The sequence below is a fragment of the Kosakonia pseudosacchari genome (assembly GCF_900184035.1).
GTDB lineage: Bacteria > Pseudomonadota > Gammaproteobacteria > Enterobacterales > Enterobacteriaceae > Kosakonia > Kosakonia pseudosacchari.
The window spans coordinates 1-170208 of record NZ_FXWP01000017.1; the positions used below are offsets into that span (position 1 = coordinate 1).

157 protein-coding genes and 2 pseudogenes are annotated in these 170208 nt (G+C 54.6%); 53 read left to right on the forward strand and 106 right to left on the reverse strand.

Annotation, left to right across the window (positions count from 1 at the left end; genetic code table 11):
• The 9 genes from BN2591_RS14680 to fkpA all read right to left on the reverse strand — a co-directional run.
• Positions 1-214: GTP-binding protein (locus BN2591_RS14680; RefSeq protein WP_227256966.1), on the reverse strand; the 214-nt coding region annotated here is incomplete at its 3' end.
• A 70-nt stretch (positions 215-284) separates the two neighbouring features.
• Complete coding sequence (gene fusA, locus BN2591_RS14685; protein ID WP_020455498.1) at positions 285-2399, reverse strand: elongation factor G; 2115 nt, start codon at positions 2397-2399, stop codon at positions 285-287.
• Positions 2400-2498: 99 nt separating this feature from the next.
• Positions 2499-2969 carry a 30S ribosomal protein S7 gene (rpsG, locus tag BN2591_RS14690; RefSeq protein WP_007369802.1) on the reverse strand — a complete coding sequence of 157 codons (471 nt, stop codon included), beginning with the start codon at positions 2967-2969 and terminating at the stop codon, positions 2499-2501.
• Positions 2970-3066: 97 nt separating this feature from the next.
• Positions 3067-3441 carry a 30S ribosomal protein S12 gene (gene rpsL, locus BN2591_RS14695; RefSeq protein WP_003023654.1) on the reverse strand — a complete coding sequence of 125 codons (375 nt, stop codon included), beginning with the start codon at positions 3439-3441 and terminating at the stop codon, positions 3067-3069.
• 124 nt (positions 3442-3565) lie between these two features.
• Positions 3566-3853, reverse strand: a complete 288-nt coding sequence (tusB, locus tag BN2591_RS14700; RefSeq protein WP_086872640.1) for a sulfurtransferase complex subunit TusB — start codon at positions 3851-3853, stop codon at positions 3566-3568.
• A 7-nt stretch (positions 3854-3860) separates the two neighbouring features.
• Positions 3861-4220, reverse strand: coding sequence for a sulfurtransferase complex subunit TusC (gene tusC / locus BN2591_RS14705; protein WP_086872641.1), 360 nt, complete (start codon positions 4218-4220; stop codon positions 3861-3863).
• Positions 4220-4606, reverse strand: a complete 387-nt coding sequence (gene tusD, locus BN2591_RS14710; protein ID WP_020455501.1) for a sulfurtransferase complex subunit TusD — start codon at positions 4604-4606, stop codon at positions 4220-4222. Before tusD ends, tusC begins: the two co-directional genes overlap by 1 nt.
• Positions 4606-5328: a helix-turn-helix transcriptional regulator gene (locus BN2591_RS14715; protein WP_017459895.1), complete on the reverse strand. Its 723-nt coding sequence runs from the start codon at positions 5326-5328 to the stop codon at positions 4606-4608. Before BN2591_RS14715 ends, tusD begins: the two co-directional genes overlap by 1 nt.
• Positions 5329-5486: 158 nt before the next feature.
• Complete coding sequence (gene fkpA / locus BN2591_RS14720; RefSeq protein WP_017459894.1) at positions 5487-6338, reverse strand: FKBP-type peptidyl-prolyl cis-trans isomerase; 852 nt, start codon at positions 6336-6338, stop codon at positions 5487-5489.
• A gap of 237 nt (positions 6339-6575) precedes the next feature.
• On the opposite strand from fkpA, the gene BN2591_RS14725 reads away from it, so the two are divergent.
• Complete coding sequence (locus BN2591_RS14725) at positions 6576-6794, forward strand: protein SlyX (RefSeq protein WP_086872642.1); 219 nt, start codon at positions 6576-6578, stop codon at positions 6792-6794.
• Positions 6795-6952: 158 nt separating this feature from the next.
• Here the strand turns inward: BN2591_RS14725 and slyD are convergent, their stop codons facing one another.
• The 4 genes from slyD to kefG all read right to left on the reverse strand — a co-directional run bounded on the left by slyD (position 6953) and on the right by kefG (position 10202).
• Positions 6953-7540, reverse strand: a complete 588-nt coding sequence (gene slyD / locus BN2591_RS14730; RefSeq protein ID WP_017459892.1) for a peptidylprolyl isomerase — start codon at positions 7538-7540, stop codon at positions 6953-6955.
• A 94-nt stretch (positions 7541-7634) separates the two neighbouring features.
• Positions 7635-7835 carry a YheV family putative zinc ribbon protein gene (locus BN2591_RS14735; RefSeq protein WP_017459891.1) on the reverse strand — a complete coding sequence of 67 codons (201 nt, stop codon included), beginning with the start codon at positions 7833-7835 and terminating at the stop codon, positions 7635-7637.
• 10 nt (positions 7836-7845) lie between these two features.
• Positions 7846-9651 carry a glutathione-regulated potassium-efflux system protein KefB gene (gene kefB, locus BN2591_RS14740; RefSeq protein WP_017459890.1) on the reverse strand — a complete coding sequence of 602 codons (1806 nt, stop codon included), beginning with the start codon at positions 9649-9651 and terminating at the stop codon, positions 7846-7848.
• A complete protein-coding gene (gene kefG, locus BN2591_RS14745) occupies positions 9651-10202 on the reverse strand; it encodes a glutathione-regulated potassium-efflux system ancillary protein KefG (protein WP_208616145.1) in 552 nt (183 codons plus the stop codon). The genes kefB and kefG overlap by 1 nt, the downstream gene beginning before the upstream one ends.
• Positions 10203-10371: 169 nt before the next feature.
• Here kefG and BN2591_RS14750 point away from each other — a divergent pair, with 169 nt between their 5' ends.
• Together BN2591_RS14750 and BN2591_RS14755 are read left to right on the forward strand one after the other, a co-directional pair.
• Complete coding sequence (locus BN2591_RS14750) at positions 10372-12276, forward strand: ABC transporter ATP-binding protein (RefSeq protein WP_086872645.1); 1905 nt, start codon at positions 10372-10374, stop codon at positions 12274-12276.
• A 27-nt stretch (positions 12277-12303) separates the two neighbouring features.
• The gene (locus BN2591_RS14755) at positions 12304-13248 is read left to right on the forward strand and encodes a LysR family transcriptional regulator (RefSeq protein WP_086872647.1); all 945 of its coding nucleotides are present in this window, start codon (positions 12304-12306) and stop codon (positions 13246-13248) included.
• Here the strand turns inward: BN2591_RS14755 and mdcH are convergent.
• From mdcH to prs, 10 genes are all read right to left on the reverse strand, one after another.
• A complete protein-coding gene (gene mdcH / locus BN2591_RS14760) occupies positions 13232-14134 on the reverse strand; it encodes a malonate decarboxylase subunit epsilon (RefSeq protein ID WP_086872649.1) in 903 nt (300 codons plus the stop codon). The genes BN2591_RS14755 and mdcH overlap by 17 nt on opposite strands.
• Positions 14131-14751, reverse strand: coding sequence for a malonate decarboxylase holo-ACP synthase (locus BN2591_RS14765; RefSeq protein WP_086872650.1), 621 nt, complete (start codon positions 14749-14751; stop codon positions 14131-14133). Before BN2591_RS14765 ends, mdcH begins: the two co-directional genes overlap by 4 nt.
• Before the next feature lie 2 nt (positions 14752-14753).
• A complete protein-coding gene (locus BN2591_RS14770) occupies positions 14754-15713 on the reverse strand; it encodes an AEC family transporter (protein WP_017459884.1) in 960 nt (319 codons plus the stop codon).
• A gap of 121 nt (positions 15714-15834) precedes the next feature.
• Positions 15835-16635: a biotin-independent malonate decarboxylase subunit gamma gene (gene mdcE / locus BN2591_RS14775; protein ID WP_086872651.1), complete on the reverse strand. Its 801-nt coding sequence runs from the start codon at positions 16633-16635 to the stop codon at positions 15835-15837.
• The gene (locus BN2591_RS14780; protein ID WP_086872653.1) at positions 16632-17468 is read right to left on the reverse strand and encodes a biotin-independent malonate decarboxylase subunit beta; all 837 of its coding nucleotides are present in this window, start codon (positions 17466-17468) and stop codon (positions 16632-16634) included. The genes mdcE and BN2591_RS14780 overlap by 4 nt, the downstream gene beginning before the upstream one ends.
• A complete protein-coding gene (gene mdcC, locus BN2591_RS14785) occupies positions 17461-17760 on the reverse strand; it encodes a malonate decarboxylase acyl carrier protein (protein ID WP_020455512.1) in 300 nt (99 codons plus the stop codon). Before mdcC ends, BN2591_RS14780 begins: the two co-directional genes overlap by 8 nt.
• 9 nt (positions 17761-17769) lie before the next feature.
• A complete protein-coding gene (locus BN2591_RS14790) occupies positions 17770-18627 on the reverse strand; it encodes a triphosphoribosyl-dephospho-CoA synthase (RefSeq protein WP_086872654.1) in 858 nt (285 codons plus the stop codon).
• Positions 18627-20282, reverse strand: coding sequence for a malonate decarboxylase subunit alpha (gene mdcA / locus BN2591_RS14795; protein ID WP_086872656.1), 1656 nt, complete (start codon positions 20280-20282; stop codon positions 18627-18629). The genes BN2591_RS14790 and mdcA overlap by 1 nt, the downstream gene beginning before the upstream one ends.
• A gap of 208 nt (positions 20283-20490) precedes the next feature.
• On the reverse strand, positions 20491-21981 hold the full coding sequence (locus BN2591_RS14805) for a nicotinate phosphoribosyltransferase (RefSeq protein ID WP_086872658.1): 1491 nt from the start codon (positions 21979-21981) through the stop codon (positions 20491-20493).
• Positions 21982-21994: 13 nt separating this feature from the next.
• A complete protein-coding gene (prs, locus tag BN2591_RS14810) occupies positions 21995-22855 on the reverse strand; it encodes a ribose-phosphate diphosphokinase (protein WP_086872659.1) in 861 nt (286 codons plus the stop codon).
• A gap of 195 nt (positions 22856-23050) precedes the next feature.
• On the opposite strand from prs, the gene BN2591_RS14815 reads away from it, so the two are divergent.
• The 4 genes from BN2591_RS14815 to BN2591_RS14830 all read left to right on the forward strand — a co-directional run bounded on the left by BN2591_RS14815 (position 23051) and on the right by BN2591_RS14830 (position 26020).
• Positions 23051-23770, forward strand: a complete 720-nt coding sequence (locus tag BN2591_RS14815) for an NUDIX hydrolase (protein WP_086872660.1) — start codon at positions 23051-23053, stop codon at positions 23768-23770.
• Between the two features lie 91 nt (positions 23771-23861).
• Positions 23862-24881 carry a hydrolase gene (locus BN2591_RS14820; RefSeq protein WP_086872661.1) on the forward strand — a complete coding sequence of 340 codons (1020 nt, stop codon included), beginning with the start codon at positions 23862-23864 and terminating at the stop codon, positions 24879-24881.
• Positions 24878-25096, forward strand: a complete 219-nt coding sequence (locus tag BN2591_RS14825; protein WP_017459872.1) for a YheU family protein — start codon at positions 24878-24880, stop codon at positions 25094-25096. Before BN2591_RS14820 ends, BN2591_RS14825 begins: the two co-directional genes overlap by 4 nt.
• Before the next feature lie 54 nt (positions 25097-25150).
• On the forward strand, positions 25151-26020 hold the full coding sequence (locus BN2591_RS14830) for a phosphoribulokinase (protein WP_017459871.1): 870 nt from the start codon (positions 25151-25153) through the stop codon (positions 26018-26020).
• Between the two features lie 42 nt (positions 26021-26062).
• Here the strand turns inward: BN2591_RS14830 and BN2591_RS14835 are convergent, their stop codons facing one another.
• Complete coding sequence (locus tag BN2591_RS14835; RefSeq protein WP_086872663.1) at positions 26063-26467, reverse strand: OsmC family protein; 405 nt, start codon at positions 26465-26467, stop codon at positions 26063-26065.
• Between the two features lie 304 nt (positions 26468-26771).
• On the opposite strand from BN2591_RS14835, the gene crp reads away from it, so the two are divergent.
• Positions 26772-27404, forward strand: coding sequence for a cAMP-activated global transcriptional regulator CRP (crp, locus tag BN2591_RS14840; protein WP_000242758.1), 633 nt, complete (start codon positions 26772-26774; stop codon positions 27402-27404).
• A gap of 46 nt (positions 27405-27450) precedes the next feature.
• Positions 27451-29529, forward strand: coding sequence for a YccS/YhfK family putative transporter (locus BN2591_RS14845; RefSeq protein WP_086872665.1), 2079 nt, complete (start codon positions 27451-27453; stop codon positions 29527-29529).
• On the opposite strand, the gene argD is transcribed toward BN2591_RS14845, so the two are convergent.
• From argD to BN2591_RS14875, 6 genes are all read right to left on the reverse strand, one after another.
• Positions 29519-30739: a bifunctional acetylornithine/succinyldiaminopimelate transaminase gene (gene argD / locus BN2591_RS14850; protein ID WP_086872667.1), complete on the reverse strand. Its 1221-nt coding sequence runs from the start codon at positions 30737-30739 to the stop codon at positions 29519-29521. The genes BN2591_RS14845 and argD overlap by 11 nt on opposite strands.
• An 87-nt stretch (positions 30740-30826) precedes the next feature.
• Complete coding sequence (gene pabA / locus BN2591_RS14855; RefSeq protein WP_086872669.1) at positions 30827-31390, reverse strand: aminodeoxychorismate synthase component 2; 564 nt, start codon at positions 31388-31390, stop codon at positions 30827-30829.
• 31 nt (positions 31391-31421) lie between these two features.
• Positions 31422-32024 carry a putative adenosine monophosphate-protein transferase Fic gene (locus BN2591_RS14860; protein ID WP_086872671.1) on the reverse strand — a complete coding sequence of 201 codons (603 nt, stop codon included), beginning with the start codon at positions 32022-32024 and terminating at the stop codon, positions 31422-31424.
• Positions 32014-32184, reverse strand: a complete 171-nt coding sequence (locus BN2591_RS14865) for a YhfG family protein (protein ID WP_017459865.1) — start codon at positions 32182-32184, stop codon at positions 32014-32016. Before BN2591_RS14865 ends, BN2591_RS14860 begins: the two co-directional genes overlap by 11 nt.
• Before the next feature lie 105 nt (positions 32185-32289).
• Positions 32290-32862 carry a peptidylprolyl isomerase A gene (ppiA, locus tag BN2591_RS14870; RefSeq protein WP_086872673.1) on the reverse strand — a complete coding sequence of 191 codons (573 nt, stop codon included), beginning with the start codon at positions 32860-32862 and terminating at the stop codon, positions 32290-32292.
• Positions 32863-33006: 144 nt separating this feature from the next.
• On the reverse strand, positions 33007-34308 hold the full coding sequence (locus tag BN2591_RS14875; RefSeq protein WP_086872675.1) for a cytosine deaminase: 1302 nt from the start codon (positions 34306-34308) through the stop codon (positions 33007-33009).
• Between the two features lie 240 nt (positions 34309-34548).
• Here BN2591_RS14875 and nirB point away from each other — a divergent pair, with 240 nt between their 5' ends.
• The 4 genes from nirB (at position 34549) to cysG (ending at position 39705) form a co-directional block, all read left to right on the forward strand.
• Entirely contained in the window at positions 34549-37092 is a 2544-nt protein-coding gene (gene nirB, locus BN2591_RS14885) for a nitrite reductase large subunit NirB (protein ID WP_086872679.1), read from the forward strand.
• Complete coding sequence (nirD, locus tag BN2591_RS14890; RefSeq protein ID WP_017459861.1) at positions 37089-37415, forward strand: nitrite reductase small subunit NirD; 327 nt, start codon at positions 37089-37091, stop codon at positions 37413-37415. Before nirB ends, nirD begins: the two co-directional genes overlap by 4 nt.
• A gap of 98 nt (positions 37416-37513) precedes the next feature.
• Positions 37514-38323, forward strand: coding sequence for a nitrite transporter NirC (nirC, locus tag BN2591_RS14895; protein WP_086872681.1), 810 nt, complete (start codon positions 37514-37516; stop codon positions 38321-38323).
• Between the two features lie 17 nt (positions 38324-38340).
• Positions 38341-39705 (forward strand): siroheme synthase CysG, encoded by a 1365-nt coding sequence (gene cysG, locus BN2591_RS14900; protein ID WP_086872683.1) that lies wholly within the window; start codon positions 38341-38343, stop codon positions 39703-39705.
• A 109-nt stretch (positions 39706-39814) separates the two neighbouring features.
• Here cysG and trpS read toward each other — a convergent pair whose 3' ends face one another.
• The 12 genes from trpS to BN2591_RS14965 form a co-directional block, all read right to left on the reverse strand.
• Positions 39815-40819, reverse strand: a complete 1005-nt coding sequence (gene trpS, locus BN2591_RS14905; protein WP_086872684.1) for a tryptophan--tRNA ligase — start codon at positions 40817-40819, stop codon at positions 39815-39817.
• Positions 40812-41570 carry a phosphoglycolate phosphatase gene (gene gph / locus BN2591_RS14910; protein WP_086872686.1) on the reverse strand — a complete coding sequence of 253 codons (759 nt, stop codon included), beginning with the start codon at positions 41568-41570 and terminating at the stop codon, positions 40812-40814. The genes trpS and gph overlap by 8 nt, the downstream gene beginning before the upstream one ends.
• Complete coding sequence (gene rpe, locus BN2591_RS14915) at positions 41563-42240, reverse strand: ribulose-phosphate 3-epimerase (protein ID WP_086872688.1); 678 nt, start codon at positions 42238-42240, stop codon at positions 41563-41565. The genes gph and rpe overlap by 8 nt, the downstream gene beginning before the upstream one ends.
• 51 nt (positions 42241-42291) lie before the next feature.
• Positions 42292-43113: an adenine-specific DNA-methyltransferase gene (gene dam, locus BN2591_RS14920; RefSeq protein WP_086872690.1), complete on the reverse strand. Its 822-nt coding sequence runs from the start codon at positions 43111-43113 to the stop codon at positions 42292-42294.
• A 67-nt stretch (positions 43114-43180) separates the two neighbouring features.
• Positions 43181-44482, reverse strand: coding sequence for a cell division protein DamX (gene damX, locus BN2591_RS14925; protein ID WP_086872692.1), 1302 nt, complete (start codon positions 44480-44482; stop codon positions 43181-43183).
• Positions 44483-44570: 88 nt separating this feature from the next.
• Positions 44571-45659 (reverse strand): 3-dehydroquinate synthase, encoded by a 1089-nt coding sequence (gene aroB / locus BN2591_RS14930; protein ID WP_086872694.1) that lies wholly within the window; start codon positions 45657-45659, stop codon positions 44571-44573.
• 55 nt (positions 45660-45714) lie between these two features.
• Entirely contained in the window at positions 45715-46236 is a 522-nt protein-coding gene (aroK, locus tag BN2591_RS14935; RefSeq protein WP_017459852.1) for a shikimate kinase AroK, read from the reverse strand.
• 287 nt (positions 46237-46523) lie between these two features.
• Complete coding sequence (gene hofQ / locus BN2591_RS14945) at positions 46524-47759, reverse strand: DNA uptake porin HofQ (protein WP_086872698.1); 1236 nt, start codon at positions 47757-47759, stop codon at positions 46524-46526.
• Positions 47725-48072, reverse strand: a complete 348-nt coding sequence (locus BN2591_RS14950; protein ID WP_086872700.1) for a HofP DNA utilization family protein — start codon at positions 48070-48072, stop codon at positions 47725-47727. The genes hofQ and BN2591_RS14950 overlap by 35 nt, the downstream gene beginning before the upstream one ends.
• Positions 48062-48520, reverse strand: a complete 459-nt coding sequence (locus BN2591_RS14955; protein WP_244173014.1) for a HofO family protein — start codon at positions 48518-48520, stop codon at positions 48062-48064. The genes BN2591_RS14950 and BN2591_RS14955 overlap by 11 nt, the downstream gene beginning before the upstream one ends.
• On the reverse strand, positions 48507-49043 hold the full coding sequence (locus BN2591_RS14960; protein ID WP_086872702.1) for a PilN domain-containing protein: 537 nt from the start codon (positions 49041-49043) through the stop codon (positions 48507-48509). The genes BN2591_RS14955 and BN2591_RS14960 overlap by 14 nt, the downstream gene beginning before the upstream one ends.
• The gene (locus BN2591_RS14965) at positions 49043-49828 is read right to left on the reverse strand and encodes a type IV pilus biogenesis protein PilM (RefSeq protein WP_086872704.1); all 786 of its coding nucleotides are present in this window, start codon (positions 49826-49828) and stop codon (positions 49043-49045) included. Before BN2591_RS14965 ends, BN2591_RS14960 begins: the two co-directional genes overlap by 1 nt.
• 118 nt (positions 49829-49946) lie before the next feature.
• On the opposite strand from BN2591_RS14965, the gene mrcA reads away from it, so the two are divergent.
• On the forward strand, positions 49947-52499 hold the full coding sequence (mrcA, locus tag BN2591_RS14970) for a peptidoglycan glycosyltransferase/peptidoglycan DD-transpeptidase MrcA (protein ID WP_162494955.1): 2553 nt from the start codon (positions 49947-49949) through the stop codon (positions 52497-52499).
• 78 nt (positions 52500-52577) lie between these two features.
• Here mrcA and nudE read toward each other — a convergent pair whose 3' ends face one another.
• Entirely contained in the window at positions 52578-53138 is a 561-nt protein-coding gene (nudE, locus tag BN2591_RS14975; protein ID WP_017459845.1) for an ADP compounds hydrolase NudE, read from the reverse strand.
• A 316-nt stretch (positions 53139-53454) separates the two neighbouring features.
• Between nudE and BN2591_RS14980 the strand changes: the two genes are divergently transcribed.
• The 5 genes from BN2591_RS14980 to pckA all read left to right on the forward strand — a co-directional run bounded on the left by BN2591_RS14980 (position 53455) and on the right by pckA (position 59591).
• Complete coding sequence (locus tag BN2591_RS14980; RefSeq protein ID WP_086872708.1) at positions 53455-55593, forward strand: intracellular growth attenuator family protein; 2139 nt, start codon at positions 53455-53457, stop codon at positions 55591-55593.
• A 60-nt stretch (positions 55594-55653) separates the two neighbouring features.
• Positions 55654-56331 carry a GMP/IMP nucleotidase gene (yrfG, locus tag BN2591_RS14985; protein ID WP_086872853.1) on the forward strand — a complete coding sequence of 226 codons (678 nt, stop codon included), beginning with the start codon at positions 55654-55656 and terminating at the stop codon, positions 56329-56331.
• Positions 56331-56732 carry a ribosome-associated heat shock protein Hsp15 gene (hslR, locus tag BN2591_RS14990; RefSeq protein WP_086872709.1) on the forward strand — a complete coding sequence of 134 codons (402 nt, stop codon included), beginning with the start codon at positions 56331-56333 and terminating at the stop codon, positions 56730-56732. Before yrfG ends, hslR begins: the two co-directional genes overlap by 1 nt.
• A 24-nt stretch (positions 56733-56756) precedes the next feature.
• Positions 56757-57635, forward strand: a complete 879-nt coding sequence (gene hslO, locus BN2591_RS14995) for an Hsp33 family molecular chaperone HslO (RefSeq protein WP_086872711.1) — start codon at positions 56757-56759, stop codon at positions 57633-57635.
• A gap of 336 nt (positions 57636-57971) precedes the next feature.
• Entirely contained in the window at positions 57972-59591 is a 1620-nt protein-coding gene (gene pckA, locus BN2591_RS15000) for a phosphoenolpyruvate carboxykinase (ATP) (protein WP_086872713.1), read from the forward strand.
• Between the two features lie 44 nt (positions 59592-59635).
• Here the strand turns inward: pckA and envZ are convergent, their stop codons facing one another.
• Together envZ and ompR are read right to left on the reverse strand one after the other, a co-directional pair.
• Positions 59636-60988: a two-component system sensor histidine kinase EnvZ gene (gene envZ, locus BN2591_RS15005; RefSeq protein ID WP_017459527.1), complete on the reverse strand. Its 1353-nt coding sequence runs from the start codon at positions 60986-60988 to the stop codon at positions 59636-59638.
• Positions 60985-61704, reverse strand: a complete 720-nt coding sequence (ompR, locus tag BN2591_RS15010; RefSeq protein ID WP_001157751.1) for an osmolarity response regulator transcription factor OmpR — start codon at positions 61702-61704, stop codon at positions 60985-60987. Before ompR ends, envZ begins: the two co-directional genes overlap by 4 nt.
• 227 nt (positions 61705-61931) lie before the next feature.
• On the opposite strand from ompR, the gene greB reads away from it, so the two are divergent.
• The 5 genes from greB (at position 61932) to feoC (ending at position 68165) form a co-directional block, all read left to right on the forward strand.
• The gene (greB, locus tag BN2591_RS15015) at positions 61932-62405 is read left to right on the forward strand and encodes a transcription elongation factor GreB (protein WP_017459528.1); all 474 of its coding nucleotides are present in this window, start codon (positions 61932-61934) and stop codon (positions 62403-62405) included.
• Positions 62406-62500: 95 nt separating this feature from the next.
• Positions 62501-64840: a Tex family protein gene (locus BN2591_RS15020; RefSeq protein ID WP_086872715.1), complete on the forward strand. Its 2340-nt coding sequence runs from the start codon at positions 62501-62503 to the stop codon at positions 64838-64840.
• 494 nt (positions 64841-65334) lie between these two features.
• Positions 65335-65562, forward strand: a complete 228-nt coding sequence (gene feoA, locus BN2591_RS15025) for a ferrous iron transporter A (protein WP_017459530.1) — start codon at positions 65335-65337, stop codon at positions 65560-65562.
• A 33-nt stretch (positions 65563-65595) separates the two neighbouring features.
• Positions 65596-67914 (forward strand): Fe(2+) transporter permease subunit FeoB, encoded by a 2319-nt coding sequence (gene feoB / locus BN2591_RS15030; protein WP_086872717.1) that lies wholly within the window; start codon positions 65596-65598, stop codon positions 67912-67914.
• Positions 67915-67925: 11 nt separating this feature from the next.
• A complete protein-coding gene (feoC, locus tag BN2591_RS15035; protein ID WP_086872719.1) occupies positions 67926-68165 on the forward strand; it encodes a [Fe-S]-dependent transcriptional repressor FeoC in 240 nt (79 codons plus the stop codon).
• Here feoC and bioH read toward each other — a convergent pair.
• Positions 68162-68935, reverse strand: a complete 774-nt coding sequence (gene bioH, locus BN2591_RS15040) for a pimeloyl-ACP methyl ester esterase BioH (protein ID WP_086872721.1) — start codon at positions 68933-68935, stop codon at positions 68162-68164. The genes feoC and bioH overlap by 4 nt on opposite strands.
• 38 nt (positions 68936-68973) lie before the next feature.
• On the opposite strand from bioH, the gene gntX reads away from it, so the two are divergent.
• The 3 genes from gntX (at position 68974) to gntT (ending at position 71968) form a co-directional block, all read left to right on the forward strand.
• Positions 68974-69657 carry a DNA utilization protein GntX gene (gene gntX / locus BN2591_RS15045; RefSeq protein WP_086872723.1) on the forward strand — a complete coding sequence of 228 codons (684 nt, stop codon included), beginning with the start codon at positions 68974-68976 and terminating at the stop codon, positions 69655-69657.
• A 58-nt stretch (positions 69658-69715) separates the two neighbouring features.
• Positions 69716-70291 carry a Fe-S biogenesis protein NfuA gene (gene nfuA / locus BN2591_RS15050; RefSeq protein ID WP_086872725.1) on the forward strand — a complete coding sequence of 192 codons (576 nt, stop codon included), beginning with the start codon at positions 69716-69718 and terminating at the stop codon, positions 70289-70291.
• A gap of 360 nt (positions 70292-70651) precedes the next feature.
• Positions 70652-71968, forward strand: a complete 1317-nt coding sequence (gene gntT / locus BN2591_RS15055; protein WP_017459537.1) for a gluconate transporter — start codon at positions 70652-70654, stop codon at positions 71966-71968.
• Between the two features lie 43 nt (positions 71969-72011).
• On the opposite strand, the gene malQ is transcribed toward gntT, so the two are convergent.
• Positions 72012-74102 (reverse strand): 4-alpha-glucanotransferase, encoded by a 2091-nt coding sequence (malQ, locus tag BN2591_RS15060; protein WP_086872727.1) that lies wholly within the window; start codon positions 74100-74102, stop codon positions 72012-72014.
• A gap of 9 nt (positions 74103-74111) precedes the next feature.
• The gene (gene malP, locus BN2591_RS15065) at positions 74112-76505 is read right to left on the reverse strand and encodes a maltodextrin phosphorylase (RefSeq protein ID WP_086872729.1); all 2394 of its coding nucleotides are present in this window, start codon (positions 76503-76505) and stop codon (positions 74112-74114) included.
• A gap of 606 nt (positions 76506-77111) precedes the next feature.
• Here malP and malT point away from each other — a divergent pair.
• A complete protein-coding gene (gene malT / locus BN2591_RS15075; protein ID WP_086872733.1) occupies positions 77112-79817 on the forward strand; it encodes an HTH-type transcriptional regulator MalT in 2706 nt (901 codons plus the stop codon).
• Between the two features lie 18 nt (positions 79818-79835).
• On the opposite strand, the gene BN2591_RS15080 is transcribed toward malT, so the two are convergent.
• From BN2591_RS15080 to glpE, 3 genes are read right to left on the reverse strand one after another with little or no spacing between them, the layout of a single operon-like run.
• Positions 79836-80594 carry a DeoR/GlpR family transcriptional regulator gene (locus BN2591_RS15080; RefSeq protein ID WP_017459542.1) on the reverse strand — a complete coding sequence of 253 codons (759 nt, stop codon included), beginning with the start codon at positions 80592-80594 and terminating at the stop codon, positions 79836-79838.
• 17 nt (positions 80595-80611) lie between these two features.
• Positions 80612-81442 (reverse strand): rhomboid family intramembrane serine protease GlpG, encoded by an 831-nt coding sequence (gene glpG / locus BN2591_RS15085; RefSeq protein WP_086872735.1) that lies wholly within the window; start codon positions 81440-81442, stop codon positions 80612-80614.
• A gap of 58 nt (positions 81443-81500) precedes the next feature.
• Positions 81501-81830 (reverse strand): thiosulfate sulfurtransferase GlpE, encoded by a 330-nt coding sequence (gene glpE / locus BN2591_RS15090; RefSeq protein ID WP_017459544.1) that lies wholly within the window; start codon positions 81828-81830, stop codon positions 81501-81503.
• A 189-nt stretch (positions 81831-82019) separates the two neighbouring features.
• On the opposite strand from glpE, the gene glpD reads away from it, so the two are divergent.
• The gene (gene glpD / locus BN2591_RS15095; RefSeq protein WP_086872737.1) at positions 82020-83525 is read left to right on the forward strand and encodes a glycerol-3-phosphate dehydrogenase; all 1506 of its coding nucleotides are present in this window, start codon (positions 82020-82022) and stop codon (positions 83523-83525) included.
• 78 nt (positions 83526-83603) lie between these two features.
• On the opposite strand, the gene glgP is transcribed toward glpD, so the two are convergent.
• The 6 genes from glgP to asd all read right to left on the reverse strand — a co-directional run bounded on the left by glgP (position 83604) and on the right by asd (position 94418).
• Complete coding sequence (glgP, locus tag BN2591_RS15100) at positions 83604-86051, reverse strand: glycogen phosphorylase (RefSeq protein ID WP_086872739.1); 2448 nt, start codon at positions 86049-86051, stop codon at positions 83604-83606.
• Between the two features lie 19 nt (positions 86052-86070).
• On the reverse strand, positions 86071-87504 hold the full coding sequence (glgA, locus tag BN2591_RS15105) for a glycogen synthase GlgA (protein ID WP_017459547.1): 1434 nt from the start codon (positions 87502-87504) through the stop codon (positions 86071-86073).
• An 82-nt stretch (positions 87505-87586) separates the two neighbouring features.
• Positions 87587-88879, reverse strand: coding sequence for a glucose-1-phosphate adenylyltransferase (glgC, locus tag BN2591_RS15110; protein WP_086872741.1), 1293 nt, complete (start codon positions 88877-88879; stop codon positions 87587-87589).
• Between the two features lie 14 nt (positions 88880-88893).
• On the reverse strand, positions 88894-90870 hold the full coding sequence (gene glgX / locus BN2591_RS15115; protein ID WP_086872743.1) for a glycogen debranching protein GlgX: 1977 nt from the start codon (positions 90868-90870) through the stop codon (positions 88894-88896).
• Positions 90867-93053: a 1,4-alpha-glucan branching enzyme gene (gene glgB / locus BN2591_RS15120; RefSeq protein WP_086872746.1), complete on the reverse strand. Its 2187-nt coding sequence runs from the start codon at positions 93051-93053 to the stop codon at positions 90867-90869. The genes glgX and glgB overlap by 4 nt, the downstream gene beginning before the upstream one ends.
• Before the next feature lie 258 nt (positions 93054-93311).
• Positions 93312-94418 carry an aspartate-semialdehyde dehydrogenase gene (gene asd, locus BN2591_RS15125; RefSeq protein WP_086872748.1) on the reverse strand — a complete coding sequence of 369 codons (1107 nt, stop codon included), beginning with the start codon at positions 94416-94418 and terminating at the stop codon, positions 93312-93314.
• Positions 94419-94590: 172 nt separating this feature from the next.
• Here asd and BN2591_RS15130 point away from each other — a divergent pair, with 172 nt between their 5' ends.
• On the forward strand, positions 94591-95184 hold the full coding sequence (locus BN2591_RS15130; RefSeq protein WP_017459552.1) for a YhgN family NAAT transporter: 594 nt from the start codon (positions 94591-94593) through the stop codon (positions 95182-95184).
• Between the two features lie 36 nt (positions 95185-95220).
• On the opposite strand, the gene gntU is transcribed toward BN2591_RS15130, so the two are convergent.
• From gntU to BN2591_RS15155, 5 genes are all read right to left on the reverse strand, one after another.
• A complete protein-coding gene (gene gntU, locus BN2591_RS15135) occupies positions 95221-96561 on the reverse strand; it encodes a gluconate transporter (protein WP_086872750.1) in 1341 nt (446 codons plus the stop codon).
• Positions 96558-97091, reverse strand: a complete 534-nt coding sequence (gene gntK, locus BN2591_RS15140) for a gluconokinase (protein ID WP_086872752.1) — start codon at positions 97089-97091, stop codon at positions 96558-96560. The genes gntU and gntK overlap by 4 nt, the downstream gene beginning before the upstream one ends.
• A 136-nt stretch (positions 97092-97227) precedes the next feature.
• On the reverse strand, positions 97228-98223 hold the full coding sequence (gene gntR / locus BN2591_RS15145) for a gluconate operon transcriptional repressor GntR (protein ID WP_017459555.1): 996 nt from the start codon (positions 98221-98223) through the stop codon (positions 97228-97230).
• A gap of 104 nt (positions 98224-98327) precedes the next feature.
• Positions 98328-99023 carry a pirin family protein gene (locus BN2591_RS15150; RefSeq protein WP_020455576.1) on the reverse strand — a complete coding sequence of 232 codons (696 nt, stop codon included), beginning with the start codon at positions 99021-99023 and terminating at the stop codon, positions 98328-98330.
• A 123-nt stretch (positions 99024-99146) separates the two neighbouring features.
• Positions 99147-100184 (reverse strand): oxidoreductase, encoded by a 1038-nt coding sequence (locus tag BN2591_RS15155; protein WP_086872754.1) that lies wholly within the window; start codon positions 100182-100184, stop codon positions 99147-99149.
• A gap of 321 nt (positions 100185-100505) precedes the next feature.
• On the opposite strand from BN2591_RS15155, the gene yhhY reads away from it, so the two are divergent.
• On the forward strand, positions 100506-100997 hold the full coding sequence (gene yhhY / locus BN2591_RS15160) for an N-acetyltransferase (RefSeq protein WP_086872757.1): 492 nt from the start codon (positions 100506-100508) through the stop codon (positions 100995-100997).
• 33 nt (positions 100998-101030) lie between these two features.
• On the opposite strand, the gene ggt is transcribed toward yhhY, so the two are convergent.
• Positions 101031-102788, reverse strand: coding sequence for a gamma-glutamyltransferase (gene ggt, locus BN2591_RS15165; protein ID WP_425268956.1), 1758 nt, complete (start codon positions 102786-102788; stop codon positions 101031-101033).
• A 123-nt stretch (positions 102789-102911) separates the two neighbouring features.
• On the opposite strand from ggt, the gene BN2591_RS15170 reads away from it, so the two are divergent.
• Positions 102912-103325: a DUF2756 family protein gene (locus tag BN2591_RS15170; RefSeq protein WP_086872761.1), complete on the forward strand. Its 414-nt coding sequence runs from the start codon at positions 102912-102914 to the stop codon at positions 103323-103325.
• Here BN2591_RS15170 and ugpQ read toward each other — a convergent pair.
• The 12 genes and pseudogenes from ugpQ to livK all read right to left on the reverse strand — a co-directional run bounded on the left by ugpQ (position 103322) and on the right by livK (position 114124).
• The gene (gene ugpQ / locus BN2591_RS15175) at positions 103322-104062 is read right to left on the reverse strand and encodes a glycerophosphodiester phosphodiesterase (RefSeq protein ID WP_086872763.1); all 741 of its coding nucleotides are present in this window, start codon (positions 104060-104062) and stop codon (positions 103322-103324) included. The genes BN2591_RS15170 and ugpQ overlap by 4 nt on opposite strands.
• Positions 104059-105132, reverse strand: coding sequence for a sn-glycerol-3-phosphate import ATP-binding protein UgpC (locus BN2591_RS15180; RefSeq protein WP_086872855.1), 1074 nt, complete (start codon positions 105130-105132; stop codon positions 104059-104061). The genes ugpQ and BN2591_RS15180 overlap by 4 nt, the downstream gene beginning before the upstream one ends.
• 269 nt (positions 105133-105401) lie before the next feature.
• On the reverse strand, positions 105402-106247 hold the full coding sequence (ugpE, locus tag BN2591_RS15185) for a sn-glycerol-3-phosphate ABC transporter permease UgpE (protein WP_020455583.1): 846 nt from the start codon (positions 106245-106247) through the stop codon (positions 105402-105404).
• Complete coding sequence (gene ugpA, locus BN2591_RS15190) at positions 106244-107131, reverse strand: sn-glycerol-3-phosphate ABC transporter permease UgpA (protein WP_086872765.1); 888 nt, start codon at positions 107129-107131, stop codon at positions 106244-106246. The genes ugpE and ugpA overlap by 4 nt, the downstream gene beginning before the upstream one ends.
• 100 nt (positions 107132-107231) lie before the next feature.
• Complete coding sequence (ugpB, locus tag BN2591_RS15195) at positions 107232-108548, reverse strand: sn-glycerol-3-phosphate ABC transporter substrate-binding protein UgpB (protein WP_086872768.1); 1317 nt, start codon at positions 108546-108548, stop codon at positions 107232-107234.
• A 309-nt stretch (positions 108549-108857) separates the two neighbouring features.
• Positions 108858-108956 (reverse strand): Hok/Gef family protein, encoded by a 99-nt coding sequence (locus BN2591_RS24750; RefSeq protein WP_231943034.1) that lies wholly within the window; start codon positions 108954-108956, stop codon positions 108858-108860.
• Positions 108925-108993 (reverse strand): annotated as a pseudogene (locus BN2591_RS24755) (DUF5431 family protein); the annotation flags it as partial. The pseudogene BN2591_RS24755 and the gene BN2591_RS24750, both read right to left, overlap by 32 nt.
• A 287-nt stretch (positions 108994-109280) precedes the next feature.
• The gene (livF, locus tag BN2591_RS15205) at positions 109281-109994 is read right to left on the reverse strand and encodes a high-affinity branched-chain amino acid ABC transporter ATP-binding protein LivF (protein ID WP_017459567.1); all 714 of its coding nucleotides are present in this window, start codon (positions 109992-109994) and stop codon (positions 109281-109283) included.
• Between the two features lies 1 nt (position 109995).
• Entirely contained in the window at positions 109996-110763 is a 768-nt protein-coding gene (gene livG / locus BN2591_RS15210; protein ID WP_017459568.1) for a high-affinity branched-chain amino acid ABC transporter ATP-binding protein LivG, read from the reverse strand.
• The gene (locus BN2591_RS15215; protein ID WP_086872770.1) at positions 110760-112037 is read right to left on the reverse strand and encodes a high-affinity branched-chain amino acid ABC transporter permease LivM; all 1278 of its coding nucleotides are present in this window, start codon (positions 112035-112037) and stop codon (positions 110760-110762) included. The genes livG and BN2591_RS15215 overlap by 4 nt, the downstream gene beginning before the upstream one ends.
• Positions 112034-112960 (reverse strand): high-affinity branched-chain amino acid ABC transporter permease LivH, encoded by a 927-nt coding sequence (livH, locus tag BN2591_RS15220; protein WP_086872772.1) that lies wholly within the window; start codon positions 112958-112960, stop codon positions 112034-112036. Before livH ends, BN2591_RS15215 begins: the two co-directional genes overlap by 4 nt.
• 54 nt (positions 112961-113014) lie before the next feature.
• Positions 113015-114124: a high-affinity branched-chain amino acid ABC transporter substrate-binding protein LivK gene (gene livK / locus BN2591_RS15225; RefSeq protein WP_086872774.1), complete on the reverse strand. Its 1110-nt coding sequence runs from the start codon at positions 114122-114124 to the stop codon at positions 113015-113017.
• Between the two features lie 487 nt (positions 114125-114611).
• On the opposite strand from livK, the gene panM reads away from it, so the two are divergent.
• On the forward strand, positions 114612-114995 hold the full coding sequence (gene panM / locus BN2591_RS15230) for an aspartate 1-decarboxylase autocleavage activator PanM (protein ID WP_025263814.1): 384 nt from the start codon (positions 114612-114614) through the stop codon (positions 114993-114995).
• Positions 114996-115219: 224 nt separating this feature from the next.
• Here panM and BN2591_RS15235 read toward each other — a convergent pair whose 3' ends face one another.
• The 6 genes from BN2591_RS15235 to ftsY all read right to left on the reverse strand — a co-directional run bounded on the left by BN2591_RS15235 (position 115220) and on the right by ftsY (position 122284).
• Positions 115220-116323 carry a branched-chain amino acid ABC transporter substrate-binding protein gene (locus BN2591_RS15235; RefSeq protein WP_143468257.1) on the reverse strand — a complete coding sequence of 368 codons (1104 nt, stop codon included), beginning with the start codon at positions 116321-116323 and terminating at the stop codon, positions 115220-115222.
• 241 nt (positions 116324-116564) lie between these two features.
• Positions 116565-117830 carry a 4-aminobutyrate--2-oxoglutarate transaminase gene (locus BN2591_RS15240; RefSeq protein ID WP_086872778.1) on the reverse strand — a complete coding sequence of 422 codons (1266 nt, stop codon included), beginning with the start codon at positions 117828-117830 and terminating at the stop codon, positions 116565-116567.
• Between the two features lie 236 nt (positions 117831-118066).
• Positions 118067-118924, reverse strand: a complete 858-nt coding sequence (gene rpoH / locus BN2591_RS15245; RefSeq protein WP_017459575.1) for an RNA polymerase sigma factor RpoH — start codon at positions 118922-118924, stop codon at positions 118067-118069.
• A 267-nt stretch (positions 118925-119191) separates the two neighbouring features.
• Positions 119192-120250, reverse strand: coding sequence for a permease-like cell division protein FtsX (ftsX, locus tag BN2591_RS15250; protein ID WP_086872780.1), 1059 nt, complete (start codon positions 120248-120250; stop codon positions 119192-119194).
• Positions 120243-120911, reverse strand: a complete 669-nt coding sequence (gene ftsE, locus BN2591_RS15255; protein ID WP_017459577.1) for a cell division ATP-binding protein FtsE — start codon at positions 120909-120911, stop codon at positions 120243-120245. Before ftsE ends, ftsX begins: the two co-directional genes overlap by 8 nt.
• Positions 120912-120913: 2 nt before the next feature.
• Positions 120914-122284 carry a signal recognition particle-docking protein FtsY gene (gene ftsY, locus BN2591_RS15260; RefSeq protein WP_086872782.1) on the reverse strand — a complete coding sequence of 457 codons (1371 nt, stop codon included), beginning with the start codon at positions 122282-122284 and terminating at the stop codon, positions 120914-120916.
• Between the two features lie 189 nt (positions 122285-122473).
• Here ftsY and rsmD point away from each other — a divergent pair, with 189 nt between their 5' ends.
• Together rsmD and BN2591_RS15270 are read left to right on the forward strand one after the other, a co-directional pair.
• A complete protein-coding gene (gene rsmD / locus BN2591_RS15265) occupies positions 122474-123076 on the forward strand; it encodes a 16S rRNA (guanine(966)-N(2))-methyltransferase (RefSeq protein ID WP_086872856.1) in 603 nt (200 codons plus the stop codon).
• Positions 123066-123335: a DUF1145 family protein gene (locus BN2591_RS15270; RefSeq protein ID WP_086872858.1), complete on the forward strand. Its 270-nt coding sequence runs from the start codon at positions 123066-123068 to the stop codon at positions 123333-123335. Before rsmD ends, BN2591_RS15270 begins: the two co-directional genes overlap by 11 nt.
• A 24-nt stretch (positions 123336-123359) precedes the next feature.
• On the opposite strand, the gene BN2591_RS15275 is transcribed toward BN2591_RS15270, so the two are convergent.
• The gene (locus BN2591_RS15275) at positions 123360-123725 is read right to left on the reverse strand and encodes a DUF2500 domain-containing protein (RefSeq protein WP_086872784.1); all 366 of its coding nucleotides are present in this window, start codon (positions 123723-123725) and stop codon (positions 123360-123362) included.
• 129 nt (positions 123726-123854) lie between these two features.
• Here BN2591_RS15275 and BN2591_RS15280 point away from each other — a divergent pair, with 129 nt between their 5' ends.
• Both BN2591_RS15280 and zntA read left to right on the forward strand, forming a co-directional pair.
• The gene (locus tag BN2591_RS15280; protein ID WP_086872786.1) at positions 123855-124481 is read left to right on the forward strand and encodes a lysoplasmalogenase; all 627 of its coding nucleotides are present in this window, start codon (positions 123855-123857) and stop codon (positions 124479-124481) included.
• Between the two features lie 75 nt (positions 124482-124556).
• Positions 124557-126773: a Zn(II)/Cd(II)/Pb(II) translocating P-type ATPase ZntA gene (gene zntA / locus BN2591_RS15285; protein WP_086872788.1), complete on the forward strand. Its 2217-nt coding sequence runs from the start codon at positions 124557-124559 to the stop codon at positions 126771-126773.
• Here zntA and tusA read toward each other — a convergent pair.
• Positions 126770-127015, reverse strand: a complete 246-nt coding sequence (gene tusA, locus BN2591_RS15290; RefSeq protein ID WP_086872859.1) for a sulfurtransferase TusA — start codon at positions 127013-127015, stop codon at positions 126770-126772. The genes zntA and tusA overlap by 4 nt on opposite strands.
• A gap of 187 nt (positions 127016-127202) precedes the next feature.
• On the opposite strand from tusA, the gene BN2591_RS15295 reads away from it, so the two are divergent.
• Both BN2591_RS15295 and BN2591_RS15300 read left to right on the forward strand, forming a co-directional pair.
• Positions 127203-127868, forward strand: coding sequence for a 7-cyano-7-deazaguanine/7-aminomethyl-7-deazaguanine transporter (locus BN2591_RS15295; protein WP_086872790.1), 666 nt, complete (start codon positions 127203-127205; stop codon positions 127866-127868).
• 72 nt (positions 127869-127940) lie between these two features.
• Positions 127941-128498 (forward strand): DcrB family lipoprotein, encoded by a 558-nt coding sequence (locus BN2591_RS15300; protein WP_086872792.1) that lies wholly within the window; start codon positions 127941-127943, stop codon positions 128496-128498.
• A 59-nt stretch (positions 128499-128557) separates the two neighbouring features.
• Here BN2591_RS15300 and BN2591_RS15305 read toward each other — a convergent pair whose 3' ends face one another.
• The 3 genes from BN2591_RS15305 to BN2591_RS15315 form a co-directional block, all read right to left on the reverse strand.
• Complete coding sequence (locus BN2591_RS15305; protein WP_086872794.1) at positions 128558-128875, reverse strand: helix-turn-helix domain-containing protein; 318 nt, start codon at positions 128873-128875, stop codon at positions 128558-128560.
• On the reverse strand, positions 128868-129266 hold the full coding sequence (locus tag BN2591_RS15310; RefSeq protein WP_143468258.1) for a type II toxin-antitoxin system RelE/ParE family toxin: 399 nt from the start codon (positions 129264-129266) through the stop codon (positions 128868-128870). The genes BN2591_RS15305 and BN2591_RS15310 overlap by 8 nt, the downstream gene beginning before the upstream one ends.
• 80 nt (positions 129267-129346) lie before the next feature.
• Positions 129347-130546: an MFS transporter gene (locus BN2591_RS15315; protein ID WP_086872797.1), complete on the reverse strand. Its 1200-nt coding sequence runs from the start codon at positions 130544-130546 to the stop codon at positions 129347-129349.
• Positions 130547-130691: 145 nt separating this feature from the next.
• Between BN2591_RS15315 and BN2591_RS15320 the strand changes: the two genes are divergently transcribed.
• Positions 130692-131741 (forward strand): AI-2E family transporter, encoded by a 1050-nt coding sequence (locus BN2591_RS15320; protein WP_086872799.1) that lies wholly within the window; start codon positions 130692-130694, stop codon positions 131739-131741.
• Positions 131742-131744: 3 nt separating this feature from the next.
• Here the strand turns inward: BN2591_RS15320 and arnF are convergent, their stop codons facing one another.
• From arnF to BN2591_RS15360, 8 genes are all read right to left on the reverse strand, one after another.
• Entirely contained in the window at positions 131745-132131 is a 387-nt protein-coding gene (gene arnF, locus BN2591_RS15325; RefSeq protein WP_086872800.1) for a 4-amino-4-deoxy-L-arabinose-phosphoundecaprenol flippase subunit ArnF, read from the reverse strand.
• Positions 132128-132466, reverse strand: coding sequence for a 4-amino-4-deoxy-L-arabinose-phosphoundecaprenol flippase subunit ArnE (arnE, locus tag BN2591_RS15330; protein WP_017459590.1), 339 nt, complete (start codon positions 132464-132466; stop codon positions 132128-132130). Before arnE ends, arnF begins: the two co-directional genes overlap by 4 nt.
• A 13-nt stretch (positions 132467-132479) precedes the next feature.
• Complete coding sequence (gene arnT, locus BN2591_RS15335; RefSeq protein ID WP_086872802.1) at positions 132480-134138, reverse strand: lipid IV(A) 4-amino-4-deoxy-L-arabinosyltransferase; 1659 nt, start codon at positions 134136-134138, stop codon at positions 132480-132482.
• Complete coding sequence (gene arnD / locus BN2591_RS15340; RefSeq protein WP_086872803.1) at positions 134135-135037, reverse strand: 4-deoxy-4-formamido-L-arabinose-phosphoundecaprenol deformylase; 903 nt, start codon at positions 135035-135037, stop codon at positions 134135-134137. The genes arnT and arnD overlap by 4 nt, the downstream gene beginning before the upstream one ends.
• A 2-nt stretch (positions 135038-135039) precedes the next feature.
• On the reverse strand, positions 135040-137019 hold the full coding sequence (gene arnA / locus BN2591_RS15345) for a bifunctional UDP-4-amino-4-deoxy-L-arabinose formyltransferase/UDP-glucuronic acid oxidase ArnA (RefSeq protein ID WP_086872804.1): 1980 nt from the start codon (positions 137017-137019) through the stop codon (positions 135040-135042).
• Entirely contained in the window at positions 137016-137999 is a 984-nt protein-coding gene (gene arnC / locus BN2591_RS15350; RefSeq protein ID WP_086872805.1) for an undecaprenyl-phosphate 4-deoxy-4-formamido-L-arabinose transferase, read from the reverse strand. Before arnC ends, arnA begins: the two co-directional genes overlap by 4 nt.
• A gap of 1 nt (position 138000) precedes the next feature.
• Positions 138001-139137: a UDP-4-amino-4-deoxy-L-arabinose aminotransferase gene (gene arnB / locus BN2591_RS15355; RefSeq protein ID WP_086872807.1), complete on the reverse strand. Its 1137-nt coding sequence runs from the start codon at positions 139135-139137 to the stop codon at positions 138001-138003.
• 428 nt (positions 139138-139565) lie between these two features.
• The gene (locus BN2591_RS15360; protein ID WP_086872809.1) at positions 139566-140072 is read right to left on the reverse strand and encodes a phenolic acid decarboxylase; all 507 of its coding nucleotides are present in this window, start codon (positions 140070-140072) and stop codon (positions 139566-139568) included.
• A 99-nt stretch (positions 140073-140171) separates the two neighbouring features.
• On the opposite strand from BN2591_RS15360, the gene BN2591_RS15365 reads away from it, so the two are divergent.
• From BN2591_RS15365 to BN2591_RS15400, 8 genes are all read left to right on the forward strand, one after another.
• Positions 140172-141029, forward strand: coding sequence for a LysR family transcriptional regulator (locus BN2591_RS15365; protein WP_086872810.1), 858 nt, complete (start codon positions 140172-140174; stop codon positions 141027-141029).
• A gap of 256 nt (positions 141030-141285) precedes the next feature.
• Entirely contained in the window at positions 141286-142857 is a 1572-nt protein-coding gene (gene nikA / locus BN2591_RS15370) for a nickel ABC transporter substrate-binding protein (RefSeq protein WP_086872812.1), read from the forward strand.
• Complete coding sequence (gene nikB / locus BN2591_RS15375) at positions 142854-143795, forward strand: nickel ABC transporter permease subunit NikB (protein ID WP_086872814.1); 942 nt, start codon at positions 142854-142856, stop codon at positions 143793-143795. Before nikA ends, nikB begins: the two co-directional genes overlap by 4 nt.
• Entirely contained in the window at positions 143795-144628 is an 834-nt protein-coding gene (nikC, locus tag BN2591_RS15380) for a nickel ABC transporter permease subunit NikC (RefSeq protein ID WP_086872815.1), read from the forward strand. The genes nikB and nikC overlap by 1 nt, the downstream gene beginning before the upstream one ends.
• Positions 144628-145392: a nickel import ATP-binding protein NikD gene (nikD, locus tag BN2591_RS15385; RefSeq protein WP_086872817.1), complete on the forward strand. Its 765-nt coding sequence runs from the start codon at positions 144628-144630 to the stop codon at positions 145390-145392. Before nikC ends, nikD begins: the two co-directional genes overlap by 1 nt.
• Complete coding sequence (gene nikE, locus BN2591_RS15390; RefSeq protein ID WP_086872819.1) at positions 145389-146174, forward strand: nickel import ATP-binding protein NikE; 786 nt, start codon at positions 145389-145391, stop codon at positions 146172-146174. Before nikD ends, nikE begins: the two co-directional genes overlap by 4 nt.
• Positions 146162-146563, forward strand: a complete 402-nt coding sequence (nikR, locus tag BN2591_RS15395; RefSeq protein WP_086872821.1) for a nickel-responsive transcriptional regulator NikR — start codon at positions 146162-146164, stop codon at positions 146561-146563. The genes nikE and nikR overlap by 13 nt, the downstream gene beginning before the upstream one ends.
• A gap of 132 nt (positions 146564-146695) precedes the next feature.
• Positions 146696-147490, forward strand: coding sequence for an SDR family NAD(P)-dependent oxidoreductase (locus BN2591_RS15400; protein WP_086872823.1), 795 nt, complete (start codon positions 146696-146698; stop codon positions 147488-147490).
• Between the two features lie 17 nt (positions 147491-147507).
• On the opposite strand, the gene BN2591_RS15405 is transcribed toward BN2591_RS15400, so the two are convergent.
• Complete coding sequence (locus BN2591_RS15405) at positions 147508-148485, reverse strand: AEC family transporter (protein WP_086872825.1); 978 nt, start codon at positions 148483-148485, stop codon at positions 147508-147510.
• Positions 148486-148839: 354 nt separating this feature from the next.
• Entirely contained in the window at positions 148840-149313 is a 474-nt protein-coding gene (locus BN2591_RS15410; protein WP_228007795.1) for a hypothetical protein, read from the reverse strand.
• 609 nt (positions 149314-149922) lie between these two features.
• Between BN2591_RS15410 and BN2591_RS15415 the strand changes: the two genes are divergently transcribed.
• A complete protein-coding gene (locus tag BN2591_RS15415) occupies positions 149923-150510 on the forward strand; it encodes a DUF4291 domain-containing protein (protein WP_086872830.1) in 588 nt (195 codons plus the stop codon).
• A 667-nt stretch (positions 150511-151177) separates the two neighbouring features.
• Here BN2591_RS15415 and BN2591_RS15420 read toward each other — a convergent pair.
• The 7 genes and pseudogenes from BN2591_RS15420 to BN2591_RS15450 form a co-directional block, all read right to left on the reverse strand.
• Positions 151178-151804 (reverse strand): hypothetical protein, encoded by a 627-nt coding sequence (locus tag BN2591_RS15420; protein WP_086872831.1) that lies wholly within the window; start codon positions 151802-151804, stop codon positions 151178-151180.
• 9 nt (positions 151805-151813) lie between these two features.
• Positions 151814-153102, reverse strand: a pseudogene (locus tag BN2591_RS15425) (RHS repeat-associated core domain-containing protein); the annotation flags it as partial.
• A gap of 373 nt (positions 153103-153475) precedes the next feature.
• Complete coding sequence (locus BN2591_RS24760) at positions 153476-153682, reverse strand: SMI1/KNR4 family protein (protein ID WP_244173015.1); 207 nt, start codon at positions 153680-153682, stop codon at positions 153476-153478.
• Positions 153683-153926: 244 nt separating this feature from the next.
• Positions 153927-154553, reverse strand: coding sequence for an imm11 family protein (locus BN2591_RS15435; RefSeq protein ID WP_086872835.1), 627 nt, complete (start codon positions 154551-154553; stop codon positions 153927-153929).
• A complete protein-coding gene (locus tag BN2591_RS15440; RefSeq protein WP_086872837.1) occupies positions 154550-159082 on the reverse strand; it encodes an RHS repeat-associated core domain-containing protein in 4533 nt (1510 codons plus the stop codon). The genes BN2591_RS15435 and BN2591_RS15440 overlap by 4 nt, the downstream gene beginning before the upstream one ends.
• Positions 159083-159084: 2 nt before the next feature.
• Entirely contained in the window at positions 159085-159504 is a 420-nt protein-coding gene (locus tag BN2591_RS15445) for a DcrB-related protein (protein ID WP_017458296.1), read from the reverse strand.
• A complete protein-coding gene (locus BN2591_RS15450) occupies positions 159504-161429 on the reverse strand; it encodes a type VI secretion system Vgr family protein (RefSeq protein WP_086872839.1) in 1926 nt (641 codons plus the stop codon). Before BN2591_RS15450 ends, BN2591_RS15445 begins: the two co-directional genes overlap by 1 nt.
• 531 nt (positions 161430-161960) lie before the next feature.
• On the opposite strand from BN2591_RS15450, the gene BN2591_RS15455 reads away from it, so the two are divergent.
• Entirely contained in the window at positions 161961-162665 is a 705-nt protein-coding gene (locus BN2591_RS15455; RefSeq protein ID WP_086872841.1) for a GNAT family N-acetyltransferase, read from the forward strand.
• A gap of 129 nt (positions 162666-162794) precedes the next feature.
• On the opposite strand, the gene BN2591_RS15460 is transcribed toward BN2591_RS15455, so the two are convergent.
• Positions 162795-164216 carry a hypothetical protein gene (locus BN2591_RS15460; RefSeq protein ID WP_086872843.1) on the reverse strand — a complete coding sequence of 474 codons (1422 nt, stop codon included), beginning with the start codon at positions 164214-164216 and terminating at the stop codon, positions 162795-162797.
• Positions 164217-164890: 674 nt separating this feature from the next.
• Between BN2591_RS15460 and BN2591_RS15465 the strand changes: the two genes are divergently transcribed.
• Entirely contained in the window at positions 164891-165727 is an 837-nt protein-coding gene (locus BN2591_RS15465; protein ID WP_086872845.1) for a DUF1796 family putative cysteine peptidase, read from the forward strand.
• A 71-nt stretch (positions 165728-165798) separates the two neighbouring features.
• On the opposite strand, the gene BN2591_RS15470 is transcribed toward BN2591_RS15465, so the two are convergent.
• Entirely contained in the window at positions 165799-167001 is a 1203-nt protein-coding gene (locus tag BN2591_RS15470) for a BaiN/RdsA family NAD(P)/FAD-dependent oxidoreductase (RefSeq protein WP_086872847.1), read from the reverse strand.
• A 229-nt stretch (positions 167002-167230) separates the two neighbouring features.
• Here BN2591_RS15470 and pitA point away from each other — a divergent pair, with 229 nt between their 5' ends.
• Complete coding sequence (gene pitA / locus BN2591_RS15475; RefSeq protein WP_020455636.1) at positions 167231-168727, forward strand: inorganic phosphate transporter PitA; 1497 nt, start codon at positions 167231-167233, stop codon at positions 168725-168727.
• A gap of 60 nt (positions 168728-168787) precedes the next feature.
• Here pitA and uspB read toward each other — a convergent pair whose 3' ends face one another.
• Positions 168788-169126: a universal stress protein UspB gene (uspB, locus tag BN2591_RS15480; RefSeq protein WP_017458289.1), complete on the reverse strand. Its 339-nt coding sequence runs from the start codon at positions 169124-169126 to the stop codon at positions 168788-168790.
• A 453-nt stretch (positions 169127-169579) separates the two neighbouring features.
• Here uspB and uspA point away from each other — a divergent pair, with 453 nt between their 5' ends.
• Positions 169580-170017, forward strand: coding sequence for a universal stress protein UspA (uspA, locus tag BN2591_RS15485; RefSeq protein WP_007369617.1), 438 nt, complete (start codon positions 169580-169582; stop codon positions 170015-170017).
• Positions 170018-170208: the final 191 nt, after the last annotated feature.

Genomic DNA, 170208 nt, shown 5'->3' on the forward strand with positions numbered 1-170208 from the left:
TGTCATATTCAACGTGAGATGTGTTGATGGTGATACCACGAGCTTTTTCTTCCGGCGCGTTATCGATCTGGTCGAATGCGCGAGCAGAACCACCGTAGGTTTTTGCCAGAACGGTAGTGATTGCAGCGGTCAGAGTAGTTTTACCATGGTCAACGTGGCCGATAGTACCGACGTTAACGTGCGGTTTTGTACGTTCAAATTTTTCTTTAGACACGGCTTTATTCCTTACTATAGTGCTCTCCCTCTTTGGAGAGAGCACGGGACTTTGGTTTTAACCCTGCGGCTTATTTACCACGGGCTTCAATTACGGCCTGAGCAACGTTGTTCGGCGCATCATCATACTTCAGGAATTCCATAGTATAAGATGCACGACCTTTGGTCAGAGAACGCAGCTGAGTTGCATATCCGAACATTTCAGACAGCGGAACTTCAGCGTGGATCTTAACGCCAGTAACTTCAGATTCCTGACCGCGCAGCATACCGCGACGACGGCTAAGGTCACCGATTACGTCACCGGTGTTCTCTTCCGGAGTCTCTACTTCAACCTTCATGATCGGCTCAAGCAGAACTGGTTTCGCTTTCTTAAAGCCATCTTTAAAGGCAATAGACGCAGCCAGTTTAAACGCCAGTTCAGAGGAGTCAACGTCGTGGTAAGAACCGAAGTGCAGACGCACACCGAGATCAACTACCGGGTAACCCGCCAGCGGACCAGATTTCAGCTGTTCCTGGATACCTTTATCAACGGCCGGGATGTATTCGCCAGGAATTACACCACCTTTGATGTCGTTGATGAACTCGTAACCTTTCGGGTTAGAGCCCGGCTCCAGCGGGTACATGTCGATAACAACATGACCGTACTGACCGCGACCACCAGACTGCTTAGCGTGTTTACCTTCGATATCGGTAACTTTCGCACGAATCGCTTCGCGGTAAGCAACCTGAGGTTTACCAACGTTCGCTTCAACGTTGAATTCACGTTTCATACGGTCAACGATGATGTCAAGGTGCAGCTCACCCATACCGGCGATAATAGTCTGGTTAGATTCTTCATCAGTCCATACGCGGAATGACGGGTCTTCTTTCGCCAGACGGCCCAGAGCCAGACCCATTTTTTCCTGGTCAGCTTTGGTTTTCGGTTCTACCGCGATGGAGATTACCGGTTCCGGGAATTCCATACGTTCCAGAATGATCGGGTGATCCGGGTCACACAGGGTGTCACCTGTAGTCACGTCTTTCAGACCGATAGCAGCAGCGATGTCGCCAGCGCGAACTTCTTTGATCTCTTCACGTTTGTTAGCGTGCATCTGAACGATACGACCGAAACGCTCACGTGCAGCTTTCACGGAGTTCAGGATGGTATCGCCAGAGTTAACCACACCGGAGTACACACGGAAGAAGGTCAGGTTACCAACAAACGGGTCGGTAGCGATTTTGAACGCCAGCGCAGAGAACGGCTCTTCATCACTTGCGTGACGCTCAGCCGGAGTATCTTTACCATCGTCCAGGATACCGTTGATCGCAGGTACGTCAGTCGGGGACGGCAGGTAGTCAACTACCGCATCCAGCATCGCCTGAACACCTTTGTTCTTAAACGCAGAACCACAAGTTACCAGGATGATTTCGTTGTTCAGAACACGCTGACGCAGAGCTTTTTTGATCTCTTCTTCAGTCAGTTCTTCACCACCCAGGTATTTCTCCATCAGCTCTTCAGAAGCTTCAGCAGCGGATTCGATCAGGTTCTGGTGCCATTCGTCAGCCAGGTCCTGCATCTCAGCCGGGATATCTTCGTATTCGAAGGTAACGCCCTGGTCTGCATCGTTCCAGTTGATGGCTTTCATTTTCACCAGGTCAACAACACCGGTGAAACCTTCTTCAGCACCAATTGCCAGCTGCAGCGGAACCGGGTTCGCGCCCAGACGGGTTTTGATCTGACCAACAACTTTCAGGAAGTTAGCGCCCATACGGTCCATTTTGTTAACGAACGCGATGCGCGGAACTTTATATTTGTTTGCCTGACGCCATACGGTTTCAGACTGCGGCTGAACACCACCAACGGCGCAGTAAACCATTACCGCACCGTCAAGAACACGCATGGAACGTTCTACTTCGATGGTGAAGTCAACGTGCCCCGGGGTGTCGATGATGTTTACGCGATGCGGTTCATACTGCTTCGCCATACCAGACCAGAATGCAGTAGTCGCTGCGGAGGTAATGGTGATACCACGCTCCTGCTCCTGCTCCATCCAGTCCATGGTTGCGGCGCCGTCATGAACTTCACCGATTTTGTGGTTTACACCGGTGTAGAACAGAATACGTTCGGTAGTCGTGGTTTTACCGGCGTCGATGTGCGCACTGATACCAATGTTACGGTAGCGTGCGATGGGTGTTGTACGAGCCATTTGATTCCTCGTTTGTCTCTTTAGGCGTTCAGATTTAAGTTGCCAAACGGCGGGCTACTTACTTGAAGCGCCCGCCATGTGACTAAAACTCCGAAGGGATTACCAACGGTAGTGAGCGAACGCCTTGTTGGCTTCGGCCATACGGTGAACGTCTTCACGTTTCTTAACTGCAGTACCTTTGTTGTCTGCAGCATCGGAAAGTTCGTTCGCCAGGCGCAGAGCCATGGATTTATCACCGCGTTTACGAGCAGCTTCAACGATCCAACGCATTGCCAGAGCATTGCGACGAACCGGACGAACTTCAACCGGAACCTGATAAGTAGAACCACCAACGCGGCGAGACTTAACTTCTACAGTCGGGCGCACGTTTTCGAGAGCTACTTCGAAAGCTTCCAGTTCATTTTTACCAGAACGCTGAGCCAGGGTCTCAAGCGCGCTGTATACGATTGCTTCTGCAGTAGATTTTTTACCATCTACCATCAGGATATTGACAAATTTAGCCAGCAGTTCTGATCCGAACTTCGGATCCGGCAGAATTTTACGCTGACCAATAACACGACGACGTGGCATGGAAATACTCCGTTGTTAATTCAGGATTGTCCAAAACTCTAAGAGTTTAGTTTGACATTAAAGTTAAAACAGTTTGGCCTTACTTAACGGAGAACCATTAAGCCTTAGGACGTTTCACGCCGTATTTGGAGCGAGATTGCTTACGGTCTTTAACACCGGAGCAGTCGAGCGCGCCACGTACAGTGTGGTAACGAACACCCGGGAGGTCTTTTACACGACCGCCACGGATCAGGATCACGGAGTGCTCCTGCAGGTTGTGACCTTCACCACCGATGTAGGAAGTCACTTCAAAACCGTTGGTCAAACGAACACGACATACTTTACGCAGTGCGGAGTTCGGTTTTTTCGGGGTGGTAGTATATACGCGAGTACATACGCCACGTTTTTGCGGGCATGCTTCCAGCGCAGGCACGTTGCTTTTTGCAACTTTGCGAGCGCGTGGTTTGCGTACCAGCTGGTTAACTGTTGCCATTAAATAGCTCCTGGTTTTAGCTTTTGCTTCGTAAACACGTAATAAAACGACCTCATATAATATGAGGACGCAGAATTTTATGGCTGTGCTTAAAAGGTGTCAAGAAATATACAGCGATCACACATTACCAATGCATCTGAACAGCGTTTTTCACCGTCAGGCTAACGAAATCAGTATAGCCAACCCTGACGACGCTGCTTGAAATTTGACCACCCAAACCACGGGCATCGATGTCGTCATTCAGCGCGTGCACTGTTATGGGGGCGTTTAGCAATAACTCAACATAACGCCCGTTTTGCAGGGCCGCCGTTACGCCATCTGAAAGCAGCAGCAGATCGTCGCCGGGGCGCAGCAAACGGAGCATCGACGCCATATCACACTGCCAGGGAGAGCGGGACAAGGTATGCAGCATAAATGCCTCAAAAGGTCAGAACGACGGTGTAATTATCCAGCTTTTCGCGTAGCGCGTCCGGCTCCAGGCGCTGAGCCGGCAACACGAATGTTGTCTCCTCGCCTAACCCACGCTCACGCAGCGAAGCCGCACACAGCCAACACTGATCGATGTCATAAAGCGGCAGAACTTTAAACGTCGCGATGTAATCGCGCGCTAATACCGCATCCGGCTGCTGATTGGCCAGCAACTGGAATACACCATCACCAACAAAAAACACGCCGATATCGTCGGTAAACGCAGAAGTCGCCAGCAACGCATCCAGCCCTTCGCGACCCGAAGAGGAGCCATGCGGCGCAGAAGTAAATACAAAGGCGATACGTTTCATCAGAATTGCACCACCCGATCGCAAGAGAGCGCGGCTTCCGCCAGCGCGCCAAGACCGGTCAGTGAAAATCCGGCTTGCAGATTTGCACCAGGCAGCGCCAGCCGCTGTGCTTCGGCATCATCAACAACACCGCGGCGCAGCGCGGCAGCAACGCAGATATGCAACTCGACCTGGTGTTCCTCATGCAGGCGTTGCCAGGCGCGAACCAGGTCAAATTCATCACTGGCGGGTGCCGTGAGCGCGTTCGCATTGCTCACCCCTTCGCGATAAAAAAAGACGCTTGCCAACGTATGTCCGGCATCCAGTAGCGCCTGCGCAAACTGGTACGCGCTGCTGGCCTGTTGCGTACCGTACGCCGGGCCGGTGACCATCAGGGCAAAACGCATTAACGATCCTGTACGGAAAAATCGCCGCTTTTGAACTGGCGGATATAGAGATACACGGTGTGTTTTGAAATATTGAGGCGATCGGCGACCTGGTTGATAGCGTCTTTGATATCGAAAATGCCTTTCTCGTAGAGGTTCAGTACGATCTGGCGATTCTTGGCGTTGTTAGAAACGTTACGATCGGCGTTAACCTCTTCAATGGTGAACTCCAGCGTTTGCATGACCAGATCTTCCACCGAGGAAGCAAAGTTCACCGAAGAGCCAACATCTGGCGTTTCCGGCGGCACAAAGGTGCTCATGATTTGCGAGAACGGCACATCAAGATTCATGTTGATGCACAGCAGACCAATCACGCGGTGATCGCGGTTACGAATAGCGATAGTGACGGACTTCATCAGCACACCGCTTTTCGCGCGCGTGAAGTAGCACTTCGATACGCTACTGTCGGCACCGGTCATATCGTGCAACATGCGCAGAGCGAGATCGGTGATGGGCGAGCCAATTTTACGCCCTGTGTGTTCGCCATTGGCAATACGGATTGCGGAACATTTCAAATCTTGCAGGGAGTGCAAAACGATTTCACAGTGGCTGCCAATGAGCATCGCTAACCCGTCCACCACCGCTTCATAGGATTTGAGGATATCGAAGTCGGTCTGATCGAAAGGACGTTGATCCAGCAAATCAAGCTCACTGGTTTCGTTGGTTAATAGCGACCTGGACATGAAAAAAAACACTCCTTTTCAGGAGCCTGTCGTTATGTTTTCAGGGCAGGCTCAGTATTTATATGGGGATATAAATTAATACATCGTAGGTTAAGCTTTCCAGAATTATATCCCTGCTGCAAAAAAAAACGCCGCCCGAAGGCGGCGCTATTGCAATTTTATTTCTTACTGGTGTCTGCAGCTTTCGCATCAGCGGCTTTATCACCCGCAGCCGGAGCTGCTTCTGGCGCTGCGGCATCTGCTTTCGGTGCGGCTTTGATATCCAGCAACTCGACATCGAAAACCAGCGTGGAGTTAGCCGGAATGCCCGGAACGCCAGTTTTCCCGTAAGCCAGCGCCGGTGGGATAACCAGTTTGATCTTGCCGCCTTTCTTGATGTTTTTCAGGCCTTCGGTCCAGCCAGGGATAACACCGTCAAGACGGAAAGAGAGCGGCTCACCACGGGTATAAGAGTTATCGAACTCTTTACCGTCGATCAGCGTACCTTTGTAGTTCACAACAACCGTGTCGCTGTCTTTCGGTGCATCGCCAGTACCTTCTTTCTCTACTTTGTACAGCAGACCGGTATCGGACGTTTTCACACCTTTCTCTTTAGCGAAGGTGTCACGGAAGGCTTTGCCTTTCGCTTCGTTATCAGCAGCGTCTTTTTCCATGCGATCCTGCGCGGCAGTTTTCACACGTGTTTCAAACGCTTGCAGAGTTTGCTCAATCTCCTGGTCGCTCAGTTTGCTCTTATCGGCAAACGCGTCCTGAACACCGGCGATCAGCTGAGCTTTATCCAGTTTGATGCCCAGTTTTTCCTGCTCTTTCAGCGAGTTTTCCATGTAGCGGCCCAGCGAAGCGCCCAGTGCATAGGCGGATTTCTGGTCGTCATTTTTAAATGCCGCTTTGCTGTCAGCTGCTGCAGCCGGTTCTTTCTTTGCAGCAGCATCGGCAGCGAAAGAGATCGGTGCGTGAAGGGCGACGGCCATCGTGGTCGCCAGCAGCGTGACTTTAAACAGTGATTTCATCCATTTCTCCAGGGGCCGGGGCATCTCGCCCCAGGGTTAAACAAAAAGTAAGAGACGTACTATAAAGCGTTGCGGTGGAAATCAACATAAGGACACCACCTGAATTCACCTGTTTTCTGACTATTTTTGTTTAAATAAGTTTCTGCTTTTCTTTGCCAGAGCTGTACCTGGCGGCAAAGTTCAGTAAAATTCGGCCGTTTAACGAAAATCGGGCCGGACGCAATCCAGAGGTGATGTATGCAAGAGTTAACAACAGAAGCGCGACTGGCAGAACTGGAAAGCCGGTTGGCTTTTCAGGAGATGACCATCGAGGAATTAAACCAGACGGTTGTCGCCCATGAACTGGAAATGGCGAAGCTGCGTGAACATCTGCGGTTAATGGCTGAAAAACTCAAAGCCAGCCAGCCTTCGCACATGGCATCCCCTTCAGAAGAGACGCCGCCGCCCCATTATTGAGGCGTAAAAAAAGCGGGTTTCCCCGCTTATCAATGACGCTATGAATATCGAGTTGCAGGCAGGCGGCAAACTTGAAAATCCCCGGGAGCACAGAAAACTATGCGACTGGGGTTTGAAAAGCGAAGCCAACGCCCCTGCAACGCGAAAGACGACGCGTATTAGTGGCAGCCGCAACCGCCATTACCGCCGCAACCACCTTTCCCGTGGTCATGGCCATGATCGTGACCGTGGCCGCCGCAGCAACCGTCATGATCGTGGTCGTGGTCATGATCGTGACCGTGCGGACCGTGAACGTGGCCATGAGCCAGTTCTTCTTCGGTTGCTTCGCGAATAGCGACAACTTCAACGTTGAACTTCAGGTTCTGGCCAGCCAGCATGTGGTTGCCGTCAACAACAACGTGGTCGTCTTCCACTTCGGTGATTTCTACCGGTACCGGGCCCTGGTCGGTTTCCGCCAGGAAACGCATACCAACCTGCAGCTCGTCAACGCCCATAAAGACGTCTTTCGGTACGCGCTGTACCAGGTTTTCGTCGTACTGACCGTAAGCGTCGTTCGCGCCAACAGCCACATCGAATTTGTCGCCGACTTCGTGACCGTCCAGCGCGTTCTCCAGACCAGAGATCAGGGAACCGTGACCGTGCAGGTAGTCCAGCGGCGCACTCACCGGAGACTCATCAACCAATACACCGTCTTCTGTACGTACCTGATAGGCCAGGCTGACCACCAGGTCTTTTGCTACTTTCATGATATCTCCTGAGCGTGGGAAAATTACTGGCGCAGATTGTAGCGGAATTCTGCACCCGTGTACCCTTTAGCTTAAAAAAAGCTGCCCGATCTCGCTAGTCCGGATGAAAAATCCCAATCACTTGCTCATCTTTGCGAACATGCTCGCGGGCTTCTTTATCCGCTTCACGCATCTGGTGCCCACACTTAACGCACTCAACAATATCGACATTATTCTCACGCCACATTGCCATTGAGTCCTTCGCCTGGCAGGCCGGGCAAACCGCCCCGGCGATAAAACGTTTTCGTACAGCCATTCGATTCCCCTTATTCAAACTCGTCCCAACCATCCAGCTGGCGACGCTCTTGCTGCATTTCACGCTGGAAAATCTCCTCCAGCTCGCGCCGCGCTTCGCGGACACGGGAAATTTGCATCGTATCGGTATGCACCGGCATCAGTTCGCGCAGCATACGCATATCTAAACGTTTAAAGTGCAGTTGCGCACGCTGAGCCTGATGCGGATGCATACCCAGCGAAATAAGCGTCTTGCGCCCTAACTCCAGCGCACTGGAGAACGTCTCGCGGGAAAATTGCGTCACACCGGCCTGCAGCAGTTCATGCGCTTCCACACGCCCGCGAGCACGCGCCAGGATTGCCAGGTTCGGAAAATGCTGCTGGCAAATCTCCACCAGCTTCATCGTATCCAGCGGGTCATTACAGGTGATGACGATCGATTGCGCCGCTTCCGCGCCCGCCGAACGTAGCAACTCCACCTGGGTTGCATCCCCGTAATAGACCTTATAACCATATTTCCGCATCAGATTGACGGCGCTGATATCGCGCTCCAGCACGGTAATGCGCATCTTATTTGCCATTAACAGGCGGCCAATCACCTGACCAAAACGCCCAAATCCCACCACAATAACCTGGGGTTTGTCGTCTTCCACCCATGGGGTTTCATCTTCATCTTCCGGGGTGTTAAAGCGTCGCGAGAGCAGTTTATCCACGCCGCGCATCAGCAGCGGCGTGGTCATCATCGACAACGTGACGGTCACCAGCAGCAGCGCCATTTGATCGTTCTGGAACAAGCGCTGAGAAGACGCCGAAGAAAACAAGACAAACGCGAATTCACCGCCCTGGCTTAACACACCGGCGAACTGCATCCGCTCCGAACTGCGCAAACCGTATATTCGCGCCAGCACGTACAGCACCAGTGATTTCACCGCCACCAGCACCGCCACGCTCAGCACCACCCATAACAGATGGGTATAGAGCACCCCGAGGTTCAGCGCCATGCCAACGGAAATAAAAAACAGCCCCAGCAGCAGCCCCTTAAAAGGCTCGATAGCGATTTCCAGCTCGTGGCGATATTCGCTCTCCGCTAACAGCACGCCGGCGATAAAGGTTCCCAGCGCCATCGATAACCCTAGCGCATCCATAAACAGCGCCGAACCAAGCACCAACAGTAACGTCGCGGCGGTAAACACTTCACGCACGCCGGAACCGGCAATAAAGCGGAACACCGGCCGCAACAAGTAACGCCCGCCGATCAACATGCCCGCGAATGCCAGCACTTTCATGCCAACCTTCATCCAGTCGAGATGCTCGTCGCCATTGCCTGCCAGCAGCGGCACCAGTGCCAGCGCCGGGATCACTGCTAAATCCTGAAACAGCAGCACCGAAAATCCCAGTTGGCCGGATTCGCTGCGGTTCATGCCTTTATCGCGCATCAGTTGCAGCGCCATCGCGGTGGAGGACATCGCCAGACCGATACCGCCAATCACCGCCGCCTGCCAGGAGAATTGCGTCAACATCAGCAGCCCGGCGAGGATCGCCGCACTGAGCAGCACCTGCGCCGCGCCCACGCCAAAAATTGAGCGCCGAAGCTCCCAAAGTTTTCGCGGGTTCAGCTCCAGCCCGATGATAAACATCAGGAACACCACGCCCAGCTCGGAGAAATGGAGGATTTCATCAACATCGCTGATAAACCCCAGCCCCCACGGGCCAATCGCGATACCCGCCAGCAAATAGCCGAGCACCGCGCCAATCCCTAAACGCGCGGCGAGCGGAACGGCGACAACCGCCGCAAAAAGAAACAACACACCGGCCAGTAAGAGCGCGGAACCTTCCATTAACGGCCTCCTGGAGGCAACGGTGACGCCAGCCAGTCACCATAAGCTTTCGCGTGACTCGCCAACTCCTGCGGCTGTTGCCGGCGCGCCCAGTAGACAATAATCGGGCTTAACCAGTGCATACGGCACATGGCGGCAGTCAGCTCAAACGGGCGCAAAATATCATTCATGGAGTAGCGGTTAAGCCCATCGTGGCGATACGCGGCCTCCGGTTCCCCGGTCGTGACCACGCTGCGCCAATACTTTCCCGCGAGTTGGTTCCCGCCAATGCCGCTGGCAAAACCGCGGCTTAACACTCGGTCAAGCCACTCTTTGAGCAGCGCCGGGCAACTGTAGGTATAGAGCGGATGTTGAAACACAATGACGTCATGCTCACGCAGCAACGCCTGTTCATAAGGAATATCGATAAAAAAGTCAGGGTAACGGGCATAAAGATCGTGCACCGTGACATTTTGCAGCTGCGTTGCCGGCTTAAGCAAAACCCGGTTAGCCACCGAGTCCTGTGATTCCGGATGGGCATACAGCAGCAACACTTTCGCTGTCTGCGACATCATTTCCCTCCCGGGCGTCAAACTCTGGCGAGCGGCCTGTGGGCGCTGCCAGAATGATTTTGTCTATCATCTTCATTTTGGGCTACCATTGCGGCCCTGGTGCGTCTTTTGGCCGCACGCTTACATTATCATAATGACAAATTAACATAGTCTGAACATACGGCGCCTTATGATTGTTTTCTCCTCGTTACAAATTCGTCGCGGCGTGCGTGTCCTGCTGGATAACGCCACAGCCACCATTAACCCGGGCCAGAAAGTAGGCCTGGTAGGTAAAAACGGCTGCGGCAAATCAACGCTGCTGTCGCTGTTGAAAAACGAGATTAGCGCCGACGGCGGCAGCTTCACCTATCCCGGCACCTGGCAACTGGCCTGGGTGAACCAGGAAACGCCGGCGCTGAATGAAGCGGCCATAGACTATGTGATCGATGGCGATCGCGAATACCGCAAGCTTGAAGCCGAGCTGAACGCCGCCAACGAACGTAACGATGGGCACGCGATTGCCACCGTGCACGGAAAGCTCGACGCAATTGACGCGTGGACCATTCGCTCGCGCGCCTCCAGCCTGCTGCACGGTCTGGGCTTTAGCAACGAACAGCTAGAGCGCCCGGTCAGCGACTTCTCCGGTGGCTGGCGTATGCGTTTAAACCTCGCGCAGGCGCTGATTTGCCGCTCCGACTTACTGCTGCTTGATGAACCGACCAACCACCTCGATCTCGACGCGGTGATCTGGCTGGAAAAATGGCTGAAAAGCTACCAGGGAACGCTGATCCTGATTTCCCACGACCGCGATTTCCTCGATCCGGTGGTGGACAAAATTTTGCATATTGAGCAGCAAAGCCTGTTCGAATACACCGGCAACTACAGCTCGTTTGAGCGCCAGCGCGCCACGCGCCTTGCCCAGCAGCAGGCCACCTACGAAAGCCAGCAGCAGCGTGTGGCTCATCTGCAAAGCTTTATCGACCGTTTTAAAGCGAAAGCCAGTAAAGCGAAACAGGCGCAAAGCCGTATCAAAATGCTCGAGCGCATGGAATTGATTGCCCCGGCGCATGTTGATAACCCGTTCCACTTCAGCTTCCGCCCGCCGGAAAGCCTGCCCAATCCGCTGTTAAAGATGGAAAAAGTGAGCGCAGGTTACGGCGATCGCACCATTCTTAACGCCATCAAGCTGAATCTGGTGCCGGGTTCGCGAATTGGCCTGCTGGGACGTAATGGCGCGGGGAAATCCACGCTGATTAAATTGCTGGCGGGTGAACTGGCGGCGCAGAGCGGGGAAATCGGGCTGGCGAAAGGTATCAAGCTCGGTTACTTCGCCCAGCATCAACTGGAATTTTTACGCGCTGACGAATCGCCGTTGCAGCACCTGGCGCGCCTGGCACCGCAGGAGCTGGAGCAGAAACTGCGCGATTATCTCGGCGGCTTTGGTTTCCAGGGCGATAAAGTCACAGAAATAACTGAACGCTTCTCCGGCGGCGAAAAAGCGCGTCTGGTGCTGGCGTTGATCGTCTGGCAGCGCCCGAACCTGCTGCTGCTCGATGAACCGACCAACCACCTCGATCTGGATATGCGCCAGGCGCTGACCGAAGCGCTGATTGAGTTTGAAGGCGCGTTAGTGGTCGTCTCGCACGATCGCCACCTGATTCGCTCCACCACCGACGATCTCTACCTGGTGCACGACGGCAAAGTAGAGCCGTTCGAAGGCGATCTGGAAGATTACCAGCAGTGGCTGAGCGACGTGCAAAAACAGGAAAGCCAGCCTGCGGAGTCGGTAAAAGAGAGCGCCAACAGCGCCCAGGCGCGCAAAGATCAGAAGCGCCGGGAAGCGGAGCTGCGCACACAAACTCAGCCGCTGCGCAAAGAGATTGCCCGGCTGGAAAAAGAGATGGAAAAACTCAACGCGCAGCTTGCGCAGGCCGAAGAAAAACTCGGTGACAGCGGGCTTTACGATCAAAGCCGTAAAGCAGAGCTAACCACCTGTTTGCAACAGCAGGCGGCGGCAAAATCGGGCCTTGAAGAGTGCGAAATGGCCTGGCTGGACGCGCACGAGCAACTGGAAGCCATGTTGCAGGGGGAGTAACCGGCAACAACGGCGGCGAGAGAGCTTATGAATCTGGATATCACCAACGACATTACGTTTCGCAAGCTGGCTATCTTTATGGCCTTTATGGAAAAGGGCAATATTGCGCGCGCCGCCGAAGCGCTCAATCTCAGCGGTGTCAGCGTACACCGTGCGCTGCATACGCTGGAAGAGAATGTCCGTTGCCCGCTGTTTGCCCATAAAGGCCGTAATCTCATCCCGCTGCCTGCCGCGTGGACATTGCTGGAGTATTGCCAGGAAGTGACGCAGTTGATGGAGCGCGGGCTGGATGAAGCGCGTAAAACTGCCGGCGTCGGCCAGGGACGGTTGCGTGTCGGCACGCTCTACTCCCTGACGCTGGAAACCGTCCCACGCCTGATAATGGGAATGAAATTACGGCGTCCGGATCTGGAGATGGATCTGACGATGGGTTCAAACGAAACGCTGTTGCAGATGCTTGAGGAAAGCAGACTCGACGCGATTTTGATCTCTATTTCAGAAAGCGAAATCGACCGCAACAACCTCGAAGTCCTGCCGCTGTTTCATGACGACATCTTCCTTGCCGCACCGGCGAGCGCGACGTTAAAAACCGATACGCTCGCCGATCTGCGGGATTACCGCACGCAAAAATTTGTCTCGCTGGCTGAAGGCTTCGCCACTTACGCCGGGTTTCAGGAGGCGTTTCACATTGCCGGGTTTGAGCCGGAAATTGTCACCCGCGTCAATGACATCTTCTCCATGTTAAGCCTGGTGCAGGCGGGCGTCGGATTTACGCTGATGCCGGGAAGAATGAAAAAAGTCTACGAAGGATCCGTGCAGATGTTGCGCCTCGCCGAGCCATATCAAATGCAGCAGTTGATCGCCATTGTCTTTTCCCGCAACCGCGAGCGCGATCCCAACTTGCTGGCGCTGGCGGCGGAAGGCCGCATGTACGCCCGCAGCCTGCAAGAAAACATTACGCCTGCATCCTGAGGCGATTCGCCAGATGCACCGCCACATCCACACCGTTGCGTTCCAGCGAAATGCTTTCGCCGTTCCATGCGGCCTGCCTGGTCAGGCAGGTCAGCACACCGCCCGGCGGCATTTCAATCGCCAGCCGCGCATCACGTTCATTAGCGGCAACCACCGCCTCTTGCCAGCGCACGGTACGCGCCATATTCCACGCCAGATCGTCGGCGATTTTCTCCGGCTGCCATAACACGCGCCCGGTGCTGCCGCTTAAATAAGCGCACTGCGGGCGGCGGAGCGTGACATTCGCAAACGCCTGCGCCAGTTTTGCGGCGGGTTTCTCCAGTAACGCGCAGTGGGAAGGTACGCTGACCGCCAGACGCTGCGCTTTGTTCGCCCCTTTTGCTAATGCCCGTTGCGCCACTTGCGCCATCGCTTCATCGCTACCGGCGATAACAATCTGCGTTTCGGCATTGAGATTAGCGATATACGCCCCGCTACCTTCGATTAACGTTTCGACCGTGGGCAACGTCAGCCCCATAATCGCCGTCAGCCCGTAACCGTGCGGATACGCCTGTTCCATCAAATCACCCCGCAACGCCACCAGCCGCAGCGCATCCTGAAAATCGAGCGCACCAGCAATCACCGCCGCCGGATACGCGCCAATCGACAGGCCGCTGGTGATATCAACATGCACGCCACGCCGCTGTAATTCACGCGCCCAGGCGACACCGGCAATCAACAGCGCCAGTTGTACCGCGCGGGTATGCTTTAGCGATTCGGCGGTATCGAGGGTCTCAATTTCTGTACCCAACACCTCGCGGGCTTCGTCCATTTCACTGCCGGGAAGCGCTTGTAACATTCCCGGGCGTTGTGTCCCCTGCCCCGGAAAAGTAAAGATGATCTTCATGAATCCTCCCTTTGCCAGGGGTCGCTCACCAGACGCGGCCCGTGGTTGGTTTTCAGCATCACTCGCCAGTCGCGTAGCCACTCGGCTAAGGCAAAGCCGCCGTTTGGAGTTTCTACCTGGGTATCCGCCCGGCAAAGCCCGCCGCTAAGCTGCTGTTGCCAGCGGGCCAGATCGCGGGTAGAAAGCGGTTCCGGCGCGCGGATCAGCACGTCGAGATCGCTGGTCGCATGGATAACCGGAATACCGGTCGCCAGCGCATAACCGGTGCTACCGGTAACGCCCCATGTCCACGGCCAGGAAAACTGCGCCAGTTGCAGCGCCAGTTGTACCGGCGGCTGGGAGATAAACGGCGAACGCAGCAGTTCCTGCGGTGCGACCAGCTGTTCGGGTGAGACCACACGGATAACCTGTTCAGGCTTTACCCACCCCGCAGCACGTTGGTCGCGGCGCAGGCCGCGCACGCCAACGGGGATGCGACCGTCTTGTGCAACATCACGCCGCACTACCACCGGCAAACCAGCGTGCCAGTACTCTGCGACCCAGGGTTCGGTTACCCCTTCCAGCGCATCTTGTGCGCGAAGCCAGAGCAGATCGTGCGGGCGTAATGTTGTGGTCATAATTACATTCCTGAAGTCAGCGAGATAAACAGCGGCAACGACAGGATACAGAGCACAGAGCTCAACAGCAGTACAGCTTCTGCATCCGGCGATTGCACGCCAAAGCGGTTACCAAATACCACCCCGAAGAAACCGGCAGCCAGCGCAATCATCAGAATCGCGGTGATCGCCACCGAGCCGTGCAGACCCAGCACCAGCACAATCCCCCATGCGATCGCCGGTTGGATCAGCAGTTTGGTGATGGTGGCAGAAATCACCATGGTATTGATGGCAAGTTTACGCGCAGAGAGGATAACCCCGGTCAGGAACAGCGCCGCAGCCGTAGCGGAAAGGCCCAGCGGTTTAATCGAAGCCAGCACCAGTTCCGGCATTTTTATGCCAATAGCGGACAGCACCACACCCAGCAGCGGCCCCCAGACAATCGGTTTTTTCACCGAACGCCACATCAGCACCGGCAGCATCGCCAGCGTAGAACCGGTATTACCGCCCGCAGCGCGTGCTTTTTCACGCTCAAGGATCAGTAAGCAGAACGGGGTCATCAGCACTGAACCACACGCAATGGAAACCGCTACTGACAACGAGGTCGACGGGCCTTCACCCAGCACGCTGCCCAGAATCGGCAGGCCAAGCGCGGCGTAGTTCGGCAGGGCGACAGTCAGCGTCAGCACGGCGGCATCCTGCGGCGATTTTTTGAATACGGACGTCGCCAGAAAATAGATGGCGGCGTAGGTAATCCACATGGAGAGCACCAGCACCACAATCAGCGGAGACTGGGCGATGATCCCGCTCCACGGCGTCTGAACCGTGGCGCTAAACAGCGCAGCCGGCAGGGCAAAATCCATTACAAAGATATTCAGCAGGGAAACGTTTTTGTTATCGACCATTTTGGCCTTTCCCGCCCAGAAACCCAGCAACATGATGACGAAGATCGGTGCGAGGGCATGAACAATTACGTAAGTCATAAATCACCTGTAAGCCTTTAAAAGGAAAAGAAATAGCACTAGCGCGATGGTTATTATTTTCAGTAGCGCATGAGCGCGGCGCGCGCGCCCATGCGTTGCTATCTGGCAGGTTTCTTTTTACTTACCAGCTCGCTTTCATGCGTTCGCGCACGAGAGCGGAGCTGCGGCGGTTGTCAGCACCGAGACGGTTTTTCAACGTGGTGTCCTGACGCGCGTCGTTGATGGCCTGGTGCAACGTGCGCTGCACCTGCGCCAGATCGGCCTCTGAGGGGGCGTCCGGATTGCTGATAGAGAGCAAGTCGGAAAGCAGCCCCAGCGTCGCGTAGTTGCTGATGTCATAAGCCATCGGTGGAATGGTGGCCGCCAGTTTTTCCAGCGCTTCCACGGTACGCAAGGTAATACGCGCCGCCGATTCTTTACCCATCGCGTGGATCAGCACACCGGCATCGTTAAAGGCGATCAGGCGGTTCGCCTGGTAGCCGTGGGCCAGAAACGCCCCGGACATCGCTTTACCGACGATCAAACCAATCACCGGATGGCCCGCCAGACGCGCATTGGCGTAGGCCGCCGCCGCACCGGCTAGCGCCTGGTGAATACCAAAGGCTTCTTCACGACGACCATAGGCCTGGCTTGGTACATCAATCACCGCAATGATGGGGCGCTTCACGCTGTTGTTGGCATCAGCGGCAACGGTTTCGCTCACCACTTTCGCCAGCGTCCAGCCTTCCAGCAGGCCAACTTCACCTTTCGCTGCACGCGGATAATGGTTGTTGGCATCCGGCACCACGGCGATAAAACGCACCGCTTCACCGTTAACCTTGCCATCGGCTGCCTGTACAGACGGACACAGCCCGCTCAGACGTTGCGCATTCGGCGCCAGTTTTTCCAGCCATAACGCGCCGCGGCTTACTGTCGTACTCATGCTTTCCCCTCCCCGGCAAACAACGCGCTGATCTGTTCGGCATCCGCTTGTTTGCGGGTGTCGAAGCGGGTCAGACGTTGCAGATAATCGTCGTAGTTATCGGTGCGATGTTGAGCAGGTACGCCTTTGGCAATCGCCTCGTTCATCGCCTGTTTCACCGCATGGATGCCGTCGCCGACCAGCGCATCCACCAGCCCGCTGCGATACCGCACTTCGCCGCCGGTCATGCTCCAGATAAACGGACGGTCGCGGGAGTCGTACTCTTCGATCCCGGCTTCCTGTTCGATAACCTGCGGGCCGTTCAGACCAAGACGGGCTTCGCGCGTCACAATCAGGTAGCTACAGAGCGCAGCAGCGATAGACATCCCGCCGAAACAGCCAACCGTACCGGCAACGATGCCGATAACCGGCGTGTAGCGGCGCAGGTCAACAATCGCCGCGTGAATATCAGCAATCGCCGCCAGCCCAAGGTTCGCTTCCTGCAAACGCACGCCGCCGGTTTCAAGGCACAGCACCGCCTGAGTCGGGATGCCGTTACGGTTATCTTCTGCCGCCAGCTCAAGTGCCGCCGCCATTTTCGCGCCGGAGACTTCGCCCATGCTGCCGCCCTGGAACGCGCCTTCAATCGCGACAACCACAGCAGGTTGGCCGTTGATGGTGCCTTTGGCGACCACCATGCCGTCATCGGCCTGCGGCACAATGCCCTGCGGGCCTAACCACGGTGAAATGATGCCTTCAAACGGGTCGAGTAATTCGCGATAGCTGCCGTCATCGAGCAGCGCCTGCGCGCGTTGGCGCGCTTTGAGTTCGATAAAACTGCGATCGTCACGCATAGCTCACCTCTTCGAATACCTGTTCGATACGGATGCGCGCCACACCGGGCGTCGCGCCGAAATCGTGGATCACAAGCTGGCCCGCAGGCAGCGTGCTTACCAGACCGAGACGGTTGAACAGCGCTTCCCAGCGTCCACGGCTGTTATCCACGGAGGTGGTAATTTCAATTGTCAGTGTTTGCCCCTGGTCGGCGGTGAATAACACCTCCATATCCCCGGAGCCCACAACGCCCGCCAGCGCTTTACCGCGTAATGCGCGGCCAGCAGGCACGGTTATCGTAATGTGTTCCATAACTTCCTCTTAATTCGCTAAATAAGGCGTGGTCATGCGATCGAGAAACAGTGTCGCCGCGAGTAAATCTGCCGCGCCGCCCGGCGATGCGTTAAGCGCCAGCATCCGCGCGTCCAGTTCGGCTAACGCTTGCTGGCCCGCAATTGACGCAACACCACCGGCGTGCAGCACCGCACTCGCGCCCTGGCGCATCGCCTCCAGACCTTCCAGACCCGCGCGGGAAAGCACGCAGGTATCGCTGAGCGAGGTCATGATGGCCATCAACGCATCAAGCTGCGCCTGTGCTTCGCTGCTGCCGCGCTGGCGGCTGTGCTGCAATTGCGGCAGCGCCAGCTTGATAATGTGCGGAAAGCCTTGCTGCGCCTCTTCGCGCGCGCCTGGCACCCGGTAACGGTGGGTGGCGCGCAGCCCTTTACTGAACAGCTTCGGTGCAGCGTCATCCGGCAGTTGCGCCAGCTTTGCGGCCGTGGCGACAATGGCCTGTGCCGTTGCGTTACCGCCCGACATGGCCACCGAGCTTACCAACAACCCTAATGCCCAGATCGCACCGCGATGGGTATTCACGCCACCGGTGGCCGCCATCATCTGCTGCTCACCTTCCCGACCTAATCGCCCGATGGTTTGTCTGAGCGCCACATCCGCTGGCCGCAGCCAGCTTTGTTGCGCCAGCGCCTGAAACGTGGGGGTCAGGCTATGCGCGGAACGCTCCATCAGTTCGAGCGTTAAATCGTGATGCGCGCCATTCCCCCGGCTGTCCACCAGACCGGGCTTCGGGCTTAATCGTGCTTCGTCAATCAGACACAGTGTGGCGGTTCGCGCCAACCATTCGGCACCGCCTTCAGCGTCAATCCGTGGCAGAAGTTTCATTACCAGCTCCGGAATTTCGCAGGTGGGTTGTAAAGACCGCCGGACCACTCAACCAGATCCGCGACGCTGCTGGCCGCCAGCAACGAACGGGTCGCGTCAGTGCGGCGAATGCCCATATCTTCCGGATAGACCACTTTGCCGCTCTGGCGAAGCTGGGCGACACGTTTGGCGTCAACGCCCAGACCGATATCGGTGATGCCTGCCACCGCCGCGACCATCGCCCGGCGCTCTTCAAGGCTTTCAGCGCGATAGAGGTAAGCAATCCCCTCTTCGGTCAGCACGTGCGTCACGTCATCGCCATAAATCATCACCGGCGCCAGCGGCATACCGGCGCTTTTCGCCACCTCCACCGCATCGAGTTTTTCCACGAATGTCGGTTTCGCTCCGGCCTGGAAGGTTTCCACCATCTGCACCACCAGTTTTTTACCGCGCTGCATCGGATCAGGTTCAGTGATCATGTTCAGCCAGGCCGGTGTGGCGTGGCGGCGACCGTGTGGGTCGTGACCCATATTTGGCGCGCCACCAAAGCCGGAGAGACGACCGCGCGTTACAGTCGAGGAGTTCGCCAGGCCATCGACTTGTAACGTCGAGCCGATAAACATATCGACCGCATACTGACCCGCTAACTGGCAGAACGCGCGGTTGGAACGCATGGAACCGTCGGCACCGGTAAAGAACACGTCAGGGCGGGCGCGGATGTACTCTTCCATCCCCAGTTCGCCGCCGAAGCAGTGCACACTTTCCACCCAGCCGCTTTCAATCGCCGGGATCAGCGTCGGGTGCGGGTTCAGCGTCCAGTGTTTACAAATTTTGCCTTTCAGCCCGAGCTGCTCACCATAAGTCGGCAGCAGCAGTTCAATCGCCGCGGTGTTAAAGCCGATACCGTGGTTGAGCGACTGCACCTGATGCTCGGCGTAGATGCCTTTGATCGCCATCATCGCCATCAGGATGTGTTCCTGCTTGATGAGGCGCGGGTCGCGGGTAAACAGCGGCTCGATAAAGAACGGTTTGTCAGCGACTACCACGTAATCGATCCAGGAGCCGGGAATATCAACGCGCGGCAGGTCACATTCATCATCCACCAGTTCATTGACCTGGGCGATAACGATGCCGTCGCGGAAGGCGGCGGCTTCCACCAGCGCCGGGGTATCTTCGGTACTTGGGCCGGTGTAGAGGTTGCCTTTGCGGTCCGCTTTATAACCGGCAATCAGCGCCACATTCGGGCAGAGATCCACATACAGGCGGGAGTAAAGTTCGATGTAAGTGTGGATCGCGCCGATCTCCAGCAGACCATCTTCCAGCAGTTGCGAAATGCGTAGACTCTGCGTGCCTGAGAAAGAGAAATCCAGCTTGCGGGCAATGCCCTTTTCAAAAATATCCAGATGTTCGCTGCGCCCGACGCTCGGCATAATCATATGCAGATCATGGACTTTCTGCGGGTTGACTTCGGCAAGTGTTCGCGAGAGGAAATCCGCCTGTTTTTGGTTGTTCCCTTCCAGCACCACGCGGTCGCCCGGCGCAATCAGTTTTTCCAGCATGGCGACAAGGTCGCCGGTCGGCAGTACCTTGCCCTGCACGGGAATGGACGCCAGGCGGCGCTGTTTCTCGCTGCGCCGCGTGTTCCATACCTGTGCTGGCGTTTGCCCAGATAACATTATTAACCTCCTGATTCAGCTCATCATTTTGACTTGCTTAACACTGAGCTTAGTGTGCGACGTGGTGAGAAAGGCATCAATTAAGGAGGCGGCCAAATCATTAGCCTGAGAGTAATAATCAAATGAAAGTATTTGTGATGTGCGTCAATTTCCACATCGACAGAAAGGCTTATAGCGCTGGCGGTACGGGCGTACCGCCAATTGAGGATTAGTGCTGGTTCGCCAGGCGCTGGCGGATCTGTTCAAAATGCTCGGTCTGATAAAGTTTGCCGTCGAGGAAGCGGGTTTTCAGCTCCCCGCCTTTTTCCTGCTCCCAGCTCTGTTCGTCGTGCAGTTGCAGTTCGCCCTGCGCATCGCGCTCCACACGTAATAACCCACGCGCCGAACGTTTCAGGCCGTTATCGGTTTTTGGCTCTTTGAAGATCATCCGTCCTTCACCGTTGACCGCGCCCCAGGTGGCTTTCATCGCAAAACCGAAGGTGTCCCGGGTGTTGTACTGATAGGTAAACGAGCCGACACCAAACACCACGTTAGAGCTGGCAAAACCTTTGGCTTCCAGACGGCGCAGGATCTCATTGGCACGCGCCAGGGTAATGGAGTCGCCGTAAATCAGGCCGACATGCGGATCCAGCACTTTGTAGCCCTTCTCATTGACCGTGCCGCCAAAGATTTCCCACAGTACTTCGACCGAACCTTTCTCCTCCGGGCTGCGCTCCGCACTCGTATCATCATCCGCGCCTGTACCGCACAGAATGTCCACCGGATCACCGCTGTCCGGGCGGAACACCACGCGCCCGTCACGCCCCAGGATTATCTGTTTCAGTTCACGGGTATATTCCGTCAGTACGCGCCAGTAATCCCAGGTATCGGAGACGATAGAGACAAATCCCTGCGGATAGATATCGGCGATCAGGCGGCGGAACGTTTCAATTTCATGGTCGTGTTCGCCCATGCACATTACGCTGTGCTCGGTCGCCGGAATGCTGGCACCAATGAAGTACGCTTCGCCGCCGGTGTAGTGGTCGCGGGCATACAGCAGAGAGGGAATGCTGTCGGTGCCTTTAAAGCTCAGTAAGTGCCCCGCGCCAGCCTGCGCTGTATCGTGCAGCCCAGCCATGCCACGAAACGAGAAGTCGTGGCACTGGAAATCGAGATGCGACAAATCCGTGCAGGTTTTGGCTGCCCATTGTTCGCAGATTTTGCGGTAGTGGTGCGCGATGGTCGCATTGGTGGAGGCCTTCCACAGCTCGGCAGAGAGCACTGTTTCCAGGTAGTTCACCAGCCAGAAAAACTCCTCACGGGTGTTGGTAATGGTCAGAACGGGCACTTTCATCGGCACTTTACTGCCTTCATCCAGCGACTTGATGTGCAGCGGCAGGTAGCCCAAACGGTGCAGCGCACGAATGTGATCGACCGCCACGGCATCCCTGCCGAGATAGTTATCCATTACCTGCTTGTATTCGTTAACCACTTCCTCTTCCGGGCGGGCAAAAAAGCCGTCGTTGAACAGATCGACCATAAACCACTTCAGGAAACCCTGCAGACCAAAGAACACCAGCTTGCCGTCGGCAACCGGCGACTGGAAAAAGCGGTCGCTGCGCGGTGTGAAATTGGAGTAAACCTGCGTCGTCCCCTGCGGGTACTGCACGCGGTGCGAAACTTTGTAACCGTCGATAGCCAGAATTGGATTGATATTCATGATGTTGTCTCCCTCAGGCGCGGAAAATAGCGTCAATGTCGATCAGTTCAACTCGCGGATCAGTAAGCGCAGGCGAGGTGAAGGATGTGGTGGTGTAAATCGCGTCGATACCGTTATTCAGCAGGTTCTCAACCCCTTTGGAAAAGACGCCGTGCGTGACATACAGGCTGACGCTGCGGGCACCGGCATCGCGCAGCACCTGGGCTGAACCAATAAATGTGCCACCTGCATCGCAAAGGTCATCGACGATCAGCAGGTCTTTGCCCGCGACGTCTCCGGCCACCAGCGCAAAACTCGTCAGGTTTCCGGTTGCGACATCACGCTCTTTTGTGAGGATGGCGTACTCCTGCGCGCCACTGGCTTTTGCCACGTTATGAATTTTCTTCAGCGCACCGGCATCCGGCGCAACCAGCATCAGCTCGCGATTGCCAATGGCGCGACGCAGGGTTTCGCTCTGCATCAAGCAGCTTTCCTGCGCGATGACCACGCAGTTATTGATGGCTGCGGCAGCGGCGTCGCTGTGCGGGTCGAGCACAAAAACTTTGTTGAAATTGAGTGTATTGAGAAGGTTTGCGAAAACTTTCAGCGCGAAGCTGTCGCCGGGCACCATATGCCTGTCCTGACGCGCCCACGGTAACCATGCCAGTTCCAGGTGACTCACCGTGATATCGGCGGCATGACGAACGGCGTCCACCAGTTGTGCCAGCAGCATAAAGTCGTTCATATCGCGCATCGCGGCAACACGCACCCGCATCTGCCGGGCGAAGGAAGGAAGTTTGCCGGTCACTTTGAGCCAGACGGCGCCGTCCGGAAAGACGCCATGGCTCAGTGCAACTTGCTCGTTATCAATAAATAATTCGATTCTGCTCGCCATCTTTCACCTCGCCTCAACAATTAGTGTCCCTTGGACATAATTAATATTGTCTATAAGACACTTATCAGGCAAGCATTTTTTTAATCATTCCGGAAATAAATGATTAACTATATGAAAATTAAGTAGATAAAAGTTAACTTGCCGCACCAGGGCAGGCTGATAAACTTGTGACGTGTAAAAAGGAGCAAGCAAGCGATGAACAGTGAAGCAGAGTATCTGAAATCTTATGATGCCAGCCGTTTCCCCTCACCGCTGGTGACGGTGGACAGCGTGCTGTTTACGGTGCATCAGCAGGTGCTTTGCGTGTTATTGGTTCAGCGAGCCAGCCAGCCGCAACAAGGGCGCTGGGGATTGCCCGGCGGGTTTATCGATATGGCGCAGGATGAATCCACGCGCGCCACGGCGCTGCGCAAACTGACGGAAAAAACCGGCGTTTCCCCATCATGGCTGGAACAATTGGACACCTTTTCCGGCCCGCAGCGCGATCCGCGCGGCTGGAGCCTGACTATCGCCTGGTTTGCGCTGATTTCATGGGTCTCCTGCGCGCCGCATATTACAAGCGTTAGCGATGCGAAATGGGTGCCGGTCAGCGAGCTGGATACCATGGAACTGGCTTTTGATCACCGGGCGATAATTCAGGCGGCACTGCATCGGCTGCGGCAGAAAACCATGTACTCGCTCCTGCCGGTTTACTGTTTGCCCGATACGTTTACCCAGGCACAATTGCAGGAAGCGACGGAGATAATCCTGGGTCAGCCTATTCAGCGTAAAAGTTTGATTCGCCGCTTTGAAGCCTCTGGCATGTTTGAAGAGACCGGCGAAAGCGTGGCGACCGGCGCGCGTAAAGCGCGTTTATGGCGGCGCAAACCGGGCGTCGACATCCATCTGTTTTCGCGGAATTTGTTAACAGATTAATGCCCGATCGAGCTAATTCCCGTAAAATGAACAAACGGAATGCCCTTACGCGGTTATAGTTGTCCCAATATCTACTCTATTTTTCTGTGTTATGGCTGAAATCACACCTTCACAACTTTCGCAAATTGCAGATGATACGCATGACTTTCGCCCGATGCGCGGCGTGCGTAACCCGCATTTGCAGACCATGCTGCCGCGGCTCATTCGTCGCCGTTTGCAGTTTGAACCCTGGTGGCAGCGCCTTGAGCTGCCGGATGGAGACTTTGTCGATTTGGCCTGGAGCGAAGAGCCGAATCAGGCGAAACATAAACCGCGGCTGGTGGTGTTTCATGGTCTGGAGGGCAGCCTGCACAGCCCTTACGCGCACGGTCTGGTGCATGCGGCGAAGCAGCGCGGCTGGCTTGGCGTGGTGATGCATTTTCGCGGCTGTAGCGGCATTCCTAACCGTCTGAACCGTATTTATCACTCCGGCGAAACCGAAGATGGCACCTGGTTTTTGCACTGGCTGCGTAAAGAGTTTGGTCCAGCACCAACCGCAGCGGTGGGTTACTCGCTCGGCGGAAATATGCTCGGCTGTTTATTGGCAAAAGCCGATGAGAGTTTGCCCGTCGACGCGGCGGTGATTGTTTCCGCGCCGCTGGTGCTGGAAGCCTGTAGTTATCATATGGATAAGGGATTTTCCCGCGTTTATCAGCGCTACTTGTTGAATTTGCTGAAAGCGAACGCCGCGCGCAAATTACGCGCTTATCCAGGTTCGCTGCCAACCACGTTGCCTGCGCTGCGTAAGCTGCGCCGTATTCGCGAATTCGACGATCTGATCACCGCGAAAATCCACGGTTTCGCCGACGCGCTGGATTACTATCGCCGCTGCAGCGCAATGCCGGTGTTGCCGGATATTCGTAAACCAACGCTGATTATCCACGCGAAAGACGATCCGTTTATGGACAACAATGTGATCCCGGATGTCGGGCAGTTGCCCGCCAATATTCAGTATCAGTTGACGGAACACGGCGGACACGTCGGGTTTGTCGGCGGTACGCTGCGCCGCCCGGAGATGTGGCTGGAAAAACGCATTCCTGACTGGTTATCCGCTTATCTGGAAAGACGATGATTATTCCCTGGCAAGAGATTGATGCACAGACGCTGGACAATCTGATTGAGAGCTTTGTCTTGCGCGAAGGCACTGATTATGGTGAACATGAACGTTCACTTGAGCAAAAGGTCGCCGACGTTAAACGGCAACTGCAACGCGGCGAAGCCGTACTGGTGTGGTCGGAACTGCACGAGACGGTCAACATCATGCCGCGCGGGCAGTTCCACGACTGAACAATTACATGGCGGCTGGCTATACTGAAATAATCGTTAATTCAGGGAGTTGCTATGTCCGCCAAACATCCGGTTATCGCCGTTACAGGCTCCAGCGGCGCGGGAACCACCACCACCAGCCTCGCCTTTCGTAAGATCTTCGCCCAGCTCAATATGCACGCGGCAGAAGTGGAAGGTGACAGCTTCCATCGCTATACCCGCCCGGAAATGGATATGGCTATCCGTAAGGCGCGCGATCTTGGCCGACACATCAGCTATTTTGGCCCGGAAGCCAATGATTTTGGTCTGCTGGAACAGACGTTTAGCGAATATGGCCAAACCGGCAAAGGCCAGGCGCGCAAATACCTGCATACCTACGATGAAGCTGTGCCCTGGAACCAGGTGCCGGGCACGTTTACGCCGTGGCAACCGTTGCCGGAACCGACCGATGTGCTGTTTTATGAAGGGTTGCACGGCGGCGTGGTGACGCCGCAAAACGATGTCGCGCGTCATGTGGATTTGCTGGTGGGCGTGGTGCCAATTGTTAACCTGGAGTGGATTCAAAAACTTGTCCGCGATACCAGCGAGCGCGGGCATTCGCGTGAAGCGGTAATGGATTCTGTCGTGCGTTCGATGGAGGATTACATCAATTTTATTACGCCGCAGTTTTCCCGTACGCACATTAACTTCCAGCGTGTACCTACGGTGGATACGTCTAATCCGTTCGCCGCGAAAGGCATTCCCTCACTGGACGAAAGTTTCGTGGTGATCCACTTCCGTAACCTGGAAGGGATTGATTACCCGTGGTTGCTGGCGATGCTGCAAGGCTCGTTTATTTCGCATATGGATACGCTGGTGGTGCCTGGCGGAAAAATGGGGCTGGCGATGGAGTTGATTATGACGCCGCTGGTGCAACGGCTGATGGAAGGCAAAAAGATCAAATAATGCAGAAAGCCCGGTAAGCAACACGCTGCCGGGCTTTTCGCATCAGGCTTCGATAACTTCGTAAGAGTGGGTGATGTTCACCGCTTTTTCGAGCATCAACGCCACCGAGCAATACTTCTCTGCGGATAAATCCACCGCACGGGAAACCGCCGCGTCCTTCAGCGCTTTACCGGTGACGATAAAGTGCAAATTGATGTGGGTAAACAGGCGCGGCGCTTCTTCGCGACGCTCTGAAGTCAGCTTCACTTCGCAGTCGGTCACGTCATGACGCCCTTTTTGCAAAATAGAAACCACATCGATGGCGCTACATCCGCCCGCCGCCATCAACACCATTTCCATCGGGCTTGGTGCTTTGTCGCCGGAGTTACCGTCCATCAGGATTTGGTGGCCCGAGGCGGACTCACCGAGGAACGTTAACCCTTCAACCCATTTCACACGTGCCTGCATTTTCTTCACTCCGGAGTAGCAATTTTCTTTACAGATTACGCGTACATAACAAAACTCGCAACGGAAGGCGACCTGCGTCATGCTGAAGCGAGACACCAGGAGACAGGCGGTAAAAGCTATGCTAAAACACTCTGGATGCTACAGAGATAAATGGATGTTACGCATGTATGCATGACATCATACTTTAGAGACCGCAGATGACGCTGACGGTCCACTTCCCTGGATGCGGGAAGCTTAGATTGCAACCCCAGACGTAGGGGCTCATCCTGTGTCTGAGACAGCTTATAACAGAGGATAATCGCGCATGGTGCTTGGCAAACCACAAACAGACCCGACGCTTGAATGGTTCTTGTCTCATTGCCACATTCATAAGTACCCGTCGAAGAGCACGCTGATTCACCAGGGTGAAAAAGCGGAAACGCTGTATTACATCGTTAAAGGCTCAGTGGCAGTGCTGATCAAGGATGAAGAGGGTAAAGAGATGATCCTCTCCTACCTGAACCAGGGAGATTTTATCGGTGAACTGGGCCTGTTCGAAGAGGGTCAGGAGCGCAGTGCATGGGTACGCGCTAAAACGGCTTGTGAAGTGGCTGAAATCTCGTACAAAAAATTCCGTCAGTTAATCCAGGTTAACCCGGATATCCTGATGCGTCTTTCCTCGCAAATGGCGCGTCGCCTGCAGGTCACTTCAGAAAAAGTGGGTAACCTCGCCTTCCTGGACGTAACCGGCCGTATCGCGCAAACGCTGTTAAACCTGGCGAAACAGCCAGACGCAATGACCCATCCGGACGGCATGCAAATTAAAATTACTCGCCAGGAAATTGGTCAGATCGTCGGTTGTTCCCGTGAAACAGTGGGCCGCATTCTCAAAATGCTCGAAGATCAGAACCTGATCTCCGCCCATGGTAAAACCATCGTCGTATACGGAACGCGTTAATCTGTAAAACGGCGCAGCTTACGCGCTGCGTCGTTTTTCTTCCCTCATGTGGCGCAGGCTGATTTATCACCCCGAAATCAACTACGCACTGCGACAAACGCTGGTGTTATGTTTGCCTGTGGCGATTGGCCTTCTCGTTGGTCACCTGCAACAAGGTCTGCTGTTTTCCCTCGTTCCCGCCTGCTGCAACATTGCCGGGCTTGATACGCCGCATAAACGTTTTTTCAAACGCCTGATCATTGGCGGAACCTTGTTTGCAGGCAGCAGCCTGATGGTGCAATTATTGCTGGCGAAAGATCTCCCGCTGCCGCTGATCCTCACCGGGCTGACGCTGGTTTTAGGCGTGACCGCCGAAATCAGTGCGCTGCATGGCCGCCTGCTTCCCGCTTCACTGATTGCCGCTATTTTTACCCTCAGCCTTGCCGGCAACATGCCGGTATGGGAACCGCTGCTTATCTATGCGCTGGGCACATTGTGGTATGGGCTGTTCAACTGGTTCTGGTTCTGGATGTGGCGCGAGCAACCGCTGCGCGAATCCCTCAGCCTGCTCTACCGGCAACTGGCAGATTACTGCGAAGCGAAATACAGCCTGCTGACGCAGCACGCCGACCCGGAAAAAGCCCTGCCGCCGTTGCTTGCCCGTCAGCAAAAAGCGGTGGATATGATAAGCCAGTGCTACCAGCAACTGCATATGCTGGCAGCCAATAAACACAACGATTACAAACGGCTACTGCGGGTTTTCCAGGTGGGGCTGGATCTGCAAGAGCACATTTCGGTGAGTTTACACCAACCGGAAGAGGTGCAGAAACTGGTGGAACAAACCCACGCCGAACAGGTGATCCGCTGGAACGCGCAAACTGTCGCCGCTCGCTTACGTGTGCTGGCAGACGACATTCTCTATCACCGCTATCCCACGCGCTTCAACATGGATAAGCAGATAGGCGCGCTGGAAAAAATTGCCCGCCAGCATCCGGATAACCCGGTCGGTCAGTTCTGCGCCTGGCATTTTAGCCGTATCGCGCGCGTCTTGCGCACTCAACGCCCGCTCTATGCCCGCGATCTGATGGCGGAAAAGCAGCGCCGCTTGCCCCTTTTCCCGGCGCTGAAAAGCTATTTATCACTGAAATCTGCGGCGCTGCGTAATGCCGCACGGATAAGCGTCATGCTCAGCATCGCCAGCCTGATGGGCAGCGCCCTGCATTTACCGAAACCCTACTGGATCATGATGACGGTGATGTTTGTTACGCAAAACGGTTATGGCGCAACGCGCGTTCGCATTGTCCACCGGGCGGCGGGCACCATTGCGGGGCTGGTGATTGCCGGAGCTACATTGCACTTTCATGTTCCCCTCGGTTTTACGCTGGCCGCAATGCTGATGATTACGCTGGTCAGTTATCTCATTATTCGGAAAAACTACGGCTGGGCGATGGTGGGTTTTACCATTACCGCCGTCTACACCTTGCAGTTGCTGACGCTAAATGGTGAGCAGTTTATTGTCGCCCGGCTTATTGATACGTTGATTGGTTGCCTGATCGCTTTCGGCGGCATGGTCTGGCTGTGGCCGCAGTGGCAAAGTGGCTTACTGCGACAGAATGCGCACGATGCGCTGGAAACAGATCAGGAAGCGATTCGCCTGATCCTGAGCGATAATCCACAGCCAACGCCGCTTGCCTGGCAGCGTATGCGCGTAAACCAGGCACATAACGCCCTGTTCAACTCGCTAAACCAGGCGATGCAGGAACCGGGATTCAATACGCGTTATCTGGAAGATATGAAACTGTGGGTAACGCACAGTCAGTTTATCGTTGAGCATATCAATGCAATGACGACACTGGCGCGCGAACATACGATGTTGACGCCGGAACTGGCGCAACGTTATTTGCAATCCTGCGAAATAGCCTTGCAGCGCTGCCAGCAGCGGCTGGAGTATGACGGGCCGGGAGAATCCGGCGATGTGAATATTCTCGAAGCCCCGGAAACATTAACGCACGGGCCGATGAGCACGCTGGAGCAGCATTTACAACGGGTTATCGGGCATCTGAACACCATGCACACCATTTCGTCGGTAGCATGGCGTCAGCGCCCGCATCACGGCATTTGGCTGAACCGCCGCCTCAACCGTTGACCACTTTCGCCACCGCATCCGCGAAGCGCTTCATCCCTTCTTCAATATCCTGCGCGTCAATAATCAGCGAAGGCACAAAACGCATGACGTCCGGGCCGGCGTTCAGCACCATGACGCCCTCATCGGCAGCAGCGTAGAGGAAATCGCGCGCGCGGCCTTTATAGTGCGGTTTAAGCTCGGCGCCAATCAGCAGACCCATGCCGCGAATATCGCTAAACAGGTCGAATTTCTCGCCGATTTGCTGCAAATGCTTAACGAACAGCTGACGTTTTTCATTCACGCCGCTGAGCACTTCCGGCGTGTTGATAATGTCGAATGCGGTTCCAGCGACGGCGCAGGCCAGCGGGTTGCCGCCGTAGGTGGAGCCGTGTGAACCGGCATGGAAAACACTCGCTATGTCATGCGTGGTCAGCATAGCGCTGATAGGGAAACCGCCGCCAAGCGCTTTGGCGCTGGTCAGAATATCCGGCGTCACGCCATAGTGCATATAAGCAAACAACTCTCCGCTGCGCCCCATGCCGCACTGCACTTCGTCGAACACCAGCAGGGCGTTGTGCTGATCGCACAGCTCGCGCAAACCTTTCAGGAAATCCGGCGTGGCGGCAGTGACGCCGCCTTCGCCCTGAATAGGCTCTACCACTACCGCGCAAGTGTGATCGTCCATCACCGCTTTCACCGCGTGCAGATCGTTAAACGGCACATGAATGATGTCCGCCGGTTTCGGGCCAAAGCCATCGGAATACTTCGGCTGACCGCCCACGCTTACGGTAAACAGCGAACGCCCATGGAAGGCATTATGGAAGGCGATGATTTTTGTTTTGTAGGGGCTGTGGCGTGTAGATGCATAAAAACGCGCCAGCTTGAATGCCGTTTCGTTGGCTTCAGTACCGGAGTTCATAAACACCACACGCTCGGCAAACGTGGCGTCAATCAGTTTACGCGCCAGGCGCAGAGCAGGCTCGTTGGTAAAAACATTGCTGGTGTGCCACAGCGTTTCGCCCTGCGTTTTCAGCGTCTCCACCAGCGCCGGATGGCAGTGCCCTAGCGCAGTAACCGCAATTCCACCTGCAAAATCAACGTACTCTTTACCCTGCTGATCCCACACCCGGCTGCCTTTACCCTTTACCGGGATAAACTCGGCCGGTGCGTAAATTGGCAGAATAACGTCATCGAAGTTTGCACGCGTTACCGCGTCTTGCTGAGTTGCCATGGCTTGCCCATCCCGTTTTATGTCGCATTGATTATGAAAATATAATCACGAAATATGCATAAAAAATCAGTTAATGGCAACCACAAATCAGCGTTCGAGGAAGTTTTTCAGTAACTGATGTCCTTGCTCGCTCAGGATACTTTCCGGGTGAAATTGCACCCCTTCCAGATCCCACTGACGGTGGCGAATGCCCATGATCTCGCCCGTTTCACTCCAGGCGGTAACCTCAAAACACGCCGGTAACGTAGGCGGATCGATAATCAGGGAATGGTAACGGGTGACGGTTAACGGATTATTAAGCCCGCAAAATACGCCAGTGCCGTTATGGGTGATGGGCGATGTCTTACCGTGCATCACTTTTGCCGCACGAACGATAGTCGCGCCAAAAACCTGCGCAATCGCCTGATGACCAAGACAAACGCCAAGAATGGGCAATGTCCCCGCGTAATGCCGGATAACCGCCAGCGAAACGCCGGACTCATCCGGCGTGCAGGGACCGGGCGAAATAACGATTTTTTCCGGTGCCAGCGCGGCAATATCCGCAAGCCCTATCTCATCGTTACGCCGTACCTCTACGCTTGCCCCCAGCTCACAAAAATATTGATACAGGTTCCAGGTAAAGGAGTCGTAATTGTCGATAAGCAGGATCATAGCGGCCTCTGGTGTCGGAAACCGCGCTAGTTTACTCGCTTTCGACCGCTTCGCTCACCACTTTGCTGAAGATGGCGCAAAGCGGCGCTAAGTCACCCATTGCGCCCGCCTGGTTTGCGTTGCGCCACTCGTCAGGATCGATGCCGCGCCAGTCGAGCGAAAAACCCGCGTGCAGCGCCAACTGCTCGAAGAAGATGCGCTGAGCGATGCCATTGCCAAGGCGGAACGGATGCAGCACGTTGATTTCACAATAGTAGTGCGCCAGCCGCTCAATAAACGCTGTTTTTTCCAGCCCGCACAGCCACTCTTCATCTTCCAGTTGCTGCATCAGGGCATTGCCCTCTTTCTCGATATACTCGAAGTGGCAAAACCGGGTGTCGCCTTCGTAAATATCCACTTCACGGATCTGCCCGGCCCAGTCGAACACGTCCTGATAAAGATGGTGGTGAATGGCGCATAAATGAGGAAGACCGCGCACCATCGGGCCAAGATCGAGTGTGGCGGCGCGTAAGGCGGTGAACTGATAAGCCGCCTGCTCCAGCTTCTGCGCCTGGCGAAGCCCCAGTTCATTGCGCATCACATTCAGGCCAGGATAGAGATACGGATCGCGCCCGTCGCCGAATTTATCGCTCATAGTGCCTCCGCAGTTCTTCAAGGCGCGCATCGGCTTCCGCGCTACTTAGCGTCACCAGTTCGCTGTCGACATTTTCCAGCCGTCGGCTGGCCTGAAAATTGGCATTGCGCTGCTGTTCCCAGAGACGGGATTTTTGCCGGTCGGTGAGTTTTTTGGCCATAGCGCCTCCCTGTTTCACGTGTCGGTGCCCAAATTATAAGCAGAAATCACAGGTTACGCAGGGAAGCTCAAGAAGCACGGGGTGAACACCCCGTGCGGGGGAAACTTACGGCAGCACTTTCGCGGAGAGGATAACGACTGGTTTTGACGGGACATTCTGGTAAGGCCCCACATCGTGCGTCGGTACCTGGGAGATTTTGTCGGCGATATCCATGCCTTTCACCACTTTACCAAACACCGCATAACCAAAGTCGCGCTGGCCATGATCGAGAAAGGCGTTGTCAGCAACGTTAATAAAGAACTGGCTGGTTGCGCTGTCTTTATCGGCGGTGCGCGCCATCGCAATGGTGCCACGCGTGTTACGCAAGCCATTGTCAGCTTCGTTTTTGATCGGCGGGTTAGGCTGCTTTTGCTGCATCTGCTCGTTGAAACCACCGCCCTGCACCATAAATCCCGGGATCACACGATGAAACGTGGTGTTGTTATAGAAACCGTTATTTACGTAATCAAGGAAGTTTTTCACCGACACAGGGGCTTTCTGGTTGTTCAGCTCCAGTTCAATGTTACCGGCGGAAGTGGTGAGCAGAACATGGGGATCGCCTTTTGCCGCGAAGGCAGCAGAAGAGAAAGCAGAAAGGGCAAACACAGCCGCAACAGCCGCCAGAGTCGATTTAACCATAAGGTTTCCTTAACGAAGAGCAGTAAAGAAAGCGAGTGGCTTGATTCTAAAGAGCAGTCAGCCAGCAGGCCAGCCTTTTACTTAATTTTACGTATTTAGTAACAGATGTAACGCCAGACCGCTCACAACCCGCCATTTCCAGGGCTACATACCTGAACGATAGCGGCTAAAAAGCACCGCTTCGCCGCCGTTATCCATCTGAATCCAGCTTTGTGCGGGTTGCGTGCTGGCGATGATTCGCCCTTGTCGAATCGACCAGCGTACCGGCGACTGGCAGCGCACCGCATCAAAACCACTCTCAACGGGCAAAATAACCATGTTCGCCGGGTTACCCGTTGCAATACCGTACTGCGTTAAACCAAACGTTCTGGCGCTGTTATGGGTGATAAGACGCAGCCCATCATTAATTTGCTGGTAGCCCATCAACTGGCAAACATGCAGCCCCATATGCAGCACCTGCAACATATTCCCCGTGCCGAGCGGATACCAGGGATCAAACACATCGTCATGGCCAAAGCAGACATTGATCCCCGCCGCCAGCAACTCTTTCACCCGCGTGATCCCCCGGCGCTTGGGATAATCGTCAAAGCGCCCCTGCAAGTGAATGTTTACCAGCGGGTTAGCGACAAAGTTGATGCCGGAAAGCTTTAACAGGCGGAACAACCGCGAGGTGTACGCGCCATTGTAAGAGTGCATCGCCGTGGTATGGCTGGCGGTGACGCGCGGGCCGATGCCCATCTTCAGCGCCAGCGCGGCAACGGTTTCGATAAAGCGCGACTGCTCATCGTCAATTTCATCACAGTGAATATCCAACGGACGGTCATATTTTTGCGCCAGTGCAAAAGCAATATGCAGCGATTCAACACCATATTCGCGGGTAAATTCAAAGTGCGGGATCGCGCCAACCACATCTGCGCCAAGCTGGAGCGCCTCTTCCAGTAATGCAGCACCGTTGGGATAGGAGAGAATGCCTTCCTGCGGGAAAGCGACGATTTGCAGATCAACCCACGGTGCGGCCTCTTTTTTTACTTCCAGCATGGCTTTCAGCGCCGTCAGGCTGGGGTCGGAAACATCAACATGAGTTCGCACATGCTGCACGCCGTTCGCCATTTGCCATTTCAATGTTTGCCAGGCGCGCGCTTTGACATCTTCATGGCTCAGCAGCGCCTTGCGTTCTGCCCAGCGCTCAATGCCTTCAAACAGCGTGCCGGATTGGTTCCAGTTCGGCTCTCCGGCCGTTTGCGTGGTATCGAGGTGAATATGCGGTTCGACAAACGGCGGTAGCGCCAGCCCACCGTGCGCGTTCAATACTTCCAGGCTGTCGCTGTGTGTTTCATTCATCGGGGTAATTTCACCGAAACGACCATTCTCAATCGCGATTTGCCATAACCCTTCGCGATCGGGTAAATGCACATTCTGAACTAACCAAACCGGTGCTGCCGACATAGTGTGACTCCCTCTGTTTCCTTCAGATAATTTGTATCAGACGCGCGTGCAAAAACCCTCTTTTTTTGTACACAAATTCTGCAAACCATAAAAGCCAGTGTTATCCGCGACTTATAAAAACCAATAAAAATCAAATATCTACCCATTAAGTGGTATGTGAAGATGTATTTGATGCACATCAATAAGCCGGGTAGCTGAATCGTTAAGGTGGGTGGTAGTAGAAAAGAAATCGAGGCAAAAATGAGCAAAGTCAAACTCGCTATTATCGGTAACGGCATGGTCGGCCACCGCTTTATTGAGGATCTCCTCGATAAAGCCGACGCCAACCAGTTCGATATTACCGTCTTCTGTGAGGAGCCGCGTAAAGCCTACGACCGCGTCCACCTCTCTTCCTATTTTTCCCATCATACGGCTGAAGAGCTGTCGCTGGTTCGCGAAGGCTTTTACGAGAAACACGGCGTAAAAGTGCTGGTCGGCGAGCGCGCTATCACCATCAACCGTCAGGAAAAAGTGATCCACTCCAGCGCCGGACGCACGGTTTATTACGACAAATTGATTATGTCTACCGGTTCCTATCCATGGATCCCACCGATCAAAGGTTCCGAAACACAAGACTGCTTCGTTTATCGCACTATTGAAGATTTGAACGCCATTGAATCCTGCGCACGTCGTAGCCGCCGCGGGGCGGTAGTCGGTGGTGGCTTGCTCGGGCTGGAAGCGGCCGGCGCGCTGAAAAACTTAGGCGTGGAAACACACGTCATTGAATTTGCGCCAATGCTGATGGCAGAACAGCTCGACCAGATGGGCGGCGAGCAACTGAAGCGCAAAATCGAAAGCATGGGCGTGCGCGTGCACACCAGCAAAAACACCAAAGAGATTGTGCAGGAAGGCACTGAAGCGCGTAAAACCATGCGTTTCGCCGACGGTAGCGAGCTGGAAGTCGACTTTATCGTCTTCTCCACCGGTATTCGCCCGCGTGACAAACTGGCGACCCAGTGCGGCCTGGACGTAGCGCAGCGCGGCGGCATTATGATCAACGATAGCTGCCAGACCTCCGATCCTGATATCTATGCCATCGGCGAGTGCGCCAGCTGGAATAATCGCGTGTATGGTCTGGTCGCGCCGGGTTACAAAATGGCGCAGGTGGCGGTGGATCATATCCTCGGCACCGCCAACGCCTTTGAAGGTGCAGACCTCAGCGCCAAACTGAAACTGCTCGGCGTCGATGTTGGTGGGATCGGCGACGCCCATGGCCGCACGCCAGGCGCGCGTAGCTATGTCTATCTCGACGAAAGCAAAGAAGTCTACAAACGCCTGATTGTCAGCCCGGATAACAAAACCCTGCTCGGCGCTGTGCTGGTGGGCGATACCAGCGATTTCGGCAACCTGCTGCAACTGGTGCTGAACGCCATCGAGCTGCCGGAGAATCCGGACGCGCTGATCCTGCCGGCCCATGCGGCCGGCGGTAAACCCTCTATCGGCGTGGATAAGCTGCCGGACAGCGCGCAGATCTGCTCCTGCTTCGACGTCACCAAAGGTGACCTGATTGCCGCGATTAACAAAGGCTGTCACACCGTTGCCGCGCTGAAAGCCGAGACCAAAGCCGGCACTGGCTGCGGCGGTTGTATCCCGCTGGTGACGCAGGTGCTGAACGCTGAACTGGCGAAACAGGGCATCGAAGTGACCAACAATCTGTGTGAACATTTTGCTTACTCTCGCCAGGAGCTGTATCACCTGATCCGCGTCGAAGGCATCAAATCTTTCGACGAACTGCTGGCAAAATATGGCAAAGGTTATGGTTGCGAAGTGTGTAAACCGACCGTCGGTTCCCTGCTGGCGTCCTGCTGGAATGAGTACATCCTGAAACCGCAGCACACGCCGTTGCAGGATACCAACGACAACTTCCTCGCCAATATTCAGAAAGATGGCACCTATTCCGTGATCCCGCGCTCCGCAGGCGGCGAAATCACCCCGGAAGGGCTGATGGAAGTGGGCCGTATCGCCCGTGAATTCAATCTCTACACCAAAATCACCGGTTCTCAGCGTATCGGCCTGTTCGGCGCGCAAAAAGACGATCTGCCGGAAATCTGGCGTCAGTTGATTAACGCGGGCTTTGAAACTGGCCATGCCTACGCCAAAGCGCTGCGTATGGCGAAAACCTGTGTCGGTTCGACCTGGTGCCGTTACGGTGTCGGCGACAGCGTGGGCTTCGGCGTTGAGCTGGAAAACCGCTACAAAGGCATCCGTACTCCGCACAAAATGAAGTTCGGCGTCTCTGGCTGTACCCGCGAATGCGCCGAAGCGCAGGGTAAAGACGTGGGGATTATCGCCACGGAAAAAGGCTGGAACCTGTATGTGTGCGGTAACGGCGGCATGAAACCGCGCCATGCGGATCTGCTGGCGGCGGATCTCGATCGCGAAACCCTGCTGCACTATCTCGATCGCTTTATGATGTTCTACATCCGTACCGCCGACAAGCTGACGCGTACCGCCTCCTGGCTCGACAGCATGGAAGGCGGCATCGACTACCTGAAGAGCGTGATTATCGACGACAAACTGGGCTTTGACGCGCAGCTTGAAGAAGAGATGACCCGCCTGCGTGAAGCGGTGGTCTGCGAGTGGACAGAGACGGTGAACACGCCTTCCGCGCAGCTTCGCTTCAAACACTTTATCAACAGCGACCGCCGCGATCCGAACGTGCAGGTAGTGCCAGAGCGTGCGCAACATCGCCCGGCAACGCCGTATGAACGTATCCCGGTGGTGTTAGTGGAGGAAAACGCATGAGCCAGTGGAACACCGTCTGCAACATCGATGACATCATCCCTGCGACCGGCGTATGCGCGTTGGTGAAAGGTCAGCAAGTCGCGATTTTTCGCCCGCGCCATGATGACCAGGTGTATGCCATCAGCAACATCGACCCGTTTTTTGAGTCCAGCGTGCTGTCTCGCGGTCTTATCGCTGAACATCAGGGCGAGTTGTGGGTTGCCAGCCCGCTGAAAAAACAGCGCTTCCGCCTGCGCGACGGCGTATGCATGGAAGATGAAAGCCGCTCTGTCGCGCATTTCGATGCGCGCGTGAAAGACGGCGAAGTACAAATTAAAGCGTAATACCCCTGCGGGGGCGCAATGTCCCCGCTGTTTCACTTTTTCGTTTTCATTTTTTTTCCTTTTAAACATTTTCTTTTTAACTTTGGATAATCAACATTATGTTTACCGACACGATTAATAAGTGCGCGGCTAACGCTGCGCGTATCGCTCGCCTCTCTGCACAAAATCCGCTGGGTTTCTGGATAAGTTCCGCCATGGCGGGCGCTTATGTTGGCCTCGGCATTATCCTGATTTTCACGCTCGGCAACCTGCTTGATCCGGCGTTGCGCCCGCTGGTGATGGGCGCAACCTTTGGCATTGCCTTAACGCTGGTGATTATCGCCGGTTCTGAGCTTTTTACCGGCCACACCATGTTTCTGACGCTGGGCGTCAAAGCGGGCACTATTCGCCACGGGCAAATGTGGTCTATTTTGCCGCAAACCTGGCTCGGTAATTTGCTCGGCTCAGTGTTTGTCGCGCTGCTTTACAACTGGGGCGGCGGCAGTTTATTACCCGTAGATACGAGCCTGGTGCACGCGGTCGCGCTGGCCAAAACCAGTGCGCCAGCAACGGTGCTGTTTTTTAAGGGCACGCTGTGTAACTGGCTGGTGTGCCTGGCTATCTGGATGGCAATCCGTACCGAAGGCGCAGCGAAATTCCTCGCTATCTGGTGGTGCCTGCTGGCGTTTATCGCCTCGGGTTACGAACACTCCATCGCCAATATGACGCTCTTTGCGCTCTCCTGGTTCGGCCATCACAGCGAGGCGTATACCCTCTCCGGGATTGGGCATAACCTGTTGTGGGTAACGCTTGGCAATACCTTCTCTGGCGCGGTATTTATGGGGTTAGGTTACTGGTATGCTACGCCAAAATCTGAGCGTCCTTCTGCGGTCACCCGCGTGGCAAGCCAGGCTACAGCGAATAACTAAAATGATGAGGTAATGTCGTGGACCATTTGCCAATTTTTTGCCAGCTACGCGATCGCCAGTGCCTGCTTGTCGGTGGTGGCGATGTCGCAGAACGTAAAGCCCGGCTGTTAATGGATGCGGGTGCACGGCTTACCGTCAACGCGCTCACCTTTGTTCCTCAGTTCACCGTGTGGGCTGAAGAAGGCATGTTGACGCTGGTTGAAGGCGAATTTAGCGAAACGCTGTTAGACGCGTGCTGGCTGGCGATTGCCGCAACGGACGACGAAGCAGTAAATCAGCGTGTCAGCGATGCGGCAGAGCAGCGCCGAATCTTCTGCAACGTTGTGGACGCGCCCAAACAGGCAAGTTTTATCATGCCGTCAATCATTGACCGCTCACCGTTGATGGTAGCGGTCTCTTCCGGTGGCACATCGCCGGTGCTGGCGCGTTTGCTGCGTGAAAAACTGGAATCACTGCTGCCGCAGCATCTTGGTCATATCGCTCATTTCGCGGGCACGTTACGCAGCCGGGTCAAAAAGCAGTTCGCCAGTATGAGTGAGCGCCGTCGTTTCTGGGAAAAATTGTTCGTCAATGACCGACTGGCGCAATCGCTGGCGAACGAGGATACAGCTGCCGTGGAGAAAATGACCGAACAGCTGCTGGCTGAACCGCTGGATAACCGTGGTGAAGTGGTGCTGGTTGGCGCGGGGCCTGGCGACGCCGGGCTGCTGACCTTAAAAGGTTTGCAGCAGATCCAGCAAGCCGATGTGGTGGTTTACGACCGGCTGGTTTCCGATGAGATTATGAATCTGGTGCGCCGCGACGCTGACCGGGTATTTGTTGGCAAACGCGCGGGCTATCACTGCGTGCCGCAGGAGGAGATCAACCAGATCCTGCTGCGCGAAGCGCAAAGCGGTAAACGCGTTGTCCGGCTCAAGGGCGGCGATCCGTTTATTTTCGGGCGCGGCGGTGAAGAGCTGGAAACGCTCTGCCACGCAGGCATTCCTTTTTCGGTGGTGCCGGGAATTACGGCGGCATCAGGCTGTTCAGCTTACTCCGGCATTCCGCTAACCCATCGCGATTATGCGCAAAGCGTGCGGCTGGTGACTGGCCACCTGAAAACCGGTGGCGAGCTGGACTGGGCCAATCTGGCTGCGGAAAAGCAAACGCTGGTGTTCTATATGGGACTGAATCAGGCGGCAACGATTCAGGCACAACTCATAGCGCATGGAATGCAGGCGGATATGTCGGTGGCGCTGGTGGAAAACGGCACCTCGGTGCAGCAGAAAGTCGTCAGTGGCGCGTTGTCGCAGTTGGGCGAACTGGCACAGCAGGTGCAAAGCCCGGCGCTGATCATTGTTGGTCGCGTGGTGGGGCTGCGCGATAAGCTCAAATGGTTCTAAAAACAGAAAAAGGGCAGGTAAAACCTGCCCTTTTTATTGTCTAAAAACCCCCAGGCTGGCTGAGGGTTTAAGACGACGTTCAGCGATAAAGCGCTTTTAAGGTCTGCGATTACGGTTTAGCGACGAAACCAATCGCTTCGTAGACTTTCTTCAGGGTTTCCGACGCACGCGCGCTGGCTTTTTCCGCGCCGTCTTTCATCACCTGTTGCAGGAAGGCTTCATCATTGCGATAGCGATGATAACGCTCTTGCAGCTCGGTCAGCATGCCGGAGACGGCATCCGCCACTTCGCCTTTCAGATGGCCGTACATTTTGCCTTCAAAGTGCTGTTCCAGCTCCGCAATACTCTGCCCGGTTACCGCAGAGAGAATATCCAGCAGGTTAGAGACGCCCGCTTTGTTGGCGATGTCGTAACGCACTACTGGCGGCTCGTCGGAGTCGGTAACGGCGCGTTTGATTTTTTTCACCACCGATTTCGGATCTTCCAGCAGGCCGATAACGTTGTTGCGGTTATCGTCCGATTTGGACATCTTCTTGGTCGGCTCCAGCAGCGACATCACGCGCGCGCCGGATTTCGGAATGAACGGCTCAGGCACTTTGAAGATATCGCCATAAATCGCGTTGAAACGCTGGGCGATATCGCGGCTCAGCTCCAGATGCTGTTTCTGGTCTTCACCCACCGGCACCTGGTTGGTTTGGTACAGCAGAATGTCTGCCGCCATCAGCACCGGGTAATCAAACAGACCGGCGTTGATGTTTTCCGCATAGCGTGCGGATTTGTCTTTGAACTGGGTCATGCGGCTCAGTTCACCGAAATAGGTGTAGCAGTTCAGCGCCCAGCCAAGCTGCGCATGCTCTGGCACATGGGACTGAACGAAGATAGTGCTTTTTTGCGGATCGATGCCGCACGCCAGGTAAAGTGCCAGCGTGTCCAGCGTCGCCTTGCGCAGCGCTTGCGGATCCTGGCGCACGGTAATCGCGTGCTGGTCAACGATGCAGTAGATACAGTGATAGTCGTCCTGCATGTTCACCCACTGACGCAGCGCACCCATATAGTTGCCAATGGTTAATTCACCTGAGGGCTGTGCGCCACTAAAGACGATGGGCTTAGTCATTTTTCATTTCCTGATTTTCACTGTGCGAAAGCCCGAGTGCGGGCAGTAAATCTTTGAAGTGATCGAACACGTAATCCGGCTCGCTGGCGGTAATCGCTTCGCCGTAGTTATACCCGTAGGTCAGACCAACAGAAGCGCTACCTGCCGCCTTAGCGGCCAGGATGTCATTACGCGAATCACCCACGAAGAGCAATTCATGAGGTTGAATATTGAGCTTTTTGCACACCAGAAGCAACGGTTCCGGGTGCGGCTTTTTGTTCACCACATCATCGCCGCCGACCACAAACGTGAAGTATTGCGCAATGCCCAGCGCCTCCAGCAGCGGTGCCACGAACGGTGTCGGCTTATTGGTCACCAGCGCCAGTGGCAAGCCTTTGGCATGCAGAGCCGTCAGCGTCTGTTCCACGTCCGGGAACAGAAAACTGCCTTCTTCCACGGTCTCTTCGTAATAACGGTTGAACAGCTTACGCAGCATGCGTATCTGCTCTTCCTGCGGAATGTCGTTATCAACGTCAGGTTTGCCCTGCGCCGCGCGCTGGCTGGTGCGCTCCTGGCGAGCCCAGTTAAACGCCCGCTCCATCAACACATCCGCGCCGTTACCAATCCATGTCACTACGCGCGCTTCGCCCGCTTGCGGCAGCTCAAGGGCATACAGCGCGCTGTCCACCGCAGCGGTCAGACCCGGCGCGCTATCCACCAGCGTACCGTCGAGATCAAAAGCAATACCCTGAATCGACTGCATTTTATTCATGACTTACCTTTGCCAGTTCATTACGCATTTCATCAATAACCTGTTTGTAATCCGGTTTATCGAAAATCGCCGAACCCGCGACAAACATATCCGCGCCCGCTGCAGCGATATCGCCGATGTTGCTCACCTTAACGCCGCCGTCGACTTCGAGACGGATATCAAAGCCTGAGGCATCAATGCGACGACGCACTTCACGCAGCTTATCCAGCGTGTGTGGAATAAAAGACTGGCCGCCAAAACCGGGGTTTACCGACATCAGCAGGATCACGTCCAGTTTGTCCATCACATAATCCAGGTAGCTGAGCGGTGTTGCCGGGTTAAACACCAGCCCCGCTTTACAGCCATGTTCTTTGATGAGCTGCAGGGAGCGATCAACGTGTTCGGACGCTTCGGGATGAAAGGTGATAATGCTGGCGCCAGCGGCGGCGAAATCCGGGATCAGCCGATCAACCGGTTTCACCATCAGATGAACATCTATAGGCGCGGTGATGCCATAATTGCGCAGCGCTTTGAGCACCATCGGGCCAATGGTCAAATTCGGCACGTAATGGTTATCCATTACGTCGAAATGCACCACATCACCGCCCGCAGCCAGTACGGCGGCGGTATCTTCGCCCAGGCGAGCAAAATCAGCCGACAAAATCGAGGGGGCAATCAAATACTGTTTCATCCGCATCTCCTTGAGAAAGTAGGGTTCGGCAGGCAGCGCGGTGAATGCGAATTATCGCGGAGCCGGGCGATAGAGCGCCAGCAGCTCATCCACCTTTTTACGTGTACCACCGTTACTGCTGATACTGCGCCGCACTTTTACCACGTGCAATTTTGCCTGACTGTACCACTCACGCGTTAACAGCGTATCGTGGTTGGAAATCAATACCGGGATCCGGTTTTGCACCAGACTTTCGGCAATCGCCGCCAAATGCGCCTGCTGCTCAAGACTGAAACTGTTGGTGTGATACGCCGTAAAATTGGCCGTCGCCGACAGCGGGGCGTAAGGCGGATCGCAGTAGACCACGGAGTTCTCGTCAGCGCGCGCCATGCTATCTGCGTAAGATTCGCAGTAAAAAAAGGCATTCTGCGCTTTTTCGGCGAAGTGGTACAACTCCGCTTCCGGGAAATAGGGTTTCTTATAACGGCCGAACGGCACGTTGAATTCACCGCGCAAATTATAGCGGCACAGGCCGTTGTAGCCATGGCGATTGAGGTATAAAAACAGCAGCGCGCGCCGGAAAGGCTCCTGGCACTGGTTAAACTCTTCGCGCAGCTGGTAATAAACCGCAGACTGATTCGTCTCAGGCGCGAACAACGCCCGTGCCTGGCGCACATACTCGTCAGGCTGGTCTTTAACGATGTTATAGAGGCTAATCAAGTCGCTGTTGATATCAGCGAGGATATAGCGGGAGAACGACGTGTTGAGAAACACCGAACCCGCGCCGACGAACGGCTCGATAAGGCATTCACCCTGCGGCAGATGCCTTCCGATATCGTCCAGCAGGGGGTATTTCCCCCCTGCCCATTTCAAAAAAGCGCGATTCTTTTTCATGCTGACTGATTACTTACACTCTCTCCGGCTGTGGAGAAAGCTCCGACAGCATCCTGCGCTTTATACATTACTTCAGATCGGCCTGAACCTGATGTATCGGTTTGGCCCAGGGATTTTTCGCCTGTACGTCTGCCGGCAACGCCGCGACAGCGCGTTTCGCATCGTCTTTAGATGCGTACACACCGCTCACCAGCACGTACCACGGCTGGCCGTTACGTGTTGTCTGGTACACTACGAAGTTTTTCAGATTCTCTTTCTTCGCCCACGCATTGAGGTTGTTGGAGTTCGAGGAACTGCTCAACTGCAATGTGTAGTGGTTACCCGGCGCAGATTTTAACGCTCCAACATTCCCGGTGGTGGCCCCGGCGCTTGCCGCAGGCGCGGCGCTGGCGGCTGGTGCAGTCACGGCTTTGGGCTGCGTTTGCGCAGGTGACGAGGTTACCGCAGGTGCTTTTACCGGTGCGGTAGCGGCGGTTTCAGTGCGTTTCGGCGGCTGAGCGACAGCTTTGGATTCGGCTTTTGGTTCCGCTTTCGCGACTGGCTCTTTAGCAACCGCCTTCGGCTCGATAACCATCTGTTTGCGTTCGGTACGCGGCGCAGCGGTATGGTTTTCAGTTGCAGCAGATTGTGTCTGACGCGCAGCAGCGCCGTTACCGTTACGTACCGGCGCAACCGTTGCAGGTTCGGTTGGCAGCGTCGAATTTATCGCGTTATCTATCTGCGACTGATTTTGCGGCTGAGTCAGTGCGTTATTCAGATCACCCTGCACTTCAACACGCTGCTGGCCAGCAGGCGCGGCAGGCGCTTCAGCTTGTGATGGCGTAGAAGAAATGGGCGGCAGCGAGACATCCTGTGACGCAGGCGCACTGCCTGACGTTGGTTGCTGAGCAGGTGCTGGCTGTGCGCCATTTGCCTGATCGGCGGCACCGGTATTAGTCGCGGTGTTATTGCCTGCGGAGAGATCGATGCTTTTCTCCGCCGGTGCGTTTTGTTCATTGCTCGTTGTCGGTGCGGGGGATTTCAGCGCAGAGCCGATGCCGATGATTAACAGAAGCAGAACCAGAATGCCGACACCCATCATCACATACTGGCGGGAAGCGGGTTTCGCGGCAGCTGCTTTCTTACGCTTACGCGGACGACGCTCTTCGCGCTCCTCGTCAAACGCTTCTTCATCTTCTTCATAGCTCTCTTCTTCACGCTCATCACGCGCCCGGCGGCTGCGCGAAGGGCGGCGTTCGTCCGCATCGACATCAACATCATCAAAGTTGATATGCGGTTCATCGACACGCTCGGAAGATTGGCGAGAACGACCAGTACGACGATCGCTGGGATCGGGTTTCAGCTCGTCTTCTGGTTTGAATTCATCCATTTAACACCCCACACAAAGGCGTATGCCACATCATGCATCTCGCCCGAAGTTAAACGCCACGCGATGCGTGACCAGACCTTTCTAATAGTTACGCCTGCTGGCAATCAGCAATAGCGCCAAGTACTACGTCGTGCGACACTCCGCCGCGAACTTCACTCTTCCCTATTGCCAACGGGAGCACTAAACGCATCTCTCCCGCCAACACTTTTTTATCGCGCATCATATGCGGTAGATAAGCCTGCGCGGACATCTCCTGCGGGCCTTGTACCGGTAAACCTGCGCGTTTCAGCAGCGCCTTTATACGCTGCGTGTCTGCTTTGCTGAACTGGCCAAGACGTTCCGATGCATGCGCCGCCATTACCATGCCTGCCGCGACAGCTTCACCGTGCAACCAGTTCCCGTAGCCCATTTCCGCTTCAATAGCGTGACCGAAGGTATGCCCCAGATTCAGTAAAGCACGTAAGCCTGTTTCCCGCTCATCAGCGGCAACAACTTCTGCTTTCAGCTCACAACAACGGCGAATACAGTACGCCATCGCCGGGCCATCAAGGCGCAGCAACGCATCCATGTTCTGTTCCAGCCAGTTAAAGAACTCGCCGTCGAGAATAATGCCGTATTTGATCACTTCCGCGAGGCCGGAGGACAATTCGCGGGCAGGAAGCGTAGCCAGACAATCAAGATCGACAACTACCGACGCAGGCTGATAAAACGCGCCGATCATATTTTTGCCGAGGGGGTGGTTCACCGCTGTTTTGCCGCCAACAGAGGAGTCAACCTGAGAAAGGAGCGTGGTCGGCACTTGAATAAAGCGCACGCCGCGCTGATAGCTGGCTGCCGCGAAGCCGGTCAAATCACCCACCACTCCGCCACCCAGCGCGACCAGTGTGGTATCGCGCCCATGAGTTTTTTGCAACAGTGCGGTGAAAACCGTGTCCATCACCGCAAGGCTTTTGTACTGCTCGCCATCCGGCAGAATCACGCTATCCACTTTCACGCCAGCCTGCTCAAGAACATGGCGGACTCTATCAAGATAGAGCGGAGCCAGTGTTTCATTGGTGACCAGCATAACCTGATCACCAGACTTCAGAGGCGAGAAGGAAGCTGGATCGTTAAACAAACCAGCCGCGATGGTGATAGGGTAACTACGTTCCCCGAGAGTGACTGTGATCCTCTCCATGACGCGACATCCACCTTAGTTGCTTAAACCCGCAGGCGTGTGAATTAAGCCAGAATTAGTTGCTTTCCAGCATATGAATAATCTGGTTTGCCACCACTTTAGCACTCTGATCGTCAGTGCGAATGGTCACGTCGGCAATCTCTTCATACAACGGATTACGTTCGTCGGCCAACGCTTCCAGCACTTCGCGCGGCGGCGTATCCACCTGCAAAAGCGGGCGTTTTTTGTCGCGTTGAGTACGAGCTAATTGCTTTTCGATAGTGGTTTCCAGATAAACCACTACGCCACGGGCGGAGAGACGATTACGGGTCTCGCGAGACTTCACAGAGCCACCGCCGGTCGCCAGTACGATGCCCTGTTTTTCCGTCAGCTCATTGATGATTTTTTCTTCGCGATCGCGGAAGCCTTCTTCACCTTCAACATCGAAGACCCAGCCCACATCAGCTCCGGTTCGTTTCTCAATCTCTTGATCAGAATCGTAAAATTCCATATTGAGTTGTTGAGCTAACTGACGCCCAATAGTGCTTTTGCCGGCACCCATAGGCCCAACCAGAAAGATATTGCGTTTCTCTGCCATTTTTTCGGTACTACTAAGACTATTCGTTGATGATAAACCCGCTTCGCGAAGACTCGGCGTAGCAGGACATGAACTGAAACCTCATATGCGATAGTGCGAGAGTCAGATCGAAAATTATCTCAGTACTCCGGCTTGTTTGGCAACTGAATAAACGCGCAATCCTTCATGCTGCTCATTGTTCGACGGAGACCACTGACGCTCAAATCGGTACTCCTTGTAAGCTAAATCATGTCTCACGTCAAACACATGAACCAAGTTCCATTGAAAAAGGGGGAGTTACGGCAGATTTAATGTACCGCCGCCAACCTGGGCGTAATAAACACCACCAGCTCGCGCCGCTCATTATCTTTAGCGTCCTGGCGAAATAACCTGCCGATGCCAGGAATCGAACCTAAACCCGGGACCTGCGCCCTGTCGGCGGAGTTCTTTTGTGAAAAGATCCCGCCAAGCGCCAGCGTATCGCCACTTTTTACCTCTACCTGTGTTTCAATCTCCTGCTTGTCAATCGCCATCGCCTCACCCCCAGCCTGCTGCAGCACCTGACCCGGCATATTTTGGCTAATGCGCAGCTTTAGTCGTACACGGTTATCAGGCAGTACCGTCGGTGTGACTTCCATCCCCAGCACCGCTTCTTTAAATTCCACCGCCGTGCTGCCGCTATCGCCGCTGGCGACCTGATAAGGTATTTCGCTCCCCTGTTTGATACTCGCTGGCTGGCGGTGAGAAGCCAACAAGCGCGGGCTGGCGATAATTTCAAGTTGCTGTTTTTGCTCAAGGGCTGACAACTCCAGTTCCAGCAGTTGGGCGTTGATACTGCCGATATTAAAGCTGACGCGCGTACTGGCATCCGGAACCGAGAGATCGGCAGAAACGCCGCTAAGTTGTCCACGCGCTGCGGGTTTATCCTGCGCCAGTCCCCATTTCACACCCAGCTCGCGCAGGCTTTTTTCATTGATGGTGACGATATAAGCCGCCAGCTCTACCTGCTCGACCGGTAAATCCATCTGCGCGACCCATTTTTCCAGCGCTGCGAGCACTTCTTTATTATCACGCACCAGTAACCGGTTAAGCCGCGCATCAACCGTAATGGCCCCTTGCGGGCTGAGCAGTTTTTCCCCGGCTTTTGCCAGCTCCACCGCATCGGCATAACGCAACACAAAACTGCGTGTTTGCAAGGGTACGTTCTGCTTACGCTGGCGCTGCGCGGCCTCCTGCTCCGCCTGCTTTTGCTGCCGCCATGCCGTGGTATGGACCTGCCAGATGTTGCCCTGCTGGTGTAACGTTAATCCGGCACTGGCGGCAACGGTTTGTAGCGCCTGCTGCCAGGGGACATCTTTGAGGTTCAGCGACACCGTGCCGCTGACCTCAGGTGAAATCACCATGTTCTGCTTCTCCAGCGCAACCAGCGCCTGCAATACCTGGGTGACAGGCACGTCGTCGACGGTCATTGTGACGACACGTGATGTCTGCGCGCCGGCAAGCGGCAGGCTAAAGAGCATCGCGCTCGCTATCCATTTTCGCATGTTGAGTTCCTTCTCGTTGCCAGCGCCATTGCGCTGGAGTGCACTCTTTGCCAATCTCAATCAGCATTTCATCGTGGTAGATAGCGATAACACGCCATCCGGTAGGCAGCGTTTCGCCAGCAATAAGGCGATACCAGCGCCCGGAGCCATCGCGCACGATCCCTATCGGCTGCTCCCCCGCCACCGCGCCGTGAAAATGCCAGTTGCCGAGCTGTGCGATTTGGCATGTATCTGGCGGCGGCTGGAAAGGATCGCGCATGCCGCACAGAAGCAGACTGAGCAACGCGGCCAGTAACAGACGTCTAGTTCGCATTATCCTGCTCCACGCGCAGCGTAAAATTCAGCGCACCTTCACCTGACATTAATGAAAACGCAGGAACCTGCATGCCGCGCGCCGTTAGCAGTGAAAACGTCTCAGCTACGTCTTTCCAGCCGGTCTCAAGCACCAGCTCTCCACCACCCTGAGCAGGCTGCCAGCGGACAAGCTGGCGCCCCTGTGACTGAAAATCCAGCGGGCTAAATGTCAGACGCTCCGGCAAAGCCACTGAATCCGACGGTGGCACCAGCGCGTGTAACTTTTGCCACTGTGCTCGCAGCTGCATACGTTGTTGCTGTTGTTGAGTAACCAGACGTATCTGCGTCTCTTTGATCGGGCATATCGCCAGCCACCATAAAAGTACCAGTGCGCAAAGTGCACTGAGTAGCCAACAAAACACCCGCATTCGTAATGACAAAGCAAACCACACATCAGGGTTGAGCATCATTACCCTCCCGGTTCAGTTGGTAGTGGAATTGCCAGCGCCCCTGCGCATCACGCTCTACTGTGCCTGCGGGTTGCAGCTGAAACCCTGGCGTTTTCTGTAACCTTTGCTCGAGCTCGCTTAAAGCGTTAAAGGAGCTGGCCAGGCCAGCGATTTCAAGTTGGTTTTGCTGCCAGCGCAGAGCAGTAAGCCAGGCGTTGGGCGGCAGATTTTCCGCCAGGCCGAGCAATATCTGTCGCCACGCTTGAGTGCGCTGAAGCCGTGATAGCTGCGCCTGTGCCTGCAGCCAGCGCTGGCGTCGAAGCTGCAACGGCTGCTCGGCGGCATGCAACCCTGCGAGCAAGGCGACATCAGATTGCTGCCACAGCGTAGCCTGACGCAGGTCAACCGCAGCACATGCCCGCCATAATGCGCCACCCAGCACGATCACCAACGCTGTCGCGATAAAAACCGCGCCCCACAGACGTATACAGCGCAACCGCTTTTGATGCCGCCAGGGGAGAAAATTCACGACGGGCTGCATCAGTATCCCCTGGCAACAGCCAGTCCCAGCGCTATCGCGTAGCGTTCTCCGGCATCGGGTAAAGGCGGCTGGCGTGAGGGGACGGCGCTCCAGCAGTCAAATCCGCCGGGCATCTCGCCACACTGTGTGATTTCGTCTGTGGGTAGCCCAAGCACGGCGGCAAGCTGAGCAACATTTTCAGCCTCTTCACGCGCGCGTCGCCCCCAGCTCTCTCTCGTGGCCCACAGCCACTGGCGCTCATCACACCAGGTAAGGCAGCGGGCCGGTGGGGTCAGCCAGGGTAACAGTGGCTGTAGTGCACTGGCATCCGGCGTAATAGAAGAAAGATGAAGGGATAATGTCTGTGCTATTTCCAGCAATGCCCCCACATCTTTATTTTGCGCAGCAGTAACGCCGTAGGCTTTGCCGGGCTCATCTTCGGTGAAGTCGAAACAGAGATCGTTTTCCGCCATCTCCAGTTCACGCGCCATTGCCTGCGAAACCCAGCTTGTTAAAGCAGGTTCGCGCAGCGTGATTGCCGGTCGCGGCAGCTTTTTTTGCAGGGTTTGCCCGGCGGGAAATGCCATGCGTACGCAATGGCGTTGCGGTAGCGATTGCCGCCAGGGACGCAATACATTGAGCAGTTCGTCCGGCGCTTTAATCCGCCCCTGCACCACGATGCCAGGGGAGAGTGGAAGGTGCCACCAACGGCGCAACGCCTGGCCGCGACGCCCGGCGGCAAGGGCGACAATAAAGATTCCATCTTGTTGAATATGCAAACCAATTTGCCAGTGCCTGAATGCCATAAATCCCGATCTCCTTATCGTCTCGCTGGATACGCTATATCAATGCATCAGGCTTGCCTTTATACTACCGCGCGGTTGTTTATAAACTGCCCAAATGACTCTAAATGGGAAATCTCCAGTGAAGTTCGTAAAGTATTTATTCATCCTTGCAGTATGTTGCATTCTGCTGGGAGCAGGCTCGATTTACGGTCTGTACAAATATATTGAGCCACAGCTACCTGACGTCGCCACGCTGAAAGACGTGCGGCTACAAATTCCAATGCAGGTCTATAGCGCTGATGGCGAATTGATCGCGCAATATGGCGAAAAGCGCCGTATTCCGCTGACGCTGAATCAAATCCCGCCTGAAATGGTTAAAGCGTTTATCGCCACGGAAGATAGCCGTTTTTATGAACATCACGGTGTCGACCCGGTGGGGATTTTCCGCGCTGCCAGCGTGGCGATGTTTTCCGGACGTGCGTCGCAGGGCGCAAGTACGATTACCCAACAGCTGGCACGTAACTTTTTCTTAAGCCCGGAACGCACGCTGATGCGCAAGCTCAAAGAGGTGTTCCTGGCGATCCGCATTGAACAGTTGTTGAGCAAAGATGAGATCCTTGAGCTTTATCTCAATAAGATCTACCTCGGTTACCGCGCGTACGGCGTGGGCGCTGCGGCGCAGGTTTACTTTGGGAAATCGGTCGATCAGTTAACGCTGAGTGAAATGGCAGTGATTGCAGGTCTGCCAAAAGCACCGTCTACGTTTAACCCGCTCTATTCACTTGATCGCGCTACCGCGCGCCGTAATGTTGTGCTGGCACGTATGGAGAGCGAAGGCTACATCACCGAGCAGCAGTATGACCAGGCGCGCAGCGAAGCTATCGATGCCAATTACCATGCGCCGGAAATCGCTTTTTCCGCACCTTACCTTTCCGAAATGGTGCGCCAGGATTTGGTCAATCGCTATGGCGATAAAGCCTACGAAGATGGCTACCGCGTTTACACCACCATTACCCGCAAAGTGCAGCAGGCCGCGCAGGCCGCCGTGCGTAATAACGTGATGGATTACGACATGCGCCACGGTTATCGCGGCCCGTCGAATGTGTTGTGGAAAGTGGGTGAAGCGGCGTGGGACAGTAAAAAAATCACCGATTCGCTGAAAACGCTGCCGACTTACGGCCCGCTTTCGCCAGCAGTCGTGACCAGCGCCAATCCACAAGAAGCGACGGCGATAATGGCTGATGGCACATCGGTCTCTTTGCGCATGGAAGGTATGCGCTGGGCGCGTCCGTATCGTTCCGATACGCAACAAGGCGCGACGCCGCGCAAAGTCACCGACGTGGTGCAGACCGGGCAGCAGATTTGGGTTCGCCAGGTAGATGACGCGTGGTGGCTGGCGCAGGTGCCGGATGTTAACTCCGCGCTGGTTTCCATCAACCCGCGCAACGGTGCCGTATTGGCGCTGGTTGGCGGCTTCGATTTTAACCAAAGCAAGTTTAACCGCGCGACACAGGCGCTGCGCCAGGTAGGTTCTAACATCAAGCCGTTCCTTTACACCGCGGCAATGGATAAAGGCCTGACGCTGGCGAGCATTTTGAATGATGCGCCAATTTCCCGCTGGGATGCAGGCGCAGGCTCCGACTGGCGACCGAAAAACTCGCCGGATGAGTATGCCGGGCCGATTCGTTTACGTCAGGGTTTGGGGCAGTCGAAAAACGTGGTGATGGTGCGTGCAATGCGCGCAATGGGCGTGGATTATGCGGCAGAATATCTGCAGCGTTTCGGCTTCCCGGCGCAAAACATTGTTCATACCGAATCGCTGGCGCTGGGCTCTGCTTCCTTTACGCCAATGCAGGTCGCCCGTGGTTATTCGGTGATGGCGAACGGTGGTTTCCTGATCGATCCGTATTTCATTACCAAAATCGAAAACGATCAGGGCAATGTGCTGTTTGAAGTCCGTCCGAAAGTCGCCTGTGCCGATTGTGATATTCCGGTGATTTACGGCGATACGCCGAAATCGAACGTGCTGGAAAACAAAGACATGGAAAACGTCGCTACCTCACAAGAGCAGCAAAACGCGGCGGTACCGCAGCCACAGCTTGAGCAAGCCAACCAGGCGCTGGTGCAAAGAAGCGGTGCCGAAGAGTACGCGCCACATGTTATTAGCACTCCGCTGTCGTTTTTGATCAAAAGCGCGCTCAACAGTAACATTTTTGGCGAGCCCGGCTGGCAGGGTACAGGCTGGCGCGCAGGTCGTGACCTCAAACGCAATGATATTGGCGGTAAAACCGGGACCACGAACAGTTCGAAAGATGCCTGGTTCTCAGGCTATGGTCCAGGTGTGGTGACCTCTGTCTGGATCGGCTTTGACGATCATCGCAGGGATTTGGGGCGTACTACCGCCTCCGGCGCGATTAAAGATCAGATTTCCGGCTACGAAGGCGGCGCGAAAAGCGCACAACCTGCCTGGGATGCGTATATGAAAGTCGTGCTGGATGGGGTTCCTGAAGAGCCATTAACGCCGCCGCCAGGCATAGTAACGGTGAATATCGACCGCAGCACCGGCCAACTGGCGAACGGGGGTAGCAGCCGCCAGGAGTACTTTATTGAAGGGACGCAGCCAACGCAGCAAGCCGTCCATGAAGTGGGCACCACGTTAATGGATAACGGTGAGTCTCACGAGCTGTTTTAACTCTGCGCCGGGCTTGTCCCGGCTGACAGTTAGCAAAAAGGGCGCGAATGCGCCCTTTTCATTTATTGTTCTGTGCGTTCAGAGCCGACCCTGACCTTTCAGCCATTCGCGAACCAAAAACAGGGCGCTGACATTGCGGGCTTCGTTGAAATCAGGATCTTCCAGCAGGTCCATCAAGTGCTTCAGCGGCCAGCGTACCTGCGGTAATGGTTCTGGTTCATCACCCGGCAGCGATTCAGGATAGAGATCTTCTGCCACGACGATGTTCATTTTGCTGGAGAAGTAAGATGGCGCCATACTGAGTTTTTTCAGAAAAGTAAGCTCTTTTGCGCCAAATCCGACTTCTTCTTTTAGTTCACGGTTCGCCGCTTCGTATATACTCTCACCTGGATCGATAAGCCCCTTGGAAAATCCCAGCTCGTAGGATTCAGTACCAACCGCATATTCACGGATCAGGATCAGATGATCGTCCACAATCGGCACAATCATCACGGCTTCGTGCGTAGAGGGACGCATACGTTCATAAACACGGCGCACGCCGTTACTGAATTCCAGATCCACACTTTCTACGTTAAAAAGTCGTGAAGACGCGACCGTTTCTACGTTAAGAATGGTGGGTTTTTGCAATGATTCGCTCATTATTATCGGTCTTTGCAGAGAAACTTTCGTTATTGTGCGACACTACGCACTGTTTGGGCAATGTACTTTGCCGCTAATTTACATTCTTGCAACCTCTTCGAAATCAATTCCCAATTTGACCCAAAAGTCAATAGCTTGAAATAAAACTAAGAATTTGCTGATATTCCCGTTAGGGTGGTTTTGCTATTCTCTTTGACATTGGTATGCGCTTAAAAATACTCAAGTTAATTGCTTGCTTAAAAGGCCAACCACATTAGATTGTTACGGGAAGGGTGCAACTGACTACACCTGTTAGAAAAAGTAAGATGGGGAAAGCATGAGCACCATTTTGATTTTTTTCGCTGCTATGCTGGCCTGCGCATTCCTCGCCGGATGGATTTTCAGGTTCAGGTCGCAACGTCGGTATCGACTGCCTTATTTACAGGCATTCACCGGCGCGACGACCCGTAAATTGACACCTGAAGAGCGTGAAACAGCGGAACGCTATCTGGAAACGCTCTCCCGTACGCAAAACAATCTCGCCCCGACGGGTGCGACAGCCGCTCCTGTTTCCATCAGTCTTAACGCACATAGCAACACGGTGTTGTATGTCACGCACTCGATCACCCGCTATGGCATCACTACTGACGCCCCGAATAAATGGCGCTACTACCTTGATTCCGTCGAAGTTCACTTGCCCCCTTCCTGGGAGCAATACATAACTGATGAGAACAATGTTGAACTTATCCGCACCGACTCAATGCCGCTGGTCATCTCGCTTAATGGGCACACGCTTAGCGAATATATGCATGAAGAGCGCGGAGGCGAACTTGAGCGCGTATCGCCGAGCCAATCCGCGATCCGTGGCGAAGAGAGCGAGCAAATTGAGCTGCTGAATATTCGCCGCGAAACGCCGGAAGAGTACGCATTAAGCCGCCCGGATGGCATGCGCGAGGCGCTGTTGATTTCAGTCTCGTTTCTGCTGTTTTTCTTCTGTCTGGCCTCGCCTGATGTCTTTATCCCGTGGCTGGCGGGCGGCGGCGTGATGTTGCTTGCCGCCGGGCTCTGGGGGTTATATGCGCCACCGGCTAAAAACACACTGCGGGAGATCCATTGTCTGCGTGGCACGCCAAAGCGCTGGGGGCTGTTCGGTGAGAATAATCAAGAGCAAATGAATAATATCTCGTTAGGTATTATCGACCTGATTTATCCGCGTCACTGGCAGCCCTTTGTCACCCAGGATTTGGGCCAGCAAACCGATATTGATATCTACCTTGATCGCCACGTTGTGCGCCAGGGACGTTTTCTCTCCCTGCACGATGAAGTGAAAAATTTCCCGCTGCAACACTGGGTGCGCAGCGCGGTCATTTCCACCGGTTCGCTGGTGGTGCTGGCGATGTTGTTGATTTGGGTGCCGCTGGATATGCCGATCAAATTTACGGTGTCGTGGATTAAAGGCGCGCAGACCGTTGAAGCCAGCAGCGTGAATCAGCTTGAAGCCGCCGGGTTGCGGATTGGTGACACATTGCGCATCAGCGGCACCGGCATGTGTAATATTCACATGCAAAATAACTGGACCTCGCGCCAGACGTCGCCCTTTACGCCGTTTGACTGCTCGCAAATTATCTGGAACAACGCCCCACCCCTGCCGTTGCCAGAATCCGACATTGTGAACAAAGCCACCGCGCTTGCTCAGGCGGTCAGCCGCCAGCTTCATCCCACTACCGAAGAAGATTCCCGCGTGAGCCCGGTTCTGCGCTCAGCCATTCAGAAGTCCGGCATGGTACTGCTGGATGACTTCGCCGATATCGTACTGAAAACCCAGGATTTGTGCGCCGCCGAAGATGAGTGTCTGCGGTTGAAAAATGCACTGGTCAACCTCGGAAACAGTAAAGATTGGGAGACGCTGACCAAACGCGCCAGCGACGGGAAACTCACCGGCGTGAACGTCTTGCTGCGCCCGGTAAGCGCCGAGTCGCTGGATAATTTGGTCACCACATCCACCGCGCCATTCATTATGCGGGAAACCACCCGTGCCGCGCAGGCGCTGAACAGCCCGGCACCGGGCGGTTTTGTGATTAGCAGTGAAGAAGGTAGCGAGCTGGTTGATCAACCCTGGCCGCCGATTGCGCTGTATGACTACCCGGCGCAGGAACAATGGAATGAATTTCAGCGGCTGGCACAAATGCTGATGCAGACGCCGTTTCGCGCGGAAGGGATCATTACCAATATTTATACCGATGCAAACGGCACCAAACACATCAGCCTGCATCGCATGCCGGATGCCAGTGGTCTGTGGCGTTATGCGGGAACCACACTTTTGCTGGTCGCGATGGTGATTTGCAGCCTCTACAACGGTGCGCTGGCGCTGCGTCGTTACCAGCGCAATCGCACACGTATCGAAGAGATTCAGCAGTATTACGCAAGCTGTCTGAACCCCCAGTTTCTGCCCACCCAGGATAGCCTCAGCAGCTAACGATCTGTCGTGCGAGCTGTGTTAACCTGTCGCGCACGTTTTCTCTGGCTGGAGTTTTTAATGCACCTTGATATCGCATGGCAGGACGTCGATACCGTTTTGCTGGATATGGACGGCACGCTTCTCGATCTCGCGTTTGATAACTTCTTCTGGCAAAAACTGGTGCCGGAAACCTTTGGCGTCAAACAAGGCTTAACGCCAGAAGAAGCGCAGAACGTTCTCCGCCAGGAGTATCACGCTGTGCAGCATACGCTAAACTGGTACTGTCTGGATTACTGGAGCGAACGCCTGGGCCTGGATATTTGCGCCATGACCACCCAGCAGGGGCCGCGCGCGGTGCTGCGTGAAGATACGGTGCCATTTCTGGATGCGTTACAAAAAAGCGGTAAACGCCGCATTTTGCTGACCAATGCGCACCCGCATAATCTGGCGGTCAAACTTGAGCACACGGGGCTTGCGTCGCACCTTGATTTATTACTTTCCACCCATACATTTGGTTATCCGAAAGAGGATCAGCGCCTGTGGCAGGCTGTCGCGCATGAAACCGGGCTTAATCCTGAACGGACGTTGTTTATTGATGACAGCGAACCGATTCTAGATGCGGCGGCGAAATTTGGCATCCGTTATTGCCTGGGCGTCACCAACCCGGATTCAGGGCTGGCGGAAAAGCATTATCTGCGCCATCCAGGCACTAATGACTACCGCGGCCTGATCCCTTCACTTCTCAAGGAGATGTGATGAAACAGCAGCCTGCACAAGAGGTTCGTCTGGATAAGTGGCTGTGGGCCGCGCGTTTTTATAAAACCCGCGCCCTGGCCCGCGAAATGGTTGACGGCGGCAAAGTGCATTACAACGGGCAGCGCAGCAAGCCGAGTAAAATCGTCGAACTGAACGCTACGATCACGCTGCGTCAGGGAAATGATGAGCGAACCGTCATCATTAAAGGCATTACGGAGCAGCGCCGACCGGCAAATGAAGCTGTCGGGCTGTATGAAGAGACGGCAGAAAGCATCGAGAAACGCGAAAAAATGGCGCTAGCCCGCAAACTTAACGCGCTCACCATGCCCCACCCCGATCGCCGCCCGGATAAGAAAGAACGTCGCGATCTAATAAAATTTAAATTGGGTGATAGCGAATAACGCTCACCCGCAAGAGAGATAATCATGGCCATTCAAGACCAATTACACCGCTATCTTTTTGAAAACTACGCTGTTCGCGGCGAGCTGGTGACCGTTTCCCATACCTGGAAACAGATCCTCGAAAACCATAACTATCCGCTGCCGGTAAAAACGGTGCTCGGCGAGTTGCTGGTCGCTACCAGTCTGCTGACCGCAACGCTGAAATTTGCCGGTGATATCACCGTGCAGTTGCAGGGTGATGGCCCGATGAGCCTTGCGGTGATCAACGGCAATAATCGCCAGCAAATGCGCGGTGTGGCGCGTGTTCAGGGCGATGTGCCGGAAAATGCGGATCTGAAAACGCTGGTGGGTAACGGTTATTTGGTTATCACGATTACGCCGGAAGAGGGCGAGCGTTATCAGGGCGTTGTAGGTCTTGAAGGCGATACGCTGGCGGCCTGCCTGGAAGATTACTTCCTGCGTTCAGAACAGCTGCCGACACGCTTGTTTATCCGCACCGGCGAGGTTGACGGTCAGCCCGCAGCGGGCGGTATGCTGCTGCAGGTATTACCGGCGCAGGAAACGCAGGCCGACGATTTTGAGCATCTGGCCGTGCTGACAGAAACCATCAAAGCGGAAGAGTTGCTGACGCTGGCGGCGGAAGATGTGCTGTGGCGCTTGTATCACGAAGAGGAAGTCACGCTGTACGATCCGCAAGATGTGGAATTCAAATGCACTTGTTCCCGTGAGCGTTGCGCGGGTGCGCTGAAGACGCTGCCGGATGAAGAAGTGGACAGCATCCTCGCGGAAGAGGGCGAAATCGATATGCACTGCGATTATTGCGGTAGCCACTATCTGTTCAACGCGATGGATATTGCCGAGATCCGCAACAACGCTTCTCCTGCCGATCCGCAGGTGCATTAATCCCTTCCCCTACGCCGCCTGCGGGCGGCGCTTTTGCATGACTCGTCACGTTTCCGCTAAAATCCTCAATGAAAGTGTTACGTAACTTACTTTCATGAAAGCGATTACAGTCACAAAGCCGCGGTTAAAAATGTCGTCTTACGCCATTTTTGGAACATTTACCCCATAAATGAGGCTATTTTTGCCATAATCCGTCTCGTTACGTGACCACAATCACAGTGTTTTCCGTCAGTCTGGGTTTGTCGAGTTAGGTAAATCTATGAGCCTCGTCCCGGTAAGCGGGTAAAAAACAACCCTACAATTTCAGGCAGTACATATTGGCTAAGGAGCAGTGACATGCGCGTTAAGAGCTTAACCCCGCAGGATCTCAAGGCTTATGGTATCAACGATGTTCAGGATGTCGTCTACAACCCCGATTACGATACGCTGTATCAGGAGGAGCTCCGTCCAGACCTGGAAGGATATGAGCGTGGAGTGCTGACGAATTCTGGTGCTGTCGCCGTCGACACCGGTATTTTTACCGGCCGTTCGCCGAAAGATAAGTATATTGTGCGGGATGACACCACCCGCGATACCGTGTGGTGGTCCGATAAGGGCAAAGGCAAGAACGACAACAAGCCGATCTCGCCTGAGATCTGGCAACATCTAAAAGGCCTGGTCACCAGGCAGCTTTCCGGCAAGCGACTGTTTATTATTGACGCGTTTTGCGGCGCAAACCCGGACACGCGTCTCTCGGTGCGTTTTATCACCGAAGTAGCCTGGCAGGCGCACTTCGTGAAGAACATGTTCATTCGCCCGACCGAAGAAGAACTGGCAAGCTTTACGCCAGACTTTATCGTGATGAATGGCGCGAAGTGCACCAACCCGCAATGGCAAGAGCAAGGTCTCAACTCGGAAAACTTTGTCGCTTTTAATCTCACCGAACGCATCCAGCTGATTGGCGGAACCTGGTACGGCGGCGAGATGAAAAAAGGCATGTTCTCCATCATGAACTACCTGCTGCCGTTGCAGGGCATCGCCTCAATGCACTGTTCAGCAAATGTCGGTGAAAAAGGCGATGTTGCGGTGTTTTTCGGCCTGTCCGGCACCGGTAAAACCACCCTCTCTACCGACCCGAAACGCCGCTTGATTGGCGACGATGAACACGGCTGGGATGATGACGGCGTCTTCAACTTCGAAGGCGGTTGCTACGCCAAAACCATTCGGCTTTCGGAAGAGGCAGAACCGGATATCTTTCACGCCATCCGTCGCGATGCGCTGCTGGAAAACGTCAGCGTCCGCGCCGACGGCAGCATTGACTATGATGATGCGTCGAAAACAGAAAATACCCGTGTGTCGTACCCGATTTACCATATTCAGAACATTGTTAAACCGGTTTCCAAAGCAGGACATGCGACAAAAGTGATCTTCCTGACGGCGGATGCTTTCGGCGTACTGCCGCCGGTTTCACGCCTGACCGCCAGCCAGACGCAGTACCATTTCCTTTCCGGTTTTACCGCTAAACTTGCCGGAACCGAACGCGGCGTCACCGAGCCGACACCGACCTTCTCTGCCTGTTTTGGTGCCGCGTTTTTATCGCTGCATCCAACGCAATACGCGGAAGTGCTGGTGAAAAGAATGCAGGCCGCCGGAGCGCAAGCGTATCTGGTCAATACCGGCTGGAACGGCACCGGTAAACGTATCTCGATCAAGGACACGCGGGCGATTATCGACGCGATCCTTGATGGCTCGCTGGACGATGCGGAAACCTTTACCCTGCCAATGTTCAACCTGGCAATTCCAACCTCGCTGCCCGGCGTGGATACGCGCATTCTCGACCCACGCAACACCTACGCTTCTGTGGAGCAGTGGCAGGAGAAAGCCGCGCAACTGGCAACGTTGTTTATTGAAAACTTCGAGAAGTACACCGATACCGCCGCCGGTGCCGCGTTAGTCAGTGCCGGGCCAAAAGTGTAATTTGGCTACGCAAGAGAAACAAAACCCGCCAGATGGCGGGTTTTTTATGCTTCTTTATTCTGCCCGCTCAGCCGGGCAATCGGGATCGGCAGCCAGGCGCGAATACAGAGCCCGCCCCGCTCGCTGGTGCCCAGTTCAAGAATGCCGTTATGGTTATCCACAATACGCTGCACGATCGCAAGCCCGAGGCCCGTACCGCTGGTGCTGCGCGCGCTGTCACCGCGAACAAACGGCTGGAACAGATGTTCGCGCTGCTCCGGTTTGATGCCCGGGCCGTCATCTTCGACCTGGAACCAGGCACGATTGTGCTCGGTGCCGCTGCTGACTTTGATCCAGCCATTGCCATAGCGCGCCGCGTTAACCACCATATTGGCAACCGCACGTTTAATAGAAAGCGGGTGCATACGCACGAAAATCTCGCTCTCTTTCAAGCCGGTATCAATTTCACGCTCGTAGCCACTTTCCGCCGCGATGACTTCGCCAAGCACCGCGTTCAGTTCAGCCACTTCCATCGGCATTTCCTGCCCGGTACGCAGATAATCAATAAACTGCTCGATAATCGCGTTGCACTCTTCAATATCTTTGTTAATTGATTCAGCGAGATAGCCATCCTCTTCCGCCATCATCTCCGTCGCTAAGCGAATACGCGTGAGCGGCGTACGCAGATCATGACTGACACCCGCCATCAATAACGTACGATCGTCGGCAAGCTGCTTAACCCCGGCTGCCATCTGGTTAAAGGCGCGGGTGACCGAGCGCACTTCCGATGCGCCATATTCACGCAGCGGCGGCGGAATATGCCCTTTCCCCACCTTCAGCGCGGCGTGTTCCAGGTCAACAAGGGGGCGGTTCTGAATACGGATAAACAGCCAGGCACCGCCTATCGCCAGCAGCATAATCGCCAGCGTGTAACGGAACAGCGGGGAGAAATCGCCCTGATGGATTTCGGTCAGCGGTACGCGCACCCAGATATTGGGCGACAGCCAGGTTTTCAGCCACACCACCGGCGAGCTTTTATTCACCTCGACGCGCACTTCGGTCGGGCCGCCAAGCTGCTGCGCCATTTGCTGACTTAAGAATTCATAATGCTGCGCCCAACGCAGACCGGCGTCTTCCGCGGCCTCGTTGGAGTAAAGCGAAATGCCCAGCTCGCGGTAAATCTCGCGGCGAAACGCCGGAGGCACCACCAGCTGCGTGCCGTCCTCCAGTTGCAGCTTATCGGTCATCAACATACGCACTTCGTACGCGAGAACCTTATTAAACTGCTGGAGGCTGGGCAGAATGGCGAAGTTCAGCACCACCAGGTAGGTCGTCACCAGGCTGGCGAACAGCAAGGTGACGATGAGTAACAAAGTGCGGGCAAATGAACTTCGCGGCGAGAAACGCACTCGCATCATGCTTTAGAGCCGTCCGGCACAAACACGTAGCCCAGACCCCAAACTGTCTGAATATAACGAGGATGTGCCGGATCTTCTTCCACCATGCGGCGCAAGCGTGAGATCTGCACGTCAATAGAACGCTCCATCGCCGAATATTCACGGCCGCGCGCCAGGTTCATCAACTTATCGCGCGATAACGGCTCACGCGGATGGCTGACCAGTGCTTTCAGCACTGCGAACTCACCGCTGGTCAACGGCATCGGTTCATCTTCGCGGAACATTTCGCGCGTACCCAGGTTCAGCTTGAACTTACCAAACGCAATCACCGCTTCTTCCTGAGACGGCGCGCCCGGCAGTTCATTCGCCTGGCGGCGCAGCACAGCGCGAATACGCGCCAGCAGCTCACGCGGGTTAAACGGTTTTGGAATATAATCGTCGGCACCAATTTCCAGACCCACAATGCGGTCCACTTCTTCGCCTTTCGCCGTCACCATAATAATCGGCATCGGGTTGCTCTGGCTGCGCAAACGGCGGCAGATAGAAAGGCCATCTTCGCCTGGCAGCATCAGATCCAGCACCATCAGATGGAAAGATTCACGGGTTAACAGACGATCCATCTGCTCAGCGTTAGCCACGCTGCGAACCTGGAAGCCCTGCTCGGTAAGGTAACGCTCAAGCAATGCGCGCAGGCGCATGTCGTCATCCACGACCAGAATCTTATAATTCTCTTGCATTGTTTATACTCCCAAAGGTTCCGACAATAATGTTTCCGTATTCTAGAAAAGTGCGCGTTCACGACCAGCGAAATCTGGTATACATTCTAGTCGAAATTGTTACAAAGCATATTTAACAGCAGCTTATATGCATATGTCATCACAGAAAGCATGATTAATCTGCACCTTACACGGTCCCGTTTGTAAAGTGTGTGCAGGCAAGAACGTCACGGAAATAAGGCTCAAGAATGAAAACGCCCCTGATTACCCGCGAAGGTTATGAAAAACTGAAGCAGGAACTCGATTTTCTCTGGCGTCAGGAGCGCCCGGAAGTCACCAAAAAAGTCACCTGGGCGGCCAGCCTCGGCGACCGTAGCGAAAACGCCGATTATCAGTACAACAAAAAACGCCTGCGCGAGATAGACCGCCGCGTGCGCTATCTCACCAAATGCCTGGAAAATCTCAAAATCGTTGATTACTCGCCTCAGCAGGAAGGCAAAGTCTTTTTTGGCGCATGGGTGGAAATCGAAAACGACGACGGCGATACACTGCGTTTTCGCATCGTTGGTTATGATGAAATTTTTGGCCGCAAAGATTACATCTCTATCGATTCGCCAATGGCGCGCGCCCTGCTCAAGAAAGAGGAAGGCGACGTGGCGGTAGTGCAAACGCCCGGTGGTGAAGCGACCTGGTACGTTAATCAAATTGAATACGTGAAATAACCCCCAGAACCGTCTGAGAAGCCCTGTGCGGCTGGCATTTTGCGATGCCAGTCCGTATAACTATCCCCTGATTTTTGTTCAGAAGATGAAATGACATGATGAATGATTCGCTCTGCCGCATTATTGCGGGTGAACTTCAGGCACGAACCGAACAGGTGGAATCCGCCGTTCGCCTGCTTGATGAAGGGAATACCGTGCCGTTTATCGCACGCTATCGTAAAGAGGTCACCGGCGGTCTGGACGACACGCAATTGCGTCAGCTCGAAACCCGCCTTGGTTATCTGCGCGAGCTGGAAGAGCGCCGCCAGGCGATTCTGAAATCGATTGGCGAACAGGGCAAACTCAGCGATGAGCTGGCAAAAGCCATTAACGGTACGCTGAGCAAAACCGAGCTTGAAGATCTCTACCTGCCATATAAGCCAAAACGCCGAACGCGCGGGCAAATCGCCATCGAAGCCGGGCTGGAACCGCTGGCTGATTCCCTCTGGAATGATCCGTCGCAAGATCCCGAAACGCTGGCCGCAACGTTTGTCGATGCCGATAAAGGCGTCGCCGACAGCAAAGCGGCACTGGATGGCGCGCGCTATATCCTGATGGAACGCTTCGCGGAAGATGCCGCGTTGCTGGCAAAAGTGCGTGACTATTTGTGGAAAAATGCCCATCTCGTCTCCACCGTGGTTAGCGGGAAAGAGGACGAAGGTGCCAAATTCCGCGACTATTTTGATCATCACGAACCAATTTCGACAGTCCCTTCGCACCGCGCGCTGGCGATGTTTCGCGGGCGTAACGAAGGCGTGCTGCAACTGGCGCTGAACGCCGATCCGCAGTTTGATGAGCCGCCCAAAGAGAGCCACTGCGAGCAAATTATTATCGACCACCTCGGCCTGCGCCTGAACAACGCGCCAGCAGACAGCTGGCGCAAAGGCGTGGTGAGCTGGACGTGGCGGATCAAGGTATTGATGCACCTGGAAACAGAGTTGATGGGGACCGTGCGCGAACGCGCGGAAGACGAAGCCATCAATGTTTTCGCCCGTAACCTGCACGATCTGCTGATGGCAGCACCCGCCGGGCTGCGCGCGACGATGGGCCTCGATCCGGGCTTGCGTACCGGTGTGAAAGTCGCGGTGGTGGATGCCACCGGCAAACTGGTCGCCACCGACACCATCTATCCGCATACCGGGCAAGCGGCAAAAGCGGCAATGGTCGTCGCGGCATTGTGCGAAAAACACCATGTTGAGCTGGTGGCGATTGGTAACGGCACCGCATCGCGCGAAACGGAACGTTTCTACCTTGATGTGCAGAAACAGTTCCCGAACGTGACCGCGCAGAAAGTGATTGTCAGCGAAGCGGGCGCATCGGTTTATTCCGCTTCCGAGCTGGCGGCGCTCGAATTCCCGGATCTGGATGTTTCATTGCGCGGGGCGGTCTCCATCGCCCGTCGTTTACAGGATCCGCTGGCGGAGCTGGTGAAAATCGATCCGAAATCTATCGGTGTCGGCCAGTACCAGCACGATGTTAGCCAGACGCAACTGGCGCGCAAACTGGATGCAGTCGTCGAGGATTGCGTAAACGCCGTCGGCGTTGATCTGAATACTGCCTCGGTGCCGCTGCTGACCCGCGTTGCCGGTTTAACCCGTATGATGGCGCAGAACATTGTCGCCTGGCGCGATGAAAACGGTCAGTTCCAGAACCGCCAGCAGTTGCTGAAAGTGAGCCGTCTGGGGCCGAAAGCCTTTGAACAGTGCGCGGGTTTCCTGCGTATTAACCACGGCGACAACCCGCTGGACGCCTCCACCGTTCACCCGGAAACCTACCCGGTGGTGGAACGTATTCTGGCGGCAACCGAGCAGTCACTGCGCGATCTGATGGGCAATAGCGCGGAGTTGCGCAAACTGAAAGCCAGCGATTTTACCGATGCACAGTTCGGTGTACCGACAGTGACCGACATCATTAAAGAGCTGGAGAAACCGGGGCGCGACCCGCGTCCGGAGTTTAAAACCGCGACCTTTGCCGAAGGCGTGGAAACGATGAATGACCTGCTGCCGGGCATGGTACTCGAAGGCGCGGTCACCAACGTAACTAACTTTGGCGCTTTCGTTGATATCGGCGTGCATCAGGATGGTCTGGTGCACATTTCATCGCTGGCGGATAAGTTCGTTGAAGATCCGCATACCGTGGTAAAAGCGGGCGATATCGTGAAGGTCAAGGTGCTGGAAGTGGATTTACAGCGCAAACGAATCGCGTTGACCATGCGTCTGGACGAGCAGCCAGGCGACACCAGCGCTCGTCGTGGCAACGGCAACAGCAGCAACCGCGATAACGGCAATCGTAATGCTGCGCGCCCGGCGAAAGCGCCACGCGGTCGCGACAGTCAGCCGGGCGGCAACAGTGCGATGATGGATGCACTCGCTGCGGCAATGGGTAAAAAACGTTAATATTTCCCCCTCCCTTCATCGGGAGGGATTTTTTTCTGCAAACATTGTCGAAAAAGCCCCAATTAAAACTGCCGATTGATAAAAGAAGTGCATTTAACTTGTTATTTCGCCTGGTATTTACTCTTCAAAATTATTAACTAATCACGCCCAATATTTAATTGCGCTATTGGTATCTGCGTTATTTTTCTTACGCGGCGTATATTACAAATATGAAACAAGCATTAACTTTGTAAAATAAAAATTATCTTTTTAACTCGGCGGTAATATTTTCTGGTTTTACCCAGGCAATACACAACCCAACAAATTTTTGAGCTACGTCAAAAGAGACTCAAATTATCAATTCTGCTCCCGGCAAACGCATTTTTATGATTGATGATAAAAACTATTCTCATTATCATTGGTTCAGTAGATTATTTCTCCACTCCTTCGATGACGAACAGTGCGCCAGACGGCGCGTGATAACTCTTGGCTCGCAGCGTAAATAAGTAGGCTCTATGCAATTCTCTCCAGACAGTGCGTGGAAAATTACCGGTTTCTCCCAAGAAATAAGCCCGGCCTGGCGGCAGAAACTCCTGTCATTAGGGATGTTGCCCGGTTCCTCTTTTAATGTGGTTCGCGTCGCCCCTTTGGGTGACCCGATTCATATAGAAACCCGCCGCGTTAATTTAGTGTTACGGAAAAAAGATCTCGCGTTCCTCGAACTGGAAGCGGTTTCTCGTTAATCAGCCAGTCGTTATAAAGAGTGCTACGTAAAAATGAAAAAATTGACCATTGGCTTAATTGGTAATCCTAATTCTGGCAAGACAACGTTATTTAATCAGCTCACCGGCGCGCGTCAGCGGGTGGGAAACTGGTCCGGCGTAACCGTTGAGCGCAAAGAGGGGCAGTTCAACACGACCGACCACCAGGTCACGCTGGTCGATCTTCCCGGAACGTACTCGCTCACCACCATTTCCGCGCAAACCTCGCTGGATGAGCAGATCGCCTGCCATTACATTTTAAGCGGTGACGCCGATCTGGTGATCAACGTTGTTGATGCATCCAATCTTGAGCGCAACCTCTACCTGACGCTGCAATTGCTGGAGCTGGGCGTGCCGTGCATTATCGCCCTCAACATGCTGGATATCGCCGAAAAGCAGAAAGTCCGCATTGATATCGACGGCCTTGCCGCACGTCTGGGCTGCCCGGTGATCCCGCTGGTTTCCACGCGCGGTCGCGGGATTGAAGCGCTGAAATTGGCTGTTGACCGTCATCAACACAACGACAATGTTGAACTGGTGCATTACGCTCACCCCCTTTCCCGCGAAGCAGACGTGCTGGCGCAGCAAATGGCCAATGATGTGCCGTTGCAGCAACGTCGCTGGATGGGTCTGCAAATGCTCGAAGGTGATATTTACAGCCGCGCCAACTCTGGCGTGGATGATAAGCAACTCGCCGCCGCGCTTTCGCGCCTGACGGCTGAAATGGACGACCCGGCACTGCATATCGCTGATGCTCGCTACCAGTCGATTGCGGCGATTTGCGATACCGTCAGCAACACGCTCACTGCCGAGCCAAGCCAGTTCACCGCCGCACTTGACCGCATCATCATCAACCGCTTTTTGGGTTTGCCGATCTTTTTGTTCGTCATGTATTTGATGTTTCTGTTTGCCATTAACATCGGCGGCGCATTCCAGCCCATTTTCGACGCGGGCTCGGTCGCCATCTTTATTCACGGTATTCAGTGGCTGGGTTATACGCTGCACTTCCCCGAATGGCTGACCGTGTTCCTGGCGCAAGGGCTTGGCGGCGGTGTCAACACTGTGCTGCCGCTAGTGCCGCAGCTCGGCATGATGTACCTGTTTATGTCCTTTCTTGAAGATTCCGGTTATATGGCTCGCGCCGCGTTTGTGATGGATCGCTTGATGCAATCGCTGGGTCTGCCGGGCAAATCTTTCGTACCGCTGATTGTCGGTTTCGGCTGCAATGTACCGTCGGTGATGGGCGCGCGTACGTTAGACGCGCCGCGTGAACGTTTGATCACCATTATGATGGCGCCATTTATGTCCTGCGGCGCGCGTCTGGCCATCTTCGCGGTTTTCGCTGCCGCCTTTTTCGGCCAGCAAGGGGCGCTCACCGTCTTCTCGCTGTATGTGATTGGTATCGTGATGGCGATCCTGACCGGCCTGGTGCTGAAACATACGCTGCTGCGCGGCGAAGCCTCGCCATTTGTGATGGAACTGCCGGTGTACCATGTTCCGCATCTGAAAAGCCTGTTGCTGCAAACCTGGCAGCGTCTGAAAGGCTTTGTCATCCGCGCAGGGAAAGTGATTATCATCGTCAGCATTTTCCTCAGCGCGATGAACAGCTTCTCGCTGAACGGCCGTACCGTACACAAAATTGATGAATCCGCGCTGGCCTCTGTCAGCCGCGTATTTACCCCGCTGCTGGAGCCAATTGGCGTGCATGGCGATCACTGGCAAGCCACCGTGGGTCTTGTCACGGGCGCAATGGCGAAAGAGGTGGTCGTCGGTACGCTGAACTCGCTTTACACGGCGGAAAATATTGAGCAGGAAGCCTTTAACCCGGCGGAGTTCAGCCTGACAGGTGAACTGATTGCCGCTCTGGAAGAGACGGCGAAAAGCGTGAAAGAGACGTTCAGTCTGAGCGTACTGGCTAACCCAATCGAAGCCAGCAAAGGCGACGGTGAAATGGCGACCGGCACCATGGGCGTGATGAGCGAAAAATTTGGCAGTGCGGCAGCCGCTTACAGCTACCTGATTTTTGTGCTGCTTTACGTACCGTGCATCACCGCGATGGGTGCCATCGCCCGCGAATCCAGCCGTGGCTGGATGGGTTTCTCGGTGCTGTGGGGGCTGAATATCGCTTACTCGCTCGCCACGCTCTTTTACCAGACAGCGACGTTTAGCGATCATCCGGTCTACAGCCTGACCTGCATTCTGGCGGTTCTGCTGTTTAACGTGGTGGTCATTAGCGCCCTTCGCCGCGCCAGAAGCCGGGTGGATGTCAACCTGCTGGCCACGCGTAAAACCGTTGCCAGCTGCTGCGACAGCCCGGCGGGCGATTGTCACTAAGGAGCAGCAACATGGCGTCGTTAATTGAAGTGCGTGATCTATTGGCATTGCAAGGACGGATGGAGGCTCAGCAGTTGAGCACCGCGCTGCATACGCCGCGTGCGATGATCGACGCCATGCTCGGTCGCATGGAAGCCATGGGTAAAGCGGTGCGTATTCAGGAAGAGGCTACCGGTTGCTTAACCGGTAGCTGCAAGCAGTGCCCGGAAGGGAAAAGCGCCTGCTCTCGTGAATGGTGGGCGCTGCGTTAAACAAGCCTGGCTTTCAGCGCCAACAACGCCTCGCAGAACTCCGCAGGATGGGAAACAAACGGCGCATGTGCCGCTTTCGGGAAAATCAACGACTCGCTCTGCGGCCACATATCATCCAGTAATGGCACAATTTTACGCGGCACCAGCCCGTCAAGACGGCCATAAATACGTAAAAACGGTAGCGTCAGCCCGCCAAGTGCGTCGCGTAAATCCACCGTTTTTAAAATCTCCAGCCCGCCGTTCAGCACTTCCGTTGGCGGCATCGGAAGCGACAACACCGCGTTTTTAAGCTCACGCGCATCCTGCCTTGCGGTTTCGGTGCCGAGCGTCTGCAGTGCCAGGAAACGTTCAACGGTACGCTGAAAATCTTCACTCAATTGCTGCTGAAAACCAGCCAGCACTTCAGGCTTGATTCCCGCCCAATCACCCTGCGCGCTAAAACAGGGCGATGAGGCAACCGTAACCAACGCACTCACGCGTTCAGGTGATTGCAACGCTATCTGGCTCGCCACCAGCCCGCCCAGGCTCCAGCCCAGCCATATCGCCTGTTGTGGCGCGTGAGATAATACGATATCCGCCATCTGTGACAGCGCCAGTGCGCCAAACCCTTCGCTTCTGCCATAGCCAGGCAGATCCACTACATGCAGCGTAAAGTGCGAACTCAGTTCCGGCGTAATGCAATCCCAGACCTGAGCATTCAGCCCCCATCCGTGCAGCAGCACAAGATGACAATTTCCTTCGCCTTTGGTTTGCCACCAGATGTTTTTCATCAGCTATCGTTCTCTTCTTTCACACAAGGAGGTGGCACATGCTAACAGTGCCAGGCTTATGCTGGCTATGTCGAATGCCATTGATGCTGAGCCAGTGGGGGATCTGTTCTGGCTGCACGCGCGCCATGAAAGTGCGCGAAAAAGTTTGCCCTTTGTGCGGTTTACCCGCCGCTCGCGACGACATTGCCTGCGGACGCTGTCTGCAAAAACCGCCGCCCTGGCAGCGGCTGATTGCCGTCAGTCGTTACGCGCCACCGCTTAGCCCGCTGGTGCAGCAGTTTAAATTTTTGCCTCGCCCGGAAATTGCCCGCGCACTGGCCCGTCTGCTGCTGTTAGCGGTATTAAACGCACGCCGCTGCGGAAACTGGCAGACACCGGATATGCTCTTAAGCGTACCGCTGCATGCGCGCCGCCAGTGGCGCAGAGGGTTCAATCAAAGCGATCTCCTGTGCCGGGCGCTGGCGCACTGGTTACAAACTCCATATCAGCCTGCCGCGCTGCGCCGGGTGCGGGCGACACCGGTACAGCACCAACTCAATGCCCGTTTGCGCAAGCAGAACCTGAAAAATGCCTTTCGTCTTGAATTGCCTGTTACCGGTCTCCATATCGTCGTGGTGGATGATGTCGTCACGACCGGCAGCACCGTTGCGGAAATCACCCGGCTGCTTTTACGCCGCGGCGCAGCAACTGTTCAGGTCTGGTGCCTGTGTCGAACCTTGTAGACCCTCGATGATGGGCGTATTATAACCAAGTAAAATAGTCAACTATTAGGCCATTGCTATGATCCGTATTTCCGACGCTGCCCAAGCGCACTTTGTCAAACTGCTGGCAAATCAGGAAGAAGGGACACAAATCCGCGTATTTGTGATTAACCCAGGCACGCCCAACGCTGAGTGTGGCGTCTCTTATTGCCCGCCAGACGCGGTTGAAGCCACCGACACCGCGCTGAAATTTGAACAACTTGTTGCCTATGTCGATGAGCTGAGCGCGCCGTATCTGGAAGATGCGGAAATCGATTTTGTTACCGATCAGTTAGGTTCGCAGCTGACGCTGAAAGCGCCGAACGCCAAAATGCGTAAAGTGTCCGACGACGCACCGCTGATGGAGCGCGTGGAGTATCTGCTGCAGTCCCAAATCAACCCGCAGCTGGCTGGCCACGGCGGCCGTGTCTCGCTGATGGAGATCACCGAAGAAGGCTACGCCATTCTGCAGTTTGGCGGCGGCTGTAACGGTTGCTCGATGGTCGACGTGACGCTGAAAGAGGGTATCGAAAAGCAACTGCTGACCGAGTTCCCGGAGCTGAAAGGTGTTCGCGATCTGACCGAACACCAGCGCGGTGAGCACTCTTACTACTAAGCCTGCTTTCTGCTGTAGATTGCCCGGCGGCGTTCTGCTTGCCGGGTCTACAGAGTTAAACTTTGTGTTACCCGTATCTCTCCCCTCACATTTCCCTTTTCACAGGTGGTTAGTTTCCCGGCGTTAATATGACGCACGTCTCAGATCTTACATTTAGATCGCCAGAGTGATTCTCTTTTGATGGATGTTACCCGTATCATTCCTGCCAGCACCGACAACTTAAAAAACATCCGACTACAATTTTTAGCAATGGATGTCAGCCGCAACGGTGCCGCAGCTCGCTCCTTCCTCTTTCGGGAATTTTCAGCGGCTGCCAGAAACACTGACGTTACCCATAACAATTTAAAGGCCAGGTAAATCATGCCATTAGTCATAGTCGCTATCGGTGTTGCTCTCTTACTCCTGTTAATGATCCGCTTCAAACTGAACGGATTTATCGCCCTGATCCTTGTGGCGCTCGCCGTGGGGATGATGCAGGGCATGCCGCTCGATGCCGTTATTAAATCGATTAAAAATGGTGTCGGCGGTACGCTCGGCAGCCTTGCGCTGATCATGGGCTTTGGCGCCATGCTCGGCAAACTGCTGGCAGACTGCGGCGGCGCACAGCGCATCGCCACCACACTTATCGAAAAATTTGGTCGCCAGTACATTCAGTGGGCGGTGGTGCTGACCGGTTTTACCGTCGGTTTCGCGCTGTTCTATGAAGTCGGCTTCGTACTGTTGCTGCCGCTGGTGTTCACCATCGCGGCATCCGCACGTATTCCGTTACTGTACGTTGGTGTGCCGATGGCAGCAGCGCTGTCCGTGACGCACGGCTTCCTGCCACCGCACCCCGGCCCAACGGCGATTGCGACCATTTTCCATGCCGATATGGGCAAAACGCTGCTCTACGGTACGCTGCTCGGTATCCCAACCGTTATCCTTGCTGGCCCGGTCTATGCCCGCTTCCTGAAAAGCATTGATAAACCGATCCCGGATGGCCTCTACAACGCGAAAACCTTCAGCGAAGAAGAGATGCCTGGCTTCGGCGTCAGCGTCTGGACATCGCTGGTGCCGGTGATCCTGATGGCGCTGCGCGCGGTAGCAGAAATGCTGCTGCCGAAAGGCCACGCGCTGCTGCCTTACGCCGAGTTCTTCGGCGACCCGGTCATGGCAACCATGATTGCGGTGCTGATTGCGGTATTCACCTTCGGTCTGAACCGTGGCCGTTCAATGGACGACATCAACGAAACGCTGACCAGCTCTATCAAAATCATTGCCATGATGCTGCTGATCATCGGCGGTGGCGGTGCGTTCAAACAGGTTCTGGTTGATAGCGGTGTCGATAAATACATTGCTTCAATGATGCATTCCACCAATCTCTCTCCGCTGTTTATGGCGTGGTCAATTGCCGCAGTGCTGCGCATCGCGCTGGGTTCCGCCACCGTTGCGGCAATCACGGCGGGCGGTATTGCGGCGCCGTTGATTGCCACCACCGGCGTGAGCCCGGAATTGATGGTGATTGCGGTCGGTTCCGGTAGCGTGATTTTCTCTCACGTTAACGATCCGGGTTTCTGGCTGTTCAAAGAGTATTTCAACCTGACCATCGGCGAGACCATGCGCTCCTGGTCGGCGCTGGAAACGATCATTTCGGTTTGCGGTCTGGTTGGCTGCCTGTTGTTGGGCATGGTGGTTTAATTCAGTCACTGCATGTAAAAAGGCCCGGATAACCGGGCCTTTTTTATTTCCGCTTTGCCGCCGCTTTGCGACGCCGGTCGAGATCTTTTAATAACTTATTGACCTTTTCATCGGCAAACATCGCCTCCAGCGACACCGCCAGCTTCCGCCGCCAGTTTTTATACTGGTAACTGGTGCCCGGAATATTCACCGGCCCGGCCATATCCAGCCAGTCTTCCGGTTGCAACCCCAATAGCGCGCTGTTGCTGTCGGCGATATAGCGCTGCATTCCACGGTTGAGCACCGACGTCATTGGCGTGCGCGATGCTTTATGTCCCGCGCGCTGCGGCAAACAACCGTACTGATGAAGCGCATCAAGCAGCCCCTGTTTCGCCAGTTCGCGATCCTGATACAACCCGCGCAACACCACTTCATCCGGATAGAGCCCCAGCGTTTTGCCGAGCGTCAAATCACCGCTTTCCCAATAGCCGCGCAGCGTAGGAAGATCATGCGTTGTCGCCACCGCCATTGACTGTTGTGGATACGCCTGCGGCGCGCGGAACGTTTTTTCATGATCGTTTTCGAAGTAGAGCACTTTGTAAGAGTAGACGCCGCTGCTGCGCAGTTTACCGACGATCTCCACCGGCACGGTTCCCAGATCTTCACCAATCACCATGCACTGATGACGCTGGCTTTCCAGCGCGAGAATGGCGAGCAGGTCATCGACCGGGTACTGCACATACGCGCCGTGATCGGCCGTTTCACCATATGGGATCCACCACAGACGCAACATCGACATCACATGATCAATACGCAGCGCACCGCAGTGTTTCATATTGGCGCGTAGCAGATCGATAAATGGCGCATAAGCGCGGGCGTGGATCACATGCGGATCCATCGGCGGCAACCCCCAGTTTTGCCCCAGCGGGCCGAGAATATCCGGCGGCGCGCCAACGGAAGCTTTGAGGCAATACAACTCGCGATCGCACCAGGTTTCTGCGCCCCCTTCCGCCACCCCCACGGCCAGGTCGCGGTACAGACCAATCGGCATCGCATAACCCTGGCTGGTTTGCCAGCACTCGGCGAACTGGGTGTAAGCCAGCCATTGCAGCCAGAGGTAGAAATTGACCTCATCCTCATGCTCTTTGCAGAAGGCTTTCACCTGCGGGCTGCGCGTGTTCTGGTATCCTTCCGGCCACACCGGCCAGCCCCAGCGCAGCATATCTTCCTTCACCTGGTTGGCGTGAATGGCATCGAACGCCGCCTGCCAGTAAAGGCTGTCGCCTTCCTGCTGCACAAAACGCTGGAACGCCACAGCCTGTTCATCGCTCTGCGCACGCTGGCGAAAGCGCTGCCACGCCATGCGCAATGCCTCCAGTTTCAGCGCCGTGACGGTGGCGTAATCCACCCATTGTGCATCGCGCGCGGCCCGCAGTGTTTCGCGCGTCGTGGGCAGATGCCACCAGGCCTGTGCCTCTTCGCTATCGCGGAAATCGGCCACCGCATTCACATCGATATAGATAACATTCAACCAGCGGCGTGATGACGGGCTGTACGGGCTGGCACTCTCCGGGTTCGCCGGATAGAGCGCGTGAATCGGGTTCAGGCCGATAAACGCACCGCCGCGGCTGGCCACCTCGCCAAGCATCTTTTTCAGATCGCCGAAATCGCCAATCCCCCAGTTACTCTCAGAACGCAGAGTGTAAAGCTGCACACATGCGCCCCACAGTTTCTTACCGTCGAGCAGCGCCTGCGGTTCATAACAACGCGCCGGCGCGATGATGACCCGGCACTGCCAGCGTTGATTTTTCTGCGTCACAGTCAGCGTGTGGTAACCCAGCGCCAGCCCGGTTGGCAGCGCTAAAGTAGCCCCGCCGCGCACATCGCCCTGGTACTGTTTGCCCGTTTCCGTGGTGAGTTGCCACTGGAAATCGCCTTTACCAACAACCGGCAGCACTTTTTTCTTGCCATGGATAAACACCTTCACCACAGGCACCGGCGGCGCACTGACCGCCGCCACAGGCGCGGGATGCATCGCATCCAGCAAACGCCGCTTGGTTTGCACGGTAATAGATTGCGGTTTACCGTGCGCATTGATGTAGTTTGGGCTGATCCCCGCCGCCAGCGCGGCCTGTTCCAGACGTTTACTCTCCATCACCCTTCCTTAGCGTTTCGCCTGCCAGATACGGGTTTGATAATCGCGGATCGAACGGTCAGAGCTGAACATCCCGCAGCGCGCGGTGTTCAGGATCGCCGCTCGCGTCCAGGCTTCCTGGTCACGGTAGAGCACATCGACACGTTTCTGCGCCGCCACATAATCGGCGAAATCCGCCAGCACCAGGTACGGGTCACCGCCCTGTTTGCCAATGCTATGCAGCATCTGGTCGAAGGCGTGTTTATCGCCATCGCTGTATTTACCGCTTTCCAGTTCTTTCAGCACCGCATCCAGTTGCTTATCTTTTTTGCGCCACTTCAGCGGGTCGTAACCTTTTGCTTTCAGCGCTTTCACCTGCTCGACGGTGTTACCGAAGATAAAGATATTCTCCTCGCCCACCTGTTCGGCAATCTCGACGTTGGCACCGTCCAGCGTACCGACGGTTAACGCGCCGTTAAGCGCCAGCTTCATATTGCCGGTGCCGGAGGCCTCTTTGCCCGCCGTGGAGATCTGCTCGGAAACATCCGCCGCCGGAATCAATTTTTCCGCCGCTGAAACACAGTAATCCGGCAGGAAAACGACCTTCAGTTTGTCGCCAATGCTGGCGTCGCTGTTAATCACTTCCGCCACTTTATTGATGGCATAGATAATATTTTTCGCCAGGTAGTAACCCGGCGCGGCTTTCGCACCAAACAGGAACACGCGCGGCACGCGGTCGGCTTGCGGGTTTTCGCGGATCTCTTTATACAGCGCCAGAATGTGCAACAAGCCAAGATGCTGACGTTTGTACTCATGCAAGCGCTTGATCTGAATATCAAACAGCGCATGCGGGTTAATGTCGATGCCGGTACGCGCTTTCACAAACGCCGCCAGTTGCTGTTTGTTGTGCTGTTTTATCTCACGGTACTGTTTACGGAACGCCGCGTCGTCGGCGTATTTCTCCAGGTTAATCAACTGGTCGAGATCGTTGGCCCACTCTTTTTTCAACGTCTTATCAAGCAACGCAGCCAGTTGTGGGTTGCACTGTTTGATCCAGCGACGCGGGGTGATGCCGTTGGTGACGTTATGGAATTTGCCCGGCCATAACTGGTGGTATTCCGGGAACAGATCTTTTACCACCAGATCCGAGTGCAGCGCCGCAACGCCGTTCACCGCGAACCCACCAACCACGCACAGGTTCGCCATGCGTACCTGTTTGTGATGCACCACCGCCAGCTTCGCCCACACGGCTTTGTCGCCAGGCCAGGTTTTCTCAACCAGCACTTTAAACTTGTCGTTGATCTGCTTGATGATTTGCATATGGCGCGGCAGCAGCGCTTTCACCAGCGTTTCATCCCAGCACTCCAGCGCTTCTGGCATCAGCGTGTGGTTGGTATAGGCGAACGTGCGGCTGGTGATCGCCCATGCGTCATCCCAGCTCAGTTGATGCTCGTCAAGCAGCACACGCAGTAACTCAGGAATGGCAATCGTCGGGTGCGTGTCGTTCAGTTGAATAACTTCGTAGTCCGGCAGTTGCGCCAGCTTGCGCCCGGCCAGATGATGGCGGCGCAGAATATCAGCCACCGAACAGGCACACTGGAAATATTGCTGCATCAGACGCAGCTTTTTGCCCGCCTGGTGGTTGTCATTCGGGTAGAGCACTTTGGTGAGTTTTTCCGCATCAATGCCGGTTTGTTCGGCACGCAGGAAATCGCCATCGTTAAATTTGGTGAGGTTAAACGGGTGCGCGTGCGTCGCCTGCCACAGGCGCAGCGGCTGGGTAATGCCGTTGCGATAGCCGATGACCGGCAGATCCCAGGCTTCGCCGATCAGCGTAAAAGCAGGCTGCCAGTGCCCCTCTTTGCTGACTTTACCGCCAATCCCCACCTGCACATCCAGCTGTTCGTTGTGGCTAAACCATGGGTAGCTGCGGCGGTGCCAGTCATCCGGCGCTTCATGCTGTTGCCCGTCAACAAAAGACTGGCGGAACAAGCCGTATTGATAATTCAGACCGTAACCGGTGGCTGACTGACCAACGGTCGCCATCGAATCCAGGAAACAGGCCGCCAGACGCCCTAAACCGCCGTTGCCGAGCGCCGGATCGATCTCCTCTTCCAGCAGATCGGTCAAATTGATGTCATGGTGCTTCAACACCTCGCCAACGCCCTCATACCAGCCCAGATTCAACAAGTTGTTGCCGGTCAGGCGACCAATCAAAAACTCCATTGAGATATAGTTGACGTGGCGCTGCTTTTTCACCACTTTCGGTGCGGGCTGCGCCGCCAGCAGTTCTGCCAGCGCACCGCTGACTGCTTGCCACCACTGGCGGGTTGTCATGTCACTCGCGGCCTGCACTCCAAAACGCTGCCACTGGCGCGTAAGAGCCGTTTCAAATTCCGCTTTATTAAACGTTGGCTTTGACATAAAGAATCCGGGTCCTGTAATGAAGTAAATCGACGTTTGCGCTAGTGTGCCTGGCTCGGTAACTGAGTTCCTCATCCTGCCAGGGATTAGCCGGGGAGGAGTAGCGGGGATGAGCGAAAAGTGTGATCGCCGCCACTTAAAAGTAGCGTCTTTTTTGAACATTTTTCAATCAATAAAACGGCAACCGGTGGTGAAAGAATCCTCGCGCGGCCGGGAAAAATGAAATGACGTTTCGGAGAGAATAAATATGGCTGGTTGGTGAAAATTTGGCGAAATAATATTTCGCTGCGCGGACGTGTTCGTTTTTTGCTATTTGTGCGTTTATGTCAGCCAATGTCTTAATATTTCTTATAAAGACCTTATAGTTGCCAGTTGTATTTAACAACCTGGCCTGCATCGCCCGCCAGTCCTGCCTCCCTCTCTTTTGCCATTATTGTGCTTTCTTTATTCACGACATAAATAGAAATGTGACATGGTGCAAATTCACAATCGCCAGATTCGGACATAACTTGCAATATTTCTTCATCTGGCCGACCTTATTACTATTAATTACGAAGCGCAAAAAAAATCGTCCCCTCCGTTTTTTCGCACAGTGAAGTGATAACTATGTTGATTCCGTCCAAATTAAGTCGCCCGGTTCGTCTCGACCACACGGTGGTGCGCGAACGGCTGCTGGCTAAACTTTCCGGCGCCAACAATTATCGGCTTGCGCTGGTCACCAGCCCTGCGGGTTACGGCAAAACCACGCTCATTTCCCAGTGGGCGGCAGGCAAGAATGATGTGGGCTGGTTTTCGCTGGATGAAGGCGATAACCAGCAGGAGCGTTTTGCCAGCTATTTTATCGCCGCCATTCAACAGGCGACGGGCGGGCATTGCGTCAGCAGCGAAGTGATGGCGCAAAAACGTCAGTACGCCAGCCTGCCGTCACTCTTCTCACAACTGTTTATTGAGCTGACCGAATGGCAGCGTCCGTTGTATCTGGTGATTGATGATTACCACCTCGTCACCAACCCGGTGATCCACGATGCGATGCGCTTTTTCTTACGCCATCAACCAGAAAACCTGACGCTGATTGTGCTGTCGCGCAACTTGCCGCAGTTAGGCATCGCGAATCTTCGCGTGCGCGAGCAGTTGCTGGAGATTGGCAGCCACCAGCTTGCCTTTACCCACCAGGAAGCCAAACAGTTCTTTGACTGCCGCCTGAGCTCACCGATTGAGGCGGCAGAGAGTAGCCGCCTGTGCGACGACGTAGCCGGTTGGGCAACGGCGCTCCAGCTTATCGCGCTTTCCGCCCGGCAAAACCACAGCGCACCGCACCAGTCTGCGCGTCGTCTGGCGGGCATTAACGCCAGCCATCTTTCGGATTATCTGGTTGATGAAGTGCTGGATAATGTCGATGTCGATACGCGTCATTTCCTGCTGAAAAGCGCGCTGCTGCGTTCAATGAACGATGCGCTGATTGTGCGCGTAACCGGCGAAGAGAACGGGCAGATGCGGCTGGAAGAGATAGAGCGCCAGGGCCTGTTCCTGCAACGGATGGATGATTCCGGCGAATGGTTTAGCTACCACCCGCTATTTGGCAGCTTCCTGCGCCAGCGCTGCCAGTGGGAGCTGGCAACAGAGTTACCGGATATTCACCGCGCGGCAGCGGAAAGCTGGATGGCGCAAGGCTTCCCGAGCGAAGCCATTCATCATGCGCTGGCGGCGGGCGATGGCATTATGCTGCGCGATATTCTGCTGCATCACGCATGGGGGCTGTTCAACCACAGCGAGCTGAGCGTACTGGAAGAGTCGCTAAAAGCCCTGCCGTGGGAAAGCCTGCTGGAAAACCCACGGCTGGTACTGTTACAGGCCTGGCTGATGCAAAGCCAGCACCGCTACAGCGAAGTGAACACCCTGCTGGCGCGCGCCGAACAGGAGATGACCACGCAAATGGACGCCTCGCTGCACGGCGATTTCAACGCTTTGCGCGCCCAGGTGGCTATCAACGATGGCGACCCGGTGGAAGCCGAACGGCTGGCGATGGTGGCGCTCGAAGAGTTGCCGCTGGCCAATTACTACAGCCGCATCGTGGCCACCTCGGTACACGGCGAAGTGTTGCACTGCAAAGGTGAGCTGACCAATTCGCTGTCGGTGATGCAGCAAACCGAGCAGATGGCGCGTCGTCACGACGTCTGGCACTACGCGCTGTGGAGCCTTATCCAGCAAAGCGAAATTTTGTTTGCCCAGGGCTTCCTGCAAGCGGCCTGGGAGATGCAAGAGAAGGCCTTCATGCTGATCCGTGAGCAGCATCTTGAACAGTTGCCGATGCATGAATTTTTACTGCGCATCCGCGCGCAACTCTTGTGGGCATGGGCGCGGCTGGACGAATCCGAAGCGGCGGCGCGTCAGGGTATGGAGGTGCTTTCCGCCCTGCAACCGCAGCAGCAGTTGCAGTGCCTGGCGTTACTGGTGCAAAACTCGCTGGCGCGTGGCGATCTCGATAATGCCCGCAGCCACCTGCACCGGTTAGAAAACCTGCTCGGCAATGGTCAGTATCATAGCGACTGGGTATCGAACGCCGACAAGGTACGGGTGATCTACTGGCAAATGACTGGCGATAAAAAAGCGGCGGCGCAGTGGCTGCGCCAGACGCCTAAACCTGAATTTGCCAATAACCATTTTCTGCAAAGCCAGTGGCGCAATATTGCCCGCGCGCAGATCCTGCTCGGCGATTACGACCCGGCAGAAATGGTGCTTGAGGAATTAAATGAAAACGCACGCAGCCTGCGTCTGATGAGCGATATCAACCGCAACCTGTTGCTGTTGAACCAGCTTTACTGGCAGGCCGGACGTAAAAATGACGCACAGCGAGTGTTGCTCGAAGCATTACAACTGGCTAACCGCACCGGATTTATCAGCCACTTCGTGATTGAAGGTGAAGCGATGGCGCAGCAATTGCGTCAGTTAATTCAGCTCAACACGCTGCCGGAGCTGGATCAGCACCGCGCCCAGCGGATTTTGCGCGACATTAATCAGCATCACCGCCACAAGTTCGCGCATTTTGATGAGAATTTTGTCGAACGGCTGCTCACTCACCCGGAAGTGCCGGAACTGATCCGCACCAGCCCGCTGACCCAGCGCGAGTGGCAGGTGCTGGGGCTGATTTATTCTGGCTACAGCAATGAACAAATTGCCGGCGAGCTGGCTGTCGCAGCGACAACCATTAAAACCCATATCCGCAACCTCTATCAGAAGCTCGGCGTTGCCCATCGCCAGGATGCGGTTCAGCATGCACAACAGTTGCTGAAGATTATGGGCTACGGGGTGTAAAAACCGCCGCAAGGCGGTTTAGCACAACTCCAGTTGCACGTTGTTGCTGGTAATCACCTGCACTACGCTGGCGGGTGGCATGGTATCGGTGTAAACCGCGTCAACCATGCTAATGCTCCCCATATTGACCATCGCGTTACGACCAAACTTCGAATGATCCACCACCAGCATCACATGGCGCGAGTTTTCAATAATCGCGCGTTTGGTGCGCACTTCATGGTAGTCAAACTCAAGCAATGAACCATCGGCATCGATGCCGCTAATGCCGAGGATGCCGAAATCGAGGCGGAATTGAGAGATAAAATCGAGCGTCGCTTCACCCACAATGCCGCCGTCGCGGCTACGGAGTTCGCCACCTGCCAGAATCACCCGGAAGTCGTCTTTCTTCATTAATGTATTGGCGACGTTCAGGTTGTTGGTGACGATGCGTAAATCGCTGTGGTTGAGCAGCGCATGAGCGACCGCTTCCGGCGTGGTGCCGATATCAATAAACAGCGTAGCGCCATTGGGAATTTGCTCCGCCACTTTGCGGGCGATACGCTCTTTTTCCGCCGTTTGCGTCGCTTTGCGATCGTGCCAGGAGGTGTTTTCCGAGCTTGATGGCAGCGCCGCGCCGCCGTGATGACGCAAAATTTTATTCTGATCCGCCAGATCGTTCAGATCGCGGCGAATCGTTTGTGGACTAACGGAAAATTGCTCGACTAACTCTTCGGTACTGACGTATCCCTGCTGTTTAACCAGTTCAATAATTGCGTCATGACGCTGTGTTTGTTTCATGAATTGTCCCTGGATAATTATGTTCGTTTTCGCACATTTTTCGTGTCGACCAGCGCCATTGCCAGCCCAATCACCATCCCCGCCGTGTGCGCGCCGTTAGCAATGGCGAAACCGGTCAAACCGAACCACTCCGCCACCATCAGCACAACAGTGAAGATAAACAATCCGTTAGGTAACGCAATCTGCGATTCCGGGTCACGTATACCGCGCAGCCAGACATAGCCAATCAGCGCGTAAACCACGCCGGATAAGCCGCCAAACCACGGGCCAGTAAGCTGGTGCTGCACAAAACCGCTCAATAAGGCGCTAATGAGGGTAATGACCACCAGTTTTCCGGTGCCCAGACGTTTTTCAACCACGCCGCCAAGATACCACCACCAGAAAAGGTTGAAGATGATATGCACCAGCGAAAAGTGCATTACCGTATGGGTGAAGTAGCGCCAGACTTCAAACTGCACGCTGGCGTCCCACGGCCAGGCAAGCCACATCATTATCGTTTGATCGCCGATAATGCTCATCATCACAAACACCACGACGCACAGCGCCGACATCAGCAGCGTTAATGGCCCGCCGCGCTCGCGCAGCGCCGCCCGCAGCGGAAAGCGGCGATAGTGCAAGCCGCTATCGATTTGGCCAGATTGCCAGCTCGCCGCCTGGTAACGCGGGTCGCCGGGGTTTTCCATAAAACGCGCCAGTTCGCTACGCACGCGCTCCGCCTGGCTTTCATCTGCCAGCCAGACATCGCTTTGCTGATGGTGTTGAAGGGTGAGGATCACACCCTGGGTCTGCATATAATCAACAAACGCCTGGGCGACGCGAGGGTTGGAAAAAGAGGTAATCATCAACATGGCAGGCGTCGTTTAGTCCCTACAAAAAAAGACAGTATACCCAAGACAAGCGCAATGCCTACAGCGCGCCGTGCATCACTTCAGACGGAAAGTGACGATGCCAGGCGTCGAAACCGCCGTCCACGCTGTAGACCTGATCGTAGCCCTGCTGCAATAAATATTGCGCAGCGCCTTTACTGCTGTTGCCGTGATAGCACATCACCATCACCGGCGTTTCGAAGTCGTTATCACGCATAAACGCGCCCAGCGTGTCGTTGGTGAGATGAAACGCGCCTGGCGTGTGCCCCATCGCAAAGCTCTGCGGATCGCGAATATCCACCAGTACAGCCTGCTGCTGGTGCAATTTTTGGTGGGCTTCTTCTACGTTAATACACTCAAAGTGATCCATGACGTTCTCTTAATTGACACAGTAAATGGCTATCCTGCCGTCAAGTGTACGTCGTGACGGCGGGTTAACGCCATTATGTTATGCATATCACTCTAAATTGTTTTTTTGATGTTACCAAAAGCGCGTTCCTTTGCTATTATGAGCGATATCGAACATTTTTGAGCTTTAACGAAAGTGCATGAGGACAGCATGGAAACCAAAGATCTGATTGTGATAGGCGGGGGCATTAATGGTGCCGGTATCGCGGTTGACGCCGCAGGGCGTGGTTTATCCGTGCTGATGCTGGAAGCACAGGATCTCGCCTGCGCGACATCCAGCAACAGCTCCAAATTGATTCACGGCGGCCTGCGCTACCTTGAACACTACGAATTTCGCCTGGTGAGCGAAGCGCTGGCCGAGCGCGAAGTGCTGCTGAAAATGGCGCCGCACATCGCCTTCCCGATGCGTTTTCGCCTGCCGCACCGCCCGCACCTGCGCCCGGCGTGGATGATCCGCATTGGTCTGTTTATGTACGATCACCTGGGTAAACGCACCAGTTTACCCGCCTCCAAAGGGTTGCGTTTTGGCTCAGAGTCGGTGCTGAAACCGGAAATCGTGCGCGGTTTCGAATATTCCGACTGCTGGGTGGACGATGCGCGTCTGGTATTGGCCAATGCGCAGATGGTGGAACAAAAAGGCGGTAAAGTGATGACCCGCACCCGCGCAACCAGCGCACGTCGTGAAAATGGCATGTGGATTGTTGAAGCGGAAGATATCGATACCGGCGAGAAATTTAGCTGGCAGGCGCGCGGCCTGGTAAACGCCACCGGTCCGTGGGTGAAAGAATTCTTCGATGACGGTATGCATCTGCCTTCCCCGTACGGCATCCGCCTGATCAAAGGCAGCCATATTGTGGTGCCGCGCGCGCACGCGCAAAAACAGGCGTATATCCTGCAAAACGAAGATAAGCGTATTGTGTTTGTCATTCCGTGGATGGATGAGTTTTCGATTATCGGCACCACGGACGTGGAATATAAAGGCGATCCGAAGCATGTGGAGATCGACGAAAACGAGATCAACTACCTGCTGAAAGTCTATAACGGCCACTTTAAGAAACAGCTGACCCGCGAGGATATTGTCTGGACCTACTCAGGCGTGCGCCCGCTATGCGATGACGAATCCGATTCGCCACAGGCGATTACGCGTGACTATACGCTGGATATCCACGACGAAAACGGCAAAGCGCCGCTGCTGTCAGTGTTTGGCGGCAAGCTGACCACTTACCGCAAGCTGGCCGAACACGCGCTGGAAAAACTGACACCGTATTACAAAGGCATTGGCCCGGCATGGACGAAAAGTTGCGTACTGCCAGGTGGAGACATTGCAGGCGATCGTGATGATTACGCCGCCAAATTGCGCCGCCGTTATCCGTTTATCAGTGAATCGCTGGCGCGCCATTATGCCCGCACTTACGGCAGCAACAGCGAGCTGATACTGGCGAATGCCACCAGCCTTGAAGAGTTAGGCGAGCATTTCGGTCACGAATTGTACGAAGCCGAGCTGCGTTACCTGGTCGAACACGAATGGGTCAGACGCCTGGACGACGCTATCTGGCGTCGCACCAAACTCGGCATGTGGCTGAATGCAGAAGAACAGTCGCGCGTGGCGCAATGGTTAACGCGTCATCATAAAGCGGAACTGTCGCTGGCGTCGTAACAGGATCAGCGTCTCCCTGCGCAAGGCTGGCATCGCAAAATAAAGGAAAAACCTCTCCCAACCGGGAGAGGTTTTTTATTACAAGCGAACCGGTTTGATATGCCAGATATTCTCGGCATATTCCTGAATGGTGCGATCCGATGAGAAGTACCCCATATTGGCGATATTGCGCATCGCTTTGGTGGTCCACTCTTCCGGATGGAGATAGAGCTCATCCACTTTTTCCTGGCAGTCGATATAGCTGCGGAAATCTGCCAGTACCTGGTAATGGTCGCCAAAGTTAATCAACGAATCGACGAGATCGCGATAGCGCCCTGGTTCCTGCGGACTGAACAGGCCAGTGGCGATTTGTGTCAGCACCTGATGCAACTCTTCATCTTTCTCATAGTATTCACGCGGCTTATAGCCCTTGCGTCGCAGCGCTTCGACTTCATCCGCCGTGTTACCGAAGATAAAGATATTCTCTTCGCCGACGTGCTCCTGCATCTCAACATTCGCGCCGTCCAGCGTACCAATCGTCAGTGCGCCGTTGAGGGCAAACTTCATATTACTGGTGCCGGAAGCTTCCGTGCCCGCCAGTGAAATTTGCTCGGAAAGATCCGCCGCCGGAATAATGAGTTGCGCCAGGCTGACGCTGTAATTGGGAATAAAGACGACTTTCAGTTTGTCGCCAATCTGCGGATCGTTGTTGATCACCTGCGCGACGTCATTGATCAAGTGAATGATATGTTTCGCCATGTAGTACGCAGACGCGGCCTTACCGGCGAAGATATTGACGCGCGGCACCCATTGCGCCGTGGGATCGGCCTTGATGCGGTTATAGCGAACAATAACGTGCAACACGTTCATCAACTGGCGCTTATATTCATGAATGCGTTTGATCTGCACATCGAAAAGCGCTTTCGGGTTCACCACCACATTCAGTTGCTGAGCAATAAACGTCGCCAGCCGCTTTTTGTTTTCCAGCTTCGCCTGGCGCACCGCCTGGTTCACCGTCGGATAATCAATATGCTGCTCCAGCTCGCTCAACTGACTGAGATCGGTACGCCATGTGCGGCCAATATTTTCATCCAGCACGTGCGAAAGCGACGGGTTCGCCAGCGCCAGCCAGCGCCGCGGCGTCACGCCGTTAGTGACGTTGAGAAAACGCATCGGGAAGATTTCTGCGAAATCGGCAAACAGCGACTGAACCATTAAATTGGAGTGCAGCTCGGAAACGCCATTCACTTTATGGCTGACCACCACCGCCAGCCAGGCCATACGTACCCGACGTCCGCTGGATTCGTCAATAATCGACGTGCGGCTCAATAAGTCGATGTTATTCGGATGCTGTTCCTGCAAGGTCTTGAGGAAATAATCATTAATTTCAAAGATGATTTGCAGATGGCGCGGCAAAATTTTACCCAGCATATCCACCGGCCAGGTCTCCAGCGCCTCACTCATCAGTGTGTGGTTGGTGTAAGAGAAGACCTGACACGTCACCTCAAAGGCGTCATCCCAGTCGAATTTATGCTCGTCGATAAGCAGACGCATCAGCTCAGGAATCGACAGCACCGGGTGGGTGTCATTGAGGTGAATGGCGATTTTATCTGCCAGATTGCTGAAAGTCTGGTGCAGTTGATAGTGACGGCTGAGGATATCCTGCACCGTCGCGGAGACCAGGAAGTACTCCTGACGCAGGCGTAACTCGCGCCCGGAGTAGGTGGAATCATCCGGATAGAGCACACGGGAGACGTTTTCCGAATGGTTTTTATCTTCCACGGCGGCAAAGTAGTCGCCCTGGTTGAATTTGCCGAGGTTGATTTCGCTACTCGCCTGCGCATTCCACAAACGCAGCGTGTTAGTCGCATCGGTATCGTAGCCGGGGATAATCTGATCGTAGGCCACGGCGAGGATCTCTTCGGTTTCAACCCAACGGCTTTTTTTGCCTTCCTGCTGAATGCGCCCGCCAAACCGCACCTTATAGCGTGTGTTGTGACGTTTAAACTCCCACGGGTTGCCGTACTCCAGCCAGTAATCCGGCGACTCTTTCTGCCGCCCGTCGACGATGTTCTGTTTGAACATCCCGTAGTCGTAACGAATGCCGTAGCCGCGACCGGGCAATCCCAGCGTCGCCAGCGAATCCAGGAAGCAGGCCGCCAGCCGACCCAGCCCGCCGTTACCAAGGCCGGGGTCGTTCTCTTCATCAATCAGTTCTTCCAGGTCGAACCCCATTTCATCCAGCGCATTTTTCACATCGTCATAGATACCGAGTGACAGCAAGGCGTTAGAAAGGGTGCGGCCAATCAAAAACTCCATCGACAAGTAGTAAACCTGGCGCACTTCCTGAGAGAGCTGCGCACGGGTGGAACGCAGCCAGCGCTCCACCAGCCGATCGCGCACGGCAAACAGCGTGGCGTTCAGCCATTCGTGGCGATTGGCGACAGCCGGATCTTTACCGATGGTGAACATCAGTTTGTAGGCAATCGAATGTTTTAACGCCTCAATACTTAACGTAGGTGAAGCATAAGTAAAAGGTGCATTCATATAAGTGATTCCTGGAAAACTATTTCAACCGAAAGTAAAGATCGCGGTATGACTGCGCGGCGACCTGCCAGCTAAAATCCATCGCCATCGCCTGACGCTGTACAAAACGCCAAAGCGATGGACGGGACCACAACACGAAAGCACGCCTGATGGCCCTGAGCAGCGACCAGGCATTACTGTCTTCAAAGACAAAACCACTGGCGACGCCATCCGCCAGGTTTTCCAGCGAACTGTCGGAAACCGTATCAGCCAGCCCGCCGGTGCGGCGCACTAATGGCAGCGTGCCGTACTTCAGGCCATACAACTGTGTCAGGCCGCAGGGTTCAAAGCGGCTTGGCACCAGAATGACATCCGCCCCGCCCATAATGCGGTGCGAGAACGCTTCGTGGTAACCAATCTGCACCCCCACCTGCCCGGAGTGTTCAGCGGCGGCGGCGAGGAACCCTTCCTGCAACACCGGATCGCCCGCGCCGAGCAGCGCCAGTTGACCGCCTTGTTCCAGAAGCCCAGGTAAGGCTTCCAGCACCAGATCCAGCCCTTTCTGGCTGGTCAGACGGCTCACTACCGCAAACAATGGGACTTTGTCGTTCACTTTCAGCCCCATCGCCACTTGCAGTTGACGTTTGTTTTCCGCTTTTTCTTCCAGCGTATCGCGCGTGTAGCGCGCACCGAGCAGCAAATCGGTGGCTGGATCCCAAATTTTTTCATCGACGCCGTTCAGAATGCCGCTCAGGCGACCTTCTTGCTGACGCTGGCGCAACAGCCCTTCCATGCCATAGGCGAACTGCGGTTCGGTGATCTCGCGCGCGTACGTCGGGCTGACAGCGGTAATATGATCCGCGTAATACAGCCCCGCCTTGAGAAACGAAATCTGTCCGTTGAACTCCAGCCCGTGCATATTAAAGAACGACAATGGCAGTTCGATGTCATTCATATGCTGTGCATAAAACATGCCCTGATAGGCAAGGTTATGCACCGTAAATACCGACTTGGCCGGATGCCCCTTCGCCGCGAGGTAAGCCGGAGCCAACCCTGCATGCCAGTCGTGCGCGTGCACCACATCCGGGCGCCAGAATGGATCAAGCCCGCTGGCCATTTCGCTGCCGACCCAACCGAGTAACGCAAAACGCAGCACGTTGTCGGTATAGGCGAACAAATTCGTATCGTGATAGGGGCTCCCGGGCCGATCATACAGATGCGGCGCATCGATCATGTAAATCCCCACCCCGTTGAAGTGACCGAATAACAGCGAAATGTGGCCGGCAAACGTCTCACGCCGGGACACCACTTTCGCATCGCTCACACCACGACGAATATCAGGGAAAGCAGGCAACAGAACGCGAGTATCAACACCACCGGCAATTTGTGCCGCAGGCAACGCGCCAATAACGTCTGCCAGACCCCCGGTCTTCAGCAACGGAAACATCTCAGAACATACATGTAAAACCTGCATTATCGCTCCTGTTCAAAACCCGTTGGCCTTGACGCCAGAAAGGGGGAAACAGCGCGCGGACCCCTTCCGCGCAAGGTTATAATCAGATGCTTTCAGCTTTTAATTTGCGCAACATTTCACGTGTGACCAACACAATGCCTTCTTCAGAACGGTAAAAGCGACGCGCATCTTCTTCTGCATTTTCACCAATCACCGTTCCTTCCGGTATCACGCAGCCTCTGTCGATAATGCAGCGATGGAGGCGACAGGAGCGCCCCACCCACACTTCCGGCAGCAAGACCGAAGAGTCGATATTGCAGAATGAGTTGACGCGCACGCGGTAGAACAATACCGACTGCACAACAACCGATCCTGAAATAACGCACCCGCCGGAAACCAGCGAGTTCAACGTCATGCCGTGGCTGCCCGACCTGTCCTGGACGAATTTCGCCGGGGGTAAAGATTGATTATAGGTACGGATAGGCCAATTTTGATCGTACATGTCCAGTTCCGGCATCACCGAGGCTAAATCCAGGTTCGTTTTCCAGTAGGCTTCGAGCGTACCGACATCCCGCCAGTATGGGCTGGCATCAGGATCGGACTGCACGCAGGACAACGGGAAAGGGTGCGCATACGCCATGCCAGACTTCACTATCTGCGGAATGATGTCCTTGCCGAAATCATGGCTGGAATTTTCATTCTCATCGTCCTGCTCCAGCAGGTCGTACAGATACTCCGCATCAAAAATATAGATCCCCATGCTGGCCAGCGCCTTGCTGTCGTCACCTGGCATACAGGGCGGCGACGCGGGTTTCTCCACGAAGTCGATTATTTTGTCGTTCTCATCAACGGCCATCACGCCAAAAGCGGTGGCCTCATGGACGGGCACCGGCAGGCAAGCAACGGTACAACGCGCCTCTTTTTCCACATGGTCAATCAGCATGCGCGAGTAGTCCTGCTTGTAGATATGATCGCCCGCCAGAATGACGATGTACTCTGCGCGATAACGACGAATGATGTCGAGATTCTGCGTGACCGCATCCGCCGTGCCGCGATACCAGTTTTCGCCATGCACGCGCTGTTGAGCCGGGAGCAGATCGACAGACTCATTCATCTCGTTGTTAAAAAACGACCAGCCGCGCTGAATATGTTGAATCAGCGTATGCGACTGGTACTGCGTGATAACGCCAATCCGGCGAATGCCGGAGTTAATGCAGTTGGACAGCGCGAAATCGATGATGCGGAACTTGCCGCCGAAATGCACCGCGGGTTTGGCGCGTTTTTTGGTTAAATCTTTCAGACGCGTCCCCCGGCCGCCCGCCAGGATCAGGGCAACAGATTTTAGCGGCAACTGGCGCGCCAGCATTGTTGGGTCGTTCTTATCTAATCTCACCATGACTAACTCCTTTTTTATGACCGCTGAAATACGCACACTCCATGCGCGGGCCCGTGCCAGACAGAGACGATGACCGGATTGTCCTCTCCGGCAAAAGGCGGAATGGCGCACCATTCACCTGCGGGTAAAGCAATTTCTGCAACTTCTGCGGTGGCATTGAGGGTGATTAACACGCTGTCTGATAACAGGATCTGTAAGCGGCGCACCCCGTTTTGCCACGCCTGTGGCGTCAGTGGTTGCCCTTCGTCATTTAACCAGGCAACGTTGCCGTCACCCTCTTCCCACCACGCGTCACGCGTGAGGGCAGGAATACGCTGGCGCAACTGGATAAGCGCGGCGGTAAACGTCACCAACCCGCTATCCACCTGGCTCCAGTCAAGCCAGGTTAAGGCGTTATCCTGGCAATACGCGTTGTTATTGCCGTGCTGGCTATGCCCCATTTCGTCGCCAGCCAGCAACATCGGCGTGCCTTGCGAAAGCAGTAACGTGGTTAACAACGCGTGCATACTTGCACGCCGTCTTTCAACCACATCAAGGCTGCCGCCTAACCCTTCTGTGCCATGATTAAAGCTGTGATTACTGTTGGTGCCGTCGCGGTTGTCTTCACCATTGGCTTCGTTATGTTTATGGTCAAAAGAGACACAATCCCGCAGCGTAAAACCGTCGTGGGCGGTGATCAGATTGACAGAGGCCGATGGCAGGCGACCATCACGTTTGAACACATCGCTGGAGGCGGCAAAGCGCCCGGCGAACTCCCCCAATGAGAGGGATTGTTCAAGCCAGAAACGACGCGTCGCATCACGGAAATGGTCGTTCCACTCGGCAAAAGGCGGCGGGTAGTTACCCACCTGATAACCGCCAGGGCCGATATCCCACGGCTCGGCAATCAGCTTCAGAGCGCGCAACTGCGGATCGTTTTTAATGGCGTTAAACAGCGGTGCCTGCTGGCTGAATTCCGGCGTGCGCCCCATCACCGAGGCCAGATCAAAGCGAAAACCATCCACGTGAAAGGTTTCCACCCAATAACGCAGGCAGGCGTGCGCGTAATCCACCACCTCGGCGTTGTTCAAATTGAGCGTGTTACCGCAGCCGGTCCAGTTGTGGTAATCGCCATCCTCGCGAACCCAGTAATAACTTCGGTTGTCGATACCGCGCAGAGAGAAGGTCGGTCCGTCGAGATCGCTTTCCGCACTATGGTTGAGGACGATATCGAGGATCACTTCGATCCCCGCCCGATGCAGCGCTTTTACCGCATCGCGAAACTCAGTAATCGCCTGCGCCGGGTTACTGGCGTAGCGGGGTTCCAGCGCAAACAGCGCCAGCGGGTTATAGCCCCAGTAATTAGACAGCCCCAGCCGCTGCAGGCGCGGCTCGCTGGCGAAATGCGCCACAGGCAATAATTCCAGCGCGGTGATCCCCAGCTGTTTAAACCAGTTGATCATCACCGGGTGGCCCAGCGCCTTGTAGGTGCCGCGTATTTCCGGCGGGATCGCCGGATGCAGCCACGTCAATCCTTTGACATGCGCTTCGTAAATGACCGTGTTGCCCCACGAGATGCGCGGCGGCACGTCATCTTCCCAGTCGTAGGCTTCATGCACCACCACGCTGCGTAAACCGAGCGCGGCGTTATCGTGGGGATCCGGCGCGTCATAACCGCCGTGAAACAGCGGGTTGTCGCGCGTTTCTCCTTCAACACGTTGCGCACAAGGATCGAGCAGTAATTTGGCCGGGTTAAAACGATGACCGCGAGCGGGTTCCCACGGGCCGTGCACACGGTAGCCGTAATGCAGGCCAGGCTTCGCACCCGCCAGAAAACCGTGCCAGATATCGCCGGTGCGGCCAGGCAAGTCGACGCGCTGTTCATTACCTTCATCATCGAACAGGCAAAGCTCCACGCGTTCAGCATGGGCGGAAAACAGCGTAAAGTTCACGCCGTCGCTCTGCACATGTGCGCCGTGAGGCGTCGCTTTTCCGGCCGTCAGCTTGCTCATTCGCCCTCCCGCACCAGCCAGATAGTCGCCAGCGGCGGTATGGTCAACAGCAAGGAGTGCTCGCGCCCGCGATTGGCGATCGCGTCGCTGTGTACCACACCGCCATTGCCGGTGTTACTGCCGTGATAATGCATGGAGTCGCTGTTCAGCTCTTCGCGCCAGCGCCCCGGCTGGTTAATACCGATGCGGTAATCCGGGCGCGGTACGGGGGTAAAGTTACTGATGACGATAATTTCATTGCCCTGCTTATCACGGCGGACAAAGGCAAACACCGAGGCTTCATGATCATCCACCACCAGCCATTCAAACCCGTAAGGGTCAAAGTCCAGTTCGTGCAGCGCTTTGTGATGGCGGTAAACCTGGTTCAAATCGCGCACCAGGCGCTGAACGCCGTGATGCCAGTTATCACCACCCTCCAGCAAGTGCCAGTCGAGGCTGCTATCGTGGTTCCATTCGCGGCCCTGCGCGAACTCGTTGCCCATAAACAGCAGTTTTTTACCGGGGAACGCCCACATCCAGGCATAGTAGGCACGCAGGTTGGCGAACTTTTGCCACGCATCGCCGGGCATGCGGTCAAGAATCGATTTTTTACCGTGCACCACTTCGTCATGGGAAAGCGGCAGAATAAAGTTTTCGGTGTAGTTATAGAGAATCCCGAAGGTCATCTTGTCGTGGTGGTACTTGCGGTACACCGGATCAAGCTTCATGTAATCCAGCGTGTCGTGCATCCAGCCGAGGTTCCATTTGTACCAGAAGCCCAGCCCGCCTAGCGACGGTGGGCGCGAGACGCCAGCGAAATCGGTAGACTCTTCTGCCATGCTAACGGCACCGGGCGCCTGCTCGCCGAGAATGCGGTTGGTATTGCGTAAAAACTCAATGGCTTCCAGGTTTTCACGACCGCCGAATTCATTGGGGATCCATTCCCCCTCTTTGCGGCTGTAGTCGCGGTAGATCATGGACGCCACCGCATCCACGCGCAGGGCGTCAATGCCGAAGCGTTCAATCCAGTACAGCGCGTTGCCGACCAGATAGTTGCTCACTTCCCGGCGACCATAGTTGTAAATTAGCGTGTTCCAGTCCTGGTGATAACCTTCACGCGGATCGCTGTGCTCGTAGAGTTTGGTGCCGTCGAAATCCGCCAGGCCAAAATCATCCGACGGGAAATGGCCCGGCACCCAATCGAGGATCACCCCTAAACCAGCGGCATGCGCGGTATGAATAAAGTGCAGGAAATCGTCGCGGGTACCGAAACGGCGGGTTGGCGCGTACAAACCGGTAGGTTGATATCCCCAACTGCCATCGAACGGATGCTCATTCACCGGCATCAACTCAATATGGGTGAAGCCCATCCATTTCGCGTAAGGCACGAGCTGGTCCGCCAGCTCGCGGTAGCTGAGCCAAAAGTTGTTGTCTGTATGGCGACGCCAGGAGCCCAGATGAACTTCATAGATACTGATTGGCGCATCAAATTCATTGGCGCGTTTGCGCTCTTCACTCTGCGTTTTCTTGCCCGGCAGGCCGCAAATCAGCGACGCGCTATCGGGCCGCATCTGCGCCTCAAACGCGTAAGGATCGGCTTTGATCCGCAGCTTACCGTGCGCATCAATCATCTCGAATTTATAGAGCTGCCCATTGAGCGCGCCGGGAATGAAAAGCTCCCAGATACCGCTTTCCCGACGCAGGCGCATCGGGTGACGGCGCCCATCCCAGTAATTAAACTGCCCCACCACCGAGACACGTTGCGCGTTTGGCGCCCAGACAGAAAATCGTGTACCGACCACGCCATCCACCGTATCGGCGTGCGCGCCCAGCGTTTCATAAGGGCGCATATGCGTTCCTTCACTTAGCAGCCACGCATCCATCTCCTGGATAAGCGGGCCAAAACGGTAGGGATCATCAATCAGGTTTTGTTGGCCGTGCCAGACGACCGCAAGTTGATAATAAAAAGGGTTTTTACGGCGTTGCATCACGCCGCTGAAGAAGCCCCTGGAATCCAGGCACTCCAGTTTTCCCACTTTGCGCCCGGTTTTCGGCTCGATAACCCACACTTCGGTGGCATCAGGCAGCAGCGCGCGTACTTCCAGACCGGTTTCGGTCTGGTGCATCCCCAGCACTGAAAAAGGATCAGCAAAATGACCCGCAATAAGCGCGTTAATGACGTCTTTATCAACACGAACGGACATGGTTCTCATCCTGTTGTTGTGGCATCGCACCTTCCACCGTAGTAAGTCCGGTTGCGACACTTTTTTGACCTGAACGGCGCAGCACCAAATGTGCATCCTCTCTGCCCCGTCCCATCTTCAGGCAAGATGTTCCGACACCTTGTCTAAAGCATAGCCAACACTTTTCAACACTTGAGAAAATAAACACATCTGTGCTTCTTTCTGGCAAAAAAGCACAAAAAAAGGGCGCCGTAGCGCCCCTTGTGGTGGTGAACTCTGTTACGCCAGTTGGCGCAACATACGACGCAGCGGTTCGGCCGCGCCCCATAACAGCTGATCACCAACGGTAAAGGCAGAGAGGAACTCCGGCCCCATGTTCAGTTTACGCAGACGACCAACCGGCGTGGTCAACGTGCCTGTCACCGCCGCCGGAGTCAGTTCGCGCATGCTGATCTCACGATCGTTTGGCACCACTTTCGCCCACGGGTTATGCGCCGCCAGCAGCTCTTCGACGGTCGGAATCGACACATCTTTTTTCAGCTTGATGGTGAACGCCTGGCTGTGGCAGCGCAGCGCGCCGATGCGCACGCAAAGGCCATCGACCGGAATGATATTCGCGGTGTTGAGAATTTTGTTGGTTTCCGCCTGGCCTTTCCACTCTTCGCGGCTCTGGCCATTATCCAGTTGTTTGTCGATCCACGGGATCAGGCTACCCGCCAGCGGTACACCAAAGTTATCGACCGGCAGCTCGCCGCTGCGGGTCAGCGCGGTCACTTTGCGTTCGATATCCAGGATCGCCGACGCCGGATCGGCAAGCTCGGCGGCAACATGGCTGTGCAACTGGCCCATTTGCGTCAGCAATTCACGCATATGCCGCGCGCCGCCGCCGGATGCGGCCTGATAAGTGGCAACCGACACCCACTCCACCAGATCGTTGGCGAACAGCCCACCGAGCGACATCAGCATCAGGCTGACGGTGCAGTTACCGCCGACAAAGGTTTTCACGCCGTTGTTCAGGCCTTCGTTGATTACCGCCTGGTTAACCGGGTCGAGGATAATGATGGCGTCATCTTTCATGCGTAAAGAGGAAGCCGCGTCGATCCAGTAACCCTGCCAGCCGCTTTCACGAAGCTTTGGATAGATTTCGTTGGTATAATCGCCGCCCTGGCAGGTGACAATGATGTCGAGTGCCTTCAGCGCTTCCAGATTGAACGCGTCCTGAAGCGTGCCTGCTGTACTTCCGCCAAACGCGGGTGCAGCCTGCCCAAACTGGGAAGTGGAAAAGAAGACAGGGCGAATGGCGTCGAAATCGCGCTCTTCAATCATGCGCTGCATGAGAACGGAGCCGACCATTCCGCGCCAACCGATAAAACCAACATTTTTCATAGCGAAGTTCCTGCGAAGATGTGTGCTGTGTATACGAACCAGTATCCCACTGGGAATAGCCACATTACAAAATGCAGCCAAAGTCGCAAGTGAAATTAATCAATGATCGCGAACGCATAAGAAATGCAGCTAATTACTGCCATTTTGCCGCCTGCGTCAGGGATAAGAGTGAATGACTGATATCATCTCCGCCACCGTGTTGTTGATCCTGATTATGGATCCTTTGGGCAACCTGCCCATCTTTATGTCGGTACTGAAACATACCGAGCCGAAACGCCGACGGGCGATCATGATCCGCGAGCTGCTCATTGCGCTGCTGGTGATGTTTATCTTCCTCTTCGCCGGGGAGAAAATCCTCGCCCTGCTGAATTTACGCGCAGAGACGGTTTCCATCTCTGGCGGCATCATTCTGTTCCTGATTGCCATTAAGATGATTTTCCCTAGCGAATCCGGCAGCAGCTCTGGCCTGCCCGCTGGCGAAGAGCCGTTTATCGTCCCGCTGGCAATCCCGCTGGTGGCAGGCCCAACGCTGCTGGCAACGTTAATGCTGCTTTCCCATCAATATCCGAATCAAATGAGCCACCTGGTGATTGCGCTGCTGATTGCCTGGGGCGGCACGGTGGCGATTTTGTTGCAATCGTCGCTGTTTTTGCGCCTGCTCGGCGAGAAAGGGGTTAACGCACTGGAAAGGCTGATGGGGCTGATTCTGGTGATGCTCGCCACCCAGATGTTCCTGGATGGGATTCGGGTGTGGATGAAGGGGTAAAACCAACCCTCTCCCGACGGAAGAGGGTTGGCAAACTTAGCTCAACAGTGAAAACGCAATCATCCCGATAATCGCACCGGTGGTGCCAAGGATGGTTTCCATCATCGTCCAGGTTTTCAGCGTTTGCGCTTCGGTTGCGCCGGTAAAGCGGCCATACAACCAGAAACCGGCGTCGTTCACGTGGCTTACTACAATCGAACCGCCCGCGATGCAGATAGAGAGTGCTGCCATCTGCGCGCCGTTGAAATGCAACTGTTCAATAACCGGCATTACCAGGCCAACAGCCGTCAGGCAGGCAACCGTGGCAGAACCCTGAATAATGCGTACCGCAGCGGCTAGCACAAAACAGGTGATCGCGATAGGCAAGCCCATGCCGGTCAGCGCTTCGCCCAGTGCCGGGCCAACGCCGGAATCCACCAGCACTTGCTTGAACACGCCGCCCGCACCAATCACCAGCAGAATAATGCCCGCCGGTTGCAACGCCTGACCGCAAATTTCCATCACGCGATCTTTCGGCATCCCTTGACGCATCGCCAGGCCATAAATCGCCACCAGGCACGCAACAAGGATCGCGGTGAACGGGTGACCGATAAACTCCAGCCAGTCGTACAAATTGCTGCCTTCGGCTACAAAACGCGCGGCGATGGTTTTCATCCCCACCAGCACCAGCGGGAGCAAAATCAGCGACAGGCTGAAACCAAACGAGGGCATTTTGCCTTCGCCCAGGTGCGGCTCGCTAATATCATCAGGAATGTGCAGCTCCACATGGCGGCTGATAAAGTTGCCCCATAGCGGACCGGCAATCAACATGCCCGGAATTGCCGCGCACAGGCCAATCAGGATCATCCAGCCGAAATCGGCATGCATCTGCGATGCCAGCAGCATCGGCGCAGGCCCCGGCAGCAGAAACGCAGCGGCTGCCGCAACGCCAGCGAACAGTGGAATCACCAGTTTCACCAGGTTGGTGCCGGTATGGCGCGCCATGGAAAACGCCACGCTAATCAGCAGCACAATCGCAACTTCAAAGAACAGCGGCAGCGCACAAATCAACCCCGCCAGACCAATCGCGTAATGGGCGCGGTTGTGGCCGAAAGAGTGGAGCATTTTGACAGCGATTTGGTCCACCGCGCCGGTCTCGTGAAGGATTTTGCCGAACATCGCGCCGAGCGCGACCACAATCGCCAGAAAGCCGAGCGTACCGCCCATCCCTTTTTCCATGGTCTGCGCGATCTTAATCAACGGCATCCCGGAAAAAAGCCCTGCACCAATGGAAACCACCATCAAAGCAACGAAAGCGTGCATACGCGCTTTCATCACTAAAAACAGCAGCAGCAAAACCGAGCCTACTGCTGTTAAAACAAGCGTTAATGTACTCACTTAGCACTGCCTTTATTAATGACTTCAATGGTGCTGGCAACAACACCATCCAGCGGCTGGTCAATATCCACAACCAGAACATCCGGCTCATCCATGCCCGGTTCTTGCAGCGCTTCAAACTGCGTTACCAACATTTGCGTTTTGAAGAAGTGCCCTTTACGCGCTTTCAGACGGCCTTCAATCACGTCGAAATCGCCTTTCAAATAGATGAAAGAGAGGTTCGGGTTACCGTCGCGCAGCTGGTCGCGATAGTGTTTTTTCAGTGCCGAGCAAACAATCAGCGACACTTTGTTGGTGCGCTGCATGGCGAAAGCGGCGTCGTTCAGCGCCTGCAGCCATGGTTTGCGGTCATCGTCGTTCAGCGGTTCACCGGACGCCATTTTGGTGATGTTGCTGCGCGGATGGAGGAAATCGCCGTCGAGAAATGCGGCATGTAACTGATGCGCCACTTCGCTGGCGACAGCGGATTTTCCGCTGCCTGAAACGCCCATCAGAACATAAACGTGGTGATCAAGGTTAGTCGTGCTCAAGGGTAGCCCCCACTGGTGCAAGAGTGAATTGTTACGGGTAACTGTTATCGGTAACATTGTCCTGCTGGGGTAACGGAGAAGCAATATCCATTCGTGCCAGAGATAAATAAGTGTGAGCTACTTCAAACTTGTCAGACTAAATAGATCCGCCCGGTGACAAAGTGAAACCTAAATCTAACATTTTCGGCGTAACTGACTCACCACGAATGCGCGCCAGTAAGCGTTCAGCGCCAATACGCCCCATGCGTTCACGCGGCGTAAGCACGCTTGCCAGACGCGGCTCCATTACCTGGCCAATGTCGTGACCGTGGAACCCGGCGATTGCCATATCCTGCGGAATTTTCAGCCCCAGACGCTGGCACTCAAACGCCGCGCCAACGGCAAGGTCATCGTTAGTACAAAAAATTCCGTCAAGCTGAGGGTACTCACGGCGCGCCTGGCGCATCAGTTCGATACCGGCGGTGTAAGAGGAAGATTGCTCCACCATCACGCTGTACGGCGTTAAACCCGCATCCAGCATCGCCTGCTCGTAACCCTTCTGTTTGATGATAGTACGTTCGTCCAGGCGCGCGCCGAGATAAGCGACACGACGGTGGCCGCGCGCAATGATGGCAGTCGTTATCTGCCGCGCCGCTTCGAAGTTATCAAAACCAACGGCGATATCGAGGCAAGGCGAGCGGCTGTCCATTAACTCCACCACCGGAATACCAGCAACTTCAATCATTTTCAGCGTGCGCGGGGTATGGGTACGTTCGGTAAGGATCAGGCCGTCAATGTTCCATGAGAGCATCGATTCCAGGCGCTCTTCTTCCATTTCGGCTTTGTAGCCATAGTGCGCCAGCATGGTTTGATACCCGTGCGCGTCGGTAACGCTTTCAATGCCGCGTAAAACTTCAGCAAAAACCTGGTTGGTCAGGGAAGGGAGAAGCACACCAATCGCCCGGCTGGTAGCGTTAGAGAGAATATCGGGAGCCCGATTTGGAATGTAACCCAGTTCATCAAGTGCAGCCGCGATTTTGCCACGTAACGCGACGGAAACTTGTTCCGGGTTACGTAAAAATCGGCTAACGGTCATTTTGGTCACGCCAACGCGATCGGCCACATCCTGAAGTACGGGTCTTTTCTTTTTCATCGTCCTGACATTTTATTCTGAGTGAGAGATTTCCTCAGTTTATCACGGACAACGCGCAACCTTCCGGCCAAAACCAGGAGGTTGCGTCATTTATTTAACCAACATCATACCGGCGGCAGATCGAACAGCAGGATTTCACTGTCGCTATCGGCATGCACCGAGATAGCCTGCTCATCCCAAATTGCCAGACCATCGCTGGTGGTGGCTTTTGTCCCGTTGATAGTGACTTCGCCTTTCACCACCTGGATCCACACGCGGCGTTCAGCGGCAATCTGGTGTACAGACTGCTCATCTTTCAGCAAAGCCCAGCGGTAAAGCTCCATATCCTGATGCACTTTCAGCGAACCATCACGCGCATCCGGCGACAGTACCAGCTGTTTGCCCTGCACCGCATCAAAGCGACGCTGTTCATAGCGCGGCGTGATCCCATTAGTTTCTGGAATGATCCAGATTTGATACAGGCGCAGACGGTCGGTTTTGCTCGGGTTGTATTCCGAGTGACGCACCCCAGTACCGGCGCTCATAATCTGGAACTCGCCCGCAGGAACTTGCTCTTTGTTGCCCATACTGTCCTGGTGTTCAACGGCACCTTCCAGTACATACGTCAGAATTTCCATGTCTTTGTGCGGGTGAGTTCCAAAGCCCTGGCCGGCATCGATAACGTCATCGTTAATCACACGCAGTGCCGAGAAGCCCATAAAATTTGGGTCGTAATAGTTGGCAAACGAGAAGGTGTGCCAGGAATCCAGCCAACCATGATTTGCATGGCCACGGTCATTTGCTTTGCGTAAGAAGATCATCTTTTTTACCCCCGTATGTTTTCGATGGAGTAAGTGTGGACGCAATTGACCAACGATCATAGAGGGTGAAAATTGACTCCTCTGTTCAAAAAAAGTGAACAAGTTATGAGGAGCCTTTTTCGGTTATTTCGCGAGGGTTATCGTGGCAGGAGAAGCCTGTTCAAAGGCGCGTTCCAGCAGCTCAAGGTTGGTGAGAACTTCAGATTCCTTGACGTAATTTGGCGCACCGGTTGTTAGCGTGTCGTACAACGCATCATAGACGCGTCCGTAGTCGCCAGTTTCCGGGGCTATCTCTTCCCGCACCGTTTCACCCGCCGCATTCACATATTCCAGAACGCCCTTGCTGTCGTCAGCGGCAAAACCGGGTTCGCCCGGCATGATATTGGCTTTCAGGCTGGTTTCCTGCTGGTCGATACCGTATTTAATAAACGACCCTTTGGTGCCGTGGACGATAAATTTCGGGTAATCAATCTTCACCAGATGGCTGGTTTTGACGATGGCTTTTAAATCGCCGTAAAACAGCTGGGCTTCGAAAGTATCATCCGGGTTGGCTTTGTTGCGCAGGCTACGGATGTCATACGCGGCGTGATCCGGGCGGCCAAACAGCGAAATGATTTGATCCATCGTATGTACGCCGAGGCCGTAAAATGAGCCGTCCTGCGGCAAACCAGGCTTGGTTTCCGCAACCGGACGGAAGTAGTCAAAATGGCTTTCGATTTCCACGATGTTGCCGAGTTTGCCGCTTTCAATCGCCTTTTTGGTAGTGAGGAAGCAGGAGTCAAAACGGCGATTCTGATACGGCGTTACCGTCAGGCCCTTACTTTTCGCCAGCTCAAACAGCGTGACCGCTTCCGCCATTGTTGGGGTGAACGGTTTTTCCACCAGCACATTTTTACCCGCTTCCAGCGCACGCTTCGCGTAGTCGAAATGGCTGTCGGCGTGGGTACAAACGATCACCAGTTTGACCTGAGGATCATTAAAGATGTCATCAATATCGCTGGTGAAGTGAATATGTTGATACTGCGGATGCTGCTCTTCCGGCTTCGGGTGGCGGCGAAAAATGTGCGCCACATGCCAGCTATCTTTGCGGTGCAGAACATAAGGGAGGTGATAACGGGTGGTGCTTTTACCAAAGCCGATAAATGCGCAATGTAGAGTCATAATCTCGTCCTTATCAAGGTGACTCTCACAACCATAGCGCATCTGCAAAGGTGCTGTCCCTGCCCCTTTTCTCAAAAGTCTTTTGAAAACTGGCGGTAAATTGCGGGCAAAAAAAAGCCAGCACGCGGCTGGCTAAGAAATACTGGAAGCAATGTGAGCAATGTCGTGCTTTCAGGATTACCGCAACGGTTTCCCTGAATGCATGGCAATAATAATCATTATCATTCGCACCTGTCTACTTTTTTTTGCAAAAAATGGCAGTTGACGCTTCGCCAGAAAGCCAGGAAGGTGGTCATCTACCCAACAACAAGGAAAAGCAGGATGAGTGAGATAGTGATACGCCATGCCGAAGCGCGCGATGCAGAATCGTTACGTCAGTTTTATGCGCAACCCGAGGTGTATCATAACCTGCTACAGCTACCTCATCCCCCTGCCGAACTGTGGGAAGATCGCCTGAAACCGCAACCCGGTCGCCGCCAGTTGGTCGCGTGCATTGACGATCAAATCGTGGGCAATCTGACGCTGATGGTGGAACAAAATCCGCGCCGCAGCCATGTCGCTTTTTTTGGCATGGCGGTGTCATCGGCGTTCCATAACCGTGGCGTCGCCAGTGCGTTGATGCGCGAGATGATCAACCTGTGCGATAACTGGCTGCGTATTGAACGTATTGAACTGACGGTGTTTGTCGATAACGCCCCGGCGCTGGCGGTGTATCGCAAGTTTGGTTTCGAGATTGAAGGCACCGGTAAGCGCTATGCGCTGCGTAACGGCGAATTTGTTGATTCGTACTATATGGCGCGTATGAAAGGCTAAGAAACGCCTCTCCCCTTTGGGGAGAGGCGTTGTTCAGTATCCGGCGGTTAAATCATCCACCGAACGCGGATCCGACGCGCCATACAGCGTGCCGTCTGGTGCCACCATTATGCTCTGCGTACTGCCCATCGCTTCTTTCACCGCTACTTTTTGCCCTTTCTGTTCAAGCAGTTTTAGCGTGTCCGGGCTAAAGCCTTTCTCGACGCGCAGTTCATCCGGCAACCATTGATGATGAAAACGCGGCGCGTTGGTAGCTTCGGCGACATTCATCCCAAAATCGATGCTATTTACCACCATTTGCAACACTGTTGTGATAATACGGCTACCGCCGGGGCTGCCGGTGACCAGCCAGGTTTTGCCATCTTTCAGCACAATGGTTGGCGACATTGAAGAGAGCGGACGTTTGCCCGGCCCAATCGCATTCGCATCGCCGCCCACCAGCCCGTAGACATTCGGCACGCCCGGCTTGGCAGAGAAATCATCCATTTCGTTATTCAGCAGAATGCCGGTATTGCCAGCGACAATCCCGGTACCAAACACCGTATTCAGCGTATAGGTGACGGCGACTGCGTTACCGTCTTTATCCACTACCGAGAAGTGGGTGGTTTGGTTACTTTCGTACGGTTCCAGCTTACCGGGGCGGATCTGGCTGGAGGGGCGCGCTTTGTTGACATCAATCTGCGCGGCAATTGATTTGGCGTACTCTTTGTTGGTTAACGCCTGCCACGGCACTTTGACAAAGTCCGGGTCGCCCAGATATTCCGAACGATCGGCATAGGCATATTTCTCCGCCTCAGCCATCACCTGCATCGCATCCGCGCTGCCGAAACCATATTTCGCCAGATCGAAGTTTTCCAGGATATTGAGGATTTCCACGATATGAATCCCACCTGAAGAGGGCGGTGGCATGGAGTAAATCTCGTAACCGCGATAGCTGCCGCTTATCGGCGTGCGCTCCACGGCTTTGTAATTGGCTAAATCCTCTTTGGTGATAAGCCCGCCGTTTTTGCTCATCTGCAGAGCAATTTGCTCAGCAATAGCGCCTTTGTAGAAGGCATCGGGCCCTTTTTCCGCAATCATCTCCAGGCTTTTGGCGAGATTGCTTTGCACCAGTTTGTCGCCTTTTTTCAGCGGCTCGCCATCTTTCCAGAAAATGGCTTTGCTGGTGTCGTGGTTGGGCAACACTTCGCTGCCATAGGTTTTTAAATCACCGGCCAGCGCATCGTTCACCACAAAGCCCTGCTTCGCCAGCTTGATGGCTGGCTGCACCACTTTGTTCAGCGGCAGCGTACCGTATTTTTCCAGCGCCAGAGAGAAACCAGCAACAGTGCCGGGCGTGCCGGATGCCAAATGTGACGTCAGGGATTTTTTACTGTCCGGGTTGCCCTGTTCGTCCAGAAACATGTCGCGTGTCGCACCAGCGGGGGCCATTTCACGAAAATCAATCGCCGTGACGTTCCCTTCTTTGTTACGAATCAGCATGAAGCCGCCACCACCAAGGTTACCGGCCTGCGGGTGCGTGACTGCCAGCGCATAACCAACCGCCACTGCCGCATCCACCGCATTACCGCCCTGCTTGAGAATATCAACACCGACACGCGTGGCGGTTTCATCCACCGAAGCAACCATACCCTGTTTCGCCACCACCGGATGGAAGACATCGGCTTCAACCCCGTAAGATACCGGAGGCGGCGCGGTTGCCTGCCCTTCTGGCGGCGCCGCCGCAACGCCAAAACATCCTCCCGCCGTCAGCGCGGCAATCGCCAGCCAACGCGCAAACTTCTGTTTCATCATCGTCGTTCTCCCAGGTAAGGGCTACAGTCCCCGCTTAAGCCTGGTTCACAACTCTTAAAAATGCATTGTCACGAATGAAAGCGAGTAAACTGACAGAAAACCTCAATGGAGGACAGGACGATGAAACGAGTACTGATTCTGGCGGCCCTGCTGCCCTTTAGTGCCTTCGCACAGCCATTAAACATCACCAACGATCCCCACCAGCCTGGATACGTGATCCCAAGCCAGCAGCGGATGCAGACGCAGATGCTTAACCAGCAGCAACAGCATCAAGGGATGCTGAAACAGCAGATGCAGACGCAAACCCAGCTGCAACAGCAACAGTTGCAGACGCAGATGAATAACAACACCCAACGGGTAAGGCAGGCGCAGCCGGGGGAGCTCAATCCCGGCCGCCAGCAAGTGCTACCCAACAACGGCGCCGGGATGCTCAGCGGGGGAACAACTAGCAGCGGCGTGACGCAGCAACATATGCTGCCACAGACGCAAAACGGCGACATGCTGCAAAGCACATCGCCGTCGACAACACCTTAGTACTGGAAGTGCGGCCCGATAGCATCGATTTTATCGGTGCAGATGCAGTCAACACCCCAGCGTAGCAGTTCTGCCGCCCGCGCCGGCTGGTTGACCGTATAGACCAGGATGCGCAAGCCCGCATCGCGCAGCATGCGCACGCGAGCTTCATCCAGCAGTTTGTGGTTCAGATGGATCGATACGCAGCCCAGCCGTTCGGTGAGCGTCTGCCAGTCATCGCGCCACTCATCGAGCAGCAGGCCGCGCGGCAGTTCCGGCGCGGCTTGTTGCGCCGCTTCCAGTGCATCAATTTCAAACGATGAAAGCAGCGGCGGTGTCATCCCGGCCCACAGCTCGCGCGCAGCCAGCGCTACCACTTTCCCGGTCAGCGGCCCGGTGCCGGTGGTCGGTTTAATCTCGATATTCGCCATCATGCCGTGCTGGCGGCAGCGCTCCGCCACTTCAGAAAGCAGCGGCAGCGGTTCGCCTTTGAATTCACCGCTGAACCAGCCACCCGCATCCACTTTAAGCAGATCGTTCCACGCCAGTTCACCCGCGACGCCCCAGCCGTTGCTGGTACGCTCGAGATTGTCGTCATGCAGCAGGAAAATCTGCCCATCTTTCGACAGTTTGGCATCGAACTCAATCATCTTGTGCCCGTAACGCGCACCAACATCAATGGCGGCCAGTGTGTTTTCCGGCGCCAGTTTACCGCCGCCGCGATGGGCGACAATGTGGGGATATGGCCAGTTGCTCATACTCGTTGTCCTGTTTCACCATCAAATAAGTGCAGGTGATTTTCCGGCAGATGGAGCCACAGGGTGCTGCCTGCCGTCGGGCGATCCTGATGCGATAAACGCACCACCAGTTTCTGCTCGCCCCAGCGACCATGCGCTAAGTTATCCGCACCGAGGATCTCCAGCGTGTCCATCACCAGCGGTACACCGCCTGCGGCCTGTGAGCTTAGCGCAATATGTTCCGGGCGGATACCCAGCGTCATCTTGCGGCCTGCATACCCGCGATAGTACCCGTTGATCGGCAACTCCATGCCGCTCTCCAGCTCAAAGTGCGTACCGGCGCTGCTGATACGACCATCAAGCAGGTTCATCGCCGGGCTGCCGATAAAGCTCGCCACAAAGCGACTGGCAGGCTTTTCATACACCTCAACCGGCGTACCGATTTGCTCTGCCACGCCTTTATTCATCACCAGCACGCGTTGCGCCAGCGTCATCGCTTCCACCTGATCGTGGGTAACATACAGCGACGTAGTGTTCAGGCGACGATGCAGCTGTTGCAGTTCAAGGCGCATTTGTACGCGCAGCTTGGCATCGAGGTTGGAAAGGGGTTCGTCAAACAGAAACACGGCTGGATCGCGGACAATCGCACGGCCCATCGCCACACGCTGGCGCTGACCGCCGGAAAGTTCGCGCGGGCGACGCTTCAACAGGCCATCCAGTTCGAGAATTCGCGCCGCTTCCGCCACGCGCCCGGCAATATGCTCTTTGCCCATGCCGCGAATTTTCAACCCCCACGCCATGTTCTCTTCCACGCTCATGTGCGGGTAGAGCGCATAGTTCTGGAACACCATCGCGATCCCGCGATCTTTGGGCTCCATTTCGGTGACGCGCTGGGTATCAATCCAGATATCCCCGCTGGTTACGCGCTCCAGGCCTGCGACCATACGCAGCAGCGTTGATTTACCACAGCCCGAGGGACCAACCATCACAATAAACTCGCCATCGGCGACATCCAGCGTCAGCGGCTGGATCACCTGGCTTTTGCCGCTGTCCCAACTCTTGGTGACCGCTTGTAATTTTAATCCTGCCATATAAGGTTGCATCTCTTGATTGTTCGTGAACGTCGCTGGCGGCCATTTTTGCCCAAGGCAAGGCGCGAGCGGCGAAGTTTGGTGGGCCCAAATAAAACGCGAGTAACGAAGCTTTGGGCAAAAATGGCCCCAGCCCTTCGGGACGCGTGCCGAAACCGCGTACTCTGCGTTGTCGGATTTGGACATAGGCCCACTATGTCCATCATCCTCCGCCTTGATTATGCGGTTTCAGCTCAGCGTCGACGTCACGCACAATCAAGGGATACAACCTACTTCTCACTGTCGACCAGGCCACGCACAAAGGCGCGCTGCATGGCTAAAACGATAACGACCGGTGGGATCAACGTCAGCAACATAGCTGCCATGACCTGGTTCCATTGCGTGGTGCTTTCACCGCTGGCAATCATGCTTTTTACCCCCGCCACGGCGGTGCCAAGATTGACGTCGCTGATAATCAACAGCGGCCACAAATACTGGTTCCAGCCGTAGATAAAGGTGATGACGAACAGCGCCGCGAGGTTGGTTTTTGATAGCGGCAACACGATGTCGCGGAAAAAACGCATTGGCGATGCGCCATCAATGCGCGCAGCTTCCATCAACTCGTCCGGCAGGGTCATAAAGAACTGTCGGAACAAAAACGTTGCTGTTGCAGAGGCCATCAGCGGTAGCGTCAAACCGGTATAACTGTCGAGCATTTTCAGGTTCGCTATCACTTCCACCGTTGGGAAAATACGCACTTCAACCGGCAGCATCAGCGTGCAGAAAATCATCCAGAAGAAGAGGTTACGCAGCGGAAAGCGGAACCAGACAATGGCGAAGGCCGAGAGCATCGACACGGCGATTTTGCCGACGGTGATGACAAACGCCATGATGAAGCTGTTGGTCAGCATCAACCAGAACGGTGCGCTATTCGCGCCAATACCGTTGACCCAGATGTTGCGCAGGTTTTCCCACAAATGGGTGCCGGGGATCAGCGTCATTGGCGTGTCGTAAACGGCGTTGATATCCAGCGTCGCCGTGACAAAAGCGACATACAGTGGAAACAGCACCACCGCAATCCCGAGAATAAGCATGATATGGCTGAATAACGTCAGCCCGGGGCGATTCTCAATCATTGGTAGCGCACCTTACTTTCAACATAGCGGAACTGAACCACCGTCAGCACTATCACCAACACCATCAGCACCACCGACTGCGCCGCAGACGCGGAGAGATCCAGCCCGGCGAAACCTTCACGGTAAATTTTATAAATCAGTGTGGTCGTCGCCTGAACCGGCCCGCCTGCTGTCGCGGCGTCGATCACCGGGAAGGTGTCGAAGAAAGCGTATACCAGGTTAACCACCAGCAGGAAGAAACTCACCGGCGCAATCAGCGGCAGCGACAATTTGAAAAAGCGGCGGATCGGCCCGGCACCGTCAATGGCGGCGGCTTCGACCAGCGAGCGCGGAATCGACTGCAAGGCGGCAAAGAAAAACAGGAAGTTGTAGCTGATCTGCTTCCATACCGAAGCAAAAACCACGAGGAACATTGCCTGGCCGCTGTTCTGCGCGTGGTTCCAGTCATAGCCAAACTGCGCCAGGAAATGGGTAAGCAAGCCACGACCGGGGTTAAAGAGAAAAATCCACAGCACAGCGGCAACCGCTGGCGCAACGGCGTAGGGCAACAGCATCAGCGTTTGATAAATACGGCTGCCACGCACCACGTTATCCACCAGCGCGGCGAAAAACAGAGAAACCAGCAGGCCGCTAAACGTTACCCACGCGCTAAAACGCATGGTGGTCCAGAAGGAGTCCAGGTAATAGCTGTCGTGAAACAACGCGACAAAATTATCCAGCCCGACAAACTGGCTGGAGAGGCCGAACGGATCGACATTTTGTACCGAATACCACAGCGCTTCAGCCGCAGGCCAGATAAAGAAAATAAGGGTGATCGCCAGCTGCGGCGCAACCAATAAGTAAGGGAGCCAGCGCGAACGAAACACCGGACGGGATGAGGACATAAGCAACTCTTTTCAGATAGGCCGGATAGCAACGGCCTACCGTCAAGTAGGCCGTATTTTGTCTGCCGGATCAGCACTGCTCCACCGGCAAAGCGCGACATCAAGACTTGGTTGACTGCTCGAAGCGGCGCAGCAGCTGGTTACCACGCTCAACGGCGGAATCCAGCGCCTGTTGCGGGGTTTTCTTGCCGGTCCATACGCTTTCCAGCTCTTCATCCACCACGGTACGAATCTGCGGCATGTTGCCCAGACGCAGACCTTTGGTGAACGCCAACGGCGGCTTGTTCAGCATCTGGCGCGTAGCGATATCTGCGCCCGGGTTCTTGTCATAAAAACCCTCTTTACGCGTCAGATCGTACGCTGCGGTCGTGATCGGCAGGTAGCCGGTTTTCTGGTGCCATTCCGCTGCGTTTTCCGGTTTCGCCAGGAAGTCGAGGAACTGGGCAACGCCTTTGTAAGTGGCATTGTCTTTACCCTGCATCACCCACAGGCTCGCACCGCCGATAATGGCGTTCTGCGGCGCACCTTTCACGGTGGCATCATACGGCATCATCCCCACGCCATAATTGAATTTGGCGTAATGGCGAATATCTGCCAGCGAGCCAGAAGAGGCGGTGGTAATGGCGCAATCGCCGTTATAGAACTTCTCAGTGGACTCATCTTTACGGCCGAAGTAGCTGAAGTCGCCTTTTTTGTTCAGCTCTTCCAGCATGGCGATGTGTTTCACCTGCTCCGGCTTGTTGAACTCCAGCACCGCGTCAGTACCGTCAAAGCCGTTATTTTTGGTAGCGACCGGCAGGCCATGCCAGGCGCTGAAGTTTTCAATCTGGATCCAGCCCTGCCAGCCGCTGGCGTAACCACATTTCATCCCGGCCGCTTTCAGCTTAGCGGTGTACTCGGCCAGGTCCTGCCAGGTTTTCGGCGGCTGATCCGGGTTCAGGCCCGCTTTTTTAAAGGCGTCTTTGTTGTAATACAGCACGGGTGTAGAGCTGTTAAACGGCTGAGAGAGCAAATGACCCGTTTTAGAATCGGTGTAGTAACCCGCAACGGTCGGTACAAACTGGCTTTCATCAAAGTTGATACCCGCGTCTTTAAACACCTGGTAGACCGGTTTGATCGCTTTAGACGCCATCATGGTGGCCGTACCCACTTCATAAACCTGTAGAATTGCCGGCGCGTTACCGGTACGGAAGGCCGCAATACCCGCGCTCAGGCTCTGCTCGTAGTTGCCTTTATAGATCGGTACGATTTTGTAATCCGGGTGGGTGTCATTGAAACGTTGCGCCAGGGAGTCAACTTCTTTACCTAACTCCCCTTCCATTGAATGCCAGAACGGAATGGTGGTTACCGCCATGGCGTTGCCTGCAAAGACTAACCCCATCGCCAGACCCAAAGCTGTATGTCGTAACGTTGTCATTGTGCTCTCTCTTGTTATGCGGGATGCGCGATTTCACGCGTTTTTATGCTCGCGAGGTAACATGACATGCTCGAATTACAGAAAAATAACCATTTAATTACAAATAGATGACAGCCAGGCGTCAAAAAAATGTCGTCTGGATGATGGTACGGTGAAGGAAAAATGGCGGTTAATGGGTGGTGCCGTCGCGCTTTAGAAAGGAAAAAGGGCTTCCCTGTTAAACAGAGAAGCCCTTTATAAAGGCGCCAAGAGGTATGCACATTACCGTTTCCCTTGAAAAGGCAGGGATTTCTCCCTGCCTCCAGGTTGCTACTTACCGGATTCGTAAGCCATGAAAGCCGCGACCTCGCGGAACCCATCTTTGTAACGAATTTCGCACAGCGATTTCCGTGTCAGATAAGTGAATATCAGCAGTGTGAAACACACGATAAACACACACCAGATAAGGGTTCCTTGCGGTAGCTTCATAACCTGCGGCTCCTTGCCTTTCGGCGGGTAAGAGGCTACTCTACATGTGACTAGCATATAGACAGGCCTCGTTGGTTAATTGAAAAATGACCTTCGGGGCTTTCTTCTTTCTGCCGCACAACTTTTTACCGTCATGAGGCAAAAAGCCTCAAGCGCCACCCGCATCATATCCCATCAAGCCGTCCGGTCGCATCGCAGGAAAACGTTTTTAAGACAAAAAACCGGTCCTTGCGAGACCGGTTTAAATACTATTACATCAACGAGTTACCCGCCCAGATAAGCGCTGCGCACCGCTTCGTTCGCCAGTAACGCGTCGCCGGTATCTTCCAGCACGACATGACCGTTTTCCAGCACATACCCACGATCGGCGAGCTTCAGCGCCTGGTTGGCGTTCTGCTCCACCAGGAAGATGGTCATCCCTTCTTTTCGCAGTTGCTCAATGGTGTCGAAAATTTGCTGAATAATGATCGGTGCAAGACCCAGCGAGGGTTCATCGAGCAGTAACAAACGCGGCTGGCTCATCAGCGCACGACCAATCGCCAGCATCTGCTGTTCGCCGCCGGACATGGTGCCAGCACGCTGGATGCGGCGCTCATGCAGGCGTGGAAACAGTTCATACACCCTTTGAATGCGCGTCTGATACTGCTCACGATCGGCGAAAAAACCACCCATCGCCAGGTTCTCTTCCACGGTCATTCGCGAAAAGACGCGGCGACCTTCCGGCACAATTGCCACGGCTTCACGCATGATCTTCGCGGTCTGCCAGTCGGTAATGTCTTTGCCATCAAACACAATACGCCCGCTGCTGGCGCGCGGGTCGCCGCACAACGTGCCGAGCAGCGTGGTTTTCCCCGCGCCGTTGGCACCAATTAGCGTCACGATCTCGCCCTGGTTAATATGCAGGCTGACATCATGCAGCGCCTGGATTTTGCCGTAGTGAGCGCTAACTTTGTCAAAAGATAACATCGCGTTTTCCATCTTATGCCTCACCAAGGTATGCGCGGATCACGTCCGGGTTGTTACGAATCTCTTCCGGCGTCCCGTTCGCCAGCGGCGTGCCCTGGTTCACCACATAAATCCGGTCGGAAATGCCCATCACCAGCTTCATATCATGCTCAATCAGCAGGATGGTGGTGTTGTGATGATTACGCAGCTCGACAATCAGCTCATCCAGCTCTTTGGTCTCTTTCGGGTTCAGACCGGCGGCCGGCTCATCAAGCATCAGGATTTCCGGCTGCGTCACCATGCAGCGCACAATCTCCAGACGGCGCTGATCGCCATAAGCGAGGTTGCTGGCCTGCCGGTTAGCGTGCGCTAACAAACCAATACGATCCAGCCAGGTTGCGGCGCGGTCCAGCGCTTCACTCTGCGCGCGGCGAAACGCCGGCGTTTTGAGCAAACCGGAGAACACCCCGGTTTTGAGCTGCTGATGTTGCCCTACCAGCAGGTTTTCAATCACCGTCATTTCGCGAAACAGACGCACATGCTGGAACGTCCGCACCACGCCCATGCGGGCGATTTGCTGTCCTGGCAGCCCTTCCAGGTGCTGGTCACGCAGCATAATGGTGCCGCCCGTCGGTTTATAGAAACCGGTCAGGCAGTTAAACACGGTGGTTTTACCCGCGCCGTTCGGGCCGATCAGCGAAACGATCTCCTGCGGACGCAGTTCCAACGACACGTTGTTGACAGCCAGCAGACCGCCAAAGCGCATCATCAGGCCGTTTACGGATAACAGTGGCTGACTCATGCCTGCTCTCCTTTCGCTTGCCCGTTTTTCAATTTCAACTGCGGACGGGTCATCGGCAGCAAGCCTTGCGGACGCCAGATCATCATCAGTACCATCAAACCACCCAGCATCAACATGCTGTATTCATTAAAGTCACGCATCAACTCGCGGGAAACCACCAGCAGGATAGCCGCGAGGATCACCGCAAACTGCGACCCCATACCGCCCAGCACCACAATCGCCAGCACAAACGCTGATTCGGCGAAAGTGAACGATTCCGGGCTGACAAAGCCCTGGCGCGCAGCAAACAGCGTACCGGCAAAACCGGCGAACGCGGCGCTGATGGTAAACGCCGTCAGCTTAATGCGTGTCGGGTTCAGGCCGAGCGAGCGGCAGGCGATTTCATCTTCACGCAGCGCTTCCCACGCGCGTCCCAGCGGCATACGCAGCAGGCGGTTAATCACAAACAGCGTCAGCACCACCAGCAGCAGCGCCACCAGATAGAGGAACACCACGCGGTCACTGGGATCGTATTCAACATGGAAGAAATTGCTGAACGTATCCCAGCCACCTTCACGAGCGGTACGGCTGAACTCCAGACCGAACAGGGTCGGTTTGGGGATCTGGCTGATGCCGTTCGGGCCACCGGTTATTTCGGTGTTGTTCAACAGCAAGATACGGACGATTTCGCCGAAGCCCAGCGTCACAATCGCCAGGTAATCACCGCGCAGACGCAGCACCGGGAAGCCCAACAGGAAACCGGCGGCAGCGGAAACCAGCCCCGCCAGCGGCAGGCACGTCCAGAAACCCAGGCCGTAATAGTGGTTGAGCAGCGCAAAGGTGTACGCGCCGATGGCGTAGAAACCGCCGTAACCCAGCACCAGCAAACCGGAAAGCCCGACCACCACGTTCAGCCCGAGGCCGAGGATGATATAGATCATCGTCATGGTGGCGATATCCACCGTGCCGCGTGAAACGACAAACGGCCACGCCACTGCAATCACCAGCAGCGCCAACAGGAACAACTTCTGTTTAAGCGTAGAGCCATCAATCGCCGGCAGCACGAATTTCGGCCCGGAAACGCCCTTCAGGCTTTTCTGGAATACAGGTCGCAGCACCTGGAAGAAAAACACCACCGCCGTGCCGATAAAGATCCACTGCCAGCGAATATCCGCCGCGGTATCGACCACCAGCCTGGTGCCGTTCAGCTCCAGTTGAACGCCCATAAAGACGCTCGCCAGCACGAAAAACATCGCCGCGGAGAGCAGCGCCAGCGCAAAATGCATCGGTTTCATACTTTTTCAACCTCCGGGCGGCCGAGGATACCGGTCGGCATCACCAGCAACACCACTATCAACAGCGCGAACGACACCACATCTTTGTATTCGGTGCTCAGATACGCCGAAGAGAGGGATTCGGCGACACCCAGAATCAGGCCGCCAATCATCGCGCCCGGAATGCTACCGATACCGCCCAGCACTGCGGCAGTAAACGCTTTCATCCCGGCCATAAAACCGATATACGGGTTGATAACGCCATAGAACTGACCAAGCAGTACGCCCGCTACCGCCGCCATCGCCGCGCCGATCACAAAGGTCAGCGCGATAACACGGTCAGTGTTGATACCCAACAGGCTGGCCATTTTCAGGTCTTCCGCACAGGCGCGACAAGCACGCCCCATACGGGAATAGCGGATAAACAGCGTCAGCGCCAGCATGGCAACGAAGGTCACAATCCAGATAACCAGCTGCATCGTCGTGATGCTTGCCGAAAAGTGTTCACTGCTGCCGACAACCCACTGGCCGTTAAACAGGCTTGGTAGCGCCACATCGCGGGAGCCTTCTGTCAGGCTGACGTAGTTTTGCAGGAAGATAGACATGCCGATGGCGGAAATCAGCGCAATCAAGCGTTTGGAGTTACGCACCGGGCGATACGCCACTCGCTCAATACTCCAGCCGTAAGCGCTGGCAATGATAATGGCACCGACGAAACCGGCTGCGACCAGCAGCCAGCTGGAGTCGATACCTATCATCATCAGCGCGGCGATGATCATAAAGGAGACATAACTGCCGATCATGTAGACCTCGCCGTGGGCGAAGTTGATCATGCCGATAATGCCATAAACCATGGTGTAACCAATGGCGATCAATGCATAGGTGCTTCCCAGCGTGACGCCGTTAAACATCTGCTGCAAGAAATAAAGAAACTGCTCGGACATAACGTAACCTTCTAAAATCTCTCCGAACATTGCGCCCAGAGAGAGGGATGACAGTTATTTCGCCACGGACGACGAACCATCGGCGTGCCATTGGAATACACCGAATTCAAATCCTTTCAGATCGCCTTTTTCATCCCAGTTCAGCGGCCCAATCACGGTTTTAGCCCCGTTGGCTTTTAAATCTTTAATCAGCGCCAGCGGCTCACTGCTGCCGGTGCGCTCCAGCGCAGTGGCCAGCGATTGCACGGCGGCGTAGGTGATCCACACATACGGCCCGCTCGGATCTTTCTTCTGGGCTTTCAGCGCATCGACAATGCTCTGGTTCGCCGGATCCTGGTCATAACGCTTCGGCATCGTCACCAGCATGCCTTCTGCCGCAGACCCCGCGATATTCGACAGCGAGGCATTGCCCACGCCTTCCGGCCCCATAAACTGGGTTTTCAGACCGCTGGCGCGCGCCTGGCGCAGGATTTGCCCCATCTCCGGGTAATAACCACCGTAGTAGACAAAGTCGATATTTTCTTTTTGCAGACGCGCCACCAGCGCAGAAAAATCCTTCTCGCCAGCGGTAATACCGTCAAAGAACACCACATTCGCGCCGCCTGCTTTCAGCCCTTCCTGCACGGAGCGTGCAAGGCCTTCGCCGTACTGCTGCTTATCGTGAATGATGGCAATACGCTGCGGTTTCACGGTGTTCAGGATGTACTTCGCGGCGGTTGGTCCCTGCGAGGAGTCCAGCCCGGCGGTTCGCATAATGTGTTGATAGCCGCGCTGAGTCAGCTCCGGGTTGGTCGCGCCGGGCGTGATCATCAGGATACCTTCGTCTTCGTAGATGTCCGATGCGGGCTGCGTTGATGATGAGCAAAGATGGCCAATTACATATTTCACACCGTCGTTGACGATTTTGTTCGCCACGGCAACGGCTTGTTTTGGGTCGCAGGCGTCGTCATATTCCACGGCGACCAGGTTGTCGCCCATGATCCCGCCCTTAGCGTTGATATCGTGGATAGCCTGGCGCGCGCCGTTGAACTCCATATCGCCCCACTGGGCAACCGGACCGGACATCGCACCGACAACCGCTACCTTAATATCCTTCGCTATGGCCGCGTGAGACATCGCAAGTGCTACCATCCCCGCGATTAATGTCTTCGCGTTCCTTTTCATTGTTGTAAATCCCCATTCGTGATGTCGTGTTTACACTTCCTGCTTCAGGCAGCCGGAACGTTGGCTTACTGTTGCCTGAATTATTCGTGTAATAATTTTGTTTTATTATGGTTAAAAAGCATTCTGTACTTTTAATGCACAACGCTATTTTTACCAGTGCCTTTAATGGTTTAGCGCAGTTTTTTAGCAAAAACCAGACTAAATCCTCTATTTTTCAGGCGATTAAGCAGAGATAATATTCTGTATTTCTTCCGAGATAAACAAAAAAAGCCCCGACATCAGCATAAAATAACGGCATATAAAGCGGAATAAAACGCTACCAATTAGGTTAAAATCCTGCCTGTTTTTCGATCTCCAATGTTTAACACTACGCCAACCGCTGCGGCAAAATTATTCACCTGTCGGATGAAAAATAAAAAACGATCGAACCCTGCCATGCGAAATTGATTACACTCACACTATGTTTTGCGTTTTGGACAAGCTGTACATGAAATTGACTATCGTCCGACTGGTGACCTTCACCGAACAGGATCATATTGATTTAGCGAAAGTCTGGCCGGAATACTCCTCTGCATCTCTTGATGTGGATGACACTCACCGTATCTACGCCGCGCGTTTTAATGACCGTCTGTTGGCTGCCGTTCGCGTGACGCTACTTGGCGTCGAAGGGGCGCTGGATTCCCTGCGCGTGCGCGATATCACCCGCCGTCGCGGCGTGGGACAATATCTGGTGGAAGAAGTGATGCGCGATAACCCGTCGATCACCAGCTGGTGGATAGCCGATATCGGCGTCGAAGACCGGGGCGTAATGGCGGCTTTCACCCAACGACTGGGATTTACCGCGCAGGAAAACGGCTGGGAAAAACGATAAAGCCCGCGCTGCGGATTTGCCAGCTGGCGTTACGCTTATCAGGCTTACGTCGGTCCTGGTAAAACAGCAGAAAGGCCGGATTACCCCTGGTAATCCGGCCTTTTTAATTAATGCTGACCTGGACTTTCGCATCGCAGGAAGGCGGAAATTCGCTCATCCCCGGAAACTGACTGAAGTAAGTGACAGGGGACTGCGGCGCGAAAGACGACGATCAGCTTAGAAAATCACTTCGCGTCAGTCGCTGTACCGTTCGCATGCCAGGTAAACACACCGAACTCAAAGCCTTTCAGATCGCCCTTCTCATCCCAGGAGAGCGGCCCCATTACGGTATCCACTGAGTGGCCTTTCAGATAAGTGGCGATAGCCGCCGGATCGGCGGACTGACCCAGTCCTGCAGCCAGCGATTGCAGCGCAGCGTAAGTGGTCCATACAAACGCGCCGCTTGGATCCTGTTTCTTCGCTTTGATCGCATCTACAATCGGTTTGTTCGCCGGAACCTGGTCATAGTTTTTCGGTTTGGTAACCAGCATACCTTCTGCGGATTCACCGGCAATGTTAGACAGGGAAACGTTCGCCACGCCTTCCGGCCCCATAAACTGGGTTTTCAGGCCAGCGGCGCGAGACTGACGCAGGATCTGCCCCATTTCCGGGTGGTAGCCGCCGTAGTAAACGAAGTCGATGTTCTCTTTCTTCAGGCGTGCAACCAGCGTAGAGAAGTCTTTCTCACCGGCAGTGATACCGTCAAAGAACACCACGTTCGCGCCGCCTTTTTTCAGCCCGTCCCGCACTGCACGCGCCAGACCTTCACCGTACTGCTGTTTGTCATGGATAACAGCGATGCGCTGCGGCTTCACTTTCTCCAGAATGTATTTCGCCGCAGTCGGTCCCTGGTCGGAATCCAGACCGGTGGTGCGCAGCGTCAGTTTGTAACCACGTGCGGTCAGCTCAGGCGCCGTCGCCGCAGGCGTGATCATCAGAATACCTTCGTCTTCGTAAATATCAGACGCCGGCTGGGTAGAAGAGGAGCAGAGGTGACCGATAACGTATTTAATGCCGTCATTGACCACTTTGTTGGCGACCGCCACCGCTTGTTTCGGGTCACAGGCATCGTCATATTTTACTGCAACCAGTTTGTCGCCTTTAATCCCGCCTTTGGCATTAATATCGGCGATAGCTTGTTCCGCACCGGTAAACTCCTGGTCACCGTACTGCGCAACCGGACCGGACATCGCCCCGACAACGGCAACTTTGATATCTTTGGCGAATGCCACGTTGCTCATTGCTAACGCAATACATCCTGCCAGTAACGCTTTGCCCTTCATTTTCATCCTGAGTTTCCCCATTGTTATGGTTATTGCATTTGTTGTGATGTTGTTGTGTGGCACATTATTTCGCTTATTGTCATAAGCAAAGAATATGATAGTAGTTTTTAACCGTTCTGCCCGTGCCTGAGCAGCATACTCTGCTAAAACATACCCCATTTTTCGGAATATGGAATAACAATTTTGAAGGTTGTACGACAGACTGATGACAGAAAGTGATAAAGCCGCCCATCAGGCGGCTGAATAATTAATGCGTCAGCGACTGAGAGAGAATATCCAGCGCCTTGCGAAACTGAACTTCCGGAATGGTTAACGGGTAGAGGAAGCGAATCACGTTGCCGTAAACCCCGCAGCTCAGCAGCAACAGCCCGTCCGCCAGCGCTTTTTCCTGCACCTGTTTAGTAAATTCAGCCGATGGCGCGCCGGTTTGCGGATCGCTAAATTCCACCGCGACCATTGAACCCTGCGCACGGATATCAGCGATATAGGGGCATTGCGCTTTTGCGCGGTTCAGCACTTCCACCAGATGCTGGCCCAGATGGTTCGCCCGTTCGCACAGGTTTTCTTCTTCAATCACGTCCAGCACCGCATGCGCCGCCGCGATAGCGAGCGGATTGCCTGCGTAAGTGCCGCCCAAACCACCCGGCGCAGGCGCATCCATCACCTCCGCCCGCCCTGCCACCGCCGAAAGCGGTAAACCACCGGCCAGGCTTTTCGCCATGGTGATTAAATCCGGTTTCACATCGTAATATTCGCTGGCAAAGAGCTTGCCGGTGCGGGCAAAACCGCTCTGCACTTCGTCAACAATCAGCAGAATACCGTGGCTATCGCACACCTTACGCAGCGCCTGCATAAAATCGTTCGGTGCGACATTAAAACCGCCCTCGCCCTGCACGGGCTCCAGCAGGATAGCAGCGACTTGATCCGGTGCGATATCCGCTTTAAAAATACGCTCCAGGCTTTTCAGCGCCTCTTCAGTGCTTACACCGTGCAGCGCGTTAGGATACTGAGCGTGGTAAATCGAACCGGGGAAGGGACCGAAACCAATTTTATACGGCGCGACTTTGCCGGTGAGCGCCATGGTCATAAAGGTGCGACCGTGGAAACCGCCGCCAAAGGTGATAATTCCGGGGCGTTTGGTATAGGCGCGGGCAATTTTAACGGCGTTTTCCACCGCTTCTGCGCCAGTCGAGAAAAACGCCGTTTTCGCCGGGCCAGCAACCGGTACGCGTTCGTTAATACGCTCCGCCAGCGAGACATAGCTTTCGTAAGGAACAATCTGGTAAGCGGTATGGGTAAATGCCTGCAACTGTTTTTCTACCGCTGCCATTACTTTTGGATGCCGATGTCCGGTGTTAAGCACCGCGATCCCGGCGGCAAAGTCGATCACTTCGTTCCCTTCTACATCCCACAGCGTCGCGTTTTCCGCTTTTTCTGCGTAAAAACCGCACATCACACCAATGCCGCGCGGCGTCGCCTGTAGACGGCGCTGATTCAATTCGTTGTTCTTCACCTTGATTGCCCCCTGTCTGTGTATGCCCGCTTACCAAGTATATAGCGCCTTTGATAAAGCGATGTTTTACTCAGTCTCGCGCAAGCGCAGGGACACCGACAGGACAGCTTTCCTGCCACGTTGTGACAGAAGCTGAATGAACGCGTGATGATGTGAGAGTGGTGGTGGTGGGATAATTCAGATAATAAAAAGCCGGGTGAGGCTTGCGCCAACCCGGCTTATTCACTGCAATACACTTACGCTTCGATAGCGGCGCGCAGTTTTTTCATTGCGTTCTTTTCAAGCTGACGCACACGCTCGGCGGACACGCCGTAGCGATCGGCCAGTTCCTGCAAAGTGGTCTTGTTATCTTCGTCCAGCCAACGGGCGCGGATGATCTGCTGGCTGCGTTCGTCGAGCCCCTGCATCGCATCGGTCAGCTTGTTGGCCGCCTGTTCTTCCCAGTTGTCATCTTCGATGCCGTCGGCAAAGTTGGATGATTTATCCTGCAGATAGAGCACCGGTGCCATTGGCTGGCTGTCGTGCGCATCGTCATCGGAGGACATATCAAACGTCATGTCCTGCGCCGCCATACGCGACTCCATTTCACGCACGTCTTTGCTGGTCACGCCCAGTTCACGAGCAACCATTTCCACTTCGTCCTGGTTAAACCAGCCAAGACGCTGTTTGGCTTTGCGCAGGTTAAAGAACAGCTTACGCTGAGCTTTGGTGGTCGCGACTTTGACAATACGCCAGTTGCGCAGCACATACTCGTGGATCTCAGCTTTGATCCAGTGCACGGCGAAAGAGACCAGGCGCACACCCACTTCCGGGTTAAAGCGACGAACAGCTTTCATCAGGCCAATGTTACCTTCCTGGATGAGATCCGCCTGCGGCAGACCATAGCCCGAATAGTTACGAGCAATATGAACAACAAAGCGCAGGTGAGACAGAATCAGCTTTTTCGCTGCTTCCAGATCGCCCTGGTAATGCAGCTTTTCAGCCAGTGCCCGCTCTTCATCAGCCGTCAACATCGGCCATGCGTTCGCAGCCCGGACGTAAGATTCCAGGTTACCAACAGGGGCTAAAGCTAAAGTTTGCATTTCTTTGGTCATTCAAATCCTCTCAATTCACTTATCAGCTGGCGGCGGTCTGTCCCCATCAGGCAACAAACATGCCAGCGCTTTTGAGCAACGAGAATAGCATTCACATTTTTATCAGACAGTGATTTTATCCACAAGTTCCTTGCAGGTCTGTGAATAAATTACGCACAAAATGTGACATCAGGATGATAAACCGGAGCAAGGAACCTCAGAAGGGGTATTACGCTTCCCTGCTACGGGAATACTTCACGTGCAGGGAAGGAGTATACCAGAGATTCTTTAGTCCGGAGTAAAGTGACGTAAATGTTGAACGGTAGCAAGCCAGGCGGCAATCCAGCCAATCATCGAACACACCAGCAACAGCAGCAAGCATTCGTCAAACGACAGCCCGCTAAGCTCAAACTGCGTGCCGAACACCTTCGCCACTTCCGTCACCGCCGAGGACAAGCGCATCACCAGGATTTCCGACAGGATCAGCGATAAAAACGCGCCGGAGAAACCGAGCAACGCGCCGCCATACAGGAACGGACGCAGGATAAAACCGTCCGTCGCACCAATCAGTTTCTGCACGTTGATGGTATCGCGGCGGGCGAAAATACTCAGCCGCACGCTATTGCCGATAACCAGGAACACAGCCGCAACCATCAGCACACCAATCATGGCCGCCACGCGCCCGACCAGACCAGTCAGGGACGCCAGCCGCGCAAACCAGCTGTCATCCATGCGCACTTCATCAATTCCCTGGATGCGGGAAATGCGGTCACGCAACGTATTCAGCGAATCCGTGCTCTGGAAATCCAGTTTCGGCACCACTACCGCCACGGCGGGCAGCGGGTTCTCTTCGAGCATATCCAGCGCGCCGCCAAACCCGGACCAGTTGCGGAACTCGCCCAGGGCATCTTCACGCGACAGGTAATTGACCTTTTCCACGCCCTGTTCGGACTGGAGTTGCCCCACCACCTGCTGCGCCGCGTTGTCATCCAGCGCTTTATCGAAATAGACAGTGATCTGCGGCGACGGATAGTACTGCGACGCGGCCTGATTAACGTTTTTGTAGACCATGTAACAAACGCTCGGCAGCGTCAGGGAGATGGCAATGACCATCACCGTCAGGAATGTCGCCAGCGGTTTGCTTTTCAGATCCTGCAACGCACCGTGCCAGGCGTAGCGTACCTGCTCGTTAAAGACGTTACTCTTACGCGAAGGCGCCTTCACTGGCGCTTTGCCGCGACGCGGCGCATTGCGGTTGCTCTCGCCGGAGGAGGCAGACGATTTACGAAAACGGTCTAATTTGCTGCCAAACTGCCGAATGTGGTTTAGTGCATCGCGCTTATTCACCCGCCAGGCCTCCATGCAAATGACCGTCGCTCAGGCTCAGCATGCGGTACGAACGACGGGAAATCAGCCCGATATCGTGCGTTGCCATCAGCACCGTAACCCCGACGCGGTTAAATTCTTCAAACAGACGTAAAATCCCTTCAGACAGCGCTTCATCCAGGTTACCGGTTGGTTCATCCGCCAGCAGGACTGCCGGTTTGTTCACCACCGCGCGGGCAATCCCCACACGCTGTTGTTCACCGCCGGAGAGCTGAATCGGGAAGCTTTTCGCTTTGTCGAGCAGCCCGACTTTATCCAGCGCCGCCGAGACGCGACGGCGAATATCGTCGCCGCTGGCACCCGCGATAATCAGCGGGATCGCCACGTTATCGAACACCGTTCTGTCCATCAGCAGGTGGTGATCCTGGAAAATCATCCCAATTTGACGACGCAAAAACGGCACTTCCCGGTTTTTCAAACGGGTAATATCGTGGCCGCCAAAGAGGATTTTCCCGGCGCTTGGCCGCTCAATCCCACAAATCAGCTTCAGCAGGGTACTTTTCCCTGCCCCGGAATGCCCGGTCAGAAAGGCCATCTCGCCCTGCTGCAGGTGAAATGTCACCCCCTGCAGCGCTTGTCTCCCACCGAGATAGGCTTTGCTGACGTGTTCAAAGCGAATCATTGTTAATCCTCTCGGGCAAAAAGTGCCTCTATAAAATCGCCCGCATTAAACGGACGTAAATCCTCAATACGTTCGCCGACGCCGATGTAGCGGATAGGAATACCAAATTGATCCGCCACCGAGAAAATAACGCCACCTTTGGCGGTACCATCAAGCTTGGTCAGCGTAATACCGGTTAAACCCACAGCCTCGTGGAACAGTTTGGCCTGGCTGATGGCATTTTGCCCGGTGCTGGCATCAATCGTCAGCATCACTTCATGCGGCGCGTCTTCGTCCAGCTTCTTCATGACGCGGACAATTTTCTTCAACTCTTCCATCAGGTGCGCTTTGTTCTGCAAGCGGCCTGCGGTATCGGCAATCAGCACATCCACATGGCGCGCTTTAGCCGCCTGGATAGCATCGAAAATCACCGAAGCGGAATCCGCGCCGGTATGCTGGGCAATCACCGGGATATCGTTGCGCTGGCCCCACACCTGAAGCTGCTCAACTGCGGCGGCACGGAAGGTATCCCCCGCCGCCAGCATCACGGATTTACCCTGCTGCTCAAACTGGCGCGCCAGCTTACCGATGGTGGTGGTTTTACCCACGCCGTTAACGCCAACCATCAAAATTACAAACGGAGTTTTTCCTTCGATGTTAAGCGGTTCATCCACTTTGGCGAGGATCTCGCTCATCTCATCTTTCAGCAAACCATACAGTGCTTCCGCGTCGCGCAATTGCTTGCGGCTCGCGCCTTCCGTCAGATTGGTGATGATTTTGCGCGTGGTTTCCACGCCCACATCGGCAATCAGCAACTGCTCTTCCAGCTCTTCGAACAGATCATCGTCGATCTTTTTGCCGCGGAACAGACTGATAAATCCTGAACCGAGGTTTTCTTTTGTTTTAAGCAGACTGCGTTTCAGGCGCGCAAAGAACCCTTCTTTGGTCGGTTTTTCCTGCTCCTGGACGGATTCTTCAACCGGCACGACAACCAGCGCTTCTTCCGCCGCTTCGGCGGCCAGCGCCTGCGCGTCCAGCTCCTCGTCGCTTAGCGGAACATCGTCTTCTTCCAGCGGCTCAGCTTCCGCCTGCCACTCTTCAGCGCCGATCTCCTGCTCAGCCACCTCTTCCGGCAGCGGCAGTTCTTCATGTTCGATAACCGCCGGGCTTTCTTCTATTACCGCTTCCGCTGGCGCGTCTTCGTGCGCCAGTTGCTCGCTGATGTCGACAACCTCTTCAGCGAATTTTTCGCTGTCGGCAGCAGGCCCAGCAACCGGGGTTTCTTCAACCGGCTGCTCAGCTACAGGTTGCTGTTCGGTTTGCGCCTCTTCAGCCTTCTCTTTCTGCCCAAGGCCAAGCCAGGAAAAAAAGCCACGTTTCTTCTCATTTGCCATTGGCGACCACACTCCTCGCTATTGTTTCATGGCGCAGCCCGTCTGCACGGCCGGGACTGAAAACATTTGTTAATTAGTCGGATAGTCTACCACTTTCCTCAACTTGCATCACGGCTTGAGGATTAGGGTTTAACGTCATTCGACAGACCGCTAGAATAGCAGGTCGAAATGATGAGCAAAGCGATAACCATGAAGAAACCTACCCGTGCCGCCACCGGTCAGATCCGCATTATTGGCGGCCAGTGGCGGGGCCGTAAATTACCGGTTCCGGATAGCCCCGGCCTGCGCCCGACCACCGATCGCGTGCGTGAAACTTTATTCAACTGGCTGGCGCCGTCAATGGTAGACGCTCACTGTCTCGATTGCTTCGCCGGCAGCGGTGCGCTGGGGCTGGAAGCGCTCTCCCGCTACGCCGCCAGCGCCACCTTGCTGGAAATGGAGCGCAGTGTCGCCCAGCAATTACAGCAAAACCTGGCCACGTTAAAAGCCGCCAACGCGAAAGTGGTCAACACCAACACGCTGACGTTTTTAGCCAGCCCCGGCACGCCACACAATATTGCTTTTATCGATCCACCGTTTCGTAAAGGGATGCTGGAAGAGACCATACGCCTGCTGGAAAACAACGGCTGGCTCGCCGATGACGCGCTGGTTTATATCGAAAGCGAAGTCGAAAATGGGTTACCGCCCGTACCCGCTCGCTGGCAACTGCATCGGGAAAAAGTCGCCGGGCAGGTCGCGTACCGTTTGTACCACCGCGAAGCACAAGGAGAGAAGCATGCCGCTGTTGATTAACCTCGGGCGTCTGTTGATGCTCTGCATCTGGGCATTTCTGATTCTGAACCTGATTAAACCCTTTCCGCGCCCGCTGAATATTTTCGTCAACGTCGCGCTTGTCTTCACCGTCTTTATGCATGCGCTACAAGCCACCATGCTGAAAACGGCGCTACCGAAAGACGGCCCGCAAATGAGCAAAGCGGAGCAGATCCGTATTTTCCTCTTCGGCGTGTTTGAGCTGCTTATCTGGCAGAAGAAATTAAAAGAGAAAAAATAGTCCCATCGCCCGGTGGCGTCGTGCTCACCGGGCTGCTTCCGGCGTAAAGTCCACAAAGCGCGAGCCCTGATAACGCAGCACACCCCGGTCGCCCACTGTCAGCGCGTGATATTGCTGCTCATCCAGACGAAAACTCATCTCCAGCCCGCCGGTTTGCGGTTTAAAACTCACTTCATAACGCATGGCGGTTCCCGCTGGCGCAACCTGTTGCTGGCGAGAACGGCGCGGGTTAAGCGGTTTTTCCCGTTTGTTGCTCACCACCACACTTTTTTGCTGTTGCGCCGCGCTATCGTTTTCGGCTTTTTCGCGCCGCTGCTGCACAAAGCGGAAAGAGGCAAAAACCACAATCAATCCAATGACGATAATGAAAAAAAGCGGTGGTTTACTCATAGCGAATACCTGTCGGAAAAAGCGGAATTGAGCTTATCGCGGCGGAAATAGCGTTGTCATCCTCCTTTTCCCGCCACTACACTGAGTAAGAGAAATTTACGCAACAATAACAGATACAGGGACTTAATTATGCTGTGGTCATTTATTGCTGTCTGCCTTTCCGCCTGGTTATATGTCGACGCCTCGTATCGTGGCCCGGTCTGGCAGCGCTGGGTTTTTAAACCCGTTACGCTCTTGCTCCTGCTGTTACTGGCCTGGCAAGCCCCGATGTTCGATGCCATCAGCTACCTAGTGCTGGCGGGCCTGTGTGCCTCGCTGGTCGGGGATGCGCTCACGCTGTTACCCCGGCAAAAGCTACTCTACGCCATCGGTGCGTTTTTCCTCGCGCATTTGCTCTATACCATCTATTTCGCCAGCCAGATGACGCTCTCATTCTTCTGGCCGCTACCGGTGGTGCTGCTGATTATCGGCGCGCTGTTGATAGCGGTGATCTGGTCACGCCTCGAAGAGCTGCGTATGGCGGTGTGTACCTTTATCGCCATGACGCTGGTGATGGTATGGCTGGCAGGCGAGCTGTGGTTTTTCCGTCCGACCAGCCCGGCGCTGTCGGCTTTCGTTGGCGCGTCATTGCTGCTGCTCGGCAACGTGGTCTGGTTAGGCAGCCACTACCGCAAACGCTTTAGCGCCGATAACGCCATCGCCTCCGCCTGCTATTTTGCCGGACACTTTTTAATTGTCCGTTCGCTGTATATTTAAAAGGCTTGACTCTGGAGTCGACTCCAGAGTGCATACTCCGGTTAATGAGAAAATTATCATTCACCGGAGGATGCCATGCCAACCCCCACCTCATCGCCTGAGTTGAAAAAAACGCCGCAATTCGCGGCGGTTAAGCTGCGGCCGATAGAAGAAAAGACGCCATCCTGCTGCACCGACGGTCATTGCGAAGAACGCGAAACGCCAGAAATGACCGCCGAAGGCGAACGCTATAGCTGGCAGGTTGACGGTATGGATTGCGCCGCCTGCGCCCGCAAAGTGGAAAACGCCGTGCGCCAGGTCGAAGGCGTCGGCCAGGTTCAGGTCGCCTTTGCCACCGAAAAACTTATCGTCATTGCGCAAAATGATGTGCGAGATCGCGTCGAACGTGCCGTGCAACAGGCCGGGTATCAACTGCGCAGCGAAAACGCACCTGCGCCAGAAACGTCACGGCTGCGCGAAAACCTGCCGCTTATCCTGTTGATCGCAATGATGGCGCTCAGTTGGGGGCTGGAACAGGTCAGCCATCCATTCGGCCAGACGGCGTTTATCGCCACCACGCTGGTCGGGCTGTGGCCGATTGCGCGCCAGGCGCTGCGCTTAATGAAAAGCGGCAGTTGGTTCGCCATTGAAACGTTAATGAGCGTGGCGGCTATCGGCGCACTCTTTATTGGCGCGACGGCGGAAGCGGCGATGGTGCTGCTGCTGTTTTTAATTGGCGAGCGCCTTGAAGGCTGGGCCGCCAGCCGTGCGCGGCGCGGTGTCAGCGCGTTGATGGCGTTAAAACCGGATACCGCCACCCGCCTGCGCAACGGTGAGCGCCAGCGTGTCGCGGCACGCGATCTGCAACCGGGCGATGTGATTGAAGTCCCGGCGGGCGGGCGTTTACCTGCGGATGGTCGCCTGGTCTCGCCGTTTGCCAGCTTTGACGAAAGCGCCTTAACGGGCGAATCCGTGCCGGTTGAGCGCGCAGAAGGTGAAAGCGTCCCGGCAGGTGCCACCAGCGTTGACCGTCTGGTGCAGCTTGAAGTGATTTCTAAACCGGGTGAAAGCGCGATTGACCGCATTCTGAAACTGATTGAAGAAGCAGAAGAACGCCGCGCGCCGATCGAGCGTTTTATCGACCGTTTCAGCCGCATTTACACCCCGGCTATCATGGCCGTGGCGTTGCTGGTCGCCATTGTTCCACCGCTTTTATTTGCGCAAGCCTGGCTTGCGTGGATCTACAAAGGGCTGGCTTTGCTGCTGATTGGTTGTCCGTGCGCGCTAGTGATCTCCACGCCGGCGGCGATCACTTCTGGCCTTGCGGCAGCGGCACGTCGCGGCGCGCTGATTAAAGGTGGCGCGGCATTAGAGCAACTCGGCGGCATTCGCCAGGTGGCGTTTGATAAAACCGGCACGCTGACCGTCGGCAAACCGCAGGTCGCCGCGATCACACCATTAGCCGGTACAGAAGAAGCGGAATTGCTGGCGCTCAGTGCCGCTATCGAGCAGGGTTCCACCCACCCACTGGCGCTGGCCATTGTGCAGGAAGCGCAGCGACGTGCGCTGGTGATTCCGGAGGCGCAAGGGCAGCGCGCACTGGCAGGTAAAGGCATCGAAGCGAATATCGCTGGTCAACAGGTGCTTATCAGCGCGCCGGATAAACTGCCGCAAGGCGCGCTGCACGACACCGTGCGGGCGCAGATTGCGCAGCAGGAAAGCCGTGGGCAAACCGTGGTGGTAGTGCAGCGTAGCGGCGAGGTTATCGGTACGATCGGCTTGCAGGACACGCTGCGCGACGATGCCAAAGAAGCCGTTGCCGCTCTGCATGCGCTTGGCGTACAGGGCGTGATCCTTACCGGCGACAACCCACGCGCCGCAGCGGCGATTGCCGGTGAGCTGGGGCTGGATTTTCGCGCCGGCTTGCTGCCGGAAGATAAAGTCGATGCAGTACGCACACTCAACCAGCAAGCCCCACTGGCGATGGTCGGCGACGGCATTAACGACGCGCCCGCAATGAAAGCCGCAACCCTCGGTATCGCGATGGGGAGCGGGACAGATGTGGCGCTGGAAACCGCCGACGCCGCGCTCACGCATAACCGGCTGATGGGTCTGGAGCAGATGATTCGCCTGGCGAGCGCCACGCACAGCAATATTCGCCAGAACATCGCCATAGCGCTCGGCTTGAAAGCGATTTTTCTGGTGACAACGCTGCTGGGAATGACCGGACTATGGCTGGCGGTGCTGGCCGATACGGGCGCAACGGTGCTGGTAACCGCCAACGCGCTGCGCCTGTTGCGTACTAAAGATTAATGGTTTTTACGCACGACATAACGGTACGGCAGAGACTCGGTTTGCCCGGCGACCAGCTCATGTTCCATAAAACGGCAAAAGCCGGGAATATCGCGGGTGGTTGCCGGATCGTCGGCGATAATCAGCAATGTTTCGCCAATCTGCATATTGCGCACGGTTTTGCGCACCATCATCACCGGCTCCGGGCAGCGTAAGCCCTGAGCATCCAGCGTGTGGTCGGCGGTGGAAAACGGATCGATCATCTTCATCTCGCAAGGGAAAAAACCGCATTAGTTTACGCCGCCTTTTTTGTGACGCAAGCGAGGTTAACGATTGCGCTAAAATTAACCATTGCATCCCACTCCGATTGCAGTATCATGCGGCGGCTCTGCTCGTCAGAGCAGTAAAAGTACTGGGTTCCCTCACCCCATTTACCAAAAAGGTCACAATATGACGCACTTTTCAAACGCACAGCGCATGAAAGCGCTGTTCTGGCTTTCGCTTTTTCACCTGTTGGTGATCATCTCCAGTAACTATCTGGTGCAGCTGCCAGTTTCTATCTTTGGTTTCCATACCACCTGGGGCGCATTTAGCTTCCCGTTTATCTTCCTGGCGACGGATTTAACCGTGCGCATTTTCGGCGCGCCATTAGCACGGCGAATTATCTTCGCGGTGATGGTGCCCGCGCTGCTGGCTTCTTACGTTATCTCCTCGCTGTTCTACATGGGCAGCTGGCAGGGTTTCGGCGCGCTGGCGCACTTCAATTTGTTTGTCGCCCGTATCGCCACCGCCAGCTTTATGGCTTACGCGCTGGGGCAAATCCTCGACGTGCACGTTTTTAATCGTCTGCGCCAGAACCGCCGCTGGTGGCTTGCGCCTGCCGCCTCCACCGTATTTGGTAACGCCAGCGATACCCTCGCCTTTTTCTTTATCGCTTTCTGGCGCAGCCCGGATGCGTTTATGGCGCAACACTGGACGGAAATCGCGCTGGTGGATTACAGCTTCAAAGTGCTTATCAGCATCGCGTTCTTCCTGCCGATGTACGGTGTGTTGTTGAATATGTTGCTGAAAAGACTGGCAGACAAATCTGAAATTAGCGCGTTACCGGCGAGTTAAAGGTACGGCTTATCAGATGTGATAAGATGCGCCGATGAGCCGTTATGGCTGTTTATTGAAAGGAAGAAGTCAATGCGCAATCTGGTGAAATATGTCGGTATCGGCCTGCTGGTTGTTGGGCTGGCTGCCTGTGATAACAGCGACAGCAAAAAACCTGTTCAGGGTGCTGCCGCCGAAAGCAACACCAACGGTCAACCGGTAACCCTGCTCGACGGCAAACTCAGCTTCTCGCTGCCTGCGGATATGACCGATCAGAGTGGCAAACTGGGCACCCAGTCCAATAATATGCACGTCTATTCCGATGCCACCGGTCAGAAAGCGGTGATTGTGATTGTCGGCGACAACACGACAGAAGAGTTAAGCGCGCTGACAAAACGTCTGGAAGAGCAACAGCGTAGCCGCGACCCGCAGTTGCAGGTGGTCACAAATAAATCCATCGAACTGAAAGGGCAGAAACTGCAACAGCTCGACAGCATTATCTCCGCCAAAGGCCAGACAGCATGGTCTTCCGTGGTGCTGGGTAAAGTTGACGACAAACTGCTGACCATCCAGGTCACGCTGCCTGCGGACAACCAGCAGCAGGCGCAAACCACGGCGGAAAACATTATCAACACTATCGTAGTGAAATAAGCCGCTCAAAACATGAAAAGGGAACCTGAAGGTTCCCTTTTTTGTTCACGGTCGCCATGTTAGCCAAGAAACACAGCCGGCCCTTTATCTTCAATCGTATTGAGGATACGTAAAGCGGCATTATTAGGTTTGCTTTCGTTACGTTCCCACTTCGACACACTTTCAACTGACATCCCGACAGTGCGAGCCAGCGCCGCTTGTGACATTTTCCAGCGAGCACGGACCTGTTTAATTTGCACACCGGTCATTGGACGAACCTGTGGAATATTACGCGCATCGATAGCTTCATCAATCGCCGCAACCGTTTCATCCTGCACCACACCCAGCGCATTATAGCGTTTTGCCATACTCTGAATACGTTTCAGATGGTCACTCATAACAGTTCACCTCGATTAAATCTTTACTGCTTAATAGCCGTTTCAGTGTATCAGCAGGCATTGCGATAAAATCTTTCGCAATGGCGCAGTAAGCATCTATTTCATCATCTTCAAGCTCTTTACCTCTCTTTTTAGAGAGTTCGCTTTTTACATACATGTCGAAGAAAAAGAGATTTTCTCCTGCATGAAAAAAGACTATAGCGCGAGCACCATCCCGCGCACTGACTGCGGGTAATGCGATACGTTTTTTGTAGGTATATTTACCTAATTTGTCGCCTGGTAAACCGGCAACAATCGCCAGAGCGGCTTTGCATAATATTTTATCGTTAACACGCACTCGTCTGCGTTCCTGATCAAATTCCCTTGTCAGGTAAATGCCCATAGAATCCATTCCCTTGCCCTTAACCCGTAAGCATGACTATAGTCTTCTTTACGGGTTAAGGGCAAGATTTGAACAATCAAAATCAGCAGCTACTCCTTCACCGCCACCAGCTTGTGCTTCAGCCGCCAGGCCAGCAGTAAGGCAATCGCCACCAGGCCTGCGGCGGCAAAATAGATAGCCGAAACCCCTGCCCACGCCATCAGCAGCCCGGCCAGCGGCCCGGTTATCCCCAGCGATAAATCCATAAACACCGTATACGTCGCCAGCGCAGAACCCTGGTTATGCTGCGGCACCGCTTTGACCGCTACGACGCCCAGCGCCGGGAAAACCAGTGAGAAACCGGCCCCGGCGAGGAACACGCCGAGCTTCGCCATCCACGGTTCCACCGCGAGGCCAACCAGCACCAGCCCAACGGTTTCCACCAGAAAACAGAGCATCGCCACGTTTAAACCGCCAAAGCGATTAATCCCATTCGGGAATAGCAGCCGCGCGCCAACAAAGGCACAGCTAAAAAGGGTGAGCGCAAATGCCGCATCTTCCCAGCCTTTCGCATCGTAATAGAGGGTAATAAACGTGGCGATGACGCCAAAACCGGCGGACCCCAGCGCCAGCGCCATCCCGTACAGCCAGACGCGCCCCAAAACGGCGCGAAACGGCAGCGGTTTACCTTTGCTGGCTTTCACCGCCGCACGCGGCAGCGCCAGTACTATTGCCAGTAGCGCCACGCCCATAATGGTCAGCGAAAGTCCATGCAGCCCGCCGTACTGATAACAGACCACACCGAGCGGCGCGCCGATGGCCATCGCGCCATAGGTGGCAATACCGTTCCACGAAATCACCCGCCCGATATGTATCGACCCGACCACACCCACGCCCCAGAGCGTCGCGCCGGTTCCGGCAAAACTCTGGCCGATGCCTAAAATAATGCGCCCCAGGCAAAGCAGTATCAGGCCTAACACGCCGACACTGCCGCCAACGCCCGCCAGCAAATAGCTCAACCCGCTGAGAAACGCGCCGCACAATCCGAAGATCACCACTTTTTTCGGCCCCAGCAGGTCGGCATAGCGCCCGGCATGCGGTCGGCTCAGCAGCGTTGCGAAGTATTGCAGGCTTATCACCAGACCGGCCCAAAACGCGCTATAGCCCATCACATCATGGACATAGCCGGGAAGCACCGCCAGCGGCAGGCCAATGGTGAGATAACTGGCGAAGTTAAACATAACGACGGACAAAATCCGCAGATTGAGGCGCAATCCGCTTAGCGCCGGTTCGGCGGCGTGTTCAGGCATGGAGTTTTACTCAGGTTTTCACAACAGTGTTTCACTATTACCACGTGATGAAACAGAAAGCAGCATTCACTTTAAGAATATCTCTGGCGAGCGAAGGTGCGGCGGAGCACTACACTTAACGGGCCGATGACAAAAGGAATTAACCATGACACATCCTCAACCCGATCGGGCGGGTTTACATATTCTGTTAAAGCTGGCTTCGCTGGTGATCATTTTGGCCGGCATTCATGCTGCGGCCGACATTATTGTGCAGCTTCTTCTGGCGCTGTTTTTCGCGATTGTTCTCAATCCGCTGGTTACCTGGTTTCTCCGGCGCGGCATTTCGCGCCCGGTGGCGATCAGTATTGTGGTGCTGGTGATGCTGGTTTTTCTCACCGCGCTTTTCGGCGTGCTTGCCGCGTCGGTCAACGACTTCATGACGTTGCTGCCCAAGTACAACCGTGAATTCACCAGGAAATTTATGCAGTTGCAGGATGCGATGCCGTTTCTTCGCTTGCATATGTCACCAGAACGGATGCTGCAACGGATGGACTCGGAGCGACTAATGGGCTTTGCCACCACCATGGCGACCCAGCTCTCGAATGCGATGGCCAGTATTGTCCTGCTGGTGATGACCGTGGTGTTTATGCTGTTTGAAGTGCGCCATGTACCTTATAAGCTGCGCTTTGCGCTGCACAACCCGCAAATTCATATCGCCGGGCTGCACCGCGCGCTGAAAGGCGTTTCTCACTATCTGGCGCTGAAAACATTACTCAGTGTATGGACCGGGCTAATTGTCTGGGTCGGTCTGGTGGCGCTAGGTGTGCAGTTCGCGCTGATGTGGGGCGTGCTGGCATTCCTGCTCAATTACGTGCCCAATATCGGCTCGGTGATCTCTGCTATCCCGCCGATGATCCAGGCGCTGCTGTTTAACGGCACGTACGAATGTTTGCTGGTGGGGGGGCTGTTCCTTGTGGTGCACATGTTACTTGGCAACATCCTGGAACCCCGCATGATGGGCCACCGCCTGGGGATGTCGACGCTGGTGGTGTTTTTATCGTTGTTGATTTGGGGATGGCTGCTTGGCCCGGTGGGAATGCTGCTGTCAGTGCCGCTAACCAGCGTGTGTAAAATCTGGATGGAAACCACCACCGGCGGCAGCAAACTGGCAATTTTACTGGGGCCAGGCAGACCGAAAAGTCGTCTGCCTGGGTAGTCGCTACGCTTTGGAGCGACCGGGCAAAAAAATAACCAGCACGCCCGCCACAATGACCAGCACACCCAAAGCGCCGCGCAGGGAAAACGGCTCGTGCCATCCGGGAAGCCAGATGGCCGCCGCCCACACCAGAATGTAGCTCAGGCTCAGCAAGGCATAAGCCTTACTCAACGGCAAACGGTGCAGAGCAAAGTACCAGCAACCCATTGATGCCAGATACCCAACCAGGCCAAACATCAGCGCCAGCGTGCCTTTTTGCGGTTGCAGCAACGCCGAGACAAAAGACCAGGAAAATGTCACCGGCGGCAGCGACACCATCGCATAGCGCAACATCAGTTGTGCACCGCTTACCAGCAACACACTAAGTAATGCCCAGTGCAGCCCCTTCATAGTGAGCTCCCCAGCAGCACAATGCCGATGATAATCAGCGCCACGCCGAACGCATGGCGAACGCTCACTGGCTCACGCCAGAGAAAACGCGCCGCCAGCGTCACCCAGACAAAATTAAGGCTCAACATCGGATACGCCACGCCAACAGGAATGCGCTGCAAAACCAGCAGCCACAGCGCCATGCCCGCACCGAGCGCCATCAGCGCAAGCCCCAGCCACAGGCCGAGATGCTTATTACGCCTGGCAATCGGCACCGGACGCGTCGCCTGCTTCTGGCACAGTTGACCTGCGCAACTGAGCAGGCTTGCCAGCGCGAGCCAGAGCCAACTGGTCATTGCGGCTTACTCATCATTGTGGAAAGTACTGGATAAAGACCATACGCCCCTGCACATAAACGTTGTCCGGTTTTGGTATTGGCATGCGGGTAAAATCATCTTTTTTCGACTGGTGCAGCACCAGGGAAATAGCTCCTTCCTGACGATGTTGTGACAACCAGTTGGTGAAATCATCTTCACGCACAAACCGTCCTTCGCCATCAGGGTACGACATACCGTAAGTTAACTCGCCGCGCGTGCCAAAAAGCATGATATCTGAGCGTTTCAGCTCCCAGGCCAGACCTGCGGCAACCCCGACGTTATCGGCCAGCACGTAGCGGCTCGGCGTCAGCGGCTCGTTAACAAAGTTGATCAAAAACTGTGGCTGCTTGGAATCCATTACCTTGTCCGGGATAACGATCCCCAGCAGCAACGCAATCGCCAGCGGGCACAGCGCCGCGTATGACCACCGTTCAGCACTGGCACGCAGGGTAAACACGCCAACCAGTGCCCATGCCAGGAAAGCAAACGCCGCCAGCGCCGCTTTGTAGACCTCAATTTGCGTCCACACCGGGTGTTTCAAAAAGCCCAGCGGCGACACCACCAGCGCGGCAATCACGCCAACCAGGCCAAAACCGATATTGATCCACGCATTGACACGCAACGCGCGCCCGTTGGTTTGCGCCATCTGCATAGCATAACGCGCCATTAATATCGCCAGCGGCGCGAAACAGGGCAGGATGTAAGTAGGCAGCTTCCCTTTGGCGATACTGAAAAACAGCAGCGGCATAACTACCCAGCCCAGCAGGTAAAACGCTTCCCGGAGGCCCTCTTTACGCGCCAGCCAACCCGTTTTCAGCGCGCCGGGTAGCAGCGCCAGCCACGGCAACGAACCTAAAATCAGGAACGGTATGTAATACCAGAACGGCGCTTTATGTTGTGCGTCATCCTGCGCAAAACGTTGAATATGTTCGACCCAGAAGAAGTAACGCCAGAAATCAGGTTCGCGCGACGCAATCGCCAGCCCCCACGGCAGCACCATCAGTACGCAGCAGATCACGGCCAGCCAGCCCCAGAGCAGCACCTCTTTCCAGCGCTTTTGCACAATGATCCACGGCAACACGCCTATCACCGGCACCGCCAGCGCGAGAAAACCTTTGGTCATCACGCCCATACCACACGCCACGCCAAGCAGGACATAGCCGCCGAACTTACCGCGCAACGTGTTCGCCTGCGCCGCCAGCCAGAAGCTGAGCATCGCCAGTGTCATCCACAGCGTGATCATCGGGTCGAGCACAGCATAAGTACCAATGCCGTACACCAGAAAAGCGGTCAGGAAGATCACCGCCGACAGCACGGCAGTGCGTTTGTCGCGCCACATTTTCCACGCCAGCGCACCCACGAGCAGCGCCGACACGGTAATCGAGAAGACCGAGCCCAGGCGCACGGAGACGTTATTATGACCAAACAGCCACTGCGCAATGCTATTGATCCAGTAACCCGCAATGGGTTTTTCAAAATAACGCAGGCCAAGGAAATGCGGCACAACCCAGTCGCCGCTGGTGAGCATTTCACGGCTGATCTCCGCATAACGGGTCTCATCCGGCTGCCAGAGCAGGCGATATTCCAGGGGAACAACATAGTAGAGGGCGAACAGCGCAACCAGCGCCAGACCATAGTGAATGGATTTCATAATCCAGGACTCAACAGTTGTTGGCAACCCAGCCAGCCTTCCCGGCCAGCCACTTCTCCGCGTACCACTTTACCTGGCGGTAGCGTCTCCAGCGATTCCGGTAACAACTGGCTTAACGGGCAAAAAGCGATGCCTTCGCGCGCTGCCATGCTCAGCAGTTCATCAAAACCTTCCGCGCCGATAATGCCTTCCACCTCGGCGTGAATGGTATAAACCGGCGTGCCGCTATCCTGCTTCATCGCGTCAAGAATGAAACGGTTGTAGTGCTCCGCCGTCACCGAAATGCCAACGGCTTCATCCCAGGTGGGTAGCGTTACCGGGATCTGCGGAGCCGCATAGGTATTCTCTGCGATAAGCGGGCGAAACGGCTGCGTGCCACGGCAGTCGCTGTTATAGCGGAAATTAAAATGCGATTTGGCTTTCACCACTCGTTGATCGGCACGCCACCCCGCCACGGCGGAACAGCTCACAGACCGGCCAATTATCAGCTCCAGCGCCAGTAATCCGCGCTCAATTTCCGCTTCGAGATGCGCCTGATTCCACACCCCGCTCCAGCGCTGCCAGCGGTGGTGATCCCAGGCATGCAGCCCCACTTCGTGCGCCTGCGCGGTTTTACGGATGACCTCCGCGTTGCCCTCGCCGATAAGCCTGCCGGGCCACGCGGTGCCCGCCAGTAAAATATCCCAGCCGTAGAGCGATGCCGCGCGCGAGCGCAGCATCTTCCACAGAAATTTCGGCTTAAGCAGGCGCCAGATGTGGCGCCCCATGTTGTCCGGCCCGACGCTGAAGAAAAAGCTCGCCTGAATGTTGTGCTTTTTCAGTAGCTCCAGCAGGCGCGGAACGCCGTCACGCGTGCCGCGAAAGGTATCGACATCAATACGTAAGCCGACGTATTTCATGCTTATTTCTCATCCGTCAGTTCAACGGTACGCAGGAAGAAATCCAGCGTTTCGTCAATGGTCTGGCGCATATCCACGGTCGGTTCCCAGTGCAAGCAGCGTTTGGCGTTACGGATACTCGGTTTGCGGTGTTCCACATCCTGGTAGCCTTTACCATAGTAGCTGCTGCTCTCCACTTCGCGGAAACCTGCGAACGGCGGGAAACGGTCGCGCAGCGGGTGTTTTTCAAAGCTGGCCAGCAGCATCTCCGCCAGCTCTTTAATGCTCGCTTCGTTATCCGGGTTACCAATGTTGATGATCTGCCCGTCGCAGCGCCCGTCTTTGTTTTCGATAATGCGGAACAGCGCTTCGATACCATCACTGATATCCGTAAAGCAACGTTTCTGCTTACCACCTTCGATCAGCTTGATCGGCGAACCTTCTACCAGATTGAGGATCAACTGGGTGATGGCGCGCGAGCTACCGATACGCGCGGCGTTCAGGTTATCCAGCCGCGGTCCCATCCAGTTAAACGGACGGAACAGGGTGAATTTCAGGCCGTGTTTGTCGCCATACGCCCAGATCACACGGTCGAGCAACTGTTTCGATACCGAGTAAATCCAGCGCTGTTTATTGATAGGCCCAACCACCAGATTCGAGTTGTCTTCGTCGAAATTGTTGTCGGTGCACATGCCGTACACTTCCGATGTCGACGGGAAAATGATGCGTTTGTTGTACTTCACGCAGTCACGGATGATTTTCAGGTTCTCTTCGAAATCCAGCTCGAACACGCGCAGCGGGTTACGGGTGTATTCGATAGGCGTAGCAATCGCCACCAGCGGCAGCACCACGTCACATTTCTTAATGTGGTACTCGATCCACTCGGAGTGAATGCTGATATCGCCTTCAACAAAGTGGAAACGCGGATTGTCGAGGAAACGGCTGATCGCATCCGAGCCAATATCAAGGCCGAAGATCTCGTAGTTATCGTCACGCAGCAGGCGTTCGGTCAAATGGTTGCCGATAAAACCGTTCACGCCGAGGATCAACACGCGGGTACGGCGTTTTACCGCCACTACCGGTTTGCTGGTCAGCAGCGCACCGGCAACCAGGCCGAGCGACTGCGCGAGTTGCGCGCCCTGCATGTAGACGCCGTTGTCCATCTGACCGGTGAGGATCTCCAGCGCGCCATCGCCACAGGCCACCAGCAGCGGCGAAACAGAGAGCACCGTGCCTGCGCGAGCGGGGGCGACATCACTACGCACGCGGGATTTCCAGACGATAAATTTGTGTGTGCCAGCAAAGCTGTAGGCGCCTGGCCACGGGTCAGAAACCGCGCGCACCAGGTTTTGCAGGGTCTGCGCCGGTTTTTCCCAGTCCAGACGGCCATCTTCCGGCGTACGGCGGCCGTAGTAGCTGGCTTTGCTGTCGTCCTGCGCCGTTTCGCTGAAGGTGTGGTTTTTAATTGTCGGCAGCACGCTAGCCAGCATGCCTTTTGCCGCTTCCGCCAGTTTACGGTGCAGCGACAGCGCTTCATCGTTCTCAGCAATGGCGACGCGCTGTTGCGCGATAATCGCGCCCGCATCCGCGCGGGAAACCATGCGGTGCAGCGTGACGCCGGTTTCGCTTTCGCCGTTCACCAGCACCCAGTTCAGCGGCGCGCGCCCGCGGTAGGCTGGCAGCAGCGAACCGTGCAGGTTAAACGCGCCGATCCGCGCGGTATTGAGAATGTTGTCGCACAGCAAATTGCGGTAATAGAAAGAGAAAATGACATCCGGCTTCAGTTCGCGAATACGGTCAATCCACAGCGGATGGTTAACATCCTCCGGGGCATAAACCGGGATGCCGCGCTCAGCGGCGATACGCGCCACCGAACCAAAGAAGTGGTTTTCATTGGCACTGTCGGGATGGGTAAAAATCGCCGCAATCTCGAAACCTGCATCCAGTAACGCTTGTGTACCGACACATCCCATATCGTGGTAAGCAAAGACAACGGCTTTCATTGATTTTTTTCCTCTTGCGAAACGTCATTTTCCTGACGAACAACACGTTGAATAAAGTAGCGGGGACGTGCGCGAACATCGTTGTAGATGCGCCCGATATACTCCCCAAGTAGCCCCATGCCGATAAACTGCGCGCCGATAAAGGTGAAGAGAATGGCGAAGAGCATAAACACCCCTTCTCCCGCCCACTGCGGGCCAAACGCCAGACGCAGCACCACCAGCAGCACGGCGAGCGAAAAGCCCAGCACGGCGATCACGCTGCCAAACACGCTCAGCAAGCGCAGCGGCGTGGTGGTCAGGCAGGTCACCAGGTCGTACATCAGGTTAATCAGGCGCATAAAACTGTATTTGGAATCGCCAAACTCGCGCTCCGCGTGCTGCACGGGGATCTCTACCGCGCGGCGGGCAAAGGTGTTGGCGAGGATTGGGATAAAGGTGCTGCGTTCGTGGCAGTGCAGCATGGCATCGACAATATGGCGGCGATAGGCGCGCAACATGCAGCCGTAATCGCCCATCGCTTTACCCGTGGTGCGCTGGATCAGGCGGTTGATGGTGCGTGAAGCCAGTTTACGAAACAGGCTGTCCTGGCGGTTTTGCCGCACCGTGCCCACCACGTCGTAACCCTCATTGGCTTTCGCCACCAGACGCGGGATCTCCTCCGGCGGGTTTTGCAAATCGGCATCCAGCGTGATGATCAAATCACCGGTGACATGGCTGAATCCGGCCATGATCGCCGAGTGCTGACCGTAGTTACGGTTCAGCAGCACCGCGACAACATGGCTGCCGGGTTGTTCTGCCGCTTCACTTAACATCAGCGCGGAGTTATCGCTACTGCCGTCATCCACCAGCAAAATTTCGTAATCAATGCCCAGCACATCGCAACTTTCCGTGGTGCGGCGAATCAACTCCGGCAAGCTCTCTTGCTCGTTGTAGACCGGGATCACCACAGATACTTTTTCTACAGGCGGTAAATTAAACATATCAGCGCCCTGCAATGTTGCGGAGCGCGTGAATGACGCGGGTTGTGTCGTCATGGGTCATATCCGGGAAAAGCGGCAGCGAACAGATACGCGCACTGTTCCACTCCGTATTGGGTAAAGAGAGGGGGAAGCGTTCGCGGTAGTACTTCTGCGTATGTGCCGCGCGAAAATGCAGGCCAGTACCAATGCCCTGCGCTTTCAGGGTTTCCATCAATGCGTCGCGGGAGATACCGCAGCGTTGCTCATCAACGCGAATAATAAACAGGTGCCAGGCGTGCTGGTGCGGCCATGACGGCAAGGCCAGCGGCTGAAACGGCGTATCCGCCAGTTCCTGCAAATAACGTTGCGCGATCTCCTGGCGGCGAGCATTCGCGGCGGGCAGTTTGCCCAGTTGCACCAGCGCAATCGCCGCGTTGATATCAGCGAGGTTGTATTTAAACCCTGGGGAGATCACTTCGGCCTGCGGGGCGCGGCCGTGGGTTTGCCGATCGTAAGCATCGACGCCCAGCCCGTGGAATTTCAGGCTGCGAATGCGGTTCGCCAGTTGTTCGTCGTCCGTCACCACCAGCCCACCTTCCGCGCAGGTCATATTTTTAATGGCGTGGAAGGAGAAAATAGCGGTGCCGCGTGAACCGACATGCTGGCCTTTGTAGTAGGTTCCGGCGGCGTGAGCAGCATCCTCAACCACCGGGATGCCGTGCTTCTCGCCAATCGCGCGGATGGCATCAATATCCACCGGCGCACCGGCGTAATGCACCGGGATAATCGCTTTGGTACGCGGCGTGATAGCCGCTTCAATGGCCTCTGGCGTGACCATCAACGTCTCTTTATCGACATCGATCATCACGGGCGTTGCGCCGAGCAGCACAATCATATTGAGGGTGGAAACCCAGGTCAGCGACGGGGTAATCACGTCATCCCCGGCGCCAATACCAAGCGCCATCAACGTGACGTGCATGCCGCCTGTCGCCGAGCTCACGGCGATGGCGTGGCGGTTGCCCGTCAGTGTACAAAAAGCCTCTTCAAGCGCCTGATTTTTTGGGCCTGTGGTGATCCAGCCAGATGCCAGCACTTGCTGTATGGCGGCGAACTCTTCATCCCCCATTGACGGGCGTGAGAACGGTAAAAAATCACTCATCTTTTTTCCTTGGCGTCACTGACGCATTAACGGACCGCCACAAAGACACGCTGCGGCTAGTGAGTAAAATGGCGGATGAAAGTTAAACCAAAATATAATGAATGCGCGTTTTCTGCATTTATTATGCGTTACAGTTAGTTGGGGAATACTACCAATTGAATATTAGGACAAGATTAAGGAAAGGAATTAAATAGAAGCTAAGAGGTATTAAAATAACCTATTAAAAACAATACATTAAAAATAAAAGCAGCAAAATCCTAACGTGATAAATGTCAAAAAACTGAAATAATTAACGCCTTTGCAAGGTATACAAAAGCGTTAGCGTAGTTATTTAAACGGCACATCAACGAATGCGAGAAAATTAATTTATTTATGCAATTAATTATTTCATTCGTTACATGATCAATATATTAAACAGCGTGAATTTTTTATGACAAATTCTGCGGGAAATTGGCCGGTAATTCACTGGCGGCGCAGTTAATCACGCTATCATTATTTTCGCCGCAATCACGCACAAACGTAATAGTCGCAAACTCATCAATCACTTCGGTGGGGTAAGCCGGGCCCGCCGCGCGATACGATTCCATCAACGGAATGTGATCATTCTGGAAGCAGACGGTTTTTTCCGGGTTATTGATAACCCAACGCGGGAAGAAAATAGTGCCGTGGAACAGGCGATCGCCCAGGTTAACAATCAGGCTGACATCGGTGCCGGTCGGTTCGGTCCAGGAAATTTTATAGATACTTTCGCCAACGCGAACAATGTAGGCCTGCTGATCTTTCACCCAACGGTTCGCCACGATACCGCTGTGGATCCGGTAATCAAGCGTCGTGGCGTTTTTCACATAAATCTCGTAATTCCAGCCATTATCGTAGGTATAAACCAGATGTTTGCCGACGAAACCGCTCAAATCATGTTTATCAAAGGTGCTCATTTTTTTCTCTCCTCTGGTGTATGAAAAGATCGTACGCCTGCAAAAAACGAATGAATAACGCTATATTTGCATCAAATTCATTCACTTTTTAGATGGGTTATGCATAAAACGACGCTGGAACAATGGGCGCTACTGCAAAAAGTAGTCGAGTTGGGAAGCTTTGCGAAGGCGGCGGAAGAGACGCATCGCAGCCAGTCATCGGTCAGTTATAACCTGGCGCTGTTGCAGGAGCGGCTCGGCGTTGCGCTGCTGGTACAGGAAGGGCGGCGCGCGGTGTTGACGCCTGCCGGTGAGTTGCTGCTTAACCAGGTCAAACCGCTGCTGAAAGCCTTTGAATGGGTGGAAACCCGCGCGGCCACGCTGCGCAACGGTATGCGTACGCGGCTGGATTTGGTGGTTGACAGCATTTTCCCCCGCGCGCGGCTGTTTGCCATTTTACGCCAGTTTCAGCAGCGTTACCCGCAAACGCAGGTGCGGCTGACCGAAGTGCTCGAGACCGCCTCCAGCGAGTTGCCGGTGCATGCGCAAGCCGATGTGATGATACTGACCCGCCGCCAGGATATGACCGGGCGCGGCGAATGGCTGATGAACATCGATTTTGTCGCCGCGGCGCACCGCGATCACCCACTGTGCGCATCCTCGCAGGTGAGCGAAGAGATGCTCGCCGCCTGGCCATTGATTCGCATTGCCGAAAGCGACAATCGCCACAGCCCGGTGGCGCAGGAATCGTGGACCTTCTCCACCATCGATGCCGCCGTGGAAGCCGTGCTGTACCAGGTGGGTTACGGCTGGTTACCGGAGGAGCGCATTCAGCCACTACTCGACAGCGGCGTGCTCAAAACGCTGCCACTCAGCCACGGCACGCGCCGCGCCACACCGCTGCACCTGATTGTGAAAAAAGACCTCACGCCGCTGGATGAGCAGGTTGAAATGCTGCTGCAACTGTTTAAGGGGTAGCGCGCTATCCTTTATTTTTGCAGGCGCTTATAAACGTCACGTAATACGACTCGCGCAATGCTTACGCCAGACAAAGCGATAATCCTGACGAATAGGTTCCGGGTGCTCTGCTCACCCGCCAGCCATACCCATCACGCAAAATGCGATAAATCCCTGTTATAAACAGGGCCTTTGATCCAGAACATACTATTCGTATGATGAATTACTAAAATCGTCATACTTTTCTCGCCACCGACTTTTCGTCAGGAAACCGAACGTGTCTTTCTATCGTCAAGCTGGCGCTCTGCTTCTGCTCTGCGCATCCTTTGCCGTTTTCGCGGCACAAAACACACTCACCACCGCCTGGCCGGTGAATGTTGGCCCGCTCAACCCGCATCTTTACACGCCAAATCAGATGTTCGCGCAAAGCATGGTCTATGAACCGCTGGTGAAATACCAGGCCGACGGCAGCGTGAAACCCTGGCTGGCGACAAGCTGGACGCACTCGGAGGATGGCAAAACCTGGGTCTTTACCCTGCGCGATGGGGTGACGTTCTCCAACGGCGAGCCGTTTAACGCCACCGCCGCTGCGGAAAACTTCCGCGCCGTGCTGGATAACCGCCAGCGCCACGCCTGGCTTGAGCTTGCTAACCAAATCACCGACGCCAAAGCCCTTAGCCCCAGCCAGTTACAAATCACCCTGAAAAGCGCCTACTACCCTTTCCTGCAAGAGCTCTCCCTGCCCCGCCCGTTCCGCTTTATCGCCCCGTCGCAGTTTAAAAACAACGAAACGCTGAACGGCATTAATGCGCCCATTGGCACCGGACCGTGGGTGTTGCAGGAATCGAAGCTGAACCAGTACGACGTGCTGGTACGTAATGAGCACTACTGGGGCGCGAAACCGGCACTTAGCAAAATTATCGTTAAAGTGATCCCGGACCCGACCAGCCGCGCAGTGGCGTTTGAAACCGGCGATATCGACCTGCTTTACGGCAACGAAGGGTTGCTGCCGCTGGATACGTTTGCCCGTTTCAGCCAGAACCCTGCCTGGCGCACCCAGCTTTCTGCGCCAATGGAGACGGTGATGCTGGCGCTGAACTCCGCTCATGCGCCCACCAATGAGTTAGCCGTGCGCGAAGCGCTGAACTATGCGGTGGATAAAAAAACGCTGGTCGATGGCGCGCTGTATGGCACGCAGCAGGTTGCCGATACGCTGTTCGCCCCTTCCGTGCCGTATGCCAATATCGGCCTGAAACCGCGCCAGTACGATCCGGCGCAGGCGCGTGCGTTGCTGGATAAAGCGGGCTGGCAGCTTCCCGCCGGGAAAAGCATTCGCGAAAAAGCCGGGCAGCCGCTGCATATTGAACTGGCTTATATCGGCACCGATGCGCTGAGCAAATCAATGGCCGAAATCATTCAGGCCAACTTGCGCCAGATCGGCGTAGATGTCGCACTGATTGGCGAGGAAGAGAGCAGTATTTATGCCCGGCAGCGCGATGGCCGTTTCGGCATGATTTTCAACCGCACCTGGGGGGCACCGTACGATCCGCATGCGTTTATGAGTTCCATGCGTGTGCCGTCGCACGCCGATTACCAGGCGCAGTCAGGACTGCCGGACAAAGCGATTATCGACAAAGAGATTGGCGAGGTGCTGACCAGCAGCGATGATAGCACGCGCCAGGCACTTTACCGGGATATTCTCACCCGTTTGCACAACGACGCGGTTTATCTGCCCATCAGTTACATCTCAATGATGGTGGTGGCAAAACCGCAACTCGGCACCATTCCGTTTGCGCCCATCGCCTCGGAGATCCCGTTTGATCAGATAACCCCGGACGCCGCGCCATGAGCCGCTTTTTACTGCACCGTCTGCTCTTATTGATCCCGATGATCGTAGCTGCCTCGGTGGTGATTTTTCTGCTGCTGCGCCTCGGTGCCGGCGATCCGGCGATGGATTATCTGCGCCTGTCTAACCTGCCGCCAACGCCGGAAATGGTAGCCGCAACCCGCATTCAACTGGGGCTGGATCAGCCGCTCGCCAGCCAATATCTCCACTGGCTGTGGCGCGCGCTGCATCTTGATTTCGGCATCTCTTATGCCACGCAGCGCCCGGTGCTTGAGGATGTGCTGCATTTTCTGCCCGCGACATTGCAACTCGCCGGCGCGGCGCTGGCGCTGATCCTGCTCACCTCCGTACCGCTTGGCATCTGGGCGGCGCGCCACCGGGATGGTTTGCCGGATTTTCTGGTACGCGCGGTGGCGTTTCTTGGTGTGTCGATGCCGAACTTCTGGCTGGCCTTCCTGCTGGTGATGTTTTTTTCCGTGCATTTGCAGTGGCTACCCGCGATGGGCTACGGCGGCTGGCAACACCTGATCCTGCCTGCGGTGTCGATTGCTTTTATGTCGCTGGCTATCAACGCCCGCCTGCTGCGCGCCAGCATGCTGGAAGCCGCCGGGCAGCGCCACGTGACGTGGGCGCGGCTGCGCGGGTTAAGCGACAAGCAGACCGAGCGGCGGCATATTCTGCGTAACGCGTCACTGCCGGTGATCACCGCGCTGGGCATGCATATTGGCGAGCTGATTGGCGGCACGATGATCATCGAAAGTATCTTCGCCTGGCCCGGTATTGGCCGCTATGCCGTGTCGGCAATCTTCAACCGCGACTACCCGGTGATCCAGTGCTTTACGCTTGTGATGGTGATGGTTTTTGTGCTGTGCAATCTGGCCGTCGATCTCCTGAGCGCCGCGCTCGATCCCCGTATTCGCCATCATGAAGGAGCGCACTGATGCACGTTATGAAAACGGCCCGCTGGCCGGTGCGTTTCGCGCTGTTGATCCTGCTGTTGCTGCTGGTGATTGCCCTGACCTGCCAGTGGTGGACGCCGTACGATCCGCAAGCCATCGATTTACCCGCGCGCCTGTTGCCGCCGGGCAGCCAGCACTGGCTCGGCACCGATCACCTGGGCCGCGATATTTTCTCTCGCTTAATGGCGGCCACGCGGGTGTCGCTGGGGTCGGTGATGATGTGTCTGCTGCTGGTGCTGGCGCTTGGTTTAAGCGCAGGCGGCTGCGCCGGGCTGCTCGGCGGGCGCGTTGATCAGGCCATCATGCGCGTGGCGGATATTTTTATGACCTTTCCCACCTCGATCCTGTCGTTTTTTATGGTTGGCGTACTCGGGACAGGGCTGACCAATGTCATTATCGCAATCGCCCTTTCCCACTGGGCGTGGTATGCGCGTATGGTACGCAGCCTTGTTATCTCGCTGCGCAGCCGTGAATACGTGCTGGCGGCGCGTTTAAGTGGCGCAAGCTATCTGCACGTGTTTCGCGATCATCTGGCGGGTGCGGTAGTACCTTCGCTACTGGTGCTGGCGACGCTGGATATCGGCCATATGATGCTGCACGTCGCCGGGATGTCATTCCTCGGGCTTGGCGTCACCGCGCCAACCCCCGAGTGGGGCGTGATGATCAATGACGCCCGGCAATATATCTGGACGCAGCCGCTGCAAATGGTCTGGCCTGGGCTGGCGCTGTTTATTAGCGTGATGGCGTTTAACCTGCTGGGCGACGCGCTGCGCGACCATCTCGATCCCCACCTGGAAACGGAGCACGCCCACTGATGCCTGCACAACTGAGCCTGCAAAATATCAGCCTGCACGCGGAGCGACCGCTGGTGCAGGAGGTGTCGTTAACCCTGCAACGCGGGCGCGTACTGGCGCTGGTGGGCGGTAGCGGCAGCGGCAAATCATTAACCTGCGCGGCGGCGCTCGGCGTGCTGCCTGCGGGCGTGCGGCAAACGGCCGGTCAGTTACTGGCGGATAATCAGCCCGTCACACCGCAAGCGCTGCGCGGTACGACGGTGGCCACCATTATGCAGAACCCGCGCAGCGCCTTTAACCCGCTGCGCACTATGGCTGGTCATGCACGGGAAACGTGCCTGGCGCTCGGTAAACCCGCCGATCACGCCACACTCCTCGCGGCATTGCAGGATGTCGGGCTGGAGGATGCCGAACGTGTCCTCACCCTTTACCCGTTCGAGATGAGCGGTGGCATGTTGCAACGCATGATGATCGCCATGGCGCTGCTGAGCGATGCGCCATTTATCGTCGCCGATGAACCGACGACCGATCTCGATGTGGTGGCGCAGGCGCGGATCCTTGATTTGCTGGCGCAGATTATGCGCAAGCGTCAGCCCGGCATGCTGCTGGTGACGCACGATATGGGCGTGGTGGCGCGGCTGGCGGATGATGTCGCGGTCATGGATAACGGGCGGATTATTGAACAAGGCACGGTGGAAACCCTGTTTAGTGCCCCACAACAGGACGTTACCCGTGAATTAGTCGCGGCCCACCTGGCGCTGTATGGACTGGAGCTGGCGCAATGAACCTTCTTGATGTGAGCGGTGTGTCGCACACCTACCACCAGCGAGCCGTGCTGGACAATATCTCTTTTCAGTTAAAAAGCGGGGAAACCGTGGCGCTGCTTGGGCGCAGCGGCTGCGGGAAAAGCACGCTGGCGCGGCTGCTGGTAGGGCTGGAATTGCCAGACGAAGGCGAAGTGCGCTGGCAGGGCACGCCGTTAAAGCAGCTTAACGCCCGCGCCCGCCAGGCCTTTCGCCGCGATATCCAGATGGTGTTTCAGGATCCGGTCAGCGCGGTGAACCCGCGTAAAACCGTGCGCGACATTCTGCGTGAACCGCTGCGCCATCTGTTAAAACTGCCCAACAGCGAGCAGCAGGCACGTATCCAACAATTGCTGGAAGATGTCGAGCTGGACACCTCCCTGCTCGATAAACGCCCCCCGCAGTTGAGCGGCGGTCAGTTACAGCGCGTGTGCCTGGCGCGTGCGCTGGCGGTGGAGCCCACACTATTGATTCTCGATGAAGCGGTTTCCAGCCTGGATCTGGTGCTGCAGGCAGGCGTTATCCGGCTCTTACAGCGGCTACAACAGCGTTCCGGCGTCGCGTGCCTGTTTATCACCCATGATTTGCGGCTGGTGGAGCGTTTTTGCCAGCGTGTGCTGGTGATGGAGAGCGGCGCGCTGGTCGAAACGCTCGACGTCACTTTACCGCTGCGCTTGTGTTCACCGGCAGGCCAGGCGCTGCAACAGGCGGTACTGCCCGCCTTCCCTCCCTCATTACAAAGGACGCAACCATGCAACGCGTGACCATAACGCTGGATGATGACCTGCTCGATACGCTGGACAACCTTAGCGCCCGGCGCGGCTACAATAACCGTTCGGAAGCACTGCGGGATATTTTGCGCGGCGCGCTGGCGCAGGAGTCCGTGCAAGACAATGAACAGCCGGGTTACGCGGTGCTGTCGTATGTGTATGAACATGAGAAGCGCGACCTGGCGAGCCGTATTGTCGCCACGCAACACCATCATCACGACCTCTCTGTCGCCACGCTGCATGTGCATATCAGCCACGACGATTGCCTGGAGATCGCCGTGCTGAAAGGCAAGATGGGCGATGTGCAACACTTCGCCGACGACGTTATCGCCCAGCGCGGCGTGCGTCATGGTCATTTGCAGTGTCTCGCTGCCGAAGAGTAAGGTTGCCGCCGCCATACCGCGGCGGGTATTAACCCGACACGCACACTTTATGAGCAACAATTGGCAACGCGATCTGTGCCTCAACTGCTAGCCTTAATGCATTTGTGAAATCCACTGAATAAGGGGCAGACAATGAAGATCTCACTCGATGGTAAAGTCGCGCTGGTCAGCGCTTCAACGGGCGGTATTGGTTTTGCGATTGCCAAAGGGCTGGCGGAAAGCGGCGCGGAAGTGATCCTTAACGGGCGTAGTGAAGGCTCGGTGAATAAGGCGAAAGAGATGCTGGCAAAACAGGTGCCGGGGGCGAAGCTGCGTACCGCGATTGCCGATCTCGGCACGGCGCAGGGCGTGGAAACACTGCTGAAAGCAAGCGGTGAGGTCGATATTCTGGTGAATAACGCCGGAATTTACGGCCCGCAGGATTTTTACGCCACCGACGATGAAACCTGGGAGAATTACTGGCAGACCAATGTGATGTCGGGGGTTCGCCTCTCGCGTGCGTTGCTGCCCGCAATGGTGAAAAAAGGCTGGGGACGCGTGGTGTTTATCTCTTCCGAATCGGCGCTGAATATCCCGGCAGATATGATCCACTACGGCGTGACGAAGACCGCGCAGCTTTCGCTGGCACGCGGTCTGGCGAAATTTGTCGCCGGGAGCGGCGTCACCGTCAACAGCGTACTGCCAGGGCCAACCCTGTCAGACGGTTTTGCCGGCATGATGAAAGAGGAGATGGAGAAAACGGGTAAATCGCTGGAAACGCTGGCAAAAGAGTTTGTGATGGCGAATCGCCCGAGTTCAGTTATCCGGCGCGCCGCCACCGTGGAAGAGGTGGCGAATATGGTGGTCTATGTCTGTTCGAAACAGGCTTCGGCCACCTCTGGCGCGGCGCTGCGCGTGGACGGCGGCGTGGTGGATGATATCGTTTGACGGCTTTCCGGCTGGCCTCAGGGCCAGTTCGGATAGAAATGCGTCATCAGGATCATAAACAGCGGCGTGGTCACGGTCGACAGCAGGGTGGAAAGCAGCATGCTGGTCGCCGTCGCGCCCTGAAGCACCTGGAATTTTTGCGCCATCAGATAGACGTTAATCCCCACCGCCATCGACCCCAACAGCACCACTACCTGGCTCTCTTCGCGCGGCAGATGCAGCACCCAGGCAATCAGCCAAATCAAGGCCGGCATCAAAATCAGTTTCAGCAGGCAGATGGTCAAACTTTCCGGTAATCCTTTGCGGATCTGATAGCGCGACAAGCTCATACCGAGGGTAATAAGCGTTAATGGCGCGGCGACCTGCGCTACCATGCTCACCGGGCTATCGAGGAATTGCGGGAGCGGACGATGGATCAGGAAACTCCAGGCGAATCCGCTGAAGATGCCGATGATAATCGGGTTGCGCAGCACGCTCACCAGCGTTTTGCCAATTCCCCGCACCGAGAAGCTGCCGTTTTGCGCCCATTCCACCGACACGGTCACCAGTGTCCATAAAATCAGGCTGTTAAACACCAGCACCAGCGCCACCGATGAGAGGCTCGATGCACCAAGCAAAATAATGGCAACCGGAATGCCCAGCATCACGTTATTGGAGAAAATGCCCGCCAGACCAAACACCGAGGCAGAAACCGCGTCCATACGGAACACGCTTTTCGCCGCGATGCGCCCAATCACATAGATGACAAAACAGGTGCCGAAGTAGGCAATCAGCAGCCGCATATCCACCGGCGGGCTTTCGAAAAACTTACTCATCACTTTGAACAGCATGCAGGGAATTGCCACATTAAAGCAGAAGCGGTTGAGCCCTTCGTTGACCGATTCCGGCCAGTGAGCAAAACGCCCGAGGCAATATCCCAGCGCAATCAATAAAAAGAGCGGTGCAGAGAGCAGCAGTTGTCGCGCGAGCTGCGCGAAGAATTCAGCCGTATCCATTCTTTACCCTGTAAACGTAGTGAAGCGGTTATTTTCTTTTGTTTTCCGCAGTATAGGGGAAGGTATCACTGACGTCAGCGTGCCTGACGTCGAGCGTGAGTGTTTTCGCTGAAAAACATGTCGTTTCAGCCCACGCCCGCAGCGCTGGAGTGAACGACTGATTTTCTTCTCTCTTCTGCTGCCCCCATGCGCCTGAAGGCGCTGTCGCCTGGTCAAGCAGCAACGATTGGCAATGACGATGTAACAGCAGGGTTTGATGGCGTAGCTAATATCGGTATAACAAACTCCGTTGATTTTCCTTAATGCTGAAGTGCCTCAGACAGCATTATTAACGGAGCTTGCAACAGAGGCTTATTATTGGTTTATCCAGCCGGAATGATCGCAGACATAAATTTCATTAAGCGATAAATTATGCGGGATTTGCTCAAGGGAATCGGCAATCTCATCGTATGGCGGCGGCAGCGTAAATGAGAGACCGTAATCCTGGTCAACGATTAGCGTACCGTTCAGGATACGCAGCGCTTTGCTACGTTGAGAAAGCTCTGCCATGGTAATACCGGCATATAATTTATCTTTATATTTACCGGCATAGTTTTCATTGCAGCCGACTGAAACAATAATATCATCCGTGGTGGTGGTGATTATTAAGGTGCCATTTTGTACAGAATAGACATAGCGGATTTCACTGGAGGGTGCAGGCAGAGCATATTCTTTTATTTCCACAGTGTAATTATTAAAAATATCTTCCAGGTAAAGATCAATGGAATCCCCAAGATGAACATTCCCTAATGATATAAAGCTCACAATATCCGCGTTAAAGTCAACCATAACCATCCTTATGTAACCCTTAAACCAACTCTGATGCACGATATATAAAATTAAATAGATCCCAGATGAATCATTACTACATGCGAATAATTTCTTTTATCACATTGCTGGAAATGATGAGCCTTTCCAAGGAGTGTAGCGCATACATTACCTTTTCTTTTATAAATATTTTTTCATCGAATAGCGGCTGTTATGTCCATAAAATAAGGTACGATAAATCCTATACACTATATTTTCATTATAAAAACTACGGTTATTGGTAGGTCGCCCGTCTTGTTCCAAACGCGTTTATCAGTGGCATGCGTTTCAAGCCCGATAAGGAATTTCTGACACAGGTATATATTGCTTATGCTATCAATCACATCACATGGAAAACAGTTAGCGGCATAATTAAGATCAGCCACCTCGTCTGTTGTCAAAAAGTCTCGATGAAATTTTTTTATGCTGAATGTAATTTGTTACATTACGGGAGGTGGAATGCGGTTTGCATAATGACGTGATTATTCGAATGCTAATGTCTCTTAGGCTTCGGTATCATGCACACATCGACGCTAAGCGCTGTGATAGACTGATCCGCCATTTTTCTCACGTAGGATGAGTACAATAATTATGAAAAAAGAGCAGGCAAATGAATTAACTGCCGAAAAGCAGTTAAGAGCATTCTACAACAACGATTTTATCCGCGTTTATCAGGCTTATTCCGATGCCATTGCGGACAGCGCCCTTGCGCATGGCACCTTCGTCTCCCCGCCTTTCAGTATGACCCGTATGACATGGATAAAACCCTCTTTTCTGTGGATGATGTACCGCTCCGGCTGGGGGAAGAAAGATCCAAATCAGCACCGGATTCTGGCGGTTGATCTGAGCCATGATGGGTTTAAGCAAATTCTTAATCAGGGAGTATTAAGCCATCACCGCAACTCCGGGACAGAAGAAGCCGAATGGCAAAGCCAAATAAAAGCGTCGGATGTGGTTATCCAGTGGGATCCGGAGCGTGATATCCGTTTGAACAAACTGGATCACCGCACGATTCAGATAGGGTTGCGCAATCAGGCGGTCGCCGATTACTGCCAGAAATGGATTGTGAATATTACCGATGTTACGGAACTTGCCACGAAAATTCATGAGTTGGTAGAAAATGACCGCATCAGCGAAGCGCTTGAGTTGTTACCGGAAGAGCGGGTTTATGATATTTAATTGAAGTGGGTTTCTCATGTTTGGGATTTAATGTAATGAGTGGTATCCCTATGTCTGAAGGCTGGGGATTGTTACTTGTGGCTTACTTGTTTTCACCTATTTCCAAGATAGTGTTTTATATTTATCAAAATATATTAAAACAATATACATCCTGTATAAATTCAAGAAAAAAAATAAGCCAATAGAATCTTTAATTACATTTTTAGCTGATTGCAACTTTATAAAACCAAAGCAAAAAAAAATAAAAACCAAATAATATATTCATGATAGGCAATAAACTTATTAATTTCTAAACAAATTTACGCTCAGTAAGTTAGAATGCAGTATTTTCATAATTTAAAATACCCATATAATCTCTTGCACTTAAAAAAATAATAAATAAGCACTTCAGATCAACATCAGCCCGGGATAATTGTTGTATACTAAATCACTGATTTTTTAGATAGGAACTGTCATTTATAAATAGAAATCATCGTAGTATCCAAAGCAACTTTGATAAATCAAAAGACTACTTCATCATCTATGAGCCTGATAATCAAATGATTTCATAGCCCCTAATGTTATCCATAACAATAACAGACACAACTTCCGCCCATATATTACCCCCCCATCATTCAATATTAAGGCCAGCATCTTGCTGGCATTACATATTACATTGCCACTTTTCCTAAGAGCTTTTCTTTCTTTTATACATTACTTGCTCAGTGCCATTTTCATATCTATTTATGATCTCTATAAGAGTATTATCATCATTATACATGCATTGAATACTTCTTGTTTTCTCAATATTTTCTGACACACTCTTTTCTTTTATAGACACATTATCCAATAAACCATTACGATAGTTAAAGCACCAAATACCTTCACCAAAAGTGCCTTTATTAAATAATATTATGTTGTTATTCCTTTTGTAAACACGAGCGATGGACTTGAGCCTAAACGTTCCAATTTTTTGAAATGATATACGCTCTGCGAATTTCTCTGTGTAAGAATAAAAACTTCTACTTGTTACTCTATCTCCAGCTAAAACGTTTTCAGTCATAATTAAAAAACCTTGGGTGTCAAAATAATTCCTCATGATATCTTTATCTATTTCATTTGGTTTATCTACTTCAACACCCTTTTTTAAACCATACATTTCATTTTCATACGGATAAAATTCCACCAAAACATTATCCGAATATTTTATAATATCCGTTTTCCTCTCAACTTCACAAACTAACTCATCGTGCTTAGTTCTCTGTTCTTTAAGTAAATTATCATAGTACCTCTGCAATTCAGCCATCTCAATCATCGCTATCTCCTAATAATTAAATTCACCATTTAATATTAACTGCCGAATATTTTCTAAGCCATCAACAAACTCATCAGCATTTTTAGAATTTATCAATCTATCATAAACATTTGTTTATATATATTAGTATGTATTTTACTATGTGCAGGGCTAATTGCATTTGCAAGGAGTTTATCTTGTGAGCTGGTAGGTAAAAAGACTCCATTATAAGAATGGTTAAAGTGCAAATCGAAATCATCCATTTTTGCACGAAGCGCAACCATTCGAGGATCGCTGGAGTTCGACATAACTATATGGTGGGCGGAATTTTTATATCCGGGAGTGATCATTCCATCCTCAGTCATATTTTTCCTTAAAATAGCCGCATCATTAGAACAGCTCATTAACCCCAACGGATCCACCCAAGTAAGCGGATCCACCACATACGTATACGTATTCAACCCACCCAGTAACCCTATCGGGTCCATCTGGGTGTAGCGCCCGCCGCAGGGGTCATAGTAGCGGAAGGTGTTGTAGTGGAGTCCGGTCTCGCGGTCGAGGTACTGGCCCTGGAAGCGCAGGTTCTGCGGCACGTCCCAGTCCGCTGTGCTGTTTTCCCGCTCGCTGCGTCCCCAGGTGGTGGAAACGCCCTGCCAGACGATATCCCCGCTGCTGTCGGTCACTTTTTCCGGCAGACCATTCAGCTCCGTGTGATACCAGTACACGTCTGCGTGCCCGCCGCGGCTGTCGACGCGGGCCAGCGGTTCGTAGCTGTTTTCCGTGTAGACATATTGCACGGCAGCGTCGGGATTGCTGTCGCTGCACTCGCCAACCATCTGCAGGCCTGACCAGGCGTACTGCGTGCGTTCCGCTTTGCGGGTATGGCGTCGCCATACCTGTTTTTCCGTGCGGCGACCGAGTGCGTCATAGCGGTACTCGGCCCGGGTGAACTCCGCGTCGCCCTCAATTATCACCTGGCTGATACGGTGTTCATCGTCATAACTGAAGCGCTGCACCGTGCCGCGATGGCTGTCGTGGCGTTCAGTCATCCGCCCGAAACCGTCATACTCCCAGCGCACACCCTCCAGGCGTTTCAGCAGGTTGTCCCACACCGGCGGTAAATCCGGCGTGGTGCGGTTGTCGGCCGCGTCATACCAGAAGCGTTCTTCACCGGTTGGCTGGATGCTCTGCGTCATGCGCCCTGCCGCGTCGTAGCCCCATAGCGACTGGCGGTATTTCTCCGCAGGCGTCGGCGGCGCGCCGTCGGTATACATCTGGCGGATAATCTGGTCGGCGCGATCCCACTGGTAGCGGTTATCCGTGGCTGTAAGTAAGCGCCGCTGGACTGAAAATAAGGATTTAGCGGATATTAAATAATGAAAAACGGGAGCAATGAATTATTCCTCCCGCTCTGCATATAGAAGATTTATTCTTCTAAAGACGCCTCTATTTCTTGCAGCAATAATTCTGCGAAACTATAAGCAACAATTTTCTTACTTCCATTTTTTTAAATGATAATTCTGTTTCTACTACAGCAAACTCTCCATTTTCATTTTTAATGGAGGTATCTATAGAAAATGACGGGCCATAACCTGAAGATAATACCTTCACCATATTATGTTCTATATCACCTGCTTTCCTTGCTTCTAAGGTTACATACTTAACGTCGGGTGCAGAATTAGCTGATAGCCTCTATTTTGATATTCCATAAAATGACAGACCATTGAACATTAGCATTCCATACTGTCTGAGAAACGTTTTATAAGATTCGGGAAAAGGGGCACCTAAAGATGCTTCATAAGAGCTGATTAAATTTTCTGTTGCAGGTCCGCTACCATAGTGGGCTTCACCGCTATCCGCACTTGCCTGTGCGATTTTCAAGAACAAGTCATCATTCATAGATTAATTTCCCGGTAGACCTGGAGCACTTATTTCATAATAGTTATTTTACCCGTCAGAGCGGAACAGTGGCTCCGCAACACCTTTTTATCCATGTAACGGCACATCAATGCAGAATTCCACTACACTACTCTCTTCATTGTAATCGGGTAACCTACTGTTCTGTTGGCCAGGTCGCTTTTAAAAAATTTTCAAAGCGACCATTTGTAATACTAAAAGTATTCGAGATATTGTTGTTTAATAATCACCAACCAGCCCAGGCATCATATTTAAAATTCTCATCAATAGCTTTGAATGCAATTCCTTTTAAATTAAACATCTCAAACCGTTCTTTAAAATATTTTGAGCATACAGGTTTTGATAACTCCTGACAGAAAAAGAGATTATTTTTTAATTCTTTTCTCACTATAAATAAATCAATCGTGTCATAATATGTTTTATCAAGTCCTCGAGCTTCTGGCGTGTTCAGCAAACCTGATTCAATGTCCTGAGAAATCGTATAGTTAGATTTTTCTTTATCAAGAATCTCAATATAATCCAGTAAAAAAAACAAATAATATCTTTTCTTAGGTTGTTTCTTTTTAAGGAGTGAGACCTCAACAGGAATATGAATGCTGCGTACCTGAGATTCGTCACATAGTTTCAAAAAATCAAATGAAACGAGGTTATCATTAACCAGAAAATCACCATCAAGGTGTGTGGTACTCGCTCTTAGACGATATGCCGAAGAAAAGTCAGTTGCACCTGGCGGAGCAGTAAAAATATCATAGTCCGGCAATTCAGGGGACCACTCCTTATCCATAAAGTACGGAGAACCCGCATCATCTGGCAAATACTCCATAACGTAAAATTGTTCAGTTGTATTATTCATAACAATCTCCCAGTATTCGGATCAATTTTAAACATACCAGACTCCAGACCTTTGCTTGCCCAATCCTGAATATTTTTTACACCCAGAGCCAGTTGAGTATCACTCATCCTGTTTGCCTGACTTGCAAGTTGAGTTAATCGGCCTCTGACGGCAGCGGTATACTGATTATGATTAGACCAGTGGCCAGGGAGGCCTATTTTCCCTGCCAAATCTTGAGATCCAGGTAAGAAAATTCCATTTGAAGCACCGTCGCCATTCCAGCCAATTTTTTGAAGTCTTTCAAAAATTGGCTTGAAGTTTTTATCCTTTATCAGTTCTTCCGGGATAAGGTGATGGTTCGCCATGCCATCGCCACTCCGTGCTCCCATGTTACGACCTAACACGCAACTGCTAAACCCCAACGGATCCACCCATCCCAGCGGATCCACCACATACGTATACGTATTCAGCCCACCCAGTAACCCTATCGGGTCCATCTGGGTGTAGCGCCCGCCGCAGGGGTCATAGTAACGGAAGGTGTTGTAGTGGAGTCCGGTTTCGCGGTCGAGGTACTGGCCCTGGAAGCGCAGGTTCTGCGGCACATCCCAGTCCGCTGTGCAGTTTTCCCGCTCGCTGCGTCCCCAGGTGGTGGAAACGCCCTGCCAGACAACTTCGCCGCTGCTGTCGGTCACTTTTTCCGGCAGACCATTCAGCTCCGTGTGATACCAGTACACGTCCGCGTGCCCGCCGCGACTGTCGACGCGGGCCAGCGGTTCGTAGCTGTTTTCCGTGTAGACATACTGCACGGCCGCGTCCGGGTTGCTGTCGCTGCACTCGCCGACCATCTGCAGGCCCGACCATGCGTACTGCGTGCGTTCCGCTTTACGGGTATGGCGTCGCCACACCTGTTTTTCCGTGCGGCGACCGAGCGCGTCATAGCGGTATTCGGCCCGGGTGAACTCCGCGTCGCCCTCAATTATCACCTGGCTGATGCGGTGTTCATCGTCATAACTGAAGCGCTGCACCGTGCCGCGATGGCTGTCGTGGCGTTCAGTCATCCGCCCGAAACCGTCATACTCCCAGCGCACACCCTCCAGGCGTTTCAGCAGGTTGTCCCACACCGGCGGTAAATCCGGCGTGGTGCGGTTGTCGGCCGCGTCATACCAGAAGCGTTCTTCACCGGTTGGCTGGATGCTTTGCGTCATGCGCCCTGCCGCGTCGTAGCCCCACAGCGACTGCCGGTATTTCTCCGCAGGCGTTGGCGGCGCGCCGTCGGTGTACATCTGGCGGATAATCTGGTCGGCGCGATCCCACTGGTAGCGGCGTTCGAAGACCAGCCGATCGCGCACATTGTCCAAGCAGCGGCGCTGCGTGATGCGTCCGGCGATGTCGTACTGCGTCTCCAGCTCCAGCGCGCCCAGCGTGCGGTGCGTTTCGCGGTGTAGTTTATCGCGCTGATAGCCGGTAATAGGCAGCGTTTTGCCGCCGAACACGAGCTGCATCTCCAGCAGATGCCCGGTGCCGTAGCGCAGGTACTGCATCTGCCGCCCGCCCGGGAATGTGGTGGCGCTGAGGTTACTTAATGCGTCGTACTGATGTTCAAATTTGCCGGCATGGTTCTCTTCGCTAACCAGATCGCCAAGCTTATTGCGCTGGAAAACAATCACTTCGGCATTTTCCGGCTCGCGCATATCAATCGCCGCCTGACGCCACTCGCTGTAGACATAGCGGCGCACTTCCGTTGCCAGTTCACTATAGCGGTACTCGGTGCGGTGCTGCTCGGTTTCCCGCGCAATCATGCGGCCAAGCGCGTCATATTCGTAGTTCATCACCTGCGGTGGCAGGTTGCTTCCGCTAACCGGGTGACGCACCAGCGTGGCGACTTGTTGCAGAGCGTTGTACTGGTAATCGGTTTGCCGTCCGGCGTAATCATACTGACGGGTCAGTAAACCGGTGGCGGTGTAATCAAAGCGCCATTGCTGATTGTTGGCATTGGTCAGCGTCACCAGGCGACCCGCGCGGTTAAAGCGGAAACGGGTCACATGCCCGGCGGGATCGATGGCTTCTGTCACTTGCCCGCGCGCGTTAAGCGTCACTTTCCGCTCGCTGACGCCATCTACGCTCTGCCCGCATAACAGCCCGGCTTTGTTGTACCTGAAAAGGGTTTCGCGGCCATCGGCGCGGATGAACGTTTTGAGGCGGCCTGCCGGGCTCCAGATATAGCGTTCGGTGTTGCCAAGCGGGTCGGTCGTCAGCACAAGCCGACCGGCATCGTCATACTGGCGGCGGCTCAGGTTACCGGAGCAATCCTCTTCGCGGATCAGTTGCCCCAGCGCGTCCCACCAGAAGCGGTGGCTGTTTTCCAGCGCGTCGATACGGCGGAGTAAATCGCCCTGGTCGTTCCACTCAAAGCGGGTTACGCCCCCTTCAGGATCGGTCAACGACACCACATCGCCCGCCAGGTTGTATTCGTAGCGCCAGCTTGCGCCGTCCGGTAACACCTCGGTCAGCGGGAAATCATAGAGCGGATGCCAGGTTTTCAGCGTCGCGCGATCGAGTGGATCGCGCTCCAGCGTCATGTTGCCGCGATCGTCCCACGCATATTCCCAGCGCCCGCCGTCCGGCTGAATCACGGCCAGCGGCTGCTCGGATTTGCCCGACCAGCTAAATTGCCAGTTGCCGCCGTACACATCGGTGTAGTCCGTGATGCGGTACAGCGCATCCCAGTGGTGCTCACTGACCACGCCTTCATCATTGCTGACGCGCGCGTAGCGTTGGGTTTCATCGGCGTCGATACGCCAGTTTTCCAGCACCGCGCCTTGCTCGTCATGCACCTGATAGGCGCTCACGCGCCAGTGGCTGGAGTCGGCGGCGGGACGCCACTGGTAATGCACGGTTAAGCCGGTCGCAAAGCCGTGCCAGGCCAGCATATCGCTGGCACGATCCCAGCCGAACTGACGGGTGACGATATCATCGGCGTCGGTAACGGCAATCAGTTGTCCCTTTTCGTTATAGCGATAGGACACCAGCAGATGGCGCGCGCCACCGCAAACCTGGTAAACCGCACGCAGCCGCCCGAACGCGGCTTCGTACTCCAGTTCCACATCCAGCGCTTCGTTATCGCTGGAGATACGCGCCAGTTGACCTTGTTCGTTCCAGCTAAAATAGTGAGCGTTTTCATGGCGATCATACAGACGGTGCATGCGCCACTCGCCGGGTCGCGTTGGGTCCGGCTCATAAATCTGCTGCTCGCCGTCACCGGTTTGAATCACCATCGCCCCGTTCGGGCTGCAAAACAGCTTCAGGCCATCTTGCGGATAAAAAACCATATCGCCGCTGAGCACTTCGCCCATCCCCAGCTCGCGCCCGCTCATATCGCGGAAGATCAGCTGGTTATCGGCCAGACGCAGCAATCGCGTTTCAAACGGCAGCATCCAGCCGGTGCCGAGCATGCCGGTGGCGCGGTTGCGGCTGTGATAGATGCGCTGCCAGTAAAGCGGCATACGGTCTGGCAGCACAAAATCGAGATCCTCTTCTTTGGCGAGGACTTTTGCGCCGGTAGGAATATTCACCGGGAAAGCGGTATTCACTGCGCTGATGGCTGCGGCGGAAACAACCTGTGAAACGGCCATGCCGCCGAGCGGGCAGATGATCTCTTTGAGCAGACCGCGAATAAGCTGGCGCTCACAGGCCATTTTGATCAGGCGCGACAGCGCGCCGATTCCCAGGCTCCCCAGCAGGTTGCCAATCAGGTAGGCGAGCTGGTTTTTGCCGCTGCGGATGTCGCGCACGGTAATGGTTTCGCCGCCGATGCGCACGCGCGGATCTTCTTTGACTTTGATTTCGGCTTCGCAGGTACTTTTCTCGCCGTTGCGCGCGGCTGGCTGGTTGTTGATTAAAACGGTTCTGGAGCCCTGGGCGACAAAGTTACTGCTGGTGACCATGTGCCCTTTTTTACAGTCGACATTATCTTTCGGCATCGGCGTGGCATGCGGATCGGCGCTCTCCACCATCGGCTGCGTCAAATCTTCCCACAGGTTGGAGCCCCACTTTTTCATGTCGTCGAGCGTGAGATGGCTGGCGCGTTCGGCAACCGCCAGCAGCGCCGCACTCGGATTGAGGGCGGTTTTCATCACCGCCGCAGCGCCGGCAAGGGCTAGCATGCCGATGGCCGCCCAGTCGATGCTCTCATCGGCAGGCGCAGCGGCAAGGTTTTCTAAATAGTTCCTGTCCACCGTCGCGGCGGCGCGTGCGGCGTTTTTTTTCATGATAAAGACATCGTCCGAGCCGGATACGATATGCGCATCCGGCGGTCCGGGGTCGATGAGCGAGTCCACCATTTTCCCGGCCGCATCGCCAATTTTACCCAGCGTGCCACTGACCATCAGTGCGCCAATCGCCACCGCGCCCACCACGGCGCCAATGCCCGTTCCGGCGACGAACATAATCCCCAGGACAATCGCCCCTTCTACCAACCCACTGACCAGATCCGCCAGCGCAGAGCTATGAACCAGCGGGTCTTCAATGCGGGCCGCGATGTAATCCGTCATCCTTACGCCCTCAGCTGTAAACCGGTGCGGATGGATGTCCAGAACGCGTCGGCGTCCGTATCAAACGGCATGGTACGGCTGAGCGTCAGCACCAGCAGGTGATCGTCAATGCGGGTCACGGCGAGTTTTTCATAGATCACCGCGCCCTGGTTTTCAAAACGCAGCGAGACCTCACGGGCAGGTTGACCGGCAACCGTGCTGTCCTGCGTTTCACCCGTCACCACTTTGCGCATGCTGCGTTTCACTTTCGCCAGTTGCTGGTTAAGGAAACTCTCTTCGTCACCGGGTTTGATATCCCACGCGCGGGTGATCACCAGTGTGGCGTTGTTCTCTTTGAATTTCAGCACGTTAATGCTGCGATCCTGATAAGCATCCGGCAGCGTGAGTTCGCCTTCGGAAAGTACAAATTGCGCCGTCGCCATTATTTATCCGTCCCTTGATTAAATGCCGCTTTAACCGCCGCCTGGATCTGCGCAATGGTGGGTTGCGCATCTTCACCTTTTGTCGGTTTTGTCAGGTTTAAATCCAGCAGGCCCGCAGTGTTGATAGCGCCCGAACCGATAGCATCGATCTGAAAGTCCACGCATTTCAGCGTGACTGTGCCGTTCGCGCCCAGTGTCAGCACCGATTGCCCCGCCACCAGTTGAATACTGTTATCAGAAGCCTGTACCAGCGGGCCTTGCACCATTTGTGTAAAGCCGCCGCCGACCAGTTGTTCGTGTGAGAGCTGTGTTGCCTGGGTGTGTTTGCCTGCAACCGAACCGGTGTAATCGCGGGTGACGCTCACGCTCTGTGAACCGCCGACGGTATGTGTCTCGTCGTTTTTGACGTGCGTATCCATGTTGCGCTCCGCCTGGATCCACACTTGTTCTTCGCCCGCTTTGTCTTCAAAGCGCAGGGCGTTGGCGTTATCCACCGAGCCGTCTTTTGAGCGGCTGAGGAAGCCCATCTGCGTGGCGGCAGCGGGCAGCGCCCACGGCGGCATACTGGCTTCGTTATAGACACGTCCGGTGATAATCGGCCGGTCCGGGTCGCCGTTGATAAAGTCGATCACCACTTCGTCGCCTACGCGCGGAATTTGCACGCCGCCGAAGCCCTGGCCGGCCCATGCGCTGGAGACGCGCACCCAGCAGGAGCTGGTGTCATCGCCTTTTGCCAGCCGGTCCCAGTGGAATTTCACCTTTACGCGGCCATATTTATCCGTCCAGATGCTTTCCCCCTGCGGGCCAACGACGCGCGCAGTTTGCGGGCCGTACGTGCGCGGCCACGCGGTTTGCTGCGCCGGGCGGAACACCACCGATGAGGGGATAACGCTGAAATCAATGCGGTGAATGGTTTCGCTGTCGGCGCCGCTGGCATAGCGATTCTCTTCAAAAAAGTAGTTCGCCGCTGTCACCAGATATTCGCCGTTGTCGTTAAAGAACGCCGCATTGGTCAACTGGAACGTACTGCCCGGCACAATGCCAATTGCCGTCGCCGTGCCTTCAATTTGCTGATGCTCCACCTGCCAGCGTTCCTGGCGGATGCGGGCGTAAAACTCGCCGTGACCGTGTTCAACAAAACGCCCCGGCCAGTCGTAAACATCGATGGTGCCCGGCGTGGGTGAACTCGGGTTTTGCCGCGCCTGGAACAGCCACGCGTTGGGTTTACGGAAATCGTAGTCATCAAGGCTGTAAAGCCCCGGCGTGACGCTATCTTCCAGCGCCCACTGGCTGATGCCCTCTTCGTCGGTACTGCCGCCGGAATGGGTCTGGTGATAAGGAATGGTTTCGTAACCGCTAAACGGATCATGCTGCGTCGCCGCATCCGTCAGCACCAGCGTGTGTTTGTCCGCTTCGTGGCGGAAGTGGTAAGCAATGCCTTCCAGCTCCATCAGACGGCTGATGAAATCAAAGCTGCTCTCCTGGTACTGCACGCAGTAGTCCCAGGTGCGGTAGCTGCCGGTCAGTTTGTCTTCAATGTTGACCTGGTATTCGCCGAGCAGGGTTTTCACGATTTGCGGGACTGTCTGCCCCTGGAAGATGCGCAGATTGCGGTCGCGCTTCATCGGCCAGAGATCGGGTTCCACGGTGAGTTGATACACCGCGTAGCGGGTGCCGGAAAGCTCAACGGCGCTCACCGCCACGCGGGTGATTTTGCCGTTAAGGTAGCGCGGCGCGCCGGTCAACGTTTGTGTCGGAATAGCGACAGTCACCGATTTACCCAGCAGCGTGCTGCGGTCCATTCGCGCGTCGGTGCCCAGCAACTGCAGGTTAAAGGTGAAGGCTTCGGACAGCGCTTCCCGTCCGGAGATTTTCCAGAAAAGCAGTCCTTCGACGGGTAACTGAACAGTAATTCGATTGCTCATAAATCGGATCCTGACGTAGGGACATGCACGATTCCGGGTGCTGTCCAGAAGTTTAACGTTACGGGTTTGGAAAAAAGCTACCGCACGATTGCTGTAAACAAAAAGATCAATATTGTCTGGTTTTTCGCGACAAGAAATGCCAGGAATTATCCTAATCCGCGATTAACCTACTAAAAAAAGAGTCATTTTTTTACAAGCAGACGCTGAATAATCGCGAAAAAATGACGCTTAGGCCAAATCTTATGCCGTTAAATTGCTATGGTGCTGTTGCGACCGTGTTATTCAAAAGCGCTAAGTTAAATTACGCAATACCTGTTTCGCGATTATTCTCCCACTTTCACGCGAAAGCGCAGACACGCCTGATGAAAAGCAGTATAAGTTTTTAAAACACCCGCCGTTATATTATTTGCGTGATTATATAAAGTCTCATAATTATATGCCGATAAAATATAGCTCTTTACGTCATTGCCATTTAACACCCATTTAATAAGAGTTAAGCAGGATTAAATTCGTAATAATCAGGAGGGGATAATGGAATTTTTTAATCAGTATGGACAGCGCATTGGTCAGGAAATCCAGGACTGGACAAAACGCCCGCTGCCAGAAAAAATTTCGCTTAAAGGCCGTTACTGCGACGTTGTACCGCTTGTCGTGGATCACGCGGAAGATCTCTTTCCGGAATGGCAAAGTATTGATGATGACCGGGACTGGACTTATCTTGAAGATCCCCGGCCGAAAGATATGACCGCATGTTATGCCTATCTCAGAAATCTCGCTTCACGCCCTGACAGAATCTATTTCGCGGTACAAGATAAAGCTGATAAGCAAATAAAAGGCATTTTCTATACCGGGAAATTCGATCAGGAAAATGGTTCTTTCGATATTGGCGACGTTAACTGGACGCCGTTAATGAAAAGAACCCGCATGAGTACCGAAAGTCTTTATCTTGTTTTGTCTTATTTTTTCGACCAGTTGAAGTACCGCAGATGTGAATGGCGCACCGGCAGTTATAACGCGGACGCCATTCATTCGGCGGAACGCATTGGTTTTGTGAAAGAAGGGGTTTTGCGCGAGAAGAAAATCCGTAAAGGACGGCTGAGCGATATTACGGTGTTTTCAATTACCGTGCGCGAATGGCCGGGGCTCTCCTCAATGATGAACGGCTGGCTGAACGAGGATAACTTTGACGGTCGCGGTCGCCAGTTGCATAAACTCTCTTCCTTCCGCCGCTACTGATAGCGCCATGCGTTGATTCCTGTTTCAACGCATGGCACTTGGGCATAACGCTTCTGCGTACTCTGCATTGCCGCCAGACGGTCTGACTAACGGTTATACCTGAGCCAGCCGGCTCAGGTTTACGTTTAATTAGCGTGTTACCGCAACATTGGTCATTTTCACCGGTACCTCTTTGCCTTTTTCCCACTCGGTTAACGGTATAAAGACATTCAAATCTGACAGCCAGGCCCGCGTCTCTTTTATCGTGCCGCTGTCGCTTTGCGTTTCACAGGAGACTTTCCAGTAACGCCCGCTGAACGCACTGCTGATCTGGCGCGCGTCATCACTGCCGGTTACTTCGCACCGGCGATTAATCACCGTGTTCTTATCGTCTTTGTTTGATTTCGACGAAACGGTATCAAACGTAAATGTCTGCCCCTGATGCAACGGGAAACGCAGGTTGGTCTGTAATTGCTTAACCACCGTTGGCGCATAACTCATGCTGGTGCCGCCTTTGAACTGCCCAAGATTACCGAGCGTCAGGCGCTGCGCTTTAAACATTTTGTAGTTTTCCAGCAACAGCATTAACCCGTTGGGTTGCACATCCAGTTGCATGGGAACCACCTCGTTGTCACCCCATTGCATGTCCCATGTCAGCTTTTTAAAGCGCGGCGTAGCCCACGGGTTCACAATTTGTACCGCCTGTTTTTCGAGATCGGCCGGAAGCGGGAACTGGGCCATCCACTGCGGTGCATTATTGGTGAAATCCGGCAGCATCGGGCCAAGGAGGGTGGAGACGCGCTTTTTCTTCGTTGACGGAACGTACACCCCTTCCCCTTTAAACGCAGTCGGCGTGCTCATGGCGCAAAGCTGTTTGAACGCAGCGTCGGTGGCCGGTGTGTTGACAAATGTGTCCGCACGACGCTCTGCCGGTTTACCGGTCAGGCTGTCCGAGACATAACCTTCTGGCGTGATATCCAGACCGGCCATGACCTTGTCATGTTGGGTTTGGCAATCATAGGCATGTATTTCAAGTTTCAAATCGTAGGGCGCGTCATACGGCGGATCGAACGTGATCTCGCTGTATTCAAAACCAATTTTAGCGATCAGCAACTCATTAACCCGCAATACAGAGGCCGTATCCAGCAGGATTGGCGTGTCGTATTTCGACTTTTTCTCGATATAAACCCACTCCGGGTTTTTCAGCCGGGGAGACTGGCAAAGATTTTTAGCAATATCATCCAGCGCGCTTTGGGACTTTGGCTCCGCGTAGCGGTCGTAGCTGTCGCCGTAGAAGCGGCGAATCACCTCCTCTTTATCATCCAGCATTTCCCAGTACAGCTTTACCGCTTTGTTGGTAGTGCAATCAAAACCATCCCAGCGATTAATGTGTTGCCCGTCGCTGAAAACGAGCTGGTTGAGGGCGGAAATGCGGTCATTCACGCGCATCATCAATAATGGGTTTACGGTGTTGCTGATGATTTTTTTGCCCTGGATTTCAGGGTAATCAGTGGCTTGTGCGCTAACAGCGACGGCCAGCAGTGCAGGCAGAAGTAACATGCCGGTTTTCATTCTCATTCCTTGTCAGAAGTATTTTCAGTCTTTGCGCAACAGAGGGTGTACTGACGTTATCGGCAGATGGCGATAAACATTAAAGGCGTAAAAACAGTCTGCTCGATGAAAAATTGACGCGGCTTTATTTTCATTCCGCGACCTGCATCAAGTCGGGCGGGCTATTTTGGGATTTTCCTGATGAGGGGTTAAGACAAGACAAAGTGTAAAATATGTAACGGCGTGTGAGTCTTTATATCAAATTCATCTCCTGTTCATGGCGCTAATGCATTGCGCCGTGAGGAATTTCTTAATGAAGAGCTTAACTTAGGATATATCATGTATATGACCTAACTCTATGATTATGGCTGGCATAATTTTTTAGGTTGCAGAAGAAATAATTATCACCTGGCCATCAACAACGTTTCTTATTTTAAATACCCGCAAAGCGCACGTAATAGCGGTTGTCACTCATATGCCCGTAATTTACTGACCACTGTCAGTAAAGCGAATTTCTTTATTTCACGACACTTACGCAGAATAGCAAATCTGCGCCAGTCAACACTAAATATAACAAGAAGTTATCTTCTCTCTGCGCATACATTAAAAGGCAGCGAAATAGATAAAAATCAGCAGCGATAAGGTGACTCATCGCTTTATTTGGAATGGTGTAATAACAACATGAGGTGCCCCTGATGAAAGGCGAAGCCATTAAACAACGCGTGCGAGATAACCTCAAATCGCTGAAAAGAACGATGCGCAACCTGCATAAGAAATGGAAATATCGCAATAATTTCACTTCGCAAGTACTTTGGGTTTCATTGGGTGAGAATTGCCTTCCTGATGATATTCTCCGCCGACATAACCGAAAATCCTTTAGCTCGGTTTTTTCCTCCGGGCGTTCGAATATTGAATATATTCTGCAAATGGAAAAAGACGATTATCGCCATTTACTGGAAAAAGAGCATTTACAACATTTCCCGGATGGCGAGCATGCCGTTGTGCGCTCGACGTTTTATGAAAAATGTGTAGGGCATTACAGCGAAAGGCATATGCTGGGTTTTGAATTCACCCATCATGATCCGTTAAGAATTAAAGAAGACAGCCGCGCATTTCAACGCCGCATTTCCCGCCAGCTACAATATCGGGGCAAAAAAGATTTTGTGTTTCTCTATCATCACCGAATCACCGAGCATTCCGATCTTTCTCTTTTACGGGAACATCTCAACGAATTCCTGTCGTTGTACAACACGCAAGGTTGCGACTGTAAGATCGTGCTTTTTTATCAACACATTATTGCGGCAAATAGCGCTAAACGTATCGACTTCACGCCGCATGAGAATGGTTTGCTTGAATTTGTATGCCATACCCACGAGATATGGGGCGGAGATGATTTGGATACCTTCTGGGCGAAGAAAGATGATGCGCTTTTCGCTGAGATGTTCGAAACCGTGGACAAATACAGTCTCAGCAAGCGCCACACCTTTCCTGAAAGCGCCCTCGTCTCCACTGGTTCAGGTGTGCCGCTGTAACAAAAGAGACGTTAGCGTTTCGCCGGCGATAAAAAAGCCCGGACAGGGCTTTTTTACTCAGCAACGCGGGCTCAGGCAGAGGGCTTCGCCGCTAAGGCTTGTGCGCAGGCCCAGGCGCTCGACCACGCCCACTGGAAGTTGTACCCGCCAAGCCAACCGGTGACATCCATCACTTCACCAATAAAGTACAGCCCCGGCACATTGCGGGCTTCCATGGTGCGGGAAGACAATTCATGGGTGTCGACACCGCCGAGCGTCACTTCCGCGGTGCGATAACCTTCGGTGCCATTCGGCTGCACGCGCCAGTTCGTCAGCAGCGCAAGCAGATTCTCCTGCTCGCGGCTATTGAGCTGCTTCAATGTGACATCCGGGATCTGCCCCGTCTGTTGCAGGCACTCCACCAGCCGTTTTGGCAACTGCATCGCCAGCGTATTTTTCAGGCTCTGATTCGGGTGCGCATCGCGTTGCTGATTGAGGAAGCCGTCCAGATCGACATCGGGGAGTAAGTTGATGCTGACAAATTCACCGGGTTGCCAGTAGCTGGAAATTTGCAAAATGGCCGGACCGGATAATCCCCGATGGGTGAACAGCAAGTTTTCGCGAAAAACCGTACCATCCTCAGCGGTGATCACCGATGGCACCGAAACGCCGGAAAGCGTCTGCATCTGCTCCAGCAGCGGTTTATGCAGGGTAAACGGTACTAATCCGGCGCGCGTTGGCAGCACCTTTAAACCGAACTGCTCGGCGATTTTATAACCAAACGGCGAGGCACCCAGCCCTGGCATCGACAAACCGCCGGACGCAATGACCAGATTTTTCGCCTGCACGCTGTCGCCGTTGAGTTGCAAGGTAAAGCCATCGTCGTTGCGCTCAACGCTAAGCACTTCCGTTCGCAGGCGCTGGATAACGTTGCCCTTTTCGCATTCGGCCACCAGCAGATCGACAATTTGCTGCGCCGAATCATCGCAAAAAAGCTGACCCAGCGTCTTTTCATGCCAGGCGATGCCGTATTTACCGACCAGTTCGATAAAGTCCCACTGGGTGTAGCGCGCCAGCGCAGATTTGCAAAAATGCGGGTTCTGGCTCAAATATGCCGCAGGTTCGACATAAAGGTTAGTAAAGTTGCAGCGTCCACCGCCGGACATCAAAATCTTGCGGCCAGGTTTTTTGCCATTATCCAGCAATAACACCCGACGACCCGCCTGCCCGGCCAGCGCCGCGCAGAACATGCCCGCCGCACCGGCGCCGATAACAATGGCATCAAACTTTTCCACAACTGCACCCTCATTAATAAATCGTGGCGGATTGTAAAGAGTTCATGCTGGTCGCACCAGCGTGAATACGCGCGAAAGGTAACAGGGTATTGAAAAATATAAATTAATTTTAAAATCGCAGTTTAATTTAAGAAATAATGTCAAAAAAAATACATAATTCACTTTGCCGACGCTGCCAATGTCCCTGATAATGCGCCGCGTTCATGTCCTCAAAATGGCTTAACGACCTATGGTACATTTGTTTGCCGGCCTGGATCTTCATACCGGGCTGTTACTCTTGCTTGCTCTGGTTTTTGTTCTGTTTTATGAAGCCATTAACGGCTTCCATGACACAGCGAACGCCGTAGCAACAGTCATTTATACACGCGCTATGCGTTCTCAGCTGGCGGTCGTGATGGCAGCGGTGTTTAACTTCTTCGGCGTTTTGCTGGGTGGGTTGAGCGTCGCGTATGCGATTGTGCATATGTTGCCCACCGATCTGCTGTTGAATGTCAGCTCTGCGCATGGTCTGGCGATGGTCTTTTCCATGCTGCTGGCCGCTATTATCTGGAACCTGGGCACCTGGTATTTGGGCCTGCCGGCTTCCAGCTCCCACACCCTGATTGGCGCGATTATCGGTATTGGTTTAACCAATGCGTTGATGACCGGCACCTCGGTGGTGGACGCGTTAAACATCCCGAAAGTGCTGAATATCTTCGCTTCGCTGATCGTTTCACCGATCGTAGGCCTGGTCTTCGCTGGCGGTTTGGTGTTTATCCTGCGTCGTTACTGGAGCAACACGAAAAAACGTGCGCGTATCCATATGACCCCTGCTGAACGCGAGAAAATCGACGGCAAGAAAAAGCCGCCGTTCTGGACGCGCATCGCGCTGATCCTCTCCGCGATTGGCGTGAGTTTCTCGCATGGTGCGAACGACGGTCAGAAGGGTATCGGCTTGATCATGCTGGTGCTAATTGGCGTTGCGCCTGCGGGCTTCGTGGTCAATATGAATGCCTCTGGTTACGACATCACTCGTACGCGTGATGCCGTCAACAACGTGGAAACGTATTTCCAGCAACATCCGGCGCTGCTGCAAAAAGTTACCGGTATCGATCCGCTCATCCCAACGCCGGAAGAAGTGGCCACCCAACCGGGTGAGTTCCACTGCCATCCGGGCCGCGCCATTATGGCGCTGGATCGCGCGAAAACGATGCTGACCAACGTTGAAAGCTACGACAAACTGCCGGTGGAACAACGCAGCCAGTTACGTCGCATTATGCTCTGCCTGTCTGATATCACCGACCAGGTGGCGAAGCAGCCGGAAGTCAGCGCTGACGACCAGCGTCTGCTGAAAAAGCTGAAAGGCGATATGCTGAGCACCATCGAGTACGCGCCAATCTGGATAATCATGGCCGTCGCGCTGGCGTTAGGTCTGGGTACGATGATCGGCTGGCGTCGCGTGGCGACAACAATCGGCGAGAAGATCGGTAAGAAAGGCATGACGTATGCGCAGGGCATGTCCGCGCAGATGACAGCCGCCGTTTCTATTGGTCTGGCGAGTTACACCGGGATGCCGGTTTCCACTACACACGTGCTGTCGTCTTCTGTTGCCGGGACGATGATCGTCGACGGCGGTGGCCTGCAGCGTAAAACCGTGACCAATATTCTGATGGCCTGGGTCTTCACCCTGCCAGCATCGATTATTCTGTCCGGCGTGCTGTACTGGCTGGCGCTGCATCTGATTTAACGCGTTTCGCACGCGACAAAAACGGGCCAGCTTGCTGGCCCGTTTTTTTATGGTTTCAATTCAGTGCCAAATCAGCAGTGCAATCAGGCTCACCACCACCAGACCGCAGAGCGAACTGGTTAAAATGAACAGACGGCGTACACGTTCACAGCGGCGAATAAATTCATCGTCATGATGGTCGCGATAACGCTGTGCGTAGATATACCACACCAGCCGCATCTGTTTGCTCGGTTGACCGTGGGAAGTGAAAAAGCCGCCACCGTCCACGTATTGATAAAGTAGAGGGTCGCACCCGCGAAGTACCACTAACAGCGCGCGCAGCGATGAGTAATAACGCGCCATGTTAACCACACATACGACACACAAAGCCCAAAACAGCGCAACAGTGCTGATTACCATATCCCCTCCCCGGCGACCGCCCACAGAGATTCGCTCCTGGACCCTCGCTCCCGGATACCCAACCAAGCCAAACAACGAAGAGTATTACCAAACGCCGAACGGGATGACAACACAGGCGGTGTCCCGCAATTGGCTTCGCTTCCATGCGCCAGGCAACTGGGGGACACCGTCTGTTTTCCGTACGGTTTATTTATAGTGTAGGAGATCAGTTTATTTTTTTGCCACAAGCGTCAGCATCATCAATGCATCTGGCTGTAAATATTGCTTAAGTGAATCGTGATCCAGGTTGATTGACGGTGCTAAAAGAGCGTTATAAGGTACAAATATCTTCTCAAAGAGATCTTTAAGGCCGGGCGCTACGCTCACGTAAAACGCAGGATGCGGGCGCAGTGCAACAGCATCAGGGGGTTTTAACCCCGATGGTCATCGACAACTTATGGAAGGAGTAACACTATGGCTTACAAACATATCCTTATCGCAGTCGATCTCTCCCCCGAAAGCAAATTGCTGGTTGAGAAAGCGGTCTCCATGGCGCGACCCTACAACGCGAAAATTTCCCTGATTCATGTCGATGTGAACTATTCCGATCTTTACACTGGGCTTATCGACGTTAACCTCGGTGATATGCAAAAACGTATCTCCGACGAAACACATCAGGCGCTGACAGAGCTCTCCACCAACGCGGGCTACCCGATTACTGAAACCCTGAGCGGCAGCGGCGATCTGGGGCAAGTGCTGGTAGATGCGATTAAGAAATACGATATGGATCTGGTGGTGTGCGGCCACCATCAGGATTTCTGGAGCAAACTGATGTCTTCCGCGCGCCAGCTTATTAACACCGTGCACGTCGATATGCTGATTGTTCCCCTGCGGGATGAAGAAGAAGACTGATGTTTCGCTAACGGCGTAACGTTAGGCTAAATACCGCCCGGCCCGCGCAATGCGGCCGGGCTTTTTGTCTATAGAAAACCCCCAGCTAGGCTGGGGGTTCCGGAAAGCTTTCAGCTTTAAGCCAGTTATTAAAACCCCTTTTGATTTGTTAAAACAGCTTGCGGTCTGGCAACTGCAAAAGTTCAACAAGA

Coding starts and splice junctions, on each gene's coding strand:
- fusA (WP_020455498.1), bottom strand. CDS start 2,399: ATGGCTCGTACAACACCCATCGCACGCTACCGTAACATTGGTATCAGT.
- rpsG (WP_007369802.1), bottom strand. CDS start 2,969: ATGCCACGTCGTCGTGTTATTGGTCAGCGTAAAATTCTGCCGGATCCG.
- rpsL (WP_003023654.1), bottom strand. CDS start 3,441: ATGGCAACAGTTAACCAGCTGGTACGCAAACCACGCGCTCGCAAAGTT.
- tusB (WP_086872640.1), bottom strand. CDS start 3,853: ATGCTGCATACCTTGTCCCGCTCTCCCTGGCAGTGTGATATGGCGTCG.
- tusC (WP_086872641.1), bottom strand. CDS start 4,220: ATGAAACGTATCGCCTTTGTATTTACTTCTGCGCCGCATGGCTCCTCT.
- tusD (WP_020455501.1), bottom strand. CDS start 4,606: ATGCGTTTTGCCCTGATGGTCACCGGCCCGGCGTACGGTACGCAACAG.
- BN2591_RS14715 (WP_017459895.1), bottom strand. CDS start 5,328: ATGTCCAGGTCGCTATTAACCAACGAAACCAGTGAGCTTGATTTGCTG.
- fkpA (WP_017459894.1), bottom strand. CDS start 6,338: ATGAAATCACTGTTTAAAGTCACGCTGCTGGCGACCACGATGGCCGTC.
- BN2591_RS14725 (WP_086872642.1), top strand. CDS start 6,576: ATGCAAGAGTTAACAACAGAAGCGCGACTGGCAGAACTGGAAAGCCGG.
- slyD (WP_017459892.1), bottom strand. CDS start 7,540: ATGAAAGTAGCAAAAGACCTGGTGGTCAGCCTGGCCTATCAGGTACGT.
- BN2591_RS14735 (WP_017459891.1), bottom strand. CDS start 7,835: ATGGCTGTACGAAAACGTTTTATCGCCGGGGCGGTTTGCCCGGCCTGC.
- kefB (WP_017459890.1), bottom strand. CDS start 9,651: ATGGAAGGTTCCGCGCTCTTACTGGCCGGTGTGTTGTTTCTTTTTGCG.
- kefG (WP_208616145.1), bottom strand. CDS start 10,202: ATGTCGCAGACAGCGAAAGTGTTGCTGCTGTATGCCCATCCGGAATCA.
- BN2591_RS14750 (WP_086872645.1), top strand. CDS start 10,372: ATGATTGTTTTCTCCTCGTTACAAATTCGTCGCGGCGTGCGTGTCCTG.
- BN2591_RS14755 (WP_086872647.1), top strand. CDS start 12,304: ATGAATCTGGATATCACCAACGACATTACGTTTCGCAAGCTGGCTATC.
- mdcH (WP_086872649.1), bottom strand. CDS start 14,134: ATGAAGATCATCTTTACTTTTCCGGGGCAGGGGACACAACGCCCGGGA.
- BN2591_RS14765 (WP_086872650.1), bottom strand. CDS start 14,751: ATGACCACAACATTACGCCCGCACGATCTGCTCTGGCTTCGCGCACAA.
- BN2591_RS14770 (WP_017459884.1), bottom strand. CDS start 15,713: ATGACTTACGTAATTGTTCATGCCCTCGCACCGATCTTCGTCATCATG.
- mdcE (WP_086872651.1), bottom strand. CDS start 16,635: ATGAGTACGACAGTAAGCCGCGGCGCGTTATGGCTGGAAAAACTGGCG.
- BN2591_RS14780 (WP_086872653.1), bottom strand. CDS start 17,468: ATGCGTGACGATCGCAGTTTTATCGAACTCAAAGCGCGCCAACGCGCG.
- mdcC (WP_020455512.1), bottom strand. CDS start 17,760: ATGGAACACATTACGATAACCGTGCCTGCTGGCCGCGCATTACGCGGT.
- BN2591_RS14790 (WP_086872654.1), bottom strand. CDS start 18,627: ATGAAACTTCTGCCACGGATTGACGCTGAAGGCGGTGCCGAATGGTTG.
- mdcA (WP_086872656.1), bottom strand. CDS start 20,282: ATGTTATCTGGGCAAACGCCAGCACAGGTATGGAACACGCGGCGCAGC.
- BN2591_RS14805 (WP_086872658.1), bottom strand. CDS start 21,981: ATGAATATCAATCCAATTCTGGCTATCGACGGTTACAAAGTTTCGCAC.
- prs (WP_086872659.1), bottom strand. CDS start 22,855: ATGGCGAGCAGAATCGAATTATTTATTGATAACGAGCAAGTTGCACTG.
- BN2591_RS14815 (WP_086872660.1), top strand. CDS start 23,051: ATGAACAGTGAAGCAGAGTATCTGAAATCTTATGATGCCAGCCGTTTC.
- BN2591_RS14820 (WP_086872661.1), top strand. CDS start 23,862: ATGGCTGAAATCACACCTTCACAACTTTCGCAAATTGCAGATGATACG.
- BN2591_RS14825 (WP_017459872.1), top strand. CDS start 24,878: ATGATTATTCCCTGGCAAGAGATTGATGCACAGACGCTGGACAATCTG.
- BN2591_RS14830 (WP_017459871.1), top strand. CDS start 25,151: ATGTCCGCCAAACATCCGGTTATCGCCGTTACAGGCTCCAGCGGCGCG.
- BN2591_RS14835 (WP_086872663.1), bottom strand. CDS start 26,467: ATGCAGGCACGTGTGAAATGGGTTGAAGGGTTAACGTTCCTCGGTGAG.
- crp (WP_000242758.1), top strand. CDS start 26,772: ATGGTGCTTGGCAAACCACAAACAGACCCGACGCTTGAATGGTTCTTG.
- BN2591_RS14845 (WP_086872665.1), top strand. CDS start 27,451: ATGTGGCGCAGGCTGATTTATCACCCCGAAATCAACTACGCACTGCGA.
- argD (WP_086872667.1), bottom strand. CDS start 30,739: ATGGCAACTCAGCAAGACGCGGTAACGCGTGCAAACTTCGATGACGTT.
- pabA (WP_086872669.1), bottom strand. CDS start 31,390: ATGATCCTGCTTATCGACAATTACGACTCCTTTACCTGGAACCTGTAT.
- BN2591_RS14860 (WP_086872671.1), bottom strand. CDS start 32,024: ATGAGCGATAAATTCGGCGACGGGCGCGATCCGTATCTCTATCCTGGC.
- BN2591_RS14865 (WP_017459865.1), bottom strand. CDS start 32,184: ATGGCCAAAAAACTCACCGACCGGCAAAAATCCCGTCTCTGGGAACAG.
- ppiA (WP_086872673.1), bottom strand. CDS start 32,862: ATGGTTAAATCGACTCTGGCGGCTGTTGCGGCTGTGTTTGCCCTTTCT.
- BN2591_RS14875 (WP_086872675.1), bottom strand. CDS start 34,308: ATGTCGGCAGCACCGGTTTGGTTAGTTCAGAATGTGCATTTACCCGAT.
- nirB (WP_086872679.1), top strand. CDS start 34,549: ATGAGCAAAGTCAAACTCGCTATTATCGGTAACGGCATGGTCGGCCAC.
- nirD (WP_017459861.1), top strand. CDS start 37,089: ATGAGCCAGTGGAACACCGTCTGCAACATCGATGACATCATCCCTGCG.
- nirC (WP_086872681.1), top strand. CDS start 37,514: ATGTTTACCGACACGATTAATAAGTGCGCGGCTAACGCTGCGCGTATC.
- trpS (WP_086872684.1), bottom strand. CDS start 40,819: ATGACTAAGCCCATCGTCTTTAGTGGCGCACAGCCCTCAGGTGAATTA.
- gph (WP_086872686.1), bottom strand. CDS start 41,570: ATGAATAAAATGCAGTCGATTCAGGGTATTGCTTTTGATCTCGACGGT.
- rpe (WP_086872688.1), bottom strand. CDS start 42,240: ATGAAACAGTATTTGATTGCCCCCTCGATTTTGTCGGCTGATTTTGCT.
- dam (WP_086872690.1), bottom strand. CDS start 43,113: ATGAAAAAGAATCGCGCTTTTTTGAAATGGGCAGGGGGGAAATACCCC.
- damX (WP_086872692.1), bottom strand. CDS start 44,482: ATGGATGAATTCAAACCAGAAGACGAGCTGAAACCCGATCCCAGCGAT.
- aroB (WP_086872694.1), bottom strand. CDS start 45,659: ATGGAGAGGATCACAGTCACTCTCGGGGAACGTAGTTACCCTATCACC.
- aroK (WP_017459852.1), bottom strand. CDS start 46,236: ATGGCAGAGAAACGCAATATCTTTCTGGTTGGGCCTATGGGTGCCGGC.
- hofQ (WP_086872698.1), bottom strand. CDS start 47,759: ATGCGAAAATGGATAGCGAGCGCGATGCTCTTTAGCCTGCCGCTTGCC.
- BN2591_RS14950 (WP_086872700.1), bottom strand. CDS start 48,072: ATGCGAACTAGACGTCTGTTACTGGCCGCGTTGCTCAGTCTGCTTCTG.
- BN2591_RS14955 (WP_244173014.1), bottom strand. CDS start 48,520: ATGCTCAACCCTGATGTGTGGTTTGCTTTGTCATTACGAATGCGGGTG.
- BN2591_RS14960 (WP_086872702.1), bottom strand. CDS start 49,043: ATGCAGCCCGTCGTGAATTTTCTCCCCTGGCGGCATCAAAAGCGGTTG.
- BN2591_RS14965 (WP_086872704.1), bottom strand. CDS start 49,828: ATGGCATTCAGGCACTGGCAAATTGGTTTGCATATTCAACAAGATGGA.
- nudE (WP_017459845.1), bottom strand. CDS start 53,138: ATGAGCGAATCATTGCAAAAACCCACCATTCTTAACGTAGAAACGGTC.
- BN2591_RS14980 (WP_086872708.1), top strand. CDS start 53,455: ATGAGCACCATTTTGATTTTTTTCGCTGCTATGCTGGCCTGCGCATTC.
- yrfG (WP_086872853.1), top strand. CDS start 55,654: ATGCACCTTGATATCGCATGGCAGGACGTCGATACCGTTTTGCTGGAT.
- hslR (WP_086872709.1), top strand. CDS start 56,331: ATGAAACAGCAGCCTGCACAAGAGGTTCGTCTGGATAAGTGGCTGTGG.
- hslO (WP_086872711.1), top strand. CDS start 56,757: ATGGCCATTCAAGACCAATTACACCGCTATCTTTTTGAAAACTACGCT.
- pckA (WP_086872713.1), top strand. CDS start 57,972: ATGCGCGTTAAGAGCTTAACCCCGCAGGATCTCAAGGCTTATGGTATC.
- envZ (WP_017459527.1), bottom strand. CDS start 60,988: ATGATGCGAGTGCGTTTCTCGCCGCGAAGTTCATTTGCCCGCACTTTG.
- ompR (WP_001157751.1), bottom strand. CDS start 61,704: ATGCAAGAGAATTATAAGATTCTGGTCGTGGATGACGACATGCGCCTG.
- greB (WP_017459528.1), top strand. CDS start 61,932: ATGAAAACGCCCCTGATTACCCGCGAAGGTTATGAAAAACTGAAGCAG.
- BN2591_RS15020 (WP_086872715.1), top strand. CDS start 62,501: ATGATGAATGATTCGCTCTGCCGCATTATTGCGGGTGAACTTCAGGCA.
- feoA (WP_017459530.1), top strand. CDS start 65,335: ATGCAATTCTCTCCAGACAGTGCGTGGAAAATTACCGGTTTCTCCCAA.
- feoB (WP_086872717.1), top strand. CDS start 65,596: ATGAAAAAATTGACCATTGGCTTAATTGGTAATCCTAATTCTGGCAAG.
- feoC (WP_086872719.1), top strand. CDS start 67,926: ATGGCGTCGTTAATTGAAGTGCGTGATCTATTGGCATTGCAAGGACGG.
- bioH (WP_086872721.1), bottom strand. CDS start 68,935: ATGAAAAACATCTGGTGGCAAACCAAAGGCGAAGGAAATTGTCATCTT.
- gntX (WP_086872723.1), top strand. CDS start 68,974: ATGCTAACAGTGCCAGGCTTATGCTGGCTATGTCGAATGCCATTGATG.
- nfuA (WP_086872725.1), top strand. CDS start 69,716: ATGATCCGTATTTCCGACGCTGCCCAAGCGCACTTTGTCAAACTGCTG.
- gntT (WP_017459537.1), top strand. CDS start 70,652: ATGCCATTAGTCATAGTCGCTATCGGTGTTGCTCTCTTACTCCTGTTA.
- malQ (WP_086872727.1), bottom strand. CDS start 74,102: ATGGAGAGTAAACGTCTGGAACAGGCCGCGCTGGCGGCGGGGATCAGC.
- malP (WP_086872729.1), bottom strand. CDS start 76,505: ATGTCAAAGCCAACGTTTAATAAAGCGGAATTTGAAACGGCTCTTACG.
- malT (WP_086872733.1), top strand. CDS start 77,112: ATGTTGATTCCGTCCAAATTAAGTCGCCCGGTTCGTCTCGACCACACG.
- BN2591_RS15080 (WP_017459542.1), bottom strand. CDS start 80,594: ATGAAACAAACACAGCGTCATGACGCAATTATTGAACTGGTTAAACAG.
- glpG (WP_086872735.1), bottom strand. CDS start 81,442: ATGTTGATGATTACCTCTTTTTCCAACCCTCGCGTCGCCCAGGCGTTT.
- glpE (WP_017459544.1), bottom strand. CDS start 81,830: ATGGATCACTTTGAGTGTATTAACGTAGAAGAAGCCCACCAAAAATTG.
- glpD (WP_086872737.1), top strand. CDS start 82,020: ATGGAAACCAAAGATCTGATTGTGATAGGCGGGGGCATTAATGGTGCC.
- glgP (WP_086872739.1), bottom strand. CDS start 86,051: ATGAATGCACCTTTTACTTATGCTTCACCTACGTTAAGTATTGAGGCG.
- glgA (WP_017459547.1), bottom strand. CDS start 87,504: ATGCAGGTTTTACATGTATGTTCTGAGATGTTTCCGTTGCTGAAGACC.
- glgC (WP_086872741.1), bottom strand. CDS start 88,879: ATGGTGAGATTAGATAAGAACGACCCAACAATGCTGGCGCGCCAGTTG.
- glgX (WP_086872743.1), bottom strand. CDS start 90,870: ATGAGCAAGCTGACGGCCGGAAAAGCGACGCCTCACGGCGCACATGTG.
- glgB (WP_086872746.1), bottom strand. CDS start 93,053: ATGTCCGTTCGTGTTGATAAAGACGTCATTAACGCGCTTATTGCGGGT.
- asd (WP_086872748.1), bottom strand. CDS start 94,418: ATGAAAAATGTTGGTTTTATCGGTTGGCGCGGAATGGTCGGCTCCGTT.
- BN2591_RS15130 (WP_017459552.1), top strand. CDS start 94,591: ATGACTGATATCATCTCCGCCACCGTGTTGTTGATCCTGATTATGGAT.
- gntR (WP_017459555.1), bottom strand. CDS start 98,223: ATGAAAAAGAAAAGACCCGTACTTCAGGATGTGGCCGATCGCGTTGGC.
- BN2591_RS15150 (WP_020455576.1), bottom strand. CDS start 99,023: ATGATCTTCTTACGCAAAGCAAATGACCGTGGCCATGCAAATCATGGT.
- BN2591_RS15155 (WP_086872754.1), bottom strand. CDS start 100,184: ATGACTCTACATTGCGCATTTATCGGCTTTGGTAAAAGCACCACCCGT.
- yhhY (WP_086872757.1), top strand. CDS start 100,506: ATGAGTGAGATAGTGATACGCCATGCCGAAGCGCGCGATGCAGAATCG.
- ggt (WP_425268956.1), bottom strand. CDS start 102,788: ATGAAACAGAAGTTTGCGCGTTGGCTGGCGATTGCCGCGCTGACGGCG.
- BN2591_RS15170 (WP_086872761.1), top strand. CDS start 102,912: ATGAAACGAGTACTGATTCTGGCGGCCCTGCTGCCCTTTAGTGCCTTC.
- ugpQ (WP_086872763.1), bottom strand. CDS start 104,062: ATGAGCAACTGGCCATATCCCCACATTGTCGCCCATCGCGGCGGCGGT.
- BN2591_RS15180 (WP_086872855.1), bottom strand. CDS start 105,132: ATGGCAGGATTAAAATTACAAGCGGTCACCAAGAGTTGGGACAGCGGC.
- ugpE (WP_020455583.1), bottom strand. CDS start 106,247: ATGATTGAGAATCGCCCCGGGCTGACGTTATTCAGCCATATCATGCTT.
- ugpA (WP_086872765.1), bottom strand. CDS start 107,131: ATGTCCTCATCCCGTCCGGTGTTTCGTTCGCGCTGGCTCCCTTACTTA.
- ugpB (WP_086872768.1), bottom strand. CDS start 108,548: ATGACAACGTTACGACATACAGCTTTGGGTCTGGCGATGGGGTTAGTC.
- livF (WP_017459567.1), bottom strand. CDS start 109,994: ATGGAAAACGCGATGTTATCTTTTGACAAAGTTAGCGCTCACTACGGC.
- livG (WP_017459568.1), bottom strand. CDS start 110,763: ATGAGTCAGCCACTGTTATCCGTAAACGGCCTGATGATGCGCTTTGGC.
- BN2591_RS15215 (WP_086872770.1), bottom strand. CDS start 112,037: ATGAAACCGATGCATTTTGCGCTGGCGCTGCTCTCCGCGGCGATGTTT.
- livH (WP_086872772.1), bottom strand. CDS start 112,960: ATGTCCGAGCAGTTTCTTTATTTCTTGCAGCAGATGTTTAACGGCGTC.
- livK (WP_086872774.1), bottom strand. CDS start 114,124: ATGAAAAGGAACGCGAAGACATTAATCGCGGGGATGGTAGCACTTGCG.
- panM (WP_025263814.1), top strand. CDS start 114,612: ATGAAATTGACTATCGTCCGACTGGTGACCTTCACCGAACAGGATCAT.
- BN2591_RS15235 (WP_143468257.1), bottom strand. CDS start 116,323: ATGAAAATGAAGGGCAAAGCGTTACTGGCAGGATGTATTGCGTTAGCA.
- rpoH (WP_017459575.1), bottom strand. CDS start 118,924: ATGACCAAAGAAATGCAAACTTTAGCTTTAGCCCCTGTTGGTAACCTG.
- ftsE (WP_017459577.1), bottom strand. CDS start 120,911: ATGATTCGCTTTGAACACGTCAGCAAAGCCTATCTCGGTGGGAGACAA.
- ftsY (WP_086872782.1), bottom strand. CDS start 122,284: ATGGCAAATGAGAAGAAACGTGGCTTTTTTTCCTGGCTTGGCCTTGGG.
- rsmD (WP_086872856.1), top strand. CDS start 122,474: ATGAAGAAACCTACCCGTGCCGCCACCGGTCAGATCCGCATTATTGGC.
- BN2591_RS15275 (WP_086872784.1), bottom strand. CDS start 123,725: ATGAGTAAACCACCGCTTTTTTTCATTATCGTCATTGGATTGATTGTG.
- BN2591_RS15280 (WP_086872786.1), top strand. CDS start 123,855: ATGCTGTGGTCATTTATTGCTGTCTGCCTTTCCGCCTGGTTATATGTC.
- zntA (WP_086872788.1), top strand. CDS start 124,557: ATGCCAACCCCCACCTCATCGCCTGAGTTGAAAAAAACGCCGCAATTC.
- tusA (WP_086872859.1), bottom strand. CDS start 127,015: ATGATCGATCCGTTTTCCACCGCCGACCACACGCTGGATGCTCAGGGC.
- BN2591_RS15295 (WP_086872790.1), top strand. CDS start 127,203: ATGACGCACTTTTCAAACGCACAGCGCATGAAAGCGCTGTTCTGGCTT.
- BN2591_RS15300 (WP_086872792.1), top strand. CDS start 127,941: ATGCGCAATCTGGTGAAATATGTCGGTATCGGCCTGCTGGTTGTTGGG.
- BN2591_RS15305 (WP_086872794.1), bottom strand. CDS start 128,875: ATGAGTGACCATCTGAAACGTATTCAGAGTATGGCAAAACGCTATAAT.
- BN2591_RS15310 (WP_143468258.1), bottom strand. CDS start 129,266: ATGGATTCTATGGGCATTTACCTGACAAGGGAATTTGATCAGGAACGC.
- BN2591_RS15315 (WP_086872797.1), bottom strand. CDS start 130,546: ATGCCTGAACACGCCGCCGAACCGGCGCTAAGCGGATTGCGCCTCAAT.
- BN2591_RS15320 (WP_086872799.1), top strand. CDS start 130,692: ATGACACATCCTCAACCCGATCGGGCGGGTTTACATATTCTGTTAAAG.
- arnF (WP_086872800.1), bottom strand. CDS start 132,131: ATGAAGGGGCTGCACTGGGCATTACTTAGTGTGTTGCTGGTAAGCGGT.
- arnE (WP_017459590.1), bottom strand. CDS start 132,466: ATGACCAGTTGGCTCTGGCTCGCGCTGGCAAGCCTGCTCAGTTGCGCA.
- arnT (WP_086872802.1), bottom strand. CDS start 134,138: ATGAAATCCATTCACTATGGTCTGGCGCTGGTTGCGCTGTTCGCCCTC.
- arnD (WP_086872803.1), bottom strand. CDS start 135,037: ATGAAATACGTCGGCTTACGTATTGATGTCGATACCTTTCGCGGCACG.
- arnA (WP_086872804.1), bottom strand. CDS start 137,019: ATGAAAGCCGTTGTCTTTGCTTACCACGATATGGGATGTGTCGGTACA.
- arnC (WP_086872805.1), bottom strand. CDS start 137,999: ATGTTTAATTTACCGCCTGTAGAAAAAGTATCTGTGGTGATCCCGGTC.
- arnB (WP_086872807.1), bottom strand. CDS start 139,137: ATGAGTGATTTTTTACCGTTCTCACGCCCGTCAATGGGGGATGAAGAG.
- BN2591_RS15360 (WP_086872809.1), bottom strand. CDS start 140,072: ATGAGCACCTTTGATAAACATGATTTGAGCGGTTTCGTCGGCAAACAT.
- BN2591_RS15365 (WP_086872810.1), top strand. CDS start 140,172: ATGCATAAAACGACGCTGGAACAATGGGCGCTACTGCAAAAAGTAGTC.
- nikB (WP_086872814.1), top strand. CDS start 142,854: ATGAGCCGCTTTTTACTGCACCGTCTGCTCTTATTGATCCCGATGATC.
- nikC (WP_086872815.1), top strand. CDS start 143,795: ATGCACGTTATGAAAACGGCCCGCTGGCCGGTGCGTTTCGCGCTGTTG.
- nikD (WP_086872817.1), top strand. CDS start 144,628: ATGCCTGCACAACTGAGCCTGCAAAATATCAGCCTGCACGCGGAGCGA.
- nikE (WP_086872819.1), top strand. CDS start 145,389: ATGAACCTTCTTGATGTGAGCGGTGTGTCGCACACCTACCACCAGCGA.
- nikR (WP_086872821.1), top strand. CDS start 146,162: ATGCAACGCGTGACCATAACGCTGGATGATGACCTGCTCGATACGCTG.
- BN2591_RS15400 (WP_086872823.1), top strand. CDS start 146,696: ATGAAGATCTCACTCGATGGTAAAGTCGCGCTGGTCAGCGCTTCAACG.
- BN2591_RS15405 (WP_086872825.1), bottom strand. CDS start 148,485: ATGGATACGGCTGAATTCTTCGCGCAGCTCGCGCGACAACTGCTGCTC.
- BN2591_RS15410 (WP_228007795.1), bottom strand. CDS start 149,313: ATGGTTGACTTTAACGCGGATATTGTGAGCTTTATATCATTAGGGAAT.
- BN2591_RS15415 (WP_086872830.1), top strand. CDS start 149,923: ATGAAAAAAGAGCAGGCAAATGAATTAACTGCCGAAAAGCAGTTAAGA.
- BN2591_RS15420 (WP_086872831.1), bottom strand. CDS start 151,804: ATGATTGAGATGGCTGAATTGCAGAGGTACTATGATAATTTACTTAAA.
- BN2591_RS24760 (WP_244173015.1), bottom strand. CDS start 153,682: ATGAATGATGACTTGTTCTTGAAAATCGCACAGGCAAGTGCGGATAGC.
- BN2591_RS15435 (WP_086872835.1), bottom strand. CDS start 154,553: ATGAATAATACAACTGAACAATTTTACGTTATGGAGTATTTGCCAGAT.
- BN2591_RS15440 (WP_086872837.1), bottom strand. CDS start 159,082: ATGACGGATTACATCGCGGCCCGCATTGAAGACCCGCTGGTTCATAGC.
- BN2591_RS15445 (WP_017458296.1), bottom strand. CDS start 159,504: ATGGCGACGGCGCAATTTGTACTTTCCGAAGGCGAACTCACGCTGCCG.
- BN2591_RS15450 (WP_086872839.1), bottom strand. CDS start 161,429: ATGAGCAATCGAATTACTGTTCAGTTACCCGTCGAAGGACTGCTTTTC.
- BN2591_RS15455 (WP_086872841.1), top strand. CDS start 161,961: ATGGAATTTTTTAATCAGTATGGACAGCGCATTGGTCAGGAAATCCAG.
- BN2591_RS15460 (WP_086872843.1), bottom strand. CDS start 164,216: ATGAAAACCGGCATGTTACTTCTGCCTGCACTGCTGGCCGTCGCTGTT.
- BN2591_RS15465 (WP_086872845.1), top strand. CDS start 164,891: ATGAAAGGCGAAGCCATTAAACAACGCGTGCGAGATAACCTCAAATCG.
- pitA (WP_020455636.1), top strand. CDS start 167,231: ATGGTACATTTGTTTGCCGGCCTGGATCTTCATACCGGGCTGTTACTC.
- uspB (WP_017458289.1), bottom strand. CDS start 169,126: ATGGTAATCAGCACTGTTGCGCTGTTTTGGGCTTTGTGTGTCGTATGT.
- uspA (WP_007369617.1), top strand. CDS start 169,580: ATGGCTTACAAACATATCCTTATCGCAGTCGATCTCTCCCCCGAAAGC.